General features: G+C 67.0%; 208 protein-coding genes, 5 tRNA genes, 1 other RNA gene and 1 pseudogene (2 of these 215 running past the window's edge). 116 read left to right on the forward strand and 99 right to left on the reverse strand.

Translation table 11 applies throughout. The features are described 5' to 3' along the window. Positions 1–940, forward strand: partial view of an MFS transporter gene (locus ACPCUW_RS05340; RefSeq protein ID WP_423423842.1) — the 3' portion only. 527 nt of this gene lie to the left of the window's left edge; 940 of the gene's 1,467 nt are visible here — the last part of the coding sequence; its start codon lies off the left edge, out of view; it ends in the stop codon at positions 938–940. Between the two features lie 61 nt (positions 941–1,001). On the opposite strand, the gene ACPCUW_RS05345 is transcribed toward ACPCUW_RS05340, so the two are convergent. Both ACPCUW_RS05345 and rfbA read right to left on the reverse strand, forming a co-directional pair. Continuing rightward, a complete protein-coding gene (locus ACPCUW_RS05345; protein ID WP_104362397.1) occupies positions 1,002–1,559 on the reverse strand; it encodes a dTDP-4-dehydrorhamnose 3,5-epimerase family protein in 558 nt (185 codons plus the stop codon). Between the two features lies 1 nt (position 1,560). Then, positions 1,561–2,451 carry a glucose-1-phosphate thymidylyltransferase RfbA gene (rfbA, locus tag ACPCUW_RS05350; protein WP_063016822.1) on the reverse strand — a complete coding sequence of 297 codons (891 nt, stop codon included), beginning with the start codon at positions 2,449–2,451 and terminating at the stop codon, positions 1,561–1,563. A gap of 229 nt (positions 2,452–2,680) precedes the next feature. On the opposite strand from rfbA, the gene ACPCUW_RS05355 reads away from it, so the two are divergent. Continuing rightward, positions 2,681–3,712, forward strand: a complete 1,032-nt coding sequence (locus tag ACPCUW_RS05355; RefSeq protein WP_423423843.1) for an alpha/beta hydrolase — start codon at positions 2,681–2,683, stop codon at positions 3,710–3,712. Positions 3,713–3,914: 202 nt separating this feature from the next. Here the strand turns inward: ACPCUW_RS05355 and ACPCUW_RS05360 are convergent, their stop codons facing one another. Then, on the reverse strand, positions 3,915–4,622 hold the full coding sequence (locus ACPCUW_RS05360) for a hypothetical protein (RefSeq protein WP_393524250.1): 708 nt from the start codon (positions 4,620–4,622) through the stop codon (positions 3,915–3,917). A 296-nt stretch (positions 4,623–4,918) separates the two neighbouring features. Between ACPCUW_RS05360 and rfbB the strand changes: the two genes are divergently transcribed. After that, positions 4,919–5,920 carry a dTDP-glucose 4,6-dehydratase gene (gene rfbB / locus ACPCUW_RS05365; protein ID WP_423423844.1) on the forward strand — a complete coding sequence of 334 codons (1,002 nt, stop codon included), beginning with the start codon at positions 4,919–4,921 and terminating at the stop codon, positions 5,918–5,920. On the opposite strand, the gene ACPCUW_RS05370 is transcribed toward rfbB, so the two are convergent. Next, on the reverse strand, positions 5,917–7,518 hold the full coding sequence (locus tag ACPCUW_RS05370) for a DUF2142 domain-containing protein (protein WP_423423845.1): 1,602 nt from the start codon (positions 7,516–7,518) through the stop codon (positions 5,917–5,919). The genes rfbB and ACPCUW_RS05370 overlap by 4 nt on opposite strands. Then, positions 7,518–8,483 (reverse strand): glycosyltransferase, encoded by a 966-nt coding sequence (locus ACPCUW_RS05375; protein ID WP_063007002.1) that lies wholly within the window; start codon positions 8,481–8,483, stop codon positions 7,518–7,520. Before ACPCUW_RS05375 ends, ACPCUW_RS05370 begins: the two co-directional genes overlap by 1 nt. Positions 8,484–8,710: 227 nt before the next feature. On the opposite strand from ACPCUW_RS05375, the gene ACPCUW_RS05380 reads away from it, so the two are divergent. Next, entirely contained in the window at positions 8,711–9,238 is a 528-nt protein-coding gene (locus tag ACPCUW_RS05380) for a GtrA family protein (RefSeq protein WP_063010840.1), read from the forward strand. 149 nt (positions 9,239–9,387) lie between these two features. Then, on the forward strand, positions 9,388–11,283 hold the full coding sequence (locus ACPCUW_RS05385) for a glycosyltransferase (protein WP_063010807.1): 1,896 nt from the start codon (positions 9,388–9,390) through the stop codon (positions 11,281–11,283). A 56-nt stretch (positions 11,284–11,339) separates the two neighbouring features. Here the strand turns inward: ACPCUW_RS05385 and ACPCUW_RS05390 are convergent, their stop codons facing one another. From ACPCUW_RS05390 to ACPCUW_RS05425, 8 genes are all read right to left on the reverse strand, one after another. Continuing rightward, a complete protein-coding gene (locus ACPCUW_RS05390; protein WP_423423846.1) occupies positions 11,340–11,783 on the reverse strand; it encodes a hypothetical protein in 444 nt (147 codons plus the stop codon). Positions 11,784–11,955: 172 nt separating this feature from the next. After that, entirely contained in the window at positions 11,956–12,804 is an 849-nt protein-coding gene (locus ACPCUW_RS05395) for an SDR family oxidoreductase (protein WP_063010811.1), read from the reverse strand. 128 nt (positions 12,805–12,932) lie between these two features. Further along, entirely contained in the window at positions 12,933–14,009 is a 1,077-nt protein-coding gene (gene rsgA / locus ACPCUW_RS05400; protein ID WP_423423847.1) for a ribosome small subunit-dependent GTPase A, read from the reverse strand. 273 nt (positions 14,010–14,282) lie between these two features. Next, positions 14,283–15,071, reverse strand: coding sequence for a hypothetical protein (locus tag ACPCUW_RS05405; protein WP_423423848.1), 789 nt, complete (start codon positions 15,069–15,071; stop codon positions 14,283–14,285). 32 nt (positions 15,072–15,103) lie between these two features. After that, positions 15,104–16,027, reverse strand: a complete 924-nt coding sequence (locus ACPCUW_RS05410; protein WP_063010842.1) for a glycosyltransferase — start codon at positions 16,025–16,027, stop codon at positions 15,104–15,106. A gap of 71 nt (positions 16,028–16,098) precedes the next feature. Then, positions 16,099–16,905 carry an ABC transporter ATP-binding protein gene (locus ACPCUW_RS05415; RefSeq protein ID WP_036497055.1) on the reverse strand — a complete coding sequence of 269 codons (807 nt, stop codon included), beginning with the start codon at positions 16,903–16,905 and terminating at the stop codon, positions 16,099–16,101. 8 nt (positions 16,906–16,913) lie between these two features. After that, complete coding sequence (locus ACPCUW_RS05420) at positions 16,914–17,738, reverse strand: ABC transporter permease (RefSeq protein ID WP_195049168.1); 825 nt, start codon at positions 17,736–17,738, stop codon at positions 16,914–16,916. A gap of 136 nt (positions 17,739–17,874) precedes the next feature. Next, positions 17,875–18,468, reverse strand: a complete 594-nt coding sequence (locus tag ACPCUW_RS05425; RefSeq protein ID WP_063010844.1) for a bacterial proteasome activator family protein — start codon at positions 18,466–18,468, stop codon at positions 17,875–17,877. A gap of 234 nt (positions 18,469–18,702) precedes the next feature. Here ACPCUW_RS05425 and ACPCUW_RS05430 point away from each other — a divergent pair, with 234 nt between their 5' ends. Then, entirely contained in the window at positions 18,703–19,908 is a 1,206-nt protein-coding gene (locus tag ACPCUW_RS05430) for a cysteine desulfurase-like protein (protein ID WP_063010817.1), read from the forward strand. A gap of 42 nt (positions 19,909–19,950) precedes the next feature. Here ACPCUW_RS05430 and ACPCUW_RS05435 read toward each other — a convergent pair whose 3' ends face one another. After that, positions 19,951–20,940, reverse strand: coding sequence for an NAD(P)H-quinone oxidoreductase (locus ACPCUW_RS05435; protein WP_423423849.1), 990 nt, complete (start codon positions 20,938–20,940; stop codon positions 19,951–19,953). 123 nt (positions 20,941–21,063) lie between these two features. On the opposite strand from ACPCUW_RS05435, the gene ACPCUW_RS05440 reads away from it, so the two are divergent. Then, positions 21,064–21,552 (forward strand): MarR family winged helix-turn-helix transcriptional regulator, encoded by a 489-nt coding sequence (locus ACPCUW_RS05440; protein WP_030516842.1) that lies wholly within the window; start codon positions 21,064–21,066, stop codon positions 21,550–21,552. Between the two features lie 253 nt (positions 21,553–21,805). Next, positions 21,806–22,351: a hypothetical protein gene (locus tag ACPCUW_RS05445; RefSeq protein WP_156769672.1), complete on the forward strand. Its 546-nt coding sequence runs from the start codon at positions 21,806–21,808 to the stop codon at positions 22,349–22,351. 292 nt (positions 22,352–22,643) lie between these two features. Here the strand turns inward: ACPCUW_RS05445 and ACPCUW_RS05450 are convergent, their stop codons facing one another. Further along, complete coding sequence (locus ACPCUW_RS05450; RefSeq protein ID WP_064909984.1) at positions 22,644–23,480, reverse strand: LysR family transcriptional regulator; 837 nt, start codon at positions 23,478–23,480, stop codon at positions 22,644–22,646. 95 nt (positions 23,481–23,575) lie between these two features. Here ACPCUW_RS05450 and ACPCUW_RS05455 point away from each other — a divergent pair, with 95 nt between their 5' ends. Continuing rightward, on the forward strand, positions 23,576–24,301 hold the full coding sequence (locus tag ACPCUW_RS05455; protein ID WP_423423850.1) for an SDR family NAD(P)-dependent oxidoreductase: 726 nt from the start codon (positions 23,576–23,578) through the stop codon (positions 24,299–24,301). A 483-nt stretch (positions 24,302–24,784) separates the two neighbouring features. Here ACPCUW_RS05455 and ACPCUW_RS05460 read toward each other — a convergent pair whose 3' ends face one another. The 3 genes from ACPCUW_RS05460 to ACPCUW_RS05470 all read right to left on the reverse strand — a co-directional run bounded on the left by ACPCUW_RS05460 (position 24,785) and on the right by ACPCUW_RS05470 (position 29,343). Further along, positions 24,785–26,434 (reverse strand): DUF262 domain-containing protein, encoded by a 1,650-nt coding sequence (locus tag ACPCUW_RS05460; RefSeq protein WP_423423851.1) that lies wholly within the window; start codon positions 26,432–26,434, stop codon positions 24,785–24,787. Between the two features lie 324 nt (positions 26,435–26,758). Continuing rightward, the gene (locus tag ACPCUW_RS05465; RefSeq protein ID WP_423423852.1) at positions 26,759–27,526 is read right to left on the reverse strand and encodes a HEPN domain-containing protein; all 768 of its coding nucleotides are present in this window, start codon (positions 27,524–27,526) and stop codon (positions 26,759–26,761) included. Positions 27,527–27,606: 80 nt separating this feature from the next. Then, on the reverse strand, positions 27,607–29,343 hold the full coding sequence (locus tag ACPCUW_RS05470; RefSeq protein ID WP_423423853.1) for a hypothetical protein: 1,737 nt from the start codon (positions 29,341–29,343) through the stop codon (positions 27,607–27,609). A gap of 248 nt (positions 29,344–29,591) precedes the next feature. On the opposite strand from ACPCUW_RS05470, the gene ACPCUW_RS05475 reads away from it, so the two are divergent. Then, entirely contained in the window at positions 29,592–30,602 is a 1,011-nt protein-coding gene (locus ACPCUW_RS05475; protein ID WP_423423854.1) for a hypothetical protein, read from the forward strand. A 664-nt stretch (positions 30,603–31,266) separates the two neighbouring features. Here ACPCUW_RS05475 and ACPCUW_RS05480 read toward each other — a convergent pair. Next, positions 31,267–31,803: a GNAT family N-acetyltransferase gene (locus tag ACPCUW_RS05480; RefSeq protein ID WP_423423855.1), complete on the reverse strand. Its 537-nt coding sequence runs from the start codon at positions 31,801–31,803 to the stop codon at positions 31,267–31,269. Positions 31,804–31,834: 31 nt separating this feature from the next. Beyond that, on the reverse strand, positions 31,835–32,041 hold the full coding sequence (locus ACPCUW_RS05485) for a hypothetical protein (RefSeq protein WP_423423856.1): 207 nt from the start codon (positions 32,039–32,041) through the stop codon (positions 31,835–31,837). Between the two features lie 79 nt (positions 32,042–32,120). Between ACPCUW_RS05485 and ACPCUW_RS05490 the strand changes: the two genes are divergently transcribed. Both ACPCUW_RS05490 and ACPCUW_RS05495 read left to right on the forward strand, forming a co-directional pair. Beyond that, complete coding sequence (locus ACPCUW_RS05490) at positions 32,121–32,687, forward strand: VUT family protein (RefSeq protein ID WP_423423857.1); 567 nt, start codon at positions 32,121–32,123, stop codon at positions 32,685–32,687. Then, positions 32,684–33,904 carry a DUF7221 family queuine tRNA-ribosyltransferase-like protein gene (locus ACPCUW_RS05495; RefSeq protein WP_423423858.1) on the forward strand — a complete coding sequence of 407 codons (1,221 nt, stop codon included), beginning with the start codon at positions 32,684–32,686 and terminating at the stop codon, positions 33,902–33,904. Before ACPCUW_RS05490 ends, ACPCUW_RS05495 begins: the two co-directional genes overlap by 4 nt. A 151-nt stretch (positions 33,905–34,055) precedes the next feature. Here ACPCUW_RS05495 and ACPCUW_RS05500 read toward each other — a convergent pair whose 3' ends face one another. From ACPCUW_RS05500 to ACPCUW_RS05510, 3 genes are all read right to left on the reverse strand, one after another. Further along, positions 34,056–34,979 (reverse strand): carbohydrate kinase family protein, encoded by a 924-nt coding sequence (locus tag ACPCUW_RS05500; protein WP_423423859.1) that lies wholly within the window; start codon positions 34,977–34,979, stop codon positions 34,056–34,058. Beyond that, positions 34,979–36,463 (reverse strand): peptide deformylase, encoded by a 1,485-nt coding sequence (locus ACPCUW_RS05505; protein ID WP_423423860.1) that lies wholly within the window; start codon positions 36,461–36,463, stop codon positions 34,979–34,981. Before ACPCUW_RS05505 ends, ACPCUW_RS05500 begins: the two co-directional genes overlap by 1 nt. Before the next feature lie 113 nt (positions 36,464–36,576). Further along, entirely contained in the window at positions 36,577–36,942 is a 366-nt protein-coding gene (locus ACPCUW_RS05510; protein ID WP_423423861.1) for a GntR family transcriptional regulator, read from the reverse strand. Between the two features lie 488 nt (positions 36,943–37,430). Between ACPCUW_RS05510 and ACPCUW_RS05515 the strand changes: the two genes are divergently transcribed. The 17 genes from ACPCUW_RS05515 to ACPCUW_RS05595 all read left to right on the forward strand — a co-directional run bounded on the left by ACPCUW_RS05515 (position 37,431) and on the right by ACPCUW_RS05595 (position 50,232). After that, the gene (locus tag ACPCUW_RS05515) at positions 37,431–37,730 is read left to right on the forward strand and encodes a hypothetical protein (RefSeq protein ID WP_423423862.1); all 300 of its coding nucleotides are present in this window, start codon (positions 37,431–37,433) and stop codon (positions 37,728–37,730) included. A 145-nt stretch (positions 37,731–37,875) separates the two neighbouring features. Next, the gene (locus tag ACPCUW_RS05520; RefSeq protein WP_423423863.1) at positions 37,876–38,187 is read left to right on the forward strand and encodes a hypothetical protein; all 312 of its coding nucleotides are present in this window, start codon (positions 37,876–37,878) and stop codon (positions 38,185–38,187) included. Beyond that, the gene (locus ACPCUW_RS05525; protein WP_423423864.1) at positions 38,184–38,543 is read left to right on the forward strand and encodes a hypothetical protein; all 360 of its coding nucleotides are present in this window, start codon (positions 38,184–38,186) and stop codon (positions 38,541–38,543) included. Before ACPCUW_RS05520 ends, ACPCUW_RS05525 begins: the two co-directional genes overlap by 4 nt. Next, positions 38,540–39,049 (forward strand): hypothetical protein, encoded by a 510-nt coding sequence (locus tag ACPCUW_RS05530; protein WP_423423865.1) that lies wholly within the window; start codon positions 38,540–38,542, stop codon positions 39,047–39,049. Before ACPCUW_RS05525 ends, ACPCUW_RS05530 begins: the two co-directional genes overlap by 4 nt. Positions 39,050–39,341: 292 nt before the next feature. Continuing rightward, positions 39,342–40,364 (forward strand): hypothetical protein, encoded by a 1,023-nt coding sequence (locus tag ACPCUW_RS05535; protein WP_423423866.1) that lies wholly within the window; start codon positions 39,342–39,344, stop codon positions 40,362–40,364. Then, on the forward strand, positions 40,361–41,245 hold the full coding sequence (locus tag ACPCUW_RS05540; protein WP_423423867.1) for a hypothetical protein: 885 nt from the start codon (positions 40,361–40,363) through the stop codon (positions 41,243–41,245). Before ACPCUW_RS05535 ends, ACPCUW_RS05540 begins: the two co-directional genes overlap by 4 nt. Next, entirely contained in the window at positions 41,242–42,042 is an 801-nt protein-coding gene (locus tag ACPCUW_RS05545; RefSeq protein ID WP_423423868.1) for a hypothetical protein, read from the forward strand. The genes ACPCUW_RS05540 and ACPCUW_RS05545 overlap by 4 nt, the downstream gene beginning before the upstream one ends. Further along, positions 42,039–44,249, forward strand: a complete 2,211-nt coding sequence (locus ACPCUW_RS05550) for a hypothetical protein (protein WP_423423869.1) — start codon at positions 42,039–42,041, stop codon at positions 44,247–44,249. The genes ACPCUW_RS05545 and ACPCUW_RS05550 overlap by 4 nt, the downstream gene beginning before the upstream one ends. Then, positions 44,246–44,812 (forward strand): hypothetical protein, encoded by a 567-nt coding sequence (locus ACPCUW_RS05555; RefSeq protein ID WP_423423870.1) that lies wholly within the window; start codon positions 44,246–44,248, stop codon positions 44,810–44,812. The genes ACPCUW_RS05550 and ACPCUW_RS05555 overlap by 4 nt, the downstream gene beginning before the upstream one ends. A gap of 44 nt (positions 44,813–44,856) precedes the next feature. Further along, the gene (locus tag ACPCUW_RS05560; protein WP_423423871.1) at positions 44,857–46,116 is read left to right on the forward strand and encodes a hypothetical protein; all 1,260 of its coding nucleotides are present in this window, start codon (positions 44,857–44,859) and stop codon (positions 46,114–46,116) included. A gap of 124 nt (positions 46,117–46,240) precedes the next feature. Next, on the forward strand, positions 46,241–46,942 hold the full coding sequence (locus tag ACPCUW_RS05565; RefSeq protein WP_423423872.1) for a DUF2786 domain-containing protein: 702 nt from the start codon (positions 46,241–46,243) through the stop codon (positions 46,940–46,942). Beyond that, positions 46,942–47,127: a hypothetical protein gene (locus tag ACPCUW_RS05570; protein ID WP_423423873.1), complete on the forward strand. Its 186-nt coding sequence runs from the start codon at positions 46,942–46,944 to the stop codon at positions 47,125–47,127. Before ACPCUW_RS05565 ends, ACPCUW_RS05570 begins: the two co-directional genes overlap by 1 nt. After that, positions 47,124–47,318, forward strand: a complete 195-nt coding sequence (locus ACPCUW_RS05575) for a hypothetical protein (protein ID WP_423423874.1) — start codon at positions 47,124–47,126, stop codon at positions 47,316–47,318. Before ACPCUW_RS05570 ends, ACPCUW_RS05575 begins: the two co-directional genes overlap by 4 nt. After that, positions 47,318–47,734, forward strand: coding sequence for a hypothetical protein (locus ACPCUW_RS05580; RefSeq protein WP_423423875.1), 417 nt, complete (start codon positions 47,318–47,320; stop codon positions 47,732–47,734). The genes ACPCUW_RS05575 and ACPCUW_RS05580 overlap by 1 nt, the downstream gene beginning before the upstream one ends. Further along, positions 47,731–48,756, forward strand: coding sequence for a hypothetical protein (locus ACPCUW_RS05585; protein ID WP_423423876.1), 1,026 nt, complete (start codon positions 47,731–47,733; stop codon positions 48,754–48,756). Before ACPCUW_RS05580 ends, ACPCUW_RS05585 begins: the two co-directional genes overlap by 4 nt. Beyond that, a complete protein-coding gene (locus ACPCUW_RS05590; RefSeq protein WP_423423877.1) occupies positions 48,746–48,946 on the forward strand; it encodes a helix-turn-helix transcriptional regulator in 201 nt (66 codons plus the stop codon). Before ACPCUW_RS05585 ends, ACPCUW_RS05590 begins: the two co-directional genes overlap by 11 nt. Next, positions 48,946–50,232: a tyrosine-type recombinase/integrase gene (locus ACPCUW_RS05595; RefSeq protein WP_423423878.1), complete on the forward strand. Its 1,287-nt coding sequence runs from the start codon at positions 48,946–48,948 to the stop codon at positions 50,230–50,232. Before ACPCUW_RS05590 ends, ACPCUW_RS05595 begins: the two co-directional genes overlap by 1 nt. Here ACPCUW_RS05595 and ACPCUW_RS05600 read toward each other — a convergent pair. Beyond that, positions 50,198–50,282 (reverse strand) — tRNA-Ser (locus ACPCUW_RS05600). The genes ACPCUW_RS05595 and ACPCUW_RS05600 overlap by 35 nt on opposite strands. Before the next feature lie 203 nt (positions 50,283–50,485). Between ACPCUW_RS05600 and ACPCUW_RS05605 the strand changes: the two genes are divergently transcribed. Next, positions 50,486–51,481 carry an alpha/beta hydrolase gene (locus ACPCUW_RS05605; protein WP_231509341.1) on the forward strand — a complete coding sequence of 332 codons (996 nt, stop codon included), beginning with the start codon at positions 50,486–50,488 and terminating at the stop codon, positions 51,479–51,481. A gap of 16 nt (positions 51,482–51,497) precedes the next feature. Here ACPCUW_RS05605 and hisC read toward each other — a convergent pair whose 3' ends face one another. Next, entirely contained in the window at positions 51,498–52,577 is a 1,080-nt protein-coding gene (hisC, locus tag ACPCUW_RS05610) for a histidinol-phosphate transaminase (protein ID WP_423423879.1), read from the reverse strand. A 174-nt stretch (positions 52,578–52,751) separates the two neighbouring features. Here hisC and ACPCUW_RS05615 point away from each other — a divergent pair, with 174 nt between their 5' ends. The 3 genes from ACPCUW_RS05615 to ACPCUW_RS05625 all read left to right on the forward strand — a co-directional run bounded on the left by ACPCUW_RS05615 (position 52,752) and on the right by ACPCUW_RS05625 (position 53,894). After that, the gene (locus ACPCUW_RS05615) at positions 52,752–53,609 is read left to right on the forward strand and encodes a dienelactone hydrolase family protein (protein WP_063010828.1); all 858 of its coding nucleotides are present in this window, start codon (positions 52,752–52,754) and stop codon (positions 53,607–53,609) included. Between the two features lie 86 nt (positions 53,610–53,695). Continuing rightward, positions 53,696–53,785, forward strand: a tRNA-Ser gene (locus ACPCUW_RS05620). 36 nt (positions 53,786–53,821) lie between these two features. Next, a tRNA-Arg gene (locus tag ACPCUW_RS05625) sits at positions 53,822–53,894 on the forward strand. 53 nt (positions 53,895–53,947) lie between these two features. On the opposite strand, the gene ACPCUW_RS05630 is transcribed toward ACPCUW_RS05625, so the two are convergent. Next, positions 53,948–54,196 carry a hypothetical protein gene (locus tag ACPCUW_RS05630; protein ID WP_195072783.1) on the reverse strand — a complete coding sequence of 83 codons (249 nt, stop codon included), beginning with the start codon at positions 54,194–54,196 and terminating at the stop codon, positions 53,948–53,950. Position 54,197: 1 nt separating this feature from the next. Then, positions 54,198–54,899: a TNT domain-containing protein gene (locus ACPCUW_RS05635; protein ID WP_423423880.1), complete on the reverse strand. Its 702-nt coding sequence runs from the start codon at positions 54,897–54,899 to the stop codon at positions 54,198–54,200. 164 nt (positions 54,900–55,063) lie between these two features. Here ACPCUW_RS05635 and ACPCUW_RS05640 point away from each other — a divergent pair, with 164 nt between their 5' ends. Then, positions 55,064–55,909, forward strand: a complete 846-nt coding sequence (locus ACPCUW_RS05640) for a helix-turn-helix domain-containing protein (RefSeq protein ID WP_423423881.1) — start codon at positions 55,064–55,066, stop codon at positions 55,907–55,909. 25 nt (positions 55,910–55,934) lie between these two features. After that, complete coding sequence (locus ACPCUW_RS05645; protein ID WP_396928284.1) at positions 55,935–56,768, forward strand: dienelactone hydrolase family protein; 834 nt, start codon at positions 55,935–55,937, stop codon at positions 56,766–56,768. Positions 56,769–56,778: 10 nt separating this feature from the next. Here the strand turns inward: ACPCUW_RS05645 and ACPCUW_RS05650 are convergent, their stop codons facing one another. Beyond that, the gene (locus ACPCUW_RS05650) at positions 56,779–57,555 is read right to left on the reverse strand and encodes a maleylpyruvate isomerase family mycothiol-dependent enzyme (RefSeq protein WP_423423882.1); all 777 of its coding nucleotides are present in this window, start codon (positions 57,553–57,555) and stop codon (positions 56,779–56,781) included. Positions 57,556–57,668: 113 nt separating this feature from the next. On the opposite strand from ACPCUW_RS05650, the gene ACPCUW_RS05655 reads away from it, so the two are divergent. Both ACPCUW_RS05655 and ACPCUW_RS05660 read left to right on the forward strand, forming a co-directional pair. Next, complete coding sequence (locus ACPCUW_RS05655; RefSeq protein WP_423423883.1) at positions 57,669–59,228, forward strand: esterase-like activity of phytase family protein; 1,560 nt, start codon at positions 57,669–57,671, stop codon at positions 59,226–59,228. Positions 59,229–59,296: 68 nt separating this feature from the next. After that, positions 59,297–59,449, forward strand: coding sequence for a hypothetical protein (locus ACPCUW_RS05660; RefSeq protein ID WP_423423884.1), 153 nt, complete (start codon positions 59,297–59,299; stop codon positions 59,447–59,449). Here the strand turns inward: ACPCUW_RS05660 and ACPCUW_RS05665 are convergent. The 3 genes from ACPCUW_RS05665 to ACPCUW_RS05675 form a co-directional block, all read right to left on the reverse strand. Further along, a complete protein-coding gene (locus tag ACPCUW_RS05665) occupies positions 59,400–60,182 on the reverse strand; it encodes a DUF998 domain-containing protein (protein ID WP_423423885.1) in 783 nt (260 codons plus the stop codon). The genes ACPCUW_RS05660 and ACPCUW_RS05665 overlap by 50 nt on opposite strands. Before the next feature lie 79 nt (positions 60,183–60,261). Beyond that, positions 60,262–60,678, reverse strand: a complete 417-nt coding sequence (locus ACPCUW_RS05670) for a very short patch repair endonuclease (RefSeq protein ID WP_423423886.1) — start codon at positions 60,676–60,678, stop codon at positions 60,262–60,264. A 140-nt stretch (positions 60,679–60,818) separates the two neighbouring features. Continuing rightward, entirely contained in the window at positions 60,819–61,961 is a 1,143-nt protein-coding gene (locus ACPCUW_RS05675; protein ID WP_423424029.1) for a DNA cytosine methyltransferase, read from the reverse strand. Between the two features lie 359 nt (positions 61,962–62,320). Between ACPCUW_RS05675 and ACPCUW_RS05680 the strand changes: the two genes are divergently transcribed. From ACPCUW_RS05680 to ACPCUW_RS05690, 3 genes are all read left to right on the forward strand, one after another. Further along, the gene (locus tag ACPCUW_RS05680; protein WP_423423887.1) at positions 62,321–64,192 is read left to right on the forward strand and encodes an ABC transporter ATP-binding protein; all 1,872 of its coding nucleotides are present in this window, start codon (positions 62,321–62,323) and stop codon (positions 64,190–64,192) included. After that, positions 64,146–66,119, forward strand: coding sequence for an ABC transporter ATP-binding protein (locus ACPCUW_RS05685; protein ID WP_423423888.1), 1,974 nt, complete (start codon positions 64,146–64,148; stop codon positions 66,117–66,119). The genes ACPCUW_RS05680 and ACPCUW_RS05685 overlap by 47 nt, the downstream gene beginning before the upstream one ends. Positions 66,120–66,183: 64 nt before the next feature. Further along, positions 66,184–66,804: a putative glycolipid-binding domain-containing protein gene (locus ACPCUW_RS05690; RefSeq protein ID WP_423423889.1), complete on the forward strand. Its 621-nt coding sequence runs from the start codon at positions 66,184–66,186 to the stop codon at positions 66,802–66,804. A 14-nt stretch (positions 66,805–66,818) separates the two neighbouring features. Here ACPCUW_RS05690 and ACPCUW_RS05695 read toward each other — a convergent pair whose 3' ends face one another. Beyond that, the gene (locus tag ACPCUW_RS05695) at positions 66,819–67,769 is read right to left on the reverse strand and encodes a prephenate dehydrogenase (protein ID WP_063010855.1); all 951 of its coding nucleotides are present in this window, start codon (positions 67,767–67,769) and stop codon (positions 66,819–66,821) included. 58 nt (positions 67,770–67,827) lie between these two features. Between ACPCUW_RS05695 and ACPCUW_RS05700 the strand changes: the two genes are divergently transcribed. The 3 genes from ACPCUW_RS05700 (at position 67,828) to ACPCUW_RS05710 (ending at position 68,968) form a co-directional block, all read left to right on the forward strand. After that, the gene (locus ACPCUW_RS05700; protein ID WP_030516861.1) at positions 67,828–68,364 is read left to right on the forward strand and encodes a tRNA adenosine deaminase-associated protein; all 537 of its coding nucleotides are present in this window, start codon (positions 67,828–67,830) and stop codon (positions 68,362–68,364) included. Next, positions 68,361–68,831: a nucleoside deaminase gene (locus ACPCUW_RS05705; protein WP_423423890.1), complete on the forward strand. Its 471-nt coding sequence runs from the start codon at positions 68,361–68,363 to the stop codon at positions 68,829–68,831. The genes ACPCUW_RS05700 and ACPCUW_RS05705 overlap by 4 nt, the downstream gene beginning before the upstream one ends. Positions 68,832–68,877: 46 nt before the next feature. Next, positions 68,878–68,968: transfer RNA gene (locus ACPCUW_RS05710), tRNA-Ser, on the forward strand. A 55-nt stretch (positions 68,969–69,023) separates the two neighbouring features. Here the strand turns inward: ACPCUW_RS05710 and ACPCUW_RS05715 are convergent. Continuing rightward, positions 69,024–69,431 carry a hypothetical protein gene (locus tag ACPCUW_RS05715; protein WP_423423891.1) on the reverse strand — a complete coding sequence of 136 codons (408 nt, stop codon included), beginning with the start codon at positions 69,429–69,431 and terminating at the stop codon, positions 69,024–69,026. Positions 69,432–69,935: 504 nt separating this feature from the next. Between ACPCUW_RS05715 and ACPCUW_RS05720 the strand changes: the two genes are divergently transcribed. The 4 genes from ACPCUW_RS05720 (at position 69,936) to ACPCUW_RS05735 (ending at position 79,466) form a co-directional block, all read left to right on the forward strand. After that, positions 69,936–70,532, forward strand: coding sequence for a GNAT family N-acetyltransferase (locus ACPCUW_RS05720; protein WP_423423892.1), 597 nt, complete (start codon positions 69,936–69,938; stop codon positions 70,530–70,532). A 120-nt stretch (positions 70,533–70,652) separates the two neighbouring features. Beyond that, positions 70,653–76,979 carry a type I polyketide synthase gene (locus ACPCUW_RS05725; protein WP_423423893.1) on the forward strand — a complete coding sequence of 2,109 codons (6,327 nt, stop codon included), beginning with the start codon at positions 70,653–70,655 and terminating at the stop codon, positions 76,977–76,979. A gap of 40 nt (positions 76,980–77,019) precedes the next feature. Further along, entirely contained in the window at positions 77,020–78,417 is a 1,398-nt protein-coding gene (locus ACPCUW_RS05730) for an aminotransferase class I/II-fold pyridoxal phosphate-dependent enzyme (protein ID WP_423423894.1), read from the forward strand. A gap of 113 nt (positions 78,418–78,530) precedes the next feature. Further along, on the forward strand, positions 78,531–79,466 hold the full coding sequence (locus ACPCUW_RS05735; RefSeq protein WP_423423895.1) for an LLM class F420-dependent oxidoreductase: 936 nt from the start codon (positions 78,531–78,533) through the stop codon (positions 79,464–79,466). A 22-nt stretch (positions 79,467–79,488) separates the two neighbouring features. Here the strand turns inward: ACPCUW_RS05735 and ACPCUW_RS05740 are convergent, their stop codons facing one another. Both ACPCUW_RS05740 and ACPCUW_RS05745 read right to left on the reverse strand, forming a co-directional pair. Further along, a complete protein-coding gene (locus ACPCUW_RS05740) occupies positions 79,489–81,798 on the reverse strand; it encodes an MMPL family transporter (RefSeq protein ID WP_423423896.1) in 2,310 nt (769 codons plus the stop codon). Positions 81,799–82,055: 257 nt separating this feature from the next. Further along, positions 82,056–84,428, reverse strand: a complete 2,373-nt coding sequence (locus ACPCUW_RS05745; RefSeq protein ID WP_423423897.1) for an MMPL family transporter — start codon at positions 84,426–84,428, stop codon at positions 82,056–82,058. A 206-nt stretch (positions 84,429–84,634) separates the two neighbouring features. Between ACPCUW_RS05745 and ACPCUW_RS05750 the strand changes: the two genes are divergently transcribed. The 5 genes from ACPCUW_RS05750 (at position 84,635) to tgt (ending at position 90,937) form a co-directional block, all read left to right on the forward strand. Continuing rightward, the gene (locus ACPCUW_RS05750; RefSeq protein WP_195049094.1) at positions 84,635–85,231 is read left to right on the forward strand and encodes a TetR/AcrR family transcriptional regulator; all 597 of its coding nucleotides are present in this window, start codon (positions 84,635–84,637) and stop codon (positions 85,229–85,231) included. Then, positions 85,231–85,716, forward strand: a complete 486-nt coding sequence (locus ACPCUW_RS05755) for an RrF2 family transcriptional regulator (RefSeq protein WP_423423898.1) — start codon at positions 85,231–85,233, stop codon at positions 85,714–85,716. Before ACPCUW_RS05750 ends, ACPCUW_RS05755 begins: the two co-directional genes overlap by 1 nt. Positions 85,717–85,830: 114 nt before the next feature. Next, positions 85,831–87,567: an ABC transporter ATP-binding protein gene (locus ACPCUW_RS05760; RefSeq protein WP_064902455.1), complete on the forward strand. Its 1,737-nt coding sequence runs from the start codon at positions 85,831–85,833 to the stop codon at positions 87,565–87,567. Positions 87,568–87,712: 145 nt separating this feature from the next. Continuing rightward, a complete protein-coding gene (locus ACPCUW_RS05765; RefSeq protein WP_423423899.1) occupies positions 87,713–89,659 on the forward strand; it encodes an ABC transporter ATP-binding protein in 1,947 nt (648 codons plus the stop codon). A 33-nt stretch (positions 89,660–89,692) separates the two neighbouring features. After that, positions 89,693–90,937, forward strand: coding sequence for a tRNA guanosine(34) transglycosylase Tgt (gene tgt, locus ACPCUW_RS05770; protein WP_423423900.1), 1,245 nt, complete (start codon positions 89,693–89,695; stop codon positions 90,935–90,937). Between the two features lie 34 nt (positions 90,938–90,971). On the opposite strand, the gene ACPCUW_RS05775 is transcribed toward tgt, so the two are convergent. Next, positions 90,972–91,745 carry a queuosine precursor transporter gene (locus ACPCUW_RS05775; protein ID WP_030516876.1) on the reverse strand — a complete coding sequence of 258 codons (774 nt, stop codon included), beginning with the start codon at positions 91,743–91,745 and terminating at the stop codon, positions 90,972–90,974. Between the two features lie 49 nt (positions 91,746–91,794). Between ACPCUW_RS05775 and ACPCUW_RS05780 the strand changes: the two genes are divergently transcribed. Then, a complete protein-coding gene (locus ACPCUW_RS05780; protein ID WP_030516877.1) occupies positions 91,795–92,331 on the forward strand; it encodes a DUF4190 domain-containing protein in 537 nt (178 codons plus the stop codon). A gap of 53 nt (positions 92,332–92,384) precedes the next feature. Here ACPCUW_RS05780 and gluQRS read toward each other — a convergent pair whose 3' ends face one another. Then, positions 92,385–93,305 (reverse strand): tRNA glutamyl-Q(34) synthetase GluQRS, encoded by a 921-nt coding sequence (gene gluQRS, locus ACPCUW_RS05785; RefSeq protein WP_423424030.1) that lies wholly within the window; start codon positions 93,303–93,305, stop codon positions 92,385–92,387. Beyond that, on the reverse strand, positions 93,302–93,772 hold the full coding sequence (locus ACPCUW_RS05790) for a DUF309 domain-containing protein (RefSeq protein ID WP_423424031.1): 471 nt from the start codon (positions 93,770–93,772) through the stop codon (positions 93,302–93,304). Before ACPCUW_RS05790 ends, gluQRS begins: the two co-directional genes overlap by 4 nt. Before the next feature lie 397 nt (positions 93,773–94,169). Here ACPCUW_RS05790 and ACPCUW_RS05795 point away from each other — a divergent pair, with 397 nt between their 5' ends. From ACPCUW_RS05795 to helR, 3 genes are all read left to right on the forward strand, one after another. Further along, entirely contained in the window at positions 94,170–94,379 is a 210-nt protein-coding gene (locus ACPCUW_RS05795; protein ID WP_064902458.1) for a DUF397 domain-containing protein, read from the forward strand. Between the two features lie 136 nt (positions 94,380–94,515). Then, entirely contained in the window at positions 94,516–95,943 is a 1,428-nt protein-coding gene (locus tag ACPCUW_RS05800; RefSeq protein WP_423423901.1) for a hypothetical protein, read from the forward strand. Positions 95,944–96,137: 194 nt separating this feature from the next. Further along, positions 96,138–98,339, forward strand: coding sequence for an RNA polymerase recycling motor ATPase HelR (gene helR, locus ACPCUW_RS05805; RefSeq protein ID WP_423423902.1), 2,202 nt, complete (start codon positions 96,138–96,140; stop codon positions 98,337–98,339). A 15-nt stretch (positions 98,340–98,354) separates the two neighbouring features. Here the strand turns inward: helR and ACPCUW_RS05810 are convergent, their stop codons facing one another. The 4 genes from ACPCUW_RS05810 to ACPCUW_RS05825 all read right to left on the reverse strand — a co-directional run bounded on the left by ACPCUW_RS05810 (position 98,355) and on the right by ACPCUW_RS05825 (position 101,420). Then, the gene (locus ACPCUW_RS05810) at positions 98,355–98,690 is read right to left on the reverse strand and encodes a hypothetical protein (protein ID WP_423423903.1); all 336 of its coding nucleotides are present in this window, start codon (positions 98,688–98,690) and stop codon (positions 98,355–98,357) included. A gap of 63 nt (positions 98,691–98,753) precedes the next feature. Then, positions 98,754–99,758 (reverse strand): methyltransferase, encoded by a 1,005-nt coding sequence (locus ACPCUW_RS05815; RefSeq protein WP_423423904.1) that lies wholly within the window; start codon positions 99,756–99,758, stop codon positions 98,754–98,756. Between the two features lie 74 nt (positions 99,759–99,832). Next, on the reverse strand, positions 99,833–100,723 hold the full coding sequence (locus ACPCUW_RS05820) for an RNA polymerase sigma-70 factor (protein ID WP_063010891.1): 891 nt from the start codon (positions 100,721–100,723) through the stop codon (positions 99,833–99,835). Positions 100,724–100,814: 91 nt separating this feature from the next. Then, a complete protein-coding gene (locus tag ACPCUW_RS05825; protein WP_104407227.1) occupies positions 100,815–101,420 on the reverse strand; it encodes a TetR/AcrR family transcriptional regulator in 606 nt (201 codons plus the stop codon). A gap of 126 nt (positions 101,421–101,546) precedes the next feature. On the opposite strand from ACPCUW_RS05825, the gene ACPCUW_RS05830 reads away from it, so the two are divergent. Then, positions 101,547–102,044, forward strand: a complete 498-nt coding sequence (locus ACPCUW_RS05830) for a nitroreductase family deazaflavin-dependent oxidoreductase (protein ID WP_423423905.1) — start codon at positions 101,547–101,549, stop codon at positions 102,042–102,044. Between the two features lie 59 nt (positions 102,045–102,103). Here ACPCUW_RS05830 and ACPCUW_RS05835 read toward each other — a convergent pair. Then, positions 102,104–102,191, reverse strand: a tRNA-Ser gene (locus ACPCUW_RS05835). 44 nt (positions 102,192–102,235) lie between these two features. Beyond that, positions 102,236–103,207 carry a hypothetical protein gene (locus ACPCUW_RS05840; protein ID WP_423423906.1) on the reverse strand — a complete coding sequence of 324 codons (972 nt, stop codon included), beginning with the start codon at positions 103,205–103,207 and terminating at the stop codon, positions 102,236–102,238. Between the two features lie 107 nt (positions 103,208–103,314). Between ACPCUW_RS05840 and ffs the strand changes: the two genes are divergently transcribed. Together ffs and ACPCUW_RS05850 are read left to right on the forward strand one after the other, a co-directional pair. Then, positions 103,315–103,409, forward strand: an RNA gene (gene ffs, locus ACPCUW_RS05845) — signal recognition particle sRNA small type. 125 nt (positions 103,410–103,534) lie between these two features. Continuing rightward, the gene (locus tag ACPCUW_RS05850; RefSeq protein ID WP_423423907.1) at positions 103,535–104,821 is read left to right on the forward strand and encodes an aminotransferase class I/II-fold pyridoxal phosphate-dependent enzyme; all 1,287 of its coding nucleotides are present in this window, start codon (positions 103,535–103,537) and stop codon (positions 104,819–104,821) included. A gap of 99 nt (positions 104,822–104,920) precedes the next feature. Here the strand turns inward: ACPCUW_RS05850 and ACPCUW_RS05855 are convergent, their stop codons facing one another. Further along, positions 104,921–105,760: a methyltransferase domain-containing protein gene (locus ACPCUW_RS05855; protein WP_423424032.1), complete on the reverse strand. Its 840-nt coding sequence runs from the start codon at positions 105,758–105,760 to the stop codon at positions 104,921–104,923. A gap of 140 nt (positions 105,761–105,900) precedes the next feature. Between ACPCUW_RS05855 and ACPCUW_RS05860 the strand changes: the two genes are divergently transcribed. Beyond that, positions 105,901–106,488, forward strand: coding sequence for an HhH-GPD-type base excision DNA repair protein (locus ACPCUW_RS05860; protein WP_423423908.1), 588 nt, complete (start codon positions 105,901–105,903; stop codon positions 106,486–106,488). 21 nt (positions 106,489–106,509) lie between these two features. Here the strand turns inward: ACPCUW_RS05860 and ACPCUW_RS05865 are convergent, their stop codons facing one another. Both ACPCUW_RS05865 and ACPCUW_RS05870 read right to left on the reverse strand, forming a co-directional pair. Further along, on the reverse strand, positions 106,510–107,265 hold the full coding sequence (locus tag ACPCUW_RS05865) for an SDR family NAD(P)-dependent oxidoreductase (protein ID WP_423423909.1): 756 nt from the start codon (positions 107,263–107,265) through the stop codon (positions 106,510–106,512). 154 nt (positions 107,266–107,419) lie between these two features. Then, positions 107,420–108,571, reverse strand: coding sequence for an LLM class flavin-dependent oxidoreductase (locus ACPCUW_RS05870; protein ID WP_063010949.1), 1,152 nt, complete (start codon positions 108,569–108,571; stop codon positions 107,420–107,422). Positions 108,572–108,745: 174 nt separating this feature from the next. On the opposite strand from ACPCUW_RS05870, the gene ACPCUW_RS05875 reads away from it, so the two are divergent. Both ACPCUW_RS05875 and ACPCUW_RS05880 read left to right on the forward strand, forming a co-directional pair. Beyond that, positions 108,746–109,441 (forward strand): hypothetical protein, encoded by a 696-nt coding sequence (locus tag ACPCUW_RS05875; RefSeq protein ID WP_030516548.1) that lies wholly within the window; start codon positions 108,746–108,748, stop codon positions 109,439–109,441. 234 nt (positions 109,442–109,675) lie between these two features. Then, positions 109,676–110,388 (forward strand): annotated as a pseudogene (locus ACPCUW_RS05880) (hypothetical protein). 100 nt (positions 110,389–110,488) lie between these two features. Here ACPCUW_RS05880 and bla read toward each other — a convergent pair. Continuing rightward, positions 110,489–111,439, reverse strand: coding sequence for a class A beta-lactamase (gene bla / locus ACPCUW_RS05885; RefSeq protein ID WP_082976434.1), 951 nt, complete (start codon positions 111,437–111,439; stop codon positions 110,489–110,491). Between the two features lie 127 nt (positions 111,440–111,566). Between bla and ACPCUW_RS05890 the strand changes: the two genes are divergently transcribed. The 8 genes from ACPCUW_RS05890 to ACPCUW_RS05925 all read left to right on the forward strand — a co-directional run bounded on the left by ACPCUW_RS05890 (position 111,567) and on the right by ACPCUW_RS05925 (position 120,685). Beyond that, positions 111,567–112,463, forward strand: a complete 897-nt coding sequence (locus ACPCUW_RS05890) for a LysR family transcriptional regulator (RefSeq protein WP_423424033.1) — start codon at positions 111,567–111,569, stop codon at positions 112,461–112,463. A gap of 2 nt (positions 112,464–112,465) precedes the next feature. After that, on the forward strand, positions 112,466–113,374 hold the full coding sequence (locus tag ACPCUW_RS05895) for a serine hydrolase (protein WP_423423910.1): 909 nt from the start codon (positions 112,466–112,468) through the stop codon (positions 113,372–113,374). Positions 113,375–113,447: 73 nt separating this feature from the next. Beyond that, positions 113,448–114,668 carry an acyl-CoA dehydrogenase family protein gene (locus ACPCUW_RS05900; RefSeq protein WP_423423911.1) on the forward strand — a complete coding sequence of 407 codons (1,221 nt, stop codon included), beginning with the start codon at positions 113,448–113,450 and terminating at the stop codon, positions 114,666–114,668. Beyond that, positions 114,665–116,095, forward strand: coding sequence for an LLM class flavin-dependent oxidoreductase (locus tag ACPCUW_RS05905; RefSeq protein WP_423423912.1), 1,431 nt, complete (start codon positions 114,665–114,667; stop codon positions 116,093–116,095). The genes ACPCUW_RS05900 and ACPCUW_RS05905 overlap by 4 nt, the downstream gene beginning before the upstream one ends. A gap of 80 nt (positions 116,096–116,175) precedes the next feature. Further along, positions 116,176–117,555, forward strand: a complete 1,380-nt coding sequence (locus ACPCUW_RS05910) for a styrene monooxygenase/indole monooxygenase family protein (RefSeq protein ID WP_423423913.1) — start codon at positions 116,176–116,178, stop codon at positions 117,553–117,555. Positions 117,556–117,767: 212 nt separating this feature from the next. Continuing rightward, a complete protein-coding gene (gene sfnG / locus ACPCUW_RS05915) occupies positions 117,768–118,886 on the forward strand; it encodes a dimethylsulfone monooxygenase SfnG (protein ID WP_305779575.1) in 1,119 nt (372 codons plus the stop codon). Further along, a complete protein-coding gene (locus ACPCUW_RS05920; RefSeq protein WP_423423914.1) occupies positions 118,883–120,124 on the forward strand; it encodes an SfnB family sulfur acquisition oxidoreductase in 1,242 nt (413 codons plus the stop codon). The genes sfnG and ACPCUW_RS05920 overlap by 4 nt, the downstream gene beginning before the upstream one ends. Before the next feature lie 36 nt (positions 120,125–120,160). Continuing rightward, the gene (locus tag ACPCUW_RS05925) at positions 120,161–120,685 is read left to right on the forward strand and encodes a flavin reductase family protein (RefSeq protein WP_423423915.1); all 525 of its coding nucleotides are present in this window, start codon (positions 120,161–120,163) and stop codon (positions 120,683–120,685) included. On the opposite strand, the gene ACPCUW_RS05930 is transcribed toward ACPCUW_RS05925, so the two are convergent. Together ACPCUW_RS05930 and ACPCUW_RS05935 are read right to left on the reverse strand one after the other, a co-directional pair. Continuing rightward, entirely contained in the window at positions 120,668–121,339 is a 672-nt protein-coding gene (locus ACPCUW_RS05930; RefSeq protein ID WP_104362418.1) for a hypothetical protein, read from the reverse strand. The two genes, ACPCUW_RS05925 and ACPCUW_RS05930, sit on opposite strands and share 18 nt — an antisense overlap. Positions 121,340–121,445: 106 nt before the next feature. After that, the gene (locus ACPCUW_RS05935) at positions 121,446–122,066 is read right to left on the reverse strand and encodes a hypothetical protein (RefSeq protein ID WP_305779572.1); all 621 of its coding nucleotides are present in this window, start codon (positions 122,064–122,066) and stop codon (positions 121,446–121,448) included. Between the two features lie 301 nt (positions 122,067–122,367). On the opposite strand from ACPCUW_RS05935, the gene ACPCUW_RS05940 reads away from it, so the two are divergent. Then, positions 122,368–123,048, forward strand: coding sequence for a hypothetical protein (locus ACPCUW_RS05940; protein WP_423423916.1), 681 nt, complete (start codon positions 122,368–122,370; stop codon positions 123,046–123,048). Here the strand turns inward: ACPCUW_RS05940 and ACPCUW_RS05945 are convergent. Next, positions 123,042–123,899 (reverse strand): SDR family oxidoreductase, encoded by an 858-nt coding sequence (locus ACPCUW_RS05945; protein WP_305779570.1) that lies wholly within the window; start codon positions 123,897–123,899, stop codon positions 123,042–123,044. The genes ACPCUW_RS05940 and ACPCUW_RS05945 overlap by 7 nt on opposite strands. A gap of 160 nt (positions 123,900–124,059) precedes the next feature. Between ACPCUW_RS05945 and ACPCUW_RS05950 the strand changes: the two genes are divergently transcribed. The 4 genes from ACPCUW_RS05950 to ACPCUW_RS05965 are packed head-to-tail and all read left to right on the forward strand — an operon-like array spanning position 124,060 to position 127,108. Beyond that, complete coding sequence (locus ACPCUW_RS05950; RefSeq protein ID WP_423423917.1) at positions 124,060–124,587, forward strand: DUF3558 domain-containing protein; 528 nt, start codon at positions 124,060–124,062, stop codon at positions 124,585–124,587. A gap of 28 nt (positions 124,588–124,615) precedes the next feature. Further along, positions 124,616–124,996 (forward strand): hypothetical protein, encoded by a 381-nt coding sequence (locus ACPCUW_RS05955; protein ID WP_104362419.1) that lies wholly within the window; start codon positions 124,616–124,618, stop codon positions 124,994–124,996. Positions 124,997–125,001: 5 nt separating this feature from the next. Further along, positions 125,002–126,306: a hypothetical protein gene (locus ACPCUW_RS05960; protein WP_423423918.1), complete on the forward strand. Its 1,305-nt coding sequence runs from the start codon at positions 125,002–125,004 to the stop codon at positions 126,304–126,306. A 28-nt stretch (positions 126,307–126,334) separates the two neighbouring features. After that, complete coding sequence (locus ACPCUW_RS05965) at positions 126,335–127,108, forward strand: ESX secretion-associated protein EspG (RefSeq protein ID WP_423423919.1); 774 nt, start codon at positions 126,335–126,337, stop codon at positions 127,106–127,108. 14 nt (positions 127,109–127,122) lie between these two features. Here the strand turns inward: ACPCUW_RS05965 and ACPCUW_RS05970 are convergent, their stop codons facing one another. Then, complete coding sequence (locus ACPCUW_RS05970; protein ID WP_305779566.1) at positions 127,123–127,305, reverse strand: hypothetical protein; 183 nt, start codon at positions 127,303–127,305, stop codon at positions 127,123–127,125. Positions 127,306–127,986: 681 nt separating this feature from the next. Here ACPCUW_RS05970 and ACPCUW_RS05975 point away from each other — a divergent pair. Continuing rightward, positions 127,987–128,883 (forward strand): helix-turn-helix domain-containing protein, encoded by an 897-nt coding sequence (locus ACPCUW_RS05975; RefSeq protein ID WP_423423920.1) that lies wholly within the window; start codon positions 127,987–127,989, stop codon positions 128,881–128,883. After that, a complete protein-coding gene (locus ACPCUW_RS05980; RefSeq protein ID WP_423423921.1) occupies positions 128,876–129,088 on the forward strand; it encodes a DUF397 domain-containing protein in 213 nt (70 codons plus the stop codon). The genes ACPCUW_RS05975 and ACPCUW_RS05980 overlap by 8 nt, the downstream gene beginning before the upstream one ends. Before the next feature lie 125 nt (positions 129,089–129,213). On the opposite strand, the gene ACPCUW_RS05985 is transcribed toward ACPCUW_RS05980, so the two are convergent. Genes ACPCUW_RS05985 through ACPCUW_RS05995 form a run of 3 tightly spaced genes read right to left on the reverse strand, consistent with a single transcriptional unit; the run spans position 129,214 to position 134,845 of the window. Beyond that, on the reverse strand, positions 129,214–129,684 hold the full coding sequence (locus ACPCUW_RS05985) for a hypothetical protein (RefSeq protein WP_423423922.1): 471 nt from the start codon (positions 129,682–129,684) through the stop codon (positions 129,214–129,216). Then, on the reverse strand, positions 129,681–134,522 hold the full coding sequence (locus ACPCUW_RS05990; RefSeq protein WP_423423923.1) for a DUF6531 domain-containing protein: 4,842 nt from the start codon (positions 134,520–134,522) through the stop codon (positions 129,681–129,683). The genes ACPCUW_RS05985 and ACPCUW_RS05990 overlap by 4 nt, the downstream gene beginning before the upstream one ends. Then, positions 134,519–134,845, reverse strand: coding sequence for a type VII secretion target (locus tag ACPCUW_RS05995; protein ID WP_305779561.1), 327 nt, complete (start codon positions 134,843–134,845; stop codon positions 134,519–134,521). The genes ACPCUW_RS05990 and ACPCUW_RS05995 overlap by 4 nt, the downstream gene beginning before the upstream one ends. A gap of 496 nt (positions 134,846–135,341) precedes the next feature. Here ACPCUW_RS05995 and ACPCUW_RS06000 point away from each other — a divergent pair, with 496 nt between their 5' ends. Both ACPCUW_RS06000 and ACPCUW_RS06005 read left to right on the forward strand, forming a co-directional pair. Next, positions 135,342–136,016: a hypothetical protein gene (locus ACPCUW_RS06000; RefSeq protein WP_305779560.1), complete on the forward strand. Its 675-nt coding sequence runs from the start codon at positions 135,342–135,344 to the stop codon at positions 136,014–136,016. Then, the gene (locus ACPCUW_RS06005; protein WP_305779559.1) at positions 136,013–136,183 is read left to right on the forward strand and encodes a toxin-antitoxin system HicB family antitoxin; all 171 of its coding nucleotides are present in this window, start codon (positions 136,013–136,015) and stop codon (positions 136,181–136,183) included. Before ACPCUW_RS06000 ends, ACPCUW_RS06005 begins: the two co-directional genes overlap by 4 nt. 39 nt (positions 136,184–136,222) lie before the next feature. On the opposite strand, the gene ACPCUW_RS06010 is transcribed toward ACPCUW_RS06005, so the two are convergent. From ACPCUW_RS06010 to ACPCUW_RS06040, 7 genes are all read right to left on the reverse strand, one after another. Then, entirely contained in the window at positions 136,223–137,443 is a 1,221-nt protein-coding gene (locus tag ACPCUW_RS06010; RefSeq protein WP_305779558.1) for an arylsulfotransferase family protein, read from the reverse strand. A 115-nt stretch (positions 137,444–137,558) separates the two neighbouring features. After that, on the reverse strand, positions 137,559–140,261 hold the full coding sequence (locus tag ACPCUW_RS06015; RefSeq protein WP_423423924.1) for a fumarate reductase/succinate dehydrogenase flavoprotein subunit: 2,703 nt from the start codon (positions 140,259–140,261) through the stop codon (positions 137,559–137,561). A 35-nt stretch (positions 140,262–140,296) separates the two neighbouring features. Further along, the gene (locus ACPCUW_RS06020) at positions 140,297–141,052 is read right to left on the reverse strand and encodes an ABC transporter ATP-binding protein (protein WP_305779556.1); all 756 of its coding nucleotides are present in this window, start codon (positions 141,050–141,052) and stop codon (positions 140,297–140,299) included. Further along, complete coding sequence (locus ACPCUW_RS06025) at positions 141,049–141,879, reverse strand: ABC transporter permease (RefSeq protein ID WP_245921492.1); 831 nt, start codon at positions 141,877–141,879, stop codon at positions 141,049–141,051. Before ACPCUW_RS06025 ends, ACPCUW_RS06020 begins: the two co-directional genes overlap by 4 nt. A gap of 38 nt (positions 141,880–141,917) precedes the next feature. Then, entirely contained in the window at positions 141,918–143,345 is a 1,428-nt protein-coding gene (locus tag ACPCUW_RS06030; protein ID WP_423423925.1) for an ABC transporter substrate-binding protein, read from the reverse strand. Between the two features lie 55 nt (positions 143,346–143,400). After that, complete coding sequence (locus ACPCUW_RS06035) at positions 143,401–143,628, reverse strand: 4Fe-4S dicluster domain-containing protein (RefSeq protein WP_030516520.1); 228 nt, start codon at positions 143,626–143,628, stop codon at positions 143,401–143,403. Beyond that, the gene (locus ACPCUW_RS06040) at positions 143,603–144,466 is read right to left on the reverse strand and encodes a GntR family transcriptional regulator (protein WP_305779554.1); all 864 of its coding nucleotides are present in this window, start codon (positions 144,464–144,466) and stop codon (positions 143,603–143,605) included. Before ACPCUW_RS06040 ends, ACPCUW_RS06035 begins: the two co-directional genes overlap by 26 nt. A 473-nt stretch (positions 144,467–144,939) precedes the next feature. Between ACPCUW_RS06040 and ACPCUW_RS06045 the strand changes: the two genes are divergently transcribed. After that, entirely contained in the window at positions 144,940–146,220 is a 1,281-nt protein-coding gene (locus ACPCUW_RS06045) for an ROK family protein (protein WP_305779553.1), read from the forward strand. Positions 146,221–146,361: 141 nt separating this feature from the next. Here the strand turns inward: ACPCUW_RS06045 and ACPCUW_RS06050 are convergent, their stop codons facing one another. Further along, a complete protein-coding gene (locus ACPCUW_RS06050; RefSeq protein WP_305779552.1) occupies positions 146,362–146,994 on the reverse strand; it encodes a class I SAM-dependent methyltransferase in 633 nt (210 codons plus the stop codon). Between the two features lie 82 nt (positions 146,995–147,076). Between ACPCUW_RS06050 and ACPCUW_RS06055 the strand changes: the two genes are divergently transcribed. After that, positions 147,077–147,565 (forward strand): TetR/AcrR family transcriptional regulator, encoded by a 489-nt coding sequence (locus ACPCUW_RS06055; protein WP_233429665.1) that lies wholly within the window; start codon positions 147,077–147,079, stop codon positions 147,563–147,565. On the opposite strand, the gene ACPCUW_RS06060 is transcribed toward ACPCUW_RS06055, so the two are convergent. Next, positions 147,546–149,165 carry a DUF2207 family protein gene (locus ACPCUW_RS06060; RefSeq protein ID WP_423423926.1) on the reverse strand — a complete coding sequence of 540 codons (1,620 nt, stop codon included), beginning with the start codon at positions 149,163–149,165 and terminating at the stop codon, positions 147,546–147,548. The two genes, ACPCUW_RS06055 and ACPCUW_RS06060, sit on opposite strands and share 20 nt — an antisense overlap. 402 nt (positions 149,166–149,567) lie before the next feature. On the opposite strand from ACPCUW_RS06060, the gene ACPCUW_RS06065 reads away from it, so the two are divergent. Both ACPCUW_RS06065 and ACPCUW_RS06070 read left to right on the forward strand, forming a co-directional pair. Further along, a complete protein-coding gene (locus tag ACPCUW_RS06065) occupies positions 149,568–150,500 on the forward strand; it encodes a neutral zinc metallopeptidase (protein WP_063010978.1) in 933 nt (310 codons plus the stop codon). 6 nt (positions 150,501–150,506) lie between these two features. Beyond that, positions 150,507–151,760 (forward strand): neutral zinc metallopeptidase, encoded by a 1,254-nt coding sequence (locus ACPCUW_RS06070; protein WP_423423927.1) that lies wholly within the window; start codon positions 150,507–150,509, stop codon positions 151,758–151,760. 35 nt (positions 151,761–151,795) lie between these two features. Here the strand turns inward: ACPCUW_RS06070 and ACPCUW_RS06075 are convergent, their stop codons facing one another. The 4 genes from ACPCUW_RS06075 to ACPCUW_RS06090 all read right to left on the reverse strand — a co-directional run bounded on the left by ACPCUW_RS06075 (position 151,796) and on the right by ACPCUW_RS06090 (position 157,076). Further along, on the reverse strand, positions 151,796–152,482 hold the full coding sequence (locus ACPCUW_RS06075) for a TetR/AcrR family transcriptional regulator (RefSeq protein ID WP_305779548.1): 687 nt from the start codon (positions 152,480–152,482) through the stop codon (positions 151,796–151,798). Then, a complete protein-coding gene (locus ACPCUW_RS06080) occupies positions 152,479–154,740 on the reverse strand; it encodes an MMPL family transporter (protein WP_305779547.1) in 2,262 nt (753 codons plus the stop codon). Before ACPCUW_RS06080 ends, ACPCUW_RS06075 begins: the two co-directional genes overlap by 4 nt. Positions 154,741–154,829: 89 nt before the next feature. Further along, positions 154,830–156,140 carry an ammonium transporter gene (locus ACPCUW_RS06085; RefSeq protein ID WP_063011062.1) on the reverse strand — a complete coding sequence of 437 codons (1,311 nt, stop codon included), beginning with the start codon at positions 156,138–156,140 and terminating at the stop codon, positions 154,830–154,832. A 93-nt stretch (positions 156,141–156,233) separates the two neighbouring features. Continuing rightward, positions 156,234–157,076: a hypothetical protein gene (locus ACPCUW_RS06090; RefSeq protein ID WP_423423928.1), complete on the reverse strand. Its 843-nt coding sequence runs from the start codon at positions 157,074–157,076 to the stop codon at positions 156,234–156,236. Between the two features lie 435 nt (positions 157,077–157,511). Between ACPCUW_RS06090 and ACPCUW_RS06095 the strand changes: the two genes are divergently transcribed. The 4 genes from ACPCUW_RS06095 (at position 157,512) to ACPCUW_RS06110 (ending at position 168,057) form a co-directional block, all read left to right on the forward strand. Further along, positions 157,512–160,562, forward strand: a complete 3,051-nt coding sequence (locus ACPCUW_RS06095) for a DNA polymerase III subunit gamma and tau (RefSeq protein WP_423423930.1) — start codon at positions 157,512–157,514, stop codon at positions 160,560–160,562. A gap of 299 nt (positions 160,563–160,861) precedes the next feature. After that, complete coding sequence (locus tag ACPCUW_RS06100; RefSeq protein ID WP_063010983.1) at positions 160,862–162,073, forward strand: acetyl-CoA C-acetyltransferase; 1,212 nt, start codon at positions 160,862–160,864, stop codon at positions 162,071–162,073. 38 nt (positions 162,074–162,111) lie between these two features. Continuing rightward, positions 162,112–164,274, forward strand: coding sequence for a 3-hydroxyacyl-CoA dehydrogenase NAD-binding domain-containing protein (locus ACPCUW_RS06105; protein WP_063010985.1), 2,163 nt, complete (start codon positions 162,112–162,114; stop codon positions 164,272–164,274). 198 nt (positions 164,275–164,472) lie between these two features. After that, positions 164,473–168,057 carry a protein kinase domain-containing protein gene (locus tag ACPCUW_RS06110; protein ID WP_423423933.1) on the forward strand — a complete coding sequence of 1,195 codons (3,585 nt, stop codon included), beginning with the start codon at positions 164,473–164,475 and terminating at the stop codon, positions 168,055–168,057. A gap of 64 nt (positions 168,058–168,121) precedes the next feature. On the opposite strand, the gene ACPCUW_RS06115 is transcribed toward ACPCUW_RS06110, so the two are convergent. From ACPCUW_RS06115 to ACPCUW_RS06125, 3 genes are all read right to left on the reverse strand, one after another. Further along, on the reverse strand, positions 168,122–169,441 hold the full coding sequence (locus ACPCUW_RS06115) for a class I SAM-dependent methyltransferase (RefSeq protein ID WP_423423935.1): 1,320 nt from the start codon (positions 169,439–169,441) through the stop codon (positions 168,122–168,124). Continuing rightward, positions 169,438–170,889 (reverse strand): FAD-binding oxidoreductase, encoded by a 1,452-nt coding sequence (locus ACPCUW_RS06120; RefSeq protein WP_423424034.1) that lies wholly within the window; start codon positions 170,887–170,889, stop codon positions 169,438–169,440. The genes ACPCUW_RS06115 and ACPCUW_RS06120 overlap by 4 nt, the downstream gene beginning before the upstream one ends. A gap of 460 nt (positions 170,890–171,349) precedes the next feature. Beyond that, positions 171,350–172,033 carry a hypothetical protein gene (locus ACPCUW_RS06125; protein WP_423423937.1) on the reverse strand — a complete coding sequence of 228 codons (684 nt, stop codon included), beginning with the start codon at positions 172,031–172,033 and terminating at the stop codon, positions 171,350–171,352. Positions 172,034–172,209: 176 nt separating this feature from the next. Between ACPCUW_RS06125 and ACPCUW_RS06130 the strand changes: the two genes are divergently transcribed. Further along, positions 172,210–172,644, forward strand: coding sequence for an SRPBCC family protein (locus ACPCUW_RS06130; protein WP_030516501.1), 435 nt, complete (start codon positions 172,210–172,212; stop codon positions 172,642–172,644). Positions 172,645–172,811: 167 nt separating this feature from the next. Here ACPCUW_RS06130 and ACPCUW_RS06135 read toward each other — a convergent pair whose 3' ends face one another. The 3 genes from ACPCUW_RS06135 to ACPCUW_RS06145 all read right to left on the reverse strand — a co-directional run bounded on the left by ACPCUW_RS06135 (position 172,812) and on the right by ACPCUW_RS06145 (position 174,696). Next, positions 172,812–173,165 carry a VOC family protein gene (locus ACPCUW_RS06135; RefSeq protein WP_030516500.1) on the reverse strand — a complete coding sequence of 118 codons (354 nt, stop codon included), beginning with the start codon at positions 173,163–173,165 and terminating at the stop codon, positions 172,812–172,814. A gap of 62 nt (positions 173,166–173,227) precedes the next feature. Then, positions 173,228–174,049, reverse strand: a complete 822-nt coding sequence (locus ACPCUW_RS06140; protein ID WP_423423939.1) for a MerR family transcriptional regulator — start codon at positions 174,047–174,049, stop codon at positions 173,228–173,230. A 41-nt stretch (positions 174,050–174,090) separates the two neighbouring features. Next, positions 174,091–174,696 (reverse strand): hypothetical protein, encoded by a 606-nt coding sequence (locus ACPCUW_RS06145; protein ID WP_423423941.1) that lies wholly within the window; start codon positions 174,694–174,696, stop codon positions 174,091–174,093. Positions 174,697–174,866: 170 nt separating this feature from the next. Here ACPCUW_RS06145 and ACPCUW_RS06150 point away from each other — a divergent pair, with 170 nt between their 5' ends. Further along, on the forward strand, positions 174,867–175,205 hold the full coding sequence (locus tag ACPCUW_RS06150) for a YbaB/EbfC family nucleoid-associated protein (protein WP_081879613.1): 339 nt from the start codon (positions 174,867–174,869) through the stop codon (positions 175,203–175,205). 21 nt (positions 175,206–175,226) lie between these two features. Continuing rightward, positions 175,227–175,835 (forward strand): recombination mediator RecR, encoded by a 609-nt coding sequence (gene recR / locus ACPCUW_RS06155; RefSeq protein WP_030516496.1) that lies wholly within the window; start codon positions 175,227–175,229, stop codon positions 175,833–175,835. Between the two features lie 33 nt (positions 175,836–175,868). Here recR and ACPCUW_RS06160 read toward each other — a convergent pair whose 3' ends face one another. Further along, positions 175,869–176,510: a hypothetical protein gene (locus tag ACPCUW_RS06160; RefSeq protein ID WP_423423944.1), complete on the reverse strand. Its 642-nt coding sequence runs from the start codon at positions 176,508–176,510 to the stop codon at positions 175,869–175,871. Between the two features lie 201 nt (positions 176,511–176,711). On the opposite strand from ACPCUW_RS06160, the gene leuA reads away from it, so the two are divergent. The 8 genes from leuA (at position 176,712) to ACPCUW_RS06200 (ending at position 188,158) form a co-directional block, all read left to right on the forward strand. Then, the gene (leuA, locus tag ACPCUW_RS06165) at positions 176,712–178,535 is read left to right on the forward strand and encodes a 2-isopropylmalate synthase (RefSeq protein WP_423423946.1); all 1,824 of its coding nucleotides are present in this window, start codon (positions 176,712–176,714) and stop codon (positions 178,533–178,535) included. A 241-nt stretch (positions 178,536–178,776) separates the two neighbouring features. After that, positions 178,777–180,879 (forward strand): AAA family ATPase, encoded by a 2,103-nt coding sequence (locus tag ACPCUW_RS06170; RefSeq protein WP_423423948.1) that lies wholly within the window; start codon positions 178,777–178,779, stop codon positions 180,877–180,879. Between the two features lie 127 nt (positions 180,880–181,006). Further along, positions 181,007–182,764 (forward strand): hydroxysqualene dehydroxylase, encoded by a 1,758-nt coding sequence (locus ACPCUW_RS06175; RefSeq protein ID WP_423423950.1) that lies wholly within the window; start codon positions 181,007–181,009, stop codon positions 182,762–182,764. Between the two features lie 36 nt (positions 182,765–182,800). Further along, on the forward strand, positions 182,801–183,418 hold the full coding sequence (locus ACPCUW_RS06180; protein ID WP_104391219.1) for a pyridoxamine 5'-phosphate oxidase family protein: 618 nt from the start codon (positions 182,801–182,803) through the stop codon (positions 183,416–183,418). Between the two features lie 75 nt (positions 183,419–183,493). Further along, a complete protein-coding gene (locus ACPCUW_RS06185) occupies positions 183,494–184,729 on the forward strand; it encodes a MurT ligase domain-containing protein (protein WP_030516490.1) in 1,236 nt (411 codons plus the stop codon). 72 nt (positions 184,730–184,801) lie between these two features. Beyond that, a complete protein-coding gene (locus ACPCUW_RS06190; protein WP_063011003.1) occupies positions 184,802–185,512 on the forward strand; it encodes a type 1 glutamine amidotransferase in 711 nt (236 codons plus the stop codon). A gap of 126 nt (positions 185,513–185,638) precedes the next feature. Then, positions 185,639–187,255, forward strand: coding sequence for a GMC oxidoreductase (locus ACPCUW_RS06195; RefSeq protein WP_423423953.1), 1,617 nt, complete (start codon positions 185,639–185,641; stop codon positions 187,253–187,255). Between the two features lie 75 nt (positions 187,256–187,330). Beyond that, the gene (locus ACPCUW_RS06200; RefSeq protein WP_063011007.1) at positions 187,331–188,158 is read left to right on the forward strand and encodes a hypothetical protein; all 828 of its coding nucleotides are present in this window, start codon (positions 187,331–187,333) and stop codon (positions 188,156–188,158) included. 12 nt (positions 188,159–188,170) lie between these two features. Here the strand turns inward: ACPCUW_RS06200 and ACPCUW_RS06205 are convergent, their stop codons facing one another. The 3 genes from ACPCUW_RS06205 to ACPCUW_RS06215 all read right to left on the reverse strand — a co-directional run bounded on the left by ACPCUW_RS06205 (position 188,171) and on the right by ACPCUW_RS06215 (position 190,357). Continuing rightward, positions 188,171–189,376, reverse strand: coding sequence for a low temperature requirement protein A (locus ACPCUW_RS06205; protein WP_423423955.1), 1,206 nt, complete (start codon positions 189,374–189,376; stop codon positions 188,171–188,173). A gap of 54 nt (positions 189,377–189,430) precedes the next feature. After that, on the reverse strand, positions 189,431–189,889 hold the full coding sequence (locus ACPCUW_RS06210) for an SRPBCC family protein (protein ID WP_030516485.1): 459 nt from the start codon (positions 189,887–189,889) through the stop codon (positions 189,431–189,433). A gap of 273 nt (positions 189,890–190,162) precedes the next feature. Then, positions 190,163–190,357, reverse strand: coding sequence for a DUF1918 domain-containing protein (locus ACPCUW_RS06215; protein ID WP_423423958.1), 195 nt, complete (start codon positions 190,355–190,357; stop codon positions 190,163–190,165). A 182-nt stretch (positions 190,358–190,539) separates the two neighbouring features. Between ACPCUW_RS06215 and ACPCUW_RS06220 the strand changes: the two genes are divergently transcribed. Further along, entirely contained in the window at positions 190,540–191,115 is a 576-nt protein-coding gene (locus tag ACPCUW_RS06220) for a dihydrofolate reductase family protein (protein WP_423423960.1), read from the forward strand. Positions 191,116–191,141: 26 nt separating this feature from the next. Here ACPCUW_RS06220 and ACPCUW_RS06225 read toward each other — a convergent pair whose 3' ends face one another. Continuing rightward, positions 191,142–191,558: a secondary thiamine-phosphate synthase enzyme YjbQ gene (locus tag ACPCUW_RS06225; RefSeq protein ID WP_030516482.1), complete on the reverse strand. Its 417-nt coding sequence runs from the start codon at positions 191,556–191,558 to the stop codon at positions 191,142–191,144. Between the two features lie 388 nt (positions 191,559–191,946). Between ACPCUW_RS06225 and ACPCUW_RS06230 the strand changes: the two genes are divergently transcribed. Together ACPCUW_RS06230 and ACPCUW_RS06235 are read left to right on the forward strand one after the other, a co-directional pair. Further along, positions 191,947–193,212 carry an aspartate kinase gene (locus tag ACPCUW_RS06230; protein ID WP_030516481.1) on the forward strand — a complete coding sequence of 422 codons (1,266 nt, stop codon included), beginning with the start codon at positions 191,947–191,949 and terminating at the stop codon, positions 193,210–193,212. Positions 193,213–193,215: 3 nt separating this feature from the next. Beyond that, positions 193,216–194,250 carry an aspartate-semialdehyde dehydrogenase gene (locus tag ACPCUW_RS06235; RefSeq protein WP_030516480.1) on the forward strand — a complete coding sequence of 345 codons (1,035 nt, stop codon included), beginning with the start codon at positions 193,216–193,218 and terminating at the stop codon, positions 194,248–194,250. Between the two features lie 80 nt (positions 194,251–194,330). Here the strand turns inward: ACPCUW_RS06235 and ACPCUW_RS06240 are convergent, their stop codons facing one another. Further along, a complete protein-coding gene (locus ACPCUW_RS06240) occupies positions 194,331–194,927 on the reverse strand; it encodes a TetR/AcrR family transcriptional regulator (protein ID WP_290047502.1) in 597 nt (198 codons plus the stop codon). A 94-nt stretch (positions 194,928–195,021) separates the two neighbouring features. On the opposite strand from ACPCUW_RS06240, the gene ACPCUW_RS06245 reads away from it, so the two are divergent. After that, complete coding sequence (locus tag ACPCUW_RS06245) at positions 195,022–195,438, forward strand: nuclear transport factor 2 family protein (protein WP_036525238.1); 417 nt, start codon at positions 195,022–195,024, stop codon at positions 195,436–195,438. Positions 195,439–195,472: 34 nt separating this feature from the next. Here ACPCUW_RS06245 and ACPCUW_RS06250 read toward each other — a convergent pair whose 3' ends face one another. Continuing rightward, on the reverse strand, positions 195,473–196,819 hold the full coding sequence (locus tag ACPCUW_RS06250; RefSeq protein ID WP_423423964.1) for a serine hydrolase domain-containing protein: 1,347 nt from the start codon (positions 196,817–196,819) through the stop codon (positions 195,473–195,475). Between the two features lie 218 nt (positions 196,820–197,037). Between ACPCUW_RS06250 and ACPCUW_RS06255 the strand changes: the two genes are divergently transcribed. Together ACPCUW_RS06255 and ACPCUW_RS06260 are read left to right on the forward strand one after the other, a co-directional pair. After that, on the forward strand, positions 197,038–197,481 hold the full coding sequence (locus tag ACPCUW_RS06255; RefSeq protein WP_063011017.1) for a Fur family transcriptional regulator: 444 nt from the start codon (positions 197,038–197,040) through the stop codon (positions 197,479–197,481). A 51-nt stretch (positions 197,482–197,532) separates the two neighbouring features. Continuing rightward, complete coding sequence (locus tag ACPCUW_RS06260) at positions 197,533–198,999, forward strand: catalase (protein WP_063011074.1); 1,467 nt, start codon at positions 197,533–197,535, stop codon at positions 198,997–198,999. 68 nt (positions 199,000–199,067) lie between these two features. On the opposite strand, the gene ACPCUW_RS06265 is transcribed toward ACPCUW_RS06260, so the two are convergent. Then, entirely contained in the window at positions 199,068–199,739 is a 672-nt protein-coding gene (locus tag ACPCUW_RS06265; RefSeq protein ID WP_423423967.1) for a TetR/AcrR family transcriptional regulator, read from the reverse strand. Between the two features lie 103 nt (positions 199,740–199,842). Between ACPCUW_RS06265 and ACPCUW_RS06270 the strand changes: the two genes are divergently transcribed. Beyond that, a complete protein-coding gene (locus tag ACPCUW_RS06270) occupies positions 199,843–200,580 on the forward strand; it encodes an SDR family oxidoreductase (protein ID WP_423423968.1) in 738 nt (245 codons plus the stop codon). Between the two features lie 406 nt (positions 200,581–200,986). On the opposite strand, the gene ACPCUW_RS06275 is transcribed toward ACPCUW_RS06270, so the two are convergent. From ACPCUW_RS06275 to ACPCUW_RS06300, 6 genes are all read right to left on the reverse strand, one after another. Further along, positions 200,987–201,652: a LutC/YkgG family protein gene (locus ACPCUW_RS06275; protein WP_305779536.1), complete on the reverse strand. Its 666-nt coding sequence runs from the start codon at positions 201,650–201,652 to the stop codon at positions 200,987–200,989. An 86-nt stretch (positions 201,653–201,738) separates the two neighbouring features. Then, on the reverse strand, positions 201,739–202,779 hold the full coding sequence (locus ACPCUW_RS06280; protein WP_423423970.1) for a tellurite resistance/C4-dicarboxylate transporter family protein: 1,041 nt from the start codon (positions 202,777–202,779) through the stop codon (positions 201,739–201,741). Positions 202,780–202,853: 74 nt separating this feature from the next. Further along, a complete protein-coding gene (locus ACPCUW_RS06285; RefSeq protein ID WP_423423972.1) occupies positions 202,854–204,632 on the reverse strand; it encodes a chloride channel protein in 1,779 nt (592 codons plus the stop codon). Next, positions 204,629–205,141, reverse strand: a complete 513-nt coding sequence (locus tag ACPCUW_RS06290; RefSeq protein ID WP_423423974.1) for a MarR family winged helix-turn-helix transcriptional regulator — start codon at positions 205,139–205,141, stop codon at positions 204,629–204,631. Before ACPCUW_RS06290 ends, ACPCUW_RS06285 begins: the two co-directional genes overlap by 4 nt. A 220-nt stretch (positions 205,142–205,361) precedes the next feature. Then, the gene (locus ACPCUW_RS06295; protein ID WP_063011026.1) at positions 205,362–205,565 is read right to left on the reverse strand and encodes a DUF397 domain-containing protein; all 204 of its coding nucleotides are present in this window, start codon (positions 205,563–205,565) and stop codon (positions 205,362–205,364) included. Next, positions 205,562–206,452 (reverse strand): helix-turn-helix domain-containing protein, encoded by an 891-nt coding sequence (locus ACPCUW_RS06300; RefSeq protein ID WP_423423976.1) that lies wholly within the window; start codon positions 206,450–206,452, stop codon positions 205,562–205,564. The genes ACPCUW_RS06295 and ACPCUW_RS06300 overlap by 4 nt, the downstream gene beginning before the upstream one ends. A gap of 352 nt (positions 206,453–206,804) precedes the next feature. Between ACPCUW_RS06300 and ACPCUW_RS06305 the strand changes: the two genes are divergently transcribed. The 3 genes from ACPCUW_RS06305 (at position 206,805) to ACPCUW_RS06315 (ending at position 208,553) form a co-directional block, all read left to right on the forward strand. Beyond that, positions 206,805–206,990, forward strand: coding sequence for a hypothetical protein (locus ACPCUW_RS06305; protein ID WP_063011028.1), 186 nt, complete (start codon positions 206,805–206,807; stop codon positions 206,988–206,990). A gap of 2 nt (positions 206,991–206,992) precedes the next feature. Next, positions 206,993–207,274, forward strand: a complete 282-nt coding sequence (locus tag ACPCUW_RS06310) for a hypothetical protein (RefSeq protein WP_305779533.1) — start codon at positions 206,993–206,995, stop codon at positions 207,272–207,274. A 742-nt stretch (positions 207,275–208,016) separates the two neighbouring features. Next, a complete protein-coding gene (locus tag ACPCUW_RS06315; protein ID WP_423423979.1) occupies positions 208,017–208,553 on the forward strand; it encodes a Uma2 family endonuclease in 537 nt (178 codons plus the stop codon). Positions 208,554–208,621: 68 nt separating this feature from the next. Here ACPCUW_RS06315 and ACPCUW_RS06320 read toward each other — a convergent pair whose 3' ends face one another. Then, positions 208,622–210,238 (reverse strand): GMC family oxidoreductase, encoded by a 1,617-nt coding sequence (locus ACPCUW_RS06320; protein ID WP_063011032.1) that lies wholly within the window; start codon positions 210,236–210,238, stop codon positions 208,622–208,624. Between the two features lie 326 nt (positions 210,239–210,564). On the opposite strand from ACPCUW_RS06320, the gene ACPCUW_RS06325 reads away from it, so the two are divergent. Next, entirely contained in the window at positions 210,565–211,056 is a 492-nt protein-coding gene (locus ACPCUW_RS06325) for a glutathione peroxidase (RefSeq protein WP_063011034.1), read from the forward strand. Between the two features lie 28 nt (positions 211,057–211,084). On the opposite strand, the gene ACPCUW_RS06330 is transcribed toward ACPCUW_RS06325, so the two are convergent. Then, the gene (locus tag ACPCUW_RS06330) at positions 211,085–211,651 is read right to left on the reverse strand and encodes a TetR/AcrR family transcriptional regulator (RefSeq protein WP_030516462.1); all 567 of its coding nucleotides are present in this window, start codon (positions 211,649–211,651) and stop codon (positions 211,085–211,087) included. Between the two features lie 169 nt (positions 211,652–211,820). Here ACPCUW_RS06330 and ACPCUW_RS06335 point away from each other — a divergent pair, with 169 nt between their 5' ends. Then, the gene (locus tag ACPCUW_RS06335; protein ID WP_305779531.1) at positions 211,821–212,507 is read left to right on the forward strand and encodes a class I SAM-dependent methyltransferase; all 687 of its coding nucleotides are present in this window, start codon (positions 211,821–211,823) and stop codon (positions 212,505–212,507) included. Between the two features lie 36 nt (positions 212,508–212,543). Here the strand turns inward: ACPCUW_RS06335 and ACPCUW_RS06340 are convergent, their stop codons facing one another. Genes ACPCUW_RS06340 through ACPCUW_RS06370 form a run of 7 tightly spaced genes read right to left on the reverse strand, consistent with a single transcriptional unit; the run spans position 212,544 to position 219,370 of the window. Then, positions 212,544–213,617, reverse strand: a complete 1,074-nt coding sequence (locus tag ACPCUW_RS06340) for a prenyltransferase (protein ID WP_423423980.1) — start codon at positions 213,615–213,617, stop codon at positions 212,544–212,546. Beyond that, a complete protein-coding gene (locus ACPCUW_RS06345; protein WP_423423981.1) occupies positions 213,604–214,335 on the reverse strand; it encodes a class I SAM-dependent methyltransferase in 732 nt (243 codons plus the stop codon). The genes ACPCUW_RS06340 and ACPCUW_RS06345 overlap by 14 nt, the downstream gene beginning before the upstream one ends. Then, positions 214,329–215,588, reverse strand: a complete 1,260-nt coding sequence (locus tag ACPCUW_RS06350; protein WP_063011042.1) for a glycosyltransferase family 4 protein — start codon at positions 215,586–215,588, stop codon at positions 214,329–214,331. The genes ACPCUW_RS06345 and ACPCUW_RS06350 overlap by 7 nt, the downstream gene beginning before the upstream one ends. A 45-nt stretch (positions 215,589–215,633) precedes the next feature. Then, positions 215,634–216,494, reverse strand: coding sequence for an LLM class F420-dependent oxidoreductase (locus ACPCUW_RS06355; protein WP_305779528.1), 861 nt, complete (start codon positions 216,492–216,494; stop codon positions 215,634–215,636). Between the two features lie 26 nt (positions 216,495–216,520). Beyond that, on the reverse strand, positions 216,521–218,005 hold the full coding sequence (locus ACPCUW_RS06360) for an FAD-dependent oxidoreductase (protein WP_423423982.1): 1,485 nt from the start codon (positions 218,003–218,005) through the stop codon (positions 216,521–216,523). Positions 218,006–218,019: 14 nt separating this feature from the next. Beyond that, positions 218,020–218,460 carry a carboxymuconolactone decarboxylase family protein gene (locus ACPCUW_RS06365; protein ID WP_064906090.1) on the reverse strand — a complete coding sequence of 147 codons (441 nt, stop codon included), beginning with the start codon at positions 218,458–218,460 and terminating at the stop codon, positions 218,020–218,022. Beyond that, positions 218,450–219,370: an NAD(P)-dependent oxidoreductase gene (locus tag ACPCUW_RS06370; protein ID WP_423423983.1), complete on the reverse strand. Its 921-nt coding sequence runs from the start codon at positions 219,368–219,370 to the stop codon at positions 218,450–218,452. Before ACPCUW_RS06370 ends, ACPCUW_RS06365 begins: the two co-directional genes overlap by 11 nt. Positions 219,371–219,769: 399 nt before the next feature. Between ACPCUW_RS06370 and ACPCUW_RS06375 the strand changes: the two genes are divergently transcribed. The 5 genes from ACPCUW_RS06375 to ACPCUW_RS06395 all read left to right on the forward strand — a co-directional run bounded on the left by ACPCUW_RS06375 (position 219,770) and on the right by ACPCUW_RS06395 (position 224,806). Further along, positions 219,770–220,318 carry a nuclear transport factor 2 family protein gene (locus tag ACPCUW_RS06375; protein WP_030516453.1) on the forward strand — a complete coding sequence of 183 codons (549 nt, stop codon included), beginning with the start codon at positions 219,770–219,772 and terminating at the stop codon, positions 220,316–220,318. A gap of 5 nt (positions 220,319–220,323) precedes the next feature. Further along, a complete protein-coding gene (locus ACPCUW_RS06380) occupies positions 220,324–221,565 on the forward strand; it encodes a hypothetical protein (protein WP_423423984.1) in 1,242 nt (413 codons plus the stop codon). 45 nt (positions 221,566–221,610) lie between these two features. Beyond that, the gene (locus tag ACPCUW_RS06385; protein WP_305779524.1) at positions 221,611–223,224 is read left to right on the forward strand and encodes an acyl-CoA synthetase; all 1,614 of its coding nucleotides are present in this window, start codon (positions 221,611–221,613) and stop codon (positions 223,222–223,224) included. Positions 223,225–223,394: 170 nt separating this feature from the next. Further along, positions 223,395–224,042: an acetoacetate decarboxylase family protein gene (locus ACPCUW_RS06390; RefSeq protein WP_423423985.1), complete on the forward strand. Its 648-nt coding sequence runs from the start codon at positions 223,395–223,397 to the stop codon at positions 224,040–224,042. Then, entirely contained in the window at positions 224,039–224,806 is a 768-nt protein-coding gene (locus ACPCUW_RS06395; RefSeq protein WP_305779522.1) for an SDR family NAD(P)-dependent oxidoreductase, read from the forward strand. Before ACPCUW_RS06390 ends, ACPCUW_RS06395 begins: the two co-directional genes overlap by 4 nt. A 40-nt stretch (positions 224,807–224,846) precedes the next feature. Here ACPCUW_RS06395 and ACPCUW_RS06400 read toward each other — a convergent pair whose 3' ends face one another. Further along, complete coding sequence (locus ACPCUW_RS06400; RefSeq protein WP_036525233.1) at positions 224,847–225,668, reverse strand: crotonase/enoyl-CoA hydratase family protein; 822 nt, start codon at positions 225,666–225,668, stop codon at positions 224,847–224,849. A gap of 137 nt (positions 225,669–225,805) precedes the next feature. Between ACPCUW_RS06400 and ACPCUW_RS06405 the strand changes: the two genes are divergently transcribed. Then, the gene (locus ACPCUW_RS06405; protein ID WP_423423986.1) at positions 225,806–227,428 is read left to right on the forward strand and encodes a succinic semialdehyde dehydrogenase; all 1,623 of its coding nucleotides are present in this window, start codon (positions 225,806–225,808) and stop codon (positions 227,426–227,428) included. Positions 227,429–227,533: 105 nt separating this feature from the next. Here the strand turns inward: ACPCUW_RS06405 and ACPCUW_RS06410 are convergent, their stop codons facing one another. After that, positions 227,534–228,393 carry the 3' portion of a lipase family protein gene (locus ACPCUW_RS06410; protein ID WP_423423987.1) on the reverse strand. 541 nt of this gene lie beyond the right edge of the window, so only the last 860 of its 1,401 coding nucleotides appear in the window; its start codon lies off the right edge, out of view; its stop codon occupies positions 227,534–227,536.

The raw sequence follows: 228,393 nt of genomic DNA on the forward strand, positions 1-228,393 counted from the left end.
GCGCTGGACCTTCCTGCTGCCGGTGCCGATCGCGCTGGCCGCCCTGGTCTCCGCGGCGATCCTGGTGCCGAAGGACAAGGGTGACACCGCCGAGGGCGGTCACGATCTGCTGGGTGCGCTGTTCTCCACCGCCGCCATGCTGCTGCTGGTCTACACCGTGGTGTCCGCACCGCAGGCCGGCTGGGGTTCGGCGCGCACCGTGGGCTCGTTCGCGGCTGTGCTCGTCCTGTTCGCCGCGTTCGTCGCGGTGGAGAAGCGGGTGCGGCATCCGCTGATCCGGCTGGGCATCCTGCGCAAGGCCACGTTGGTGCGAGCCAGTCTGGTGATCGTCGCGGTGGCGGGTTCCTACTTCAGCTGGCAGTTCATCGTCACCCTGTACCTGCAGGACAGCCTGGGCTGGTCGCCGCTGACCCTGGCGATGGCGCTGCTGCCGGTGGGGGTGCTGGTGGCGCTGTCGTCGGTGTTCTCCGACAAGCTGGTGGACCGCTTCGGCACCGGCCCGATCATCGCGGTCACCACCACCGTCATGGCGATCGGCTACCTGCTGTTCCTGCGCATCGACACCGCACCGTCCTATCTCGCGGTCATCCTGCCCGCGGTGCTGCTGATCGGCATCGGATGGATCGGCTTCCCGGCCATCAACATTCAGGCCACCAACGGCATCGAGAACGAGGAACAGGGCCTGGCGGCCGGCGTGCTGCAGACCTCCATGCAGGTCGGCGCGGCCATCGTCCTCGCCATCACCACCGCGCTGATCTCCTCGGGGCCGCACGGCAATTCACCGCAGGCGGTGCTCGACAGCTACCGTCCGGGCCTGATCTTCGCGGGCATCGCGGCGATCATCGGCGCCCTCATCGCCTTCACCCACTTCCTGCCTGCCCGCAAGAAGCGGCAGGAGGTCGAGGAGTCCGAACAGGCACCGGAACTCGCGGCGGCCTGAGGTTCCACCCCGAGCGCCACGCCCTGCTCATCGGTTCGAGCCGGGCGTGGCGTTTGCGCGTTCAGCGCAGTTCGCGCAGGCGCGGTGCGGCCGCGTCCTTCGGCGAGCGAAGGAAGGTCAGCGGAGTGCCGTCGGAACCGACCGTGGGCCAGTCGATTCCGAGATCCGGGTCGAATGCGTCCAGGTCCCGGTCGAATTCGGGGGTGTATTCGAGCGAACACAGATAGGTGACGGTGGAATCGTCGGCCAGTGACAGCAAGGCGTGGCCGAGTCCTTCGGAGAGAAAGACCGAGCGGCGCGAGACGTCGTCGATCACGACACTGTCCCAGCGGCCGAAGGTCGGGGAGTCGCGGCGCAGATCGACCACGACGTCCAGGAAGGCGCCGCGCATGCATGTGACGTATTTCGCCTGGCCGGGCGGATTTTCGGTGTAGTGGATGCCACGCAGGACACCCGCGGCCGAGGTGGAGGTGTTCATCTGCAGCAGGTCCAGGGGCCGTCCGGTCGCCTTCTCGAATTCCGAGGCCTTGAACGTCTCGGCGAAGACGCCGCGCTCGTCACCGCGTAACTGCGGCGTGAACTCCCACGCACCCGGGACCGCCAGTTCTCGAATCCGCATCTCAACCGTCCTGTCCGTAGCGATCGTCGCGCCCGCGATTCAGCAGGTCCAGCAGGTAGGTCCCGTATCCGGAGCGCACCAGCGGCTCGGCCAGCCGACATAGCTGTTCGTCGTCGATGAAGCCCATCCGCCAGGCCACCTCCTCCGGGACGCCGATCTTGAGTCCCTGGCGTTCCTCGATGGTGCGCACGTAATTGGCGGCGTCCAGCAGCGAATCGAAGGTGCCGGTATCGAGCCACGCGGTGCCGCGCGCGAGGGTCTCGACCTGCAATCGCCCCTGTTCGAGGTACGTGCGGTTGATATCGGTGATCTCGTATTCCCCGCGCGCGGACGGTCGCAGTCCCCGGGCGATCTCGACGACGTCGTTGTCGTAGAAATAGAGGCCGGGAATGGCGTAGTTGGACCGCGGGAGTTTCGGCTTCTCCTCGATGGAAACGGCTCTGCCCCGGTCGAATTCGATCACGCCGTAGGCCGAGGGATCGGAGACCCGATAGGCGAAGACCGCGCCGCCGTCGAGTCCGTCGAAGCGTCGCAGCCGGGTGCCCAGGCCGGGACCGTGGAAGATGTTGTCGCCGAGCACCAGTGCCGCGCATTCGCCGCCGATGTGGTCGGCGCCCAGCACGAACGCCCGGGCCAGGCCGTCGGGTTCGGGTTGCACCACGTAGTCGATCGCCAGGCCGAACTGGGTACCGTCGCCGAGCAGCCGGCGGAAGGCCTCGGCATCCTCGGGCGTGGTGATCACCAGGATGTCGCGAATGCCCGCCAGCATCAGCGTGGACAGCGGGTAGTAGACCATCGGCTTGTCGTACACCGGGACCAGTTGCTTGCTGACCCCGCGCGTGATCGGGTGCAGCCGGGACCCGGTGCCCCCGGCCAGAATGATTCCGCGCATGTGACGCAAGTCTGCCAGCTCTCGCCCACTCGGGCTCGATGAGGTTCCGACTGGACCGCGAAATGGTCACGATGGTTTCGCCGCGGCCTGGTCGGGCGATCAAGTATTGCGTAGGTCACACATCCGTGGTGTTCTGAAACATGAGTGTGTGAGATGTCAGCGCCGACACCTCAGCTACCGAATCTGCCGGTAGCCGGTCGCTCGGCGCCGAGTGGCAGGTAGGTGCGCGATGACCGCGATTCCCATCGGCGAGGCCGAATACCGGCCGGGGTTCGAACCCGGTGTTGTCGTGGATCCGGTGGTGGTGAACCCGGACCGTGCGAGTCTGCATTCGCAAGCGGTGTTGTTCACCTGCCGGGGCGTGGTGGGCCCCGTTATCCGGCGCTACCCGATCACCCCGATGACCATGCCGGTCGCGCGGGTCCTGATCGACCGGCTGGCGGCACTGCGCCCGCAGGTGCGTGGCGTGGAACGCGAACAGGTGCGGATGAGCGGCTTCCGGATGGAGATCATCCGCCCGGCCGGCGCCCGGCGATCCCTGCGCGACGGCGCCGTGATGTACATGCACGGGGGCGGCTTCTTCCTGTGCGGACTGGACTCGCACCGGCCGGTGGCGGCCAGCCTGGCGCGTCGTACGGGGCTGCCGGTGGTGAACGTGGACTATCGGCAACTGCCCGGGACGAATATCGCCGGCTCGGTCGAGGACTGCCTGACGGCCTATCGCTGGTTGTTACGGCACGGCGCCGATCCCTCGCGCATCGTCTTCGCCGGAGATTCGGCGGGCGGTTTCCTCACCTTCGCCACCGCACTGCGGGCGGCGCAGGCCGGCTTGCCCGGTCCGGCCGGCCTGGTCGGCCTGTCGCCGCTGCTGGATCTCGATTACCGGGTCAAGGGCGAGTACATGAACGTCGGTCGCGACGCCTACATCCCGATGGCGGCGGTGCGGCAGATGGTGCGGTACGGGGCCGAGGCGGAGCAACCGCTGGACCCGGCGCTGTCCCCGGTCAACGGATCGCTCACCGGCCTGCCGCCGGCCCTGCTGATCGTCGGTGAGGACGAATTGCTGCGCTGCGACAGCGAATTGATGGCCCACCGGCTCACCGCGGCCGGGGTGCCGAATTCGCTGGAGCTGTGGCGCGGACAGGTCCACGCCTTCATGAGCATCCTGCCGAATATGCCGGAGAGCCGGGCCGCGCTGGCCCGGGTGGCGCGATTCGTGCGGGCGCGGGTCGAACCGGAAGAGGCCGCGCGGACCGCCTGACAGGTACGGGCCGGAGGCGGCAGCGGAGCGTAACCACGGAGGGCCGGACCTGTCAGGCGCATCGAACACCGCCTGACAGGTACGGGCCGGAGGCGGAGCGTAACCACGGAAACGACAGTGCCCCGCCCACCGTGACGGTGGGCGGGGCACTGTCTCTGATCCGAGGTATCCGCCCGCTCAGGGGGACGGGCAGCCTGCGGAATTACTTGGCCGGCGCCGGCGGGTTGAACGGCGCGGTGGTGGTGGCGAAGTACTGGATCGCGGCGCCGATCGCGACCGGAGCGGTCACGAAGATCTGGCCGGCGAGCACACCCAGGAAGCCGACGGCGGCAGCACCGGCGACACAGCCGCCCAGCGGGCCGGCGCCGAACAGGGCGAGCAGCGCACCGGTCGCGGCGAGACCGATAGCGGCGCCCGCGACACAGCCGATGAGCGCGCCGCCGATACCACCGGCCAGGGTGCCGATGGTGGCGCCGGTGGCGATGGTGTCCTTCATACGGGTGAAGGCGGCGACCTCACGGTCGTAGGGGGTCTTCCACGGAGCCGAGTCCTCGAACGGCAGGGCGACCGGCTTGTAGACCGCGTGCGCCATGTCGTACTGGGGGGTCAGGGTGGCGGTGTTGCCGGAGATGTCGGCGGCGATCGGGAACTCGAAGTCGTCGACCCGGAAGTTCAGCGGGGTGCCGGCGAGCACGGCGCCGTTGGCGGCCTTGATCTCCAGCATGCCGTTCTCGTTGACGATCGAGCCGCCGTCGGTCTTGATAATCGCTTTGTCGTTCTCGACGCTGGCCTTGTAGTAGACGCTCTCGGGCGCCGCGGGGGCCGCGGGGTCGGCCGTGGCAGTTCCGGCCGCGACACCGACAGCGGCGACCAGCATGGCGGCGGTCGCGACGAATTTCCTCATCATCATTTTCTGCGGAACCTCGATACAGAGTGGTTCTGGGACATGAGAAATAGAAATCGACGTCAGCTAACGAGCGGTGAACCTGTTGTGTCCGTTCATTCAAATTCTGTTCACCGTCGGGTTCTTGCCGATTGTCAGGTTGCGGAAACATGCAGTATGCGTGCGGTTTTCGGACACCGCCTCCAATTCGAACAAAAGGGACATAAAGCATGTGGTGTGACGAAGGTCACACCTATGTGTACGGCCGGTGTGACTCGGTGGTGATTCGGAGCGCGTATTCGCGCCCGCGTTAGGGTGGCATCGTGCGATTGCTCGTAACCGGCGGAGCCGGATTCATCGGCGCGAACTTCGTCCATCACACCGTGGCGGATCGTCCGGACGTCCGCATCACCGTGCTCGACGCACTGACCTATGCCGGAAATCGCGCCTCGCTGGCGCCGATCGAGGACCGGATCGAGTTCGTACACGGCGATATTGCCGATTCCGGTCTGGTGGACCGCCTGGTCTCCACAGCCGACGCGGTGGTGCATTTCGCGGCCGAATCGCACAACGACAATTCGCTGGCCCGGCCGCGGTCGTTCGTGCAGACCAATATCGTCGGCACGTTCACCCTGCTGGAGGCCGTGCGCAAATACGATGTGCGCTACCACCACATCTCGACCGACGAGGTCTACGGCGACCTCGAAGCCGACGATCCGGCGTTCACCGAAAACACCCCTTACCAACCGTCCAGCCCGTATTCGGCGACCAAGGCCTCCAGCGATCTGCTGGTCCGTGCGTGGGTGCGCTCGTTCGGGGTGCGGGCGACGATCTCCAACTGCAGCAACAACTACGGGCCGTATCAGCATGTGGAGAAATTCATCCCGCGCCAGATCACCAATCTGATCGACGGCGTGCGACCGCGCCTCTACGGTGCCGGACATCAGATCCGGGACTGGATTCACGTCACCGATCACAATCGCGCGGTGTGGGAGATTCTCGAGCGCGGCCGCATCGGGCAGACCTATCTGATCGGCGCCGACGGTGAACTGGACAATCGGACCGTGGTGGAGTTGCTGCTCGCCGAATTCGGCCGGGACCCCGGCGATTTCGATCACGTCACCGATCGGCCCGGACACGATCAGCGCTACGCCATCGATGCCACCCTGCTGCGCACCGAACTGGGCTGGCGGCCGCATTACGGCGATTTCCGGGCCGGACTGGCCGCGACCGTCGCCTGGTACCGCGACAACGAGGCGTGGTGGCGCCCGCAGAAGGAACACACCGAACGCGCGTACGCGGCGGCCGGCGAAAAGGTGCTCTAGCCCCAGATCAGGACGTTGTATTTGATCGCGGCCGCGGTCAGTGCCACCACGGTCGCGACCACCACCGTGATCGCCGGTCCGCGTACCGGCGTCACGCCGCGGGAATCGCTCAGGCGCAACGGCATCCACCGCAGCAGCACCGCGAATCCGGCGATCGCCAGCGGCACGAAATAGCGCCCCTGCACGCCGTCGATCATCCAGTAACCCACGGGCGTGAAGGACATGTACAGCGTCACGTAGATCATCGCGACACTGGCCAGTACGGCGAGCGCGACGATCCAGGTGCGCCACCGGTTACCGGTCAGCCGATCCGCGATTCCGACGCTCACCGCCAATGCCAGCAGGCAGGCCAGGATCGACAGCGCGGGAACGTCCACATAGGCGAATCCGAGCTCGCCGAAGAATTGGGTGAACCATTTCTCGTCCCGGTACCAGATGCTGTCACCGAAAGTATTGGCGAAATGCACCGGATTCGAAAGAATTTCGTGCAGCTGATCGCCCGGACGCACCGAATGCCATTCGGCCGGCTTGCGCATCAGCCCCATACCGTCGCCGGTCGGCGCGGCGATCTTCATCCATACCGCGAACAGGATCGCGCCCAGCGCCGCGAAACACCACGGCAGCCAGCGCAGCACCTTCCCGAACCCGTACTGCCGGGCGGGAATCAGCACCACCAGCATGGCGAGGATGACGTAGGTCGGCTTGCTCAGCGGCAGCGCCAGCGTCGCCGCCAATGCGGCGGCCACCTCCGGCTTCGTCAGCCGGGTGTCGAGGAAGACGCCCTTCACCACCAGGCACGACACCAGGACGGCCAGGGCGTTGGTGACGGTGTCGGCGGTGACCGTACCCGCCTGGAACAGGGCGATCGGCAGCACCGCGACCGTGAAGGCCAGCCACTGGATCCGGAACGCTCGCAGCGCCCGCAGCGCGAATGCCACGATCACCAGATAGGCGAGCAATCCGGCCAGCCGGGTGAGCAGCACCGTATCGCCGACATCGAGCCCGACGGCCTGCGCCAGCCGAATACCCACGGCCCCGGGCACATACGGCAGCGGGGAGTAGGCGGCGGTGTTGGTGAACCACATCTGCTTGGTCGCGGTCGTGGTCACCGGCGCGGAACCCAGCCGGTCGTAGGCGGTTTCGTCGGCGGCGAGCGGGGCCGGCTCGGTCGGGTGACGGTTGTAGTCGGTGAAGGCGTAGCCCATCAGCCCGTCGATGCTCAACGGGATCTGGCCGCCGTAGGAGACGCCGCGGTCGTCGGTGATCCGTTCGGGGGTGAACCCGCCGTGCGCCACCTGATACGCGCGGCCGAACTGCGTGATCTCGTCATGCCCCCAGAACGGCGGCGTGATGGTCGCGAACACGATGCCGAAGACGCCCGCCACCAGGACGAACACGGCCGCGGCCGGTCCGAGGTTGCGTGCGACGGGGGACCAGGCGCGCCGGAGCGGACCGGCGGGCCGTCGCTCCTCGTCGGCCCGGCTGCTTCCGCGGCTCACCTCGTCGCGCGTCGGCTGCTCGGTATCGGGTTCACCGGTCACCTCGCCGGGGCCGGAGGACTGCCTGTCAGAGGCCTCCTTGTCGGCCTGGGTCGTCATCAGTGTGCCTGCCGGACCTGCTCGGGCGTTTCGACGCCGACGGCCGAATACCGCAGGTACATGAGGCGGGCGGCCTCGTGCCGGGACCGGCGGATGCCGTCGAGGATCAGACCGGCGGTCCACGCCAGGCTGCCCAGCAGCAGCAGCGTGAAGCCGAGGAACAGCGTCGGGAACCGCGGCACCTGGTGGATTTCGTAGAATTGGATAACGATCGGCACGATCAGAATGATCGAGATCAGCCAGGCCAGCGTCCCGAACAGCCCGTAGAACGCGACCGGGCGTTCGTGCCGGGCCAGGCCGAAGATCAGGCCCAGGATCTTGAATCCGTCGTGGTAGGTGCGCAGCTTGGATTCACTGCCCTCCGGCCGATCGCGGAATCCCACCCGCACCGAGGTCTGCGGCACCCGCAGATGCAGCGAATGCACGGTCAATTCGGTTTCGATCTCGAATTCGCGCGACACCGCGGGGAAACTCTTCACGAAGCGACGCGAGAACACCCGGTAGCCGGAGAGCATATCTTCGACGTTCTCGCCGAACACCTTGCCGACCACGCCGTTGAGCACGCGGTTACCGGCTTCGTGGCCCGCGCGGTACGCCTGCGTGCCCTCGTCCTCTTTCCGCACGCCGAGGACGTGGTCGTAGGGGCCGGACAGCAGCGCCTCGATCATCTTCGGAGCGGCGAAGGCGTCGTAGGTGTCGTCGCCGTCGATCATCAGGTAGACATCGGCCTCGATATCGGCGAACGCGCGCCGGACCACGTTGCCCTTGCCCTTGACGGTCTCGGTGCGCACGATCGCGCCCGCCTCGCGGGCACGTTCGGCGGTGGCGTCCGTGCTGCGGTTGTCGTAGACGTAGACGTCGATGCCCGGCACGGCAGCCTTGAGGTCCGTGACGACCTTGGCGACCGCAGCCTCCTCGTTGTGGCAGGGCACGACTGCGGCGATGCGAAGCTCGGTGGGGTTCACCCCGTCAATCCCTCATTTGATCGGCCGATGAAATACGGAACACCGGGAGGGTACAGGCCGGCGCCCGACCCGCGCCCGCTAACCCTCACTGTGTCGGCTGCGGGCCGGTGTGCCCGCCCCGACCTCGCGCCCTGTGGCTCCGCTGTGAGCCGCCCGAACACACCCCGGCGAGCCGCACTCCGGCCTGCGTCACGCGGTGGGGAACCCGGGTGCGGTACCGTCGCCGGGTGGCCAGCAGTGAGACGGCGACCGAACCGGTCGATCGAACCGGCGATAGCTTGCGACACAAGGTCGTCACCGCCTTGCGGCAGGGATCGGCCTTTCTGGTGGTCGGCGCGATCGGCTTTCTCGTCGACGCCGGAACCTACAACGTGCTGGTCTTCTGGGGCGGCGACGGCGTTCTGAATCAGGCGCCGCTGCTCGCCAAGATCATCTCGATTCTGGTGGCCACGGTGGTCACGTATTTCGGCAACAAATGGTGGACTTTCGCGCACAAGCAAGGCGGCAGTCCCGCTCGCGAATATCTGCTGTACACCGTTTTCAATGTGGTTGCCATCGGATTGCAGCTCGGGTGCCTCGGATTCTCCCGATATGTGTTGCACCTGTCCTCCCCGCTGGCGGACAACATCTCCGGCACCCTGATCGGCCAGATCGTGGCGGTGGTTTTCCGCTACTGGGCCTACGACACTTTCGTCTTCGCCGAGTCCCGCTCGGATCGGGATTTGCGGGACACCCGCACCCGGTCGGGCCGGTGATCGTGCTTCGCAATTGTCGATCACCGGCCCTCCGGTCGAACTCCGCGACATGAGACGGACATAATGGGTATCGCTCGCACCGAGCCCGCACTTGACCGCGCCCGCGCCGTATTCGGCGCCATCGGACACTGTTTACGAGGGATTCCACCATGGATCAGTCGGCTGGCCAGGCCGTGACCGCAACCGAGAACGCTCCGCGGATCGCCGAGCCCGCACCCGGCGCCCTGCGGACCGAGCACCGCGCCCCCGACCGCCTGGTTCTGGCCCGCGGCATCTTCACCGGCCCGGCGCCCAAGATCAGCGACGAACTGTATGCGGTGGTCAAGGGCAAATCGCATCGCGAACGGCTGTCGCTGCGGCTGGAAAAGGGCGCGCACGCCCACACCAACACCTATTTCGGCCGGTTCGCGGCCAGCTACTGGCAGCGCTGGACGACGGTGACCGAGGTCGAGGTCTCGATGCGGGTCGCGGTCGGCGACCGGGCCCGGATCCGGCTGGCTGCCTCCGATATCGCCGGGCACCGGCGCATCATCGACTCCGCGGACGTGGATTCCGACGGGACGGTCACCCTGCGGGCCCCGCTGGACCAGTACGTGGACGGCGGTGCGCTGTGGGTCGAATTCGATGCTGTCGGAGGCGAACTCGCGATCGGTGAGCTCACCTGGACCGCCGCCGCTCCGGACCGGGTCCGCCCGGTCGCGATCGCGATCTGCACCTTCAACCGGGCCGAGGACTGCGCGCACACGGTCGCCGCACTCGCCTCGGATCCGGAAGTGCTGGCCGCCATCGACGCGGTGTACGTGGTCGACCAGGGCACGGACCTGGTCTCGGACCGGGAGCTGTTCCAGCAGACGCAGCCGCTCTTCGGTGACAAACTGCGCTACATCCGGCAGCCGAATCTCGGCGGTGCGGGCGGATTCACCCGCGGGCTGTACGAGGTGTCGGCGGCGAACGAGCACGCCGACGTCATCCTGATGGACGACGACATCCTCTGCGAGCCCGAAACGGTATTGCGGCTCAACGCCTTTGCCAATCTCACGGTGGAGCCGACGCTGGTCGGCGCGCAGATGCTGTTCCTGCTGAACCCCGACTATCTCAACGTCGGCGCCGAGGAGGTGCACCTGAACGAGCTGCGGCACGGTCAGAAGGTGCCCAAGGCGTTGCGCAACACCAGCATGCTCAAGCGCAATCAGGAGCGCCGCGTCGACGCCGGCTACAACGCCTGGTGGACCTGCCTGATCCCGGCCGAGGTGGTGGCCCGGATCGGACTGCCGCTGCCGATCTTCTTCCAGTGGGACGACGTCGAATACGGCGTCCGCGCCCGCGAGGCGGGATTCGTGACCGTGACGCTGCCGAATGCGGCGGTCTGGCACGCGGACTTCTACTGGAAGGATTTCGACGACTGGGCACGCTACTTCAGCATGCGCAATTCGCTCATCGTCAGCTCCATGCACACCGATCTCGATCCGAAGGCGGTGACCCGCAAGCTGTTCCGTGAGATCGCCGAATACCTGGTGGGTATGCAGTACGGCCTCGCGCACACCACGCTGCAGGGCATCGAGGACTTCCTGCAGGGCCCGAAGATCTTGCGCGACGGCGGAATTCAGGCTTTGGCCACCGCTCGCACCAGCCGCGCCGACTACGGCGAGACCAAGAAGCACGCGGCCGCGACCGCACCGGTCCGGCAGTCGGATGTCCAGCTCCGCCGCGCGGGCGGTGAACCGAGCCGCCCGCTGCTGGTGCTGGTCAAGCGCGCGATCCAGCAGTGGACCGGGCGTACCCAGCACGGCGTCGTGGCCGTCACCCGCGAGGATGCGCACTGGTGGCACCTGGCGCTGTTCGACCACGTCGTGGTCACCGACGCCTCCCAGTCCGGCGTGCGAATCCGGCAGCGCGACAAGGAGAAAGCTCGCGCCCTGCTGCTGCGCACCCTCCGAGTCCTGCGCCGGCTGCGCCGCGAACTTCCGGAGCTGAGCCGGCAGTACCGGGCGGCCGCGCCGGAACTGACCAGCCGCGAGAACTGGGAACGGCTGTACGGCATCTGATTCGCGATGCCCGCCCGGTGCGTTCGCACCGGGCGGGCATTGGCGTTCGCCGCAGCTCAGCGGCCGAACGAGCCCGTCGGAGGCGGCGGTGGATTGTTGTCGACCACTGCGCCGAGATATCGGTACGAGGTCGGGTAGGTCGGTTCCGGGAGGTCCGGGACGAACCGCGGCGGCTGCTGCTTCCAGGTGCCGTCGGGTTCCATGTCGGGCGGCGGAGTCTCCCAGTGACCGGGGCCGCTCACCATAGGACACCCGTCGTTGATGCGGCTGTCACCGTGCGGCGGCACCCACGCCGTACCCCGGACCGTGCCACCCAGGCCGGAGCAGACGACCTCGGCATCCACCCGGTAGGTGTCGTCGTTGTCGTTGTGACAGCCGGCCCGGTCGCAGAACACACCGGGTGAGACCTCGACGGCCGATGCCCCGGCCGCGCCCCCGATCAGCGTGCTCGCGGCGACGGCCGATACGACCGCGACGCCGAAAATCCAGCGGTACCCCATCGCGAATCAACTCCCCTCGATATCGCTGCCGGGAACTCTACCCCGCACGGCCGAAAACCGTTGTGGCATTTTCGCACTCCTGTCGACAGCCCGACCCGAGCACCAACCTATCGGCGTCGGATCGGGCTGTCGGTAGTGGCAACACCACAGTGTTCGCGGAGTGCGGACCGGCTTACAGGAACAGGTCCGTGGTCAGCGGGCCGTCACCGGGGACCACGCGGTACTTGTCCAGATCGGTGATGCCGTGCGCGTTCAGCACCTCGTCGTCGATGAAGAAGTTGCCGGTGGTGTCCTTGGCGGGAGAGGTGAGGACCAGGTAGGCGGCGTCGGCGTAGATGTCGGGGGTGCGGGAGGTCTGGACCATTTCCTCACCGCCGAGCAGGTTGCGGACCGCGGCGGTGGCGATCGTCGTGCGCGGCCACAGCGAGTTCACACCGATGCCGTACTTGCGCAGTTCCTCGGCCAAACCCAAAGTGGTGAGCGACATTCCGTACTTGGCGATGGTGTAACCCAGCGAGCTGCCCGCCCACTTCGGGTCGAGGTTCAGCGGCGGCGACAGGGTGAGGATGTGCGGGTTGCGGCCGGCCTCGGCCGATTCCCGCAATGCGGGGATGCTGGTCTTCGACAGCAGGAAACTGCCGCGGCAGTTGATGTCCTGCATCAGGTCGTACTTCTTCATCGACAGCGTTTCGGTCGGCGACAGATCGATCGCCGAGGCGTTGTTGACGACGATATCGATTCCGCCGAACCGCTCGACGGTTTGACGCACGGCTTCGGCGACGCCCTCGTCGTCGCGCACATCGCCGACGAACTTGTGGACTCGACCGCCCGCGGCCTCGAGCTCCTCGGCCGCGGTGTGGATCGTGCCCGGCAGTTTCGGATGCGGCTGGTCGGTCTTGGCGATCAGCGTGATGTTCGCACCGTCGGCGGCGGCCCGCTTGGCGATCTCCAGGCCGATGCCGCGGCTGCCGCCCGACATGATCATGGTGCGGCCGGCCAGTGGCTTACCAGCTTCGGTCATATCCCTGCTCCCATCTGTGCGATCACCCCGGCTCCATGATCGGCGATGCCGTGGAGGCCGGGGTGCTGAACTACCCGATTCGCACAGTAGGGCACCGAGCGAGGCTATGCAACCAGTTGCATAGCCGGTCAGCGCCGATGGCGACGAGGATCACGTTCCTTGTACATTCGCCGCTGCGATTTGCTGATGTCGCGCCACACCCGCTCTTGTTCGGCTCGCAACCGCGCATCGCTGCGGGCGGCGAGCCGCTCGTTCTCGCGCTGCAATTTGCGATAGCTGTCCAGTCGTCGCTGCGGCAGTTCGCCGCTCCGGATGGCCGCGAGAATCGCGCATCCGGGTTCGGTGCGGTGTTCGCAGTCGGAGAATCGGCATTGCGCTGCCAGTGATTCGATATCGGTGAAGGTCCGGGCCAGACCCTGTTCGGCATCCCAGAGCCCGATCGCCCGGAGCCCCGGCGTGTCGATCAGAGTTCCGCCGCCGGGAATCGGCCGCAACTCGCGATGGACCGTGGTGTGCCGCCCGCGCTTGTCCGAGGCGCGAACCCCGTCCGTCGCGAAGACTTCCTCGCCCAGCAGCGCATTCGCCAGGGTCGACTTGCCGGCGCCGGACGATCCGATCAGCGCGACCGTTCCGGCCGCCACCGCACGCAGCACATCCATACCGGCGCCGGTCGTTGCCGAGACGGCCAGCACCGCCGCATCCGGCGCGGCGGCACGCACCTCGGACAGGGAAATATCCGGCGACAGATCGCATTTCGTCAGCACCACCAGCGGCTGCGCGCCGGACTCCCAGACCAGGGCCAGCATCCGCTCGATGCGACCCAGGTCGATCCCACCGTCGGCGGCGACACAGATCGCGACGGTATCCACATTGGTGGCAAGCACCTGCGCGTCGGAACGTCCGGATACCGTCGCGCGCTGCAGAATCGTGCGGCGCGGCACCAACTTTCGTACCGTGAACGCCGGGCCGGCGGTCGATTCGGCCGGTGCGACGGCGACCCAGTCACCGGTACACAGGCCGTTGATGTTGGTATCCGCCCGCGGACAGTCGGCGCGCGCGAGCCCGTCGGGCATCGCGACATCGCATTCACTGCGATCCATCCGGATCACGCGGGCCGGGACCCAGCCGGTATCGAGCAGTCCTGTGTACGCGGCGGAGAGGTCGGCAGTCCAGCCGTAAGGAATGAGACGGTCGTAATCGACCATGAGGGGAGACATCCTTCGTCGGGCACCGAGCCCGCGAAGGGCTCAGTGCATGGGGAGAAGAGTGGAAATACGTGCGGCGGAGCGCTTCTCGGTCCGATACCGGGCTCCGGCCGCGACAATCCGACTGTCGACGTTCACGTATTCCACCTCCTCGACCCTCTCGTGTCTCGCTACTCGGTTCGGTCGCGTGCGCGACCGGATGTACAAACGATGACAGCCCGCCGCGCGGGCCGCAACGTATTTTCCGGGCCTACGTCTTCCCGGGCTGCGCGATCAGAGTGAGCAGGCGATCAGCAACTGCAGCAGGATGAACACCCCGACCACGCCGAGGCTGATGTAGGACACGATCGCGCCCGGCGCGGCCTGCGGCACCGGCCCGATCGCACCGTTGATGAAGGCGATCGCGGGCGATTTGTAGTACACGTGGGTGCTGTGGCCCTCGGCGACCGGCACGGTCGTCTCGGCCGGTCCCATATCCCACAGCCACTTGGTCGCCACTCGCACGTGGTGCTGCCCGGGACCGACCGGAATGTGGGTTTGTCCCCACTTCGCCATCGGCACCTCCATGCCGTTGACGATGATCTTCGGGCCGGTCAGCGCGAGCAGGAATCCCAGCGGGAAGTACGAGGCGTCGACGACGATGCCCTGCGGTCCGGGCTGCGGCTGGAACTGCGCCGCCGGGCCGTAGGGTCCGTATTGTCCTTGCGGCGCAACGGGATTGGGCGCGCCGTAGGGCGTCGGCCCGCCGTTGACCTGCTGCTGACCGGGATACGGTTGCGCCCCGTACGGATTCGCCGGCGGCTGACCGTAGGGCTGCGGCGGAGCCGGGGGAGCGCCCCACCCCGGCGCCTGATGCGGCTGGGACACGTTGTGCGGCTGGGGAATATGTGGCTGCGAGCCCGCGTGCGGCTGCGGATATCCCGGTGCGGCAACGGCTCCGCTACCGCCGTGCGGCGGCGGCGCGCCGTAGGGGCCGTTCGGCTGCGGCGGGGGATACGGCTGTGCACCGTTCGGTTGGAATGGTTGCCCATAGGGTGGCTGCCCACCGTAGGGGTTGCTCACAGCCGTTACCTCCTCATGCGAAAAGCACTGATCTAACCGGGTTTATGGAACTGCTCGCGTCGCCCCAGACGCCGCAGTCGCAACCATTCTCGCAGACCGGCCGGATCTTTTTGCTGTACGAGGAAGAACCAGGAGAACCGCGCCCATTCCTGGGGTAGCAGTTTCCGCATCCCGGGCTGTGCCATCAAATAGCCACGGTTGCGGTAGGTGAAATAGCGTTTGACCGGATCGTCCGGATATTGGGTGTGCATGCGGCCGCCGAGAATCGGCTTGAATTCCGCCGACCCGTTCGGGTGCAGATACGCCGTCTGCAAACAGGTTCCGAACGGCAGGCCCGAGCGCACCAGTCGCCGGTGCACCTCCACCTCGTCGCCGCGCACGAACAGCCGCAGATCCGGCACGCCGATCACCTCGAGCGCCTCGGCGGAGATCAGGGCGCCGTTGAACAGCGACGCGATACCGGGCAGGAAGTCCTCGTCACCGAGTTCGGACCGCAGCCGCCGCCACACCACGCCGCGGCGCAGCGGAAACGCCAGCCGATCCGGATCGTCGATATCGGCCACCACCGGCGAGACCTCCGAAAGGCCGTGGCGCTCGGCGCAATCGAGCAACTTCTCGAGCACGTCCGGGCCCTCGGGGCGGCCGTCGTCGTCGGCCAGCCACACCCAGTCCGCGCCCATGGTCAGCGCGTGCAGCATGCCGAGGGCGAAGCCGCCCGCACCACCCAGGTTGTGTTCGGAACCCAGATAGGTGGATTCGATCGGCTGTTCTTCCACCAGCTCGCCGACCTCGGGCTCGTTGCCGTTGTCGATGACGATCAGATGGTCGATCGGGCGGGTCTGCGCGGCGAGCACTTTCAGCGATTCGCTCAGCAGTTCCCGGCGTTTGTGGGTCACGACCACCGCGATGATCCGGGCCACTCCGCTGTCCGCGGACGAGGCCGCCTGATCACTCATGTCCATATCCTTGTTCTCCGGGACATGCCCCCTCCGCGCTCGACCGCCCATGTCCGGGTCTGCGGCGGAGGTCATGCGGGATTGCGTTCGAGTTCGAGCTCACGCAGGATCTGCTTCACGTGATCGCCCGCCTCGGGGCCCTCGTACGCGCGGACCACATCCTCGATATCACCCTGCATGCGCAGCGTGCCGTGGTCGATCCACATTGCGGTATCGCACAATTGGGCCAGGAATTCGTTGGAATGACTGCAGAACACCAGGATTCCGGAGCGCGCCACCAGATCGCGCAGCCGGTTGCGGGCCTTCTTCATGAATTCCGCGTCGACCGCGCCGATACCCTCGTCCAGCAGCAGGATCTCCGGATCGATCGAGGTCACCACGCCCATCGCCAGCCGCACCCGCATACCCGTGGAATAGGTGCGCAGCGGCATGTTCAGGTATTCACCGAGTTCGGTGAAGTCGGCGATCTCGTCGACCTTGGCGAGCATCTGCTTGCGGGTCTGACCGAGGAACAGCCCGCGGATGATGATGTTCTCGTAGCCGGAGATCTCCGGATCCATACCGACGCCGAGGTCGAACACCGGCGCCACCCGGCCACGCACGCGCGCAGTGCCGCGGGTGGGCTCGTAGATTCCCGAGAGCAGCCGCAGCAGCGTCGACTTCCCGGCGCCGTTGTGGCCCACCAGGCCGACCCGGTCACCCTCCTTCAGCGACAGCGTGATGTCGCGCAGGGCCTCGACCACGACCACATCGGACTGATTGCGCCCGATGGATCCGCCGGCCTTGCCCAGGAACGCCTTCTTCAGCGACCGTGACTTGGCGTCGAAGATGGGAAACTCCACCCACGCCTGGTGGGTTTCGATGCTTACTCCGGTCATAACGTCCTCTACACCCAGTACGGCACGCGGGAACGGTATTGCTTCAACGCCAGGATCGCCACCGCCCAGCCGACCACGGTGATCACACCGACGACCAGCCACGACCGCACCTGCACCGGATCGCCGAGCAGGGGTGCGCGCACGATCTCGAGATAGTGGTAGGTCGGCACCAGCTCGACCAGCTTGGCCCGCTCGCTCACCGCCCCGCCCTGGTCGTGCAGCGACTTCGTGGTCCACATGACCGGAGTCAGCACGAACAGCATCAGAGTCATGCTGCCCAGAATCGGGGCGATGTCGCGGTAGCGGGTGGAGAAGATGCCGAAGACGATCGACACCCACGCCGAATTCAGGAACACCAGCGCGATCGCCGGAATCGCCAGCAGCACGGACCAGTCCAGATGTTCCCAGACGCCGAAGGCCACCAGCATGACCAGATAGATCACGATGTTGTGGGCGAAGAACAGGAACTGCCGCCACACCAGCCGATAGACGTGCACGCTCAGCGCCGAGGGCAGCTGTTTGATCAGCCCCTCGTTGGCGATGAACACGTCCGAGCCCTCGAGGATGCTGGCGTTGATCACGTTCCAGATGATCAGGCCGACGGTGACGTACGGCAGATACGTCCACAGGTCCTGATTCAGGATCGCCGCGTAGAGGACACCCATCGCGGCCGCCTGCACGCCGGTGGCGATGGTGATCCAGAACGGGCCGATCACCGATCGCCGATAGCGCTGCTTGATGTCCTGCCAACCCAGCTGTAGCCACAGCTCACGCTGAGTGAACCCCTCGCGGAGGTCTTTGAAGGCCCGCGGGAATGTTTGCGCATCCGACATCAGGGGCACCGTGGCGTCGGCCGGGCGTTCGGCTGTGGCCGAATCGGCAGGGGCAGCTGCTGGCACAGTGCACGACTGTAGCGCAGAGCCGATCCCCGCCGGTGGGGGCACGAGCCTATCCGATGATCAGCGGTGTTCAGAGGTACTGACCGCCTCCGGTGACCGATCCACCCTGTCCGCCCTCGCGCGGGATGTGCGCACCCGGCGGCAGAGCGTGACGCATCTGCTCGAGCTGTGCGCGGGCCGCCATCTGCTGAGCGAACAGCGCGGTCTGAATACCGTGGAACAGACCCTCCAGCCAGCCGACCAGCTGGGCCTGGGCGATTCGCAGTTCGGCGTCGGACGGCACGGACTCCTCGCTGAACGGCAGCGCGAGCCGCTCGAGTTCGTCGCGCAGCTCGGGGGAGAGACCCTGCTCGAGCTCGTGCACCGAGGTCGTGTGGATCTCTTTGAGCCGGTTGCGGCTGGCATCGTCCAGCGGAGCCGCGCGTACCTCCTCGAGCAGCTGCTTGATCATGGTGCCGATCCGCATCACCTTCGCGGGCTGCTCGACCATATCGGCGAGCGACTCCTCGCCGCCGGTCTGCGCACCCTCGGCGGCGGTCTCGCCCTCGCCGACCACCTGCCCGGCGAACGGCGCCTCACCCTGGGCGCCGGCCGGAATGACCAGCGGCCGGCCCTCGGGGCCGATCACCACGATGGAATCCGGTGCTCCGTCCGATTGCGTCATGGCATCCATGATGTCTGCTTCCCGCGCCGAGCGCTAAGTGAACGACGCATCGCCCGGTGGGGCCCGGTGCCGGAACGGGGTATGCGGTCCGATTTCGGGCGGAAGTATTCTGTTGCGGTTCTGTCCGCCTCGTGTGTGGTTCGGTTTGTGAAAGTCGGTTGCCATGTCGCGTGATATCGCATTGGGTCGGCGCACGGTTCCGCCGACTTGCCCGCTGCCCTTAGAGTGGCCAGCATGACTTACGACGTCGCGAGGGTTCGGGGGTTGATACCGTCCCTGGGCGACGGCTGGATCCATCTGGACCCCCAGGCAGGGATGCTGGTCCCGGATTCGGTATCGCGCGCCGTGTCAACCGGTTTCCGGACCTCTGCTTTTTCACATACCAATCGTCATGCCGCCGCGCGCCGCAGTGGTGCCATTCTCGACGCGGCCCGGGAAGCGGTCGCCGATCTCGTCGGCGGCGATCCGGCGGGTGTCGTCCTCGGCCCGGACCGGGCCGTCCTGCTGGCGTGGTTGGCCGAATCGCTGAGCTCGCGGCTCGGGCTCGGCACCGGCATCGTGCTCTCGCGCCTGGACGACGAGGCCAATGTGGCCCCGTGGCTGCGCATCGCCAACCGCTACGGCGCCCATGTGCGCTGGGCCGAGGTGGAGATCGAAACCTGCGAGATGCCGGCCTGGCAGTTCGAGGAACTGATCGGCCCGACCGCGCGACTGGTCGCCGTCACCGCCGCCTCGCCGATCGTCGGTTCCGCGCCCGCGGTCCGGGTCGCCGCCGACCGGGTGCACGAGGTGGGCGGACTGCTGGTGGCCGACTGTTTCGGCGCGGCGCCCTACGCCCTGATCGACATCGACGAACTCAACGCCGACGTCGTCGCTCTCTCCGCGCCGGCCTGGGGCGGTCCGCAGATCGGCGCGCTGGTGTTCCGTGATCCGGCATTCCTGGATCGCATTCCCTCGATGTCGCTCAACCCCTACGCCAAGGGCGCCGAGCGGCTCGAGGTCGGCGGACATCAGTACGCGTTGCTGGCGGGGCTGACCACCTCCATCGACTATCTCGCCGGACTGGACGAACAGGCGACCGGCAGCCGCCGGGAGCGGCTGGAGATATCGATCACCTCGCTGCAGGACTATCACGACCAGCTGTTCGAACATCTCATGGAGGTGCTCGACGCGGTCCCGGATCTGACCGTGATCGGCCGTGCTTCCACCCGCATTCCCACAGTCAGCTTCACCATCGCGGGGATGCAGGCGGAGAAGATCTCCGCCGAGCTCGCCGATCACCGCATCGGCACGGTCAGCGGCGCACACGGCGGCAGCCGCCTGCTCGACGCGCTGGGCGTCAACGACGAGGGCGGCGCGGTCACCCTCGGATTGGCGCCATACACAACGAAATTCGAGATCGAACAGCTCGGTCGGGCGCTGAACTCGCTGGAGAAGTAGGCGGCCGTCCGGCGCACGGTCGCCGACGGGCACAGCGGGCGTTCACGCCTCGTCGATGCGCAGGATCACCTTGCCGACGGTCTCGGCCGAATCGAGCAGTTCGTGGGCGTGCGCCGCCTCCGTGACCGGGACCTCGGCATGTACCACCGGTACCACCGCGCCCTCCGCGATCAGCGGCCACAGATGGCGCCGCAACTCCGCGATGATCTCGGCCTTACTCGACCGCCCGGTGCCCGGCCGCTTACGCAGATTGGTGGCATGGATGGTGCCGCGCTTCCCGAGCAGCTCCGCCAGATTCAGCTCGCCCTTCGCTCCGCCCTGCATGCCGATCACGCACAGCTGCCCGTCCTCGGCGAGGGCGGTCACGTTGCGCGGCAGGTATTTCGCGCCCATATTGTCGAGAATGATATCGGCGCCACCCAATTCGCCGACGACTTCCACGAAATCCTGTTCGCGATAATTGATTCCGATGCTCGCACCCAATTCGGCGCAGCGATCCAATTTGTATTGCGAACCGGCGGTCACCGCGACGTGCGCACCGCGATTCACCGCGACCTGAATGGCATGGGTGCCGATCCCGCTACCGCCGCCGTGGACGAGTAACAGTTGGCCGGCGTGTAATCCGGCGCGCATCACCAGATTCGACCACACGGTGGCGGCCACCTCCGGAAGTGCCGCTGCCGCAGCAAGATCCAGGCCCTCGGGCACCGGCAGCACCTGACTCGCGGCGACCACCACGCGCTGGGCGTAGCCGCCGCCGGACAGCAGCGCGCACACCCGGTCGCCCGGCCGCAGATCCCGTATGCCCTCGCCGATCTCGGCCACGACGCCCGACACCTCGAGGCCCAGAATGTCGCTCGCGCCCGGGGGAGGCGGATAGAAACCCTGGCGCTGCAACAGATCCGCGCGATTGACCCCGGCCGCCACGACGTCGATCGCCACCTCGCCCGGCCCGGGCGGCGGCAGATCCGGCACCTCCGCCCAGCGGATCACCTCGGGTCCACCGAAACCGTCCAATGTCACCGCGTACATACCCCGACTCTATGTGCTCACCGCGCTGGAACGGGTGCGGCTGTGGATCCGATCCGGGTGATCTTGTCCGCAAGTCGCTGACCAGGCGACATTGCTTCCATTCGGGCCCAATAGAATGGCGCCATGGCTTACGAACCGAGCGGTCACCCGGCATCGCCGCCGTGGTTGAGCTCGGCACAGCAGCGGGCGTGGCGCGCCTTCATGGACGGGCACCAGCGTCTGATGGTGGAACTCAACCGTCAGCTCCAGGCCGACAGCGATATGAGCCTGCCCGAATACCGCATCCTGGTGATGCTCTCCGAGGCTCCGGGCGGATCACTGCGGATGAGCGATCTCGCCGACGGCGTGCTGTCCTCGCGTAGCCGCCTCACCCACCAGATCCGCCGCATGGAGGATCAGGGCATGGTCCGCCGCACCAGCTGCGAAGAGGACGGCCGCGGTGTCCGCGCCCACCTCACCGAGGAAGGTATGCGCCGCCTGCGCGCCGCCGCCCCCGGCCACGTAGCCGCGGTCCGCCGCACCTTCGTCGACCTGCTCAGCCCCGAAGAACTCACCGCCATCGGTGACGCCTTCGACCGAGTGAACACCAAAACCGACCCCCGCCGGAGTTGAGCTGACGCGCGGCGCACATCCGCGTGCCGAGTGAATCCCCGCCGATACCCGCGTTGGAATCGAGTCGCCCGCCGGCATTCCGGTCGACGAACCCGGCGGGTAACGCTCCTGTCGGCGGACCCGATCGAACTGCCGTACCCGCTGTGGGAACGATTCCGATTTCGATTGGATTGGGGGACGGCCCGGCCCGATGAGCACTCACCGAAAGCACGGCACAGCACCGATTTTGATCCTGGTTCCCGCAGTCGCGGGTATGTATCTGGCAGCTGGTTGCGCACTACCCGATCCGCCCGCGGCCACCGGAACCACGAGCACGACGACCCTGTCGACACCACCGACCACCGCATCGACACCACCGACCACCGTGTGGACGCCGATGCGCACACTCAGCACGCCGACCACCACCGTCGCGCCGACCACGATCGAGCCTGTTGCCGACGACTACGCCGCGGTGTGTGCCGACGCTGTCAGCGGGGTCCGTGTCGACGACACCGAGTGCGACGATGCGACGGAAACCTACGTCGGTGACGATGCCACCGCCGCCGAGTACGCTGCGGCCGGCCTCGCGGGCGGTGCCGTGGGTGCTGCCATGTGGTACTACTACTCGACCCGCAATCGGGTGGTCGCCCCCGCGGTCGGCGCTCGCGTCGCGGGCGGTAGTTACGCCACCCCGCTCCCGAGCCTCGCCCGCACCCCCGCCATCTACCGCTCCGGCAGCATCGACCGCAGCGGTGGAGCGATCACCGGCAGCACCATCCATCGGGGCGGCCTCGGACACCGAGATCACAGCGGCTCTTAGCGGAATTGATCGGGGACGTTGGTCCCGCGAAAGTCCTCGCTACCACCGCGACAGTCATGTCGCTCGGCGCCGTGTCGGCGCCCATCGCCTCCGCCGACAGCGCTTCCGATACCACGGCGAAACCGATCGCCATCTGCATCACCATTCCGTTGCCGGGGTCCGCCGATTGGGTGTGGTGCTTCTGAACCTGGGGCCGGCCGTTCGAATCGAGACCGGAAACGACTGTGGCGCCGACCGATACGCCGATCGGCGCATATTCGTGGCTGAGGCGGCCGCGGAATCGCGGTGTCGGTCAGAGACGTGTCGCGGTGCGGACGAGGTCGGCGACGGCCTTGGATCTGCTGTGTGGCGGCCAGGCGATGACGGTCGTGACCGCCGGTGCGTCCGGCACCGGCACGATCGCGTGATCGTCGCGTAGGTGAGTTCGGACCGACTCGGGCATGACCGCGCAGGTTCGTCCGAGCGCGATCAGCTGGGCCAATTGGGTGTGGTCGCGAACCTTCGGACCGGGGCCGTCGGGATAGCTTCCGTCCTGTCGGGGCCAGCGCGGCAGGGGCAGATCCGTCAGGGTGGCGACCTCGGCCGACGACAGGTGGGGCCGGTGGGCGAGGGGGTGGCCCGCGGGCAGGACCAGAACCTGTTGTTCGGTGTGCAGATCCTCGGTGTCGAGTCCGGCGGTCGTGTCGAAGGGCCGGTGGAGCAGTGCGACGTCGGCACGGCCGTCGCGCAGCAGCGCCTCCTGCTCGCCGGGCCCGCACAGCAGCACCTCGACAGCGACAGCGCCCGGTTCGGCAGCGTAGGCGTCCAGCAACTTCGACAGCAGTTCGCTGGACGCGCCGGCTTTCGTAGCCAGCACCACGCCCGGCCGCCCGGCCGCGCGGCGGGTGCGGCGCTCCGCGGCGTCGACCGCGGCGAGCGCGGCACGAGCCTCCCGCAAGAGCACCGCCCCGGCCTCGGTCAGGGCGATCGAGCGAGTGGTGCGGTGCAGCAGAACCACGCCGAGCCGCCGTTCGAGCTGTCGGATCGCCCGTGACAGCGGTGGTTGCGCCATGGCGAGTCGCTGTGCCGCTCGCCCGAAATGCAACTCCTCGGCGACAGCGACGAAGTATCGCAACTCCCGCGTCTCCACCACGCCATCGTATCCGGCATTGATACCCGTGCGGTATCAGCGGCCACCCGATCGGTGTTGGACCCACCACCCCCGGCCGAACCAGGATCGACGGTATGAGTGAACAGACGATCGCGCTGGTGACGGGTGCGAACAAGGGAATCGGATACGAGATCGCGGCGGGGCTGGGCGCCCTCGGCTGGCGAATCGGTGTGGGCGCGCGCGACGCACAACGCCGCGACACGGCGGTGGAGAAGCTCCGCGCGGACGGGATCGATGCCTTCGGCGTTCCGCTCGACGTGACCGACGACGCGAGCGTGGCCGCCGCGGCGGACCTGATCGCCGACCGCGCCGGAGGCCTCGACGTCCTGGTCAACAACGCCGCGATCACCGGCGGCATGCCCCAGACGCCCACCACCGTCGATCCCGCGACCGTGCGTGAGGCTGTGGAAACCAACGTGATCGGAGTCATCCGCGTCACCAACGCGATGCTGCCCATGCTGCGGCGTTCGGCAGCACCGAGGATCGTGAACATGTCCAGCAGCGTCGGCTCGCTCACGCTGCAGACCACGCCCGGCGCGGACACCGGCCCGATCTCCGCGGCCTACGCGGCGTCGAAGACCTTCCTGAACGCGGTCACGGTCCAATACGTCAAGGAACTGGCCGAGACCAACATCCTGATCAACGCCGGCTGCCCCGGTTTCACCGCCACCGACCTCAACGGCTTCCGCGGCGTCCGAACCCCCCAACAGGGCGCCGCGATCGCGATCCACCTCGCCACCCTGCCCGACGACGGACCGACCGGCGGATTCTTCTCCGACGCCGGAACAGTCCCCTGGTGACAGCCCTTCACCTGCGGTGGGTGTGGGATTTGAACCCACGGTGGCGTGAACCACGACGGTTTTCAAGGTCGTCGGTGTCGGTGTTTGAGGCGTCATGGATGTTGATGCGTGTGTGGGTGATGTGAGCTGACCTGGTGGTCCGCTTGTTGGACATATTGGGGAGATTGGCGGCGTCGGACGCTGCTGCGGGCCGGTTGCGGGCGCAGTGCATCCGCCGCCGCATGTATGTTGAGCCCAACGGCATCATGAGAACGTCGATCAGTGATTCGATCCAACGGGGAGCGGTAATGAGAGATCAGTTCGAAGCGGTCTGCGCGAACCGCGGCACGGTGCTTACTCGCGGCCGGCGCCGCCCGTATCCGATAACCAGGTAGGTGAATAGATACGCCCTACGGTCGAGGACCGAGGGCGTATCTATCTGCGGGCTGTGGTGCGATTTGAATCCGCGACTGATCGACTGTAATCCTCCAAAAACCAGCTCTTCTAGGGGTCTTGAAGAACGAGCTCGGCGAAACTTTGGGTTCGAGCGTCGATGACATCGACGTCCCAGCGGTCGTAGGAAAGTACTTCCATGCATCGCGGGAAGTCGGATACTCGCGGCTTCAAATAGGTGGTTTTCTTATCCCCTAGCTCTCTGTTGCTCGCAGCGGAGTTCTTTCCCTTACTCAAAAGGACAAGGTTGCCGGCTGTATCGACGACCTTCGCATGGTCTCTTGCTGGAACCCACCGCCGCCAACTGCTTCCCGGAGCGGGATTTTGCGGTAGCACATGCTCAACGGAACGAACTCGAAATTCGCGAGGCCCGTTCAATTCGCCGAATGATATTTCGGCTCGCAGGAGTAGATATTTGCAATATCCGGCCTTATAAAAGTTCTGGACCATGCATGCTTCACGAATAGAGTGCCTATCAGCATAGCCAGTGGCAGCTTGCAGTGCTCCAGCTCCATCTTTCGAACTATCAATCGCTTTCAGCAACGTGGTGTAAACAGAGTAACGCTCATCCTTGCGCATCCCGGCTACCCAGTGGCTCAAGTACACTTTTTCGACTGCCAATAGGTATTCATACAAGCCCTCACTATTGAACGCATGCGCGTACGCGAGGACGCATGCGCGCCATTCAGATGCGCTAAAATTGCCTGACATAGCCCACATCATAGTTTTGAAGCGCGCATCGTCCTCTTCCCCTTCCAGGATATCGCGATCTATGAATATGCTTTCGTAGAGATCGACGAATGCCTCAAGCTTGTCAAGGAAGTCACCTCCCCTGTTGGGCATTCCTGGGCGCTCGAAAATTCTATTTTCGAATTCCTTCAATAGGTCTTGCTGTGGCTTATCTTTCACGTAGATCATCCGCAGCAAATGGAACAGGTCCTCGAAACTCTGCTCTCCGAGGCGATCTTCCATTTCCTCCCATTTTTGGGCATACCGGCGACGGACCTCGTCGCTAGCGATTACATGTGGACTTATGTTTTGCGCCTTCAAGATATCGATCCGCCGCAGTTGTTTTCCTCGGTCGTTTACCACCGTAAACAGGCGAAAAGCTTCTTCGAGATCGTCTGCGGCCAAGAAAATTAGAACGCATCGATTTACGACGAACGTCGCAAAAGCCTTTACGTCGTCCTCGGAAAGCTTTCGGAGCTCCTCCAAAAATATTCTGCGAGCGAGATCGTACCGAGACTGCCCGGGCGTCGCATTACCGCCTACTGCGTACGTCGTAGTTCCACCCGGATCAGCTACCATACTATTGAAAACGGCGACATCGCGAACAGTCAGCCTGTTCCGGGCTGGAATTTGCTCAAGCTCGTTGGCGACCTGCACGAGTTTTCCGTGGATCTCTGCGCGAAGAGTCGAATTCGGTGAAATGCAATCCCTGACGCAGGCCAAGAGGATGGAGAGGGCGGTCAGACGTTGTTGTCCGTCTACGATGTCATAGGAGCAGCTTCCTGTATGGTGCAGCACCAATGTGCCCAAAAAGTAGTCTTTGCTCTGATCGGCCTGCAAAAGGTCCGTAATTAGGTCGGACAGATTATCCTCGTCCCACAGGAACGGCCGCTGATATTCTGGAACGCGAAAAAAATACTCTTGTGAGAACAACTTTTTAACGTAGAGCGTCTCACTATCCAGCTGTGGCATTCAGCCCCCCTTTCATTCCGTGCTTCTCTGCGTCTTCTTTCATTGCTTGTTGCCGATTCGGCAACGATTCAGTGCGCTACCGTCGGCTTGGCTTCCAAACGTAACCAGCGAGTATGGGAGCCGTAGAGAAACTTACACCGCACCATTGGATAGCGAAGCGTTACGCCCCTACCCGCAGTAGAAAGTATCAACCGGTCGGTATCTGTTGATTCGGAGTCGCACTCGCCACTGCCGAGCTTGGCCGCTCGTTGCCGTTCACCGTAATGTGGTAGTGGTAGTGGTAGTGGTAGTGGTAGTGGTAGTGGTAGTGGGCCGAGGGGGCTTTTACAAATCAGGGGCGTCGCGATCCGCCGCATACGTGGCAGCGTGTTCAATCAGATCGTCGACGTGGTCGAGGTAGTCGGCCAACTCGCTTTCCGACGGTAGAGGGCTCCCCTCCGGGTCTCCATAACGTGCGATCGGGCGGGCGTCGAGAAGCCGCCTCATTGCTTTGTACCAAGCCTGTGAACCGTTACCCGCGTGTGTGTACCTGTTTAACCAAGCTTGGCGTGCACCGTGGGTATTCCGCCCTTTGTGCGGGATATTTTGCAGCGAGGTCATGGCCGTAACCGCAAGTTCCCCCGCAGCCAACGCGGTCTCGACCGCGGGCCCGAGGCGCTCAGCGGCCAATGCCTCTCGGGCTGTCGCTATGAATTCCGATGCTCGTTTGAGAAGTTCGACCGTGCGGTTTCGGTTATATCGGAAGTCGAAGGCCACCATGACCGCGCCGCCTGGGAGGAAGGCGAATGCGATCCATCCCGCATCGGGCGCGATCTCGGCTGGACGCAAGTTCGAGACATGCTCGATGTTTTCTGCGGTCACCGGTTCACCCGACGCGACCGCGTCACGAACCCGGACCATGGCGAGTAGTTCCGCTTGCTCGTTGAGCATTACTTCGGGAGCGCTGTTCGGATGAAGCACCACCAGCGCTTTCAGCACGTGGTCGCGCGTGATGTCGAGGTTACTCGTCTCGATGTGCGGCGCGATCCACAGCGTATACATTTGATCGATTAGCGCCGCCGCGCTCAACCCGGACTGGTCGGACTCGCTCACGGCGAGAGCGTAGACCCCAACAACCGCCACGGCCAGGGATTTTTGCTTCGGTCGTGCCTAGCGATCACGACAGTTATCCCTCACCGAGATTCGGCGAACAGGACCTGGGCAGCAAGTTCCCGGATGACATCGCCGTTTCCGGTCACGCTGTGCCGGTCAGCCGCTTGAAGGCCGGGGTACTGTCGGCGGATTTCAGCCGCCACGATCGAGGTGGGAAACCAGGTGGGTACATCCTTGATGTAAAGGCTGCTTTCGAGCCGACCCCATCTGCTTTGGATAAGTTGCTCGGTTTGCTGGCTCACGCCGAGGAGGATCGGTTCGAGCAATTCAGGATGGTCCGTGATGGCGGCCGCAACGCGCTCCCGAACTTCATCGTCGTTAGTGACCGAGGCCGTCCAATCCAACAATCGCCTGGTTTGGAACCTGTTGTCGACCCAGACCTCACGGGTAGACCAGTCGGTGTCGCGTAGGAGTCGTACTGCGTGTTTCCGAGCTGTCGCTTCCAAGTCCGGCCGCTGAGTTGTCTCGGCCATGAACATGAGGTCACGAACGAGGCAGACGGCAATAGCCACAGGCTTACGCGTGATGGCGTCGTCGATGAGTCCGGCGAAAGTGGTGTCGTCAGCATGACGGGCCACGTCGGCTGCCAGCCCGGTAGTCATGGCCAGGTTCACCGTCAAAAACATCGGAACTTCAGGAAGATCGAGAGCGAAGTGAGCAGCCTTCACTAGCGCCGTGTACAGGTCGGCGTCGTAGGGGCGGCTGTCGACTCGCGCCCATGGGCGAGCCCGGCTTAGCAGCTCGCGGTGTTCTCGCAATAGCCGCTGCATGTCGGTCTCGACGGGCTCGGGGGCCGGTACCTCCGGCGCGGGTGGCTGTTCTGCCGGCTGACCTTGCCATGCCGCACTGAGCGCGGTGGACGCGCGCAGCAACTCCGCGATCGAATCCGCAAACACCTCGTCGTCGTCTTCAGGGGGGCGTCCCGGCCACCGCCCGGACGACATGAGCACCATTCCTGCGGCCGTCTCCGCCCACTGACACCAGGCTCCGAGGTGGGCGGCAACAGCGCGCACCGCGTGCAGTTCGGCGACCAACGTCGCGACCAGCGGACGCAAGGTGTCCACAACCCGTAGGAGCGTCGCGTCCAACCTGTCTCGAAACGGCATCGTCTCCATGAGTGACGGCTCGGCTGGCGGAAGTAGTTCCCCAGTGGCGGCATCCCAGGCGGGAGGAAGACTCTGCTGCACGCGCATCCGCATCATGTGCCACGCCGACGCGGCCTCGTGGACTAGTTGCCGCTGCTGACGAGCCGTCTCGATCAGAAGCCCGACTGCACGCGCCGCCGCGGTCACATTGGAAGCTGCCGCGACCGCGACTCCATAATGCAAAGCATCGAAGGATGCCTCGATTACGTGCCCGGCTTCGTCGTCAGTCAGCGACCAACTCTTCTGCACTCTCAAGTGATCCGCGATCTGGGCGCGCTTCCACTCGTGCAGCAACTCGACTGGGTAGTACTCCGGCGTCACATCGATCTCGTCAGCGTGCTCCATGCACATCGGGATAAGGTTGGATGCGCTGCGGTTGTCCTCCTCACTCATGCCGGGATCCCAGCGTGGACCGCCTTCGCTCCTCGCGCAGATGTGCGACACCCTGCTGTTGAGCAACGTCTCTCCGGTGTCGTCGTTCATCTTGTAGAGCGGCCGGCCGCAGTCGGGTTTGGCACATCGGAACGCCGTGCCGTATAGCTGGCGAACAGTGGCCAAGACGGGCTTCCTGTGCACGATCGGCTTGCGCTTCCGCGGTTCCCTGTCCGTCATGTGACCCATTGTCGTTCCACCGTGCTACATCCCGCATCGGGGCTTCACCTGTTGGGCACGCTCTTGACTGCGTAGCCAAGGTGCGACCGGATCCGCAGAGTGGCCGGCCGGGCAACAACGGGGACAGTCCACATTGCGGGCGCTAACGCGCTCGGTGACTGCCTGGTTCCGCCGCTGTACGCGGTTCGGATCTGGTGGCTAGGAAGGGTATTAGTAACACGCCCGAATACGAGCTGATGAGGACCATCATGACCAACATGTCCGACGCTGGATGGCTCCCAGATGAGTTGGCAACTGTCGCGTTTCGCCTTGCACGAGTCGACCAGGCGGCCGCTGCTCTTGGCGAGGTCTGCGCTTCATGGTCGAAGGCTGGCCCGATCGGCATGAAACAAGTCGAGCGGCCGGATGGGCGCTGGGACACGGTCGTAACTGAGATCCGGCCAGTTCCGCCGCTGGTCTCGATGCTCTTCAGCGAGGCTATTCATCACCTGCGCGCCGCTATCGAGAATACGATCTTCTACCTAGTGGAAGTTGAACGGGGAAAACCCCTCGACGAGCGATCTGCCTCGGGCGTAGAGATGCCAATCAAGGACACGCCCGAACTGTTTGAAGACTGGCAGAAGCGAACGGGGAGGAAGCTGCCAGAAGTCGCTGTTGCCACCACTATTGGCGAACGCATTAAGCTGTGCCAGCCCTTCGAAGACACGACTGCGACTGTCCCATCTATGAGTCCGCTCCTCGCGGAGCTTACGGGAGCGGCAGTAGAGTATGAGAACCCGATGAAGCTCCTGCAACGTTATTCGAATACGGACAAACATCGTTTCCTCAGGCCAGGTGCAGCGCAAACAGTATCGATGAGGGCAGATGTTCCCTTCTGGCAGACGAATCGCCGGTTTCTGGATGTCAAACCCGGAGACCTGTTGGCGACGGTAGATCCGGGCCAGCCAGTTGTCTTGGAGTTAAATCCAAGTGTCCTAATCCAGCGTCCGGACACAGTGACGTTCGTCGGGCCTGTCGCCGAGTTGACGCATCTGCACCGCCATGTGGCCGACAGGGTGCTGCCGATCCTAGTGAAAGGCCAGATCCTTACGAGATCACTGCCGCCGAGTATTGACCTCGGCGACAGTGGCCTAACCGCAGCCCAGCGCATCGAACAGGGAGAATGGTCGTACGCTGACGAGCGATGGGCTGATGGCGTTCAGGATCGCATGGCGGAGTGGTTCGATGCGCCGCCGAACGTCTTGCCGCCGCCCGCTTAAAGGTGTCTCGCTCCGCATCCGAATTTGAAGTCGTAGGCGTTTCAGCGACTCGGCCGTATTCGCTCCCGATGCCCACACGCCCCTAGTCGATCAGGGGCCCGCGGCGGTCATGAGGCGGTCAATGCCGGACAGGTGCCTGCGGACTCGTGTCCGTAGGTAAACGTCCACCCCTATTTGCCCCGCCGAACAGCGGTTTTAGTGGTGGTGTCTGGCTGCCTGCCGCAGGGACACTAAACACACCCTGCGGGCGCATTTAGTGTCCCTGCGGCAGGCAGCCAGACAGTTGAGTGCATAGGGCTGTCGGCGGGGCAAATTAGGGTGAAGAGAGGACTGGACGGTAGGAGACTGGACCGAGGAGGACCGGCACGGGATAACCGGCACTGGGCGGGTTTGGGGGCGTGGAGATTTCGAGATTCCGGGTTGCGGTGAGTAGTTGGTACAAGCAGCAGACCGGCACCCGGGAGGGTGCAATACGGGCCGTGTGGGATGACCGGCTGGCGGTCCGAGGGTGAATTACCTGCGTGGTCTCATGAGGTTGTTTTCACCTTCGGTCGGCCCGCTGTAGCTTGGGGCCGGCTGTCCCACAGCTGTTTCTGGCCTGGAGGGGGTGTGTCTGCGTCACCGATGATCCCGCCACGGAATTCGATGATGCCGGAACGCCGCACTACTCTTCGTCGATCACCCGCAATCGCAGGGCCTCGGCGGCCTCGCGGAGCGCTTGCCGGCCGGCCTGGTTCGCCGTTTCCTGGTTGAGCGGGTTGTACGGCAGTCGACCACCGTGGTCGTCGCGGAGCTTCAGATACGATTGAAGACGTTCGTCGTGCGGGTTTTCAGCGAATTTCTTGTCGAGTTCCGCACTCCATTTCGCGGAGTCCTCGTCGCTGGCACTGAGCGCCAACGAACCGGCCACCCCGTAGCCGCCCTCTGTTGCGATACCGCTCCATTCCAGAGTTATCCGTGGCGCCTCAGCGGCGAGGTCGTCCTGTGCTTGAAGGAACAGGCGTTTGGCCAGCCCCTTTTTTCGCCACGACGGAGTGGTGTACAGCGCGCAGTCTTTCATCCGCCCCTGATCGATCTGAAGCACGGCGCACACCGACACGGCGTTGCCTTGATTGTCCACGGCCACCCAAGCGCGTTTCTGTAGGTTCCCCTCCGGTGACAGGGGGCACTGCCGAATCTCCGTGATGTCCGGTTCGCTCATCGGTCCAGTATCAGGATGGTCCTATGCGACATCACGCCCAGGTGTGCTGTGCGGTGCTGTTGGTGTCAGCCGGCGGGCGTTGCGGTAGGTCGTCGGTCTCGTGAACGAGCCAGCGCAGGAACGCGATCACGTGCGCGTTGAGATTCGAATCAACCTCCGCGACAGCGGCTTTGGCGCGTAGATGCAGATCCCGGTCGGGGCGGACCGTCATGACCGGATTGCGGTGCTGGCTAGGCATTTTCCCATCATCCAGGGTGGACGTCCACCTGTCAAAGATGCTAAAATTGAAGGTGGACGTCCACCTTCAAGCAGGGGAAATGATGGAAATCGTCACTCAAACTCCCAACCTGGGTTCCGCCCGCAAGCTCGCTCTTGCGCCGCGTCGGCCCGCGTGGGCCGTCCTCGCGGTCGTGGCATATCTCGGCGCGATCGTGGCGGCGAACTGGCTGATCGAACAGTTCGGCATCGTGCCCGTCGGATTCGGGCTCATGGCACCCGCGGGAGTGTTCATGGTCGGCCCCGCTCTGGTACTGCGCGACGGCGTCCAATACCTGTGGGGTAAGCCGATCTCGCTGGCTACCTTGGCGATCGGTGCGTTGATCTCCTATCTGGTCGCTAGCCCGGAGATCGCGACCGCTTCGGCGGTGGCGTTCGCGGTCAGTGAGTTCATCGACTTCGTCATCTTCACCTGGCTGGCACCGCGGTGGACCCGGGCGGTGTTCTTCGGCGGTGTCGCCGGCGCCCTGATCGACTCGATCCTGTTCCTGTCCATCGCATTCGGCTCCCTCGCCCTGTTGCCGGGGCAGGTGCTGGGCAAGGTCTACGGCGTCGTCATCGCGAGTGTGGTCATCGGTGTCAGACGAGGTTGGGGGGCGCGGCGATGAAGTTCTTCCTGGGTACCCATCAGCCGAGTTGGTTCACCGCCACCACCGAAGCCTTGTTCGTGTGCGATCGGCGCCTGCGTGACCGCAAAACCCTGCCTCGCGCCTGCGGGGAATGGGCCCTGGACTCCGGCGGATTCACCGAGTTGAAAGACCACGGCGGCTGGACCACAACCACCCCACGCGAGTATGTCGCACGGGTGCGCCGCTACCGCGACGAGATCGGCGGCCTGGTATGGGCGGCGCCGCAGGACTGGATGTGCGAACCGATCATCATCCACGGCGGCCGGATCGGCACCAACACCTTCGTCGGCACCGGCCTGACAGTGGCCGAACACCAACGTCGCACCGTGGACAACTACCTCGAACTGAAGTCGCTGGCACCGGATCTGCCGTTCATCCCGGTCCTGCAAGGCTTCCAACTCGACGACTACCTCGCGTGCGCGGCACGCTATGCCGAACAGGGCGTGGATCTGGCCGCTGAACCGACCGTGGGGCTGGGGTCGGTGTGCCGGCGCGAAGCCACCACCGAAGCAGCCGCCATCATCACCGCACTCACCACAGCGGTGCCCGGCATCCGGTTGCACGGGTTCGGCATCAAAACCGCGGGCCTGGGAGCCTACGGATCGATGCTCACCAGTTCCGACAGCCTCGCCTGGTCCTACGCCGCCCGCCGATCTCCAGTCCTGCCCGGCTGCACCGGACACAAGAACTGCGCCAACTGCATCCGCTACGCCTTCCAATGGCGCCAACGAGTCCTAGCCTCACTCGCCGGACACGCCACCCGAAACCCCGCCTGCACCAACCCTTCCCGCGCACGCTCGGTGTCCAGAAAACTAGACAGAAACACCCACGCCTCACATCGGCTGGCGCTGTCAGGATTCCGCGACGAAGCCGCCCGCCTCGAACGCGACACCACCATCCGCTGGGCCCACCGCGACGGCATGACCATCCGCCACATCGCCACCCTCATGGACCTCAGCCCCGCCCGCGTCGGACAAATCATCGCCGAACCGGACGACCGGCCGCTGCTGGATCAACTGCGCGAACTACGCCGCAAATGGGACATCGACACCGACCCAGCCAACCGAGCAGCAGCCGACCACATCATCTCCACCCTCACCGCCACAGAAATGGCCAGCGCACAACCCCAACATCTCGGCACCAACCGCCATCATCGACAGATCGCATCAGAGCCGTCGCTGTTCGACATCCTCTAGCGCGAATCCGTTTCTGCACTCGCAAATTTGAGCCCACCCCACCGACACACAGCTGCGGAGGCACGTAGTTCGCTGTGAGCACGCTGTACCGGGCAGCCTGGTCTATGTCGATGATGAGAACCTCGGCCGCATTTTGACCGACGGCGACCAGTTAGCAGGACGATGCGGAAGGCATCGATGCGGATCCGCCGGCGTGCTGAACGGAATACGCTGCGGCTGCGAGTGCGTCGGCAATCGAAGTTTCGATCGGGGAGCCGGAGACGGCCGACGCGGCGAAGTGTGCGGCGAACGCGTCGCTTGCTCCGGTGGTGTCGATGACTTCTGCGACCGGATGCGCTGGAAAATGTGCGGCCGAGCGATTCGCGAATGCGTAGCAGCCGTCGGCGCCGCAGGTGACGACGATGTTGGGTACCCCCGTTGCCTTGTGCAGCATGGCCGGCAAGTCGGCAGGGTTGGTGGTGGCCGCGGTTGTCCCGGGCGCGAGGAGCGCGAGTGCCTCAGTTCGATTCGGTAGGAGTACGTCGACTCTGTCGTATGGCAAGGTGTGCGCATCCGCCAGTGGCGGCGAAGGCTGTACCACCACTATGGCCGGGAAGTTCCGAAACACCGACAGCGCGTGGCGCGCGGTGCTCAGCGGCAACTCGTATGTCATCAGCACCGCGTCTGCCGAGGCCAGTTGCTGCTGGGCACGATCGATATCAGCTGGTGCGATTGCGGTTTCGTCGGAGATTCGCCATAGGAATGAAGTCTCGCCCGCGTCGCCGACGAAGCACATGCACACCGGGGTGTTCGCGTTGTCTTCGTACCGGATCAAGGTGGTATCGACGCGATTGCGTTCGAGGGCATCGATCACGATGCCGCCGGCCGGATCCCGCCCGACGACGCCCAACGCCAGAACATCGGCGCCCAGTCGTGCAAGCGCAATGGCCTGGTTGAGCGCTTTGCCGCCGGGTACCAGCGTGATCGATTCGGCCAGTGTCGCGGATTCCCAGGCTGGCAGGCCGCTCGTTCGCGCGATGCAGTCCACGACATACGCACCGATCACGACAAACCGGCGTCCGGCAACGCTATCCATCAGGCCGGATAGTTCCACTGCTGACCGGTGCCGCGGTATTGCGCAATCGGGATCGGTTGTATGCCAGGGAGCATGCGCGACCGGTACAGAAGTCCGTTCAGATGATCGATCTCGTGCGCCACCAGGCGCGCCAGACCGCGCTCGAACACAGTGATCTGCTCATTTCCGTCGATGTCGACGTGCTCTACGTGGATCGCTAGCGGGCGCGGCACCTTGCCGCGGACATCGAAGAAGCTCAAGCAGCCCTCGTACTGAACATCGGTTTCCATAGATTGGTCGATGATGGTTGGATTCAGCAGCGTGATCAGCGTTTGATCAGGAGCGCGGACAACCGCAGCCGACCGAGGTATCCCGATCTGCGGTGCGGCGATGCCCATGCCCTTGCTGAACGTATGGGTATCGGCGACTCGCGTCATCGCGGATTGCAGTTCAGCGATGACGCGCCGGGCGTCATCGGCCTCACGAGGTAGGTCGAACGGCTGCGTGGAGCCGGACAGCACCGGATCGCCTTCCTGGACGATCCCAATGGCCGACATTCGCTCGCTTGGAAGTACCTCGGAAGTGGGCATCTCATCCTTCGGGTGATGGTTTTTGAAACGCCATTCGAGCCGGTATCGCGCATGAAGCGGAGGGTTGTCCGTGCTCCAGCAAAACTGTACGCGGTCACCGGATTCTGTCCGCTGGATCGGATCGCGGAACGGCAGCGCTTCCGCGCTCATCGACGTTTCCATGCCCCAGACGTTCGGGCGGCACTCCACCGGGAAATCAAGGCGGACGACAATCCGATCCGTCGGCAACCGGATCGCCCTCTGGAACCACTGCCCCCACTTGTCGTCGCCCACCGTGTACGAATAGTCGATCACGGTCGACTCGCCTGGATACAGGGGGAATCGGGACTCTTCATTCTCAAACAGCAGCCAAAGCTCCTTGAACGCGTCCCGATCGTGCTGGACGTGCCACGTCATCGGCTCATCGTCGCAGTGCGCTACCAGGTTGAGTTCTTCCCAGGTAAGAGGATCGTTCCGATACAGTTCGTTCGAGTACTCCGGTGAACCGGGGTGCCGATCTACGGATATGCGGATCAAGTAGCGATAGATCGGTGCCGTGCCGCAATTTCGGATCCTTCGCCGCTGGGAAGCACGGTAGTTGCCTATGACGTGGTCGTAGTGCAGCTCCGCTTCCTCGAGTTCAACTACCAGACCGTTGTCATGCGCGCTCACTGTTGTGGACGGATCGGACCGTGATGGTTGGCTATTCGCGGCCTGTGCGGCGACCTTATATGCGCGCCGGATCGCGCCGCCGGCCGACAGAGCTTCATCAGCTCGCTTCGCAAAGTCGGGCGCTGGAAAGTCCTGTCCGGTCTCAACTTTCGAGACGTAGGATCGGTCGTACTGGATCCGTTTGGCAAGCGCCGACTGTGATATGCCCTGGTTCTCGCGCCACCGCTTCAGTTCCCCAATGAAGTTGGCCATCTCGTCGGACATCGACGCTCCCCCTGTGACTTTTGGTGGGTCGGTGGGCACATCGTGTTCACAGTGCCCTCACCTGCTTCTACGGGTGTTTTCTGTACCACATGAACGATGCAACGAGATCGGCCTCACGACGGAGTCAAGTCGTGAACAGCCCTCTCCAGGCGCTCGATTCGGGCTTCCAGCTCGGCGGTCGTGCTGCGAAGGCGACCGAGTTCTTCTTGCACGGATCGGGCTGGCGCGACATCGTTTTCGTCCGGCAAAGGATCGTTCACGTAGACGCCAGATGCGGCGCGAGCGGTCAGCCAGCCTTGATCCTCGAGCAGACGAAGTGCCTTTTGCACGGTGCCGAGCGACACCTGATATCGGTCCACGAGTCCGCGGTGGCCAGGAAGCTTGCGGTCCTCGTCTTGGAGCGCTCCGCTTCGGATGTCGTGCTTGATTGCGGCAGCTACACGCTCGTATTTGGCCAATCCGGGCGGCGAACTCTCCATAGTTCGAGTCTACGACGGACCGGTGCGTACCGATACATATCAGTCATTGACCATAACTGATACATACTGATATGATTCAGTATGTATCGGTGATGTTGGGGAAGGAGGGCCAGGCATGGGGCCCTAACCGAGACAGTCTCTGAAACACGTAGCTCGGCACCGAAATTCGGCCGAGAGATGAAAAGCCCCCGGTAGCGCCAACTACCGAGGGCCCAAGAACCAAAGCGGGTGCAACCGCTTCAGCAATTTCCCACTTCCAGGACGAGAGGTCCCCGAAGCATGTCCAGTGTATCTGGCCGTAAGGCCAAATCTGTCTCCCGTATTTCCCGAGTGCGCCGTGGTCAGGCCCGGTCTGCGTCCCTGAATCGCCTGGAGCGTGCAGTGGACCCGGATGGTCTGCTCTCGCCCGAGGAGCGCGCGTGGCGCGCTGATCAGTTGCGCACGATGCGCAAGGTTGCCCGTGTCAGCCGCCGATTGGAGGTGGCGTGATGCAGGACTTCATGGGCGCATACGTATCCAAGGTCAACAAGTTCGGCCATCAGGAAGACGTCGACAAAGTCGTCGTCACAGCGAGTGTTCGAGGCTCGTTCCGCGTCAAGTACTACGCCAACGTCGACAAAGTTTGTGTCGACGTCGAGGCCCAGCCGTGCTCGGGCGACATCGGAATGCAGTTGACGCTCGATCAGGCAATCCTGCTCCGGGAGTTGCTCGCGGCCGGGATCGCCGACATGCAGGCGGCGAAGGCCGCGCAGGTGCTGGAATTGCCCGCCGGCGGTGATGCGGCATGAGGCTCGCGACGGAGTTTCTGAGCATCCTCGTCCTACTCGGAATCCTGCTTTTCCTCATCTCGCCGAGCACGGTGCTTGCGGTTGTGTTCCTGGTGGTGCTGTGGGCCGGTTGGCGCCGGCGTCCTCGCCGATCGGGGGCGCGGCGATGACCGAGATGGACCGCTATTACTACACATTCGATCACCGCACCGGTGAGCCGATCGGCATTGGTGATTCGCTTCTCGGAGGCGGATTCGGTGCGGGACAGCGCTCGCGGTCGCCGATGCTCACCGCGCGCCAGCGCGCTGCGCTGTTGGTAGTGGCTCTCGCGTTCGCGGCCGGCTTCTACGCCGCGGTGCTGCTGTTGGACCGCGGGGGAAACCAGGATCCGACCATCGTCGTCTGCCCCGAGCCGGGAACCGGGCAGGTGGCTGTTCTTCCAGCCGAGTGTGGTGCTTCGCAGGGGGTGACCCGATGAAGCTGCCGAAGGTTTGGGGGCCTGCCGAGTGGGCGCGCGCCGCTGCACCGGCTATTCCGTCGATCGCTGTCGATCAGGGCGTTATGCGGTCGGAGGCGACCGAGCACCGGGCGATGGATGTCGGTGACGGCAAGTGGGCGTTCACGGGGCTCCCCGGTCGCCAGTTCACGACCGAGCAAGCGCGAGCCGGAATGCGTCTGGCGGTGGCACCGGATCGGTTGGAAGCCCGGGAGTGGGCCAGTTCGCTCGGGCTGACCGTGAATGAGGCGATCGGCCTGATCCGTGCGGCCACGCCGATGGTCGAGAAGTCCTCGAATCCGACCGCTGTGGAGCGGGATTGGGGGCTGGCGCGATGAATACTCGACTGACTCAGGCAGCCCGGGCGGCCGGCGTGCGTGTGGAACCGAACCGGATGGGGTTCGACGATCTGCCGCATACCGCCGCCCGCGGTGATCGCGGCTGGCAGGTCTCCTGGCTGCCCGATCGTGACGACCTCACTGCCGAGGAAGCGCGTGACGCTCTCGTGGTCGCGCGCTTGTCGAACACCCACCGTGTGCGGGCATTTGCCCGGCGGGACTGGCCGCAGATCAAGACCCTGGCGCTCGGCATCGGGGTCGACCCGCGCGAGGCAGTCAAACTGGTCCGCGACGCTGAGGCTCAGGCCCGCGAGACGGCGATTCCCACGCCCGTGCAGCAGATCCCGCACCTCGCCGAAGCGGCGGCGCGCCATCCGGAGACTGCCGATCGGCTCGTCTCGGTCGACGCACCGACACCGCCGACCGTGCGCACCCCAGGACGGGTGCCAGGCCAGTGGCTCGGATCTGGTGCGTTTCTGGAGCAGGACCGGGGGATGGACCGATGAACCAGTCGTTTTCATCAGTCCGCGACTACGCAACGACCGTCGAACCGGCGGTAGGGCTGTTCACCGACGATCTGCTCCCGGAATGTGAATTGCTGGCGGACCGACGTCCGTGCAGTAACCGGGTGTGCTGGGTTGTGACGGTCTTGTGCTGCGGCTCCGTGGTTTTCGCCTGCAACAACTGCTTGGAGGATCTTCGCGACACCTTCGATGCCTACCGAACTGTTCGGTGCGGCGCCCGCCATTGCCGGACTCGGCTGACGAGCTTCTCGGGATCCGTCCGGGTGGTGCCTCTATGACCGGGCAGGGGTATGGGCCGTCGTTCGATCGGGTGGTCGATGCGTTGCGGCAGGTCACAGTCGAAGCGTCGAGCAATTCCGGGCAGTGGACGAAGTTCCGTTGTCCTGCTCATGAGGACTCCTCGCCGTCGCTGGGTGTGAAGTACGACCCACGTCGGGAGAAGACGATCGTCAATTGCTTCGCCGGGTGTCCGCAGGAAGAGGTGCTGGAGGCTGCGCATATCCGGGTGCGTGATCTGTTCGATCATTTGCCCGAGCGCGGCCGCGGCGGGCAGCGGGTCGGCCAGCAGCGTCGGCCGGCCGCGGCGCCGAGTCCGGTTCGCCGCCACCGACCTCAGCAGCCGTCCCGCGATTTGGGTGCCGTTGTCGGGCCGCGACGCCGGGTGGCGACCTACACGTACACGACTGCGGCGAATGAGCCTGTCGGACAGGTGGTTCGCACCGTGACCCCGCACGAGCACGGGATCGAGAAGGGCTTCTATCAGCGTCGCTGGGACGCCTCCGATCGCACGTGGGTGTCGGGGGGATTCAAGCCGGTGTTGTATCAGGCACCGATTGTGGCGTGGGCGATCGAGCAGGGTCACCCGATCTTGGTGTGCGAGGGCGAAAAGGACGTCGATCGCGCGATCGCCGCCGGCTACCCGGCGACCTGCAACGCCGGCGGTGCGGGGAAGTTCCGGCCCGAACACGCCGAGCAGCTGCGCGGCGCCCGGCATGTGGTCATCGTCGCCGACCGCGACGGACCAGGGTTCGACCACGCGATCAGCGTGCACGACCGTTTGCAGGGGATCGGCGGGCGCGTCGAGGTGATGCAGGCCGCGACCGGAAAAGACCTATCGGACCACTTCGACGCCGGCCACGACATCAACCAACTCACCGGTATCCCGGCCGATCAGCTCGCGCTGTACCGCGAAGGCCCAGCCGGGCGGGGGACGGGACCGCGGCAGGTTCCGACGGTCACCGTTCCGCGCCGACCGAATGTGGGGCGCCCGCAGATGGATTGGGGGTTGGACCGATGACGAGTTCCGATGCCCATCCGATGTGCAGTTGCGGTTGCGGCAGCCCGGGCGATCAGGGCCACGGCATGTGTAAGGCGGCCTACAGTCGGCACCGGCGCCGCCAATTGGCCTACGGCCGTTGGCAACCACGCGTCGCTCCCGATACTGCACGCGCGCACATCGACCAACTGCTCGCTGCCGGACTCAAGCCCAAGCATGTGGCGGAGCTGGCCGGCATCAGCCATTCGACGATGACCAACCTTGCTCGCCCGGAAACCGAGCACATCAGCGCAAAGACCGAGCAGGCAATTCTGGCGGTCGCGGTGCCCGAACGGGCCGGCGACGTCGCGGCGGACACGGCACTCGTTCCGATCACCGGGGCGCGGCGACGGATTCAGGCACTGATCGCGTACGGGTATCCCCAAACTCGTTTGGCCCACGAATTGGGAATCAAGCCCAGTCACGCAACTATGGCCGCTCTGGTCGAGCGGGCCTTGCCGGAAGGCCACACCGGGCAGTCGCTGCCTGCCGGTCGCGACCGCGACATCAAGGCCCTGTTCGACCGGCTGCAGATGACGCCAGGACCGTCGGAGCAGGCCCGCGCTTACGGCCGCGACCGCGGCTGGGCACTGCCGTTCGAATGGGACGAAGACGTCCTCGACGACCCGAATGCCCAACCGGACCGCGCCGGATGGCAACCGCCGTCGGATCAAGAACTCCGGCAGGCGCGCCGCGCTCAGGTCACCGAACTCAGCGCTCGCGGTCGGTCGGCGTCGCAGATCGCGGAGCAGTTGCACGTCACCACACGCACCATCGTGCGCGATCGGCAGTTTGCATCCGCTCACCTCACACCTGCCGGCACACCGGACCGGCCCGAATTCGATTGGGGGTTGGACCGATGACACGACCAAAGCCGAACCCGCGATTGCAGTGGACCGATCGCGACGAGCAGGTCACGCGCTTCGCATGCCAGCAGTGGTGTCTCGATTTCACCGCCGTGCAACTGGCGTGCGGCACCGAGCGTTCCCGCACGTACACCCTGATCGAGCGGTGGCGGGATGGCTTCGGTGTCTTGCGGTCGGTGTCGATCCGGCCGGATAACGCCGACCGGGACGTCACGGTGATCTGGCCGTGGCCGGCGGTGGCGGCCGAGCGCCTCGAACACGCGGTCTCGCCGTGGAATCCGACCGGTACCAACATCACTCACAAACTCGCCGTCTCCCGTGTACGGGCCGCCCTGTGCGGACTGGACGAATCACTGTGGGTTCCGGAACGGAAGCTGCTCCGAGACGCCGCTCTCGCGGCCGGGCAGCGTCCCGGCGGACTGATGGTTGTCGACCGCGGCGGGCTCGTGCCACGTAAACCCGGATTCGGGCGTCCGCACGTGCACGACGGCCGCTATCTGCACCGCGGGCGGTGGCTGGCCGTCGAGATCGAGCTGACGCTGAAGCGGCCCACGAAGAAGCGGCTGGCCGCCACCGTGGTCGACGCCTACAAGCAGGCCTCCGCCATCGACGCCGGCCTGCTCTACGTCTACGGCACCGAACAGATCAGCCGAGCCCTGATCAGCGTGATCGAAGACCTCATCCACGCCGGCCGAATCCCGGCCCGTCCCGACATCCGATTGCGGTCGCTGGCCGACGTCATCGCGCACCGCTCTATCGACCTGCCCGCAGCAAGACAGGAGGGCACCGCATGACCACCCACGACAGAATCCCCGCACCGACCGAGTGCCTACCGCTCATCACACCCCACGACTGCGACGCAGCAAACGCGCCCGCACCGCAGCAGATCACACCCGCACCGGTGGGCGATTGTCGCCCGCTGATTACCCCGCAGGACTGCGGCAGCGCATCGGCGCCGACGCCGCAGCATCCGGTGTTCGAGGTGACGACCCAGCACGGGGAGCAGGCGAAAGAGCCGGGCTGGCTGCACTTCATGAACACCCACGACCCGTCGCTGCACCCGAATACCGAATGGGTGCAACACCTGGGCGCGTTTCTCGCCGATGCCGGGGCCGGCGTCGGTGTCACCGGCGCGATGACCGCTGCGGCGATCCTTCAGGCGCGCCGGATGGGGTGGGAGCCGGCGCGGCTGCGCAACTATGCGGCTGCCTCGTTGGTCCTGCCCGCGGCCACCGCGGTGGTCGGCACATCGCCATGGGCGCCGCTGGAGCTATTCGCCCACGGCACCGCGCTGGCGGTCGAGGCCGATTGGCTGCCCGCGGCGCTGGAGATGAGCGTGACCGGCATCCCGGTCGCGCTGGCGGCGGCGACGTGGTGGTGGGCACGCAACCGCAACCAGCTGCATACCGTCGGCAAGAAGGACATTCCCGCCACCGAGCGCGCGCAGCGGCGCGAGATCGACGCCAAGTTCAACACCGCCAGGGCACTGGCAGGCCGAGCCACACCGCTGACCACGGTCACCGGCCGCGGCCGGGGCCGGCGCAGCATCGTGCTCGGACGACAGGCCACCACGGTGAGCCAGCACCGCAAGTCCGTTGCCGGACAGCTGAGCTCAACGACGGACACGTTGCTGACGATCCCGTACAACGCGGTCCGCAAGCACGTCGGCATCCTGGGTGGCCCTGGTTCAGGCAAGACCACCGGTGAGTGCCGGCTGTCGGTGGCATCGCATTTCGCCAGCCACGAGCGCTATCTGGCCGCCGCGGCGCTGCCGGCGGCAACGCGGAAGGCATTGGGTATCAAGCCCAAACGTGCGGTGAGCATCTTCCTGTCCTGCAAGGGCGGCATCGAGGACCTGGTCACCTACGCGGACCTGAAGGCGGCCCTGCTCGCCGGCGGCGTGCACCCGTCGCGGATCGCGATGGTCCCGGCCGACAAACTCAACATCTGGGCGCTGAAGGCGGGCCCGCTGCGGCATGTCATCGAGGACCTTGCCCCTACTGCGAAGGCCAGCGATTCGGCGCAGAAGTTCTACGAAGAACTTCGTATCTCGCTGGTGCACTTGATCATCGACGCGCCCGATCCCGACGCCGGGAAGGGGCCGGGCGAGAACCCGCCGACCAACTCGAAGGAGTTCATGTCGCGGTTCGACCCGGCGTGGCTGTGGCATGCGTGGGGCGGTGAATTCAACGGCGACGGGCATTTCGTGTTCCCGGACAAACCGGCGCACCGGCCGGAGCTGAACGCGATCGTCGCCGCAAACGACGGCAAGCAGCCGGTCCTGCCGGCCGAAACCGCGCGGTTCGACAACCTGTTTCGTGAGTTGGACGGAGTGTTCGACGGCCCGTTCGATCTGCTCGACAAGGACTACTGGTTCATCACCGTTCCGGGCACCGCGCAGAAGAGCGTGGCGATATCGCAGGCCAAAGCCGTGATCAAGCTGGTCGAACAGGTCGCTGCGACCCCGCACGGTTGCGAGATCACCTTCACCATCGACGAATTCTCCCGGGTGTCGGAAGGCGCCAGCCTCACCGATGCGTGCGAGGCGCTCCGCTCGCAGGGCGTGGCGTGCATCGTCGGCGCGCACTCGTTCGAATCGCTGGCCGGCACCGACCGCGACGCCAAACAGCTCATGAAGGCATGGTCCGGTGGACTGCTGTGCTTCGGCATGGAAGGCCCCGACGACGTCGTCACCCTCTACGGCACCCGCCGGGCGCTGGAACCGTCGCGGCACACGCTGAAAGACCGCCACGGCGACGAGGGCCAGGTCCGCATGCAGGACGCCCTGCTCATCGACCCGAACCTGCTGCGCCGCCTCGAACCCGGTGACTGCGTCTACGTCAACCGCGGCACCGCGACCTGGGGACGAATCACACCGCTGGATCCCGACACGATCCCGCTGCGCCCCATGCAGCCGAGCACCAAGCACGCCACAACCAAGCAGGGCCGTTGGCGACGTGCCGGCGGTGCCTTGCTCCACGGCCGTGGAGCGCCCGCGTGAGCCCCGCCAAGGACTTCGGCGACCACGGCGATCAGTCAGACAAATCCCAGGACCAGCAGGCAAAGGAGGACCCCACCATGCTGCCCGAACCCATCGAACCCGACGACACCCCACCCATCCCGGAGAAGGCGATCGAGGCACCCAAACCCGCCGGAGACGCCCGCCTCGACGTCGAAACCCCCAGCGTCGGACAGCTGTACGCGATGTTCCCCGACGCCATGCCCAAGAACACCCCCGAACGGCGCGCACGCCACCTTGCCGCGGTCCCCGACCTCGATGCCACCGACACCGAGGCTCTGCCGGCCGTTGACATCGAGGACCTCGACGATCCGTGGGTCGCCGCCGCGCTGCGATGGCGGGCAGTCATCGCGTTCTGGTGGCGCCCCGCGGCCACCGGTGTGGCGGTCGTCGCGATCACCGTCATCGCGTTCTTCGCCGCCGGAGCCGCAGTCGGCATCGCCTGGTTCATCTATGGCGCCGGCTGGACCGGCCACAGTGTGTGGACCACCCACGGCCGCCCCAACCTCCGCCAGCTCGCCCGCGCCAAGCGCGCCCGCTGGTAACCGACAACGCCATCCAACCACCGACCAGAGGAGGACCGAACCATATGCCTCACAAAACATCCGAAACCGACCAGATCGTCAACGAAATGTCCGGGCTCGCCCGCCGGGTCAACCACGTTCTGAGCTCCTGGCGAACCATGAACCCGACCGCTACCCGCGTGCCCCGCAGTGTGCGGCGCGAGATCAACGCACTGGTCAAGGCAGACGCCCACCAAACCAAATTCGCCCACTCCCAAGAGCGACGCCGGCTGACCGCCAGCCTGGTCGAATACCGGTGGAGACTGCTCAACGAACAGCAGATCCGCGCGTGGGACACCCCCGACACCTGGTTCGATCGCCAGCGCGACCTCGACGCCGACCGGCAGCGAATCGAGAATCGGATCTACGGCTCCCAGCACCTCACGGCGACCGAACGCGGTCAGGCCGTGACCTCGCTGGCCACCGTCCACGCCTACCCGCGCGACCCGGTCCGCCCCGTCTTCCGACCGACCTGGGGTCTGGACACCCTGCGTGCGCGAGCACGCGACGGGTTGACCCGGCTGCGTACCGGTATCGCCGGCCCGGCCGAACGGCGCCAACTGCAGCAGTGGGAACAGTTGCACCGCGAACGCGCCGCCTACGCCGCACTGGCTGAACAGCGGCAGGCTTATCAGCCGTCGTTCCAGCGCGCTTGGGTGCCGACGGTCGAACGAGAGCAGGAGCAGTTCCAACAGCAGCCCGCGCCCGCGTGGCCGGAACCGGCTGCCGAAGCTGTCGAACGGGACGCCGAGACAGGACCGCAGAACCTCCCAGAGAGTGAGCGAGCCCGCTATTACGAGGTAGTGGTGGGCAGCGCGGAGATCGTGCGCACTCACCCGGAGATGGCCCAACGAGCCGAGTTCACCAGCCTCCCCGAAGGACACGACTGGGCGCTCGATCGTCTCGCCGACGACTCCCACGGCTGGCCCAAAAACGCCGATCTGGTCGTCAACATCAGCGAAGTCGGTGCTGAGTCCCCGACCTACCACGCCGTCGGCCCACGCGACACGGTTATCGACGAGGTCACCGGATGGCAGATCGACCATGAGCACACCCAGATCAACGAGATCGAGCGACTGCGCGCCGAACTCAGCCAGACCCGGGCCGAGAACGAGCGGCTCCGTACCGAAAACGCCGAACTGACAAACAAATTCGCCGAACACGACCTGGATCGGCAGCAGGCGCGGACCGCGAACGGTCCCGCAGCGGCGATGCCGCGACCGGCGCAGCCGATCTTCCACGGCCCCGTCATCACCAAGCCCGTCCTCAACGGACTCGACCGATGACCGATCTCGATCAAACCACCCCGAGCCGAAACAGCCACCCGGCCACCGGAGCCGGCACCCGATCCACCCACCCGGTGCCGGTCACCGAGTCCGCCAGCCGCCCACAGGAACGAGGGGCACGGCAGTGACACCCGATCAAGCCCGCGACAAGGTCACCAAGCTGCGCGCCCACGCCGACAGCGTCAACGGCACCCCCGAAGCCGTCCTGTTCTACGCCAAGGCCAACGAATTGGCCGCCGCGTACGGGCTCCCGCTCACCGAGCACCGCCAGCCAGCCGCCGAGACACCGCGCCCGAATCGGGCGCGGCCCAGCGGCACACAGCAATCCACCCCCACGAACGCGAGGAGGACCACCACCATGACCAGCACCGCAACCAAGACGAAGCCGGCCCGCCCCGCGGGCGACACCACGATGAGCAAGGCGTTCACCCCGCGTACCCGTGCCGCGTTCAACCGCAACAGCGAACCCGGCGCGCAGATCGAGGGCATCATCGTCGCCATCGAGGAAGAGCCCGACCTCGACTACCGCACTCGCGCACCGAAACTCGACGCCGACGGCAACGAGCGCATGGTCCCGATCCTGATCGTGCAGACCGACGGCACCACCAAACCCTATGGGCAGGGCCTGCGGAAGGTCTGGGTCCGCACCGGCATCGCCGATGCCCTCATCGGCGCATGCATGGACGCCGGCGTCACCCGCACCGTCGTCGGCGGCAAGGTGCGGATCCGGTACGAGGGACTCGGCGAACCGCCCGCCCCGAACTTCTCCGCCCCGAAGCTCTACACCGCCGTCTACCAGGCGCCCGACGGAGAGGGGGAGTGCTGATGAACGAACCGACCCGTGTGCTTCAGCTGGTCAACACCGCCGTCACCGCACTGACGACCGGCGGACAATCCGCGCTCGATGTCGTGATCCGAGATCTGGACGACAACGACATGGAAATCCTCATCACCCACATGGCCGAGTGCATCCACGTCGGCACCACCGCAGCGGTACGGAGCCGAGGATGAGCGAAACGATCAAAATCCGGGTGACCGGCGAGCGAGACCACGTCAAAGCCATGATCACCGCCCTGGATCCTGTCGTGGACATCGTCACCGACTGGCGAATCTTCCCCCAGCGCAACGGAACCACGGTCAGCGCATACCTCGAAGCCCGCACTCAGACCACCACCGAGGAGGAGACCTCATGCCCCGACTGATGTCCGTCGCGCTGACCGAGACCCAGGTCCGCAACCGCACCAAGACCGTCACCCGCCGAGCCGGCTGGAAGATGCTGCGCCCGGGTGACCGAGTCACGCTGTGCCGCAGGGTACAAGGCCGCAAACCCGGCGAGCCGCTCGACCGCATCACCGACGTCGAAATCGTCTCGGTGCACCAGGAACGTCTCGATGCCATCACCGCAGCCGAAGTCGCCGCTGAGGGGTTCTGCGACTGGACGCCGGCCGAGTTCGTCGAATTCTTCTGCAGTACGCACCGCGGCATCCGACCCGACAGCGAGATCACGCGAATCGAATGGCGCTACCTGGATTCGATCATCCAGATCATGCTCATCCAGGAGCACTACCTGCGCCATGGTACGGAGGGGCCGCTTCAGCGGAACGGGGGCGCACAGTGACTCTCGATATCTCCTCGGAGCCGCAATTCGCGTCGCTGGAAATCGGCTCCCACACTATCTACATCCCGGGCCGGGTAACGGCCGGTGCGTACGACACCAGCGACGCCGAACAGGTGTCGGTGCGCAGCGACAGCCCTACGCACCACAACGCACCAGCCGAGACGGAGCCGGTGCGCAGTGTGCCGCGGGCATGGCCGGTCTTGTTGCTGGCGCTGCCGGCGTTCGTCGCGATCTGGTCCGGTTGGGTCGGACTTGGACAGCTCACCGGGTTCGGTCCGGTCCGACCGCTGCCGGGAATCTGGGACCAGTTCACGCTCAATACCGCGATCACGCTGCCGATCGGCATGGAGGCGTACGCCTCCTACGCGCTCTACGTCTGGCTGTCCGGACGGATCCGATCGGACCGAACCCGCAGCTACGCCAAGTATTCGGCATTCGGAAGCCTGGTACTCGGCGCCGTCGGACAGGTGGCATACCACCTCATGCGCGCGGCCGGCGTCGCTGTGGCGCCGTGGCCGGTAACCGTTCTGGTGGCCTGCCTGCCGGTCGGAGTCCTGGGTATGGGCGCGGCCCTCGCACACATGATCATCCGCGAACACCACGCTCCGAACCTGCGCACCGACGCTGCACAGGCGGTGCGCAGCCCAGAAAGCGCGGTGCGTAGCGCCTGCGCAGAACGTGTCGCCCCGATCCCAGACGAGCGCCACGAGAACGGAGGCGTGTCGGTCGCCTTACCGACTGCGCACCAGATCCGGCAGATCGAAGCGACCCCGCCAGGCGCCAACGCACCAGCCGGTGCGCGTGACCGCTGGGCCGACATTGCCGAAGAGATCTGCAACGCCGATCCCGCCGGCCGCCGCGATCCGGAGAAGGTCGCGACCATCCTGCGGCTGCGCTTCGAGCACAAATGGCCGCACGCCCGGATCGCCGACAACGTCGAACTGAGCCGCACCGCGGTCACGCGCACCATCAACGCCGCGCGTGACCACCTCACGGAAGGAGCCACCGAATATGGAAAGTGAGAAGTACCTACAGGCCAAGGACTGTGAACAGCTGACCGGCATTCCGGCTGCTACGTGGCGCTACTGGGCACACATCGGCGCAGGCCCGACCAGCTTCAAACTCGGCCGGCGCCGCGTCTGGCGCCAGAGCGTGATCCTCGCGTGGATCGCCGAGCAGGAGGCCGCCAGCGCCAGGGGAGGTGCGGCTTAGTGACGGCACGCCGCAATCCCCGGGCGGGAGTGGAGGACCGCTGGTACAAGTGGGTCACCGAGACGGACCCCGCCACCGGCGAGAAATCCCGCAAACGGGCGAAGTCCAAACAGCACGGCAAAGGCAAGCGTTGGCGCGCCCGCTACGTCGATCCCAACGGGGTCGAGCGCGAACGGCTGTTCAGCACCAAAGTCGAGGCGCAGCGATTCCTCGACGGCGACGTGACCACCAAAGTGGTCACCGGAACTTGGGTCGACCCTGATCGCAGTGGCGTCCTCTTCAGGGTGGTAGCAGAGAAGTGGTTCGCCACGAAGAAGGGCCGGAAGCCGAAGACGGTCGCCGGCTACAGGTCATTGCTCGACACCGTCGTTCTCCCGCAGTGGGGATCGGTAGCGCTTCGGGATATCGAGTTCGAGGACATCCAGGAATGGGTTGTCTGGTTGTCGGCCGCCGGCAGCAGCCGCTTCGAAGGCCGGGGCCTGTCGGCGTCGAGAGTGATTCAGTCGTATCAAATACTCGACCGGGTGCTGCGGTTCGCGATCAAGGCAAAGCGATTGCCGACGAACCCCGCGGAGGACGTCGAGCTGCCCTCGATGCCGTCGGCGGAGCGGCGATACCTGTCCCACCTGGAAGTCATGAGGCTCGCGTTGGCCGCTGGCCGCTTCCAGCCGTTGATATTCACCCTTGCGTACACCGGCATTCGCTTCGGCGAAGCTACCGCGCTGCGGGCAAGCGACATCGACATGTCGCGCCGACGTATCCGCATCTCCCGATCGGCATCCGGTGTGACCGGTGAAGGGGTGGTCGAAACCGACACGAAGAACCACACCACCCGGGAGGTGCCGGTCCCGAAGTTCCTCGAAAGGGAACTTGCCGTAGTAGTGGATGGCCTCGCGCCCCACTCGTTGGTGTTCCCTTGCCGGAAAGGCGACTATCTGACGTCCAGCGAATTCCGGTGGGCGTTCGACCGGGCCGTCAAGGTGACCGGCCTCGACGGGGTGGTTCCGCATGGACTACGTCACACCGCGGCGTCGCTGGCTATCAGTGCCGGCGCCAACATCAAGGTTGTCCAGCGCATGCTGGGGCACAAGACCGCGACTCTGACACTCGACCTCTACGGCCACCTGTTCCCCGATGACCTGGACACCGTTGCTGCCGGGATGGATGCGGGCGCCGAAGCCGCTGCGGGCCAATTGCGGGCCGAACCCGTGCAGGACTCGACCGACGAGCCGGAAAACAGCCCTTCACCTGCGGTGGGTGTGGGATTTGAACCCACGGTGGCGTGAACCACGACGGTTTTCAAGACCGTTCCCTTAGGCCGCTCGGGCAACCCACCTCGTTCCGGGCGCGCCGGAACGGTGTCTCAGCCTACTGGCGCGAGTGCGGGGATGCCGAATCGGTGCGGAGCGTCGGAAGACTCGCCGGAGATCGGGCCGTCGTGGGTTTTCGACGCCTCGCACGACCTCTGGCAGGATGGCGGCCATGGTTCGTCGCCGGATACGGCGTCGGCTGTCCGGCGCTACCATCGCCGCACTCCTGATGAGTGGGGCGATCTGGGGAGCGCCGTCGATTGCCGCCGCGCCCGCGCCCCCGGCCGATTCGGGTTCCGCCGAGGGGCCGCCTCCGGCGCTGGACGATCCCCGTCCGGCCACCGCGTCGATCGACCACATCGAACCGATCAACGACCGCTGGCTGCGGGTTTTCGTGGACTCCCCGGCCATGGGACGCACGGTGCAGGTGCAGGTGCTGCTACCGGCCGATCGCAGCCATCCGCGTCCGACCGTCTATCTGCTCGACGGGCGCAGCGCGAGCAACCAGTACAACAACTGGACCGAGCGCGGTGGCGCGGTGCAGTTCTTCGCCGACAAGGACGTCAACGTGGTCCTCACGATCGGCGGCCCGGCGGGGTACTACACGGATTGGCAGCATCCGGATCCGGTGCTCGGCACCAACAAATGGGAGACCTTTCTCACTCGGGAGCTGCCGCCGTTGATGGACGCGACCTTCGAAGGCAACGGCCGCGATGCCGTGGAGGGCGTCTCGATGGGGGCGGAGGCGGCGATGATGCTGGCGATACGCAACCCGCAGGCCTATCTCGCTGTCGCCGCCCACAGTGGTTGTTATGCGATGGGTTCGGATTTCGGGCAGGCGCAGGCGCGGGCCGTGGTGCGCACCTACGGTGGCGATCCGGACAACATGTTCGGCAAGCAGGAAGATCCCGACTGGCTCGCCCACGACGTGATGATGCACGCCGACACCCTGCGCGGTAAGGCGATCTTCCTGTCCGCCGGTTCCGGTGTGCCGGGGCCCTACGACGGTCCGGGCAATCCGGAAGCGTTCTCGACGATCGGATTCGGTGGCCCGCTCGAGGCCGGCGCCAACGCTTGCACGATGGCGCTCGCGGATCGGCTGGAGCGCATGCAGATCCCGGCGGATGTCGATCTGCGTCCGGTGGGCACGCATTCCTGGCCGTACTGGAAGGACGAACTGCCGAGGGCGTGGCCGACGCTGGCGGGAGCCCTCGGCGTGCGCTGACCGCCGCGGAGCCGGTTCAGCCGACGAAGCGCGCGACGGTGTCCGGTGCGGTGGCGAAACTCAGGAACCGATCGTTCTCGTGCGGATCGCCCGCGGTGATCCGCACCCCGTCGGCGCCGTACGGCCGCACCAGAACTCCGGCTTCGGCACTGGCCGCGCCGAACTCCGCGCTGTGCTCGCCCAGCGGCAGCCAGACGAAGTTGGCCTGGCTCGGCGGTACCCGGTATCCGGCCGCCAGCAGCGCCTCGCGCATACGTTCCCGCTCGGCCACCACATGATCGGTGCGGTCGAGCAGTTCGTGCCGCGCCTGCAGGCAGGCGATGGCCGCGGCCTGTGCCAGCCGATTCACGCTGAACGGAATGTGCACCTTCATCAGCGCGGTGATCAGTTCCGGATCGCCGACGGCGTAACCGACTCGCAGCCCCGCCAGCCCGTATGCCTTCGAAAAGGTGCGCAGCACAACGACATTCGAGCGGCCTCGGCCGATCTGGACGCCGTCGGCCCGATCGTCGGCGGGCAGACGCAGATATTCGAAGTACGCCTCGTCGAGCACCACCAGCACGTCGTCGGGGACCGCGTCGAGGAAGCGGGTCAATTCGGCACGGCCGTACGCCGTTCCGGTCGGGTTGTTCGGATTGCAGACGAAAACGAGCCGGGTCCGGTCGTTGATCGCCGCCGCCATCGCATCCAGATCGTGTGCGAATTCGTCGTTCAGCGGCACCGGCACGGCAGTCGCGTTGCCGACCTGCGTGACGATCGGATACGCCTCGAACGAGCGCCAGGCGAACACCACCTCGTCGGCGGGGGAGGCGCACGTGATCTGGACCAGTTCCTGGCACAGCGCGACGCTGCCGCAGCCGATCGCGACATTCTCGACCGCGACGTCGTGGAACTCGGCGAGGGCTGCTCGAAGTTCGCCGGAGGAGTTGTCCGGGTACCGGTTGATGAGTTCGGCAGCCTCGGCGATCACCTTGGCCACGCTCGGGAGCGGCCCCTGGGTGGTTTCGTTGCTGGCCAGTTTCACGGCGCCCGGATGACTGCGACCCGGAGCGTAGGCCGGAATGGACTCCAGGTCCGGACGAATACGAGCACTCACCCCAACACCTTAATTCCTCGCACGTCGCGGTGGCTCGCCGCAGTTGTCCGGGAGGCCCCGGCGGTCCGTGGGCCGATCCGAACCGGCTGGGCGGTATGTCGGAAAATTTTCCGAGGAATGGGTACTTCCGTGCAACTTCTCCCGAATGTAACGGATGGGAACTACCCTGGTTTCATGTCGGGCATCTATCGAGATGAAGCACCATTGCGCGACAGCGGGCAGGTGGTCGACGGCGCTCCGGGCCCGGCGGCCGGAGGTCGGGTGCCCATCACGGTGATCGAGCCGGAGGGTTACGCGCGCGGCGGCATCGTCGTACTCCACGAGTCCCGTCAGTTTGCCGATGTATTGCTGGAAATGATGAAATCGCTGGCCGGTGAAGGCTGGATCATGGTGGCGCCCAATCTGTTCCACCGCTTCGATCGGCAGAAGGGTCACGGGGACGGCGCCGGGACGGTCAACGACCGCGATCTCGCCGCCGTCGGGGCGCGGGTCTCCGACGGGCCGGGTGCGGTCGCCACCGCCGTCGCGGGCGGCGCGGAGGTCGAGCAGGTGTTCGGCGCGGATCTGTTCGCCGATTTCGATGCCTGCTTCGACTGGCTGGTCGGCCGGGGAGTGTACGCCGACACCGTCGGCGTACTGGGTTTCGACAACGCCGGTACCGCCGCACTGCTGGTCGCCACGAACCGTCCCATCGGTGCGGCCGTGAGCGTCGCCGCACCCGGCATCATGGAGCCGCTCACCGCGGAGGCGACGGCACTGGTGGACGCCGCCCCGCAGCTGCAGGCCCCCTGGCTCGGTCTCTACGGCAACGACGATCCCGTCAACCCGGCCGATCACGTGGAACGCCTGCGTGACGCGGCGGCGCGCGCCGCGGTGGCCACCCTGGTGGTCAGCTACCCCGGCTTGCATCACCGCCCGGATCATCCCGGATTCGATATGGCCGACTTCGAGCAGCTGCCCGAGGACGAGAAGCGGCTCCTGATCGACGCACAGACCAGAATCTTCGATTGGTTCGACAGTCACCTGCGTTGACCAGCCGTTTTGCGTCCTGACCGGTTGCTCTGTACTCTTGCCTCTCGGCGGTTCGAAAGGACCGGCGCCCTCGAAAGAAGGCTCCAGGAGGCGTGCCAGAGCGGCCGAATGGGACTCACTGCTAATGAGTTGTCCCTTCACGGGGACCGGAGGTTCAAATCCTCTCGCCTCCGCCACGCCCGGGTAACCGGGCACACAACTGAACAGGACCTGCGCCCGTAGCTCAACGGATAGAGCATCTGACTACGGATCAGAAGGTTGGGAGTTCGAGTCTCTCCGGGCGCGCAGTGGAACGGCCCCTCACTTGATGACAAGTGAGGGGCCGTTTCGTATTCGCATCACGGTGGGGGGTGTCCCATCATGGATTCGTAAACCCATGCGGCCGCGTCGGATTCGGCGGCGAATCGGCCTCGGACGTCGTACTCACCGCGTTCGAAGACGCCGACTTCCCAGTCGCCGCCGGATCCCGGGCGCAGGAACCAGAAGTCGGTCGGCAGCGGGTCATGGGTATGGACGCCGGCGATCTGGAACCACGACGGAGGCTTTCCGGCGGCGAGTAGTGCGGCGGCCAATTCCCTGCGATCCATATCAACCGGGGATCTCTTCGACCAGGTAGTGGTTGTCGAGCAGCCATTGGACGGTCGCTTTTCCGCCGGGGTACGGCTGGAAACTGGTATCCAGAACATATTGGGTACCGAGTCCGGGCTGCTCGAACCATGGCTGGGCCGGCCCGGCCTCCACTTGGAACGGCGCGAGTACGCAGTAGACGTGATAATCGCTTTGTGTGGTGCCCCCGGGCGAGTTGAGGTTCTGCGGTGGTATCGCGCGCCCGCCGTACGACTCGCCCTCTTGTGCCAGGAACTTCCCACTCGGAGCACCGAATCGGTCGATACGCTTGCCGGGCTGCAGCACCTCCGGGTGTGCCGCCGTACGGCCGTCGATGATCAGGAATCCGTCATCGGGTGGATAGATCCACATGGAATTGTCCGGAGTGCGGTACTTCGCAATGAACTGGGCCTCGGTGAGGTTCCCGAAGCGCTGATACCCCGTCAGCAACGGGCCCACAGGTGGGTCCTGCGGTAACGGGTCGGGCCCCAGATATTCCTTCCCGTCGTAGTAGTTGGTCGTCTTCGGCGCTATGGGCGGTGTGCCGGGATGGCAGGGCGACGCCGAGAGGGATCCGGAGCCCGAACCGGATCCCGAGTCCGGTAGCGCTTGCGCCGTGATCGGAGGTCCGATCAGCAGAAGTAGCGATGCGAGAAAAGCGGTGAGGACAGACCGGTGACGCAAAGTACCTCCCTGGATAGAAGTAGCTGCGGTGCGCCGAGCATACGGAGCCGCCGTGATTTCACCCTGATCCGCGATGGCGTGTCGCGCGTATTGTCCCTACGCCTCTGGCCTGCACGAACGAGTGTTGCGAGCACCGCGTGAGGGATCCGATCTACCCTGGCCGGATGGGAGATCGCGCGTGGGAGATCGTGCGCCCGCGCGGGGGCGCGGACGGGCTTGCGATGCTCGGGTATCGCGATCGTGCCGGTGCCGGGTTGGAGCTTCGGGTGGCGGTGATCCCGGCGGTGACCGTGGCGGTCGACTTCGGCGGGGGTGGGCTCGTCGTCGAGACGACGGAGGCGAGTCGGGCGAGCGGGGGGATGGTGGCGGGTTTCTCCCGGGGGCTGACGGCGATTCGGGCCGACCGTGCGGCGTGCGTCGAGGTGCGGATGTCGCCGCTGCGGGCGTATTCGGTGCTCGGGGTCGGGCCGGGTGAGCTGGGTGCTGTCGTGGGCCTGGACGAGGTGTGGGGCGCCTCGGCGGAGCGGTTGCGTGCGCAGCTCGCGGAGGCGGCGAAGTGGGAGGAGCGGTTCGCGCTCACGAGAACGTTTCTGGCGCAACACTTCCGGCCCGAGCGCACACCGGATGCGGAAGTGGTGGCCGGGTGGAATCGTATCGTCGCGGACCGCGGGCAGGTCCGGGTCACCGAACTGGCCGAATCCTGCGGCTGGAGTCGCAAACGGCTGTGGACCAGGTTCGAATCGCAGATCGGACTCACGCCCAAACGCGCCGCGATGCTGGTTCGGTTCCGGCATGCGGTCGAGGGACTGGTGGCGGGCCGGCCGGCCGCCGATGTCGCGGCCTCCTGCGGTTACAGCGATCAGGCCCATATGTCCCGGGAGATCGCGAGTTTCGCCGGGCGCACGCCGAACACGCTGGCACGGGAACCGCACACGCCGATCGGGCAGCACCGATACCGGGCCTGGGGAACATTTTTTCAAGACCCGGCGGGGGTGGTCGGCCGAGGGTGAAGGCCCGAACGAGAAAGGGCCGGCCATGGCAGACGACGATCTTCACGATTTCGAACACGCGACCTTCACCCATGAGGGCAAGTCCCGCACGATCTTTCGGCAGGGCAGCGGGCCCGCGGTGATCGTCATGGCGGAATTTCCCGGCATCTCGCCGGACGTCTTCGACTTCGCCCGGCGGGTAGCGCGCATCGGCTGTACGGCGGTGGTGCCGCATCTGTACGGCAATCCGGGGCGGGACCCGGATCCGGCCGCGCATGGCACTCTTGCCGCGCTGGCGAACGTCGCCGGTCAGTTCGGGCCGATCTGTGTCAGCCGGGAGTTCGTGGTGCTGGCGACCGGCCGCACGTCCCCGGTCGTGCAGTGGCTGCGGGCGCTGGCCGCCGATGAGCATCGGCGGTGCGGCGGACCGGGAGTCGGTGCCGTCGGAATGTGTTTCACCGGAGGTTTCGCGCTGGGGATGGCTGTGGACGACCGATTGGTCGCACCCGTGCTCTCACAGCCCGGCCTGCCGCTGGGTTTCACCACCCGGCAGAAATGCTCGATCGACCTCTCGCCCGACGATCTGGAGCGCGTCAAACAGCGTTGCGGCGAGGGCCTTTCGGTGATGGGGCTGCGTTTCCGCGGTGACCGGCGCTCACCCGCGCAACGTTTCGAATTCCTGCGCCGGGAACTCGGCGACGCCTTCATCGCCATCGAACTCGACGATGCCGCCGCCAATCCGGAGGGCGTGCTGAGCGCGCATTCGGTACTCACCGAACATCTCGTCGACGAACCGGGCGAACCGACTCAGGCCGCGCTGCACCGCGTCCTGGATTTCCTCGCCGAACGGCTCGAGGTTCCGGGGCGCGTGAACCGGTGAGTCCGGCGCCTCACAACCACGCGGGCAGATTCGGCAGATGTCCGGTGAGTCCCACGCCCTCGCTGCGGCCGATCAACCACGCCAGCAGCTCCGCTGCGGGCCCGGAGATGGTGTCGGAAGGGTCGGGGCCCACCTTGGCGGTGAAATCGGTGTCGGTGGCGACGAGGGTGAAACTCGGCGGCGGTGGCTGATCCGGGTCGGAGGTCATCGGCTTGGCATCGGCGGGGCGATGTGCGGAGGCCGCGTGGTCGAATCCGGCGGACACCTCCGGCAGCATGCGGGCCACGAAGGCGGCCGGCCAGTCCGCGGGCCGATAGCCGATGTTCAGGTCGACGCGGTGAATCTCGATCTCGCGCAGGCGCAACCACGGCACCACCGCGGTGGCCAGCTCCTTACCCGTGCGAGCCCGCACCCGGTACTGCCAGCGTTCCGGCGGCATGGCCCGGGCGAGGCCGAGGAAGCGATCGGCGGAGGCGCGCAGATCGCCCAGTTGCTCGGCGAGCGGGCGCGGCGCACCGGCCTCGATATCGGAATCCCGCAGCAGTTGGCTTGCGTACTGCGGGGTTTCGATGCCGGTGCGGGCCCACAGCAGCAGGTTCACCAGGCCGTCGGCATTGCGGGACAGGTGGGCCAGCAGATGGCCGCGCGTCCAGCCCGGCAGCAGTGACGGTTCGGCGATATCGCTGTCGTGCAAGGCTTCCACCGCGCCGACCAGCGACTCGGTCGCCGTATGCACGGCTTCGAGCAGGTCGACGGGAACGGCTGATTCCGGCGCTTCGCTGGTCACCTGGGTGACCCTACCCAGCGCTGGGAACGCGCGCTGGGCGAACTCGATTGCCGTCGGATAACTGTTCAGGTGCCCGACAGCTGATCGTCGACTCGGCAGGATAGGTATCACCGGTGGGAACCAGTCACATGCTCCGATTCGCCCTCGCCGGCGCCGTACTCTGCGCGGCTGCCGCCTGTTCGTCCGGCGGTGGCGAACCACAATGGCACACCGGCCGGGACCGGCCGCTGATCGTATCGCTCGACGATCTGGCCGCCCGCACCGGCGGTGGTGCGGCCGTCGCCTTCGGCACCCCGGCCCACGGCCGCCTGGACCGCACCGCGGACGGTTCCCTGCGCTACGCGCCGGAGCCCGGATACCAGGGCGAGGACACCTTCACGGTGACCACCTCCGATGCGGTTCACCTCTACACCACGGATATCGCGCCGCTCGGCGAGTTCGGTGGAACCACGGTGCAGGGCAGCGGTTTCGGGTCCGCGTGGACGCCGGTGCCGGGGTCGGCCGACGAATTCTACGGACTCACCGACCGCGGCCCGAACGTCGATGGCCCCGGCAAGAACGAAAAGCTCGTTCCCATAACGAGTTTCGTGCCGAAGATCGGCAAATTCCGGTTGACCGGAACGCGCGCGGTGCTGGAATCCACTATCGACCTGAAGAACCGTGCGGGCGTCGGCTTCAACGGACTCGTCGACACCGCGGCCTCGACGGGGGAGACCATGCGCGATCTGGACGGCCACCCCTTGCCGCCCATCGACCACGGCTTGGACCCGGAAGGATTGGTCGCGCTGCCCGACGGCACCTTCTGGGTCTCCGACGAATACGGTCCGTTCCTCGTGCACTTCGACGCCTCCGGCACCGAAATCGACCGCCTCGCACCCGGTTCCGGGTTGCCGCGCGAATTGTCGCTGCGGACGCCGAATCAGGGCATGGAAGGCCTGACCGTCACGCCGGACGGGCGGCGATTGGTCGGTGTGATTCAAAGCGGTTTGCAGACACCGGGATCGGCTTCCGCACGGGAGGTGCCGATGACCCGAATCGTCACGGTCGACTTGCAGACCCGCGCCGTAGCCGAATTCGTGTACCCGCTCGAGGATCCGAAGCGCAAACTGGCCGTCTCCGAAATCACCGCACTCGACGACCACACCTTTCTGGTGGACGAACGCGACGGCGAACTCGCGCCGAAGGCGAACAAGAAACTGTGGACGATCGATCTGAACGGCGCCACCGATATCGGACCGCGAGCCGCCGTTCCCGGCACCCGATACGACCCGAATCTCGGCCTGCTGGTCGGCGACAAACCGCTGGAAACCTATGTCGGCAAGGTATCCACCGCCGACGGGATCGCCGCGCTCGGCAAGGCGGGTATCACCCCGGTCGCGAAGAAGTCGAACCTGGATCTCGCCGGATTGGTCGCGGGGCTGAATCCGGCCGGCGCATTCTTCGGCCACGACAAAATCGAGGGCGTCGCCACCACCGACGGCGGCCGCACGCTCTACATCTCCGACGACAGTGATTTCGGATTGGCCGGAAGCAGCGGTAGCGAGCCGCCCTTCGGCCTGAAACCGAAGATCTTGCCGGACGGCCGCCAGGACACCGGCGAAATCCTGCGCGTCGATACCGGGGCGCTTCCGGCACGCACCACGACGCACACCGTCACCGTCTCGGTGGGCTAGCCGGCATTCTCAGGTTTTACCCATGTTCCGCACAAATGCATGCCAGTCGCCGCTGTCACCGTGGGTATATGAACACAATTGTCGAGGTACTGGTAATGGGCGTCATACTGACCACCTTCGCGGCCATGGCGATCGCGGGCGCGGTGGCGGAATCGGCGCCCCGCTCACTGGTCATGCTGCGGAACGACGAGCCCGTGCGCGCTTCCGCCCATCGCCGCTGATCACGCGCTGCGCAACCCAGATCTGCACCGCGAGCGCGATCAGCCACAGCGACATGGATCCGACCTGGATGCGCTGGGCGATGCCCAGTGCGTAATTGCCCGGCAGATTGTCGGCGATCAGCATCCAGGCCGTAGCGGTCGAGCCGATGATGAGGATCCACAATCCGGAATGCCGCAGAATCGGCCAGCGCCGATAGCGGAAGGCGGCGACGCTGAAGGCGATCATCGCCACGAATATCGACGTGACCGCGAGTGTGCTGGTCAGCGCGTGGATCTGGTGCAATTGCGGAAACATGCCGCTATCCGACGGCGGGCACGGCGCCGAGCAGGTGTGCAACGGCCATTGCGCATCGGCGATCGTGGACGCGCCGAAAAAGCCCAGCGCCACCCAGCCGACGGTCGACAAACGCCGCCGCGAGAAGACGAACATCGCCGTAATCGCGGAAATCAAGGTGAGCGAACCGGCGATGGTGTCGCCCAGATCGAACACCCAGCGATAAGGACGGCCCTCGGCGTCCAATTCGCTCAGGAACGACCTGATCGGATTCAGATGGATCGGCAGGACGAATTCCAGGACCCACGACGAATAGCAGACCCCCGCGACGGCGATAGCGGCCGCGATCAGTAAGCGGACCAGGCGGAACCGCACGCGCGTGGGCGCGTTGTTTCGCTCCAGTACGGCGACCGCACCGGATCGGTCCGCCGCACGATCATGCGGCTCGCTCGGCGTCATTGCCCTCGTTTCACGTCATCGCCCACGTCCGGAATGTGCCGTATTTCCGCTGCAATGTCGGCTGCACTTCCATCATGGTCTATCGATCCGACAAAGCCGACTGCACCCGATCCGCGGCGGCTACCGAATCCTCGTGCTCCCAAACCCGCACCACCAGCCAGCCCGCGTCGGCGAGTCGCGCATCGGTATCGCGGTCGCGGGCCACGTTGCCGGCCAATTTCTCCGCCCACCACTCGGCGTTGTTCTTCGGATAGGTGGCGTGCTCGGGGCAGCAGTGCCAGAAACACCCGTCCACGTACACCGCCACCTTGCGACGCGGGAAAACCAGGTCGGCCCGACGGCGCAAACCCGGAAGCGGGGCGCGGTCCACGAAGTAGCGCAGGCCTCGCCGATGCAGTTCGGTGCGCAACGCGGTCTCCGGGGCGGTACCCGCCCGCCGCTGCCGAGCCATCCGGGCACTGGTCACCGCGTCGGTGACGGGACGGCCGGAACTCATGCACAACCCTTACAGCGTCCACCGGCGTGCCGGTGTTCCCGGGGTCGGATTCGGTGACCTATTCGACACCTCACGCCGCCGCTGAGACGTGCGGGACACCCGCGCCCGGTCGGCCGCGCGAGTGGGCTGCGCATTATCACTCACGCCGCCTCCTGTGGCAGGCCTCCCATGCGGATCAGGTGGTTCTCCACATCGGCGAGGAAACCGGGAGGGAAGCGCAGCGTGCCGCGGGCGGCGCGGCGCAGGAAACCGGCGGTCGCGCGGGCCGACAGCAGGCGCGCGTCGTCGAGGAACCAGCGCAGATCCTCGTACGGCTCGTGCACCGGCCACGTCGAGACCGGGACCCGATATGCCGTGCCGCCATGACCCCAGGCCGCCGCCGGCCAGCGATGCGCGGTCAGCGGCGCGTAGTCCGCGGCCACGCCGTCGGAGGGAGACGCCAGGCGGGAGCCGATCCACGACGCCATCCGCACACTCACCGCGTTGCCGACCAGCTTCCACCGATGTCCGGGGCGGACCCCGGCGGCGGAGAGTGCGGGCGCGGTCCAATCGTGGGAAAACCCTTGCAGCCGTTCGGCATCGGTGATTCCCGGAGTGACGATCTCACCGGCCGGCAACCGGACCGCGGGCGGACTGGCGATCCCGAGCCCGGACCCGCCTTTCAGCGTCGGCACCGCGTTCACCGCCCAGCCCAGCCCGCGCACCCCCTCGGTCCAGTAGAAGCCGCACGGATCCACCTCCGGATCGCCGATCGTGCGTGGCCCCGCATCGGTTCCGAACAGCACCGGCCGCGGATCCTCCGACCGCGACGCCAGCATCAGCACCCGCTGCCGCCGCTGTGGCAGCCCGAAGGCGCGTGCGTCGACCACCCGGTAGGCCCAGGTGTAGCCCAGCTCCTCCAACGCGGCCGTGATGTGCCGCATCGCCTGTCCACGCCCCAGCTGCAACATGAACGGGACGTTCTCGATCAGCAGCCAGCGCGGGCCGCGTTTGCGCCGGACCAGCCGGAACACCTCGTCGACCAGACCTGAGCGCTCGCCGGTGATGCCCGCCGTCCGTCCCGCCTGCGACAGGTCCTGACAGGGAAATCCGGCGGCGACCAGCTCCGTCCCGGCGGGCAGCCCGCGCAGGCGGGTCACATCGGCGTGGGTCTCGACATCGGGGAAGCGGGCGGAGAGGACCGCGCGTGCGCCCGGGTCGATCTCGCACAGCAGCTCGGTCCGCCAACCGTGGGCGCTGAGCCCGAGCTCCAAACCCCCGATCCCGGCGAACAACCCGACCATCCGCGTGTTGTTCACAGCCGGTGGTCCTTTCGCCCGAATCCCCGTCGGGCACCGGCGCGGTCGCGAAGGGCCCGGGTGTGGAGGTTACTCGAGCAGGTCGAGGGCGTCAGCAATCAGTGGGTGGTGTTCTTCGGATGTGCACGGGCCCGTGGGGAAATGAGAGGCGGAGCGGGCGAGCCCAGCATGCCGGTTCCCAGCTGTGCGGTTCGGAGAGGTCGGGCGGCCCAGCGACCGAAAATCGGTTGGCGGGCGGGGGCGGCGCTGGCAATCTGGAAGGTCGTACGGGCGCTCGGTCGGGGGCCGGGGCGGTGCGGTAGTGAGCGATTCGGCGAAAGACGACCTGGCGAAGGGGGATTGTTGTGTCCGTCGCTACGACGGAGACCGTATCCGATTCGGAGGACGACAGAACCGGAACGGTCGACGAAAATCACACCACCCGAGTGACGGGTGCGGGCTCATTGCGGCGTCTGTGGCCGGAGATCCGGCCCTATCGCGCGGCGCTGTTCGGCAGCGCCGTGCTGTCGGCGCTCGGCATGCTGTGCGATATCGCGTTGCCGTTCGTCACCGCGCGGATCGTCGACGGGCCGGTCGCGCAGCGGGATTTCGGCGGCATCTGGGTGCCGATCGGCCTGGTGGTGGGGCTGGCGGTGCTCGGCACGGTCACGTCGTGGTGGCGGCGGTGGATCATCGCGGCGCCCGCGAGCCGGCTGGAGGTGTCGTTGCGCGGCAAGCTTTTCCAGCGATTGCAGGTGCTGTCGGTCGGCGTGCACGACGGGATGGAGTCCGGCCAGCTCACCTCGCGGGCGATCACCGACATGTCCACCCTGCGGCGCTTCTTCGCCTTTGTCGCGCCGTCGCTGCTGTCGCTGAGTGCGACGCTGGGCGTGGGTGTGGCGCTGCTGTTCGTCTTGAGCTGGCAGATCGGGTTGATCGAACTGCTCATCGCGGTTCCGCTCGTCCTGCTCGCACTGCAATTCGAACAGGGCTACGGTCGCGCCTCCCGTCGCGCGCAGGACCAGTCCGGCCATCTCGCCACCACGGTCGAGGAATCCGCCCAGGGCATTCGCGTCCTCAAGGCGTTCGGCCGCGGCCCGTGGTTCGGCCGCCGGTTCCGGGCCGAGGCGCGCGAACTGCGAACCCTCGAGCTGGCCAAGGTGCGGTTGGCGGCGCGGTTGTGGACCGCGCTGAACACGCTGTCCGCGTTGGGTATCGCGGCCGCACTCGCCATCGGCGGATATCTGCTCACCGAACAGGCGATGACGGTCGGCGCCCTGGTCGCCGGCATCACCCTGACCACCTACCTGCAGTGGCCGATCATGGGCTTCGGCTTCCTGCTGGCCGAGATGAACCACGCCCGCACCGCGGCGCAACGGTTCTGGGAGGTGATCGACACCCCCGTCGAGATCACCGACCCGGAGCATCCCGTTCCCGCGCCGCAGCCGCTGCGTGGTGAATTGCGGTTCGAGCGGGTGCGTTTCCGCTTCCCGGACGCCGACCGTGATCTGCTGCACGATATTTCGCTGCACGTGCGTCCCGGGGAGACCGTCGCGGTGGTCGGCGCCACCGGCAGCGGTAAGTCGGCGTTGCTGGGCCTGGTGCCGCGACTGTTCGACGTCGCGGCCGGTGCGGTGACCATCGACGGTATCGACGTGCGCTCGCTGCGACTGGCGGATCTGCGGTCACAGGTCTCGGTGGCCTTCGAGGATCCGGTGCTGTTCTCGGCCAGCGTGCGCGAGAACATCACTCTCGGCTACCCCGACGCCGGCGAGGACCGGATCCATGCCGCACTGGATGTGGCCTGCGCCGCGCAGTTCGTCGACGAATTGCCGTGGGGTCTGCGCACCCGGATCGGGGAACAGGGCCTGAGCCTTTCCGGCGGTCAGCGGCAGCGGCTGGCGCTGGCGCGAGCCGTCCTGGACCGGCAGAAACATGCCGGCGGGCACGTCGTGGTTCTGGACGACCCGCTCTCCGCTCTGGATGTGAGCACCGAAGAACAGGTCCAGAAGCGACTGCGAGAGGCGCTGGCCGGTGCCACCGTGCTGCTGGTGGCCCACCGCCCGTCGACCGCGGCCTGGGCGGATCGGGTCGCCGTCCTCGACGGGGGCCGCATCATCGCCGACGGACCTCATGAACGACTGCTCGAAACCTGTTCGCGCTACCGGGAATTGATGGGAGGTGATCTCGATGCCGGAGAACCCGAACGAGGACGCAGCTTCGCGCACGAACACTGACCGGGCGGGCACGAGCAGCGGCCGCCCGGAAACCGCGTCCTACGAGGAGGCCGGCGGCGCCGTGGCCCTCCGCACCGACGCCGAATCCGAGGCCGACTGGCGGGGCGTGGCCGCCGAGGAAGGGGAGCAGACCGAGGCGGTCAACCTCGCCCTGGCGGCACGGTCGCGCCGCCTGCTGTGGTCGCTGATCCGCCCCTACCGCCGGTGGGCGGCCGCCGCGCTGGTGTTGATCGTGATCGACAATGCCGCCCTGGTGGCGACGCCGCTGTTCGTCGCACACGGAGTCGACACCGGTGTCGCACGCGCGCTCGACGGCGACTGGTTGCCGCTGGCGCTGGCCGTGGGCGGCATCCTCGGCTGCACCGCGCTCGGTGGCGTGACAACCTTCCTGTTCCTGCGCATCTCCGGCAGGTTGAGCCAGCAGGTGCTGTTCGATCTGCGGCTGCGGGTCTTCACGCACGTGCAGCGGCTCTCGATCGATTTCCACGAGAACTACACCTCCGGCAAGATCGTCGCGCGGCTCACCAGCGATCTGGAATCGCTCGAGGATCTGCTCGAGCGCGCGCTCAACGACGCGCTGAGCGCCGTGCTGTCGGTGGTGACGATCGCGGGAATTCTGCTGTGGCTGGATATTCCGCTCGCCGCGGTGGTGCTGCTCGGTTTCGTCCCGCTGGTCTTCGTGACCCGCTGGGCACAGCGGCGTCAACGCGCCGGCTACCGCCGCACCCGAGGCGCGATCGCGAAGGTGGTCGTGCATTTCGTCGAGACCATGGGCGGAATCCGTGCGGTGCAGGCCTTTCGGCGCGAGGAGCGCAACGAGGCCATTCTGGTCGACTCCGATGCCGAGTACCGCTCGGCCAATATCAGTGCGCTGCACGGGATGGCGGCCTACATCGGGCTGGTGCGGTTGATCAGCAATGTGACCAACGTCGTCATCCTGGTCGTCGGTGCGTGGCGAGTGATCCACGGCCACACCGAAATCGGTGTGCTCGCGGCGTTCCTGCTGTACCTGCGGCAGTTCTACGGCCCCTTGGACGAATTGGCCCAGGTGTTCAACTCCTATCAGTCCGCGGCGGCCGCGCTGGAGCGGATCTCGGGCGTGCTGGAGGAGCGGCCGAGCGTGGCCGAACCCGATGCCCCGCGACCACTCGCGCGGGCGCGAGGTGAACTGCGCCTGAGCGATGTCGTCTTCGGCTACCCGAGCCGGGACGACGTGTCCGGCACCGCGGATCGGCCGGTGCGGTCGGTGCTGCCACGCTTCTCGCTCACCGTCGCGGCCGGCCAGGTCGTCGCGCTGGTCGGGGCCACCGGCGCCGGCAAGTCGACCCTGGCCAAGCTGATCGCGCGGTTCTACGATCCCTCGTCGGGCACGGTGTCGCTGGACGGTATCGATCTGCGCACGATCGCCGACGCGGATCTGCGCCGCGCGGTCGCGATGGTGACGCAGGAGTCGTACCTGTTCTCCGGTTCGGTCGCCGACAACATCCGGCTCGGCAGACCCGAGGCCACCGATGCCGAAGTGTTCGCGGCGGCCCGCGCGGTCGGGTTGTACGACTTCGTGATGTCGCTGCCGGACGGATTCGACACCGATGTGCGCAAGCGCGGCGGGCGATTGTCGGCCGGCCAGCGCCAGCTCGTCGCCTTCGCGCGCGTCTTCCTGGCCGATCCCGCGGTGATCGTGCTGGACGAGGCCACCTCGAGCCTGGACATCCCGGGTGAGCGGCAGGTACAGCGGGCGCTCGAGACCGTGCTGCGCGGGCGCACGGCGGTGATCATCGCGCATCGCCTGTCGACCGTCGCCATCGCCGACCGGGTGCTGGTGATGGATTCCGGGCGCATCGTCGAGGACGGGACGCCCGCGGATCTGATCGCATCGACCGGACGTTTCGCCGCTCTGCACACCGCGTGGCGCGAATCGCTGGTGTAGCGCAGGTGAACAACTCGCGTGCCGCGACCACACCGCAAGCCCGGTTGTCACATACGGTAGAGGGGTGAGTAAGCCAGCCCAGGGCAATTCCGAGACCGCCCACGCGAGCGAGGCCGCAGCGCCCCGCTGGCCGGCGGTGCTCACCTGGCGCGCGCACGACGGATCACGGATGGAATCGGTGCGCGTGGTCCTCACCGGCAACCGGATCCGCGCGTCCGGGCGCATCATCGCCGGCGGCTGCGGTGAACATCCCGCGTTCAGCGCGTCCTACGACCTCGTCACCGACGAGGTGGGACGCACCAAGCGGCTGTCGCTGCGCAGTACGGTCGCCTCGGGCGAACGCCATGCCTCGATCGCCCGGGACGAGGAGAACTACTGGCTCGTCGATGCCGGCGGCACCCACGTGCGGTCCATGTTCGGCGGCGCGCTGGATGTGGACGTGGTGCTGAGCCCGTTCTTCAACACCCTGCCGATTCGCCGTTTCGGGCTGGCGCATGCCACCGAGGACGTGCAGGTTCCGGTGGTCTACGTGCGGGTTCCGGATCTGCTCGTGCAGGAGGCGATCCTCACCTACAGCAGCGGCGCCGACGGGATCCACGTGCTCTCGCCGGTGTCGAGCGCGACCGTCACCGTCGACGACGACGGATTCGTCCTCGACTATCCGGGCCTGGCCGAGCGGGTCTGACGCGGTGCGGTCGCTCAGTCCAGCGAGCGGATCACCCCGCCCTGCCGTCCCGCATCGCGCAACCGTTCCAGCCAATCGTGGTCGCCCGGGCGGATATCGGTGATGTCCCAGCGGCGCAGGGTGTCGTATCGGTCGCGTTCGCTGTAGCCCGCGTCGATCAGTTCGCCGAGGGTGCCCTCGTCACGCAGGCTGTCGCGCGCGGCCGCGAGCAGGCGCAGCGCGTCGTCGATCGCCTCGGTGAGCGCGGCCGCGTTCGGTTCGCAGATCGCGCGCACCAGATCGGGTGCGGTCGCCGCGACCCGGGTGCCGTCGCGAAACGATCCGGCGGCCAGGCCCAGTGCCAGATCGCCGCCCGCGGCCCCCGCGACCGCCAGCGCCTCGGCCAGCACGTGCGGCAGATGCGAGATCCGTGCCACCGCACGGTCGTGTTCGTCCGCCAGGACCGGCACCACGATCGCACCGCAGTCCAGCGCCAGCCGCGCGACCCGGTTCCACGGCTCGGCGCGGGTGCCCGGATCCACGCCGACCGCCCAGGCCGCGTCGCGAAACAGGTCGGGAGACGATGCGGCCCAGCCGGATTCGGCCGTCCCCGCCATCGGATGCCCGCCGACGTAGTACGCGCCCAGTTCCTGCCGGTGCACCTCGACGCGCACCGGTTCCTTCACGCTCACCACATCGGTGAGCGTGCAGTCGGGCGCGAATGTCTTCACATCCGCGAGAACGGTATCGATGGCCGGCATCGGCACCGCCAGCACGATCAGCGCATCGTCGGCGGCGGCCCGGGACAGCACCGCCGCGATGTCGGATTCGACGTCGAATCCGTCGGCCCGGGCGGCCTGCGCACCCGGGGCCGACCGGTTGTAACCCCAGGCCCGGTAGCCGGCCGCGGTCGCCGCGCGCAGCAGCGAACCGCCGATCAAACCCGTACCCAGTACGCACACCGAGGAATTCCGATCGCCCGTCATCGGATCAGATTCGCATACGACTTCAACATTTCCGCCGAAGCCGACTACCGTTGCGGCCATGGCACAGCGCTCGAGCACGAACAGGGCCGCGTCGGACGATTACGACGATGTGGAAGGGTTCGCCGTGGCGGTCGTCCGCGAAGACAGCACGTGGCGCTGCAGCCCGCTCAGTGCCGCGGCACTGTCGAGTCTGTCCGCGGCCGAGAACGAACTGCGCGCGCTGCGCAGTACCGGTGCGGTGTTCGGACTGCTGGACGTCGACGACGAATTCTTCATCGTCCTGCGGCCGGGGCCGACCGGTAGCCGGTTGCTGATCTCGGACGCCACCGCCGCGATCGATTACGACATCGCCGTCGAGGTGCTCGACGCGCTGAATGTCGAAGTCCCCGATATCGATCCGGACGAACTGGACGAGATCGATCCGTGGGAGGAAGGCGATCTGGGTGTGCTGGCGGACCTCGGCCTGCCCGAGCCCGTGCTCAGCGTCATCCTCGCCGAAACCGATCTCTATCCGGACGAGCAGCTGGGCATGGTCGCACAGCGGCTGGGCTTCGCCGACGAGTTCTCCGCGGTCCTGGACAAGCTGCACCGTTGAGCCCGGCGTCACCGCGCGCAGACGAGGACCTCGTCCGGGCCGCCCTCGTCGCGGCGGCGGAGACCGATCCGCGGGACGTCCCGGTCGGCGCGGTCGTCTTCGACGCGGACGGTCGGGAGCTGGCTCGTGCCGGCAATGCGCGAGAGGCGCTCGGCGACCCGACCGCGCATGCCGAGATCCTGGCGCTGCGCCGCGCGGCACAGGTCCACGGTGACGGTTGGCGGCTGGAGGGCACAACGCTGGCCGTGACGTTGGAACCCTGCACGATGTGTGCCGGGGCCCTGGTCTTGGCCCGGGTTCGCCGTGTGGTCTTCGGCGCGTGGGAACCCAAGACCGGTGCGGTCGGCTCGCTGTGGGATGTGGTGCGTGACCGTCGCCTCAACCATCGTCCCGAAGTTCGCGGGGGTGTACTCGAGGCCGAATGCGCGGCCGTGCTGGACGCCTTCTTCCGCACTCAGCGCCCCTGACCACCCGATTTCGGTTTCGCTCCGCCTGTCCGGTAAAGTCACCTGCGGTGGCGTGTCCGAGCGGCCTAAGGAGCACGCCTCGAAAGCGTGTGTGGGGTAACCCCCCACCGAGGGTTCAAATCCCTCCGCCACCGCCACAGCCCCCACCCGGGTCTCCGGGTGGGGGCTTTTTCGGTCCTCACCGAGTCGTCGTCACCCGGCCGAACCGGTACGAACCTTCGGCGCGTCCGGATCGTGGTGGACGGCCTTGAAGAAGCTGATCCGGGTCGGCTCCGTCCGCAGCACCGTGGTGTCCGTGCCGCCGATGGTGTCGGGCCGCTCGATCACCAGCGGCGGGCACTCCACACCTTTCACCGGTACCGTCTCGTGCGCTCGCACGACCATGTTGAACGGGGTTTCGGTCTCCGCGGTCCCGCCGACGACCCGGCAGTGCTGCCACGCCTCGATCAGGTAGGTGTCGTCCGTGTCGTTGGTGCAGGTCGTCTCCGAGCACGACACACCGGCGGGAAACGGCTGAGCGGATGCCGATGCAGCGATGGCGGCGACCGTGGCGCACACCGCGCCCGAAACGATGCCGACGGCCAGAATCCGTGTATTCAAGTTTCCGGTTCCTTTCGACCTCCACGCGGCGATCGCGGTCGAGGCCCAGATTCGTAGCGGTGACGGCGAACTCGCCGTCATCCCGATTGTCCAGATTGTCGCGGGGCCGGACGTCCCGATTTACCGCCATTGGTAGACCGCGAGGCGAGTGCGGTCGCGCAGGCGGTCGCCGCGGTGGTTTGCCTGTATATCGCTGTGCGACCGAGCTTCCCGCGGGGATCGGTGACCGCGCGCGGTGTGAGCTGCCGACCCCGCCGTGTATTTCCCTGCGGAAGGACGTGTTTCACATCGGGCGCCCGGCGATAGCCCGGTGTCGAGGACTGTGGATATTCATAGCGTCGTGTCGTACCCGCGTGTTCTACTGCACATTACCGACTAGTAGGAAGTGTGGCGGGCTGAGGTAATCTAGCGTCCAGTTGCTTGCCGGACGTCCCGCCGACGTAGTCGGGCAGTGTGCAGATCATGTGAGGGACAACAGCTTTGAACAAACCGGAGAGTCCGGTCGTGCGGACCGCGACGCGCGACGACATCACCGGAATGGTGCGGGTACTGGCCGCGGCCTTCGCCCACGACGATCCGATCGAGGAATACGTCTTTCCGGACGAAGCTGTCCGGCACCGTCGGTCGCCGCGCATGTTGCGGACGATGATCACGCATCGCTTCCTGCCGGCCGGCGGCGCCGAGGTCGCGGAGCTGGACGGCCGGATCGTCGGCGTCCTGCTCTGGTACCCGGACGGTTACCGGCCCGGCGGGCTGCGCGAACTCCTCGCCGGCCCGCTGTTTCTCGCGGGAATGGCCACCGCCGTGGGACGGGGAACCGAGGTCGATCGCACCATGGATCGGGCGGCCCCGGCCGAACCCCACTTCTTCCACGTCTACCTCGGCACCGATCCGGAACTGCAGCGCCGCGGCATCGGCCGGGCGTTGTACGCGTCGTTCACCGACAAGGCCGACCGGCAGGGCGTACTCCTGTGCGGAATCTGCAAGGACGAGAACGTCGGGTACTACGAGGCCCTGGGTAACGAACGCACCGGGTCCGTCCGGCTGGGCCGGACGGGGCCGGAATTGAACATCATCATTCGCCGACCGCGTCCGCTCTGATCGGCGGGGCGAAGGCCGCCGCGGAGGGGTCGCCGGTTTCCGGCGAACGCGGAACCAGGCCGATCGCCCGAACTGCTCCGGGGGAGCGAGAAGTATTTCCGAGTCGGCCGAGGAGTCGCTGTGTCTGACATTGCCATCGTCGGAATCGGATGCCGGTATGCCGGCGGCATCGATTCGCCGGAGTCCTTCTGGGACTTCGTGATCAACAAACGGGACGGGGTCACCGAGATCCCGGCCGACCGCTGGGACTGGCGGCGCTACTACGACGCCGACCGCCGCACCCCCGGCCGCATGTACACCAAGCGCGCCGCCTTCATGACCGGCGATCCGTGGGAGTTCGATCCCGACTTCTTCGGCATCTCCCCGCGCGAGGCCGCCGCCATGGACCCGCAGCAGCGACTGGTCCTGGAAGTGGTGTGGGAGGCGCTCGACGACGCGGGCGTCGCGGGACGCAGCGCGGGCTCGGGGCTCGGCGTCTACATCGGCGCCTTCACCCTCGATCAGCTGGCGGTATCGGTCGGCGGACCGGCGCTGCCGCATGTCGACATGCACACCGCCGCCGGCGCGTCGTACACGATGCTCTCCAACCGGATCGCCTACGCGCTCAACCTCACCGGTCCGGCGGTCACCGTCGACACCGCCTGTTCCTCGTCGCTGGTCGCGCTGCATCTGGCCTGCCAGGCCATCGAGAGCGGGGACTGCGAATACGCCCTCGCCGGCGGTGTGACCGTGATGGCGCAGCCGGAGCCGTTCGTCTCCATGTGCAAGGGCGGATTCCTCGCCGCCGACGGCCGCAGCAAACCGTTCGACGCCGCCGCCGACGGTTACGGCCGCGGTGAGGGCGCCGGCATCGTGGTGCTGAAGAAGCTGGCCGATGCCGAACGCGACGGCGACCGCGTCTACGCGGTCGTCAAGGCCACCGGATCGAATCAGGACGGCCGCACCACGGCCATCACCGTCCCGAACGCGGATTCCCAGGAAGCACTGGCCAAGACCGTGATCGAGCGTTCCGGAATTCCTGCGCACGAGATCACCTACGTCGAGGCGCACGGCACCGGAACGCCGGTGGGCGACCCGCTGGAACTGCGAGCCATCGGCCGGGCCTACGGCGCTGCCACCGGGCGGCCCGGTCCGGTCGGTGTCGGCTCGGTGAAGGCGACGCTGGGGCACACCGAGGCGGCCTCGGGTATCGCGAGCGTCATCAAATCGGCGCTGGCCATCACGCATCGCACCATCGCGCCGCAGGGCTGGCTGGACACCCCGAATCCCGATATCCCGTTCGAGGAACTGGGAATCCGCCTGCAGACCGAGGCCGAACCGGTGGGCGGCGAGGTCGAGCGGATGACGGTGGCCGTCAACGGTTTCGGATACGGCGGTACCAATGCGCACGCGATTCTGCAGGAGTACCGGGGTGGCTCCGAAAATGACCGGGCGCCACAGCATTTCGGCGTCCTGCCGCTCTCCGCGCGGAGCGAGGCCGCAATTCGGCAATTGGCTCGCGGCGTCGCCGAACTGATCGCCGAGGGCGCCGATCCCGGCCGGCTGGCCGAAGCCGCGTGGCGGCGCCGCCACCACCACAACCATCGCGCCGCGATCACCTTCGGCGACGACACCGAACTGGTCCGCGGCCTGGTGGATCTGGCGAGCGGGGAGGGCCGGGTCGGTCGCACCGTCGCCAAGCGCACCGCCGAGCCGGTGTACGTCTTCACCGGTATGGGTCCGCAGTGGTGGGGCATGGCACGTGAGCTGCTCGGCACCGAAGGCCCGTTCGCCGATGAGGCGCGCCGCATCGATGCCGTGTTCACCGACATCGCAGGCTGGTCCGTCGTCGAGGAGTTGCTGCGGCCCGAGGAGGAGTCGCGGGTCACCTCGACCGCCATCGCGCAACCGGCGAACTTCCTGGTGCAGGTCGCGCTGTACGCGGCGTTGCGGGAGTACGGAATCGAACCCGCCGTCGTCGTCGGCCACAGCGTCGGCGAGGTATCGGCCGCCTACGTGACCGGAATGCTGTCGCTCCACGACGCGTTGCTGGTCAGCTATCACCGCGCCCGGTTGCAGGCCACGACGGCCGGGACGGGTGGCATGCTGGCGATCGGATTGCCGGCCGAGGCCGCTCGCGAGGTCGTCGCCGCCGACGGTTCGGTCGATATCGCGGCGATCAACTCCCCCTCGGCCGTCACGCTGGCCGGTGCGGTCGACCGTCTCGACGAGATCGCCGAAAAGCTCACCGCCGACGGCATTTTCGCGCGCCGGCTGCAGGTCGAGGTGCCGTACCACAGTCATCTGATGGACCCGATCCTGGATGAACTGCGCGCGGTGCTGGCCGGGCTCACCGTCGCCGAACCGCGTATCCCGCTGTACTCCACGGTCACCGGCGAACAGGTCACCGCGGCCGACTGGAATGCCGAGTACTGGTGTGCCAACGTCCGGCAACCGGTGCGGTTCGCCGATGCCGTCACCGCGCTGGTCCGGGCCGGCAACCGGGTGTTCGTCGAGGTCGGTCCGCATCCGGTCCTCGGCGCCAACATTCGCGAAATCCTCATCGGCGCAGGCGAAACCGGTACGACGGTAGCCACCCTGCACCGCAAACAGCAGGACGCGGACAGCCTGCGCCAGACCCTGTCCGGTCTGTACGCGGCCGGCGTTCTCGACATCGACGCGCTGTTCGCGGGTGTGCCGGACCCGACGCCGCATATCGATCTGCCGCGCTATCCGTGGCAGCGCACCCGGTTGCGCAACGAACTGCCCGAATTCCGGCTGCTACGGCACGGCACGCCCGACGCGCATCCGATGCTCGGTGATCAGAATCCCGACGACTCCAACGCCTGGCGGGTGGAGCTGTCGCTCGCCGCGCTGCCCTGGCTGGCCGATCATGTCGTGGGCGGCACCCGGATCCTGCCGGGCGCGGGATATCTGGATGCCGCGCTGAGCGCCGCCGCGGTGCGCACCGAATCGGATCAGGTCGCCGTGGAGGGTGTGCGGTTCGTCGCGCCCCTGGTCGTCGAGGAGGGCGAGGCGCCGATCGTCGAACTCCATGTGGAGGATTCGACCGGGCGCTTCACCATCCGCTCCCGGGGTGCGGCCGGAACCATCTGGACCGTCCACGCGATGGGCCGCCTGGTCGAAGGCAGTTACGCGCCGATCACCGCGGACGTGCCCGATACCGAGCAGATGCTCGCGGTCGAGCCCGCCGAGTTCTATGCCGGATTGGCCGCGCGCGGATTGGAATACGGGCCGGCCTTCCAGCGCACCACCTCGATCCGCATCTCGCCGGACACCGTGGTCGCGCGACTCGACGGCACCATCGGCCAGGGCGAGAGGTATCTCGCACATCCCGCGATCGTCGATGCGGCGCTGCAGAGTGTGGCCGCCCTGCTCGCCGGCCGCGGTGGTGCCCAGGAGGGCGCGATGGTGCCGGTCGGCGTGCGCACCGTCCGCCGCCTCGCGCCCCTGCCGGAGGAGGTCACGGCCGTGGCCCGGTTCACCGAGGGCGACCGGCCGCTGGCCGATATCGATCTGCTCGATGCCGAGCGCACCGTGGTCATGCAGATCAGGGGGATGGAATTCGGTTCCCTGACCCCCGGCCGCGGCCCGCTGCAGCGCATGACCGACATGTTCTACGAGGAACGATGGGAGCTGCGCGATCCGGTCGACACGTCCGCGCTTCCCGGTAACGACGGCCTGTACACCCTGGTCATCGGCTACGGCGAGAACATCGACTCGCGGATCGAGCGGGTGCGCGATGCCGTCGCGGGCGGTGCCGGATCGGAAGTCCTCCGCCTCGATTCCAGCGACGCCGAGCTGGAACCGGAACTGGCACAACGGCTTCGCGACATCTTCGGCACCGAGGGTGTGCAACGGCTGCACGTATGCGTGGTCCCCGGACATTCCCCCGACGGTGATGTGGCGGCGCTGTGGACGCTGCGCCGGATCGCGGTGGCGCTGGACGGTTACCTCGAGGAGCGGGTCACCGAGCACGAGATCGAAATTCCGCTGACCGGCGACGGATCGATATACGTGACCGTCATCAGCGCCCACGCGTACGCCCACCCCGCGGATGTGACGGCACCGGACCCCAGCCAGGCGGCCATCGCCGGCGCTCGTCGCGTGCTGCTCAACGAGCAGTCCCGGCTGCGGTGGCGACTGGTGGATATCGATGCCGACACAACGGTCGCGGACCTGTCCGCCGAACTGGCGATCCCCGGCGGCTTCCAGTACGACCTGGTCGACGAGGCCGTGCTGCGCAACGGCCTGCGCTGGACCACGGTCGTGACCCGGACGCTGCCGGAGCGGCTCGACGCCCTCGACACCGCCGAACCGCTCACCGACCCCGAGGCGAATTTCGAACTGGAACTGCCTCGTTCGCGCACCTTCGCGCGGTTGGGCTGGCGGCGCTGCGATCGGCGCGAACCCGGCCCGGGTGAGGTCGAGGTCCGGATGCGTGCGGTGGGCCTCAACTACAAGGACGCGCTGAAGGTGATCGGCGTCCTCGGCGAACGTGAACTGTCGGAGACCTTCTTCGGCTTGGTGCCGGGGATGGAAGGCGGCGGCGAGGTGGTCCGGGTCGGCCCCGGCGTCACCGACTACGCGGTCGGCGACTCGGTGAGCCTGACCTCCAAGGGCATGGTCGCGCGCTATCACACCACCTCGACCGACTCGCTCACCCACGTCCATCCCGACACCGATGCCGGCCGGTGCAGCAGCGTCACCGCATTCACCACCGCCGAGTATTCGTTGCTCGAACTGGCGCGGATCCGTGCCGGTGAGACCGTGCTGGTGCACGGTGCGGCGGGCGGTGTCGGCAGCGCGGCGGTGCAGATCGCGAAGTTGCACGGCGCCACCGTGATCGGCACCGCGAGCAGCGAACAGCGACGCGCCTATGTCCTGGCCGAGGGCGCCGATCACGTGGTCGGCTCGCGGTCGCTGAACTTCGTCGACGAGGTGCTCGCCCTCACCGGTGGACGCGGTGTGGACGTGATCATCAGCTCGGCGCCCGGTGAGATCCTGCGCCAGAACTTCGCGGTGATCGCCGAATTCGGCCGCATCGTGGAGATCGGCAAGGCCGATATCTACACCGGCGGCATGCTGGATCTGTCGGCGTTCGACAAGAACGTCTCCTACTTCTCCTTCGATCTGGACCGGATGCTGCGGTTGCGGCACACCGAGGTGATGGAACTGGGCCGCAAGGTCAACGCCGGCTTCGACGACGGCACCTATCGGCCGCTGCCGTTCCAGAAGTACGGCACGGCGGAGGTGGCCCAGGCCTTCGAGGAGGTGGCCCGCTCGACCCGAATCGGCCGGGTCGCGCTGGATCTGACCGAGGAAGCACCGCTGGTCCGCCCGCAGCTGCCCGACATCGAGATCGACCCGGCGGCGCAATACCTGATCACCGGTGGTTTCGGCGCCTTCGGCTTGGCCACCGGACGGTGGCTGGTGGGCCACGGCGCCCGCCGGCTGACGCTGCTCGGCCGCGGCGGTGCCACCACCGAGGCCGCCGTCGCGCAGCTCGCGGCCTGGGAGGCGCAGGGCATCGAGGTCACCGTCGAGCGGGTCGACATCACCGATGCCGCTGCCGTCGCGGCGGTCGTCGCTCGCGCCCACCGGCCCGAGCATCCGCTGCGCGGGGTGTTCCACACGGCCGGCGCCATCGACGACAAGCGCATCACCGTCATGGATGCCGAGAGTCTGGCCAAGGTGTTCCGCGCGAAGGCCGACGGTGCGCGCGCACTCGTCGCCGGCATCCAGGCGGCCGGGGCTCGGCTGGATCAGTTCGCGCTGTGGTCCTCCGGCAGTGCGATGTTCGGCGGTGTCGGCCAATATGCCTATACCGCAGCCAATATCGCGCTCCAGGCCATCGGGGATACGGTGGTCCGCGCGGGCGGTACCGCCCTGGTCGTCGGCTGGGGGCATATGTCCGGCGGCGGTATGGCCGACGACGAACATATCGCGCGGTATCTGCGCAACACCGGCTTCGATTCGATCACCATGGACGAGGGGACCGAATATCTGGAGCAGGCGCTGCGATTGGGCGTCACGCAGGTCTCGATCATTCCGGTCGACTGGGCCAAGGTGAACGCCACCGCGCCGTTCTTCGCCCAGACCGGACGCACCGAGGAACTGATCGCCGCTGCGGCACAGGACGATTCGGCCGCCGCGCGGCTGCGCGTCCAGCTCGCCGAACTCGACGAGGGTAAGCGCAACGAGGTGGTCGCCTTCATGCTGGCCGAGCAACTTGCGCAGGTCATGGGTGTTTCGGCGGATTCGATCGACCTGACGGTTCCGGTGCCCGAACTCGGATTGGACTCGCTGATGGCGGTCGAATTCGGCGCCCTGGTGACGAAGTCGCTGGGCGTGGAACTGATGTCGATGAAGATGGGCCGCTCGTTCAGCCTCGAACAGGCGGGTGCGCGGGTGGCCGAGGCGATCGTGCAGGGGGCGGCGGGATGAGAGGGCCGCAGCTGCCTGCTGCGCCGGGAAAGGATGCGGGATGAGTGAGTCGGCGCGGGATCTGGCGCGGAAGTTGTTGTCCGGCACGGCATCCGGGCCCTCCCCGGCGGTTGCTCCCACCGCTGCGAGGTCCGGAAGCTCGCGCGGTGCGTTCACCGGCGGCAACAGTAAACCGGCCCGCGCGCCCCGGGGTCCCGGACGCCAATTCGCCGACCACCCCGAGGTCGCGGCGATGGTGCAGAAACGCGCGGCGATCGCGGCGGTGCACGAGCACAGCGGCACGCCGAATCCGATGTTCCTCGTGCGGGAGAGCCCGAACGACACCGTCATCCGGTGGCAGGGCCGGGATCTGGTGAATTTCAGCGCCTACAACTATCTCGGCCTGGGCAACCATCCGAAGGTGGTGCAGGCCGCCAAGGACGCGCTGGACACCTACGGCGCGTCCGCCTCGGCCAGCCGCATCGTCGCCGGGGAGATCCCGATCTACGCCGAACTCGAACAGCGCCTGGCGGCGATGTACGACGTCGGTGACGCGATGGTCACCACCAGTGGTTATCTCACCAATGCCGGCGTGATCGGCTTCCTGCTGGGCGCCGACGACGTCGCGATCTGCGATTCGCTCATCCACGGCAGCGTGGTGTCCGGGGTGCAATGGTCGGGAGCGCGGCGGCTCAACTTCCGCCACAACGATCCGGAGTCGCTGCGTTCGGTGCTGCGCATGTCGCGCGGGAACTTCGATCGGGCGCTGGTCGTGGTCGAAGGGCATTACAGCATGGACGGCACGGTCGGCCGGGTGAGCGAAATAGCCGCCATCGCACGGGAATTCGACTGCGCGGTCATGGTCGACGAGGCGCATTCGCTCGGCGTCTTCGGCGAACGCGGCCAGGGCATCCGCGAGCACTACGGCATGGCCGGCGACGATGTCGACATCTGGATGGGCACCCTGTCGAAGGCGTTGGGCAGCTGCGGCGGCTTCATCGCCGCCGACGCGGACCTGATCGCCGCCATGAAGGCCGCCGCACCGGGTGTGGCCATGCTGACCGGCGGCCCGGCGCCCTCGACCATCGGCGCCGCGCTGGCCGCACTCGACGTCCTGGAGGCGGAACCGCAGCGACTGCGCCGGCTGTGGTCCAACGCCGAGCACTTCCGCACCCTGCTCGGCGAGCGCGGCATCGACCTCGGCATCTCCGAAGGCACCCCGATCTGCCCGGTCATCGTCCCCGGTGAACTGCGCGCCGGCTACGTCGCCACCACACTGCTGCGCAACGGCGTCTACGCGGGCGCGATTTCGTCTCCGGCGGTACCGGCGGGTCAGGAACGACTGCGCTTCTTCCTGACCTCCGAACACGAACCCGCGCAACTGGAGGCCGCCGCCGATCTGCTGTCCGAGGCCGTCACCGCCGCCGCGCAGTTGCCGGACCTGGGCGTCACCGGCTGACATGCGCGGCCGACCGCCGCGCGAGAGGGCCGTGCCACGACGTGTCCGGTCCCCTCGCCGGGCGGTTCGGCAGCTCCGCGGGCCCGCGCGGCCGGCCCGGTACGTTGGTGCTCGTGGAACTACGAATCTTCACCGAGCCCCAGCAAGGGGCTACCTACGAGGATCTGCTCCGGGTTGCGAAGGTGACCGAGGAGGCGGGGTTCGACGCATTCTTCCGGTCGGATCACTATCTGAAGATGGGCGGGGTCTCCGGCCTGCCGGGGCCCACCGACGCGTGGATCACCCTGGCCGGGCTCGCGCGCGAGACCTCCCGGATCCGGCTGGGCACACTGGTCACCGCCGCGACGTTCCGGCATCCGTCGGTGCTGGCGATCTCGGTCGCGCAGGTCGACCAGATGTCGGGTGGCCGGGTCGAACTCGGACTCGGTTCGGGGTGGTTCGCCGACGAGCATCGCGCCTACGGCATCGATCTGCCGGAGCTCGGCGAGCGCTTCGATCGCTACGCCGAGCAACTGGCCGTCATCACCGGCCTGTGGCAGACCCCGGTGGGCGAGACCTTCGATTTCACCGGCAAACACTATGTGCTGCAGGGCAGTCCGGCACTGCCCAAGCCGGTGCAGCAGCCCGGCCCGCCCGTGATCATCGGTGGCGCGGGCAAGAAGCGCACACCGGCCCTGGCCGCGCGGTACGCGCACGAGTTCAATCTGCCGTTCACGGATGCGGAAACGGCCGCGGCGCAATTCGATCGGGTTGCCGCGGCCGCGCGCGACATCGGCCGCGATCCCGGTGAGATCGTCCGCTCGGCCGCCCAGGTGCTGTGCGTGGGCCGCGACGAGGCCGAGATCGCCCGCCGCGCCGAGGCGATCGGCCGCGAGGTGCACGAACTGCGCACCAACGGCCTGGCCGGCACCCCGGCCGAGGTGGTCGACAAGATCGGCCGCTACCGCGAGACCACCGGCATTACCCGCCTCTACCTGCAGGTGCTCGACCTTTCCGACCTCGACCACGTGGAATTGGTCGCCGGCGAGGTCGCCGCCCAGCTGGGCTGAACCCTCCGGTGGCAGCGCCGGCTCAGCCGACCTTCACCGGACTCCTGGGCTCGTCCGGATTGTCGACGTGGAGCGCGCGCAACCGCGCACCCTCCACGTCGATATCCGGCACGATCCGGCTGAGCCACCCCGGAATCCACCAGGCCGCCTTACCCATCAGCACCAGCAGCGACGGGATCAGAACCATCCGCACCAGGAAAGCGTCGAACAGGACGCCCGCGGCGAGCGCGAAACCCATCGACTTGGCGGTCGCATCCGATTCCAGCAGGAACGAACCGAAGACCGAGATCATGATGACGGCGGCCGAGGTCACCACCCGTGCGCCGTGGTGGTAGCCGGAGATCATCGCCTCGGTGGGTGGTTTCCCGTGCACGTATTCCTCGCGCATGCGGGTGACGAGAAAGACCTGGTAGTCCATGGCGAGGCCGAAGACCAAGCCGATCAACATGATCGGCAGGAAGCTCACGATCGGCCGCGGTTCGGAGATGAGACCCAGCGCGCCCTTCTGGAAGATCAGCACGGTGGCGCCGAAGGTCGCCGCCATGGAGAGCAGGAATCCCAGCGCGGCGGTGAAAGGTACCAGCACCGAACGGAATACCGCGATCAGCAACAGGAATGCCGCACCCGCCACGATGGCCAGATAGGGCAGGATCTTACTGAGCAGCGCATGGTCGACATCGGCGTAAATGGCTGTGGTGCCGGTGATTCCGTAGTCGATGCCGTATCTGTCGTGCAGTGCGGCTTCGGCATTGCGCGCGTTGCGCACCAGATCCTTGGTGGCCTGATCGTTGGGCCCGGTGGTGGGTACCGCGGTCATCAACGCGCCGCCGCCGTCCCTGCTCAGCTGCGGTCGGGTCACATAATCCATACCCGGATACGCGGCCAGTTCGTCGTGTAGCGCGGTGAGCGCCGCCTGCCGCTGATCGGCGGGCACCTGCGACAGATCGGCGACGACTTGCAGCTTGCCGTTACTGCCGGCACCGAATCCCTCGGTGCGCATGTCGTAGGCCTTGCGAATGGTGGTGGTCCTGGGCTGGCTGTCCTCACCGGGCAGGCCCAGATTCAAGCTCAGCGCGGGCGCGGCCAGCAGACCCAGCACGATGATGCTCGCGACCAGCGTCAGCCACGGCATCCGCCCGATCACCCGCGCCACCCGCATACCGTTGGTGACCACCGAATCGTCCTCGGGATCGTGTTGCGCGATCACCGGGAGCTTCGGCTCGAACAGGTACTTGCCGAAGGCGCCGAGCAGGGCCGGCATCAGGGTGATCGCGGTGAGCACCGCGAACGCCGCCGCGATCGCCCCGCCCAGTCCCATGAAGGTCAGGAAGCTGATGTTGACGATGGCCAGGGCGACCAGCGCGATGATCACCGTCGCGCCCGCGAACACGACCGCCGAACCGGCCGTCCCCAGGGCCGTGCCCGCGGCGATCTCCGGCGAATTCTGCACCGCGCGTTCGTGTTTGTAGCGCGAGACGATGAACAGCGCGTAGTCGATCGAGAGCGCGATGCCGATCATCGAGGCCAGGAAGGTGGTGAAACTCGGTACCGACATGAACGATGTGCCGAGGAAGATCACCGACGTCGCCAGTCCGAGTCCGACGATCGCGGTGATGATCGGCACGAAGGCGGCCACGATCGCGCCGAAGGCCACCACCATCACCACCAGCGCCACGGCCATGCCGATCATCTCGGCCCGACCACTGGGCTGTTGTTGTTCCATCGCCAGCGACCCGCTCATCTCCACCTGAAGTCCGGCGGCCCGCGCCTCGTCGCCGACCGCGTAGGCGGCCGCGCGATCGGCGGCGGTGATATCGGTGAATTTCTGGATCGTGAACGGAACGGTCAGCACCGCAACGGTATCGGGGTTCTCCTTGTTCAACACGTCGACCGGCGCGGCACTGCAGCGCGAGACGAATTCCGGCGAACTGCGATCGGTCGCGAAGCAGCCCATCTGTTCGGTGGCGGTGATCGGATCCACCAGCGGGGTCCTGTGATCGACGATGTTCAGATCGTTCAGCTTCGAAACCACACCACCGACGGCCGCGCGCTGGGATGCGTCGGTGAGTTTCTGCCCCGGTGCCGCACCGAAGACATAGGTGCCGGTGACCGCCTCGAAACTGAACGCCTGCGACATCCCCGGGAAGTGTTTGTCCATGATCTCGGTGGCGCGTTCCGACGGCAGATTCGGGATCGTGAAGTCGTCGTTCATCGGCTTCTTCAGCTGCGTACCCAGGCTGCCGATGATTACGAACAGAATCAGCCAGACCGGGAGCACGATCCATTTGTGCCGAAAGGCGAATCTTCCCCACCGATACAGATACACGGACACGAGGCGCTCCTAGTGGTCGCTGGCCTCGATTGCCGATGACTGCGAACCGGGGCCGGTCGCTGATCGAGCTGTGCGGTTGCCGGCACATTCGCCGGTACCGTCGGTCCGCCGAGTGGCCGAGCTGGAGAGCATTAGGTTCGAGTCTGCTGTGTCGTTGCTGCAAGATCAAGATCTTTGCGGTCCGAGATCCCCCGGACCGGATACGGCACGAGCCCCCATCCGCTGTTCGGATGAGGGCTCGTGCCGTGGTTCGCGGATCAGCCGACCGGGACCGGCTCCTTCTCCGCCGCGGTGTCGCGGTCACGCTGCTGCAACTCGCGCAGCTTGGTGCCCTCGACATCGATATCGGGCAGGATCCGGTCCAGCCACTTCGGCATCCACCAGGCCCACTTGCCCAGCAGGACCAGCAGCGACGGAATCAGCACCATCCGCACCAGGAAGGCGTCGAACAGCACGCCGGCCGCCAGTGCGAAGCCCATCGACTTCGCGGTCACATCGGACTCCAACATGAATCCGCCGAAGACGGAGATCATGATGATAGCCGCGGAGGTGACCACGCGAGCGCCGTGGTGATAACCGGACACCATGGCCTCCTTCGGGGATTTGCCGTGCACGTATTCCTCTCGCATCCGGGTCACCAGGAACACCTGGTAGTCCATGGCGAGGCCGAATACCAAGCCGATCAACATGATCGGCAGGAAGCTCACGATCGGATGCTGATCGCCGATCAGGCCGAGTTTGTCCTGCTGGAAGATCAGCACCGTGGCGCCGAAGGTGGCCGCCATCGACAACAGGAATCCCAATGCGGCGGTCAGCGGCACCAGAACCGAGCGGAACACCAGCACCAGCAGGATGAACGCCGCGATCGCCACGATCGTCATGTACGGGACGATCTTGCCGAGCAGGGCGTTGGACACATCGGCGTAGATCGCGGTCGAGCCGGTGATGCCGTACTCCATGCCGTATTTCGCTTGCAGGTCCGACTCTGCGTCCCGGGCATGTTTCACCAGGTCCTGGGTTTCGGAGTTGTTCGGGCCGTGATCGGGTACCGCGGTCAACTGGGCGCCGGTGCTGTTCACATAGTCCGGAGTCTTCTGCGGCGTGAGCTTGTTCGTCGACGGCATGGTCACGAAGTCCATGCCCTGGTAGCCGGCCAGCTTGTCGTGCAGGGCCATGACGGCCTCCTGACGCTGCTCCGGCTTGACCTTGGTCAGATCCGCGACCACCAGCAGGGTGCCGTTGCTGCCCTCGCCGAACCCTTCGGTACGCAGGTCGTAGGCCTTACGAACCGTGGTGGTCTTGGGCTGGCTGTCCTCACCGGGGAGGCCGAGGCTCAGATTCACCGCGGGTGCGGCGAGCAGGCCGAGCACGATCACGCTCGCGCCGAGGGTTACCCACGGCGCCTTGGCGATCAGCCGGGCGAAACGCTTGCCGTTGGTGACGGCGTTGTCATCCTCGGTATCGGTGCGCGCGACCAGCGGCAGCTTCGGCTTGAACAGGAAGCGGCCGAAAGCGCCCATCATCGCGGGCAGCAGGGTCAGCGCGACCAGGATCGCGAACAGCGCGGCCAGCGCGCCACCCAGACCCATCCAGGTGAGGAAGCTGACGCCGACGATGCTCAGACCACACAGCGCGATGATGACCGTCATACCGGCGAAGACCACCGCGGAACCGGCAGTGCCGATCGCGACGCCCGCAGCCTCTTCCGGCGAATCCTGCACGGCGAGTTCATGTTTGTAGCGCGAGACGATGAACAGCGCGTAGTCGATCGACAGCGCGATACCGATCATTGCCGCCAGCACGGTGGTGAAGTTCGGGATGTTGGCGATCGAGGTGCCGGCCATGATCAGCGAGGACGCCATGCCGACACCCACGATGCCGGTCAGAATCGGCACGAACGCCGCGATCAGCGCACCGAAGGCGATCATCATCACGATGAAGGCGACGGCGTAACCGATCATTTCCGACTGTCCGCCCGGCGGCGCCTGCTCGGTGGCGATGGTGCCGCTGATCTCCACGTCCAGTCCGGCCGCGCGCGCTTCGTCGGCGACCTTGTAGGCCTGGTCCCGATCGGCCTTGGTGATATCGGAGAACGACTTGATCTTGAACGGCACGCTGAAGTAGGCGACGGTATCGGCATTGTTGTTCTTGCCGAGCACGTTCAGCGGCGCCAGACCACATTTCGCGACGAAGTTCGGGTCGGTGCGATCACCGGAGGTGCAGCCGATCGCCGTCGTCGCGGCGACCGGATCGGTCAGGACGCCGGGGTTCTGCGGGTCCTGCTTGATCTTGGACTTGTCGACGATGTCGAGGTTGTTGATCTTCTCGACAAGCGCGGTGAGCGCCTTGTGATTGTCCGGATCGGTGAGCTTGCCGTGTGTGGCCGCGGCGACATAAGTGCCGGTCACCGCGTCGAATTTGAAGGCCGCCGATTGTCCGGGAAATTCCCTGTCCAGGATGTCGGTGGCCTTCTGCGAGGGCAGATTGGGCATGTTGAAGTCGTCCTGGCTCTGCTTCTTCAGCCCGACGCCGACGGCGCCCACGATCACGAAGATCAGCAACCAGACCGGTAGCACGATCCATTTTCGGCGGAAGGCGAACTTCCCCCACCGATAGAGGTACACGGACACGCGGTATCTCCTAGCGATAGCTGATTTGCGGTGCTGAGTTCAGGCCCCGTAGACAGCACTACTGCGGACGCCGCACTGCGATCCGCCTCCATCGACGCTTTCTGCCTACCGTGCGGTAGGTAGACTACCCAATCGCTAAGCGGAGGAACAACCTCGATTTTCGGGGCGTGCCCTCCGCTTCGATCGGTTGATGAGAGGATCATCGCATGAGCGCCCGAAGTACCTCAGGAACCGTTGTCGCAGGTCAGAGCACCAAGGACGCGATTCGTGAGGCGGCGATCCGGCTTTTTTCGAACAAGGGTTTCGAGCAGACGAGCCTGCGCGAGGTCGCGGATGCGGTGGGAATCACAAAGGCGTCGCTCTACTATCACTACGCGTCGAAGCTCGATCTGCTGCTCGCGATCATCGAACCGATCTTCGACGACATGAAGCTCGTGGTCGACGAACTCGACGGTGTGCCCTACAGCCCGGCGGGCGCTCGGGAGGTGCTGAATCGCCAGCTCCGGACCCTGTTACGACATCGCACCGCGGGCGCGATGTGCGTGCGCGACACCGTGGCCATCCTCAACGCGATCGGAGATCGGCATCCGGACATGTTCGATATGCACCGGCGACTGTGTGTCTGGCTGGCCGGACCCGACCCCTCGCACGAGGCGCAATTGCGTGCCAGCGCCGCCCTGGAGGTGCTGGGCACGGCGCTGTGGTCGAACGAGCTCGTGCCCGATGCCGGTGACGAGGTGATCGAGCGGGTTTTGATCGAGGCCGCTCTCGGGGTGCTGAACGGACCGGGTGGACAGCGCTAGTGCACATCTCGGCGAGGATCGACTACGCGGTCCGCATCCTGTTGGAAATCGCTCGCGCGCAACCGAATTCGGTGAAGGCGGAGACGATCGCCACGGCCCAGGACATTTCCCCGAAGATTCTGGAATCCATTGCGGCGCAACTGCGCCGGGCCGATCTGGTGGTCAGCCGGCGCGGCCCCGACGGCGGGTACCGGCTGGCTCGCGCGGCCGGTGAGATCAGCATCGCCGACGTGATCCGCGCGGTCGAGGGGCCGCTCGCCTCGGTGCGCGGGCAGCGCCCCGAGGACGTGGTGTATTCGGGGGTGGCCGAACCGCTGCAGCGGGTGTGGATCGCGCTGCGGGTCAATATCCGCGCGGTGCTGGAACAGGTCTCGATCGCGGATATCGCCACCGACGAACTGCCGGATTTCATCGCGAACCTGGTGTCCGATCCCGGTGCCTGGACGCGGCGGCCCGCGCCCGTCCCGCACGGCGTCGACGCCTAGGCCGGAGGTGAGGACTGTGCCGGTCGAGCCGGTTTCGCGGGTGTGCGGGCCGGCTTTCGCCGAGCGAAAAATCTTGGCGCCACCGCCCCGGAATGACGGTAGCCTGCACCCATCATGTTGATCAGGTTGCTGCGCGCCTTTCTCGCCCCCTACCGCACCCAGTTGGTGGGGGTTGTTGTGTTGCAGCTCATCTCCGTCATCGCGATGCTCTATCTGCCCAGCCTGAACGCCGACATCATCGACAACGGCGTCACCAAGGGTGATATCGGCTACATCTGGACCACCGGTCTGTGGATGCTGCTGGTGTCGGGTGTGCAGATCATCGCCTCGGCGAGTTCGGTTTATCTGGGCGCACAGGCCGCGATGGGTGCGGGGCGGGAAATGCGCGCGGCGCTGCTGCACCGGGTGGGCACCTTCTCCGCCCGTGAGGTGGGCATCTTCGGCGCGCCGTCGCTGATCACCCGCAACACCAACGATGTGCAGCAGGTGCAGCTGCTGGTCGTGATGAGCGTGACCATCCTGGTGATGGCGCCGATCATGTGCATCGGCGGCATCGTGATGGCGCTGCGCCAGGACCTCGGACTCTCCTGGATCCTGCTGGTCGCGGTGCCGGTGCTCGGACTGACGATGGCGCTGATCATCTCCCGGATGGTGCCCGGATTCCGGCGCGTGCAGGAGCGCATCGACTCGGTGAACCGAGTGCTGCGCGAGCAGATCACCGGTATCCGCGTGGTGCGGGCGTTCGTGCGCGAGCGCTACGAATCGCAGCGCTTCGGCGTGGCCAACGACGAGCTGACCTCGGCCTCGCTGTTCGTGGGCCGGTTGGCCGCGCTGATGTTCCCGGCTGTGATGTTGATCAGCAACGTGACCACGGTCGCGGTGATCTGGTTCGGCGGGCATGCCATCGACTCCGGCAGTATGCAGATCGGTTCGCTGACCGCGCTGCTGTCCTACATCATGCAGATCCTGATGGCGGTCATGATGGCCTCCTTCCTGGCGATGATCGCCCCGCGCGCGGCCGTCTCGGCCGAACGCATCGCCGAGGTCCTGGAAACCGACTCCTCGGTGCTGCCGCCGGCACAGCCGCAGACCTTCGTCGCCGATCCGGGGACGGTCGAGCTGGTCGGCGCCGAATTCGCGTTTCCGGGCGCCGCGGAACCGGTGCTGCGCGATATCAGCTTCCGGGTCTCGCCCGGACAGACCACCGCGATCGTTGGTTCCACCGGATCCGGTAAGACCACGCTGATCAATTTGATTCCGCGGCTGATCGACGTCACCTCCGGCGTGGTGCGGGTCGGCGGCACCGATGTGCGGCAGGTGGATATGGATCTGCTGCGCTCGCAGATCGGGCTGGTGCCGCAGAAGGCCTATCTGTTCTCCGGGACCATCGCCGAGAACCTGCGCTACGGCGATCCCGAGGCGACCGACGAACAGCTGTGGCACGCACTGGAAATCGCGCAGGCCGCCGACTTCGTGCGGGCCATGCCCGAAGGGTTGCGGACCCCGGTCGCCCAGGGGGGCACCACCGTCTCGGGCGGCCAGCGGCAGCGGCTCGCCATCGCGCGCGCCCTGGTGAAGAAGCCCAAGATCTATCTGTTCGACGACTGCTTCTCCGCACTCGACGTCGCCACCGACGCCCGGGTGCGCGACGCGCTGCGGCCGGAGACGCGCGAATCCGCGGTGATCACCGTGGCCCAGCGCGTGTCGACTATCCGCGACGCCGACCAGATCGTCGTCCTCGAGGACGGTGCCATGGTTGGCCTCGGCACCCACGAACAGCTGTTGCGCGAATGCGAGGAGTACCGGGAGATCGTGGAATCGCAGTTCAGTCCGGAAGAGGCGGCGCGATGAGCTACCTTGGCGCAGCCGCTCATCGGGCCGCCCCGGGTGCGGGTGTCCCGCAGAACACAGCAGGCGGCGCGATGAGCTACCTTGGCACAGCTGCTCATCGGGCCGCCCGGGTGCGGGTGTCCCGCAAGACACAGGAGGCGGCGCGATGAGGCCAGGGGCGCCGATGCCGGGTGCTCCCGGGCAGAAGGCGAGATCGTTCGGCCCGACACTGAAGCGGCTGTTGCGCCGGCTGGCTCCGGATCGGACGGCCGTCGTGGCCATCCTGGTGCTGGCCGTCGCCTCGGTCGTCATGAACACCCTGGGGCCGCAGATCCTCGGTAAGGCGACCAACCTCATCTTCGACGGCGTCGTCAGCAAGCAGTTGCCGGCGGGGCTGACCAAGGATCAGGCGGTGGCGTCCCTGCGTGCGCAGGGCCAGGACCGGCTCGCGGACATGATGTCCTCGATGAACATCAACCCCGGCCACGGCGTCGACTTCGGCGCGGTGGGCCAGGTGCTGACCCTGGTTCTGGTGCTCTACGTGCTGGCCGCGCTGTTCAACTGGCTGCAGGCGTATCTGCTGGCCACGGTGATCAACCGCGCGGTGCAGCGGCTGCGCAGCGAGGTGGAGGACAAGATCCACCGGCTGCCGCTGAGCTATTTCGACACCAACGCCCGCGGCGATGTGCTCTCCCGCGTGACCAACGACGTCGACAATGTGGCGCAGAGCCTGCAGCAGACCATGAGCCAGCTGGTCATGTCGGTGCTGTCGGTGATCGGCATCCTGATCATGATGTTCTGGATCTCGCCGCTGCTGGCGGTGATCGCGCTGCTCACGGTTCCGGCCGCGGTGGTCGTCACGGCCCAGATCGCGAAGCGGTCGAAACCGCATTTCGTCGATCAGTGGAAGTACACCGGCCTGGTCAACGCGCAGGTCGAGGAGGCCTTCACCGGCCACGAGGTGGTCACGGCGTTCGGCCGCATCCGCGAGGTCGGGGAGGAATTCGACAAGCGCAACGACAAGCTCTATCAGGCCAGCTTCAAGGCGCAGTTCATCTCCGGGCTGATCATGCCGGTGATGATGTTCATCGGAAACCTGAACTACGTGCTGATCGCCGTGGTCGGCGGTCTGCGCGTGGCCTCGGGCAGCCTGTCGCTGGGTGAGGTGCAGGCCTTCATCCAGTACTCGCGCCAGTTCAGCCAGCCGCTCACCCAGATCGGTTCGATGATCAATCTGCTCCAGTCGGGCGTCGCGTCGGCCGAGCGGATCTTCGAGATCCTCGACGCCGACGAGCAGGTTCCCGATCCGCGCGAGGAGGATCCGCGCCCGATCGATCGCGGCCGGGTCGAATTCGACGCGGTGTCGTTCCGCTACGAGCCGGACAAGCCGGTGATCGACGATCTGTCGCTGGTCGCCGAGCCCGGCCACGTGGTCGCCATCGTGGGCCCGACGGGTGCCGGTAAGACGACACTGGTCAATCTGCTCGAGCGGTTCTACGAGCTGGACTCCGGCGCGATCACCATCGACGGGGTCGACATCACCGGCATCGGCCGCGACCGGCTGCGCTCGCGGATCGGCATGGTGCTGCAGGACACCTGGTTGTTCGGCGGCACGATCCGCGAGAACATCGCCTACGGCAACCCGGAGGCGAGCGAAGAGGAGATCCTCGCGGCCGCCCGCGCCGCCTACGTGGACCGCTTCGTCCATTCGCTGCCGCTGGGTTACGACACGGTGATCGACGAGGAGGGCTCCGGAGTCAGCGCCGGTGAGAAGCAGCTGATCACCATCGCCCGCGCCTTCCTGGCCAAGCCGACCATCCTGATCCTCGACGAGGCCACCAGTTCGGTCGACACCCGCACCGAGTTGCTGGTGCAGCAGGCGATGGCCGCGCTGCGCCGTGACCGCACCAGTTTCGTTATCGCGCACCGTCTTTCGACGATCCGCGATGCCGATCTGATCGTGGTGATGGAAGGTGGCCGCATCGTCGAGCAGGGCACCCACGAGCGGCTGCTGGCCGCGCGCGGCGCCTACTTCCGCCTCTACAACGCGCAGTTCACCGGCGCGGCGGTCGATCAGGATCTGGTCGACGAGGAGACGCTGGACGTGGTGTAAGGGCCGTGGTCACCGGCCTGGCAGGATAGCGGCGTGTCCGATCCCGACCAGTTCTCCTTCACCGTCGGTACGTCGCTACCGGGGCGTCACGGCCGCACCGGTGTGATCACCACGCCGCACGGGCAGATCGCCACTCCGGCGTTCATTCCGGTCGGCACCAAGGCCACGGTCAAGGCGGTCCTCCCGGAGGCGATGGCCGAGATCGGCGCGCAGGCCCTGCTCGCCAATGCCTACCACATGTATCTGCAGCCGGGATCCGACATCGTCGACGAGGCGGGCGGCCTGAGCCGGTTCATGAACTGGCCGGGTCCCACCTTCACCGACAGCGGCGGCTTCCAGGTGATGTCGCTCGGCGTCGGCTTCAAGAAGGTGCTGGCCATGGAGGCCGTCGGCGTGCAGAGCGACGAGGTGATCGCGAAGGGTAAGGAGCGGCTGGCCGTGGTCGACGACGACGGCGTCACCTTCCGCTCCCATCTGGACGGATCCAGCCATCGGTTCACCCCCGAGGTGTCGATGGGGATCCAGCACCGCCTCGGCGCCGACATCATGTTCGCCTTCGACGAACTGACCACGCTGTTCAACACCCGTGGCTATCAGGAGAAGTCGCTGCGCCGCACGCACGAGTGGGCGCAGCGCTGCATCGACGAACACGAGCGGCTCACCGCCGAACGCGCGCACCGGCCGTATCAGGCGCTGTTCGCGGTGATCCAGGGTGCGCAGTACGAAGACCTGCGCCGCAAGGCCTGCCGCGATCTGGACGCGATGCGGGGAAGCGGCGGAACGGGTTTCGACGGTTACGGCATCGGCGGCGCGCTGGAGAAGGCCAATCTCGGCACCATCGTGGGCTGGTGCTGCGACGAACTGCCGGCGGAGAAACCGCGGCATCTGCTGGGTATCAGCGAACCCGAGGACTTCTTCGTGGCGATCGAGAACGGCGCCGACACCTTCGACTGCGTCAATCCGTCCCGCGTCGCGCGCAATGCCGCGATCTATGTGGCGGCCGGCCGATTCAACATCAACACCAGCCGGTTCCGCCGCGATTTCACCCCGATCGACGACACCTGCGACTGCTACACCTGCGCTCACTACACCCGTGCCTACATCCATCACCTGTTCAAGGCGAAGGAGATGCTCGCCGCGACGCTGTGCACGATTCACAACGAGCGCTTCACGATTCGGCTCGTGGACGATATCCGCGCGAGCATCGAGGGCGGCTACTACGACGATTTCAAGGCGGAGTTCCTGGGACGGTGGCAGGGCCGGATCCGCTTCGACTGAAACGAAACGGCCCCGCCTCGCGCCCGGTTCCGCGTCAGCTGTAGAGCGCCGGCTTGTCCAGCGGTGCGTAGCTGGGTTCGTGCTTCTTCAGATAGGCGATGCAGCGGTAGCTGATCGGCATGATCAGCACCTCGCACAGCGTCTTCCACACGAAGCCGACGATCACGTAGTTGATGAACGCGCCCCACGTGTTGATCCCGATGGCCGTCGCCGCGATCGAGCAGAACACCAGCGTGTCACCGAATTCACCGGCGACGGTCGAGCCCAGCAGCCGCGCCCACAGATGCTTCTCCTTGGTGCGCTCCTTGATCAGCACCAGCGTCATCGAGTTCAGGAACTGGCCCACCACATAACCGGCGAGCCCGGCCGCGACGAGTTGCGGCGTGGTCCCGGCGACGGTGCGGAACGCGTCCTGATTGTCGTAGAACCCGGCCGCCGGCAGGCCGATCGCGATCCAGAAGCAGACCACCATCAGAATCAGCATGCCGAAGCCGTAGTAGATGGTGCGGCGGGCGGCCTTGAAGCCGTACACCTCGCTCAGCACGTCGCCGATCACATAGGCGAGGGGGAACAGGAAAAATGCTCCGTCGGTGGTGATCGGCAGGATTTCGATGGGTCCGAGGGACACCTCGTGGCCGGTGAAGAACTGCACGCCCTTGGTCGCGCAGATGTTGGAAATCATCAGCGTCGCCGTGAACAAGGTCACGATCAACGTGAAGGGACCCCCCGCGGCCTGCGCGAATGCTGCGTGTTCGACCGCGGGGCGTCCAGACTCCCCGGTCGGTGTCGTTTCTTGTGTCTCACTCACGACCTGTGCACGATACCGGCAACCCGGCCCGGTGGAATAGGCTGGACCGATGACGAATCCCGGCGATTCCGACGAATGGTGGAAACAGTACGGCGGCGAAGGTGTCTCGTCCGATTCGGGCGGCCACCAGTCGGTTCCGCCGACCCCGCCGCAGCAGCCCACCCCGCCGCCCAATCCGCAGGCCGGATACTCCTCGGCCCCGCATCAGCAGTCGTCTCCCTACCAGCAGCCGACCCCGCCGCCGCAACAGCAGCAGTCCTACCCGAGCTATCCGCAGCAGCAGCCCTACGGTCAGCCCGGCTACGGCTATCCGGCCGCGACGCCGTATCAGCCCTACGGCTACGCGGCGCCGCAACAGGGCACCAACGGCCTGGCGATCGGTTCGCTGATCGCATCGATCCTGGGACTGTGCACCTGTATCGGATCGATCGTCGGGATCATCCTGGGTGTGATCGCGCTGAATCAGATCAAGGAGCGCGGCGGTCAAGGCCGCGGTATGGCGCTCGGCGGAATCTGGGTCGGTGCCGTCGGCATCGTGCTGACCATCGTGTGGGTGATCGTCAACGTCGCGGCCGCGAACTGGTAGGAGCCGGGAGGGCACAGCAGTGCGTCCGGATCGCCGGACGCACCGTCGTGGGATCAGCTGTGGCGCAGCGGATCCGGATGTTCGGGGTCCAGAATCCACGGTTCGTGCGGCACCGTCGCCGGAGTGAACTGATCCAGTAGCGCGCGCGGTGTCTCGCCCCGCAGGCCGAGCGAGGCCGCGAGCAAGGTGAAAACCTGACGCGGCGTCTCGCCGAGAGCGGTTCTGTCGCGCAGGGTTACGGCACCGTCGCGCTTGGCCAGCCGCGCGCCCTCGGTGTTGAGCACCAGCGGGACATGCGCGTAGGTCGGTACGGCGAGTCCGAGGACCGTGGCCAGGTAGGCCTGCCGCGGTGTCGAGGGCAGCAGATCGTCACCGCGAACGACCTGGTCGAAGCCCTGGGCCGCATCGTCCACCACAACCGCGAGGTTGTAGGCCGCCGTTCCGTCGCCGCGACGCAGCACGAAATCGTCGACCAGCCCGCGATACCGGCCGTGGATTTCGTCGACGATCTCGAATTCCGTGGTCTGCGAGCGCAGGCGCAGTGCGGCGGGGCGACCCTCGGCGCGCTTGGCCGCCCGCTGCGCCTCGCTCAGGTCGCGGCAGGTCCCCGGATAGGCGCCCATCGGGCCGTGCGGTGCGGAGACGGCCTTCTGAATCTCCTTTCGCGTGCAATAGCACTCGTAGGTCATGCCGGCCGCGCCGAGCCGCTCGATCGCCGCCGCATACTGCGGGGTGCGATCCGATTGCCGGACCACCTGGCCGTCCCAGTCCAGCCCGATCGCGGCCAAATCGTCGAGCTGACGCTGCTCCGCACCCGGCCGCACCCGGTCCAGGTCCTCGATCCGCAGCCGGAAATTGCGTGCGGTGCTGCGGGCGAACAACCACGCCAGCAGGGCGGTGCGGAGATTGCCCAGGTGCAGATCACCGGAGGGGCTGGGGGCGAAGCGACCCGCCCCGGCGGTATGCGGGATCATCCGCGCAGCCGGGGGCACAGCGCGTCCTCCGGAATGTCGCGGCCGGCATCCAGATCCGCCAGCAGACCCTCGGCGTGTGCGACGAGCCCGGTCGAATCGATACCGTACGGCGGCGACGGCGCGGCCGACAACCGGCCGATCGCCCGCTCGAGCAGGGTGCGAGCACCCTTCGGATTACCGCGCTGGATGTGGGTGATGCCGACGGCGTACTGCGCCAGCCCCTGCCACAGCATCCTTTCCGCGAACGGTCCGTTCTTCCATGCGGCCTCCAGTACCTCGTGTGCGTTGAAGGCCAGTCCCTCGTTCAGGAGGCGCTGGGCATAGTCCAGGGTTTCCTCCGGTGGGAGGTCGAGATCATCCGGAATCCGGGCGACGCCGACGCTACCGGGCGGTAGTGGTCGCCCGAACCGGTCTCGAGGACGGGCATTTCGGGCGTGTCCGGCATCGTCGCGATCTCGTTCCACCACTACTCCATGATCCATACCGAGCAACCGCACGGTTTATCCGGGGCGTAGTGCGGCCGGGCCCGAGCGAATTTAGCGGCCCGGTTTTGTTTAGCGGATCATTCTCCTGTCATTTGGCAATTCCCCCGCTATTAGTGAACGGGAATTATTTATCGCAATTCGAGTGGTTGAAAGTGAAAAGAGGCGGGACATGGATTGTGGGTGCTGCTAGGGTGCTCTCCCGGGGTCAACGCGAGCGCGCACCATGGCGGTGTGTACCTCGTGGCCCATTCCGTTCATCGAGTAGTTCGTGCGCTATGACCAGGCACATCGTGGAGCCGTCGAGTCTCGAGAAACCCGGGTCCGGCGACGAGGGAAGCATGATTGTCGCGTTATCTACGGCGGTAAAGGAGAGGTTGAGGTGAAGGTTGATTCGACCGGTGCGGTGTGGCGCAAGAGTAAATACAGCGGTCCCGATGGAAACTGTGTCGAGGTAGCTTTTCTGAGTGACGGCAATGTCGGGGTTCGCGATACCAAAGACTGCGGCAGCGGGCCGATTCTGGCTTTCACACCCGGCGAGTGGGATGCGTTCGTCTCGGGCGTGACCGACGGGAAGTTACGTCCCGCCTGACCCCCGGCGATCAGGTGATGGGCCCCGAGTCGATGCGACTCGGGGCCTTGTTGTGCCGGTCGATGCGGCCGATTCCGGGTGCCGATGGATCTCGGTGGGTGCGGGATATGTGGACGGTTGCGGATATCGTCGGCGGGTGGATCTACTGACCCCGCAGGATGCCACCAGGTTCTGGCTGTCGCGCCGGGCCTGCAACGACCTGTTCCTGCTCTACTGCTTCGACGACGCCGGATGGTCCGACGACGCGCTGCGGGCGGCGGTGATCGCGCGCAGCGCCGAAATCCCGGAGTTGAGCGTCCGTGTCCGGGAGCACCGTTTCGCTTATCCGGCCTGGGAGCCTGCGGATTTCGACGAGGCGCAGGTCGTCGTCCACGCGTCCGAGGAGCCGCTGTGGACGACTGTGGAAGCCTCGCTGGGGGAGAATCTGGCGCACTCGGTCCCGGCGCGGCGATACACCTGGCGGATCCATCTGTATCGCGGCGTCCGGGACGCGCCGGGCGGATCGGAGCCCGCACTCGTTGTGGTGCTGCAGCTTTCGCATGCGCTGGCGGACGGAAAACGGGCCGCGCAGATCGCGCGCGAGTTGTTGCGAGGCTTGGACGCGGCAGCTCGCGGGGTCGCCGAACCGGGTGACGGTTCGGATCGCGTCGGATCGTCCACCGGCGCGATGCTCGATCGGCATCCCGGCCGCCGGGCGCGAGCCCGGTTCGCGTCATCTGTGGAAACCCTTGCGGTCGAAACTCTGGCGCTTCTTTCGTTCCTGCCCCGCATGGCCCGCACGGTGCGGCGGGGATTCGTCGCGGCAGGTGCGGACAGGGAATTGAACAGCCTCGCCGAGGCGGGAGAGATTCCCCCCGCGGCACCGAATTTCGCGCCGACCCGGCTGAACCGCCCGCCGGCGCCGGAGCATCGGGCCGTCCGTGTGATCGAGGGGGAGAGCCTGCACGTTCCCGGCTATACGGTCACGGTCGTCGCGCTGACCGCGATCTCCGTCGCGACGAGTCGATACCTCGCCGCCCACGGCGAATCCGCCGACCCGTTGGGCGCCCAGGTCTCGATGGCCCTGCCTGTGGTGACCGATCGAAAAGCTGTCCCGCACAACAACTATCGCGACCTCGGTGTCGATCTGTGCGTCGCTGAACCGGACCTGCGGCTGCGGGCGCGCCGCATCGCCGCGGCGCTGGCCGAACGACGGATCCGCGCCACCCATCCGCTGCAGTCCGCGCGTGACCGCGTCACCGACGCGATCCCGGCCCCGGTCCTCCGTCGCGATATCGCCGGCTATCCCTTGGATCTGGTTCCCGACCGGATCTCGGGCCACACCGTGCTCTCCAGCGTCCACCGCGGCGAGGCGGATCTGTCGATCGCCGGCGGCGCGGTCCGCTTCACCGCCGGTTTCCCCGCCCTCGGCGCGGTGATGCATCTGACCCACGGCCTGCACGGCCTCGGAACGACGGTGACCCTGTCGGTCCACGCCGATCCCCAGGTGGTGGATGTGGACGAGTACGCCCGCCTCTTGCGTGGCGCGGTCCGTGAGGTCGGTACGCGGCTGACCGCCGACTGATCGCGGAAGAGGCTGGTGCACCTCTTTCCATATTCAATATATAGCGGAGTGGGGGGCTTGCGGCAAGGCCCCGGTCGTGCCGCACAATGGCCCGCCGAGGCCGTGTACCTGCGAAAACGAGAGGAGACCCGCAGCGGCCGAGACGGACACGGGTGTCCACATGAACCATGTCGAGCCAGGGAAATGAGGGACACATGTCGGAACCGGGGTATCAGGACGAGTTGCGGGCCGAACAGGACTACGTGTCCGGGCTCTACGCACGCCTCGACGGCGAGCGCGTCGAGGCGAAGGGCCGCTACAGCGCGGCGTTGCGCGGCAACGGTGGTGCGCTGGTGGACCGCGATGTGGAGGTGCGCACGCTGGCGCGTGAGGTCAAGCGCTTGGATGTAGCCGACAACGGGCTGTGTTTCGGCCGATTGGACAGCGATTCCGGCGAGCGGTCCTATATCGGCCGGATCGGGCTGTTCGACCGGAGCAACGACTTCGAGCCGTTGCTGCTGGACTGGCGGGCTCCGGCGGCACGGGCCTTCTACACCGCCACCGCCGCCAGCCCGGAGCGGATGCGGCGGCGCCGGCAGTTCCATTCCCGAGGCCGCCGCGTCGTCGACTACACCGACGAGATCTTCGGCCGTCCGGGCGCCGGGGAACGCGGGGATGCGGCGCTGCTCGCGGCCGTCGACGCGCCTCGCGGCGAGGGCATGCGCGACATCGTGGCCACCATCCAGGGCGAACAGGACGAGATCATCCGGCTCGATCATCCCGGCGTGCTGGTGATCGAGGGCGGACCCGGTACCGGCAAGACGGTGGTGGCGCTGCATCGTGTCGCCTATCTGCTCTACACCCAGCGCGAGCAGATGGAGCGCCACGGCGTTCTCGTGGTCGGACCCAACCCGGCCTTTCTGCGTCATATCGACCGGGTGCTGCCGTCGCTCGGCGAAACCAACGTCGTCTTCACCACCACAGGCGATCTGGTGCCGGGCCTGCACGTCACCGCCGAGGACACTCCGGATGCGGTGCGCATCAAGGGTTCGCTGCGCATGCTGGATGTGCTCGCCGCCGCGGTCGCGGACCGGCAGTGCTTGCCGGCGGAACCGCTGACCATCGAATTGACCGACGTCACCGCGCGCATCGATGCGGCGACCGCGGAATGGGCGCGCGAGGAGGCGCGCACCAGCGGTCTGCCGCACAACGAGGCGCGTGCGGTGTTCCGCGAGATCGTCACCTACGTGATCACCGAGCGCGCGATCGCGCGGATCGGCAAGGGCTGGATCAGCCGCGACGACCGGGAGGCGTGGGAGAACCTGCGCGCCGACCTCGTCGCCGAGCTCGCCGAGAGTGAGCAGTTCGCTGCCGCGCTCGACCAGCTCTGGCCCGTGCTCACCCCGGAAACGCTGCTCGCCGAGCTGTATTCGTCGTCCGAGCGGTTGCGAGCGGCTGGCGCCGACCCGGCTCTCCGGCGTGCCGACGGCGCCGCGTGGACGGTGTCGGACGTACCGCTGCTCGACGAACTGGTCGATCTGCTGGGCCGGGAGAAGCCGGCGGACGACACCGCGGAACGCGAACGCGCGGCCGAAGCCCGATATGCCGCAGGTGTTTTGGAGCTCATGACGGGCCGCGAGGATTCGATGGACGACGAGGACCACCTCTTCGCCACCGACCTGCTCTACGCCGAGGACCTCGCCGACCGATTCGCCGATCGCGATACCCGTGATCTGGCCGAACGCGCCGCCGCCGACCGGGATTGGACCTATCGCCACATCGTGGTCGACGAGGCGCAGGAGCTCTCCGAGATGGACTGGCGGGTGCTGATGCGGCGGTGTCCGGGCCGCTCCTTCACCGTGGTCGGCGACCTCGCCCAGCGTCGTTCGACCGCCGGCGCGACGTCGTGGGACGCCATGCTCGAGCCCTATGTTCCCGGCCGGTGGCGCTACCGCTCCCTGACGGTGAACTACCGTACGCCGGCCGAGATCATGGCGGTCGCGGCGGCGGTGCTCGCCGAATTCGCGCCGGGTGTGCGGCCACCCGAGTCGGTGCGCGCCTGTGGCGTGCGGCCGTGGTCGCGCCGCGTCGACGAAAGCGAATTGACCTCCGCCATCGCGGATTTCGCTCGCGACGAGGAGGGTCGCGAGGGCACCGCCGTCGTGATCGGCCCGCCCGGCGTGCCCGGCACGGTTGCGGCATCGGAGACGAAGGGCCTCGAGTTCGATGCCGTACTCGTCGTCGAACCGGAGCGCATCCTGTCCGATGGGCCGCGGGGCGCGGCCGAACTCTACGTGGCCCTCACCCGCGCCACCCAGCGCCTCGGAGTTCTGCACCGAGACCCGCTGCCCACGGCACTCGCCGGTCTGGTCCCGGTCGCCGAGCCCGCGGCGGCCGGAAATCGCCGCTCCGCGTAGCGATGTGGCGGGCCGCTAATCCGGCGGCCCGCACCCGCCTCGCATGATCAACGCATGCGCCGGACACCATTGGGTCACCGGTAGCCGACTGCGCCCGTTCCCGGTGCGCAACTCGAATTCCACCAGCCCCAGCCACGTTCCGTCCGCCGCCCGCGCCCAGGCGTGCAGCCGCCCCGGAATTCGCCCGGTGATCTCGAGCCCGCCCGCCCGCACCTGCCCCGCCACCGCGTCGTGATCGGCCATCCGTGGATACGTGGGGATAGCGGCAGCCACGTCCACCAGCACCGGCATCGGCGGAGCCACCACCCGATGCAGTGCGAACGCTCCCTTCTCCGGCCAATGTTCGAACATGTGTTCGATCATAAACCGAAGCGCCGACAAATAGCTCGCGGATTTGCCGGCCGCGTCGCAGTGTCACCGACTCCGGAACTCCAGTGCGGTCCGCCCGTCCGCCACCGGCCTCATAGCACGCAGCATCAGACCGCACGTCTCACCCAGCGCCCCCAACTCGGTCACCGTCCGCTCCCGCCCGCCGAAGCACATCGCCATGAACAGGTCGATCGCCGTATCGGCCCCCCGCCCCCGAATCGGCTCGATCACCACGACCGCCCCGTAAGCCCCTGCGGCGCGGGCGCATTCGGCGAGGATGGCTGCGGCGAGTTCGTCGTCCCAGTCGTGCAGGATGTCGGACAGAAGGTAGGCATCGGCACCGGTGGGGAGCGGATCGAAGAAGCTGCCCGCAACGGCGGATGCGCGGTCACTCAGGCCGGTCGCCGTGAATCGCTCGGTGGCGGCGGCGGCCGTCGGCGCCAGGTCCAGCACTCGTCCGCGCACGCTGGGATGCGCGCGGAGAATCGCGGTCAGTAGGGTGCCGTCGCCGCCGCCGACGTCGAGAACGTCGGGGAAGCGACTCCAGTCGAACCGCGCCGCGATCTGGTCCGCGTAAACCCGGAAGCGGCAATTCATCTGGGCGTCGAAGGACGTGCGCAGCGCGGGCTCGGCTTCCAGATCGGCCCAGAAATCACGTCCATACCTGCGCGGATAGGCGGGCCGGCCGGAAGTGATCGTGCTCAGCAGTTCCACGAAGGCCAGTTCGGCGCGCCCGCCCGCGCTGCCGATATCGAGCAGCAGCAGCGCGAACGGGTCGGGGGAGTCCGCGCTCATCTGGTTGCCGAGGCTCGTGGGCCGGTAGCGGCCGGACGCCGCTTCGTCGTCGAAGACGCCGATGGTGACCAGATGGTCGAGCAGTCGACGGAGCGCGGGAGCGGAGGTTCCCGTGCGAGCCGCCAGCTCTTCGGCGGTCGCGCCCGTGCTGCCCGCGTGGTCCACCAGCCGCAGCGTCGCGGCCACGCGGACGGCCATCGGTGTGGCCAGATCGGCCAGGGCGAGGATCGAGGCGGGTTGCTCCGGCGAATTCACCGGCCCAGACTATCCGGCCGACTCCGGGCGGACATCGAATGTCGTTGTGGCGCAGTGGTTGTGGGCCTCGTCGTTCAGCGGCTGACGGTGGTCTGCTGTTCGACGCGGGAGAGCTTCTCCGGGTTTCGGACCACGTAGAGGCCGGTGATCAGGCCGTCGTCGAGGCGCATTGCCACCACGTCGTCGATTCGTCCGTCGATCCGGACGATCAGTGCGGGGCAGCCGTTGATCTGGACCGCCTCGACGGTTGCCTCGGTGCGCAGTCGGGGCAGGCCGGTACGCAGGGCGCGGGCGACCCGGTCGGCGCCCGCGATCGGCCGCAGGACCGCCTGGACCACGCCGCCGCCGTCGCCGAGCAGCACCACGTCGGGAGCCAGCATGTCGACCAGATGCTGCAGGTCGCCGGTTTCGATGGCGTGCTGGAAGGCTTCGACGGCGCGGCGGGATTCGTCGGCGGATACCACGCCGCGGGGTCGGCGCGCGGCGACGTGAGCCCGTGCGCGATGGGCGATCTGGCGTACCGCGGCGGGCGTCTTGTCGACGGCCGCGGCGATCTCGTCGTAGCTCAGGTCGAACACCTCGCGCAGTACGAACACCGCTCGTTCCGTCGGTGCGAGCGTTTCCAGCACCAGGAGCATCGCCATCGACACGCTGTCGGCCAGTTCGACGTCCTCGGCCACATCGGGTGCGGTCAGCAGCGGTTCCGGCAGCCACGGACCGACGTAGGACTCCTTGCGGCGGCCGAGCGTGCGGAGCCGGGTCAACGCCTGGCGGGTGACGATGCGGACCAGGTAGGCGCGCTGATCACGGACGTCGTCGAGGTCCACGTCCACCCAACGCAACCAGGTCTCCTGCAGGACGTCCTCGGCGTCGGCCGCCGAACCGAGCATCTCGTAGGCAACCGTGAACAGCAGATTGCGATGGGTGACGAACGCTTCGGTGGCGCCGTCGATGCGCTCGCTCATGGGGGCTCCTGTCCGTGCTGTCTCGACTTCGGCACACACGAGACGCTCGCCGGATCCGCCGTGTGACACCTCCTGCAAGTGATACGCGTCACTACAGCGGTGATCTCGCGGCGATGGCCGGGGCGACCCACGCCGTGAGGTAGCGGCGCAGTTCCGGCCCACGCCGAGGCGGACGGCCCGGATCGACGACGAACGATTGCACGATGCGAAGCATATGTTCGACGAGTTCGTCCAGATCGGCGCCGGACACTCCGGCCGCAGTCCAGTCGACGGCGAAGCGTTGCAGGATCGATCGTCCGAATGCCAGTGCGGTGTCGGAGGTTACGCCGGCGGAGAAGGCCCCGGCCCGCCCCGGAGTGAGCAGTAGGTTGAGGTACCGCTCGTGCGGCAGCCGCTCGAGGGTGTAGGCGATGCCCTCGACCACCGCCGTGGCGGGGTCGCGGATTCCGCTCAGATGTTCGGCCAGAACGTCGAGGAACTGCCCGGTCTGCGCGACGGCGGTCGCGGTCAGCAGGCTCTCGGCACTGGGAAAGTAGCGATACACGGTCTGACGGGTGACGCCGAGGTCCCGGGCGACCTCGGCGATGCTGAAATCGCTGCCGGACCGGTCGATCGCGGTGCGGGCGGCGGCGAGGATCCGCGCGACGGCTTCGTCGTCGTCCGCGGGCGTCGCCCCCGCCCAGCCATGCGTGCGCACCGAATGCCCAATCCCTTCCTCGAAGCGTCGACGGTACCGATCCTGCCGAGAGGGCAGCCCGGCTCTTGACCATACATATGTAACCAACTGTATGGTCGTCCGGAAGTACCGGAGAGAAGGAAGACCATGCCAGCCACGACGCCGCCCCGGCCGAAACAACTCGATTCCCCGCTGCTGCCCAAGATCTTCAAGATCGTGGGCCGTGCGCAGGTGTGGACCTATCGGCGCACCGGCGGCCGTATCGGCGGTAAGTGGCGCATCGGGGCCGGCTTCCGCAAACCGGTGCCGACCCTGCTGCTCGAACATCGCGGCCGGAAGTCGGGTGTGGTCTACACGACGCCGCTGCTCTACATCACCGACGGTCCGAACACGGTCATCGTCGCCTCGCAGGGCGGCCTTCCCAAACATCCGCAGTGGTATCTCAATCTGCGCGCCGAGCCCGACACGCACATCCAGATCGGACGGGACCGCCGTCCGGTTCACGCCGTCACCGCCGACCCGCAGGAACGGGCCCGCCTGTGGCCGTTGCTCGTCGACGCCTATGCCGACTTCGACACCTATCAAGCGTGGACCGAACGCGAAATCCCCGTGGTCGTCCTGCGTCCCCGCCTGGACGGCCGCTGACGAGAAGTGCGACGGACGAAACAGAAACGCCCGCTACCACTGGGGTAGCGGGCGTTTCGTGGCGGAGGATAGGGGATTTGAACCCCTGAGGGCGTTAACCCAACCCGCGTTCCAGGCGAGCGCCATAGGCCACTAGGCGAATCCTCCGCAGAGCAATATACCGGGTGGACCCCCCGGAACCGCAAACCGGGCTATTTGTGCAGGCCGGCTAGGGCCTTCTTCAATTGCTCCTTGCAGGTGGTGCCGACGTCGGCGCTGGCGATGCTGCCCTCGGCCTGGATCCGCAGTTCCACCTTCACCGAGACGTTGGAGTCCAGGGCCGCGCAGGTGTAGTCGAGCGTCACGAAGCTCGAGTAGTTCTGCTGGTAGGCGGCGTAGTAGGCCTGGCTGCCGATGCCCGCGATATCGCCGGAGGTGCGGCCGCTGCCGGTGGTCTTGGTGTCGTAGTTCTTCCAGCTGTTGAACTGCGGATCGCTGTATTTGCTCTGGAAGTCGGCCTCGAGGTCGATATCGGAACCGTCGGTGCCGTACTTGCCGGCGCCGTCGTACCGGGCGCGGCAGGTCAGGTTGCCACCACCGAAGCTGGAGTCGGGTGCGCGTTCGGTGTGCTCGGGCGCGTCCTTGGGTGTGGGCGCCCACTTGCGCAGCACCGTGGCATCGATCAGCGAGCAGGCGTCGCTGACATTGGCCATCGAATAGTTGCCGTCGACACCCTTCTTGTCGCCGAGCGGTCCCTTACTTCCGCCCCCGCCACCGCCGGTGAGCGCGATCACGCCGATCACGATGCCGATCACCACGACCAGGCCGACCACGCCGCCGACGATCCACGGTGCGTTGTTCTTCTTGGGCGGCTGTGGATAGGCCGGCTGTTGCGCATAAGGCGGCGGGAACTGCTGCTGTGGATAACTCGGCACGGACGGTGGTGGCTGCTGTGCGTAGGGCTGCTGTGGGGCGCCACCGTGATAGGCGTCGAAACCCGCCCCCAGAACGGTCGGATCCGTGCCGGTCACCGGCCCGGGACGCCCACCCATGACGGTCGGATCGGTACCGGTGAGCGGCTGCTCCGGAGCCGCCGGCGTCGACCACCAGTGCACGGTTTCATTGGGCGGATTGCCTTGCCCCGGATACTCGGGCCCACCGTGCGGTGGATTACTGCCTGTCACGTCTTTCCTCCGGTCCTGGCGCGGAAGCCCCCTCGAAAAATGTCGCAGGTGATCGTATCGACTCCGCCCGGATTCCACTCGAGTGGACAGTTGTGACTACACTGGCCGACGGATCCCGCGCGGCGCGCATCCTGTGAACTCCCCCAGGGCCGGAAGGCAGCAAGGGTCAACGGGCTCTGCCGGGTGCGCGGGGTCCCCTTTCTTTCCCGGGGGAAATATTCTTATCTGCCACGCGGCGCGTCCGGCGAGTAACGTGGTCGGCTGGGTCGGCGCCAGAAGCGCACGATCCGTCAACCTGTTACCTCGCTGCTTGAAAGGCTGCTCAGGATGCCCCGGCAAACGCAGATCGGTTTGATGAGCCATGCGGAACTCGTATCGGAACACGAGACGCAGACCGCGAACTACGCGAAGCTCCAGACCGAGAAGCTCACGCTGGATCTGACGAGGGGTAAGCCCTCGCCGGAGCAACTCGACCTCTCCACCGGCCTGCTCGCCCTGCCGGGCGCCGACGACTACCGCGACGGCACCGGGACCGACTGCCGCAACTACGGCGGCCTGCACGGACTGCCGGAGCTGCGCGCGATCTTCGGTGAACTGCTGGGCATTCCGGTCGAGAACCTGCTCGCCGGCAACAACGCCAGCCTGGAGCTGATGCACGACGTGATCGTGTTCGCGATGCTGCACGGTACGGCCGACTCGCAGCGCCGCTGGGCCGACGAGCCGATCAAATTCCTGTGCCCGAGCCCGGGATACGATCGCCACTTCGGGATCACCGAAACGCTGGGCGTGCAGATGATTCCGATCGCCATCAACCACGACGGCCCGGACGTGCACGCCATCGCGGAGCTGGTCGCCGCCGACCCGCAGATCAAGGGTCTGTGGGCGGTTCCCAACTACTCCAACCCGACCGGCGTGAACTTCTCCGAAGAGGTTGTGCGCGAACTTGTTTCGATGCCCACCGCGGCGCCTGACTTCCGCCTGTTCTGGGACAACGCCTACGCGGTGCACCCGCTGACCGATACCGCCGCCCCGGTGTTCGACGTGCTCGGAATGGCGGCGGCGGCCGGAAACCCCAACCGGCCCTTCGTGTTCGCCTCCACCTCGAAGATCACCTTCGCCGGTTCCGGAGTCAGCTTCTTCGGCTCGTCCACCGAGAACCTGACCTGGTATCTGAAGTACGCCGCCAAGAAGAGCATCGGCCCGGACAAGGTGAACCAGCTGCGTCACCTGCGCTTCTTCGGTGATGCCGAGGGTGTGCGCCGGCATATGCAGGCCCACCGTGCGGTGCTGGAGCCGAAATTCAAACTGGTGCTGCGCATTCTGGAGGATCGCCTGGGGGCCTCGAAGGTCGCCTCCTGGACCGAGCCCAAGGGCGGCTACTTCATCAGCCTGGATGTGGTCGAGGGCACGGCCGCGCGCGTGGTGGCGCTGGCCAAGGAGGCCGGCATCGCCCTGACGCCCGCCGGTTCGGCGTTCCCCTACGGAAAAGATCCGGAGGACAAGAACATTCGCATCGCCCCCAGCTTCCCGTCGCTCGCCGACCTGGAGAAGGCGATGGACGGTCTGGCGACCTGCGTCCTGCTCGCGGCGACCGAGAAGCTGCTGGAGAAGTAGGGTCGGCGCGACCCGCAACGGAGTCGGAAGACCGGTTCGCGAGCCCCTGTTCGGGGACCGCGAACCGGTCTTTGCTTCGCGTTGTCCGGTCGGAACCGGTTACTGCGGCTTGTGCGCCAGTACCGCGAACATCGTCACCGAGAGGTGGATGTCACCCGTGCGCGCGCCGGCTTCCAGTTCCGCCAGCAACTCCCGCCGCTGCGCCTCGGTGATCGCCCCGCGCGCCTCCGCCATCTCGGCGATGCGGGCCACCAGCGCACCCGCGCCGGCGCTCGCGTCCTGGACCAGCGCATGCGAGCCGATATCGTCGACGACCAGTCCGGCCCCGGCGAGCAGACCCGGCAGCCGCCGTCCCGAGAACGGGTTGGTGGTGTTGGTGATCAGGGTTTCGATCACCTCGTGCACGACTCGCCGGTCGCCGGGGTGCACGATGGCGGTGCCCCAGTCACTGTCCATGACGACGACGCGGCCGCCCGGCTTCAGTACCCGGGCGATCTCGCGGGCGGCGCGCGCCGGGGCGGTCAAATGCTGAAAGACTCGCTCGCACAGCGCGACATCGAAGGTGTCACCGCCGAACGGCAGTCCGTAGGCATCGCCGGGTACGAACCGGGCCGGCGAATTATGCTGGGCGGCACGGCGTTCCGCGCCGGCCAGCAGATTCGGATCGGGTTCGACGCCGACCGCGTCACCGGTCGGGCCGACCGCGTCGGCGAAGACCAGCACCTCCGAGCCGGTGCCGGATCCGATGTCGACCGCACTTTCGCCCGGAGCGAGGGCCAGGGCGTCGTGCGCCCAGCGGCGTAGTCCGCGAATTCCGGGAAGTGCAGCCTGCAGATCGTTGACGTCGATGAGTTGGTCGCGGCCCGCGCGATCGAAACGGTCCGGCCTCAGCCCCGAGGGCGAGGAATTGTCTGCCGAGGAGCTGTGTGTGGGCGCCATATCTTCCACCGTGGGTGTTGCCAAAGTGTCGGGCATGAAGATTCACCCTACGCGCGCAGAAAAGCTACGGGTGGGTAGGCATGTGAGTCCGGTCACGTCCGTCGGTAGGCGGAGATCCGGCCGTCTGCGATGATCGATACATGGTGAGCCGCAAAGTGTGCCTCGCGCAGGAACCGGAGGCGGACAAGCTGTTGTCGGAGGACGACTTCGCCCTCTTGACCGGGATGCTGCTGGATCAGCAGTTTCCCCTCGAACACGCTTTCCGCGGTCCGAAGAAGATCGCCGACCGCATGAACGGTTTCGATATCCACCGGATCGCCGAGGCCGATCCGGAGGAATTCGAGGAATTGGGCGCGACCCCGCCCGCCATTCACCGCTACGGCCGGTCGATGGCCCGGCGCACCCAGGAACTGGCCCGATACGTCGTCGAACACTACGACGGCACCACCTCCGAGATCTGGACCCGCGACGATCCCGACGGCAAGGAAGTGCTGCGCCGGCTGAAGGAGCTGCCCGGCTACGGGGACCAGAAGGCACGCATTTTCCTGGCGTTGCTCGGCAAACAAATCGGTGTGCGCCCGGCGGGGTGGGAGAAGGCGGCCGGCGCCTACTCGGAGCCGAATTCGCGCCGCTCCGCCGCCGATATCGTCGACAACGAGTCACTGCTCGAGGTGCGGGCCTTCAAGAAGCAGATGAAGGCCGCCGCGAAGGAAGCCAAGGCGAAATAGCCCGCGCCTGCGGCGATCCGGCTACTGCGCGGTGTAGCCGCCGTCGACCAGGTGGTAGCTCCCGGTGATGAACGTGGCCGCATCGCTGACCAGGAATGCGACCAGCCCCGCGACCTCCTCGGGTGTACCGAGCCTGCCCAGAGCATGTTTCTGTGCCAGGAAAGCCTGTGTTTCCTCGTCGAGGTTGGCGCCGAGCAGCGGAGTGTGGATGAAGCCGGGCCCGACGGCGGTGACCCGCACGCCCTGGGCCGCGTATTCCAGGGCCGCGTTCTGGGTGAGGCCGAGCAGGCCGTGTTTGGCCGTCACGTACGCCGAGGAATTCGCGAATCCCACGCTGCCGAGGATCGACGCCATATTCACGATGGCACCGCCGCCGGCCGCCGCGACCGCCGGAAGCTGTTCGCGCAGTGCGTAGAACACGCCGTCGAGGTTCACCGACAAGACCTTGCGCCAGCCCTCCAGCGAATAGTCGCCGATCAGCGCGCTCTCCCCGCTGATACCGGCATTGTTGACCGCGATCCGCAGCGGTCCGAGTTCAGCGGCCGCCGCGACGCTGCGCTGGACGGTCTCCGGATCGGAGGCGTCGCCGGCGAAGGCCGCCGCCTGTCCGCCCGCCCCGCGAATTTCCTCGACCACCGTATGCGCGTTGTCCTCGTCGAGATCGAACACCAGGACCGCGGCGCCGCTGCGCGCGAGTTCGTGCGCGACCGCACGTCCGATCCCGGAACCGCCGCCACTGACTATTGCCGCACGGTTGCTTACGTCATAAACGGCCATGATCGACACCCTCTCCGAGACATCGGTTAGCTCATGTACGGGGTCCTGATCGCTCGACGCCGAGTGTAGCTACGAGTTAGCGGCTATGGGGCAGGTGGTGCCGAATCGGTGCTGTCCGCACCGCGGCCGTGCGTACGCCGGACTGCGCGCCCGGTCAGCTGCTGCTCGCCGCCGCGGTGGCGAAAGGCGTTGTGGTGACGCGGGTTTCGCGATGGGCGGGCGGCTGCCACAGTCCGCGACGCTGCAGGATCGGCAGGACTCCCTCACCGAACCAGTACGCCTCCTCCACATGCGGATAACCGGAGAGAATGAACTGCGTGATGCCGAGGCGGGAGTATTCGATCAGCCGCTCGGCCACCTCTTCGTGCGAGCCGACCAGCGCCGTTCCCGCGCCGCCGCGCACCAGTCCGACACCCGCCCACAGGTTGGGCGCGATCTCGAGCCGATCGGTGTTGCCGCCGTGCAGTTCCAGCATGCGCCGCTGGCCCTCGGATTCGCTCTGCGCCAGATTCGCCTGCACCCGTTCGATATCCGCCGGATCGACCGCCGACAGCAACCGGTCCGCTTCGGCCCAGGCCTGTTCGGAAGTGTCGCGGGAGATGACGTGGATGCGCAGGCCGTAGTCGAGAATCCGCCCCTGATCGACCGCGAGGCGGCGGATCCACTCCAGCTTCTTGCTCACCGCGAACAGCGGCTCGCCCCAGGTGAGATACGTGTCGGCATAGCGGGCGGCCACGGGTCCGGCGGCGGCCGAGGAGCCACCGAAGAACACCGGCGGAATCGGATCGGGCCGATTGTTCAGTTGCGCGTTGCGCACCTGCAGGTGCTTGCCCTCGAACGTCACCGGAGCACCGGACGCCCACAGCTCCCGCACGATGTGCAGGAATTCGCCGGTGCGCTCGTACCGCTGTTCCTTGTCCAGGAAGTCGCCGTAGGCCTGCTGTTCGTGCGGTTCACCGCCGGTCACGACGTTGAGGAGCAGACGTCCCCGCGAATGCCGCTGGAATGTTCCGGCCATCTGCGCGGCGAGCGTGGGACTCACTACCCCGGGGCGGAACGCGACCAGGAATTTGAGGGTTTCGGTGGTCTCCACCAGCATCGCCGTCGTCAGCCAGGCGTCCTCACACCATGCCCCCGTCGGCGTCAGCACCGCCTCGAAACCGTTCTCCTCCGCGGCACCCGCGATCTGATTCAGATAGCGCAGCGACGCCGGACGGTCGCCCGACATCGAGGTGCCGTGGCCGCCCGCGACCAGATTGCGGGAATCGCCATAGGTGGGAAGAAACCAGTGGAACGAAAGGCTCATTTCGGACATGATGGCCGACGACCGGAAGCGAGTCACCGGTTGTAATCGGGCTGGTTCTTAATCTGGCCCATCCGCATCGAACGCCCGCAAACTCCACCGATGCCGTGTGTCTGTGCCGGACACGGCAACCTGTGCTGCCGCGTGCCGGCAGTCGGAAAGTCGAGGAATCAAGCAGTGAAGATGAGGAAATTCGCCGTGCTCACGGCGCTGGTCGCGACGACGTTGGGTGCGCTGGCGGGGACGGTTCAGGCCGCTCCGGCCGCCGACGACGGTGTGGTGAACTACCAGGCGAGGTCCACCGAGAACGCGGCCGTCATTTCGACCGACGCCGGGTCGATGGATGTCGAGGACGGCGTATTCAAGATCAAGGCCGCCGATGGGACCACCGTCGCCGGAACGCAATTGACGTTCCGGGTCGACGATTTCGAGTTCCCGATCGCCGCCGATATCTCCGGTCGTACCGCGACGCTGACTCCGCAGTTCGATCTGCAGCATGCGGTCTACAAGCCGGTCGCGCTCCCGTTCGAGGACAGCGCGCCGTGGAAGACCCCGTATGAGCGCGAGGTCGCCGCCTTCACTCGTCTCAAGGACACCATCGCTACCGGCGCTGCCATCGGCACCGCGGCCGGTGGTATCGGCGGCGCGGTCATCGGCTGCATCGCCGGCGCTGCCCTCGGTGTCGTCGCCACCGGCGCGCTGGCCACCCTGTTCGGCCTCGGCCCGCTCGGCGGCTGTGTCGCCGGTGCCGCCGCCGTCGGCTTCCTGGGCGTGCTCGCCGGCCAGATCTTCGTGACCGCTCCGGTCGCCATCGCCGCCGTGATCCAGTACTTCTCCACCATCAACGAGCCGTTCAAGGCCCCGGCCAAATGAAGCGGTTACCGGCCCCACCCCTGAGCCGGTAATTATTTCAGCGGTCGAATTGAAGGACCCCCGCACTTTCGAGTGCGGGGGTTCTTTTTTAATTTGTGAGATTCGATTTATTTTTCCCTGTGGAGCTATTCGAATCGACCTGGTTATTAACCTCGTCGCTTTTTCGCATTCACCACAAACTGGATAAAGCCGATCCGGCCGAATGCAGTGAGTGATGAGGGAAAAATAGTGAAGATGAGGAATTTTGCCGTGGTCGCGGCCACGGTGGCCGCCGCCGTCGGCGTGACGGCCGGCACCGTGAATGCCGCGCCCGACACGCCCGACGAAGGTATCGTCAATTATCAGGCATCGACGAACGAGAAGTCGACGATCATATCCACCGACGCCGGTTCACTGGATGTGGAAATGGTGTCTTCAAGATCAAGGCCGCCAATGGGACGACTCTGGCCGGAACGCAATTGACGTTCCGGGTCGACGATTTCGAATTCCCGATCGCCGCCGATATCGCCGGTCGCACCGCCACCCTGACTCCGCACTTCGATCTGCAGCACGCGGTCTACAAGCCGGTCGCGCTCCCGTTCGAGGACCAGGCGCCGTGGAAGACGCCCTATGACCGGGAAGTAGCGGCGTGGACCCGCCTGACCAGCACCATCACCGCGGGCGCCACGATCGGCACGCTGGTCGGTGGCATCACCGGCGGAGCCGTGGGCTGCTTGCTCGGCGGTATCGCGGGTGCGACCGTCGCCGCGGCCGCGATCGTCGGACTGTTCGGCGCCTTCCTGCCGGCGGCCGTGATCGGCTGCTTCGGCGGCATCATCGCGGTCGGTGCGCTGGGCACGCTGGCGGGCCAGTTGCTGGTCACCGCACCGGTGGCGATCCTGGCCGTCGCCCAGTACTTCACCACCGTCAATGCGCCGTTCAACCCTGCTCCGGCTCCGGCCAAGTAGGGCAGAGCGGTATCCCGCCGGGTACCCCGGGTCGATCGGCACCGACCCGGGGTGCTCGGTTCTCGCGAAACACCCTGTAGTACAGGGTTTTTCGGCACAATCAGCGTGGAACAGGGGTGCCGTCCAAGGTGGCGATCGCGATCGTGGCGGCACGGGCGATCGTCGCATTGTCGTATTCGGCGTCCGGCCGGTCGCGGGTGGACAGGATCGTCAGCACGATCGGCGCACGTCCCGGCGGCCACGCCACGGCGATGTCGTTGCGCGTTCCGTAGCTGCCCGCGCCGGTCTTGTCGCCGACCTGCCAGCCCGCCGGCACCCCGGCCCGGATCAGCGCACCGCCGGTGGTGTTGGCCCGCAGCAGTCCGGTGAGCACGTCACGATCATCGGCGGCGACCGCCGGGTCGAGCACGTAGTGCCGCAGATCGGCGGCCAGCGCGCGCGGCGTACTGGTGTCGCGCTCGTCGCCGGGCAGGGCCTCGTTCAGCGTGGTCTCGGTGCGGTCCATCCGCGTGGTGGTATCGCCGATGGCGCGCAGCCGCTGCTGCAACCCCTGCGGGCCGCCGAGTTCTGCGAACATCAGATTGCCGGCGGTGTTGTCGCTGAACCGCACCGCGGCGTCCATGATCTCGCGCAGAGTCAGACCCTGGTCGACATGTTGTTCGGTGACCGGGGAATTGGGCAACAGATCGGCCCGGGTGTAGGTGATGCGACGGTCGAGTTCGGCGGGTGGGAGGGTGCTCAGCAGCGCTCCCGCGGCCAGCGCCTTGAACGTCGAGCAGTACGGAAACCGCTCGTCCGAGCGGTATTCCACGACCCGTCCGGTGCCGGTGTCGAGCGCGTATACGCCGAGCCGGCCGTGCAGGCGAGCCTCCAGATCGTGGAATTCGGCCAGCGATTCGGCGGCGAGCGGAACCGTCGATGTGGGCGCCGCGGTCGATACGGGCGCGCTCGATACGGGCGCGGCGCTTCGATCGGCACCGCAGGCGCTCAGCGGGATGAGCGTGGCAGCGGCCGCGACCAGCACGGCCGAGCGGGTGAAGCGAGGGGGCATCATATGCGTTCCTTGTGGATGGATGGCTGTGAGCGCTCGCAGCAAGAGTGGCAGCCCTCGCGCATGCTGTCCAAGACACCTGTGGCGGTATCCATGCTGTTTCGGCATAGACTGCGCGATCGTGGACATGGTCGCCGCCTGCAAGGCGTTCGTCGCGGTGAGCGGGCTCGGTAGCTTCACCGCGGGTGCGGCCGCCGCGCAGATCCCGCAGTCGGTCGCGAGTCGCCGGATCGCGGCGCTGGAACGGCACTTCGGCGCGCGATTGCTCGAACGAACCTCGCGCACGGCCACATTGACCTCGTTCGGCCGCGATATGTTGCCGTCGGCGCGGCGGCTGGTCGAGGCCGCCGAGGCTCTGGCCGAACATGCCGAGCGGGCCCGGCAACGCCCGTTCCGGTTGGCGCTGCCCGCCACCTGCGGGCCGGTGCCGCTGGCCGCGCTGGTCGCCGAATGCCGCGCAGCGCAACTTCGGCTCGAACCGGAGCCGGCCGATCCGGCGCGGCGCGCGGAACTCACCCGCACCCACGAGGTGCGTGCCGCGATCCTGGCTGTCCCCGCCGATCGCGGTGTCTGGCGCGTACCGCTGGGCCTGGCCGACACCACCGGCCCGCACAGCGCGCCGATCTTTCTGGAAACCCTTCGCGTACTGCGCCTTTCGGGACGACAACGTCGGCGCGGCGTATGGATACAGCCGGAGGACGATGTGCCGCACATCCGCGATCGGATCACCCGGCTGCGCGATTCGCTCGGTTTGCGCCCGGCTCAGGTGGAGGTCGCGCCGTCGCTGGTCACCGCGGTCGCCGAGGTACTCGACGGGACCGATCTGCTGTTGTGCTCGCCCACCCAGGCCGCCGAACTGGGCCTGCACTGGCGGCCGATCGGGGAGGTGGAGCTCGCCCGGGGCTACGACATCGCGGCCGGATCGCGCGAGGACGCGGAACGCGTGCGCGCCCTGGGCGCCGAACCGATCGGCCGCTGTCTCGGCGTGCCGGACAACGACGTCGCACGTGACGAGCGGAGCTGAACATGGGCGTTTCGACCGCACTGCGCCGCGCGCGCACGGAACTCCACGACGCCGGACTGGACGGTTCGATCCTGGTGCGCGATCTCGACACCGGCGACGAGCTGGGCCTCGACGCCGAACTGGAATTGCCGATCGCTTCGCTGGTGAAGGTGCCGCTCGTACTGGCGACGATGGAACGGGTGATCCGCGGCGAGATCGATCCGGCGGCTCCGATCCGCGTGCTGCCCGGCCGCAGCACGGTGGCCGGCCCGACCGGGTTGAGCAGATTTCGCCATCCGGCCACGGTCGCGGTCGAGGACCTGATGTATCTGAGCATCGCGATCAGCGACGGCGGGGCCACCGACGCCCTGTTCGAGCTGACTCCGCCCGCCGCGGTGACCGCCGAACTGCGCCGCTTGGGCCACGAGGGCATCGCGGTGCGGCATCTGGCCGACGATCTGGTGCGGACCCCGGCCGAGCAGTTCGCCCCGGCCGACGGTCATCTCGCCCATGCCCTGGCCATCGAGGCCGCCACGGCCGGACGCGGACATCCGGTCACGCAACTCGACATCAGCCATGCCAACACCGGCACCGCACGAGCGTTCGTCGATCTGCTCGCCGAAGTGTGGCGGCCGGTGCGGGCCCACCGCGACGCGGCCGCGAGAGTGCGAGAGTTCCTGTCGGGCAACCTGTTACGTCAACGCCTCGCCCCCGATTTCAGCTCCGACGCCACCCGCTGGTCGTCGAAGACCGGCACGCTGCTGAATCTGCGGCACGAGGCGGGCGTAGCCGAACACGCCGACGGGCAAACCCTGGCCGTCGCCGTGCTGACCCGATCGCGGGTACCCGCCGTGGTGCAGCCCGGCGCGGAGGCCGCGATGGCCACCGCCGCGCGGATCCTCCACGACGAACTGCGGATGCGCCCCTCCTGAGCACGTGACGGATAGTTATGTTCCCGCTGCGTGTAACGGGTGAGCGAATCGCGTTGCCGGGTCATCGTCGGGTATGGCCTCCACAGCACCGCAGCAGATCTCCGATCGCGACCTCGACGACATCTTCGGCCCCGTATTCGACCGCATCGCCGCCGGGGCGGTGGCGCGCGAGATCGATCGCCGCTTGGCCTACGAGGAGGTCGACTGGCTGCGGCAAGCTGGATTCGGGGCGCTCCGGGTGCCGGCCGAATACGGCGGCTTCGGCGTCAGCGTGCGACAGCTGTTCCGGCTGCTGATCGATCTCGCCGCCGCGGAATCCAATCTGCCGCAGGCACTTCGGGTGCACTTCTCGTTCGTCGAGGATCAGCTGCTGGCCGAGCACGGTCCCGCGCGCGAGCACTGGCTGCGCGCGGCCGGCGCCGGTGTGCTGGTCGGTAACGCCATCACCGAACCGGGCGTCGGCGCGGTAGACCGCTACCGCACCCGGCTGACTCGTGGCACCGACAACGACTGGCTGCTGAACGGCACCAAGTACTACAGCACCGGTTCGCTGTACGCCGACCATATTCTGGTGGCGGCAGACCGTGACGGGGAACGGGTGTCGGTGCTGGTCGACGCGAATGCCGACGGTGTGCGCCAGAGCGACGACTGGGACGGTTTCGGGCAGCGGCTGACCGCCAGCGGCACAACGGAATTCAACGATGTGCGGATCCCCGAAGAGCGGGTGCTCGGCCCGGGTTACGGCGCGCCCGGCCGTACCTACGCCACCTCGTACCTTCAGTTGGTGCAGTTGGCGGTGCTGGCCGGTATCGCCCAGCGGGCGGAATCCGACGTTCGGGCCTGGGTCGCCGACCGCACCCGCAGCTACACCCATTCGGTCGCCGATCTACCCCGCCACGACCCGCTGGTACAGCAGGTGATCGGGAAGCTGTCGGCCGCGGCGTTCGGAGCGCGGGCCAGTGTGCTGGCCGTGGCCGACCTGCTGGACGGCGTGCTGGCAGCCGGAGCGCAGGACGAAGCCGCGCTGGACGCGGTCGAATTGGCCTCGGCCCAGGCGCAACTCGGTGTGATCGACACCGTCCTGACCGCCACCACCCAGCTGTTCGAGGTCGGTGGCGCCTCGATCACCTCCGAAGATCTGCGGCTGGACCGGCATTGGCGCAACGCCCGCACCATCTCGGTGCACAATCCCGCGGTTCAGAAGGCGCGAGCCATCGGTGACCACCTGCTCAACGGATCCGAACTCCCGTACGCGTGGAGCGCGGGCAGCCGCGAGGGTCAGGTGCGGCGATGACCCGGCGCATCCGTTTCAACGCCTTCGACATGAACTGTGTGGCGCACCAGTCCCCGGGGCTGTGGCGCCACCCCGAGGACCAGTCGCATCGCTACAAGGACCTGAGCTACTGGACCGAATTGGCGAAACTGCTGGAACGCGGCCGTTTCGACGGTATCTTCATCGCCGACGTGCTGGGTATCTACGACGTGTACGGCGGTAACGACATCGCCGCGTTGCGGCAGGGCGCGCAGGTACCGGTCGCCGATCCGCTGCTGCTGGTCTCGGCGATGGCGGCGGTGACCGAGAATCTGGGGTTCGGCATCACGACCGGCACCGGGTTCGAGCATCCCTTCCCGTTCGCCCGGCGGCTGTCGACCCTGGACCATCTGACCAACGGCCGGTTGGGCTGGAACGTGGTCACCGGATATCTGCCGTCGGCCGCCGCCAATATGGGTGAGTCCGAGCACCTCGACCACGACGAACGCTACAACCACGCCGACGAATATCTCGAGGTGCTGTACAAGCTCTGGGAAGGTTCCTGGGAGGACGACGCGGTCGTGCGCGACCGGGCGCAGGGCATCTACGTCGATCCGGCGAAGGTGCATCACATCGGGCACGCCGGAAAGCACTTCACGGTGCCGGGTATCCACCTGTCGGAGCCCTCGCCGCAGCGGACCCCGGTGATCTACCAGGCGGGCGCCTCACCCCGCGGCGTGGCCTTCGCCGCCGAGAACGCCGAGGCGATCTTCGTCGCCGCGCCGTCGAAACGAGTTCTGGCACAGACGGTTACCCGTATCCGCGATGCGCTGGAGGCGGCCGGTCGCGACCGCTGTGCCGCCCGGGTCTACGCGCTCGCCACCATCATCACCGACGCCACCGACGAAGCGGCGCAACACAAATACGACGAATACCGCTCGTACGCGAGCGTCGAGGGCGGCCTGGTGTTCATGTCGGGCTGGATGGGCATCGACCTGTCCCGGTACGACCTCGACGACCCGATCGGCGAGGTGAACAGCAACGCGATCCTGTCCGCCGTGGCCGCGTTCCAGGAATTCGACGACGACGGCCGGGAATGGACCGTGCGGGATATCGCGGCCTGGGCCGGCATCGGCGGAATGGGGCCCGTATTCGTCGGATCGGGTACGTCGGTGGCGGACCGGCTCCAGGAATGGGTCGACGAGACCGATATCGACGGCTACAACCTGGCCTACGCGATCACCCCGGGAACATTCGAAGATATTGTGCGACACGTGATTCCGGTGCTCACCGAGCGCGGCGCCTATCCGCGGGAGTATGTCCCGGGCACCCTGCGCAACGCGCTGTTCGGCGTGGGCGACCGGTTGCCGGCCGACCATCGCGGCGCCCGCTACCGGCTCGGCGGGCCGGGTTCGACGGCGCTGCCGGACGAACAGGTGCGACCGCAGGCGGGCATCACGGCGACGTGACCGATCGGCGGTGCGGGTACATCGATTCCCGGTGATTGCAACTGTCAACGAAAGCGGCTGGCAAGCGCAGTATTTCGGCTATGACGAACCAGAATTCGAAACGCACCGCCGCCATCGTCGGCGCCGGCATCGCCGGTGTCACCGCCGCTCTCGGACTGCAACAAGCCGGGTTCGACGTCACGATCCACAGCGATCGCGACCAACGCGGTCTGCGTGACGACATCCCCGCCACCGGAACCGCGCTCATCTTCGGTGAGGCCCAGGCCGCCGAAACCGCCCTCGGACTCGACACCTACGTGAATCGGGCCCCGCAGCACACCGGACTCAGCGTGCGCATCGCGGGTCCCGGGCCGGAACGGCCCGAATTGATCGGATTCGACGGCGATTTCGACGGGTTCGTCGGCATCGCGGTCGACACCCGGCTCGAGGTCGACGAGCGACTGACAGCGTTCGTCGAGGCCGGTGGTCGCTTCGTGGTCGAGAAGGTGACCCCCGAGAGCCTGGACGCCATCGCCGCCGCGAACGATCTGGTACTGGTCGCGACCGGCAAGGCGGGTTTGGCGGAGCTGTTCCCGATCGACACCGAACGGACCGTCTACGACGCGCCGCAGCGCAGTCTGCTCACCGTCACCGTGACCGGATTGGGGTACGACCCCGAGGTTTTCGCGCACCGCAGCACGTCCGGCGGGCAGCACAGCGGATTCTCCATCTTCGCCGAGCAGGGCGAGGCGTGGTGGGGTCCGTATCTGCACAAGGACGCCGGGCCGAGCTGGGTCTTCCTCGGCTGGGCGCGGCCGGGCAGTGAATGGGAGAGCCGGTTCGCCGCCGCGGATTCCGCTGAGTCGGCGCATCGCATCGTGACCGAGCTCTACCGCGACTACATCGACTGGGATCTGCCGGAGGTGCTGGCCACCAAGGTGATCGCCGAGGACCCGCACTCCTGGCTGAAGGGCGCGGTGCGGCCGGTGGTTCGGCACGGTGTCGGCCGCACGGCGGGCGGGCACGTCGTGGCGGCGCTCGGGGACACCGCGGTCGCCTACGACCCGATCGCCGGCCAGGGCGCGCAGAGCGGACTCATTCAGGCGCAGCGGCTCGTCGCGGCCGCCTCCGCGCACGAGGGCCCCTTCGACGCCGAGTGGATCGAGGAGCAGTACACCGCGTTCCTGCTGGCCCGCTCCGATGCCGCCGCCAAGGTGACCCGCCTGTTCCTCGGCGATCCGGAGCTGGCCGAGATCGGCAACCGGTTCTTCGCCGCCGCGGCCGTCGACCAGCGCGTCGCCTCGGTGCTGGTGAGCACGCTGCACAAGCCACAACCCCTGCTGCAGATCAACTCGCTCGCCGACGCCGACGCGCTGCTCGAGCAGATCACCGGTGAGGGCGCCGACGAGCTGGTGGCGCGATTCCAGCCGGCGGGCCGGTTCGAACGCTCGCGGTACGGCTCGGCGGTCGCTCCGGCGTAACGGCGGGAAGTTGATCGGAGCGCAGCGGCTGATCCGATCCTGAGGATTCAAACCCTCGTCCGGGTGGTTCGGCGGTGTTGAAGTGGAGGTGCGCCGGGTGCACGGTTGCCGCACTCGGCGCACTGACCACGGTTGTACCGACCACGGTTCGCGCACGAACATCCCGGCCGTCGGCGCGACCGGGTGCGGATGTCCCCATCACAGGAGTGTCGATGACCACCGAGAAGATCGCCGAGCAGACCCGGTTCGCCTACTGGGTGCCAAACGTCAGCGGCGGGCTGGTGACCAGCACGATCGATCAGCGCACCGGCTGGGATTTCGAATACAACAAGAAGCTGGCGCGCACGGCCGAGAACAACGGCTTCGACTACGCCCTCTCGCAGGTGCGCTACACCGCCTCCTACGGCGCGGAATACCAGCACGAGTCGACGTCGTTCAGCCTCGCGCTGCTGGGCGCCACCGAGCGGCTGAAGGTGATCGCGGCCGTGCACCCCGGGCTGTGGCATCCGGCGGTACTGGCGAAATTCGGGGTCACCGCCGACCATCTGTCCGGCGGACGCTTCGCGATCAACGTCGTATCCGGTTGGTTCGGCGGGGAGTTCACCGCGCTCGGGGAGCCGTGGCTCGAGCACGACGAGCGGTACCGGCGCAGCGCAGAATTCCTCGAGGTCATCCGCAAGCTGTGGACCGAGGACGAGGTGAACTACGCCGGCGACTTCTACCGGATCCGCGACCTGACACTGAAGCCCAAGCCGCTCAACACGGCGGAGCGGCCGAATCCCGAGCTCTTCCAGGGCGGTAACTCGACGGCCGCGCGACGCAACGGCGGCCGCTACGCCGACTGGTACTTCTCCAACGGCAAGGATTTCGACGGCGTCACCGAACAGATCGAGGATGTCCGGGCGGTCGCGCGCGAGCACAACCGTGAGGTCAAGTTCGGCCTGAACGGGTTCATCATCGCGCGTGACACCGAAACCGAGGCCCGCGACACCCTGCGCGAGATCATCGAGAAGGCCAACCGGCCCGCCGTGGAGGGTTTCCGCGACGCGGTGCAGCAGGCCGGCGCTTCCACTCGCGACCGCAAGGGTATGTGGGCCGATTCCACCTACGAAGATCTGGTCCAGTACAACGACGGCTTCCGCACCCAGCTGATCGGCACTCCCGAGCAGATCGCCGAGCGGATCGTCGCCTACCGCGACCTGGGGGTCGACCTCATCCTCGCGGGCTTCCTGCACTTCCAGGAGGAGATCGAGTACTTCGGCGCGAAGGTGCTGCCGCTGGTCCGGGAGCTGGAGGCCCAGCGCGAACCCGAATTGGCGGCGAGTCGATGACTGCCGTCGCCGCCGCGCGGATCACCTCCGCCGCCGAGGCTCACGAGACGGCGGCACGTCTGGCCGCGCAATTCGCGGTCGATGCGGCCCGGCGCGACAGCGCCCGCGAGTTGCCGCAGCGGGAACTGGACCAGCTCTCGGCCAGTGGGCTGCTGGCCGTCACCGTGCCGGCCGAATTCGGTGGTGCGGATCTGGCACCCGCTCAGGTGGCGGAGGTGTTCCGGCTGCTGGCGGCGGCGGACCCGAATATCGCGCAAATTCCGCACAGCCATTTCGTCTATCTGAATCTGTTGCGACTGGCCGGAACTCGCGCTCAGCGGGAACGCTATTTCGGACGGGTGCTCGCCGGCGCGCGGATAGCGAACGCGCAATCCGAGCGCAGCAGCGCGACCATCGCCGAAATCGGCACCACACTGCGTCCCGTCGACGGCGGATTGAGAATCGACGGAACCAAATTCTATTGTACGGGTTCGCTTTTCGCGGATCTGCTGGCCGTTCTGACCCGTCTGGACGATCCCGACGGGCGCAGCGGCCTGGACCCCGGCGAATACATCGCCTTCCTGCCCGCCGATACCGCGGGTGTGACGATCGTCGACGACTGGAACGGCATCGGCCAGCGCACGACGGGTAGCGGGACCGTGACACTCGAGGCGGTGCGGGTCACGGGTGACCAGCTGATCCCGCGGGCGGCGGCGGTGCGTGCCCCCACCGGTTACGGAGCCTTCGCGCAGTTGCTGCACGTCGCGATCGATGTGGGCATCGCCCGCGGCGCGCTGGACGCGGCTGCGGAGTTCGTGCGCACCGAGAGCCGCCCGTGGTTCGAGGCCGGGGTCGATCGGGCGAGTGAGGATCCGCTGGTGATCCAGCGCATCGGCGAGTTGGCGGTCACCGTGGCCGCCGCCGAGGCGACCTTCGAGGTGGCCGGGCGGGCCGTGGATCATGTTGTCGCACAGACGAACAGCGGCGAACTCGACACCGAGAAGGCCACCGCGCTCGCGGCGGAGGCGTCGATCGCGGCCGCCACCGCCAAGATCACCTCCGACCGCGCCGCGAACGAGGTGTCGGCCGCACTGTTCGAGGTGAGCGGAACCCGCAGTGCCGCAGCTGATCTGGGCTTGGACCGGTTCTGGCGCAACGCCCGCACGCATACGCTGCACGATCCGGTGCGGTGGAAGTACCAGCACATCGGGCGCGCGGTGCTCAACGGCACCGCACCCCCGTTGCACGGCGTCATCTGAACCGACGTCCGCGAGTGAGTCGAGAAGTGGGTAACCATGTCTGATCTGAGCGAAATACCCTCCGACAGTGCGGGTTTGCGTCGCGCCTTCGCGCATTTCCCGAGCGGTGTGGTCGCGGTCTGCGCGGAATTCGACGGTGTTCCGGCCGGTTTGGTGGTGAGCACCTTCGTGCCCGTATCCCTGGATCCGCCGCTGGTGTCGTTCTGCGTGCAGGACAGCTCGACCACCTGGCCGAAACTGGTCGGCGTCCAGCGATTGGGTCTGAGTCTGCTCAGCGCCCACCAGGACGAGGCAGCGCAGCGAATGAGCAGCCGCAACGGTGACCGGTTCGGCGATGTCGAAGTGCATCGGGGAGCGGGCGGTTCTTTGTTCGTCGGCGGCGCGGCGGCCTGGCTGGAGGGCACGGTGCACACTCAGGTGTCGGCCGGCGACCATCAGGTCGTCCTGGTGCGGATCACCCGCCTGGCGACGCGCTCACAGCACGAACCGCTGGTCTTTCACGGCAGCCGATTCCGCCGCCTGCATCCCGGCGCAGATCCGGCCTCAGCCGAGGTCGCGTAACCCGTCCGGTCCCGGCCGCGAGGGCCGGAAACAGAGCCGCCGCCGCGGTCCGGGATCGGGAGCGGTGTGATCGAGCACCGCGGAGGCGAGCCCGCGCGCTCGCATGCCGGCGCGGTCCATGTCCTGGCTCAGCGCGTCCAGATGAATCAGCGTGTGCCGCAGCAGAATCGGGCCGATATCGGCCGGTTCGACGCAGGCGTCGTGATAGGCCCGCACCGCCCGCGGATCCTCGGTGAGCGCGGCGATGCCGCCCAGCCGCACCCGTTGCGTCAATCCGGTCCAGACCCGCTCGTCCTCGGCGTTGCGCAGATCCCGCCAGCCCCCGCGGTAATCCAGATCGCGGATGATCGCATCGGCGGGTTTGCCGGTCCTGGTCTCACCGACGACCGCCCAGAGCGCCAGCAGCCAACTCAGGGCCCAGAGAACGGTGTCCGGCTCGCGGCGGTACAGCGTGTGCAGATCCGACCACGCCTCGTACTGGGTGAGCAGATTGGCCCAGTCGAAGACCAGCGTCTCGACCTCGCGCAGCAGTGGAGCGGGCAGGTCCTCGTCCGAGGGGCGCACGATCTCGACCGCGCGGCCGGAAACCGCATCGCGCAGTTCGACCATGTCGGTCTCGGCTGTCGCGACCCATCTATACGGTTCCCCGGCCATCCTTCGGATTGAGCCACGAATTCGCCGGGGGTGCAAGCAGAACGCCCGTGATGTCCGAAACCGGTGTCGCGGCGCGGCGCGGTCCGCCCCGCGACACCGGCCCGGATCAGGGCTGTCCGCTCACGACCGCGTTGACGGCGTCCAGGAACGGCTGACCGCCCATCGCATATCCGCCCGCGATGGCGCCGACCACCATGCCGATCGGCCCGGTGATGATGCTGAAGAAGCCCATCCCGAGGACGGCGCCGATCAGGCCGCCGATCACACCACCGGCCACCAGGCCGACGACGTTCTGATTGATTTCGTTGGTCAGCCGCGCCATCGAATTGATCGGCTGCATCTCGCCGATCTCGGTGGCGGTGGCCTTGGGCTCGAGCACGACCTTGTGCCCGTCGTCGCTGATGTGTTGCGCGACATGGACCGTGCTGCCGGCCATCCGGTACGTCAGCGGCACCGTGACGAGGTCGGTGCCGTTGTCGGACTTCAGGGCGACAGCGGTCGCGTCCTTGTCGACCTCGAACCGCCCGTGCTCGACGACGGTGGTCAGAACCCGCGAAAAGTCGCTGAGTACAGCGTGATAGGTGACTCCGCGGTCGGTTCCGGAGGTGGTGATCTCTTTGGCGGCGGCCGGTGGTGCGGCCGGGGGACTGGCGTTCACGGTTCCCGCGGTGATCCCGACCGTGGCCACCGCCAGGATCGAGGTTGCGGCGAACGTGCCGAACTTCATTCAGGATTCCTTCTCACGAGACTTCCGGCCGAACGGTCCGGACGAAAGCTGACAATAACGCGTCGAACGCTAATTGCCAGACTTGGTAATTACGGAACCCGAACGGCGGCATTGTTGTGCGATCGTGATCAAGTAATTTAGTGAAAAAGAAACCTTTTTATTTTCGATGCGTCGGGCCTCGCCGCCGCCTCGACGCGAACGCCCGGATGGTGTATGCATTTGCGAGGTCTGCAAATTCGCAAGTGTTCTTCGATCATCGTTCGGGGTGGTTCGAAGCGTTACCGCTCTGGAGGACGAGTACGTGTCGCGCCGACGTGTTCAAGCCGGTGTCACCCTGACGGGCTTCGTGATTGCCGCCGCGCTGTCGGCGGCATGTCTGATCGCCGCCGCGCTGTCGTTCACCGCCGGGGGGCACGATTCGGACGAAACGCGTGCCGCGGCAGCGGTATCACCCACCACCACGGTCGCGCCCGTGGCCGCCGAGCCGCCCGCCCAGCCGACCGCCACCGGTGTCACCTCCTCGGCGTCGGACGAGCCGCTGGTGCTGAACAAGGGTGCCGATCAGAAGCATCCGGGCGAGACGGTGGCCGTCGGCGATTGCGTGGCCGCGGTGGTCGCCACGCCCGACGCCGGCGCTCCGGTGCAGAAAACCGCTTGCGCCGGTACGGATTCGCGCTACAAGGTCACCGCGAAGGCCGTCGCGGGCGCGCGCTGCCCGGCCGATGCCGACCGCTCGGTGGCCGAGACGCTGCCCGGCGGTGCCACCGACACCCTCTGCCTCGACTTCAACTGGGTCACCGGTGCTTGCATGAATATCGCCGACGGCAGTCCCACTCCCGTCGACTGTGCCACCGCCGCCCCGGGCCGGGTGCGCGTGGTGGAAATCAAGAACGGCACCACCGATGTCAACAGCTGCTCCGACGGTGACCGCGGATTCGTCTACAACGAAAGGCGTTTCGTGGTCTGCGTGACGCACTACTGAGTGTCGCGCGCCGGTGCCGGCAGCAGTTTGCTGAACTCGCGGTTGGCAATTCGCGCCACCAACTCGTACGGCCACGCGAACTTGCGGGCGAACCAGTAGCCGACGCGGATATCGGGCGAGGTGTGCACCAGGAAGCGATTGTGCCGGACGCCTGAGATGATCCGGTCGGCGACCTTCTCCGGCGTCACCGCATGCCCCTCGAACAGTTTCACCATCCGCCGCACCCGCGGATCGTCGCGATCCACGCCGACGATCTGCACGGTGCCCACCAGCGGCGTGCGCACCGCCCCGGGCACCACCAGGCTCACGCCGATGTCGTGGCGCTCCAAGTCGAATCGCAGCACCTCCGACACTCCGCGCAGCCCGAACTTCGCGGCGCTGTAGGCCGCATGCCACGGCAGCGCGAGCAGCCCCGCGGCCGAGGACACGTTGACCAGATGTCCGCCGCGCCCCGCCGCCACCATCGGCGGCACGAAGTTCTCGATGATGTGGATCGGGCCCATCAGATTCACATCGACCATCGACTTCCAGTGGCGGTGCTCGAGATTCTCGACCGTGCCCCAGGTGGCGATGCCGGCGATATTCATGACCACGTCGAGGCTGCCGTACTCGTCGTGCACCCGCTTCGCCCACGAGGTCACCGCCTCGTAATCGGAGACGTCGAGCACCTGCGCCTCCAGCACCTCACCCCCGCCGGCGCGGATCCGCGCCGCCGTCTCGGCCAGGCCCTCGGCATCGATATCGGTCAGCACCAGCCGCATCCGCGCCGCGGCGGCAGCGACCGCGGTCGCCCGGCCGATCCCGCTGGCCGCGCCGGTGATCAGGCACTTCCGGCCGGTCAGATCTTTCATCGTGGTCTCCCCTTATTTACGAACACTGTTGTTCACAATAGAGGTTTTTCCTCGCGGCACCAGACACCCTAGGGGGCTTCTCGACCACCCCGTCCGTTTGAACCGGTTTGATAAAGTCGGCCGACCAGGTGCAAGCATGATCAACCGAAGGGGGCGGACGGTGGCTGCTCGCCGACTCGCGATAGTCCTGCTGGCGGCAGTCGTGCCGATTCTGGCCGGGTGCAACGACGGGAACGACGGGGGTAACGGATCCACGAACAGCGCTGCGGCGGTGAAGTTGTGGGATCCTTGTACGCAGATCCCGGATGATGTGTTGCGGAAGGCGGGGGTGGATCCCGCGACGGAGGAGAGCGGGATCGCGGGGGTGCATCAGAGCGGGTGGGAGATCTGTAACTGGAAGGGGAAGCAGTACACCGTCAACGTGCTCTCCGGTAAGCGTTCCCTGCAGGAGATCCAGAACAAAGAGGGCAACGTCGACTTTCAGGACGTGGTACTTGCCGGACGGAAGGGACAGCAATACCGGGTCGAGGGTGCATCGAAGAACGACACCTGCGACGCCGTTTTCGCTGCTCAACAGGGGGTCGTCGAAATTGTGATCACCAACAGTCTCATCGTCGACAATCCCGGTGATCCGTGCGCCACACTGCACCACGTCGGCGAACTGCTCGTCCCTCTGATGCCGGAGTAAGTGTCGAACCAGAAGGGGAGGAACAGACATGGCCGGTGAAGTAGAGACTTGGAAGAAGTTCGCCGAGCAAGCGCGCGGAGGCGAGCTGTATCTGGATGACGAAGCCGTTGCTCGTGAGTGCCTCGCGGCGTGCGACACACGGCTGACAGAGCTTCAAAGCCTGTTCAACGTTGCGCAACTGACTCAGCGGGTCTCCGGTTTCGGCGACTTCGACATGGGCCACGCCCTCGAAGGCGGCTACCTGAAACAGGCTACCGGCGAACCGAATTCGATCGACCAGGTCATCAAGGACCACATGGAAACCGTCAAGAACATGCGCGAGGTGATGGCACAGTCCATCAAGCACCTCACCGGTCAGGACGTCGCCGCCGCCGGACAGATCGCAGCCACCGACACAGCGGGCAGGTAGTCGTCATGAGTTTTCTGCCGGAGGGGTTCAGCTCGTTCGTCGGTGAGGTCCTGACGAACTGGACGCAGGGGCGAGATCCCTCGCATATCCAGAATCCGTATGAGCTGCAGGGCAAATTCAACACCACCCGCGACAGCGTCCGAAACGACGCTCGCGCAATCGGTTTCGAGGGTGATTTCCGCACGCCGTCGGTGCAGACCACCGACAACTTCGAACGACACGACCTCGCGACCTTGCGGGAGAAGGTCGACAAGATCGACCTCGAGGCGGTCAACAACCTGAAGGATGCCTGGAACAAGATCGGCACCCAGGAAACCACCTCGTTGACGACGTTTCAGCAGGCCATGGGCAAAGCCACCAACGAGGGAATCTGGCGTGGCCAGTCGCGCAATGCCGCCGCGAAGGCGGTGACGGACTACACCTCGCAGGCGTCCAAGGTCGCCAAAGCCGCAGCGCTGACCAGTAACAAGTTGTCGGAGCTGGCTACGGGCCTGGCGCCGACGAAAACGCTGGTGCCGTATGTGCCGGGCCATCGGTCCGGGGTCAGCAACGCGGTGAATCTCGTGGTGGGAAAGGGCTGGCGAGACGATGTCACGGCGTACAACAATGCGTATACCGAGGCCAAGCGGGTATTGACCACGGTCTACGCCCCGGTCGTCCACGAAAGCGATACCGGCGTCCCGGTCATTCCGAAACCGAACACGCAGGATCCGGCCGGGCCGGGCGACCAGCCGCCGCCGTCCTCGTGGCGCCCAGGCGGTAACAGTCCGGGACCATCCGGTCCCGGCGGCACGCACGACACGAATCAGCCCAAGCCGGGTGATCAGAATCAGAACGGCCAGGGTTCGAATTCGCAGACATCGCAATCGAATCCGTCGGGGAACGGCCAAACGGACGGCTCGCAGAACGCCGGTGATCAGGCTCGTACCGATCCCTCGTCGGCGACGACTCCTTCAGGTCTCGACCCGAGCTCGCTCGGTTCCTCGGGTTCGTCCCTGCCGGGCGGCAGCAGCAGCGGTCTCGGCGGTGGCCTCGGTGGAACCAACGGCTCGAACGGACACGGCAGCAGTGTGCCCGGGGGAGTCCAGCCCGGCGCTCTGGCGGGGGCCGGGGGACGCGCGACGGCCTCGGCGGCTCGCGCCGGCGCCAGCGGTATGCCCGGGATGGGCGGTGCTGGACGCGGTAAGGGCGACAAGGAAGAAGAACGCACCAAGAGCGTCGCCGACTACTTGATCAACCAGGAGAACGGTGACGAGTTGACCGGCATCCCGGATCTGCCGAAGACCGTTCCTCCGGTCATCGGGGAGTAGTGGCGGTCGTGGGCAGGAGGGCGGGGCGATGAGTGACAGAAAATGGCGGTTCGATGCGGCCGAATTCCGTGTGCTGTGGGACGCGACGGGGCGCGATGTGCTGCCGTACCCACTGGCACACCGGTTCACCGCCGAGCCGACGCTGGAGGATGTGAACCGGACACGACAGCGCATCGCGCAGGTCCTGCTGCCGCAGTTGGACGAGGACCTGGACCGCGCAATCCGAGTGCTGTTCGATCCCGAGGTCCGCGTCGAGATCGCGGGGTTCCGCGGGCGCGGCCGTGAATACCGGATCCGCGTCCACGCCGCCGTGCGTGATCGCCACGGCGTGATCGCGGTGCAGGAACCGGGACCGGAGGATACGGTCGGCGGCGCGGTACACCTCTCCTTTCTCGAATCCGATCGGGTCGCCTCCGCGGTGATCGCGGAACTGCCCGAATGCGCTGAGGGACAAGGCAAGCCGCTGAACATTCCGGTCGAAGAACTGGAAACTTCCGCAGCCCATGTCCGTGATCCGTGGGTCGTCGGCCCGAAGGAACAACTGGCGCGCTTCCTGAAACGCCCGACCACCGCGAACTTCCACATCGCGGCCTATCCGTGGGGCAGCCCCGACAATCGGCATACGCAGGGCCGCAAGGACTTTCAGATCACCGATTTCCTGGACGACGGTCGGTACGCGATCTTCGGCGACCGCATCCTGCGCATCAAGCCGACCGATTCCAGGCGGATGACCGCACAGGTGCGGGACATGATCGTCCGCACCACCACGGAGGTGCGTGACGGCGTACACCCGCGGCCCTGAGCTGCGCCGATGTTTCACTCGTCGAGCCATTGCCGGATCCCGTCGAGAGTCGCTGCGGGAAGGATGATTTCACCGTCATCCGCGTCTACCAGCGACCACGTCTCGGGTAGCGCCGGATCGCGCACGAGTCGATAGCCGGCCTTCGCGGCGTGGGAGCCGAGTGCACGCAGACGCGCGGTGGAGTCCTCTGATGTCATCTACGGCCTTTCGCCTCGGTGTGGGCGGTCGTGGAATGCAGGGAACGACGACCAGTACTCGTGCCTGATCGCATCCCAGAGCGGAGCCAGTTTCGGCAGTCTGTCCCGCATATCCGCCAGGTCCGGCGCCTCCTCCGCAGTGGAGGCAAGTATCGGCGCGGAGTCGGAACAATTGCGTACGAGCAGGATTCGAATGGTCCGCCGGTCGAGCCGCCAGATCGCCAGCCACTCGCCGGCCTCGGTGTGGTGTTCGCGCATCGCGGGACCGACCCGTCGGCTATTCGATTGCGGTATATCTCCTGGCCCGGTGCGGTGTTAAGATCGCATCGTACGTGTGTGGGGATGTTCTCGTAACCAGTTGTGCTACTTCGATATTCGTCGGCATCGTGTCGTACCTTCCTCCGTGGTCGACCCGATGACCGAGGCTCCAGGAGCCACCACGCGTCTCGCGTCCGTGCGATTCGGTAGTGTCCCGGCCCAACACCGCATCTTCGTCGCCAACCTTCTGCGGATTTATGGAACCGGGCCTTCCCGGTCATCGGGGCGCGTTCAGTAGACACCAGAAAAGCGTTGCCGCACCACAGTTTTCGGTCTGCCGGACGTAAGACGTCGGGCGTCCAGCATGGGGCGGTCCAGCATATACGGGTCCGAACTGGACCACACGCGATAGGGAGGCTGACGATGGCAGGTGGGTCCACTCTTCCCCGGCGGGCATTGGGGCGACGAATGCGCGAATTGCGCGCCGCTGCGGGAAAGAGCCAATTGGCCGCCGGGCTGGCGATCGAGGTCTCGAAACAGGGCATCGGCCGCCTGGAGGAGGGGCAGGTGGTCCGCATCAGCACGGCGCAGTTCCGCGATCTGCTGGACTTCTATGCAGCGGACGCCGAGACGAAAGACGAAGTGCTGGGGCTCCTGCAAGAGGTCAAGGCGGCGAAGGGAAATACCGGCAGTAGTTGGTGGCGGGCCTACGCCGACGTGGTGAATCCCCACTTCGATCACTTCATGAGTCTCGAGCAAGCGTGCTCTCGTTTAACTGCGTTTACTCTCGCGCTGTTGCCCGGACTGCTGCAAACAGCCGCGTATCGCCGATCGGTTGTCGCGGTAAACGATCCGGACATGTCAGAGATCGACGTGGAACGCCGACTCGAGCTGACCGCAAGGCGGCAGCACCGCCTCACCGACGACCCGAACTTCTCGTTGGAGGTCTTGCTGTCAGAGGCGGCCTTGCGCCATCAGGTCGGCGGTCGGGCAACTATGTGCGGACAACTCCATCACCTCTCGGAACTCGGTCGCCTGCCGAATGTGACTCTGCGTGCCATCCCCTTCGACGCGGGCATGCATCCAGGAGTTGTCGTCCAGTCCTTCACTCTCTTCGAATTTCCATGCCTCGTCAACGGGCGCGTACCGGAGCCTCCCGTGGTCTTCGTGGAGGGATTCACCGGTGCGCTGTTCCTGGAGGACAACACCGTAATCAGGCGTTACGCGGAGGCATCGAGCGATCTGCGAAAGGTAGCGTTGAGCGAGGATGACACCAGGCTGCTGGCGCGTCGAATCGCAGAGGAGTACGCGGGTGATTAGAGACTCGGCTGAGGGCCACTGGGTCAAGAGCAGCTACAGCCAGGGCGGCGGCGACTGTGTAGAAGTAGCCCACCTCGACGACAACACAGTCGGAATACGAGACTCCAAGGACCGCACCGGCCCAGCCCTCCTCTTCACCCCCACCGAATGGGACACCTTCACCACCGCCCTCGACGCCGGCAGATTCGACAGCCCCACCGCCTGACGAGTCGAACCGCCTCGCTTCGAGAGCTTCAGGCGTTTACGGCGCGATAACACAGTCGCAGCACGGCCCACAAAATAGTGCGCGGTGGCCGATATGCTAGAATCCGAACAACGTCAAATTGCTCTCTATAGATATCGGTCGACCGAAGAAAGAGCGCGGTGGAACGCTGATGCGACAAGCCGCTTGTCTATCCCTTCGAACCCCATCGACTCTAGCGGTATTGCAACCGTGCTTATTGAATGCCCAGCCGAGTTCCTGATGACGGCAATGCATTTATCCAGTATTTCGCTCAGCTTCGATTCTTCCGGTACGGGATGACTGCCCTTGAAATATGGAGCATAACTCGGCGTTGCCACGATGAACTCTGGCGCGACGTCGCCAGACGTGTTGACAAGAATCTGCGCCCGTTCGGTATCTGTGCGCCCACCGTATCGGTCATGGGCAAACACTCCTGGAAGTATCAAAGCGTCACAGCCTCGGGTTGCTTCGGGCATGGTCCCGACGCGGAATTCCACATTGTCCAAGTTATGCAGTGCGACTTGCGCTTCTACTAACGCGCTCTCGTAAGGCGCAAAAATAACGAACTTCAATTTCATCCTCCTGCCAAACCGTGGGGTAGTATCCTAGGCCTTCCGAGTTGTGACAGAATTTCGGTCGGTAGAGCAATCCCCTCGCCGACTCCAGAATCGGCGAGATGTTCGATGAAGGCGCTCTCAGGGATCAGGTGGGCATCAATCGTCGTTCGCACGATAGTATACGGGCCTTCGTGCGGAAATGCCTTGTACATGCCGCGTGCATAAGCATTTGCGCCCTCTTCTGAAAAGGCGAAGTACTTCGTTTCTATCCCGCGAGGATTGGAGAACTCTCGGTTGGCCTTGATGTCCTGTAGTTCTTTGTCCAAGACGGCCCGGTACAGATGTATCTGTTTGTTCTTGCACCGCAACCCGAGAGGATCCAACCAAGTGACGGGGTTGTGTGGATAAGCCATCGGATTCGCGGACGGCTCAAGACCGAGCGGATCCGGCGCCGTGTAGCGTCCTGCCTCTGCGTCATAGTACCGGTGGTAGTTGTAATGTTCGCCGGTTTCGTGGTCATATAGCTGTCCGGGGAAACGAAGCAACGTCTGCGTGGTGCCGCGCCATGTTGTACGGCCCCAGAGATCGGCGGTAGCTATGCCTACGGTCTGCATGGCGACGAGATCGATGAGTTCGACTGGCGAGCCGACGAGGTCGGTGGTGATGGCGCAAAGCTCGCTGTGGGCGGAATCTCGTCGAATAGTCTGTGTCAGAGGGGTGTATGTCCCAGTGTGGTGTGTCCAGGATGTGGTGACAACACCTCGCTCTTGCGATCCGAACCACGTCTGTTCGATCAAATACGTTGAGTCCCAGGTGTAATGGATTCTTTCGGCGAACCGACCGCCACCTGTAGTCTGCCGCTGCTTCGACAATCGACGACCTAAAGCGTCGTATGTATACCGCCACCACTCCTTCCCCGGCGTATACACATCCGTCAGCTGATCGAACCCGTTGTACCGAAAGTGCCAGATGTCGGGCTTACGCGATAGCCGCGTCACTTCTTTCCGGATCAACCGCCCGGCCGCGTCATAGAAGTATCGGGTTCGTCCGTTGCGGATCAGCAGGTTGTTGCGGTATTCGCGGCGGCCGTCCGGGGTGTGGTCGGGTAGCGGTGTCGATGCGTCTGGGGCGTGGGTGGTGGGGAGGGGTGCGGGGGTGGTCGATGGTGGCAGGGTGCTGGTGATGTTCGAGAGGGCGTCGTAGCTGTAATGCTCTATGGGGCGGCCGTTGTCGGTGATCGTGGTGATTCGGCCGGCGGGGTCGAGGGCGTAGGCGCGATGTTGGGGGGTGGTGCCCTGACGGTGAGTGGTTTGGGTGGTGAGATAGCCGTCGGGGCGCCAGGTGTAGTCGTCGCGGCGGATCAGGCGAGCCGGATTGGGGACGGGCGGAGTGCCCGAGCCAGGTGTGCCCCCGGGGTAGCGGACGGATGCGTCACCAGGGCGGTGACCAGGCATCGGTTCACCACTGGGGTGTCGGCCGGGCATCGGCACACCACCGGCGTGTTGACCGGGCGTCGGCGCACCACTGGCGTGTTGACCCGGTATCGGCGCACCACCGGGGGGTTGGCCGGGGATTGCTCCGGGATGCTGGCCACCGGTGGGGTCCGAAGTCAGAGGTCCCGCCACCCCGGGGACCTGCGGTGCCCGCGCCGAAACCTGGCGGCTCAATACCTGACCCACCGGTGAAAGCGTTTGCTCCACAACCAGGTTCCCCAGGGACCATCCGGTCGGGCGGCCCAGCGCGTCGTGCGAGAAGGTCGCCCGATGCCCGTCGATGGTCATGGAGGTGACGCGGCCGGCGGGGTCGTAACCCCAGCCGGTCACAGCCCCGGTGGGGCTGCGGCGGGAGGTGCGGCGGCCGTGTTCGTCGTGGTCGAAGAGCATCGGCGGGCGGTCGTCGACGCGTTGGGAGGCGAGGTTCCCCGCGGGGTCGTAGGCGAATTCGACGGTGTGGGTGTGGTCGTGGCCGACGCCGGAGATCGCCGTGCGGAGGCGGCCTACCTCGTCGTGGCTGTAGAGCTGGTATTCGCCCGTGTCACACCGGATCTGGGTGAGGCGGCCGAGGATGTCATGGGTGTGGTAGCGGCGGACGCCGACGGGGGTGGTGACGACGGCCAGGGTGCCGTCCGGGTTGTGTTCGTAGGCTGTGGTGGCGCCGTTGTAGTCGGTTTCGGCGGCGAGTCGTCCGGCCCGGTCGTAGCTGTAGGTCCAGGAGTCGCCGAGGGGGTTGGTGACGGTGGTGAGGCGGCGTTCGGTGTCCCAGGTGTAAAGCGTGCTGGTGCCGTCGGGGTCGGTGCGGTAGGTGAGCAGGTCGAAGGCGCCGTATTTGTGGAAAGTGACGTTGCCGGCGCGGTCGGTGTGGGTGAGGAGATTGCCTTCGCCGTCCCATGTCCACGATTCGGAATGGCCGTCGGGGTCGATGCGGCGCAGCGGTTTGCCCTCGGGCGACCATTCGTGGCGAGTGATGCCGCCGAGTGCGTCCGTGACGGCGACCGGGCGCCCGAAGTGGTCGCGTTCGATACTGGTGACCGCGCCGTACGGGTCGGTGACGGCTATCGGAAGGCCCGCTGCATCGACGTCGAACACCGTTGTCGCGCCGGTCGATTCGATCACCGACCTCACCGCACCGCTCGGTGAATGGTCGAATGCGGTGCGGCGTCCGGCTTCGTCGACGGTGGCGGCCACGTTGCCGTGCGCGTCCCATTCCTGCTGCCGCGTGGAACCGTCGGCGTCGGTGATCACAGTCGGACGGTTGCGCGCCGCGTAGCCGATCGTGATCGACTTCTCGTCGGGCCGAACCACTTTGGCCAGATCACCGTCGGGCGTGTAGGTGTAGTACGTGATCCCCCCGTTGGGCGCGATGACGCGCAGCGGCTTGCGATCGGGGGTGTAGTCGGTGTGGACCCGTCCGCCGAGCGGGTCGATCACATCGCGAAGCTTGTGGTCCGGGTCGAAGTCGTAGATCATGGCCGCGCCGGTGGAATCGGTGACCGTGGTGCGGGTCCCGCTGCCGTCCGGATAGGTGAAGTAGTCGAAATCGGCGTCGAGGATGCCGTTGGTGCCGCGCTGGCGGACGACGCGACCCGCCGGGTCGTACGTGTTGGTGAGGGAGTTGCCGTTGGAATCGGTCCACGACGTCATCCGCTGCTCGGTGTCGTAGGTGTAGGTCGTGGTCGCGCCGACCCCGTTGGTGACACCTACCAGCGCGCCCGCGTCGTAACTGAAAGTCCGGACCGGAGTGGAGGTTTCGTCGTTGCCGGCGTGGTGGCGGCCGACGACCACCAGCCCGGTGACCCGCCCCGCCCCGGTCTCCACCCGGACCCGGTACCCACCCGAATGCGAAACCTCGATCGGTGACCCGTCGCTGTCGTAGTGGAATCGGATCAGGTTGTGGTGCCGGTCGACGATCGCGCTGATCGCGTAGTTGCCCAATCGCACGTCGAGTCCCTCGAGCGTGGCCTCGGGCTCGAAACACCAGTTCAGCTCGCGATCCGGATCGCTGACGCGATATCCGCCGGTATCGGTGCGCACCAGGGGCCAGCGCAGTTCACCGTTCAGCGGCAGGACCGGATCGCCGGGTTCGGAATGCGGGTAGGCGAGCATGATGCCGTCGTCGCCGATGAAGGTGACGGTCGCGGACTCGACCACGATCCGGATATCCAGCGTCGCCGACCACGAGGGCCCGAACCAGCGGCCGAACCGGTAGTCGGAGCGATGGCGCCGCCGCAACTCCAGCGGCAGCACCCCGGGAAGTTCGAGGTCCGTTTCCGGCAGCAGGAATTCACCCGTCGCCCCGTCGACCGGATCACCACATCCGGTGACCTGCTTCTCGGTGCGAGAATTCTCCGGTCCGGATTCCGCGGCATGAGTGCCGCTGCCCTGATCCTTGTCCGCTTGCTGATGCGGGTCGTTCCTGGGTTTACCGGTCGAACCGTCGTCCGGATCGCCGGAACCGTCGTGTGAGGTGCTGTGCGTATCGACGCCGTCGTCGTGCGGTGTGCCGTGTTCGCTCGGCGCGTCCGGCTTGTGTGAGCTCGGATGCGTCTCGCCGGGAGTGGTTTTCGTATGCGGTTTCGCGCCGTCGATATGCGTGCCGCCGCGCCCGCGCTTCAGTGCCTTCATGATGTCTTCCCACGCACCCTCGAGCTTGTGCAGCAGGGGCGTGAGCTTCTTGAAAGTCGAGGCGAGCTTGCGGAACAGTTTGGCGATCGTGGTCAGTACCTTCGCCACGAACGTGGTCGCCTGCGCGGCCACCAACGGGGTGGCCACGCCCAGCGTGCACACCTCTTCGGCCGCCCACGCGGCCAGCCGGCCCACGGCCTGGGCGATGAGGTCGCGCACGGTCTGGCGGACGAACGCCACCACGCCCCCGGCCATCGCGATCGCCGACGAGGCCGCCGAAGCCGCATTCGATGCCGCGGTCAGCAGCGAATTCGTCTCGGCCGCATGGGTTCGGTAGGCGTCCCCCGCGCTGCCGACCCAGTCGGCCACGTCCTGATCGACGGACTTCTTGTGATCGTCGGCGACCTGCTTGATGTGGGTGGAGACGTTCTCCCAGGTCTTGGCGTACGCCTGCACCGTATCCGGATCGCCGGCCACCCAATCCAGCGCTTCCTGCAGCGGCTTCACGTGCTCCATCAGGAAACCGACGCCGTAGGAGGCGAGCGTGCCGATCGGATCGACCGCCAAGGATACGGCCTCCATCCCTGCGCCGAGCACGGCGAGGCCGCCGTCGACCCACGATCCGGAGGAGATCGCATCGTGCACGTCGGCAACCGATTCGGCGATTCCGATGCCGGTGTAGGACTTCGTGGAATCCTCCCGCTGGGCGATCAGCGGGTTGTCGGCTTCCGTCGTCACCAGGTGGCCTCGGGTTTCACCGAAGCCAGCTCGCTCGCATTCGCTGAATCGGTGCTCTGCAGCGAGGTCGCGACCTGACCGAGCGTGCCCGCATCCGCGTTCAACGCGTCGGCGGCGGTCTTGATCGCCTGCAGTCCGCCGTCTTCGACCGTGTCGACGAACAGCGGCGGCAGGAACGAGCACAACTTCCCGAAGGCGTCGGTCGGCACCGAGACGGCCTGACCGGCCTGTAACGCCACGCTCAGCGAATCACTCACGCCCTGAACGTTTTTCGCATGCGTGCGGATCTTGTCCGGATCGACCTGGACCTGTCCGCTGCTCATCGGCCGGCCCCGCCTGGTGTGTGGTAGCTACCGGATGCGTTCACGTCGTCACCCGCCCCCTTCGTCCGAACCGCGCAACCCTGTCGAGCAAGGGCGCACAGATCGAATATAACGAACGGAGACCGGGACTCTGACTTCGAGCGGCAGCCGCCTGATTCACGTAGGCCCCCTCTCCACCGTTCGGGGGAACCTCAGCTGATCCACGAAATCCTTGTCACCGGAGGGCGTTACGGTCTTCCCGCAACAGCATCAACTCACGATGGAGACGACGATGGCTCGCACGACACCGCCCCGGCCCGTGGATGTGGAGGGGCTCTTCCCGGAGCTGGTGCCTCTGCGTCGTACGGCGATACGTCTCCACCCCCGCGCCGGTACCCCGTTTCCGGGTCAGAGCTCGGTCGGCGGGCCGCTGATGTGGCCGGCCGACGAGCCGTGGCCTGTCTGCCCATGCACCAGCCACCCGAAGGGCTGGGACCGGCCGGCGACGGATGGCCCCGTGCCGTTGGTCAGCGTTGCCCAGATCTACCGGCGGGACGTGCCACAGCTTGTCTTCCCCGACGGATGTGACCTGCTCCAGGTGCTGTGGTGCCCGTTCATCATCGATGGGTGTACCGCGCCGACACCGCGGGTGTATTGGCGCAGTGCGGAGTCGATCGGATGGATTCTCGAAGCGACGCCGCCGACCGTGAGCACCGCACCGGAGGACAGCATCCCAGACCCCTGCGTCCTTCATCCCGAGCCGGTAATCGAGTATCCGAGCTGGGACATGCCGGATGATCTGCGCGCTGCACTGCGAGAACGTTTGGAGGACATGGAAGCTCGTACCGGCTGGATGTACCACTACCACCTGGCTGACGCGCCCGGAATCAAGCTCGGCGGGTTCCCGAGCTGGACCCAGGAGCCCTGGTGGCCGGAGTGCCCGAGGTGCGGACAGACGATGGAGCACTTGCTGACAGTGAGCAGTTGGGAGTACGACGGCGAGTCCTGGCGGAGCTGGCTCCCGGCCGAGGACCGCGACAGTGAGACAGGACAGGAGAGGACGGATCCTGCCGGCAATCGTGCGGCACACAATCCGGCAAACGTGATGTTCGGTGATGCCGGCGGGGTCTATATCTTCCAGTGCTCCACCTGCCCGGACCGACCTGTGGAACATCACTGGGACTGCTCTTGAACCAGGCGCCCGGCGAGCCGGTGCCGGTGCCGTTGGCCGATCGCACGTACAGCGGCCAGTTCCTGGTTCGCACATCCGCCGACATGCACCGGCGATTGACCATCGAGGCCACCGAGCGCGGGATCAGTGTCAATAAATGGGTGAACGAGAAGCTCGCCAGTGCATGACCGCTCGCCGGGATTGACTCGCCGAGTGGGGTTTCGTTCTCAGTTCGGGGTCGGTGCCCAGTCGGCGGGGAAGGCTCGGTAGGTGCCCAACGGCAACCGGGCGTCGTAGACCATGTCGCCCGTCGGGGCGAATTCCGAAATATGCGGTGCCATGCCCCAGCCCACCAGGGTGTTGCCGTTGGGGAGCGGCTGGGCGTCGCCCATGGCGAAGGCGGTCAGGCCGGCGGGGTGGGTTTGGTTGCGCACCAATGTGGCTCGGTGGTTGTCGAAGTCCAGGTGGATCCACTGCACACTCGACACGCCCAGTGTCTCGAAGCCGCTGGAGTTGTTGTTGAACAGGCGCAGCGTATTCGGGTCGGCGAATTCCGCGTCGTGCTGGAATGCGAATTCGACGCCGGGGCCGAGATCGAAAGTCGAATGCCTGCCGCCGAGTTGCCACTTGATCGCACCGGTGTGGATGTCGACGTCGTAGACGGTGGAGGTATCGCGCATCGAGATCACCAGATCGCCATCGGGATCCAGCGCGATCGAATTCATGTGATACGGGTCGTAGGTGTCGCTGCCGGGAAGTTTGCCGGGGGTGGTGGTGTCGGTGAGCGGGACGTGCTCGGCGGCGCTCCAGCGCAACAGAACTCGCTTGCTCGCCACGTCGACCACCGTGGCGACGGTGTCGTACATCTTGCCGTTCTTCGGGCCGCCGATCGCGGACAGATCGGCGTCCACCTCCTGGTACGACGTGATCAGCGCTCGGCCGTCGGGAGTCAGGCGGAATTCGTGCACATCGCTGGGAGCGCCACCGGCATCGAGGGTTTCGATGACGTTGCCGTGTTCGTCGGCGATGTAGTCGGCACCCGAGCCGTGCCCGCCGACGGTGCCGCCCTGCCACCACGTAAGCACCCGTTTGCCCTGGTACGTCTGGGTGCGGAAGTTCGAGACGTCCTGTCCGGCGGGAGGCGTGTAGCGCCAGACCTCATGCCCGGCCTTGTCCACCACGATATTCGCCGGAGCGGTAGCCGGAACGGCCGACAGCGCCTTACCCGCCCCCGGAACCAGCGCCGCCGCACTGACACCGTTGCTGTAGTAGATGTAGCCGGGCGCCGCGGCCGGGGTGTTCACATCCACGGTGTATTCGGGTGCGCCTACCGGAAAAGTCGGCAGCGGAGCCGCGTGCGCGGTGAACGGGATGGACGCGGCGCCTATCCCGACCGATGCTGCGATCAGCGTGGCGGTGTGGCGAAGGTTCCTGGTAATCCTGGCCATCAGTTTCCTTCAGCTGAGTCGACCGATAATTGCGCAGAGCGTAGACCGGCTTTCTGAGGGAACTGTGAAGGCGGGCCGAGTCCCCGCGCGGCGCGAAGAATCGCTGCCCTCCGCCTCACGCGGTCTCCAGGGTGCGGCGGGCGTAGGCGCGGACGTCGGCGTCGGTATCGGCGAGTACCACCTGGAGGGCGGTTCGGACGGCCGCGTGGTCGGGCCAATGCGAGAGGGTCAGGACGGAGGCTTTGCGGACGTCCGGATGGGGGTCGGTCAGGGCGGATTCCAGCGCCTCGGACGCGGCGTGCGGGCCCAGTCCGGCCCAGCCGCGGGCGCCGCCCTCGCGCACCTGCCAGGCCGAATCCTTCAGCGCCGCGGTCAGAATCGCCGCATCGGACGAATCGCCGAGCCGCGCCAGGGCGGCGAGGGCGGCGGCGCGGACCAGGGGATCTCGGTCGTCGACCAGGGCACGGATCGTGTCGGCGCCGCCGGCGCCGATCTCGGCCAGGCCGCGGGCGACGGCCACCCGGACCTCCCGGTTCTCGTCGAACGCGGCGGCGGTGAGGGCCGACCAGTCGTCGAGGGAGACCAGGGCGCGCACACCTTCGATGCGCACGCGGTGGTCGCTGTCCACCACGGCCTTGCCGAACAGGTCCGCCGAGCCGCGGCGCTGGGCGCGCAGCAGATCCACCACCGCGGCTCGCACGAGCGGGTCGGGCGATTCGGCGTGTGCGGTCAATTGTCCTGCGGGAGGCAGGATTTCGATCAGCTCGCGCAGGCCGGAGACGGCAGCGGCGCGAACGCCGGCGTCGTGGTCGCCGAGCGCGGCGATCAGGGCATCGGCGAATCCGTCCGGAGTGCCCTCGGTCAGCACCGAGAGCGCGGTGGCTCGCACCCGGGGGTCGCTGTCGTCCAGATAGTCACGCAGCTCGGCGGCCGCCGGACTGTCCAGCCCGAGCAGGAGCGCGATCCGGGGTGCGGCGGAGTCGTCGGTGGGGGCGGGGATCGTGATTCCGGGACGGGGTGCGGCGCCGGTCGCCGATGCTCCGGTCCGGGGTGGGCCGGCCTTCAATTCCGGCTGCGCCACCGCGACCGGCTCGAGCTCGGCGCGCGGCAGATCCTCCCATTCCGGCACCGGCACGAAATACGGTGCGACCGGGCGCTTCAGGAATTCCATCTCGCCGTCGGCGCCCTTGCGCAGGTTCAGGTGGTAGCGCCACTCCTCGTCGTTGCGTTCGGGCAGGTCGGCGCGGTCGTGGTACAGACCCCACCGCGATTCGGTGCGGGTCAGCGAGGACCGGGCCGCCATCTCGGCGCAGTCGCGGATGAAATCGACCTCGGCGCACCGCATCAGTTGGTGCGGGGTGTCCGCGCCCATCTCGGCGATCTCCTGCCGCATCCGCTCGAAGGTCTCCACCGCGAGCGACAGTTTGGTCTGCGTCTTCGGCGGCGCGACGTAGTCGTTGACGAAACGACGCAACTTGTATTCGACCTGCTGCTGCGGCGGGCCGTCGGGATGGCGCAGCGGACGGTAGATCAGCTCATGCGCCGCGGCCAGCTGATTGTCCGGAAGAATCTGCGGCGCAGGCACTTCCGCAAGCGTCGACGACGCGTGCTCGCCCGCCAGATCCCCGTAGACGAACGCCCCGATCATGTAGTTGTGCGGTACGCACGCGAGATCGCCCGCCGCGTACAACCCCGGGACCGTGGTGCGCGCGTGTTCGTCCACCCACACACCGGAGGCGGAATGCCCACTGCACAAACCAATTTCGGAGATGTGCATCTCGATGTCGTGGGTGCGGTAGTCGTGGCCGCGGTTGGCGTGGAAGGTGCCCCGGGTCGGTCGCTCGGTGGTGTGCAGGATGCCCTCGAGCGCGTCGAGCGTCTCCTCGGGCAGATGCGAGACCTTCAGATAGATGGGCCCGCGCGCGGACTCGATCTCCCGCTTCACCTCCGCCATCATCTGCCCGGACCAGTAGTCCGAGTCGACGAAACGCTCACCGGCGGCATTCACCTGATATCCGCCGAAGGGGTTCGCGACATAGGCGCAGGCCGGCCCGTTGTAGTCCTTGATCAGCGGATTGATTTGGAAGCATTCGATACCCGACAACTCCGCGCCGGCGTGATAGGCCATCGCGTACCCGTCGCCGGCGTTGGTCGGATTCTCGTAGGTGCCGTACAGATAGCCCGACGCCGGCAGTCCGAGCCGGCCGCACGGTCCGGTCGCCAGGATCACCGCCTTCGCGCCGACCGCCACGAACTCCCCGGTCCGGGTGTTGAGCGCGGCCGCACCGACCGCGCGACCGCCGTCGGTGAGGACCCGCACCGGCATGAGCCGGTTCTCGATCCGGATCCGTTCCCGCATCTTGCGTTGCCGCAGGACGCGGTAGAGCGCCTTCTTGACGTCCTTGCCCTCCGGCATCGGCAGCACATAGGAGCCCGAGCGGTGCACGCGGCGCACCGCGTACTCGCCGTAGGCGTCCTTCTCGAACTTCACGCCGTAGCGTTCCAGCCGCTGCACCATGGCGAAGCCGCGGGTCGCGGTCTGATACACCGTGCGCTGGTCGACGATTCCGTCGTTCGCGCGGGTGATCTCGGCGACGTAGTCCTCCGGCTCCGCCTTACCCGGGATGACGGCGTTGTTCACGCCGTCCATGCCCATGGCCAGCGCGCCGGAGTGACGCACGTGCGCCTTCTCCAGCAGCAGCACGTTCGCGCCGTTCTCCGCGGCGGTGAGCGCGGCCATGGTGCCGGCGGTTCCGCCGCCGATCACCAGCACGTCGCAGTCCAGGCGCACGGTGTCGGACAGCTCGGGAATCTTCATCAGCGCACTCCAAGGAGGTGAATAGTCGGGGCGGCTCAGGCAGCGGCCGACCGCGGCGAACGATCGAGAGCGGCGAGGATTTCGGCACGCTCGGCACTGCGATCGACGTCCTTGCCGCGCGGGTTCGGCACCGCGATCAGCGAATGCAGGGCCCGGTCGGTGCCGCCGAGCACCGCGACCCGGTCCCCGAGGGTCAGCGCCTCGTCCACGTCGTGGGTGACGAAGACGACCGTGGCGGGATGGGTCTGCCAGGTTTGAATCAGAAGTCGTTGCATGGTGATTCGCGTCGGAGTGTCCAGAGCACCGAACGGCTCGTCCATCAGTACCGCGCGCGGCGCCCCGGCCAGCCCGCGCGCGAGTTGTACGCGCTGGCGCATACCGCCCGAGAGGCTCTTGGGCAGATAGTCGCCGAAACCGGTGAGCCCGACCTCCTCGATCCAGCGCTCGGCCTGCGCTCGGCGGGTAGCCCGCGGCTCCCCGCGCAACGTCAACGCCAATTCGATATTGGAACGCACAGTGCGCCAGGGCAACAGCGCATTGTCCTGAAACACCATCGCCCGGTCGCGGGAGGGCCCGGTGATCGTGTCGCCGTTCGCGAGCGCGCGTCCGGAGCGGGGCGGCAGCAGGCCGGCCAGGGCGCGCAGCACCGTGGATTTCCCGCATCCGGACGGCCCGGTCAGGACGAGGATCTCGCCCGCGCGGATATCGAGTGTCAGCCCGTCCAGCACAGGTGCGCCACCGTAGCGAAGGTCCACCTGATCGAGTCGCAAACCCATTGCGGTCGAGCTCATTTCGTCACCTCTCCGGCACGTGGCAGCCAGCGGGTGGCGCGCCGTCCCAGCAATTCGATGGCCGCCGAGGTGGCGAAGCCCAGCACGCCGATGGTGATGATGCCGACGAACACACCGGGATAGTCGACGATCGTGTATGCCTGCCAGGTGCGGTAGCCGATGCCGAGGCGCCCGGAGATCATTTCGGCCGAAACCACACAGATCCACGCGACGCCGATCCCGACCGACAGCCCGCTGAACACGCCCGGCAGGCTGCCCGGCAACACCACCCGCACCAGCACGTCCCAGCGGTTACCGCCCAGCGTGCGCACCGATTCCTCCCAGATGGTCGGCAGTGCCCGCACCGCGTGCCGGGTGCTCACCATGATCGGGAAGTAGGCGGCGAGGAAGGTGATGAACACGATGCCGGCCTCGTCGGTGGGAAACAGCAGGATGGCCACCGGCACGATCGCGACCGCCGGAATCGGGCGGGCCAACTCGGTCAGCGGTCCGAAGATGTCGGCGAACCAGCGTGAACGCCCCAGCGCCACCCCGGTCGCGACACCGATCACTGCGGCCAGCCCGAAGCCGCTGAGAATGCGGATCAATGATTGGCCGAGGTCCAGCCAAAAGGTGTCGGTCTGCACCTGCACCCGCAGCCGGTGCAGGATCTGGGTGACCGTCGGCAGCGTATCGAAGCGGACCCACAGCCGAAGATGGTTGGCGGTCAGCACTTGCCAGGCGATCAGCGCGACGACGATGGAGGCCACCCGAACCAGCCGCGAGCCCCACAACCCTGCGGTGCCGTGGTGTCCGGCGGGCGCAGTGGTTTCCCGTGCCGCGGTGATGTCCGGAGCGCCGGCGTCGACCGGGATGGTGGTGGCGCTCACGACCGCACCTCACCGATGGCCTGGTCGTAACTCACCGCGACCGCACCGGGGCGGCGGGCCTGATACCGCTGCACCGCGCCGGGGGTGATGAAGGGCAGGTAGGTATCGCCCTCGCGCACCCACTGCGCCTTGTCCGCGAACCAGCGAGTGCCGAGTTCCGCATCCGGCGCGTAGGCGGCGCGGATCTTCTTCCCCTGCGCCCGTGCGGCTTTCACCGCGCGCAGCAGGTCGGTGGGGTTGCCCGCGGGCTGTGCGGCAGCCTGGCCGTCGAACCAGATCTCGCCGGCGAGGGCCGCATCGGAGACCGGTTTACCGGTGCTCGGATCGACGCCCGTGATCGGCGCGGGATCGGCGAAGTTCGCCACGGCCGCATCATAATTCGCACCGCGTTCGGCGAAGGCTTTCCGCAATGGGGCGTCGTCGACGAATTTGTCGATATCGAAATCGGCGAAGTCGCCGATCGACTTCAGATACGGAACATCACCCTTGAACGCCTGGACGAGCTGCGGCTTCAGGGGCGTGTCGAACGAGGTTCCCCCGGGTCCGTTGTAGAGGTAGACGACCTCCGCCGGCAGTCCGGAGTTGTCAGCGACCAGCTGCGCGGCTTCGAGCGGTTTCGCGTGCAGGAAATCGGTGGCGTCAAGTTGCGCCTGCAGGAATGCATCGAGCACCTCGGGATGGGATTTCGAATAATCACGACGTGCCACCACACCGTGGAATGTCGGCACGTTCAACTCGGCGCCATCGTAGAGCAGCTTGGCCTTGTCCTGGAAAACGAGCAGGCCGGGCCATGCCACGAATTGCGAAAGCGCCTGCACCTGGCCGGATTCCAATGCGGACGCGCCGATCTGCGGCTGCTGGTTGAGCACGTCCACACCGTGCGCGGGGTCGATGTTCGCGCGGCTCAGAGCCTGGCGCAGAGTGCCGTCACCGGCGGAGCCGACGCTCGCGGACACCTTCTTGCCCGCCAGATCCGACAGCGACGTCGCCGTCGAATTCGGCGCGGTGACAACCATATTCAGGGAACCCCGCGGCTGGTAGCCGGTGATCGAGACCAATTCGGTGGCCGAACGCTCGCTGGCGGAGGTTCGGGAACCGTTGATCAGCAGGGGGTAATCGCCCATCGAGCCGATATCGATCTTCTCCGCGATCATCTGCGCGGTGATCGGCGCGCCGGTGTCGTAGTCCTGCCATTCGACCTGATATTTCGGGCCGCCCTTCGCGGTCAGGTCGTTCAGGCGATTCTCCAGGAAACCCTTGGCGCGCAGTAGCGTTCCGGCGGTGACGGTATTGATGGTCTTGGACTGATAGCCGACGACCACCCGGACGGTGTCCCCGGATCCGGTCTGCTCGAGCGAGCATCCGGCGGCCAGGGTGGCGATCAGGGCGGCGGCGGCCAGTATGCGGCCACGACGGTACTTCATGGTATTTCCTCGAAATCGGGCCGAGGGCGGCCACTGAAAGATTCCGCTGCGCGATTCAGCGCAGCAGATACGGCATATTGACGGTGACGGCGCCGGTGGGACAGCGCGCCGCGCACGGCCCGCAGTACCAGCACTCGTCGACGTGCATGAACGCCTTGCCGTTGTCCGGATTGATCGCCAGCGAATCCAGCGGGCAGATCTCCACACACAGCGTGCATCCCTCGATGCACAGCGATTCGTCGATGGTTACCGGGACATCAGCCCGCTGATTGACCGACGCCATGGCGGCTCAGCCTCCAATCGTTGCTTTCCGTGGTGCGAATCAGGCTGTCGCGCAGGGTGATCCGATCACCACGCATGCGTATGTACTCGAGATCCACCGGGCGCCCGTCGGCGAGATAGGTGAGACGTTCCAGCAGCAGCAGTGCGCTGCCCTCGGGGGCCTGCAGGGTGGCGGCGCTGTGGATGTCGGCGGTGATGGCCTCCACCGCCAGATCGGCCGAACCGAGCGACTGGCCGCTGATCTGTTCGATGAGCCCGAAGATGTCCTCCGACCGCAGATCGCAGTCGAGTACCCGCTCGCCGATGTCCGGGGCCAGATAGGTGTGGTCCAGGCTGAGAGGCAGATCACCCAGGTAGCGCAGCCGCTCCAGGTAGACCGCGGATTCGCCGGGCTCCAGGCCGAGCCGGTTGGCAACCGCGGGCGGTGGCGTGAGGCGCACCGCCGCGCGCACCTCGTTGCGCACCTCGCCGTGCCCGCGCAGCGTTTCCTTCAGGCCGCGCAGGCTGTCCAGGCCGTGATCGTATTTGCGTTGCGCCACATAGGTTCCCACTCGCGGGACACGGCCGATGAGGCCCTCGTCGCGCAGCAGTGCCAGTGCCTCGCGCACCGCGTTGCGGGAGACGGCGAATTCCGCGGCGAGTTCGGATTCGGTGGGCAGCGGGTCGCAGCACTGGCCGGTGTGGATCTGCTGGCGCAGCACATCGGCCACCTGTCGGGCCCGATCCGCCTTGCGGATGGTGCGGGCGCCGGCGGCTGCCGCCGTAGTCTCCGCCCCGGAAGCCGGGTGGTCGGCAGCGGACCCGTGCTGCTGACGCAGGGGTACCGGATCGGCCGTCATCTCCACCTCCTCACGCTTGTGACCTGCGGTTTCCGAGCGTAACGGCGGGGCCCGGGCGGGAGTGCCGGCCGCATGGGCGGCGCCGGCCGGGCGTGCCGTTATCCGCCGCCCGCCCGAGCGTCGGACCTGCTGAAATCCGGGCGATCGAAGGTAATGCGCCACCTGCGGCGATGCGGGCCCGCATTCGAATCAGTGTGAGCGCAATATGTGCCGTGACCGTTCGCTGGCGCGGCGCGGAATCGGGGTGTTACCGTTTTCCACATGTCCACCAGCCGTTCGAACCGCGCCCGGGTCACCTATGTGACCGTGGCGCTCGGTGTGCGGCTGCCGCGGCAGCGGGAACTGTGTTGTTCCCGGCCGCGCAGCTGAGACCGCTCCAGTCGTCCGTCTGTCGACCCTTTTCGGGCCCTTCTCGCTGCCTTGTTGCCGATGTAGTCGTCTCTTCACGAGACTTTCGACAAGGACTTCGCCCCATGATGAGCCCCATCCTCGAACGACAGTCTTCCCCTTCTCGTCCGCGGCCGGTACGCAGTGTGCCGCGGCCGGTGGTGCCGCCGGAATTGCGGATCACCGACAACCCGGCGGCCGCTGTGCTGCGTGCCGCCACCCGCGGACCCATCTTCCGCGACAACGCCGCTCAGACAACCGGTTTGAGCATCGCCACCGTGAATCGGCAAGTGTCGGCGCTACTTTCGTCCGGACTGTTGCGAGAGCGCGCCGACCTCACCGCATCCGGTGCGGTCGGACGCCCGCGCGTGCCGTTCGAGGTCGATACCGACCGCTTCGCCACACTGGGCGTCCATATCGGTGCGAATCTCACCCGGATCGTGGCCGCCGATCTGTCCGGCCGCATTCTCGGCGGGTTGGAGATCGCCACCCCGCAGGCCGCGCAGGAGGCGGCCATCACCATCATCGCGCGCAGCGCCAAGGCCTTCCTGGACCGATTACCGCGGCGCCGTCCGTTGTGGGTCGGTGTGGCGCTGGCCGGACGGGTCGATCCCGTCGCCGGCGTCGTGGATCATCCCCGCCTGGATTGGCAGTCTGCGCCGGTCGGCCCGATCTTCGCCACCGTGCTGGACCTGCCGGTTTCGGTCGCCGCCCACGTGGAGGCGATGGCCGCGGCCGAACTGCTGCTCACCACCGGTGCGCCGGATCGCTCCGGCGCCCAGGACCGGCCCGGCAGCAGCCTCTACATCTACGGCCGGGAGACGGTCGGTGTCGCGGTCACGCTGCACGATCGTGTCTACACCCCGGCGAACGGCCCGGGTTCGATCGCGCATCTGCCGACCGGATCCGATATCGATTGCTCGTGCGGCCGGCGGGGTTGCTTGGAGGCCACGGTCGGCGAGGCGGCCGTGCTGGCTCGCGCCGTGCGCGCCGGCATCGTGCCGAAGCGGGAGGCGCCGCGGAAACCGGTGATCGCCGAGCTGTACCGTGCCGCCGAACAGGGTTCCGCCCCGGCTCGCGACATGCTGTTCGAGCGGGCCGAAATCCTCGGCAACACCGCGGCTCTGGTGCGCGACATGTTCAATCCCGATCGGGTGGTGCTGGGCGGACAGGCCTTCACCGGTTACCGGCCGGGGCTCGAACGAGTCGTGCAGGCCTTCGGTCGCGCCACGACTCTCGCCCCGGCGGATCTGCGGATCAGCCGATTCGGCGGGCGGGTTCAGGAGCATGCCGCGGCCGTCACCTCACTCAGCGTCTGCTACGCCGATCCGCTGTCGGCGCTGCGCCGGGCAACGCGCTCGCGCTGAGGCCCCGGGCGCTCGCGCTGAGGAGACGGGCGCTCGCGCTGGGGACCCGGCGCTGGCGCTGAGCAGACGAGCGGCGGCCGAGTCCACGAGCGAAGACTCGGCGGCCGGGGCGGGTCCACCGTCCCGGCCGTGGCTGTGGCCCTATGCGGGCTTGACGCCGGTCAGCACACCCGTCGACGGTTGCACCGTCCGATACTCCAAGTCCTGAAATCCCGCTTGCTCCAAGGGATTCCGATACCGCCGGATATCGATCTCGGTGGGATCCATATGCCTGCTGAGCAGCTTCGTCAGCCGCCCGTGCACACCCACGGGCGCCATATCGGCCAGGAGAACCCGTCCACCCGGCCGTAGTACCCGCCACATCTGCGACAGGGCGTTCCCACGATCCGCCTCGGGAATGTGATGCATCCCGAACGTGCAGGTGACGACGTCGAACGAAGCGTCCGGCAGCGGCAGCGACTGGGCCACGCCGTACTCGAAGCGGCAGTTCGTCCGGTAGCCGGACCGGGCGGTGGCGTACTCGACCATCTCGCGGGCGGCATCGATACCTACGACTTCACCGCGGGGTCCGACCCGGTCGGCCAGCGCGAACACCAATGTGCCCGGGCCGCTGGCGATATCGAGGGCGCGTCCGCCGGGTTCCGCGCCACTGGCGGCGGCGAGGGCGGCCGCGTGTCGTCGGCGTCTGCCGCCGAAGAAGACGGTGGTGAACGCGCTGTAGCCGCGCGGGTTGGTGATCAAAATGCCCTGGGGGTCTTGTTCGATTCGGAACATGTGTTCATGATCTGGTGAAGCGGCTGCTCCCACCAGAGGCAAAAGCATCGAAACCGTTCGTTTCCGCACACCCGGAGGCACAGTGTCCGATAACGACCGCCGCGTCCGGCGTACCCGCAGCACGCTGCATCGCGCCCTGATCGAGCTCATGATCGAACGCCCCTACGACCGGATCACCGTGCAGGACATCCTCGACCGCGCCGATGTCGGCCGTTCGACGTTCTACGCCCACTTCCGCAGCAAGGACGACCTGCTCGTGGTCAGTGGAACCGAATTCCTGCGTGCGGCGCTCGCCCGCCGCTCGGGTGACCCGATACGAACCATCATCGAACTGGCCGAGGGGCATCGCGAGGTCTACCGGGCGCTGCTCGGCCCGAAGAGCACCATGGTCGTCGTGCGTGGCACCCAGCAGATGTTCGCCGAGATCCTGGCCGACCAGGGCAGCGCCGAGCCCGAGACCACATTCCTGTCGTGGGGGCTGGTCGGGTTGCTGCCCGCCGTAGCCGAAGGCCGCACCACCCCTCGGGCGGCCTACGAGGTCATCCGGCGGGTCAGCGACCCGCCGTCGTGAAAAGCCCCTCCAATGCGGTGATGAAATACGGGAAATGCCCGGCGAACCGGTGCAGATTCCGGTCGCGATCGAAGCCGCCGAACCAGTAGAGCCCGGCCTGACGGTCGGCCCCGGGATCCACATCGCGGAAGGTGCGGATCCAGTTGTCGGCCCGGCCACCGATGATCGTGAACGGTAGCGCCCGCGAGAACAGCAGTTCGCGATCGGCCGGCGGGATCTGATCGGGCCGCTGCGCGTCCAGACCGTTCTGCAGAGCTTTCACCTGTGCGGCGAGCGCGCGGCCCGCGGCGGTCCGCGCCGGCAGGTACCGGCCGAGTAGCAGCATGGCCGCGCCGCCGAGCGCGATGGCCATGCCGACCAGTGCATATCCGCCGGCGACGGCGAGGCCGACGGTGGCCCCCACCCCGATCACCAGCAGCGCGACGCCGATCCAGAAGGCGAGTCCGCGCCGATCGTGATCGATCAGCGTGCCGCGTTCGAGCGCGTCGCGGCGCAGCGCGGAGCGTACGGGCTCGGCGGCGACGCGACCCGGCGCCCGCAGTTCCGACAACAGAACCGAGTCGGCGCCCTCGGGCAGCAGGGTCGTATAGACGTGCTTTTCGTAGCTGCGCAGTTGATCGTCGACGGGATTCACCCGGGTGATGCGCCAGTCCGAATCGCTCACCGGTGCGATCCACAGATAGCGCCGCACCGCCAGATCCACCACGGTGGCGGCGATATCGGCGGCATCGGCGGAGCCGTCGAGCAACAGTCCCGCCTCACCGGGCAAAATGCCGTCGGGAGAGACGAATTCGCTGTGGTTTCCGTTGCGCTGCACCGGATCCAGAGTTCCGGTGGCGGTCAGGGCCGCGGCGTCCTGGCGGCGAGCCCAGGCCAGATAGGCGCCGAAGGCGGCCAGCGCCGCCAGCAGGACACCGAAGGCGATCAGCACCGGTGCGGTGACGGCGAAGGCGCCCGTCCCGCGGCCGCCGCGAATATCGGCGTTGGCCTTCACCGTGCCGGGCGGTACCTGCAGGGTCACATCGAGAATGTCGCCCTTGTGCAGATTCTCCTCGTGCATGGTGAGCACGCCGTCCGGTTCGACGCGGGCGTCGTTGCATTTGCGGGTGCTACCCACCGAGCCGACCGTGCAGTCGGCGATCCCCATCCGGTAACTCGGGCTGATCACCGAACCGTCGAACGAGGCGACATCGGTGTTGAGGGCCCCCGTCCAATGGAACAGTTGCGTACCCGGCGCATCGCTGACCGTGCCGTGCACGGTGTACTTGAACGACGACTCCCCCGGCGGCGCGTCCACGCTGAACACATCGCCCGCCACCTTCGCCGAACCCGTTCCGGTACTGGAGATGTCGGTCACACCGAAACGGCGTTCACTCCCGTCGTCGCGTCCCACCCGCAACGGCAACGCCATGTGGAACTGACCACCCGGCGGTACCTTCACGGTTTCCGCCACCTCGAGCAGACCGGCCTCGCTGAGTTTGACATCCGCGATGATCGACACACCCGCGGGCTCCTGTGCCCGCGCGGCCGGTGCTGCGGCGAACAGCCCGGCCGTTATCAACAACAGAGCGCCGAACGCGCCCCCCCGAAAGATCAGCATGGGGCAGTAGCTTAGCGGTGGGCCATTGTGCGAGCAGGCGTCGCGAATCCGGCGGCTTGCTATTCTGCGTCGGCGGCTGTCGCCGGAGAGTGGTGGCTGTCGCCGGATGAGGAACGGACAAGGGGGAGTGGGGGAGTGAGTCGACCACCCTACGGGCACGGCCCGAATCCGCGGGGCGGACGGCCGGTTCCACCCCATGCTCCGGGCGGGCGGCAGCGTCCGGGGCCGCCGCCGGGGTACGGCCACACGGCACCGCCCGGATATCCGCCGCCCGGCTATGCAGGTTACGCACCGCCCACCGGGCCTCCGCCTTACCCCGCCGCTCCGGGTTATGGCGGACATCCCGGATACGGTGCGGGACAAGGTTATCGACCGTCCGTGCCGCCCGGGCATCGTCCACCCGTGCCACCGCCGCGGCCGTACGGTCCGGCCGGTCCGCGCTCCGCGCCGCCGCGCAAGCGAGGTGGCGGGGGCTTCGGCGCGGTCGTCGTCGTGGTGCTGCTGATCGTCACCTCGGGCCTCATCCGCTTCGCCGTGCGGACCGGATTCGACGCGGCCTCGCATACGGGAGAACACGGCAACTACAGCTACAACCCGCCGCCCGGTAAGGATTCCGCGGGCGTTCCCGAGACCGGCGCCAATCCGCTCCTGGCCGATCCCGGTTCGCCGCTGAATCCGGCGCGCTGCCCGTACACCCCGTGGAGCACGCAGGTCGACGCCGCCCGCGCGTTCTTCGACAGTGCCGCAGCCTGTCTGGCCGACGCCTGGAAGCCGGTGCTGGAGCAGGCGAAGTTGAGTTTCACCCCGCCGAAACTCGTTGTCACCGCGAGCACTTCGGGCATCACCACGCCGTGCAGTGGATCGAGCAGCAATTTCGCGGCCTTCTACTGCGGTGCGGATCAGACCATCTACATGCCGATCAGTCAGCTGCAGACGGATATGTTCCACGATCACTGGGAGATCTACCTCTCGGTCTTCGCCCACGAATACGGTCACCACATCCAGGCGCTGTCCGGGATTCTCGGCGCGGCCAACAAACAACGCCGCCAGACCGGCCTCTACAGCGACGAGGGGCTCGACCTCTCCCGGCGAATCGAATTGCAGGCCAACTGTTTCGACGGCATGTACTTCGCGTCCTCGGCAGGCGGGAAGTCACTGACGCCGGTGCAGGCGCAGTCCGCGCGCAAGGATGCCTACGGCCGGGGTGACAGCGCCGGCGATATGCGCAGCCACGGCACCGCGGAACACGCCGGCGACTGGTGGAGCACCGGATTCGACAAGAACGCGACCGCGCCCTGCAACACCTTCATCGCGCCGTCCGGACAGGTGAGCTGATCCGCCATGCCGCAACCGCCGAGATACCCACCGCCGCACGGTGTTCCGCCGCACGGGCGCCCGCCTTACGGCCCGCCCGGGTACGGACCACCACCCGGATACGGCCCGCCGCCGGCGTATCCGCCGCCCGGTCCGCGACCACCGTACGGTGCGCCGCTGCCGCCGCCGGGTGCGTATCCGGTCGGTCCGTACGGCGGTCCGCCGTTGCCGCCGCCCGGCTATTACGGCCGTCCCTATCCGCCGCCGAGGTCCGGTGGCGGCGCGGTCGGTGCGGTCTTCGCCGTGCTGTTCGTCTTCGTGGTGGTCGGCGGCTTGGTCGCGTTCGCGACGATGGGAGGTCGTGACAATTCGTCGGCGTCGTCGTATTCGACGTCGGCACCGAGTTTCACGTATACGACGCCGACGTGGGCCACGAGCACGAGCGACCCGGCCACGTCGAGTTCCGAGGTCACCACCTACTCCACCTCGGCTCGCGCCACCACCCAGGCCGCGACGCGAACCACGCGTGCCGCGCCGACGTCGACGAAACCGGCCGGACCGCAACCGGTTGTCGCCACCGCGAACAATCCGCTGTTCGGCGATCACGACTCCGGCCTGATCAATATCGAATGCGGTTATCCGCGTTGGGGTTCGAGTGTCGCGGCCGCCACCGCCTTCTTCAACGCCGAGAAGGACTGCCTGGACCGGATGTGGCAGCCGGTCCTGCAGGCGGCGAACCTGCCGTTCTCGAGTCCGACGGTCAGCGTGCCCGCGCGCGGTGTGGACGCCGTCTCGCCCTGCACCAGTTCGGGCGGCAATTACGCGGCGTTCTACTGCTCGACCAACAACACTATCTATATGCCGCTCGATCACCTGCAGGTCGAACAATTCGGCGACCAGGCCGAGATCTACGCCTCGGTGTTCGCGCACGAGTACGGACATCACGTACAAGGGATCTCCGGCATCTCCGACAAGGAGAACAAGGATCGCTACGACGCGGGGGTGCGATCCGCGGTCGGATTGGAGTTGTCGCGTCGCCTGGAGCTGGAAGCGCAGTGCTTCGGCGGAATGTGGGTGGGCTCATCGCAATTCGTCGGCTCGCTCACCACCGATCAGGTCGGAAGGATTCGTCAGACCAACTATCGTCGCGGCGACCAAGCGGGCGATATGCGCGATCACGGCACGCCCGACCACTACGGGGCGTGGTACGACCAGGGACACGACAACAACCGCACCTGGATGTGCAACACCTGGAACTCGCCGTCGGATTCGGTGTCGTGACCGGCGGCCGAATCCGGTCGGCGTGAGCGGTCGGCCTATCCCTGCTCCCGCAACTGCGCCAACCACCGCGCACCCTCATCGGGATCCGGCGTTTCCCCGCCGATGACGTCCAGGACCGCATGCCCGAGGCAGGCCGCCGCCATGACCCGGTCGGCGACGGCTTCGGTGTCGCCCCACGGCAGATGGGGTTTGGCGATGAGCAGCGACGCGATGCCGTGGGCGGCGGCCCAGAGTTCGAGCACCAGCGGCATCGGGTCGCCGGGCGCGATCACGCCGGAGTCCATCGCCTCCTGCACCGTCTGCGAAAACCGTTGGAACGCACCACTACCCAGCACCACGTCCACCGCGGAGGGGCCTTCGCCGGGTGAGGCGGCGGTGGCGACTCGGTATTGACCGGGATGCTGCAAGGCGAAGCGCACATAGGCCAGACCCTGCTGACGCATCCGGGACATGGGCGAGACGGTCGGGTCGCTCGCGGCGCCGATGGCCGCGTCGAGATCTTCGAACACCTCCGCCACCGCGGCATCGATGAGGTCGTCCTTGTCGGCGAAGTGGCGGTAGATCGACGGTGCGGTGACGCCCACCGACTTGCCGACCTCACGGATCGACACCGAATCGGCATTACCGGTGCGAGCCAGCAACTCTCGTGTCGCGGCGAGGATTTCGGCGCGCAGCTCGGTACCGGAGCCGCGGGCGGAACGGGGACGGCTCGAACGTGTCACGGCCGCCCCGCCGGTTCCGGTTCCGCGGCGCGCTCCGGCGTCGCGGGCGTGGGATGTTCGGTGAGACCGAACCGCTCGTGCCAGCGTGCCAAGGGGCCTGGGGCCCACCAGTTTCCGCGGCCCATCAGCCGCATCAGCGCCGGAACCAGCAGCATGCGGATGACGGTGGCGTCGGCCAGCACGGTGATCGTGAGACCGAGACCGAACATCTGCATGAACGACACCTTCGCGGTGATCATGGCGCCCAGCACGATCGCCATCAGCAGGGCGGCCGCGGTGACGATGCGACCGGTCCGGGCGACACCGATGGCCACCGAACGGTCGTTGTCGGCGGCGGTGCGGTCGGAAGCCAGCCAGGCCTCGCGGATGCGGGAGAGCAGGAACACCTCGTAGTCCATCGACATCCCGAAGGCCAGGCAGAACATCAGGATCGGCATGGTGGGCACCAGGAAGCCGGTGGGCGTGAAGCCGAGCAGCCCGGAGAAATGCCCCTCCTGGAAGATCCACACCATCATGCCGAACATCGCGGTCAGCGACAGCGAGTTGATCACCACGGCCTTCAGCGGGAGCACCACGCTGCCGGTGAACAGGAACAGGACCACGAAGGTCGCCAGTGCGATCAGCGCGATCGCCAGCGGCAGCCGTTCTCCCAGGGCGTGCAGGGAGTCCACGTTCATCGCCGCGGCACCGCCGAACAGCGCCGGCGAGGGCGCGGGCACATCGCGCAATGCCTGCAGCTGATCCTTCGCCTGGTGGGAGTACGGATCGAATGTCGATGTGACGGTGAGATATTGGCCCGAGTCGCCGGCCATCCCCGGCGCGGCACCGCCCATCCGGGCGCCGGACACGTAGACGCCGCTACTCGACAGCACCGCGTTCACGCCGTCGACCTTCGACAGCGCCGTGGCGTAGCCGCTGATCGCCTGGGGTTCACTCGGCGCACCCGGCAGCACGATCGTCGTCCCGGTTCCGGAGTTCACGGCGGGGAATTCCGCCCGCAACTCGTCGCCGACCGCGCGGCTGGTCGATCCGGCGGGCAGCACCCGGTCGTCGGGATAGCCGAATTTCACCCCGAGGAATGGCGCGCCGACCGCGAGCAGCACCGCGATGATCGCGATGGAGACCGGCAACGCCCGCCGCATCACCCAGGTGACCGTGCGATACCAGCCGGACTCGTGCTCCGGTCGCGGTGCGGGCTCGGTGCGGCCGAACAGTTTCCGGATCGCCACCCGCAGATTCCAGGAATTGATCCGGTCCCCGAGCAACACCAGCGCCGCGGGCAGAATCACGATCGATGCGATCGCCGCGGCCGCCACCACCGCGACCCCGGCATAGGCGAACGACTTCAGGAAGTACATGTCGAAGACGCTGAGCACCGCCAGCGCGAGCGCGACCGTCAGCGCGGAGAACAACACCGTGCGTCCCGCGGTCTGCACCGCCCGCACCGCGGCGGCCTCGTGGCTCGACCCCGCGGCCAATTCCTCGCGGTATCGGCTGACGATGAACAGGCTGTAGTCGATCGCCAGGGCCAGTCCCAGCGCGGTGGTCATATTCAGCGCGTAGATCGACACATCGGTGAAGAGGGTGAAGCTGCGCAGGATCGCGAGGGTGCACAGAATCGCGAAGATCCCGACCGCCAACGGCAGCGAGGCCGCGATCACGCTGCCGAACACCAGGATCAGCACGATCGCGGTGAGCGGGACCGCGATGCCCTCGGCCATCGCCAGATCCTTGGTGACCTGGTTGTTGACATCGTGGTAGACAGCGGCGATTCCGCCCGACTGCACGGTGACACCCGGCGTGGAAACGGGCAGGGAGCTCGCGATCTCACCGGCGGTGCGCTGGGCCTTGTCGTCGCCTCCGGTGAGATAGGCCATGACCAACGCGCTCTTACCGTCGGTGCTGCGCAGTGCGGCGGCCAGCTGCGGCGGACTGGTCCAATACGAGCGGACGCCGACGGTGTCGGAGCGACTGCCGAGCCGGGCGACGATGTCGGCGCCGGCCGAGCGGGCCGCGGCCGACTCCACGCCCTCGTCGGCGTGCACCAGCAGCACCAGATTGGGCTGGGCGCCGTTGAACTCGTCGGCCACCAGTTGTGCCGCGCGGGTGGATTCGGCCTTGTCGGAGGTGAATCCGCCGGCTTGCAGGTGGGCGGTGACCGTGGCGCCGAAGCCGCCGCAGAGCAGCGCCAGGGCGAGAGCGGCGAAGAGCACCCGTTTCGGGTACCGGGTGGCGAGCCGTGCGATGCGGGTCAGCATGAGTGCTCCTCGGGCGGCCGGCATTGGGTAACGGTGTTAGCGTAACGCCGTTACCCTAGCCGGGCGCAAGAGGAGAGCCGGGATCGGTGTCAGCGATCCCCGTCACCGGCGGGTCGCTCACCGCCGTTGTGCGGATGATGACCGAACAGCCCGCGCGGGGCGTGGCCGTGCACACCCTCGACATAGGCGGTCTCGGCGTGCAGGGCGAAGTCGATGCCGCCGACCTCGTCCTCCTTGCTGACCCGGAAGCCCATCACGCGATCGATGACCTTGCCGATCAGATAGGAGACGCCGAAGGCCCACAGCGCGACCACAACGACGCCGACCGCCTGCTTTCCGAGCTGGGCGAGTCCGCCGCCGTAGAACAATCCGCGCGATCCGCCGGTCATCACCCGGTTCGCCAGCACACCGATCAACAGGGTGCCGACCACGCCACCGGTGAAGTGCACGCCCACCACATCGAGCGAATCGTCGTAGCCCGCCTTGAATTTCCAGCCGACCGCGAAGGAGCAGACCACACCGGCCGCCAAGCCCACGATCACCGCGCCGAGGGCATTGACCGAACCGCACGAGGGCGTGATCGCGACCAGACCGGCCACCGCGCCGGAGGCCGCGCCGAAGGTGGTCGGGCGGCCGTCGCGGATCTGCTCCACGATCAACCAGCCGAGCATGCCCAGACAGCCCGCGACCAAGGTGTTCAGGAAGACCGCGGCGGCCAGTCCGTCGGCCTTGAACGCGGATCCGGCGTTGAAGCCGAACCAGCCGAACCACAGCAGTCCGGCGCCCAGCAACACGAACGGCAGATTGTGCGGGCGCATCGCGTCCACCTTGAACCCGATCCGCGGTCCCAATACCAGCGCCAAGGCGAGAGCCGAAGCGCCGGAAGCGATTTCGACCACCAGACCACCGGCGAAATCGAGCACGCCGAAGGAAGCCAGCCAGCCGTTCGGGCCCCATACCCAGTGCGCGATCGGAGCGAACACCACCAGCGCCCACACCGGTACGAACACCATCCACGCGGAGAACTTGGCGCGATCGGCGATGGCGCCGCTGACGAGCGCGACGGTGAGGATCGCGAAGGTCAGTTCGAAGGTCGCGTACAGCAGTTCCGGAACGCCGCTGCGCACGGTGCCCGGGGTGATGCCGGTCATCGCGAAATGCTCCAGCCCGCCGATGAATCCACCGCCGGCGTCGTCACCGAAGGCCAGGGTGTAACCGAACAGCAGCCACACCACGGTCACCAGCGGGATGGAGATAAAGCTCATCATCAGCATGTTCAGCACGCCGGTCGTGCGCACCATGCCGCCGTAGAAGATCGCCAGGCCGGGGGTCATGAGCAGGACCAGCGCGGTGCTGGTCAACAGCCACGCCGTGGCGGCGGGGTCGATGGTCGGGGGCACGGACAACTCCTTTTCCACACGCGTTCGCGTGGCAAGAAACTACCGAACCCCTCGTGTCGGGCCGATGAGCGAGTCTGGTACTTCCGTTCGGATTCAATTCCCGCGCTTGCGAGCCTGCCGGGCCAGCGCGCGCCGGCCGCGGTCCCCGGGGACCGGCAGATCGTCCTCGAGCGCGACCCATTGCGCCGTGACGAGCCACTGCTGCTGGGCGCGGGCGTCGGCGGTGTCGTTGAACACCCGGCGGCCGCCGTCGTCGCGCAGCTCGTGCGCGAGAACCGACCAGCGCGGCGGGCGGCCGCGGGTGGTGCGGTAGGTGTCCAGGAACTCGGCCACGAGGGTGCCGACTGTGTTGACCGGACGCAGTGACACGCGGTTGCCGTATTTCGCCGAGTGGAAGCGCCGGGCCGCGCACAGCGAACGTGGCGTGGCGTCGAAGGCGATCCACCCCGCGCGCTGCGCCCGTTCGATGAGCCACAAATGTTTGACCGCATTCGGGGCGATATCTCCGACGCGTTCCCGGATCAGCGTCATCACCGGTTCGGCGGCGAGAATATCGCGGCGGGTCGGGCCCGTCGCGTGGGTGTGCCAATAGTCCTGGGTCAGCTCGGCGAGCGTGCGGCCGAATTCGTCGATACTGCGCTGCGCGCGCCGGCCCAGCCGTTCGATGCGTTCGGCCTCGGCGCGTATCCGATTCTGCGCGATCAGGGTGTGAATGGCCGGCAAGGTGGGAACCTGGCCGCGGCCCAGCAATTCCAGAATGGCGCCCGCGGTGGCCGGATCGGCCGCGGCGGAAACCGGAAGGGAATCGCGGTTGCGCGCGAACTCGCGGGGGCCGATGGCGCGGCTGAGCAGATCGGTGGCGGTCCGGTCGCCGGCGAAATCGGTATGTGAGAGCCAGGCGGCGGCGATGTCGTCACACGACGGCACGGTCGTCATTACCCGTCATTACCTCCGAAACGGGCCGGATGTTGTTGCGCCCCGGTCGGGATGAGGGACCGACCGGGGACACCAACCTGATGAAGGTTTGGCTACCGAAGTTGCCGAAATCAACGGTAGTCAGCAGAGTGGATCGGGCGCTAATCGGGTGACGGAATCGTTACGTCCATAATTTCGGGCGCAAACGGGGCGCGTGTCCGAAAGTTTTCGTTACTCGACGGCCCGCAGACGAAATCGGCAGAACATTCACACCGTTTCCGATTTCCGGGCGCGAACCGATTGTCGACCAGGTCGGTTGTCCGCGGTGAGATCGGACGAAGAGAATGCTTGTGATGTAGATCATAGTTTATTCATGTCGCCGAACGCTTCGGCGGGTGGGGTGGATACCGGGTGCGCGAATGGTTCCCTGTCGGTGTCCGCCGGTACCCTCGGGCCGTGGCTCTGTACCGGAAGTATCGACCGGCATCCTTCGCCGAGGTAGTGGGGCAGGAGCACGTCACCGATCCGCTGAGTACCGCGCTCGACACCGGGCGGATCAGTCATGCCTACCTGTTCTCCGGCCCGCGAGGTTGTGGCAAGACGTCCTCGGCGCGCATTCTGGCGCGCTCGCTGAACTGCGTCGAGGGTCCGACCTCGCGACCGTGCGGGGTGTGCCCGTCGTGCGTCGCGCTGGCTCCGGGCGGGCCCGGCAATCTCGACGTGATCGAACTCGACGCCGCCAGCCACGGCGGCGTGGACGACACCCGCGAGCTACGCGATCGTGCGTTCTACGCGCCCGCGGAATCGCGCTACCGCGTCTTCATCGTGGACGAGGCGCATATGGTCACCACGGCCGGATTCAATGCGCTGCTGAAGATCGTCGAGGAGCCACCGGCCCACCTGATCTTCATCTTCGCCACCACCGAGCCGGACAAGGTGCTGCCGACCATTCGCTCGCGCACCCATCACTATCCGTTCCGGCTGCTGCCGCCGGCCACCATGCGCGGGCTGCTCGGCAAGATCTGCGAGCAGGAACAGGTGCAGGTCGAGGAATCGGTCTACCCGCTGGTGATTCGGGCCGGCGGCGGTTCACCACGCGACAGCCTCAGTGTGCTCGACCAGTTGCTGGCCGGCGCCGGCCCCGAAGGTGTCACCTATCCCCGTGCGCTGGCGCTGCTCGGCGTCACCGATATCGCGCTGATCGACGAGGCCGTCGACGCGCTGGCCGCCGACGACGGCGCGGCCCTGTTCGCCACCGTCGACCGAGTGGTGGAGGCCGGCCACGATCCCCGCCGCTTCGCCACCGACCTGCTCGAACGCATCCGCGACCTGATCCTGCTGCGCGCGGTTCCCGATGCCGCCGAGCGCAATTTGGTCACCGGCCCCGGCGATGTGATCGACCGGATGGCGGACCAGGCCGACCGGATCGGCCCGGCTACCCTCGCCCGCTACGCGGAGCTGCTGCACGAGGGCCTCGGCGAGATGCGCGGCGCCACCGCGCCCCGGCTCCTACTGGAGGTGGTGTGCGCCCGCATGCTGCTGCCCTCGGTCTCGGAGGCCGAATCGGCGGCGTTGCAGCGACTGGAACGGCTGGAACGGCGGATGGAATCCGGCGGTGTCCCGGCCGCCGGGCCCGCCGCGGCGCCACAGTCGTCCGCTGCTCCCGCCGCCGCGCCGGAGTCCTCCGGTGGCGCGGGCCGGCCGTCCGGTGAGCCACGCCGCCGTGGCGCCGAAGCGCTGGCCGCGATGCGGGGGAAGAAGAGTGCGCCGCATCCGGCGCAGCGAGCGCAATCGCCGACCGGTCCGCAATCATCGGCGACGCCGCAGTCCCAGCAGGAGTCGCAAGGACAACGGCCCCAAGGTCTTTCGGCCGATTCGGACGGTGCGGCCCCGGTCGGTGGCCCGTCCTCGGATGATCGGTCCGCACCCGGTGCCGCCGATGTTCCGGCGACCGGTGAGCAGGTCTCCGCGCCCGGCTCCACAGCGTCCGCTGAAGCCGGATCGGCCGACCGTGAAACCGGTCGTCAGGCGTCGACCGGTACGGATGGGAACGAAAAGGCCACGGCGACAACCGCTTCCGACCCCGCCGCGGGCAGTGCCGATCGGGGCGTCGAGTCGGGACCGGACGCCGGATCTTCCTCCGGCGCACAGTCGGTTGCCCATACCGAGCGACATGACGGGGCGGTGGAGTCCGCTCCTGATCGGGGCGCTGCCGCAGCCGAATCGGCCGCCGGCGATCTGCCGTCCGCCGCGGATCCCGTCGCCCAGCCGGAATCGCTCGACGTGTCGCATCCCGAACCCGGTAGCGCGGCCTCCACTGCCCCCCGAAGCCCGGTGTCGCCCGAATCCGATGAGGGCGCTCACGCCCGGCAGAACGCCGCCGCTTCCGGCTCGGTCGCGGACGGACCGGAGGTAGGAGATCCCTCGGGCTCGGCCGCGTCCACCGAAAGGTCCTTCGAGCCCGAGCCCGATCGCGATTCTGTTCCGGCCGGTCGGCCGACGAGCGCCGCGGGTTCGAACGGTCCGGATGCCGGCGCGGGTCCCGATTCCCGCGGTGCCGAGTCCGAGTCCGCCCCCGCTTCCGGCGATGATGCCGGTGCTGCCCGAGCTTCCGTCGCCGAACCCGCTGCGGCCGCCGGCCCCGGGTCGCGGGATGCGTCGGGCGCGGTGGTGGACCGCGCCGCAGATGGTGCGACCACGGAACCGGTGGCCTCGCCCGCCGATACGGGTGGGGACGTTCTGCGGGAGATCGAGACCGCCTGGGCCGATATCCGGGCCAAGGCGCGAGAGTCGAGTGCGGCCTTGCCGGCGCTGCTCTCGGGTGCGGTCGGGGCCGTTCGCGTCGAGGACGACACGATCGTATTCGCGCATCCGCATGCTCCGCTCGCGCAGCGTCTGTCGATCCCGCAGAACATCGACGCCGTCCGGGCCGCGGTGCACGCGGTGATCGGCCGGCAGTACGGCGTGCGGTGGGAAGTCGGGTCGGGTGACTCCGGTGGTGCGCGTGCCGGTGGTGCGGCCTCGGAGCGTTCTGCCCGCGGCGGCGCGGAACCGCCGGCCGGCCGGGGTGCGGGCGGGGGCAACCCCGGGCAGCAGCAACCTCCGCGATTCGTCCGGCCCAGCCAGAACCAGGCGCAGCCGGCGGACGGCGATGCGCGCGGCGGTCAGACCGACACCAGGGGCGCCGCGGCCGATCGGCGCGACAGTCAGGGACAGGGCCAGCGGCGGGAATTCCGCCCGCCGCGCAGTGCCGGTGCCGCCGACCGAGCGGCGCCGGACGACGATATTCCGCCGCCCGAGGCGCCGGACCTTCCGGACGATCCCGGGCCGCCGGACTACTCGCCGGTAGGTTACGACGGTGTCCCACCTGCGTTGACGCCGGAAGAAGAGCAGGAGATGCTCGCGGAATCGGCGCGACCGGTCCCCCCGGAACAGCGCCGCGACCCCGATGAGGTGGCCTTGGAGTTGCTGCGAACTGAGTTGGGTGCCACACATCTGGGTGGTTGACAGCCACCTGCCGGAATACGTTAAGTTAACCGGAGTTCGCATCCCGCTGTACTATGAACGGGTGGTCGTCAGCATCGGTGCTACGAGGTTCTATGGTATGCCCAGGCATACGGGCGCCCCGGGGCCTCGTAGGTCGATGCATGTCGGCGTTTGTACAGCGTTATGCGCTCGGCGGACTTGTGGAGGGAACCGTGTGTGACCTCCCGGTTCGCCGGTGTGGTGTGCCTGCGGGCTCGCCGGGATCGAACACGGTCGGTCGGATGGCCGGTCGGCACCTTTAAGGAAGGAAACACTCCGATATGACCACAGAGGCCTACATTTTCGAGGCCATCCGCACCCCGCGCGGCCGCAACAAGAAGGGCTCGCTGCACTCGGTCAAGCCGATCGATCTGACGACCGGTCTGGTCCAGGAGCTGCGCAACCGCTTCCCGAACCTCGACGAGGATCGCATCTCGGACATCATCCTGGGTGTCGTGTCGCCGATCGGCGACCAGGGTGCCGACATCGCCCGCACCACCGTGCTGACCGCGGGCCTGCCCGACACGGTCGGCGGTGTGCAGATCAACCGCTTCTGCGCCTCCGGCCTCGAGGCCGTGAACATGGCCGCGCAGAAGGTGCGCTCCGGCTTCGAGGACCTGGTCCTCGCCGGTGGTGTCGAGTCGATGTCGCGCGTCCCGATGGGCTCCGACGGCGGTGCGCTGTTCGCCGACCCGGCCACCAGCTACGACCTCTACATCGCGCCCCAGGGCATCGGCGCCGACCTGATCGCCACCATCGAGGGCTTCACCCGCGAGGACGTCGACAAGTTCGCCGTGCGCTCGCAGGAGCTCGCCGCGCAGGCGTGGTCCGGCGGCTACTTCGCCAAGTCCGTCGTGCCGGTCAAGGACATCAACGGCCTGACCGTGCTCGACCAGGACGAGCACATGCGTCCCGGCACCACCGTCGAGGATCTCGCCAAGCTGAAGCCGTCCTTCGCGGGCATCGGCGAAATGGGTGGCTTCGACGCCGTCGCGCTGCAGAAGTTCCACTACATCGAGCAGATCGACCACGTGCACCACGGCGGTAACAGCTCGGGCATCGTCGACGGCGCCGCGCTGGTGCTGGTCGGCACCGAGGAGGCCGGCGCCGCTTCGGGTCTGACCCCGCGCGCCCGCATCGTCGCCACCGCCACCAGCGGCGCCGACGCCACCATCATGCTCACCGGCCCGACCCCGGCGGCGCACAAGGCGCTGGCCAAGGCCGGTCTGTCGGTCGAGGACATCGACCTGTTCGAGATCAACGAGGCCTTCGCCTCGGTGGCGCTGAAGTTCCAGAAGGATCTGAAGATCCCGGACGAGAAGCTGAACGTCAACGGCGGCGCCATCGCGATGGGCCACCCGCTGGGCGCCACCGGCGCGATGATCACCGGCACCATGGTCGACGAGCTGGAGCGCCGCAACGCCCGCTACGCCCTGGTGACCCTGTGCATCGGCGGCGGCATGGGTGTGGCCACCATCATCGAGCGCGTCTGACGCCCAACCCTTCACATTCTCCAGGAGAACGAAAAACTATGACAGAGAACATGATCGGCTGGGAAAAGGACGCCGACGGCATCGTCGTGCTGACCATGGACGACCCGAACCAGGGCGCCAACACGATGAACGAGCTCTACAAGAGCTCGATGCACGCCACGGTGGACCGCCTGGTCGCCGAGGTCGACGACATCAGCGGTGTCGTCATCACCTCCGCGAAGAAGACCTTCTTCGCCGGCGGTGACCTCAAGAACATGATGAAGACCACTCCGGAGAACGCTCCGGACATCATGGAAGAACTCACCAGCATCAAGGCCGACCTGCGTCGCCTCGAGACCCTGGGCAAGCCGGTCGTGGCCGCCATCAACGGCGCCGCGCTCGGCGGTGGCCTGGAGATCGCGCTGGCCACGCACTACCGCATCGCCGCCGACGTCAAGGGCGTGCAGATCGGTCTGCCCGAGGTCTCGCTCGGCCTGCTCCCGGCCGGTGGCGGTGTCACCCGCATCACCCGCATGCTCGGCATCGCCGACGGCCTGATGAGCGTGCTGCTGCAGGGCAACAAGTTCACCGCGCAGAAGGCCAAGGCCAAGGGCCTGATCAACGAGGTCGTCGGCAGCGTCGAGGAGCTCGTCCCGGCCGCCAAGGCGTGGATCAAGGCCAACAAGGACAACGCCGAGGCCGCCACCCAGCCGTGGGACCGTAAGGGCTTCAAGATCCCCGGCGGCTCGCCGTCGAGCCCGGCGCTGGCCGCCAACCTGCCGGCCTTCCCGGCCAACCTGCGCAAGCAGCTCAAGGGCCAGAACATGCCGGCGCCGCGGGCCATCATGGCCGCCGCGGTCGAGGGCGCGCAGGTCGACTTCGACAACGCGTCGCTGATCGAGTCGCGCTACTTCGTCTCGCTGCTGACCGGCCCGGTCGCGAAGAACATGATCCAGGCCTTCTTCTTCGACCTGCAGGCGATCAACAACGGCGGTTCGCGACCAAAGGACGTGCCCAAGCGTGAGATCAAGAAGATCGGCGTGCTCGGCGCCGGCATGATGGGCGCGGGCATCGCCTACGTCTCGGCCAAGGCCGGCTACGAGGTCGTGCTGAAGGACGTCTCCCAGGAGAACGCCGACCGCGGCAAGCAGTACTCGGTGAAGCTCGAGGAGAAGGCGCTCTCGCGTGGCAAGACCACCGAGGAGAAGTCCAAGGCGCTGCTGGATCGCATCCACCCGACCGCCGATCCCCAGGATCTGGCCGGTGTGGACTTCGTGATCGAGGCCGTGTTCGAGAACCCCGACCTGAAGGCCAAGGTCTTCCAGGAGATCGAGGACGTCGTCGACGCGGACGCGCTGCTGGGCTCCAACACCTCCACCCTGCCGATCACCCTGCTGGCCAATGGCGTGAAGCGGGCCGAGGACTTCATCGGCATCCACTTCTTCTCCCCGGTCGACAAGATGCCGCTGGTGGAGATCATCCGTGGCGAGAAGACCTCCGACGAGGCGCTGGCCCGGGTGTACGACTACACCCTCGCGATCCGCAAGACCCCGATCGTGGTCAACGACAGCCGCGGCTTCTTCACCTCTCGCGTCATCGGCACGTTCATCAACGAGGCCATCATGATGCTCGAGGAGAACATCGACCCGCAGACCATCGAGCAGGCCGGTCTGCAGGCGGGCTACCCGGCCGCGCCGCTGAAGCTGAGCGACGAGCTCAACTTCGAGACCATGCAGAAGATCTTCAAGGAGACCAAGGAGGCCGCCGAGAAGGACGGCATCGCGATCTCCGCCGCTTCGCTGGCCTCGGGCCGCGTGGTCGAGACCATGATCGACAAGTTCGACCGCAAGGGCAAGCTGCACGGTGCGGGCTTCTACAACTACGCCGACGGCAAGACCGCCGGTCTGTGGGAGGGCCTGCGCGACGCCTTCAACTCCAAGCGTGAGCTGCCCGAGGGCGTCACGCTGCAGGATCTGAAGGACCGCATGCTGTTCATCGAGGCCATCGAGACCCAGAAGTGCTTCGACGAGGGCGTGCTGACCAGCACCGCCGACGCGAACATCGGCTCGATCTTCGGTATCGGCTACCCGGCCTGGACCGGTGGTGTGCACCAGTTCATCGTCGGCTACCCCGGTGGCACGGAGGGCTTCATCGCCCGTGCCGACGAGCTGGCCGCGAAGTTCGGTGAGCGCTTCCAGGTGCCGGACTCGCTGCGCAAGTAAGGTTCTCGCCACGCCGAGATGCTCTGCGACGGCCCGGATCACGTTTTCGCGTGATCCGGGCCGTGTGCTATCTCGTCGCCTTCACCCGCGTGTCCGCTGCCGATGGAAACGGTCGCGAATCGAAGCGGGCGGAACTGTGTCCGGATGCGCACCGACCGCGCTACGTTGGAATGAGGGCGGAACGTTCGAGGTGGCCAGATGAATCCACAGACGGGCAAGGTCCGCAGCGACGACGATCCCGCGGCGGACTCGGAGGCAGCCGCGGGGGCGAATACCCAGCGCTACCAACCGATTCGCATCGCCGACGAACTCGAGGCGATGGGGTTGTTCGATGCCCAGGAGATCGGGCGCGGCGGTTTCGGGGTGGTCTATCGCTGTGCGCAGCGGGCGCTGGATCGCGTGGTGGCGGTCAAGGTGCTGTCCTCGGAGATCGACGAGGAGAGCCGGGAGCGGTTCCTGCGCGAGGAACATGCCATGGGCCGGCTGTCGGGCCATCCGAATATCGTCGACGTCCTGCAGGTCGACGTCACGCCCAGCGGCCTGCCGTTCATCGTCATGCCGTTCGCCGCGCACGGCTCGCTGGAACAGCTGATCCGCGATCACGGCCCGCTGAGCTGGTCGGATTCGCTGCGGGTCGGTGTGAAACTCGCGGGCGCGATCGAGAGCGCACATCGTGTGCACGTCCTGCATCGGGATGTGAAACCGGCGAACGTGCTGCTGAGCCGCTACGGCGAACCACAGCTCACAGATTTCGGCATCGCGCGCATTCCGGGTGGTTTCCAGACCTCGACCAGCATGATCACGGGATCACCGGCCTTCACCGCACCCGAGGTGCTCAAGGGTGAGGAACCGACCGTTAGGTCGGATGTGTACGGTTTGGGCGCAACCCTGTTCGCGCTGCTGACCGGGCACGCCGCCTTCGAACGCCGCTCCGGCGAGCGCGTGGTCGCCCAATTCCTGCGGATCACCACTCAGCCGGTCCCGGATCTGCGCGAGCAGGACATTCCAGCCGATGTGGCGGGCGTGATCGAACAGGCCATGGCCCAGGATCCGGCCGATCGCCCGGCCTCCGCCCTGGAGTTCGGGCAGGAGATGCGCGCGGTGCAGATCGCGCACGGCGAATCGGCCGACGAGATGGCTCTGCTCGACGGCGAAACGACCGACGGCCGCACCGCCGCCACCGAGGCGCCGCCCCACCCGATCACCTCGCGTCGCAGCCGCGCGGTCCTGGGCCTGCCCGCGCTGCGCGCTCCGGGGGCGCCCGCCCTCGCCCCGCCCGCGACGCTACCGCCCACGGCCGCAACGAAATTCCGTCCGCCGACCCCGGCCCGCGAGCCGATTCCCCGGCCGCGGCTGCTCGATATCCTGCGCACGGGTGGCCGCCGTCGGCTCGCCGTGATCCACGGACCGGCGGGCTTCGGGAAAAGTACGATCGCCGCCCAGTGGCGCTCCGAACTCACCGCCGACGGCATCGCGGTGGCGTGGATCGGGATCGATCACGACGACGACAACGAGGTGTGGCTGCTGGCCCATCTGATCCAGGCCATCCGGCGAGTGGCGCCGGATATCGGTTCCGGGCTGGCGGAGGTGCTCGAGGAGCGCCCCGCGGAGGCGGTGCCTTATGCGATCTCCACCCTGATCGACGAGATCCACAGCGGCGGGCAGGTCGTCGTGGTGGTGGTGGAGAACTGGGATCGGGTCTCCGACGAGGGCGCGCATCGGGTGATGGATGCGTTGCTGGAGAACGGATGTCACCATCTGCGCTTCGTGATCACCACCCGCGAGCAGTCCGGTCTGCCGCTGAGCCGGATGCGGGTATGCGACGAGCTGGTCGAGATCGGCAGCCACGAACTGCGGCTGACTCTCGCCGAGACCCGGCAGATCTTGCTGGAGCGCAACAAGTTTCCGCTCACCGACGAACAGGTCGAACAGATCCACGCCGCCACCGACGGGTGGCCGGCGGCGATCCAGCTGGTCAGCTTGTCGCTGCGCGGAGCCACCACGGGCGCGCCCGTGGATCCGGCGCAGCTGATCGCCCATCTATCCGGCGGAAACCACGCCATCCGGGAGTATCTGGCCGAGAACGTGCTGGCGGGGCTCGAGCCGCGCATGCTCGAATTCCTGATGTCGATCTCGGTCGCGGAGAAGCTCAACGGCGGGCTGGCCGCGGCCCTCAGCGGTGAACCCGATGCCGAGCAACTGCTGGAACAGGCGCAACAGCGCGAGCTGTTCGTCACCCGCGTCGAACACGACCCGGGCTGGTTCCGGATCCAGCCGCTGTTCGCCGAGCAGTTGCGTGCCCGGCTCGACCGGGTTCATCCCGGCAAATTGAAATCGTTGCACCGCAAGGCATCTCGCTGGTACGCCGAACATCAGCAACTGCGCAAGTCGGTCGATCACGCCCTGGCCGCCACCGATCTGAAGATGGCGGTGGATCTGGTCGAGAACGGCGGCATGGACCTGATCGACACCTCGCGCCTGGCGACCCTGCTCGGCACGGTGTCGAAACTGCCTGTGCAGCAGGTGACGTCGCGGTCGAAGCTGCTGATGACGCTGGCGCGCGCCAATATCAATCTGCAACAGTCCGGAGCGGCCCGCACGGCGCTGGGACGGCTGTCGAATATGCTCGCCCGCAGTTCGCCCTCCGATGCCGATGCCACCCGGCAGCGCTGTGAGGCCGCGGTGCTGTCGGCCGCCGATCTGGTGGCCCGCGACCGCACCGACGGTGTGCTCGAGAAGGTGCTGCCGTGTCTGGAGGAGCCCGACGAGCTGCCGCCGTGGACGGTGTCCACCGCCGCGAATCTGGTGTCGTTCGTGCGGCTGTGCGACTTCGATTTCGACGGCGCGCTGGCCATCCAGGACTGGGCCGCGCCCTATCACAGCAGGTCCAAGGATCCGCTCGGGGTGGTGCTGGGTCTGCTCAATACCGGCGCGGTGGCCTACGAGAAGCTCGATATCGACACCGCTACACGGTGTTTCGAGCAGGCCTGGCAGATCGGCCGGGAGCGCTCGGGGCCGCGTTCGCATGCCGTGCGGGTGGCGGCGGCGCTGCTGGGGGAGCTGAGGTATCGGCGCGGTGATCTGGAGGCTGCGGATCGGCTGCTCGAGCAGAGCCACCAGTTGCCGGCGCGGATCGGTGCGGTGGATTTCATGATCACCACGTTCGTGGTCGGTGCGCGAGTCAAAGCGGTGCTCGGCGATACCGAAACCGCGCGAGCCCGGCTCGACGAGGGTGCGCGGATGGCGGCCGAACGCAAACTTCCGCGCATGGCCGCCCATATCCGGGCGGAACGGCTGCGGTTGGGCCTCGTCGAGCCGCCCGCGGGGCCGGAGCCGCCCGCTCCGGTGCTGCGCCAGTCCGCCGGTACGGTCGCCCTCACCGCGGAGGCCGAGGAGGTCGCGGCCGTGCGCGTGCTGCTGGCCCGGCACTATCGCGGTCTGGACGGGGCGAACGTGGCGGCCGAGGGCCTCGAATCGGCGGTGAAACGGGCGCGCGCGCTCTACGGCCGGATGGTCGAACAAAACCGTCCCCGTGCGGAATTGGATGCCGCGCTACTGCTGGTCGAATGCCTGTCGGTCGCCGGCTGGAACGGTGAGGCGATCACCTCACTGCTGCCGGCGCTGGACCGCTGTGCCCGATTGGGCTGGACCAGACCACTTCTCGACGCCGGCCCGGAATTGAGCTATCTGCTGCATTCACTGCGTGACGACATGCTGCTCGCCGGGGAGGGCACCGGATCGTTCGATATTCCGCGGCCGTTCCTGAACGCACTGCTGCGCTGAGAACGCCGACGGGCCGGATTCGTCGCCACGAATCCGGCCCGCCGGCACCATATTTCGCGCCGAATCAGGCGTTCCACCAGGGGCGCAGCGGCACGTCCCAGGTCTGCTTGTCGCCGAGCTTCATCCCGAGCACCTGGTGCAGCTGCACCACGTTGCGCTCGAAGCCCAGCTGGGAGCCCGCCATGTACAGGCCCCACACCTTGGCGGTGCCCTCACCGACCTCCGCGACGCACTCGTCCCAGTTCGCGACCAGGTTCTTGCACCATTCGTGCAGGGTCAGCGCGTAGTGCGGGCGCAGATTCTCCTCGTGCACCACCTCGAGCCCGATGTTCTGGATATCGGTGATGATGCGGCCCGAACCGATCAACTCGCCGTCCGGGAAGACGTAGCGGTCGATGAAGTCGCCGGCCTTCGTCGTGCGGGTGTTGTCGGGGCGGGTGATGCAGTGGTTCAGGAACAGGCCGCCGTCGCGCAGCTTGCTCTTGATGAAGCCGAAATAGCTCGGGTAGTTCTGCACCCCGATGTGCTCGGTGAGACCGATCGACGACAGCGCGTCGAAACCGGTTTCGCTGATGTCGCGGTAATCGCTGTGGCGGACCTCGGCCAGTTCCTGCAGACCCTCCTCGGCGATCTCGGCCTGCGCCCATTCGGCCTGTTCCTTGGACAGGGTGGCGCCGATGACCTTGACTCCGCGCCGGGCCGCGTAGCGGACCATGCCACCCCAGCCGCAGCCGATATCGAGGAGTCGATCGCCCTCCTTCAACCGCAGCTTCTCGAACACCAGGCGGTACTTGTTCTCCTGGGCCTCTTCGAGAGTCTGGTTCTCGTCGGCGTAGCAGGCGCAGGTGTAGGTCATCGAGGGGCCGAGGACCAGCTCGTAGAACCGGTTCGACACGTCGTAGTGATGGTGGATCACCTCGGCGTCGCGATTCTTCGAATGCCGCAGGCCTTCCAGCGCGATGCGCCGCCAGCGCGGCAGCGTTTCCTGCGGCGGCGGCGCGATCGGCTTGAGGGCGTCCCAGCCCAGCGAGCGCGCGATGGTGACCAGTGCCAGCGCCGACGGGCGCCGGAACTTCAGGTCGGTCATCTCCTTCAGGATGTCGTACGGGTCACCCGGGTGGACGCCGTCGACCGCCATATCGCCGGAGATGTAGGCCCGCGCCATGCCGAGATCGCCCGGTGCGGTAGCGATGTAGTTGATACCGCGCGGGGTCGTGATCTCGAGGCTGAACTTCGAATCGTCGGGTCCGGTGCTGCTTCCGTCGTAGGCGGAGAACCGGATCGGGACGCCGCCGTCGACGAGCGTCTCGAAGATTTCGGCAATGCTGAGTTTCGTTCCCAGCTCCGAGAACGGGGGCAGCTGGGAATCCTTGAATGTCGTCACTTGCGTTGCACCGCCTTCGAATACAAATCCAGCAAACGATGATCGGGGTCGTATCGTTTCTTCAGATTCGCGTAGTGATCGCCTCCGTAGAGGCGCGCGAAATCGTCTTCTGCGTAGTAGGAATCCGAGTAGAGGGACTTGTGGCCGTCCAGGCGGGCGACCTCGTCCTCGATCGCGCGATTGGCCGCACCCTCGATCTGCCCGGGCTGCTTCGGCACCGCCGACCAGAAACCGACATTGACGTAGGTGCGATCCGGTTCCAGCGGATACAGCGGCCACGGACGCGACGGGTCCTCGGGTTTTCCCGGCACTTCCGCACTGTCGCGCAGCCGGAGCGGGCACAGCCACAGCGGTTCGATCGGAATTTCGCGCAGGAACCAGTGCAGGAATTCGGCGGTGCGCTCGATCGGCACCTCGATATCCTGCACCACGCGCTCCTGCGGCGGATTTCCCTTGCGTGCCTGGAGCTTGTCGCCGATGTCGTATTTGTGGTCGAGCGCGATCAGCTTCCAGTAGAAGCTCGAACGGCGATACCGCTTCGGCCAGAACCGGCGGATCTTCGGATTCTGGGTGCCGAATGCCCGTGAGCACCAGAACCAGTCGGTGTCCCAGCGCCACAGATAGTCGTGGATGGTCAGCCGGTCGCGTTTGGGCTCGGCGCTGTCGTGCCGCAGGGACTGGTAGTAGATATCCATCCCGGTGTAGTCGCTGACCGGGCCGGGTTCGTCGGTCTGGCGGCCGAGGACGAGATAGCTTTCCTCGGCGGTGAATACCGCGCCGTCGAGATAGTCGACCCGCTCGCCGTCGTAGCTGCGGTCGGTGACGATCTGCGCCATCACGGCTTCGAGTTCGCGCAGATCGTGGAAACGAACGTGGCGCAGTGCCACATACGGCTGCACCGATTCCAGCTCCATCTTCAGGCGGGTCGAATAACCCAGCGTGCCGTAGGAATTCGGGAACCCGCGGAAAAGGTCGGCGTATTCGCCGTCCGGGGTGGCGGTGATGATCTCGCCCGCACCGGTCAGCACATCGATCTCGAGTACGGATTCGTGTGGCAGACCATTGCGGAAGGACGTCGATTCGATTCCCAGGCCGGTGACCGCGCCACCCAGCGTGATCGTCTTCAACTGCGGAACCACCAAGGGCGCCAGGCCGTACGGCAGGGTGGCGGCGACCAGATCCTCATAGGTGGTCATGCCGGCCACATCGGCGGTCTTCGCCTGGGGGTCGACAGCGATCACCCGGTTCAGACCCGAAACATCCAGTCCGGGTGCGGGGTTCTTCGCCCGGGCGCGAAACAAGTTCGACGTCTTTTTCGCCAACCGCACGTTGGCATCCGAAGGAATCGCACGATAGCTGGCGAGCAGACGCTCGACACCTTCTCGGTGCGCGGCAAAACCTGATTCGCGTGCGGCCGGCGCGCGGCCGGCCTTCCCCAACAGACTCACTGCCACCCCCTGACGCTATCGCTCCCGGTTTCCTCCGGCCACCGCGAGGGTACCTATGGGCGCGATTCTTCACGCATATGTTGCATTGCGTTCGATCACGGGCCCGGTTCCCACTCCTGGGTCATCCGCCCAGCTCGCGGACATATTTCCGAGCGGAATCGTACCGCCGTACGCTGCCTGCGGGCTTGTGACGAACCAATCGAAATTTCTCGCAGGTCCCGGAACGAGCGTTCCGGTTCCGGGTCGAAGGCTGGGGCCGAAAACCTGCGATCGATGGTCCGCCGCGCCGTATTCGAGCGTCGACAGTCGCAGGCCATGCGAGGCGTCGATGCCCGATCGCTATCGCGCCGCCGGGAGTTCCGGGCAGTGCGGGATGCCGGGCAGTGTGATGCTGCGGATAGAGCTCGGTGCTGTGGGCAGAGCGCGACGCGACGGATGGGCGACATGCGCCGGAAGGAACTCAGCGCGTCGGATAGCCGGGACGGGCCCCGTCCGGGGCAGTCGCCGGATAACCGGGCGGCCCCGGCGGATAGCTCGCTGCCGGCCCGCTCGGCGCGAAATGTGATGCGGCAGAGGGGTACTCCGCGTGACCCGACGGTCCCGGGTGGGCTGGATAGCCCGGCGACGGTGGCGGGTAGCCGGTTCCGGCGGGCGCGTAACCGGGCGCGCGGTACCCGCCCGCACCGGACGGATAGCCGGGAGCGAGGTGGCCGGCCGCGGAATTCGCGGGCGGATGGCCTCCGTTCGCCGCGCCCGGATATGCGGGCGCGCCGGGAGGGTTGGCGTGCGTCGCCGGATAGGCGGGAACTGCGGGTGGGTAGGCGGCCGGATTCGGGACCACTTGCATGCCGGTCTTCGCGCCCGAGCCGCCCGAGCGGCGCAGCTCTCCGACCAGGAACGCGCCACCGCCGACGATCATCAACACGCCGAAGCCGAGCAGCAGCCAGCCGGTGCGGGTGTTGTCCGATGCCTGTTCGTCCATCGAGCGGGTGGTGCGGTGACCGTGCTTGTCGACCTGGACGCACTGGTCCCCCGACCGCATGGTTTCACCCCCGCAGTCGACATTGCCGTGACTGTTCAGCATCGTGACGGCGCCGACGATCATGACGACGCCGACGACCATCACGCCGATCCACTCGAGCAATTCTTGACACGGCGCGCGCCGATCGCGGCGTTCGACAACCTCATCCCCCCGGGCGTAGCTGTGGGCAGAGCGAAACCGCGTCTGCCGGTCCGGAACTGCACCGGACGCGGCGTAGCATAGCCCCGCAGAACGGCCCGAATAAACCCGAACGACCCCGGATCGCATAGGAGCTCATTGTGGGACAGGTCAGTGCATCCAGCTCGACCGTCGTCGCTGCGGAACCGCAGCGTGCGCTGGAAGCGATCGCGGACTATCAGGATGTGCGGCCCCGCATCCTGTCTTCGCACTACCACGACTACAAGGTGCTCGAAGGCGGAAAGGGCGCCGGAACCGTCGCCGAATGGACGCTGCAGGCGACGCAGAAGCGCTCCCGCAACGTCCACGCGGTCGTCTCGGTCTCCGATTCGATGGTGACCGAACGGGATTCGAATTCCACGATGGTCACCACCTGGACCGTCACTCCCTCGGGTGAGGGTTCGCTGGTGACGGTCCGCACCAGCTGGAAGGGTGCGGGCGGGGTCGCCGGCTTCTTCGAGGGAATCTTCGCCCCGCTCGGCCTGAAGAAGATCCAGGCCGAGGTTCTGGAAAACCTGAAGCGCGAGTTGAGCTGAGTTTTTTTGCCTCCGCTTCGCTCCGGCGGGTCTCGGCCCCTTGGGCCTCGATTTTTCCCTCCTCCGCTCAGTCGCTGCGCTCCCTCGCTCCGTCAGTCCAAAATCGATGCGGGCCGAGACCATTGGGGTGCACTGACCCGGGTGACCGCTTTGTTCGGTCGCCCGGCTCAGTGCTGGTGGGCGATGTCGAACAGGTTGCCCTCGGGGTCGGCGAGGGTGACCCACTGCACGCCGTATTCGTCGAAGTCGCCGATGTGTTTCGCGCCCAGCGAGACCGCCCGCTCGATCTGAGCGCGCCAGTCCGGTGCGCTCAGATCCAGGTGGACCACGTTCTTGCCCGGGGTCTTGTCGGGGACCTGGATGAACATCAGCCCCGGGCCGCGGTCGTCACCGCGGCCGATCGAGGCGAAATATTCGTTGGCGTCGGCGTCCACCGGACGCTCCAGCAACTGTGCGTAGAAGTTCGCCAAGGCGGCGGCGTCACGGCAGTCGAAGGTGACGGCGGCCAGACTGATCGACATGAAATATCCTCTCTTCGTGGGTAATTCGTGAACATGCGGGGGAGCGTGCGGCGTCCGCCCGATCACGCCGGTGCGATCGGCCAGCAGACCTCGGTGCGCTGCGCGGCCGGGTCCGCGCAGTCCTGCGGGCCGACCACGTAGATTTCGCGGATCGGCTCCGCCAGCGCGGTATCGTGTTCGGCCACATGCGAACCCAGCGCGCCGTAAGTGCGGTCGAAGTCGGTGAACGCTCCGGCGTGCACCGCAATCGCGAAGCGGCGCTGCGGAAATCGCCGCACCGCGACCTCGCGGTACTGGTCGAAGGCGGCGCCCGGATCCGCCGCCAGCGGCGCGAACGCAACCACCTCGCCGATCTCGTTCTCGAAGAAGTCCGCCGAGTACGTCGCCCCGCTCGGGCCGGCCGGGGCCACCCCCGCCCCGGCGAGCAGTTCGTACAGCCGGGGGAAGACCGCCCCGCACCAGTCGCCGATCTCCTCCCGCGACACCAGTGCGCGAATCGTCAACGCGGCGAACTCCGGAATCAGGCGGTACTGCACGTCGATCGGCGCACCGGGGGACAGCAGCGCCCGCAGCGAGGCCACCACATCACGCGTCCGCAGCAACTCCGCTTCCATTCGCTCCAGATGTGCGGCCAGCGCGGCATCGCGGGCAGCTCGATCCGGCGCCGCGAGGACCGCGCGGATCTGCGGCATGGGCATATCCAGATCACGCAGACGCCGAATCAGGTGTGCCTGTTCCACCTGGGCGGTCGAATACCGCCGATACCCCGAGCCGGGATCGACCGATGCCGGCTCGAGCAACTCGATCTCGTGGTAGTACCGCAGCGTTTTCACGCTGAGATAGGTGAGGCGGGAGAACTCGCCTATGGAGACTGTCGCGGCCATGTGGACAAGCGAACACCCTCCAGCAATGGGAGAGTCAAGCCCTACTGCTCGGTGAGGGCGAAGGTCAGCAACAGCGTGGTCTGGAAAAACCCTCGCCACCAGGAGTAACCGAACCAGACGCCGGGGGTCACCTGGCGTATCTCGTCGAGGATCTGGGGCGTGATCGAGGGGGTGTAGTCCAGAAGCCAGGCCGGTTGGCCGTCCAACCGCGCGGGCCCGGAATAGACGTCGGCGGGGAAACCTTCGACCCCGGCCGCGGTGATCCGGTTGGTCAGGGTTCCGCCGTCGGGTCCGGTGTAGAAGTTCTTGCCGATCCAGAACGGCGGCGCCACCGCCTCCATCACCGGCGGGCGGGTCACCCAGCCGTTGGTCACCCCGGTCGGCACATCGCCGCGGGGCGCGTCCCGGAAGATCTGATCCTGCTGTTCGGCCGAACAGTGGTTGTGCAGCGCGTCGACCGTCGCCGCCGGATTGTCGGTGTAGAGAACGCAGCCACCGCCGTAATCGGTATCCGCCGAGGCGGCCGGCGCCAGGACGGCGGAGCCGAGGCCCAGCACGGCGAGCGCGACGACGGTCGTCAGTGCCGAACTCCGCCGGGCGCGGCGCGCCGGATGTGCGGATGTGGTGTGCGCGAGTGCGGAAGACATATGTTGATCTTGGTCCCGATACATGACCGGCCTCCACCGGATTGGCCCGACCCGTGTGCCGACTCCCGGCCCGGTTCCGATGGTAAAGGTGCCCGGCCGGGCCGGTACCGGGCTGGATCCGAACGTGACTACGCTGGTGCACATCCGCATCCCGCAGAGAGGACATCACCGTGGAGCCTGGTGGACAGCTCGATATGCAGGCACTGCTCGCGCAGGCGCAGCAGATGCAGCAGGCGGTGATGGCCGCGCAGGCCGAAATCGCCGCGACCGATGTGGCGGGTGAGGCCGGCGGCGGTCTGGTGAAGGTGACGATCAAGGCCAGCGGCGAGGTGCAGTCGCTGCAGATCGACCCGAAGGTGGTCGACCCCGAGGACGTGGAGACGCTGCAGGATCTGATCGTCGGCGCGGTCAACAACGCGATGGCCAACGCGCAGCAGCTGGCCGCCGAGAAATTGGGCCCGCTCGCCGGTGGCATGGGCGGCGGTTCCATGCCCGGCCTGCCGTTCTGAGCGGCCCGATAGGACATATCCGTGTATGAGGGTCCGGTCCAGGATCTGATCGACGAGCTGGGCAAACTGCCCGGAGTCGGTCCCAAGAGCGCGCAGCGCATCGCCTTCCATCTGCTGTCGGTCGAGCCGCCGGAGATCGACCGGCTGCAGTCGGCACTGCAGAAGGTGCGCGACGGTGTGCGGTTCTGCGCGGTCTGCGGCACCGTCTCCGACGGCGAACTGTGCCGCATCTGCGCCGACCCGCGCCGGGACCGGACCATGATCTGCGTCGTCGAGGAGCCCAAGGACGTCCAGGCCATCGAGCGCACCCGCGAGTTCCGCGGCCGCTACCACGTGCTCGGCGGTGCGCTCGACCCGCTCTCGGGGGTCGGCCCGGACCAGCTGCGCATTCGAGAACTGTTGGCGCGCATCGGAAATCAGGAGGACGGTGTCGATGTCACCGAGGTGATCATCGCCACCGATCCCAACACCGAGGGCGAGGCGACGGCCACCTATCTGGTGCGCATGCTGCGGGATTTCCCGGGCCTGTCGGTCACCCGGCTCGCCTCCGGCCTGCCGATGGGCGGCGACCTGGAATTCGCCGACGAACTGACCTTGGGCCGCGCGCTGTCGGGACGGCGAACGCTCTGAACTCGGGGTGAGCTCCGATCGGAACGTCACCGATCAGAACGTCACCGCCTCCCAGCCGATCGCGTCGAGACGGCTCCGGTCCCCGGTGGTCCAGTCCCAGACGAGTGCGGCCACCTGGTCGCCGTCCTCCAACCGGACCGCGAAATGCCGATCGGGACCGCCGTCACGGTATTCCAGCGTGTACAGGCCGGGCTCGTCGCGATAGGTCTGGATATAGACGTGGTCGGCGCGCTCCACGATCAGATACGGATTCGGTTCCCCGAGCTCGGTGATCCACTGATGCGCGAGGCGCTCGGTCAGATAGGGGAACTCACCCGCACCGCCGTGGGTGACGGTGACGTCGACGCGATCGGTCGGATCGATCAGCCAGTTCAGTTGCGGATCGTAGAGCGCGTAGTCACGCGGGGTCGCGAGCTCGAACAGGAGGTTACGCACGTGGCCGATGGCGTCGTAGCGGGCGGCGACGTACAGCGCGCCGCCGGTGCCCTCGCCGCCGGTGGCGACACTGAGGAACGCCTCTTCCTCCGGCAGGGCGTCGTTGCGCCGGTTCACCTCGGCCGCGATCGCCGCCACGGTCTCGGTCTGCGGCCGTCCCTGCTGCGCCGCCAGGTAGGTCTCCACCGCATCGGGCGAGGTGGCGATGCCCGCGGGGAGCAGCACGTGGTCGTAACTCATCCGGCCAGGCTACGTGGCGGTGTGGCGAGGCTCCTTTTCCGCGCCGCGGCCCGACCTGTAAACTGGCCGACATCATGCAGCGGGCACTCCTCCTCGGCCGCCGCGACGGGGTCTGAATCGGACCGGCTCCCGTCGCGGGGTTTCAGCTGTGCCGGTCGACCCCAATACTTGGGACACCCACCCACACCTCGGAGAAACGCCATGTCACCCGCTGACGCCTTCGTATCCGGCACGCGCACCATCACCGCGCCGTCCAAACCCGCGCCCGCCGATCAGCCCGCGTGGAACAAACAGAAGAACTCCTCGATGCCGACCTTCCGGTACCGGCCCTTCGCCCAGGAGGTCCCGGGCGGCAGCCCGGTCGACGCTGCGCCGATTCCTTTCGACCGCACCTGGCCGGACCGGGTCGTGGACCGGGCGCCCGGCTGGTGCGCGGTCGACCTGCGCGACGGCAATCAGGCCCTGATCGACCCGATGAGCCCCGCCCGCAAGCGCCGCATGTTCGACCTGCTGGTGCGGATGGGCTACAAGGAGATCGAGGTCGGCTTCCCGTCGGCCAGCCAGACCGACTTCGATTTCGTCCGCGAGATCATCGAGGACGGCGCGATCCCGGACGACGTCAGCATCCAGGTGCTGACCCAGTGTCGTCCCGAGCTGATCGAGCGCACTTTCGAGGCCTGCCAGGGCGCCGCCAATGTGATCGTCCATTTCTACAACTCCACCTCGATCCTGCAGCGTCGCGTGGTGTTCCGCGCCGACCGCGACGCGGTGAAGAAGATCGCGACCGACGCCGCGAAGCTGTGCCTGGAGATCGAGCAGCGCTACCCGGACACCAACTGGCGCTACGAGTACAGCCCGGAGTCCTACACCGGCACCGAACTGGAGTACGCCCGTGAGGTGTGTGACGCGGTGTCCGAGATCATCGCGCCGACTCCGGAGAAGCCGCTGATCATCAACCTGCCGGCGACGGTGGAGATGGCGACGCCGAACGTGTACGCCGATTCCATCGAGTGGATGAGCCGCAACCTGGCCCGCCGCGATTCGATCGTGCTGTCGCTGCACCCGCACAACGACCGCGGCACCGCGGTCGCGGCCGCCGAACTGGGCTATCAGGCCGGCGCCGACCGCATCGAGGGCTGCCTGTTCGGCAACGGTGAGCGGACCGGAAACGTCTGCCTGGTCACCCTGGGGATGAACCTGTTCTCCCGGGGCGTGGATCCGCAGATCGACTTCTCCGATATCGACGAGATCCGCCGCACGGTCGAATACTGCAACCAGTTGCCCGTGCACGAGCGCCACCCCTACGGCGGCGATCTGGTCTATACCGCCTTCTCCGGCAGCCACCAGGACGCCATCAACAAGGGCCTGGACGCCATGAAGGACACGGCGGACGCCTCCGATTCCGATGTCGACGACATCGTCTGGGAGGTTCCGTACCTGCCGATCGACCCCAAGGATGTGGGCCGCACCTACGAGGCCGTGATCCGGGTGAACTCGCAGTCCGGCAAGGGCGGCGTCGCCTACATCATGAAGACCGACCACGGACTGGTGTTGCCGCGGCGGCTGCAGATCGAGTTCTCGCAGGCGATTCAGAAGATCACCGACGGCGAGGGCGGCGAGGTCACGCCGAAGGAGATGTGGGACGTCTTCGCCGAGGAGTACCTGAACCCGGTGCTGCCGCTGGAGCGCATCCGGCAGAAGATGACCGCCGCCGAAACCGATTCCGGCACCGACACCATCACCGCGGTGGTGAAGGTGGACGGGGCCGAACAGGAGATCGTCGGTTCCGGCAACGGCCCGCTGGCCTCGTTCGTCGACGCGCTGGCGACCATCGGCTACGACGTGCGAGTGCTCGACTACTCCGAGCACGCGATGTCCTCCGGTGACGACGCGCAGGCCGCCGCCTATGTCGAATGCGCGATCGGGGACAAGGTGACCTGGGGCGTGGGTATCGCCACCTCCATCACGACCGCCTCGCTGCGCGCGGTCGTCTCCGCGGTGAACCGCGCACTGCGCGCGCGCTGATCCGTACACCCTGCTCGACAGCCGGGACCGCCCACCGCCGGGAAGGCGGGGGGCGGTGTTCTGGGGCAACTGGTCCGGTACGGGGTGCGGCCCTGTTCACCGGGGGACTCGTATTCGGCCAGCGTGCTAGCGTTGTGGCGCATTGGCCGCGAGCTCTCTGCTCGAACTCTGTCGAGCAGATGGGGGAAACGTGACGACTAACGACAACTCCACTTCACCGCCTTGGTTGCAGGGGCAGGGGATGGGCGATTCAGCTGCCGAACAGGACAATCCGACCTCGCTGCCGTCGCAGGACGAATCCGACGCGGACACAACGGCATCCGACGGGACGGCGAGCGTGACGTCCGAATCCGAACCGACCGGCGCACCCGCCGAGGAATCCGCGGAATTCGAACACGCGGCCTCCGGGATCATTCCGCCGGTGCCCGACGGTATCGAACAGACCACGTTTGCGCCCGGCCCGCAGTTCGGGCCCGACGGCTTCGCGCCGCCCGAGCAGGGGGGATTCGCACCGGGGCCGTTCGCGCCGCCGGGAGCGAATCCGTATCCGCCGAATCAGGGTTTCGCCCCGCCGGGCTTCCCGATGAACGACCATTCCGGTCCGTTCGCCCCGCCGGGAGATCCGAACGGATTCCCGCCGCCGTGGGCGGGCGGGCCCGGCCCGGAGGGTTTCGCGCCCAACGGATTCCCCGGAGAACAGGGCGGTTTCGCGCCTCCGGGTCACCCCGGCGAACCGGGCTTCGCACCGGCCGCTTTCCCCGGTGAGCAGGGTGGTTTCCCGCCGCCCGGGAATCCCGGTGAACCGGGCGGCTTCGCCCCGGGCGGATTTCCGGGTGAGCAGAACGGTTTCGCGCCTCCGGGCGAGCAGGGTGGTTTCCCGCCGCCCGGAAACCCCGGTGAGCCAGGCGGATTCGCGCCGCACGGCAATCCGGGCGACCCGGGCGGTTTCGCCGCGCAGGGCAATCCCGGTGAGCAGGGCGGCTTCCGGCCCGCCGCCGGTGAGCCGGGGTCCGGGTACGGCGAGGTCCGGCAGGAAACGCCGTACGGCGAGATCCGCCAGGAGATCGGCGCCGACGGCATGGTCCGCCGGGTCTTCGACGATCGGCAGGGACCGCCGCCCGTTCCCGAGCAGCAGGGCGCGGACGCCGATGCCGGCGGCCAGATCTTCAGCTGGGCGCCACCGCCGCTGCCCTCGGCTCCGCCGCCGCAGCACATGCCGCCGCAGCAGCAACCGCCGCAGCAGCAGGGCGGCTGGCAGGGCGGTCCGGGACCGCAACAGCAACTGCCGCAGGGATATCAGCAGCAGCCGCAATCGACGTTCCAGCCGCAGCACATGACCCAGCCCGTGCAGCCGGGGAATTCGGTCAACGACCTGAACCTGCTCAAGCGGGCGCGGCGGTCACCGCGCAGCGGCTGGCGACGCGCCGTGCACAAGGTGACCGGCGGCGCCATCAATCCGGGCGAATCGTCGGCCGATCTGATCTACCGCGAACTGGTGGATCGGGTGAACCAGCCGGTGCGCGGCGACTACCGGATCGCGATCCTGTCGCTCAAGGGCGGCGTCGGAAAGACCACGACCACAGTCGGTTTGGGTTCGACCTTCGCCTCGCTGCGCGGTGACCGGGTGATCGCCATCGACGCCAACCCCGACCTGGGGACCCTGGCCCACCGGGTGCCGCGCCAGACCCGCTCGACGGTCCGCAACCTGCTCGAGGACCAGCACATCAGCCGCTACTCGGATGTGCGGGCGCATACCTCCCAGGCACCGAGCCGACTGGAAGTGCTTGCCAGCGAACAGGATCCGGCGGTCTCGGAGGCCTTCAGCGAGGCCGACTACCGGCGCGCGATCGGCATTCTGCAGCAGTTCTACAACATCATTCTCACCGACTGCGGTACCGGCCTGATGCATTCGGCGATGGCGGGCGTACTGGATATGGCGAGCTCGCTGATCCTGGTCACCTCCCCGGCCATCGACGGCGCGCGCAGTGCCTCGGCGACGCTGGACTGGCTCGAGCACCACGGTTACAGCAAGCTGGTGGAGCGGACCGTGGTGGTGGTCAATGCCTCCCGCCGCGGCGCCTCGACCGTGGACCTGGACCAGTTGCGCAAACTGTTCCTCGACCGCACCCGCGCGGTGCAGGTGGTGCCGTTCGACGATCATCTCGCCGAGGGCGCGGAGATCGACCTGGAACTGGTCAGCAAGCCCACCCGGCGGGCGCTGCTGGAATTGGCGGCCATGGTCGCCGACGATTTCGGATACCACGTCCCGCAGCCACCCTTCCCGGGGCCGCAGACCCAGTACCCGGGCCCGCAGGGCCACTATCCGGGTCCGCACGGCTACTGATTCGCACCGGGCGCCGATTCCGGGGATTCTTCCCACCGAATTGGTGCCCGGCGCGAATTGTCACCCCAATCGATACGGGGCCCGGCCGCACCGCATACAGTTACCCGCGGTGTGGAGGTCCCGATAGATGGCAGAAAAATACGGGGCCGTCTCGCGAAGGACGGTACTTCGCGGGGTGGCCGGCGCGGGTGTGATAACCGCGGGCGCCATGGTGCGCCCGATTCGTGCGAATGCCGATCCCGGTCGGCGGGTCGCGATTTTCGGCGGTGGCGTCGCCGGACTGACCGCGGCGCACGAATTGGCCGAACGCGGATTCGACGTCACGGTGTACGAACGCCGGGCGCTGGGCGGTAAGGCGCGCAGCATTCCGGTGGCGGGCAGTGGCCGCGACGGCCGGCCCGATCTGCCGGGCGAACACGGTTTCCGTTTCTTCCCCGGTTTCTATCACCACATTCCCGACACCATGCGGCGAATTCCGTTCGCGGGCAATGCCAACGGTGTCTGGGACAATCTGGTCCCGGCCGCCGAGGCGCGTTTCTCCCGCGCCGGCGCCGACGACACGATCCTGCCGATGGGCCGCGCCGGAAAGCCGTGGGCCACTCCGGACGATTTCCGCCAGACGGTCGCCTCGGTGATCTCCACCTCGATGAGGATGCCGATGACCGATGCGGCGTATTTCGCCAATCGGTTGCTGGTTTTCAACACCAGTTGCGACGATCGCCGTTTCGGCGAGTGGGAGAAACTCGCCTGGCGCGATTTCGTGGGCGCTCGCGGCCGCTCGCAGGAATTCCGCATGCTGATGTCGCGCACCCTCACCACATTGCTGGTCGCGGCGAAAGATGATCACGCCAGTACCCGGACCATCGGTTCCATGGGGGAGCAGTTCCTCGGCAATCCGCTGGAGACCGGTAACGACGGACCGCTGGACCGGCTGCTGAACGGGCCGACCAACGAGGCCTGGATCGACCCGTGGGTGGCCCATCTGCGCGGCCTGGGGGTGCGGTTCGAAACCGCCGAACTGCGCGGGCTCGACGTGCGCGATCGGCGCATCTCGGGTGCCCGGGTGGCCGGCGGCAGCGGTGGCGATCGGGCGGTCGACGCCGACTACTTCGTGCTCGCGGTACCGGTCGAGGTCGCCCGTGGACTGTGGACGCCGGACATTCTGGCCGTGCAGCCGGAATTGGCGGCCATGGACGGCCTGGTCGTGAACTGGATGAGCGGAATGCAGTTCTATCTGCGCCGCCCCACCCAGATCGCCCGCGGCCATACCGCCTACGTCGACTCGCCGTGGTCGCTCACCTCCATCGCACAGAGCCAGTTCTGGTCGCGCACAAAGCTTTCCGAATCAGGTGACGGTTCGGTTCGGGACTGCCTGTCGGTCGACATCTCGGACTGGAATACACCCGGCATCCTGTACGGCAAGCCGGCGATCGAATGCACCCACGACGAAATCGCCCGCGAGGTCTGGGCGCAGTTGCAGAAGCATCTGGAAGGCCCTGCCGCACTGCAGGATTCGGACCTGGTGTCGTGGTTCCTGGATACCGGCGTGAGCTGGGACGCCGCGCAGAACCGCAACGCCAACGCCGACCCGCTGCTGATCAACACCGCCGGTTCGTGGGCGGCGCGCCCGAATGCGCACGGTGCCCTGGAAAATCTCTTCCTCGCAGGCGATTACGTACGCACGAACATCGATCTCGCGACGATGGAAGGCGCCTGCGAGGCGGCTCGCACCGCGGTGAACGCGCTGCTTGACGTCGCCGGTTCGAATGCCGCCCGCTGCCGGCTGTTCGAGCTGTATCGGGCGCCGCAGCTGGAGCCGCTGCGCCAGGCCGACCGCGCGCGCTATGCCGCGGGCCGGCCGAACATGTTCGACGTCCCGATGTAGGTGGCGGGCGGCCGATCTCGCGCGTTCAATGGGGTGATGAGCGAGATCACCAGCGCCGCCGAACTTCGGGAACTGCTCGGTGAGCCGGCGCCGCGCGCCGCGACGAAGGAACGGACGCGCCTGCATCCGCGCGATCGGGAGTGGATCGCGACCGCGCCGTTCGCCGTCCTCGCCACCAGCGATGCCGAGGGGCGTTGCGATGCCTCGCCCAAGGGCGATCCGGCCGGATTCGTGCACGTGATCGACGACCGCACCCTGGCCATCCCCGAGCGGCCGGGCAATCGCCGCGGCGACGGATACTTCAACATCCTGTCCAACCCGCACGTCGGCGTGCTCTTCCTGATTCCCGGACGCAACGAGACGCTGCGGGTCAACGGCCGGGCACGGCTGCTGCGCGACGCGCCCTACTTCGACGAGATGGTCGTCAAGGGCCACCGGCCGATCCTCGCCGTCGAGGTGGCGATCGAGCAGATCTTCTACCACTGCGCCAAGGCGCTGCTGCGCAGCGAGCTGTGGCGGCCCGAACGCTGGCCGGAGGACCCGCTGCCCAGCCATGCGGTGCTGGTGAAGGAAGTCCAGCGCAACACCACCGAATCGCTGGCGGAACTGCGGGACTACTACTCGCCGGAGAATTACCGGCGCATGCTCTACTGACCGGCTCCTGCCTGTCGGTCGCAGATCACATCGGCCGCTCGCGCGCGGGTGTCTCGCCACCAATACACTCGCGTGGTGGCAGACATCTCGGTGCGCGGACGGCTGGCGCTGCGGGCGGCGGCAGCGGCGTCGTGGGCCTCGCAGAAGGCCGGACGCGGTAAGGGGTCGATGATCGGCGGGCTGATCGCCCTGCAGATCGCCCCCGACATCATGACCCAGCTGGGCCGCAACCGGCGGACGGTGCTGGTCACCGGCACCAACGGCAAGTCGACGACGACCCGGATGACCGCGGCCGCGCTGGCCGAACTGGGCCGCGTCGTCACCCAGGCCGACGGTGCCAATATGGATGCCGGAATCGTCGCCGCGCTCAGCGTCGACCGCACCGCGCCGCTGGCCGCCATCGAGGTCGACGAACTGCATCTGCCGCACGTGGCCGATGCGCTGAACCCCGCCGCGGTGGTGCTGCTGAATCTGAGCCGCGATCAGCTCGACCGGGTCGGCGAGATCAACATGATCGAGCGCAAACTGCGCGAGGGCATGGCCCGGCATCCCGACACCGTGCTGATCGCCAACTGTGACGACGTGCTGATCACCTCGATCGCCTACGACCACCCCAATGTGGTCTGGGTGTCGGCGGGCAGTGGCTGGGCGGTCGACGCCACCAGCTGTCCGCGCAGCGGCGAGCCGATCGTCTGGGAGGGCACCGATTGGCGCAGCACCGGTGCCGACTTCCGGCGGCCGGAACCGCAGTGGTGGGTCGACGCGGAGTATCTGTGCGGGCCCGACGGGCTGAAATTGCCTTTGCACCTTGCCCTTCCGGGCCGCGCCAATCGCGGCAACGCCGCGCAGGCGGTGGCCGCGGCGGTCGCGCTGGGCGGACATGCCGACACCGCGGCGCAAGCCGCCGGAACCGTTCGCGAGATCGCCGGCCGCTACCGCACCGTGCAGGTCGGCGAGCACTCCGCACGCCTGCTGCTGGCCAAGAATCCGGCCGGCTGGCAGGAGGCGCTGTCCATGATCGACCCCGAGGCGACGGGTCTGGTGATCGCGGTCAACGGCCAGGTGCCCGACGGCGAGGATCTGTCCTGGCTGTGGGATGTGCGCTTCGAGCACTTCGAGGGCACCCAGGTGGTCGCGGCGGGCGAGCGCGCCACCGACCTGGGCGTGCGGCTGACCTACGCCGGCGTCGAGCACACCACCGTGCCGAATCCGTTGCGTGCCATCGCATCCTGTCCGCCCGGACGGGTCGAGGTGCTCGCCAACTACACCGCCTTCCGGGATCTGAATCGCGATCTGGACACCCGGGCATGAGCGACGCGAGCGGAGGCGGCAGCCTGCGTAACCACGGAGCGAGCCGCGAATGCCCGAGAGGAGACAGCACTGATGGCTGAATCGACGGTACGGATCGGGCTGGTGCTGCCCGATGTGATGGGGACCTACGGTGACGGCGGCAACGCGCTGGTCTTGCGCCAGCGGCTGCGCATGCGCGGCATCGATGCGGAGATCGTAGAGATCACGCTGAACGACCCGGTGCCGGAGACGCTGGACATCTACACCCTCGGCGGCGCGGAGGACTCCGCGCAGCGGTTGGCGACCCGGCATCTGCAGCGCTATCCCGGCCTGCAGCGTGCGGCCGCGAAAGGTGTTCCGGTACTTGCCATCTGCGCCGCGATCCAGGTGCTGGGCAACTGGTACGAAACCTCCGCGGGCGAGCGCGTGGACGGTGTCGGCCTGTTCGACGTGACCACCGCTCCGCAGCGGGTCCGGTCCATCGGCGAGGTCGCCACCACACCGTTGCTCGCCGGCCTGACCCAGCCGCTCACCGGATTCGAAAATCACCGGGGCGGAACGTCTCTCGGCGCGGACGCGACCGGACTGGGCCGGGTCACCAAGGGCGTCGGCAACGGTGTGGGCGACGGCCTCGAGGGAGTGGTGCAGGGCTCGGTGATCGGCACCTACATGCACGGCCCGGCACTTGCCCGCAACCCCGAACTGGCCGACCACCTGCTCACGCGGGCCCTCGGCGGTCGCGAACTGGAACCGCTCGACCTGCCCGAGGTCGACCGGCTGCGTCGCGAACGTCTGCGCGCCTGAGACCCTCTACTACGTGATATAGCGATCGCGCATGTAACAGCGCGGTCGTCGGCGCCGATCCTGTTGAGAGATAGGAAGTTCGGCGGTAATCTCGCGCGCGGCCATGCGTGATGAGGGAGGTGGCCGGTGCGGAGACGTGCCTTTTTACAGGCGGCCGGTGCTGCGGTTTTGCTGGGTGCCACGGGCGCGTTGCGCGAGACCGGAACAGCCACCGCCGATCCGGCGTGGAACGGGATGTTCCGCAACTGGGTTTCCGAGATCTTCGTCCCGCAGCCGGATCCTCCGGCGCATACCGAAGCCATCGTGATCGGATCCGGATTCGGCGCCGCGGTCGCGGCGTTGCGGCTGGCCGAGGCGGGTATCGCCAACACGGTGCTGGAGCGCGGGTCGCGCTGGCCGAACGATCCGTGGCGGGAGATCTTCACCGGTGACGATCTGCCCGACGGCCGCGGCTTCTGGCATCGCACCAGCTTCACCGGCGTCACCAAGGTCGCCATGCGTTTCGCCGATTTCGGCGGCGTCCTGGATATCACCGAATTCGACGGCATCGATGTGTGGCGCGCGGCGGCCGTGGGCGGCGGGTCGGTGGTCTTCTCCGGGTGCATGATCGCCCCGCAGCGCCGGCATTTCGACGAGATCTTCGGTGGCACAGTCGATTACACCGAGTTGGAGCGCACCTACTATCCGCGTGTGCGGCAGATGCTCAACCTGTCGGTCATGCCCGCCGACATCTACAATTCTTCCCCGTTCACCCATTCCCGAATGTGGGACGAGCAGGTGCGCGCGGCCGGATACGAGCCGCAGCCCAACGAGTCCATCTTCAAATGGGATACGGTGCGTGCCGAACTGGCCGGTGCCACGCGCGCCTCGGCCACCGCGGCCCGCAGCAATCTCGGTAATTCGAACGGCGCGAAATTCGACCTCAACCAGAACTACCTGAAGTACGCCCATGCCACCGGCCGCTCGTCGGTGTTCGCGGGGCATCGGGTGGACAGCATCGGCCGCGACGGTGACCGCTACGTCCTGCAGGTCACCAAGCTCGACCCGACCGGCACGGTGCTGAGCACCCGGACGCTCACCTGCGACAAGCTGTTCCTCGGCGCCGGATCCATCGGCACCACCGAGCTGCTGGTTCGCGCCCGCGCCACCGGCGCACTGCCCAACCTCGACGAACATGTCGGCGACGGCTGGGGCACCAACGGCGACGTCGCGCTGGCCCGCGGTGAGAGCCGGCTCTCGGGCCTGGGCCAAGGCGTGCCGAGTGCCAGCCGGATCTTCGACGAATCCGGTATGCCGCTGACACTGGAAAGCTGGTACATCCCCGGAATTCCGCTGGAGACCGGCGCATTGGCCTCGCTCGGGTTGGTGATCGATCCGACCCGCGCTCGCATCACCTACGACGCCGCGCGCAACGCCGCCGCACTGAGCTGGCCGCGTGCGGCCCAGGACCGGATCGTGGCCGCCTGCCGCGCGGTCGACCAGCGCATCGCCGAACGGTCGGGGGCTCTGTTCGACTACCAGGCGCTCGGCTACGACGCCAATGCCCCGTTCACCGCACATCCCCTCGGCGGTGCGGTGCTGGGCCTGGCCACCGACAACTACGGCCGGGTGAACGGCTATCCGGGGCTGTACGTGGTCGACGGTGCGGCGATTCCGGGCAGCACCGGCGCGGCCAATCCGTCGCTGACCATCACCGCACTGGCCGAACGCAACGTCGAGGCGATCATCCGCGCCGGGCACTGATTCGCGCCGCACGGGCACTCGTGGCGGCTTCCCGGCGCCGTCGGGGCCGCTACTCTCGGCGGGTACCCGTTCGATGTGGAAGGGACCGTTGTGGCGCAGTACCCGGCTGGACCGTTGCCCGAGCAGTATCCGCGCAAGCCGCCGGCGCTGTGGACCGATCTGCTGATGCTGGCTCTCGCGGTGGTCTCGGTGGGTCTGGTCACCTGGATCACCTTCTTCACCGTGCCGCAGCACACATATCACGTGATCGTGGTGGTCGACTCGTCGATCTGTGCGGTGTTCGCCCTCGAATTCCTGTGGCGCTGGCGGCGGGCGGACTGGTCGTGGACCTACCCGTTCGTCTACTGGTACGAGGTCCTGGGCATGATCCCGGTGACCAGCCCGTTCTTCCGGGGATTCCGATTGCTGCGCATCGTCGTGATCCTGGTCCGGCTGGCGCGCGTCGCCGACCGGGCCTTCGGTGACCGGGTCACCGCCGCGGTCGTGAACCGCTCGATCGCCGTGATCGTCGACGCGGTCCGGCGCCCGGTCACCATGGCCGTGCTGGAGGAGGTGGCCGATGTGCTGCGCCGCGGCCGGTACACCCGCAATATCGCCGCCGCGCTGGAGGAGAACCGCGACGAACTCGACGCCATGATCCTGGAACTGATCAAGAACGATCCGGCGGTCGGGCGGGTGCGCTACCTGCCCTTCCACGAGGAGATCATCCGCGGCATCGCCGACGCCAGCTTCCGGATCGTCTTCCAGGTGCTGGCCGACCCGCGCACCGACGAACTGGTCGGAGATGTGCTGCGCGAGAACATCAATCAGATGCGGGACGCGGTGCGCGACGGCGGGCACGTGCCGGAAACGGTGGATCACAAACCGCAGCAGCGTGTTTCGCCGAATCTCGGATCGCGGTAGTCGGCACCCGGTTCAGTGGGCGTGCCGGACCGCGTCGCGCGGTTGCGCGTAACGCACTGTCTCCCAGACGATCAGCACTGTCAGCACCGCGCACAGCAGTCCGAGTGCGGCCATCGCCGGCAGCTGCCCGGCCAGCGGCACCAGCGCGATCAGCACGGCCGCGGTGACCAGGCGCGGCCACAGCACCACCCGGGTCGCGTAGTGCCGGAAACCCACCAGCGCCAGCAGGTACAGCACCACGCCGCCGTACAGTGCGAACAGTGGAATGCCCTGCAGCCGATCGTGCAGCGTATGCCCGGCCGCCCCACCGAGATAGTTGAGCGTCTTCTTCAATCCGAGCGACATGGCGACGATGCCGGCCACCATCGGGAAATGCCAGAAGGTGTAGCAATTGCGCGCGATCTGGATCCGGCGCGGGCCCGAGGCCTCGGTCATCGCGCGTTCCACGACGGTCGCCGCGACGTCGAAGTAGGCCCACCACAGCAGGCCCGAAACAGCCAGTGCCAGCAGCGATCCCGCGGTGATCGGCCACGAGATCGGGAGTCCGGCCACGCCGACGCCGATGGAGACGATCGATTCGCCCAGCGCGACGATCACGATCAGGCCGTGCCGCTCGGCGAAGTGCGAGGCCGAATTCACGCGCCAGTCGTTGCCGGCGAAGAAGGTCCAGACCATATCGCCGGCGATGGCCGCGATCCACAGCACGATCTGCACGGTGCCGTGTTCGACGGCCGCCACGATCAGCAGCGCGGTGCCGATGGTGATCGAGCCGCCGGCCCAGCGGCCCACCTGCCCGCGCAACTGCCGGTCCTCGGTACTGGCCAGCCAGAACATCGCCAGATGGACCAGCCGGATCACGAGGTAACCGATGGCGAACACGAGGGGTCCGTACCAGCCGCCCGGCATGTCGTGGAACGCCTCGGGAATCACCTCGGCCACGATGAGTCCCGCGCCCATGGCCGCGAACATCGCCACCCGGGCCACCCCCTCGTCGGCCTTCACCACATTGCCCAGCCAGGCATAGGCGATCCACACCCACCACATCACCGCCAGCACCAGCACGGCCCGCAGCATGTTGAGGGCGGTGACGTCGTGCGCGGCCAGATCGGTCACCTGGGTGAAGGCGAAGACCAGGACGAGGTCGAAGAAGAGTTCCAGCTGGGTTACCGAGGCGTCCTCGGTAACCGCTTGAATGCGTGTGCGTCTGACACCGGTCATTCGCACATCGTGGCAGGAAGCCGGCGTCAGCGCCCGCGACGGCGAGCCTCTCGGTCAGCCGACCTCGTAGTTCTCGCCGAAGGGAAATTTCTCGATGTACTCGATGAGGTTGTGCACGGCCTCGTCGTTGGCCCGCGAGAGCGTGCGCTTGAGTAGGAGACCGGGGACGGGGATGGGCAGATGGATCTCGGAGTGGTACCAGACCTCGGTGCCCTCGTCGGTCTCCTCGATGTCGAACCAGCCCTTGCCGCCGCCACCGGCGGCGCTCTCCACCACTTCCCAGGAGATGCGTTCCGGGGTGCAGGTGTATTCCAGGACCTGACGGTCGGAGTTGTTGAGGGTCGTCACCGTGGCGTAGACGCGGCGGGGACGGTCGAACTCGTCGCGGGTCGCGACGCGCACGTCACGGTGCGCGGGCGACCATTCGGGGATCCGCTCGACGGCCAGCAATGCTTCCTGAACCTGATCGGGTTCGACATCGATGATGAATCGGTGATCGGTCTTCGTGCGCATGTCTTGCCCTCCACTGCTTCGGCCGATTGTCTCCGCCGTCACACGCGGTCGTCAACCGTGTGGTCTGTTCCCGGAGTTACAGAGACCGACCAGTCTGATTTGGTTCGGTCGGGCGTGCCGGGTTTGCGGTCGCGCTGCCGGGGCGCGTCGGCAGCGTGCTCGACGTCGGGGTGTGCCGCCGATGGCCGGACGATTGCCGGGCACATGGTCACTTGCCCGAAAAGGGACTGCCCCCGGTTGGGAAAGGGGGCTTGACGATCCTCGTCCGCACAGCTACCGGTGGTGAAGGACCTCCCAGTCCGGCCCGGGAAAGACCAGACTTTCGTGCCCGTCCTCGAACCGGACGAGGTAGGGCGGGGCGCCGTCGGTGCCGCGCGCCTCGATGATTTCGCCGGTGCGTTCGGGCATTCCCACAGCATTGCTGTGGACGCGAATGTGATCACCTACATGCGCCTGCATGACCGCCATTATTGTTCGATGTGATACTGCTCACAAGTCAATGTCATAGTTCCCAGCCGCCCGAATCGCTAATCCTGGCGATCCCTCCGGATCGGCGCGCGACAACTTTTTAATCCGCTTGACACCACTCTGTCTGTAGTACTACGTTTCAACCACTACAGTTAAAGTGCAACAGGCAAGGCGGTGTCGGTATGCGAAAGCTCCTCTACTTCGTCGGCGTCTCGCTCGACGGCTACATCGCCGGGCCGGGTGGGGAGTACGACTTCTATCCCGTGGCCGAGGACATGGCGGAATTCGTCAACGGCCGCTATCCGGAGTCGGTTCCCGCGCACATCCGCCCGCAATTCGGAATGGCCGTGGACGAACCCAACAAGGAATGGGACACGATTCTCATGGGGCGAGGCACATACGAACCCGCGCTGTCGGCCGGCATCGCCAGCCCGTATCCCCATCTGAAGCAGTACGTCGTCTCGGCCACGCTCGATCGCGTCGACGATCCGGAGGTCGAACTGGTTCCGAGCGATCCGGTAGCTCTGGTGCGTCGCCTGAAGCAGCAGGACGGCAAGGACATCTGGCTGTGCGGCGGGGGACAACTGGCCGGTGCGCTCGTCGACGAGATCGACGAGTTGATCATCAAGAGTTATCCGGTGGTCGCGGGCGCCGGCATCAGCGCGTTCACCGGCAACTTCCGGCCGACCGCGTTCACGCCGGTGCAACGCCGCGAATTCGGCAACGGCGCACAGATCACCTGGTTCGAGCGCGGCTGACGTGCCCGGCCGGTAGGCGGCCGCGATCAACCGGCGTCGCGCAGGAAGGACAGGCGCACCCGGCGGATCGGATTGTCGACGTTGAGGTCCACGAAGGCGATCGACTGCCAGGTGCCCAGGGTCAGCTCGCCGCCCAGCACCGGCACGGTGGCGTAGGGGGCGATCAGCGCGGGCATGACGTGCGAGCGGCCGTGCCCGCGCGAGCCGTGGGCGTGGCGCCAGCGATCATCGGCGGGCAGCAGATCGCGCAGGGCGCGCAGCAGATCGTCGTCGCTGCCCGCGCCGAGCTCGATCAGGGCCACGCCGGCGGTGGCGTGCGGGACGAAGACGTGCAGCAGTCCGTCGCCGCCGCCGGCCTCGCGCAGAAACGTGGCGCACTGCGGCGTCAGGTCGTGCACGACCTCCCGATCGCCGGTGTGCAGCTCGATTTCGATGCTCTTCATAGGCCCATCGTGCGCTTTCGCCGCGGCGTGCATCGTCGACTCGCGCGAAGGGGTTCGCCGACCGGGTGCTAAACCGGTCGGTGTGATTACTCACACCGGTACGCCGGCTGTTGCGCCGAGACGGGGCGCCGGGTGCCGGCGGACCCGGAAAACCGCTGATGAACGGGGCTGTGCGCGCCGATTCCGATGCGCCGCACGGGCTCTGCCGCCGCGACCGCGCACCGTAGCGCCGCTCCGGAACGGGATCGCCGCTGGTCGGCGTGGCGAATTCGGTGGGCCGGGCCGCCCGATCCCGGTGGCCGCTCGGAGGTAGCCCGCCACCGAGCGGACTCCGATCGGTAGTCTTATTGGCTGTAACAGCAGCTAGTCGATCTTGGAGGACCCCACTGTGGCTCTCGTCGTTCAGAAGTACGGAGGATCTTCGCTCGAGTCTGCCGAGCGGATCCGGCGCGTCGCTGAGCGGATCGTCGAGACGAAGAAGCAGGGGCACGACGTGGTCGTCGTGTGCTCGGCAATGGGTGACACCACCGACGAACTGCTCGACCTGGCCCAGCAGGTGGCGCCCGCGCCGCCGGCCCGCGAACTCGACATGCTGCTGACCTCCGGTGAGCGCATCTCGAATGCGTTGGTGGCCATGGCGATTCACTCGCTCGGCGCCGAGGCCCGGTCGTTCACCGGTTCCCAGGCGGGAGTCATCACCACCGGCACCCACGGCAACGCCCGCATCATCGACGTGACCCCCTCCCGGGTCCGCGATGCGCTCGACGAGGGCTTGATCGTGCTGGTCGCGGGCTTCCAGGGTGTCTCGCAGGACAGCCGCGACATCACCACGCTGGGCCGCGGCGGCTCCGACACCACCGCGGTCGCCCTGGCCGCCGCGCTCGAGGCCGACGTCTGCGAGATCTACACCGACGTCGACGGCGTGTTCACCGCCGATCCGCGGATCGTGCCGGATGCGCAGAAGCTGGAGCAGGTGAGCTTCGAGGAAATGCTCGAGCTGGCCGCCACCGGCGCCAAGGTGCTGATGCTGCGCTGCGTCGAATACGCCCGCCGCTACAACGTTCCGGTGCATGTGCGGTCGTCCTATACCGACCGCAAGGGCACCTATATCTACGGATCGATGGAGGACATCCCCTTGGAGGACGCAATTCTCACCGGCGTCGCGCACGATCGCAGCGAGGCCAAGGTGACCGTGGTGGCCCTGCCGGACGAGCCGGGCTATGCGGCCAAGGTGTTCCGGGCCATCGCCGACGCCGAGATCAACATCGACATGGTGTTGCAGAACATCTCCAAGGTCGAGACGGGTAAGACCGACATCACCTTCACCCTGCCCAAGGCCGACGGGCCGCGCGCGGTGGAGTTCCTGACCAAGCGCCAGAGCGAACTGGGCTTCAGCCAGGTTCTCTACGACGACCACATCGGCAAGGTCTCCCTCGTCGGCGCGGGTATGAAGAGCCACCCCGGCGTCACCGCCACCTTCTGTGAGGCGCTGGCCAAGGCAGGTATCAACATCGACCTCATCTCCACCTCCGAGATCCGCATCTCCGTGCTGGTCAAGGACACCGAGCTGGACGGCGCCGTGCAGGTGCTGCACAAGGCGTTCGACCTGGGCGGCGACGAGGTCGCGGTCGTGCACGCGGGATCGGGGCGATAAACCATGGGTGTACGCGTAGGTGTGGTCGGTGCGACCGGGCAGGTCGGCGCCGTCATGCGAAAACTGCTGGAGGAGCGCGACTTTCCCGCCGACGAGGTGCGATTCTTCGCCTCGGCGCGTTCGGCCGGGAAGAAGTTGCCCTGGCGCGGCGGCGAGATCGTGGTCGAGGACACCGAGACCGCGGATCCGTCCGGACTGGATATCGCCCTGTTCTCCGCAGGCGCCACCATGTCCCGGGTGCAGGCGCCGCGGTTCGCGGCTGCGGGCGTGACCGTCATCGACAACTCCTCGGCGTGGCGCAAGGACCCCGAGGTGCCGCTGGTGGTCAGCGAGGTGAATCCCGAACAGACCCGCAATCTGGTCAAGGGCATCATCGCCAATCCGAACTGCACCACGATGGCCGCCATGCCGGTGCTCAAGCCCCTGCACGACGAGGCCGGACTCCAGCGACTGATCGTCTCCAGCTACCAGGCCGTCTCCGGTAGTGGGCTGGCCGGTGTGGAGGAGCTGGCCACGCAGGCCCGCGCGGTGATCGGGGACGCCGAGAAGCTGACCCACGACGGCAGCGCCCTGCAGTTCCCCGCGCCGAACAAATACGTCGCGCCGATCGCGTTCAACGTGCTGCCGCTGGCGGGTTCGCTCGTCGACGACGGTTCCGGTGAAACCGACGAGGACCAGAAGCTGCGCAACGAGAGTCGCAAGATTCTCGGTCTGCCCGATCTGCTGGTCAGCGGTACCTGTGTGCGCGTGCCGGTCTTCACTGGGCATTCGTTGTCGATCAATGCCGAATTCGCGCGGCCGCTCTCGGTGGAGCGGGCGAAGCAACTGCTCGCCGACGCGGCCGGTGTGAAGCTGGTCGACGTTCCGACGCCGCTGGAAGCGGCCGGTAAGGACGAGTCGCTGGTGGGCCGGATCCGCCAGGATCCGGGCGTGCCGGAGGGGCGTGGCCTGGCGCTGTTCGTCTCGGGTGACAACCTGCGAAAGGGCGCCGCGCTCAACACCATTCAGATCGCGGAAGTTCTGCTCGCGCAGCGCTGACACTGCATTTTCGAACGGGCCGTCCGATTGCGGGCGGCCCGTTTTCCTTTCGGGGCGCTCAGCCGGTCGTGTGCGGAGGCTCAGCCGGCCGGTTCGCTGCGGGCCCGGAGTCCGTCGAAGACGACGGCGAAAGCGCGGGCTCGCTGCTCGCCGGTGGCGGTGTGCGTGCCCGCGAAGGCGCCCTTCAGCACCCGCATCAGATCGTCGAAGTCGATATCGTCGCGGATCGCGCCGCAATCCTGGGCGCGCCGCAGCAACCGGGCGATCGCGGCCTGGAATTCCTTTGTGGGACCGGTGATTTCGATCGACTGGTGACCGCCCAGCGCATCGGCGAGATCGCGCTTGACCCCACCCTCGGTGACCATGTGGTCCAGCAGGTCGAAGAAGGCGGCCCCCGGATCGTCGGCGGCTTCGAGTCCGCGCGCATAGTCGACCATTCGCTCGATGTTGTCGACGATGGCGGCGTGGAACAGGGCTTCCTTGGTGGGGAAGTGGCGGTAGACGGTGCCGGGTCCCACCCCGGCGCGCCGCGCGATCTCGTCCAGCGGGACCGAAATACCTTCGGCGGCAAAGGCTTCCCTGGCGGCGGCGAGTACGCGCTCCCGGTTGCGGCGGGCGTCGGCGCGCAGGGCGCGGCGCGGTTCGGCCGCCGGGTCCACTAACTGTTTCTCCGCCACAGCGCGAGTCTACCCGGTTACCGTTGACAAACGGGGCGTGCGTTCCGGATTATAAACGGGGCGTACATTCCGCTTCTAACAGAGGGAGTTTGTCATGGTTTCCAGTTCGGTGCGCAGTGCCCGCCAGGTGGTCGAGGACCTGTTCGCGACATTGCCGGCGCGTGATGCCGACGCCTTCGTCGCGGCGCTCGCCCCCGATGCGGTTTTCGAGATCCCGTTCCCGATTCCGGGGATGCCGGAGCGGCTCGAGGGGCGGGAGGCGATCCGTGAACACCTCGCACAACGCTGGTCGGGCCTGTCGGGTGTCGAGGTGCACGGGGTCTATCCCACGGTCTACGAATCCACTTCGGACGGAGTGCTTTTCGTGGAGAACGAGGTGGATATGACGCTGCCGGGCGCGCCACGAGCGCGAGTTCGCACCTCGGTGAACGTGGTGCACGTGCGGGACGGGGAAGTGACCCTGTTCCGGGATTACATGGATACCGCGCGGATCGCGCGGATCGCCGGCTGACCGCGGCCGGTCGCCTCTCATCGATGCCGCTGCGTCAGCGGATGCCCGGTGTGCGGGGATCGGGCCCGAGGCAGACCAGTAGAGCACATCCCGGCGGGGCATCCGAGAACGGCGGTGCCAGTGGGGTGTTCAGACAGGACAGCACCGAACAGCCGGGATAGGAGTCGGGCCCGACTCCGAAAATCGCCAGCGTGATGTACGGATCGAAGAACGCGCGGGGGTCCAGGGTGACCGGTGGTTCGACATAGGGACCGGGGTCCGGAATCGGCGGTTGCTGGAAGGCGCCCAGCAGCCTGCGGAAGAATTCCCAGGTCAGCTCGGTCAGGTTCTGCAGGATGCCGGTCGGCCCGCCGCTGCTGTGGTTGCCGAAGACGCCGGTCCACACCACGGTGAGATCCAGGCTCGGGATGAAGAAGACGTCCTGCAGCCCGAGACCGGACATCGCGAACACATCCGGGGGCAGGAACGACGGTATCTCGATACATCCGGGGCGGGCCCAGAACAGATAGCCGTAGCACTCGCGGCCCGGGCCCGTCTGCTGGGCGCGGTGCAGATAATCGGCCGAGATCACCTGCACCCCGTTCCAGTCGCCGTGGCCGGCGACCAGCTGGGCGATCTTTGCGAGATCGTCCGGCGGGATCATCAGGTGCGCGTAGCCGTAGGTGTGACCGGAACGGTCGCGGGCCCAGTAGTAGTCGCTACGCTGGATACCCAAGGGAGAGAACAGTTCCCGCTGCGCGAACTGCTGCAGTGGTTCGCCGACGGCCAGTTCGATCACGTACGACAGCAGATCGACATTGCGCTGACTGTAGGAGAACCGGGTGCCGGGCGGATTGTCGAGCGGGACCCCGAGCGCCTGCACGGCACTGTTCGGATCGATCGGCACCACCCCGGAGATGCCCTCGTTGATCACTCCGACATGCAGGCCCGAGCGCTCGGTCAGCAAATCCTCGACGGTGATCGCGCGGTGGGCGGCGTCGCCGAGACCGGGCGGCAGATAGCGGTCGATCGGCGCGTCGATATCGAGTTTGCCCTGATCCCAGGCGATTCCGGCGATCAGCGAGACCACGCTCTTGGTGACGCTCCAGATATTCCACGGCGTCGTATCGGTGGCGTCGTTGTGCGCGCCGGTTCCGATCAGGCAGTTGTGCCGAAAGATCTTGACGTTCAGCCGGTTCCGTTCGTCGGCGAACCGCAGGGCGGAAGCCAGCCGCGCCGCGTCCAGGCCCGCCGATTCCGGCGTGGCTCGTTCGAATCCGCGTCCGGACGAGACCGCGCAGGTCTGGGCACTCTCCGCGCGCGCCGGGACCGCAGTGGCGGAGGTACCACCGATCAGTACGACGACGAGAACCCCGATCACACAGCCCTGGAGGCGTCCCATGAGCCGAGGTTAACCACCGGCATTCGTGGTGGTGCCCAACACGCAACCGCCGCAACCAAATCGGAATCGGTGTCGCGGTTTTCGGTCGAACGCCGGGTCCGCTCCGCGCAGGGGGACGCCGCCGAGCGTAAGCCCGGCGGCGTCGTGCGCGGCACTCCCGCAAAACGTCCCTTTCGGTCTTTTCTTGACTTATTCCAGAAAACGGGCAGACTGGGTTCATGCACACCGGTGGTTTCGATCCGCGCGAACGATTGCGCGCGGCCGGTCTGCGGGTCACCCGCCCGCGGGTGGCGGTGCTGGAAGCGGTTGCCGCCCATCCGCATTCGGATGCCGACAGGGTGGCCGCCGCGGTCCGGCAGCAGCTGGGTTCGGTGTCGACACAGGCTGTGTACGACGTACTGCACGCCTGTGTCGGCGCCGGCCTGCTGCGCCGGATCGAACCGGCCGGTTCGCCGGCCCGGTACGAAACCCGCATCGCCGACAACCATCACCATCTGGTGTGCAGGAACTGCGGCACGGTCGTGGACGTGGACTGTGCCGTGGGCCGTGCCCCCTGCCTCGACCCGTCGGACGCGCACGGGTTCACGATCGACGAAGCCGAGGTCGTGTTCTGGGGACTCTGCCCGCAATGCCGTCGCGGTGACGACGCGCCATCCCGATAGCCCGGACATCCCGGGCGACAGCAGAAACAGGAGGCTGCGATGACAAAGCCGATCAGTGGGCCGACCACTACCAACACCGGCACTCCGGTCCCCAGCGACAACGAATCGCTGACCGCCGGGACCGAGGGCCCGATTCTGCTGCACGACCACTATTTGATCGAGAAGCTCGCCCAGTTCAACCGGGAGCGGGTGCCGGAGCGGATCGTGCACGCCAAGGGTGCGGGGGCCTTCGGTGAGCTCGTCGTCACCAATGACGTCAGCCGCTACACCAAGGCGAAGCTGTTCCAGCCGGGCGCGCGGACCGAGTCGCTGGTGCGGTTCTCCACCGTCGCCGGCGAGCAGGGCAGCCCCGACACCTGGCGCGATCCGCGCGGCTTCGCGGTCAAGTTCTACACCCCGGACGGCAACTACGACCTGGTCGGCAACAACACCCCGGTGTTCTTCATCAAGGATCCGATCAAGTTCCCCGACTTCATCCGTTCGCAGAAGCGGTTGCCGGGCAACGGTCTTCGCGATCACAACATGCAGTGGGACTTCTGGACCCTGCGCCCGGAATCGGCGCATCAGGTGACCTGGCTGATGGGCGACCGCGGTATTCCCAAGACCTACCGCCATATGAACGGCTACGGCTCGCATACCTATCAGTGGATCAACGCCGAGGGTGAACGGTTCTGGGTGAAGTACCACTTCAAGACCGATCAGGGCATCGAATTCCTGACCCAGGCCGAGGCCGATCGGCTGGCGGGCACCGATCCCGACTATCACCGCCAGGATCTGTGGGAGGCGATCGAACGCGGTGAGTTCCCCAGCTGGACTCTGTATGTGCAGATCATGCCGGTGGGTGAGGCGGCGAACTACCGCTTCAACCCGTTCGATCTGACCAAGGTGTGGTCGCACAAGGACTACCCGCTGATCGAGGTCGGTACCTGGACGCTGAACCGCAACCCGAGCAACTACTTCGTCGAGATCGAACAGGCCGCATTCGAGCCGTCGGCGATCGTGCCGGGCATCGGCTATTCGCCGGACAAGATGTTGCTGGGCCGGGTCTTCGCCTATGCCGACGCTCATCGCTACCGCATCGGCACCAACTACCACCAGCTGCCGCCGAACCGCGCGCGTGCGGCCGAGGTGAACTCCTATTCCAAGGAGGGCGCCATGCGCTACGACTTCAACGCGCCGGAAGTGCCTGTGTACGCGCCGAATTCGTTCGGCGGCCCACATGCCGACGCGGCCGCGGCCCCGGAGGAGGCGGCGTGGAGTTTCGAGCCCGAGCAGGTGCGGGCCGGCTACGTTCAGCACGCCGAGGACAGCGACTGGGCGCAGCCGGGCACGCTGGTGCGTGAGGTCTTCAACGACGAACAGCGAGAGCGCCTGGTGGACAACGTGGTCGGGCATGTGCTCGGCGGCGTGCGCGAACCGGTGCTGAGCCGGGTGTTCGACTACTGGAAGAACGTCGATCCGGAGATCGGCAAGCGCATCGAGGAAGGTGTGCGCGCCGGTCTGAACGGCAACAGCTGACCAGGACGACATCCGCGGCCCGCATCGGATTTCGGTGCGGGCCGGCCACATCGTGAACAGGCCTTCCGTCAGCGGGTTTCGATCCGTGGGATCGGATCCGCTGACTCATCTCCGGGTGTGTGAGAAGTGTCAACCGCGGGCGGGAGCAGGATGTCGACGAGCCGTGCCGCCGTGGTGTGGTCGAGCGGGGCATGGCCGAGCAGGAAGCGGTACCAGAACAGGCCGTACAGCAGATCCACCAGGAGGTCCGCATCCGTGTCGCCGGGCAGTTCGCCACGCGTGATCGCCCGCTCGAGAATGTCGTGCGCGGCGGCGCGGCGCGTGGCGGTGAACTCCTGTAGTAATTCGGCGAGGTGGGGGTCGCGGGCGGCCTCGCGCACCAGCGCGCGCAACGCCGGGGCGGTCGAATCCCCCTGGGCACCGGTGAAAGTCGAATCCGCGACGGCCAGCAGGTCGGTGCGCACCGAGCCGGTGTCCGGGGTCGGCACCTCTTGGCGAGCGCGTTCGAGCAGGGCTTCGAGCAGCACCGCACCCTTCGACGGCCACCAGCGGTAGATCGTCTGCTTGCCGACCCCGGCCGCGGCGGCGATGGAATCGACCGTGACCGACCCGCCGTCGGAGGTGGCGAGCTGGGCGAGGGCGGCGTCCAGAATCGCGCGGTGGGTTGCCTCGTTCCGGCGCCGGCCGGTGTGCGCGCGTTCGGGTGGGGGCGAATCCGGTTGCTGCGGTGGTGGTCCCATGGTCTACCTCCCAGCGGTGGCGGTGCGCGGGAATATTGCGCCCGCTACGCTCGTTGTCGAGACTGTCAGTCTCGACAAACTGTACAGGACGGGAACAGTAGCAATGAGCGCTTCCAGCACCGGCATCCCGCGCGTCGTCGTCATGGGCGGTAGTTCCGGAATCGGTGCGGCCACCGCCGCGCTGTTCGCGAACGAGGGCGCCGAGGTCGCCGTCACCGGCCGCAGCCAGGTCAAACTCGACGCGGCGGTGGCACGGCTGGGTGGCAAGACCAGCGGCTATCGGATGGACGCGACCGACGGCGAGCAGATCGCGGCATTCTTCGCGCAGTCCGGCAGCATCGACCACCTCATCATCGCGGTCAGCGGTTCGGCGGGCAGCGGTCCGTTCGCCGAACTCGATCTCGACCACTTGGCGGAGGGGTTCGACGGTAAGTTCTGGCCGCAGGTGAAAATCGTGAAAGCGGCTCTGCCACATCTGGTTTCGAACGGATCGATCACCCTGATCACCGCCGCGTCGGCGCATGCCGCCTTCCCCGGCACCGCCGGACTGGCCGCGATCAACGGGGCGCTGAACGCCATGGTGCCTCCGCTGGCGGTCGAACTCGCCCCGCTGCGGGTCAACGCGGTAGCCCCCGGCGTCATCGACACCGAATGGTGGGATCGAGTGCCGGAGGAACGCCGCCGCACCCTCTTCGACGGCCTCGCCGCCACCACACCCGTCGGGCGCGTAGGCGACCCGGAGGAACTGGCCCGGGCCGTGCACATGATCGCCACCAACGGCTTCGTCAGCGGCGTGGTGCTCGATGTGACCGGCGGGGCGAACCTGCCCACCGGCCGCTGAGGTACCCGCTCGCCGGTGGTCGGCCCGGCGAGGTGCTGCCCGGTGGGGCGCCGATCGGTCAGATCAAGCCCCACCAGTAGAGCAGGGTAGCCAGAACGAAGACGACCGCAGTTTCCATACCCCCATCATTCCTCGAGTCGGACACCCGCGCCGCTGCCGAATCGAGACCGGGGGCCGTCGGCAAGGTCGAGCACCGCATACACAGCCGATCCGCCCGGTCTGTCACCCCTCGTCGACAGACCGAGCGGATCGGCTCGGTTGCAGCCGGTGGGTGATCCTGCCGCCCCCTCTCGCGGCAGGAGCACTCCCGGTGTCGAGGACGACAATGCCGGGGTGCGCTTGCCGCGCCCTTAACGAGCGCTTGTGGGGCGGGGAAGGTGTGTGGGAAGGGAATAGGGCCCGTCGATCAACCGACGATGACGACGACCAGGCGTCGCTCGGTCTCCTCGATGACGCCGCCGACCTTGCCGGAGTCGGCCTCCGGATCGGTCATGGCGGTCGGCCCGCCGAACCAGGTGATGGATCGGCGCGGGTCCAGTTTGTCCAGGACCTGCGGCAGGGAGTAGTCGATCTGCTCGACGCGGACCACGCAGATGTGACAGTCGGCCAGGACGGCGGCATCGCGGCGGCACTGTCCCGGTCCGCCGTCGAGAATCAGGGTGCCGGCGTCGGCCACCGCGCCGGCGCACCCGGTGACCACGGCATCGGTACGTTCGCGATCGAGAATCGACAGGTGCGGTTGATCGTCGAGGACACGGTGTTCGCCCGTCAGTTCCCAGCGCCGCAGCCAATGTTCGGGCAGCCCGTCGGGCGCCAGCGCCGAGCGGGCGCCGTGGGCCCGCAGGGCCGAGTCGATCGCCCCCGGAATCTCATCCGCGCCGACCCGATGGACCTGGGCGCCATGATGTTTGAGGCGATCGATGAACAGTTCGACGATCTCGGCCTGGTCCTCGGCCGAGGGCACCGGGGCGTTGCGCTGATAGTTGCGCGGCACCGGCACCATACGTTCGTCATTGGGTAGCGCCTCGAGGGCATCGCGCACGCGGCGCAGGAAATCCTCCCGCGAGGTCACCGTGAATCTCCCGTTCCATTGCTCCGGCTCCTCCCGCCGGATCGTACTTCGCGAACCAGGCTACCGTGCGGTAGGAGATCGCGAGCTCAGCCTACGGATTCCCGGCTACGCCGGCGGCGGATCAGCGTGACGACCAGATCGGCCGCGGTGGCCGCCCACACCGCCAGCGCCACCCACGCCTCACCGTGTCCGAAGGCGACCATCCATTGTTCGCCGGTGGCCTTGCCCAGTTCGGCGGTTCCCACGCCGTACATGCCCACGGGAAACACGATGCTCCACAGTCCGGGTTCGTAGCTCAGCCCGAAGTGCCGGACCAGATGCCGCCAGATGCCGGCCGCCAGCAGCAGCGGCACCAGCCAGCTGCCGAAGGCCCACAGCACCAGCGTCGAACCCTCGAGCATGGGCCGTACCGTCGCGATCAACGCCACCGAACTCTGATCCATGATCTGGGTGCCGGCCAGCACGCTGATCGCGGTGGCGCCCATGAAGATCCAATAGGTGGGCGCCAGCAGCCGCGCGGTCAGCGACGTGCCGAACAGCGTGCCCAGCACCACTGTCGCCACGATGCCGTAGAGCACCACGCCGACCGACCAGCACAGCAGCGCCGGCACCGCGAAACGCTGACCCCACGGCTGCGGCAGCGCGGTGGCGGCCACCGCGAGCGATTGCGTGCCGACCACCCACAGGAACCAGGTGCCGTTGGCTCCGGTCACCGCGGTGGGCGCGCCGTGATGCACCATCAGCAACGCCGGAATCGCGTAGACGAGTACCGCCCACGCGACCGTCGCCACCAGCAACAAGGCCAGCGCCGCACCCGCCCAGGCGTGTCGCGAGAGCCCCGCCGACAACACCGCGGTGCCGGCGACGAAGGCGAGATAGGTGAAGCCGGTCGCGGGATTCACCGCGTCGCCGATCACGCGGTCGCGGAAGAACGCGATGCGCAGCAGGGTCGCCACCACGAGCACGGTATAGGCGATCAGGCCGATGATCAGCAGGGCGGTGCCGCCCCATTCCCACCCCGCCGAGCCGACGGCCCGCGAGACGATGCCGGTCGCCATCACCGAGGCGAACCACCCCGGCCCGAGATTCGCCACGAAACCCACTCGCCGCCCGAACGACTCGCTCACAGCGCGAGTGTTCCACGCGAACGTCGCCGAGCCGCGCATCCACACGCTCCGGGCTCGGGTCGAGCTGACGCCGCTCAGGCGACGGTGACCTTGTCGTCCTCGGCAGCTGGTTCCTCGCGAACGACCAGCAGGCGTTCGCGGTGGTGTTCCTCGTGCAGGTCGCGGCGGCGGGCGTGCAACAGTTGTTCGAGAGTGACGATGCCGCACAACCTGTTCGGATCGTCGCGCGCGACCACGGGTGCTGCCGTCACGTGCGCCAGCGCGAGCGCGTTGGCCACCTCGCGCAGCGTGTTGTCCGGATGGACCGAGGTCCGGATGCTCAGGGTGGCGGCCGCGACCGTGGTGCCGAGGCAGTTCTGTAGCACCTGACGGGTGGTCACGCCGACCAGCACGCCGGAACCGTCGACCACCGGGTAGAGCCCGGCGTAGTGGGTCTGCGGCAGGATCGGGTCGATGAGATCGTCGATTCCGAGCACCAGCGGATCGGCGGTCATCACCTCGTGGGTGAAGAACGTCTCCAGCGGATCGGTGGTGTATTCGCGGGTCAGATGCAGTCGGCGGCGGGCGATCTTCTCGGTCAGCACCGAACGCTTGAGCAGCAGTACCGACACCGCGTACGCCGAGACCGAGGCCACCGCCAGCGGCAGCACGTCGTTCCAGGCATGGGTGAGTTCACAGGTGAAGACGATGCCCGTCAGCGGTGAGCGCATCACACCACCCACGACCGCGGCCAGTCCGCACATGGCCCAGAAGCCGGCGGCGACGTGCGGCAGCAATCCGCCCTCGGCAGCTCCCAGCGCCGCGCCGATCATGAACACCGGCGCCAGCACGCCGCCGGAGGTGCCCGAGCCGAGTGAGAGCGACCAGATCAGCGTTTTCACCACGAGAATGCCGACGATCAGCGACAGCGTGGCATGTCCGGTGAGCAACTGGTCGATGACGTCGTAGCCGACGCCGAGCGCTCGCGGTTCGAACAGGCCGCCGATGCCGATGATCAGGCCGCCGATCGCGGGCCACCACATCCAGTGCACGGGAAGTCTGGCGAAGGAGTCCTCGGCGAAATACACCATCGCGGTGGCGGCGATGGCCAGCAGTCCGCCGGTGATGCCGGGGATCAGCGCCAGGCCGTCGGACAGCGCGCCGGGGGTGCGCCCGTCGGTCGCCACCGCGAAGACCGGTCCGTTGCCGAGCATCGCCCAGCGGCAGATGGTGCCGGTGACCACGGCGGCCACCACCGGAACGAAACTGCGTGGCCGCCATTCGAACAGCAGCAGTTCCACCGCGAGCAGAATCGCCGCGAGCGGGGCGTTGAAGGTCGCGGCCATACCCGCCGCCGAACCGGCGACCAGCAGTGTCTTGCGTTCGTCCGCGGACAGTTTCAGCAACTGCGCCAGAATCGAGCCGACCGCGCCGCCGGTCATGATGATCGGCCCCTCGGCGCCGAACGGCCCGCCCGAGCCGATGCTGATCGCCGCCGAGGCCGGCTTGAGCAGCGCCACCCGCGGTTGCACCCGGGACCCGCCGGTGAGAATGGCCTCGATCGCCTCCGGCATGCCGTGGCCGCGAATCTTCTCCGAGCCGTAGCGCGCCATCACCCCGATGATCAGGCCGCCGACGACCGGTGCGCTCAGCACCAGCCACCACGGGTGATGGGTCGCGCCCGGTGCGACCATCTCGGTGCTGAGGCGTTGATAGAACACGAGATTCGTGATGAAGCCGATCAGCTTCAGCAGCGCGTAGGCGGCCCCCGCGGCCGCGCCGCCGACCGGTATCGCGAGTCCGGCGATCAGCAGCAGTCGCGGGGTGACCTGGAAATCACCCAGATGCGTTGCGCGCGAATGCCCGGCGCTCATAACGACCCCGGCCCGGTGGCGGTGACGAAGGGCGTGGTGGCGGCAGCCTGCACCAAGTCCAGCGCCGCGACGATCACGCGGTCGCGCGCCTCGGGAGTGAGCCCGTCGAGCAAGGACCCGAAGGCGACTTTCCGCCGCTGCAGCACCTGGTCGACCACCGCCTGCCCGGCGGTGGTGACCTCGATGGTGACCACGCTGCGGTTGTGCGCATCGGTTCCCCGCGCCACGTATCCGCGGCCCTCGAGTTTGTCGGCCAGCCGCGTCACCGAGGAGGCGTTGACGCCGAGCGCGGCGGCCAGCCGCGACGACGACACCCGGCCGAGGGCCTGCAGGATCAGCAGGAAGCGCATCTGCGGAAAGGTGACGCCGGGAGGCGCGGCGTGGGCGCTGTCCCAGGCGATGGAAACCAGCATCCGGGTCAGCGCTTCCAGTGCCGCGATCTCTGCGGTGGTGCTCTGTGCGGGCGCGGCGTCGGCGGCCGACGCGGCGGTCTCCTCATGGCCTTGCATTAGACAAGAGTTGCAATGTGCAAAGGGTGGGGTCAAGTCGAGCGACCTCCGTTGTGGTCGCGATCACAACGGAGGCTGTGCGGAGTGACGTGCTCCTGCCGGTATCAGTCGGCAGAGAATGACGAAGCCCTCGCGATGTGGCTGCTGCAGGATGCGATCTGTCTTCCGATCGAATTCCCTTGCGCCGCAGAAGGAAATGTGGACTTGTCGAAATGCGGGCTCAGGCGTCGAGCGTGCCGTTGCGGAGGTCGGTGGTGAAGGCGTCCCATTCGGCAGGGGTGAAGACGAGGGCGGGGCCGGTGGGGTTCTTGGAGTCGCGGACGCCTACATGACCGTTGTCGAGGAACGCGGTCTCCACGCACTCTTTGCCGCCCCCGCTGCGGCTGGATTTGAACCACTTGGCGCCGGCTAGGTCCAGGTTCACCGTTCGTGCTCCCTTGCTATCTGCCGCAGTCGGCGCTTGCTCTCTGCAACGTCGTGCGCCGCATCCCGAATGGCGCTGTACGCCTGACGATACCTGGCGACGTCCTTTGCGCGCTCGAGATATAGATCGCCCGCAAAGGATTCGATGTACACGACTGTCGGAGACAGTTCGCGTCCCTTCGAGTCGGTGCCGAAGTCGAGGATGGCAAACGGACCTGTCGGGAGACCTGCGGGAAATCCGGTCTCATAGGGCAGCACTCTCACCGTGACGTTAGCCGGAAGATTTGCCAGATGATGGCATTGTGCCGCCATGATCTTTCCGCTGCCCACAACGGTGTGCAGTACCGATTCATGGATGACGAAATCGACCATGACCGGTTTGACCTTCCGGGTCAGCAACATCTGGCGCTTGACGCGTAGCTGGATTCGCCGTTCCAGCTCCTGCTCGTTGATGTCGGAGTAGTAGCCCAGTTCAATTGCCCGAGCGTAGGCCGGTATTTGTAGGAGTCCAGCGACGATATGGGGTTGGAAGATCGACAGTTTCTCCGACGACGACTCCAATCCGACGTACAAATCGAAGTTTCCGGTGATCACATCATCGAATGCCTGCCACCAACTCTTCTCGGTGCTCTGTTTCGCCAGGCCGATGAGCCCCGCACACACCTCGGGATCGTCGATGTCGTAGATGCGGCACAGCGCCTCCACATCGAGCACGCGGATGGCCGGGGACTTTCCGGCCTCGAGCCGAGACAGTTTGCTCGCCGACCATTGCATCAGCGGCGCAACGTCTTCCAGCCGCAGGCCGACGCCGAGGCGGGCCTCCTTGAGATACCTCCCCAATTGCCGCCGCGGCAGAGTGGTCGAGCTGTCCTCACCGATGTTCGTCACGGATTCCTCGTTTGCATCGTGAGCGGTCGCCGTTTGCACGAGGAAAGAAATCGGCTACCCCCGTGCGAACCGCTCTGGGCCGTCGCAGAACCTTCGTTGCATATGCATGGCGCTATTGTCCCGCCGGCTCATTCGGTGGTCTTCTTGAGCCACCCCGATGGCCGGGAAACTCGAATCGGCAAGTCGCACAACCGTTGCCCCCGGATGCGACTACACCCGTGATGATACCGACGAGACATTACCGCGTAGCACCGACGCCGCAAGGTAATGGCCGAAAAATGGCCCCGGCCATCGGGAGTACCACCAGCCGTATGTCCGCTGGTGCCCCGACGATGTCCGGAGGTGTTCTCCCGTGCACGGTTTGCGACCGATCATCCACAGCGCCCTGCCGACCATGACCACCACGCTCGCTCACCGCATCATGCAGGACCATCTCGACTGCCCGATCACGGTGTGCGCCAGGAAGTTACAGGCCAAACTCTGGCTCGTCGCGACGGGCGCCATGCACCCCGCCGACCGCCCGCACTTCGGGATCTGAGCATGACCAATCCGGTCTTCCACGGCCCGCTCGCCAACCCGATCTCCCCCGAGCGGATGCACCGTGAGATCCACGCCGAACGCCACGCCGACTGCGCCCCGCACACCTGCGAGATGCTCAGCAGCTGCCGCAACATCCTCACAACCCTCGGCCACGACCCCGACGCCGCGACCACCGCCCAATGCCCCGCCTGCCGCACCGGGGCCACCATGAAAACGCCTCGCTCGCAGGACGTCTCGACGCCACCGTCCACACTCCCCACCGAGTGCCGCGAGCGAGCCTGAGGTGCCTGCGGGGTCCCCTCCCGACCCCGCAGGTCACCGCAACTCCCACTACCGCAACGCGTCGCCATCGCAACGCGCCACCACGCCGCCATCGCAGCGCTTCGCGCCGCAACGCCTCGCGCGTCATCTCGCCCGACAAGGAACGACGTATGACACCTTCTCTGCCGCAACGCATTCCACGAACACCGTCGGCACCGGCGATCCAAGGCGACCCACACTGGTACGCCGCAATCGCACAAGCCCTACGCGCCACCCCCGCCGCCCGCTTCCCCTGCCTGAACGACCTGATACCCCGCCGCCCACCAGCATCTCGCGAAACCTGCGTCTATCTCGGCCTGTCGACCCGCGCTGTCTGGAAAGGGCCGACGCGGTGACTCGCAGCGAGGAGCGATCGCCGGCGACTGTCCGGAGATGCTCAGGTGCCGCGCCGATTGCGAGAGACCGCCCTGTGGACGGGGCGGCGATCGGCATCGCCCGCCCGTGAACTTATCGTGCAAACCGCGCCGAGAATGCGAGAAAACCGCGAATATCGTCGACGTTTGCACGATTACTTCGGGGGCACCCGCCGACCCGCGGCATGTTCTGCTGTCGGCGCGGGAACTCGCGCTGCTTGCGCAGTTGCTTCTGTTCCCCGCAACATATTTCGGTGTCGGCGTCGATCCGCCGAACTCGGAGTGAGCAGGTCGGAGACTGCTCGAGAGGAGCGGGTGTCATGACTGTCGATACCGGCGTGTGGGCATAGATGCACCAGCAAATCACGGCAGCGGAATACGATTCCTGGCCCGAAGAGCGCTGTGCGCGAATGGAAATCGTGGCAGGTATCGCCGTTGTGAGCCCCAGCGCGTCCAAGCGGCACAAACGACTGGCACGGGTTCTGGCGAACGCGCTCGATGCCGCGTCGGGACCGGAATGGAACGCCGATACCGACTTCGATGTCCGTCTGCAGGATGTCCCGCTCACCAACCGCCGCCCGGATGTCGTGGTGTACCGAGCGGACACGATCGACATCGCCCCTACCCGCCCGGAACACGTGCTGCTGGTCGCGGAGGTCGTCTCGCCCGGATCCGAGACAACCGATCGGATCGTGAAGGTCGACCAATACGCCAAGGCGGGTATCGCCTTCTATTGGAGAGTCGAACAGGCCGCGACCGGTGTCCCGCTGATCTACACCTACATCCTCGACCCGGCAACGAGGGCGTATCGGACCGGCGAGATGTACACGGGCATTATCAAGGCGACGGCACCTTTCACCGTCGACATCGATCTCAGCGATATCTGACGAGCCGCGAGAACGACGGCCCCGGTTGCGATCGATGATCACAACCGGGGCCGGGCGAACGAGGTGAATTACGCCGAGGCGGTGATGAATTCGGCCGCCTTCTCACCGATCATGTAGCACGGCGCGTTGGTGTTGCCGCCGGTGATGCTCGGCATGATCGAGGCGTCGGCGACCCGCAGGCCCTCGATGCCGCGCACCCGCAGCTGCGGGTCGACCACCGCGCGCTCGTCCACGCCCATCCGGCAGGTGCCGACCGGGTGGTAGACCGAGTGGATCCGCATCGGCAGCTCGCGGCGCAGCGCGGTCTCGTCGGTGAACGCGGGGCCGGGGGAGAACTCCTCGGTGATGTCGCCGGCGATCGCCTTGTTCGCCGCGGCTTCGCGGATCATGCCGATGGCCTCGACCAGGAAGTCCATATCGGCCGGGTCCGAGAGGTAGCCCGGGTCGATCAGCGGCGAGGCCAGCGGGTCGGTGGAGGCCAGGCGCAGTTCGCCGCGGCTCTTCGGGTAGATCAGGGTCGGGAAGATGGTCAGCGCCTCCCGCTTGTCCACCATGTGCAGCTTGTCCTCGTCCTGGTTGGGCGTCGGGTAGCTCCACGGCAGGGTGTGGATCTGCATATCCGGGATGTCCTTGGCGAACGAGGTCCGCACGAAGCCCACGGATTCGAAGACCGTGCGCCCGAACCAGGAGCTGCCGGGGCTGCGCAGTTCCTTGAGGAAACCGGCCGCGAAATGCGACGGAATGCCACGGTGCAGCGCCTTCTTCGAGATGAAGGTCATCGGTACGAACAGGTGGTCGTGCAGGTTCTGGCCGACCGGCAGATCCGCGTTGACCTCGATGCCGAGGTCGCGCAGATGCCCGGCGGGGCCGACGCCGGACAGCATCAGGATGTGCGCGGAACCCATCACGCCACCGGAGACCACGACCTCCTTCTCGGCACGGATGATCCGGCGGCCCTTCTTCTCGATGACCTCGACGCCGGTGGCGCGGCCCTTCTCGATCACCACGCGCGCCACGTGCGCCTTGGTGACGACCTTCAGGTTCGGGTTGGGGCGGTTGGTGATGAAGCCGCGAGAGGAGCTGTAGCGCAAGCCGTCTCGCACGCTCTGCTGGAAGATGCTGATGCCCTCTTGGGACTCACCGTTGTAGTCCTCGATGACCGGGACGCCGAAGGTTTCGGCCGCGGCCTCCATCCACTCCTGGGCGATCGGGGTCAGTTCCTTCTGCCGCGTCACCTCGATGGGACCGCCGGAACCGCGCAGCTCGCTGGCGCCGTCCTCCCAGTTCTCCAGGCGCTTGTAGGCGGGCAGCACGTCCTCGTAGCTCCAGCCCTCACAGCCCTCGGCGGCCCAGGAGTCGAAGTTGGCCTTGTTGCCGCGCACGAAGAGCATGCCGTTGACCGAACTCGAACCGCCCAGCACCTTGCCGCGCGTCATCGGTACCCGGCGCTCGGCGGCGTGCTTCTGCGGAATCGAGTACTGCGACCAGGTGACCTGGTGCTTGAGCTGCGGAACCGTGTGAACCGTCGTGATCATGCCCGGGACCGTGACCAACTTGGTGTTGTCCTTGCGGCCGGCCTCGAGCAGGATGACGCTGGCGCCCTGCTCGGCGAGCCGACTCGCGACAGTGGCACCGGAGCTGCCCGCGCCGATGACGATGTAATCGGCTGCGCTGGTGTCGGTCATGTTCGGTTACCTCATCTTCGAAGTGGTAGCGGCTGATCGCGGCTCCGCTCGGCGCGGGAGCGTGCCTCAGCTCACTGTAGAACAAGTTCTAATAATGGTGAAGACGCACGCTGGGGAAAAATGATCTCCGGGACGCGGTCCGGGAGCGACTTCCTGGCTATGACCAGGGATGTTGTTCACGTCACATCATAGAACAGGTTGCAGTTCTTCGTCGACGCGGAAAGGTGGTGACGAGGGTTCGCCAACTCCCCTCGGCCCGTCGGCGGACGGGCCCGGCGGCGGAAGTCGCCCTCGCGGCGGCCGAGATTCCACCTATCATTTCGACTGTGACCGATATTCGTGAAATTCCCGTACAGACGCTCGCCGGTGAACCCGCGACCCTCGCCGAACTCGCCGGTGACAAGGCGCTACTCGTGGTCAACGTCGCCTCGAAATGCGGTCTGACACCGCAGTACACCGGACTGGTGGCGCTGCAGCAGGCCTACGGCTCACGCGGATTCAGCGTCGTCGGCGTGCCGTGCAACCAGTTCATGGGACAGGAGCCGGGCACCGCCGAGGAGATCCAGCAGTTCTGCTCGACCACCTACGGGGTGGATTTCCCGCTGCTGGCCAAGGTCGACGTCAACGGTGACGACCGGCATCCGCTGTATCGCGAACTCGTGCAGACCGCCGATGCCGAAGGCGATGCCGGCGATATTCAATGGAATTTCGAAAAGTTCCTGATCGATCGTGACGGTAAGGTCGTCGGTCGTTTCCGTCCGCGCACCGAACCGCAGGATCCGAGTGTGGTCGCGGCGATCGAATCGGTATTGCCGTAATTTCCGGACGCCGCCGGAAATCGCGTATTCAGTCCCGCAGCACCTGCAGGGCCGATTTTTCCAGCCGGTCCGCGATTTCGGCATACGAGGCGTAACCCACGCCGGCGCGAACCAGGGCGCCGGCATAAAGCAATTCCAGCGTCTCTACCACATCGGGATCGGCGTCCGGGCCCAGCGCGTCCAGCAGGCGCCTCCGGATCTCGGTCCCGATGCGCAGGCGCAGATGCGCGACGTCGGGATCGGTGCCCAGCAGCGCGCTGGTCACCGCGCCCGCCAGCGCGGGTTCGTCGGCGACCAGCATCGCGATCTGGCGCAAAACGGCGACCACCCGGGTGGTCCGGTCGGCGCCCGCCTCCGGCTCGGGCGGCGCATCGGCGGCCAGTCGCCGCCAGAAGACCTCGGCGACCAGGTGTTCCTTGGAAGAGAAATAGGTGTAGGCGGTGGCCGTACCCACTCCGGCGGCCGCGGCCACCATGCGCACGGTGAGACCGGCGAAGCCCTCGCGCGACAGAACTTCCAGCGCGGCCTTGGTCAGCCGGTCGACGGTATCGGCCTGCTTCTCGGTGAGGCGGCGGCGAGTTGCCTCCATATTCACCGGTGTAGGCTCGGTGGAAATGGGATCGGACACGTGTCTGGATGCTACTCTAGTGAAGCTTCGAAAGCAACTCGCATACCCGTTGCCGAAGCGGATACAGTCGCAAATCACAAAATATCGCATCCGCTCGCAAAGTATCGAGAGATGATTTCCGAAAGGTGTTCTTCTGATGACTCGTGCCGATTCGATAATTCCCGCGGAATCCGAAATTTCCGCGGATACTCGCCGATTGTTCGAGCTGGCCGAGCAGGCGATCGGCTTCATGCCGGTCGAGGAGGGGCGCGCGCTCTACGAGGCCGCCCGGCGCTACGCGGGCGACGGGATAATCGTGGAAATCGGCACCTACTGCGGTAAGTCGGCGATCTATCTCGGCGCGGCGGCCCGCGAAACCGGCGCCACCGTCTACACCATCGACCATCATCACGGGTCCGAGGAACATCAGCCCGGCTGGGAATATCACGACACCTCGCTGGTCGATCCCGAAACCGGCCGCTTCGACACCGTCACCACATTCCGCCGCACCATGGTGCGCGCGGAATTGACCGATACCGTGGTCGGCGTCGTGGGCCCCTCGGCGACCGTCGCGAAGCACTGGCGCAGCCCGATCCGGCTGCTGTTCATCGACGGCGGGCATACCGAGACCGCGGCCCAGCGCGATTACGACGGCTGGGCGCACTGGGTGGCGGCCGGTGGTGTGCTGGCCATCCACGACGTCTTCCCGGATCCGGCCGACGGCGGGCAGGCCCCGTACCACATCTACCGAAAGGCGTTGGACAGCGGCAATTTCCGCGAAGTCGCGGCCATCGGATCGTTGCGGTTGCTCGAGCGCGGCACGGGGTGCGGCGGTAAGGGCTGAAACGGCCGAAGCGGAAGCGGTGAAGTCCCGGCCGGCTCAGCTGGGTGAACGCACGCAGTCGCAGGTGAGGCCGGTCGCGATATCCGCCCCGGGCACCAGGTCGCGGAAGATCCCGTTGCCGCCGGTGGTGCGGGTCAGCGCGTCGGCGGCCAGCACCGCCGCCGCGCCGGTCCAGGTGGTGCGCTCCTCCGGCCAGCGCTTGCCGTCGGCGAAAACCAGTCCGGTCCAATAGGATCCGTCGTCCTCGCGCAGGTGCTGGATACTCGCCAGCAGGCGCAGCGCGCGATCGGAATCGCCGAGGGTGTCCAGCGCCAGTGCCAGTTCGCAGGTTTCGGCGCCGGTCACCCACGGCCGGTCGGAGACGCAGCGAATGCCGATCTCGCCGACGACGAAATCGCTCCAGCGCGAGGCGATCCGGGCATGTCCCGCCTCTCCGCGCAGCGCCCCGCCCAGCACCGGGTAGTACCAATCCATCGAATACCGGTCCTTCTCGGCGAAGGCTTCCGGATGATGCCGCAGTGCGTGGCCGAGGCGCAGGGCCGCGACCTCCCATTCCGGCTGGGCGAGGCCGAGCAGTTCCGCGATCGCCAGCCCACAGCCGATGCTGTGGAACATGCTCGAGCAGCCGGTCAGCAAAGCCTCGGGCAGGATGCCCTGTTCGGTCTGCAGCCAATAGATCTCGCCGTTGCGTCCCTGCTGCAACGAGATGACGTAGTCGATCGCCGCGCACACGGTCGGCCACATCGCGTCCACGAAGCGCCGATCACCGGTGCAGCGGTAGTAGTGCCAGACACCGGTGGCGATGTAGGCACAGAAATTGGTATCGGTATCGGCGGTCTCGACGATGTCGCCGCGAAATTGCGACGGCCAGGAGCCGTCCGCGCGCTGGGTGTCCGCCGACCAGGCGTAGGCGGCGCGCGCGGCGTCGTACAGACCCGCCACCGTCAGCGCCATCGCCGACTCGACATGGTCCCAGGGATCGGTGTGCCCACCCCGGAACCACGGGATGGCGCCGTCGCTGTGCTGTTGTGCGGCAATGGATTCCGCGGTGGCCAGGCACTGCCGGGCGGTGAGAACGCCGGGAATCGAGGGCAGCTCAGCGGCGCGCACCGGACACCGCCGGCTTGGTGAAGTACAGGGCGACGCTCTTGCCGATCACCGGGTCCAGGGCCGATTCGGCGACACGGGTCAGCCACGGCCGTTTCATCATGTCCCACACCAGCATCCGGTGATACAGCTGCACCGGCCGGGCATCGGGCTTGTCCACGCCGACCAGGCATTTCAGCCACCAGTACGGGGCGTGCAGCGCGTGCGCGTGTTCGCTGTGGATGAAGCGCATACCGCGTGCGGCGACCTTGCCGCGCAGTTCGTCGGCGCGGTAGATGCGCACGTGACCGCCCTCGTTGGCGTGGTATTCGTCCGAGAGCAGCCAGCAGATCCGCTCGGGCAGCCAGCGCGGCACCGTGATAGCAAGGGCCCCACCGGGTTTCAGAATGCGCACCAGTTCCGCGATCGCGCCGTCGTCGGCCGGAATGTGCTCGAGGATCTCGGAGGCGATGACCACGTCGAATTCGCCGTCCTCGAAGGGCATGGCCAGCGCGTCGCCCTGGACCGTCTCGGCCTGCGCGTAATCGGGAGCCTCGCCGGCCTCGGCCAGCGCGCCGAACATGACCTTCACATCGGCGAGATCGTCGGCGTTCTGATCGAAGGCGACGATATCGGCGCCGCGCCGGTACGCCTCGAAGGCATGGCGACCCTGTCCGCATCCCACATCGATGACCCGCAGGCCCGGACCGATTCCCAAGCGGTCGAAATCGACGGTCAGCATACGTTCGCCTCCTGTGTATCGGCGGTCAGGTCGGTGCCCTGGCGGCGGGCGATGGCGCGTTCGTACACCGAAACGGTTTGGGCTGCCACGGCTTCCCAGCTGAAGACGGTGAGTGCGCGGTGGCGCCCGGCGGCGCCGAGGTCGTCGATGCGACGCGGATTGTCGAGCAATTTTCCGAGGACGCCGGTCAGTTCGTCCACATTGCCGGGCTCCACCAGTTCGGCACAGTCGGCCGCCACCTCCGGCAGTGCGCCGGCCCGGCTGGCGACCAGGGCGGTGCCGCTGGCCAGCGCCTCCACGGCGGGCAGCGAGAAGCCCTCGTACATGGACGGAATACAGGAGATCTGCGCCGAGGCCAGCAGTTCGGCCAGTGCCTCGTCGGACAGTCCGCTCGACACCGTGACGATATCGGAGATGCCCAGTTCAGCGATCAGCTTCTCGGTGGGGCCGTTCGGTTCCAGCTTGGCCACCAGCTGCAATTCGACGTCGTGGGTGAGCCGCAGCCGCGCGAGCGCCTGGAGCAGGTGAGAGATGCCCTTGAGCGGTTTGTCGGCGCTGGCCACGGCCACGATCCGGCCCGGTACGCGACGCTCGCGCGGCCGGAACAGTTCGGTGTCGACGCCGAGCGGGACCACCCGCAACTGGGAGGCGTCGACGCCGAAGTCGTCGGCGATATCGGCCGCCGAGGTCGAGGAGACGGTGATCAGATCCGGAATCAGCCGGGCGACGCGCTGCTGCATGCCGAGGAACCCGTACCAGCGGTGGACGAACGCCTTGCGCCGCCACGGCGCGGCCGCCAGATCGACGGCCCGGTCGCGGGTGATCGGATGGTGGATGGTGGCCACCAGCGGCACCCGGCGGGCGATGTCGAGCAGTCCGGAACCCAGGCACTGGTTGTCGTGCACGACATCGAAATCCGCTGCGCGCGAACGCAACAGCCGTGCCGCGCGCAGGCTGAACGTGCGCGGCTCGGGGAATCCGGCGGTCCACATCGTGCCCAGTTCCAGCAGGTCGATGCGGTCGCGGATCTCCCCGGGCCGCGGCGTGCGGAACGGATCGGAATCGCGGTACAGATCCAGGCTCGGCACCTCGGTCAGCTTTACCCGGGGATCGAGCAGTTCCGGGTAGGGCTGACCGGAGAACACCTCGACCTCATGGCCGAGTTCGGCCAGGCCGTGGCTCAACTTCCGGACATACACCCCCTGCCCGCCACAGTGGGTCTTGCTGCGGTAGGACAGCAGGGCGATACGCACGTCTTCGGCTCACTTCCTGTTCAGGCGCCAGGTCGCGGTGGTGGCTCAGGCGCTCGCGCGCAGGGGCGCGAGCTTGCCGGCCAGGCGGTCGAGATAGGCCAGCACCTCGGCTTCGGACTTGTCCGGCAGTCCGTACAGTACGTCGGTCACCCCGGCGGCGCTCCATTCGGTAAGCCGCTGCGTGTCGGGTTTGCCGTCGAGGGCGACCACCCGCGGGGTGTCCTCGCGGCCGGCCTCCTGCCACACCTTGGTCAGCAGCTGCAGGCGTTCCAGCAGCGTATGGGTCTCGTACGGGGTGGTGATCCAGCCGTCGGCCGAGCGCGCGATCCAGCGGAAACCCTGTTCGGTGCCCGCGGTGCCGATCAGCACCGGCACCTTCGGCTGTACCGGCTTCGGCCACGCCCAGCTGGGGCCGAACTTCACGAAGTCGCCGTCGTAGCTCGCCTCTTCCTCGGTCCACAGCGCTCGCATGGCCTCGAGGTATTCGCGCAGCACCGTGCGGCGCTTGTTGCCCGGCACGCCGTGGTCGGCGAGTTCGTCGGTGTTCCAGCCGAATCCGGCGCCGACGCTGACCCGGCCGCCGGACAGGTGGTCCAGGGTCGCGATGGTCTTGGCCAGCGTGATGGGATCGTGTTCGGTGGGAAGTGCCACCGCCGTGGACAATTCGATGCGTTCGGTGACCGCCGCCGCGGTGGCCAGCGCCACCCACGGGTCCAGGGTGCGCATGTACCGGTCGTCGGGCAGGCTCTCGTCGCCGGTCAGTGGATGTGCCGCCTCCCGTTTGATCGGGATGTGGGTGTGCTCGGGCACGAAGAACGACTCGAAGCCGCGCTCCTCGGCGGCCTCGGCCGCGACCGCCGGCCGGATGCCGCGGTCGCTGGTGAACAGGACGATGCCGAAACGCATGATGTTCCTTTCGGTTCGGTCGGGCATCAGCTCGAGGCCGGACCGTCGTTGGCGGCGGCACGGCCCGCGCGGCGACCGTAGAAGCTGCCGTCGCCGAGGGAGGTGCCGCTGGCATAGCCGCCCGCGCAGACACCGGAGGTGCAGCGGCCCGCGGCGTACAGGCCGGGAATCGGCTCGCCCGTGACGTGGATGACCCGGGAATCCAGATCGGTGCGCAGACCGCCGAGGGTGAATCCGGCGGTGAAGTTGCGCATATCGAACCCGGCCACCGGCGTGCCGATCGGCTTCACCCACTCCGGCTTCTTGCCGAGCAGCGGGTCCGAGCCGGATTCGGCGTGCCGGTTGTAGACCTCGACGGTGGCCAGCAGCGAGCCCGCGGGCAGGCCCATATCGCTTTCGAGTTCCTCGACCGTCTCCGCCGCCCAGGTGGGGGGCTGGCGGAAGAAGGGGGTGCTGGACTCGGTCTTCAGCGCTTCCTCGAGCGCGGCCTCGTCGATGATCAGGTAGGCCTGGTTGTCCTGCTGGATCAGCGTGGCCTGGCCGATCCGGCCCGGATAGGTGTCCTCGGCGATGTAGCGCTGACCGCGGCCGTTGACCAGAATGCCGCGCACCATCATCTGCGGATCGCCGAAGAAGGCGACCTCGGTGGCGTCCATATGCGCCAGTTCGGCGCCGAGTGCCTGGGCGACCCGGATGCCGATGCCGTCGTGTTCCTCGATCGCGGCGGCGGGCCGGCCGATGAGTCGCGGGGCGTAGCCCTCGATCATCCGCTGCTCGTAGGCGAAGCTGCCGGTGGCCAGCACCACGCCGCGGCGGGCGCGCACGGTGATCTCCTTGCCGTAGCGCTTGGCCACCACGCCGACGACGCGATTGTCGGCCGCGACCACGAGTCGCTGAATCCGGATGTCGTATTCGGCTCGCACACCGAGGGATTCGGCGGTGTCGGTGAGCGGCTTCATCAGCATGTAGCCGCCGCCCTGCTCGCCGATGCGCTTGTTCTGCATCTGCGGCAGGTGGCCGCGCGGCGCCGGGGTGGCGATGCCCTTGAACGGCGCGGCGTTCTCACCGCCGGAGTACATCAAGCCCTCGTCGTGCGGGGGTTCCCAGCCCGGCTCGCCCCAGAATTCCTCTTTGAACGGAACACCTTGGGCGACAAGCCAATTGAAGTGTTCGACGCTGCCCTGGCAGTAGTCGTGAATCTTGGCCTCGTCCACGCCGGGCCCGAGGGCGGCCAGCATGAACTTCTCCATGTTCTCCGGGGTGTCCTCGAAACCGAGCGCCTTCTGCAGCGGAGTGCCGCCACCCAGATAGATGAATCCGCCCGACAGGGAGGCCGCACCGCCCCAGCCGCCGGTGCGCTCGAGCACCAGCACGTCCGCGCCGGCCCGGGCGGCCTCGATTGCCGCGGCGACGCCGGCGATGCCGTATCCGGCGATCACCACATCGGCCTCGTAGTCCCAGTCGGTGATGTCGGCGGCGGGCTGGGGGCGTACACCCAGGGTGTCGGACATGGTGGCTTCGTTCCTCACTTCTCGGCGGATTCGGCGGCTCGGGCGGCGGCCTTCTTTTCGGCGGCCTTCTCGTTGGCCTTCTTTTCGGCGGCCACGACTTTGCCGACGACGCTGTCGAGTTTCGTCCCGGCGGCCCAGCCGGTGTAGTGGCACAGGAAGATCGCGATCTCGCGCAACTGTTCCTCGGTCAGTTCACCGTTGCGCAGGGCCGCGCTGACCTGGATCTCGGTGACGTCGAGGTGGCCCTGCGCGGTGAGCGCGCCGAGCAGCAGCAGGCGACGATCACGCACGGACAGTTCCGGGCGGCTCCAGATGTCGGCGAACAGATGGTCCGCCGTCACGGCGAAATGCGCGCCGGGTCCGTCGGACATCTCCCAGCCGTAGACCTCGCCCATCTTGGCCACCCCGCGCGCGCGACGCTGCTCGGGGGTGAGGCCGTCGGTTTCAGCGCTCATCGCTCTCCTCGGAAGTGTCGGTGGCGGCCCGCGAGATATCGCCGGGCCCGACGCCGAGCCCGTCGCCGAGTCCGCTCAAAGCCATTCGGGCGAAGGGCAACTCGACGCCGAGTCGCTCGCCCAGGGCCAGTGCCAGCGACAGATCCTTCTCACCCAGATCGCGGGTATGCGTGAAGATCGAATGCCAGAAGTCGTCCACCGCGACCGGTGCGGTGGTATCGCGCAGCATGATCGCGCCCGCCCCGCCGGTGATGGCATCCGAATGCCGGACCACCTTGCCCAGGTCGACGATGTTCAGCCCGGCCGCCTCGGCCAGTCGCTGCGCCTCCGCGGTGGCCGTGAACGAGACGAAATGCAGCAGGTTGCGGGCCAGTTTCATCCGGGTGCCGGCGCCGACCTCGCCCGCGTGCACCACCAGTTCGGCCCAGTAGCCGAACGGTTCGCGCACCTTCTCGAAGGCGGCGTCGCTGCCGCCCACCATGACCGCGAGCGACCCCTTCTTGGCCCCCGCGCCGCCGCCGCTGACCGGGGCGTCGACGAAGTCCACCTCGTGTTCGGCGCAGATGCCGGCGAGTTCTACGGCGGTCCGGTCGCTGATGGTCGAATGCACGGCGATCACCGTGCCGGGGCGCGCGGTGCTCAGCAGGCCGTCCGGACCGGTCACCACGGATCGGACCTGCTCGTCGTTGAGCACGACCACCGAGATCACCCCCGCGCGCTCGGCGACCTCGGCCGCCGTCTTCGCCGGCTCGGCGCCGCCGTCGACGAACGGCCGCACGGCCTCGGCCCGGGTGTCGCAGACGACGAGGCCGCCGGGGCGCTTCAGCAGCCGCTCGGCCATCGGCGCACCCATATTGCCGAGGCCGATGAAGCCCGCAGCGCTGGTGCTGTCGTTCGTGGACCCGCTCATGGGTACCTTTCGATGCTGTCTGGACACGTGTACGGAACTATAGGTTCGACTCTGATCTTGGCGCAAGAACTTGTTTCAATTCCGCGGTTGTGTCAAGGCGGCGGAACCAGCGCCGACCATGGCGTGGGCGGTTGCCGGCACCCTGGTCGAACGTCCGCATCTTCATAGCAAAAATGGCCGATCCATTGTCGGTCCCCGATTGCGGTGGTACCGTCCAGACACATGTCCAGCGATGTGTCTTTCGCGCCTGTCCGCGAGGGATATCCCGGCCTGAACTCGTTCTCGAAAACGGGCTGACGGACCACGACGTTCGCGGTCGCCGCAGCCCGGTGACCGCCCGGATCAGGCCGTGCCGGATATCGGCGCCGGCCCTCGACACAGAATGTGAAGGAAGCTGCGATGTCCGGTTTTTCCCGGGACGAACTCGACGAGATGGTCCGCCGCTGGGTGGTCGAGAACGAACGCTGCGAGGCGGCGGGGGACTGGCGGCCGCTGGCCGACATGTACACCGAGGACGCCACCTACGGCTGGAACTACGGACCGACCCAGGAATTCATGGCGGTGGGCCGCGACGAGATCCGCGAACTGGCGCTGGGACAGGAGATGGACGGCCTCGAGGGCTGGACCTACCCGTACCAGGAATTCGTCGTCGACGAGCGCAGCGGCAACGTGATCGGCTTGTGGAAGCAGGTCAACGAGAACACCCGCCCCGACGGCCGCCACTACAGCCCGGAGGGCATCGGCGGCAGCTGGTTCCGCTACGGCGGCAACTTCCAATGGTCCTGGCAGCGTGACTTTTTCGACTTCGGCAACGTCTCGGCGCTGTTCGTGGAGATGATCACGGCGAACGCGCTGTCGGAGGGGATGCAGAAGCGGATCGAACGCTCGGGCGCGGGACCGCTGCCGGGCTGGTACAAGATCGGCGAGTCGCCGGTCCCGCTGTGGTGAGCGCGATGCCCGCGAGTCGCTTCGCCACACTCAGCCGGGAGCAGCTGGCGGCGCTGGTGCCCGAACTGCTGCTGTGCGGGCATCTCATCGATCGCTCCGGGATGGCGCATTCGATCGGCGCCTTCGGGCGCGACGGGATGGCCGAGGTGGCGATCGAGGAATGGCAGCTGGCCAGCCCGATCTACACCCGCCGGATGCGCGCGGCCCTCGACATCCCGGGCGACGGCGTCGTCACGATATTCAAAGGGCTGCAACTGGATATCGGCGCGCCGCCGCAGTTCATGGACTTCCGGTTCCGCGTCGACGACGACCACAACGGCGAGTTCTGGCTCGACCACTGCGGTGCGCTCGCCGACGTCGAGCCGATGGGTGAGGACTACGTGGTGGCCATGTGCCACACCATCGAGGACCCCACCTTCGACGCGACCGCGCTGGCCACCAATCCGCATGCGCAGGTACGCCCGATCCACCGGCCGCCCCGGCAGCCCGCCGATCGAGTGCCGGTGTGCGCGTGGACGGTTCGCATCGACCCGGCCAACGAACCGCCCGCGGTCCCGCGCAATGCGGCGCGCATGGCCGAATTCGCCGCTGTCGACCTCGAATTGGCGCCGATCGAAGTCGCGGGTCCGGGCCGGTCCGACTACCGCGGGCCACTGCTGAGCGATATCGACTTCGCGGACTTCTCGCATTCGGCGCTGGTCCGGATGGCCGACGAGGTGTGCCTGCAGCAGCATCTGCTGAATCTCGGATTCCTGATCGCGGTCGGCGAGCGCGCGGACGCGGAGACCACCGCCACGATCGCGCGCAAACAGTTCACCGGGATCGCCGGGCTCACCTCCGAACGCCTGCGCGCGGTACTGGGCCTCGGTACCGGCTTCGACGATCTGGCCCAGGTGCTGCGGCTGCATCCGGCGTGGAATCCGCTGCCCTACGTCGACATGCAGATCGACGCCTATCACGATTCCGCGATCCTGCGCATCGCGCGCGACAGTCCCGGTGTGCGCGACGGCGGCTGGCCGGCCGCCGTCGACGCCGAACATCTGGAGCCGCTGGCGGCCATGGTGCGCGGGGTGAATCCGCGATTCGACGTGCATGCCCGCGAGGGCGACGAGCGCGAATTCGTAGTCGAGATCACCGCTGCCGCAACGCCTTTCCGGGAGTCGCCGGAGGTGGCGATCACTCGGTTCAGCACCGGGGCGGAGTTCCACTTCGCGCCCCGGCAGTCGCTGCCGCTGACGGTCGTCTGACCGCCCTCAGTCCCGAACCGCCGCTACCGACGAGAGATCTCAGATATGCCGAACAATTTCGCCGACCTGTTCGAGCACGCCGTGGACGCCATGCCGGATCGGGTGGCGCTGATTCAGGGCGAGCGCCGGGTCACCTATCAGGAGCTGGAACGCCGCGCCAACCAGCTCGCTCACCACTTCGCCGCGGTGGGCCTGGGGGAGGGCAGCCACATCGGCTTCCAGATGCACAACAGCATCGAGACGATGGAAACCCTGATCGCCGCCTTCAAGATCCGGGCGGTGCCGATCAATATCAACTACCGCTACGGCGCGGACGAACTGCGCTACGTCTACGACAACGCCGACCTCGAGGCGGTGGTACACCACCGGTGCTACGCGCAGGTCGTGGATCAGGTGCGTCCGCAGGTGACCACGCTGCGCCACGCCTTCGTCGTCGACGACGATCAGGGCGGCGACGGGCTGCCCAGCGAATCCACGCCGTACGCGGAGGCATTCGAAAGCGTCTCGGCCGCACGCGATTTCGGTGAGCGCAGCGCCGACGACCTGTTCATGATGTACACCGGCGGCACCACCGGCATGCCCAAGGGCGTGATGTGGCGCCAGGAGGATATGTGGCGGGTGCTCGGTGGCGGCATCGACTTCTACACCAACGTGCCGGTGGCCGACGAGTTCGAACAGTCCCGGGTCGGCTCGCAGAACGACCCGCTGCGCTGGCTGATCCTGCCGCCGCTGATCCACGCCGCGGCGCTGATGCCCACGTTCACCGCACTGTGGTCGGGCAACACCGTCGTCTACGAACCGCGCTTCGACGCCGACCGGGTTTGGCAGGTGGTGGCGGGGCAGCAGGCGAATATCGTCGTCATCACCGGCGATGCCATGGCACGGCCGCTGCTCAACTCCTATCGGCGATCGCCGGTGGACGCCTCCTCGATGGTCGCCCTCGCCTCCGGTGCGGCGCTGCTGTCGCAGCCGGTGAAGAACGAGATGCTGGAGTTGTTCCCGCATGCGGTGATCACCGATTCGATCGGCTCCTCCGAAACCGGATTCGGCGGCATCGGCGTGGCGCAGAAGGACGACGACCCGTCCCGTGGGCCGCGCGTGCAGACCGGGCGCGGTGCGGTCGTGGTGAACGAGGAGGGCCGGGAGGTGGCGCCCGGCGAAGAGGGCTGGATGGCCAAGAAGGGGTCGGTGCCGCTCGGCTACTACAAGGATCAGACCAAGTCCGACAAGCTGTTCAAGACCGTCGACGGCGTCCGCATGGTCATCACCGACGACCGCGCGCGGGTGGAGGCCGACGGCACCATCACCCTGATCGGCCGCGGCAACATGGTGATCAACACCGGCGGCGAGAAGGTGTTCGTCGAAGAGGTGGAGGCCGTCGTGAAGGCCCACGAGGGCGTCTACGACGTGGTGGTCATCGGAGTTCCGCACGAGCGCTGGGGCCATCAGGTCGCGGCGGTGGTGTCACCGGCAAGCGCCGATCCGCTGGATTTCGCCGACCTCGAGGCACACGTCCGCAAGCATCTCGCCGGATACAAACTGCCGCGCAGCATTTGGGTGGTCGACGCGGTCGGGCGCACGCCCAGCGGGAAACCGGACTACCGGTGGGCGAAAGCCCATGCCGAATCCCATCCGCCGGCCCACACCGTCGGCTCCTGAACCCCTCGGGATCTTCGCCGGACGTCGCGCCCGCGGCGTTCGGCGCCGTCGTGTCCGGGCGATCTCGGTGACTGGGATTTCCCGGCCGAGAGGGCCTGCCGAATCAGACTGGAACGTGTTCTACTTGGAGGATGACAGCGGTGCATTCCGTACTCGGTGAAAAAGTCAGGATGCCGGTCGAGATCCGCGACGCCGACGCCTGTGCGGCGACATTTCTCGTCGACGCGGCGGCGGCCCGGGAGATCGTGGCGCCGACCGGACTCAAACCACTCACAGTCGCCGGACGCGGGGTGTGCTCGCTGGTCTTCGTGCGCTACGTGGACGGCGATCTCGGTCCCTATCACGAATTCGGCCTCACCCTCATGGTGCGCGGCCGGGACAAGGACCTCGGCGTCTACATTCCCTGGCTGCCGGTGAACCAGACCTTCACCTGCGCCGCCGGCCGCGAGATCTGGGGCTTTCCCAAGGAGATCGCCGATATCCGGATCACGCCGGTGCGTCGCGGCAAGCGCTGCGAGGTGCGCATCGACGACCGTCTGGTGGTGGCGATGGAAGTCGCCGGTGGCGTGCCGTCGCCGGGCGGCATGGGCGGTGCGTCGATCGCGGCCTACACCCATATGGACGGCGTCCTGCGCCGTACCCCGTGGGTGATGAATCCGTCGCAGGTGCGAATGGGACTGGGCGGCACCAGGATCGAACTCGGTGATCACCCCGTTGCCGAACAGATGCGCGCCCTGGGGTTGCCCAAGCGCGCACTCTTCAGCAGCCGGATCGGACTGCTGCGCATGACTTTCGAAGACGCGGTGGAGGTGCGATGAGCAAGACAGCACTGGTGACCGGTGCCGCCAGCGGCATGGGACGCATGGCGGCCCAGCGACTGGCGGCGGGCGGCTATCGGGTGGCCGCACTCGATATCAACGAGACCGGCCTGGCCGAAACCGCGCGCCGATCCCCGAATATGAGCACCTACACCTGTGATGTCGCCGACGAGCAGGTGGTGCGCGCGGTGGTCGACAAGGTCCGCTCGGACCTCGGGCCGATCGAGCACGTGGTGCACGCGGCGGCGCTGTGCCGGGTGGGTTCGGCTCTGACCCACGATGTTTCGGAGATGCGCCGGGTGATGGACATCAACTACGGCGGGACGATCAATATCTGCCAGGCCATCGTGCCGGAGATGAAGCAGGCGGGCCGCGGCACGCTGGTGCTGTTCGCCTCGGTGGCGGGCTGGCTGCCCTCACCGGGCCTGGCCGCCTACTCGGCCTCCAAATTCGCCGTCGTCTGCTACCACGAAGCACTTGCCCAGGAGTTGAACGGGACCGGGGTGCGGGTGATCTCGATCTGTCCGCCGATCGTGGAAACCCCGCTGCTGGACGGCATTCGGGCCGCCAACGAGGCAGTGGTAGCCGGTCAGAAGGGCATCACCCCGGACCGGGTGCTCGATGCCGCCGAACGCGCGGTAGCCGACCCCAAGGCGCCACTGTTCATCTTCCCCGGCCCCGCCAAGCCGCTGTGGCTGGCACGGCGCTTCGCCCCGAACTTCCTGCGCAAGCAGGTCACTCGGATGGTGAAGCCGGAATTGTGACGGTGCACGCACCCGGCCCCGGCAGCCGGGTGCGGCCGAATCAGCGGCCCTTGAACTCGGGCTTGCGGCGTTCGGCGAAGGCGCGCGGGCCTTCCTTGGCGTCCTCACTGCGGAAGACGGTGAGGCCGAGCTGCGAGTCGATCTTGAAGGCCTCGTTTTCGTGCATGCCCTCGGTGTCGCGCATGGTCTTCAGGATCGCCTGCACCGCCAGCGGGCCGTTGGCGTTGATCTTCTCGGCGAGCTCGAGCGCCTTGTCCAGCGCGGTCCCGTCCGGCACCACGTGGCCGATCAGGCCGTACTCCTTGGCCTCGGCCGCGGTGATGTGGCGCCCGGTGAGCAGGATGTCGGCGGCGACGGTGTAGGGGATCTGCCGGGGCAGTCGCACCGCCGAGCCGCCCATCGGGAACAGGCTCCAGCGCGCCTCGGAGACACCGAATTTCGCGCTCTCGCCGGCGACGCGGATGTCGGTGCCCTGCAGAATCTCGGTTCCGCCGGCGATGGCCGCGCCCTCGACGGCTGCGATCAGCGGCTTGGTCAGGCGGCGGCCCTTGAGCAGACCCGGAATGTTGGTCGGGTCGAAGGCGCCGCCGGCGCTCATATTCTTGGCCGGATCCTGTTTGGTCATCGCCTTGAGGTCGGCGCCCGCGCAGAACGCGCCGCCCGCGCCGGTGAGGATGCAGGAGCGGATCTCCGGGTCGTTGTCGACGGTGTCCCACGCCTGCACCATCAGGTCGAGCATCTCGGCCGACAGCGCATTGCGGACGGCCGGCCGGTTCATGGTGACGATCAGAGTGGCGCCGCGTCGCTCCAGCAGCGCATGGGGTTCCGTGTTGCTACCTGTTTCAGTTGCTGCCGTCGTCATCGCCGACCCACTTTCCTCACTGGTATTACTCGCGTTTTGCGGACGAAGTTACCCCGCAACGTTGTACAGAACAATAACGTGTTCTAGTTTGAATGATGGTGACCGCCGTCACGGGCGGCAAGTTATGGAGAGCGCTGATGGAGACAACTACGCACAGCGGTGCGGACGCGACCTCGCGCAGCGGCGCGAGCACGTTGCCGCCGCGGATCACGAAGACGCTGATCGACCGCCTCACCGGGCTGATCACCGCGGGCGCCGCGGGGGAGAAGCGCGAACCCTACGACATGATCGAGGTGTACACCGGCGCGGTCGTCGGTGAGCTGCCGCAGTCCTCGCCCGAGGACGTCGCCGCGGCGGCCGACAAGGCTCGGGCGGCGCAGCGGGAATGGGCGAACTGGCCGGTCAAGCGCCGGCTGCAGGTCTTCGAGAAGGCCCATGAGCTGATTCTCTCCGAACTCGACACCATCGCGGACCTGATTCAGATCGGTTGCGGCAAGACCCGCCGGATGGCCATCGAGGAATCGTGCGATCCGGTGATGGTGATCAGCCACTACCTCAAACATGCCGAGCGGATTCTGAAACCGATCCGGCGCGGCGGCGCGATGCCCATCATCTCCACCTCCACCGAACAGCATCGGCCCAAGGGCGTCGTCGCGGTGATCGCGCCGTGGAACTTCCCCTTCGCGATCTCGATCTCCGATTCGATTCCGGCGCTCATCGCCGGCAACGGCGTGGTGATCAAACCGGACAACAAGACCGCGCTGTGCACGCTCTACGGCGTCGAACTGCTGCGCAAGGCGGGGCTGCCGCGCGATCTGATCCAGGTCGTGTGCGGTACCGGACCCGACGTCGGCCCCACCCTGATCGACCACAGCGATTTCGTGATGTTCACCGGTTCCACCGCGACCGGTCGCACCATCGGCGAGCGCGCGGGCCGCAACCTCATCAGCTGCAGCCTCGAACTCGGCGGCAAGAATCCGATGATCGTGCTCGAGGACGCCAACCTCGACGAGGTCGTTCCGGGTGCGATCTTCGCGGTGTACGGCAACTCCGGCCAGGCATGTATGCATATCGAGCGCATCTATGTGCACGAGCGCATCCACGACGAGTTCGTGCGCCGATTCGTCGCCGCGGCAGAGGAATTGGGGTCGAAGGCGGGTGCCTCCTACACCGCCGACCCGGAATTCGGCTCGCTGGTGTCGGTCGATCACATGCGGCGCGTGGCCTCGCACGTCGACGACGCCGTCGCGAAGGGCGCGACCGTGCTGACCGGCGGCAAGGCCCGCCCGGACATCGGCCCGGCGTTCTACGAGCCGACCGTGCTGACCGGTGTGACCCCCGAGATGGAGCACGCGACCGTCGAGACCTTCGGTCCGGTCGTCACCATCTACCGCTACACCGACGAGAACGAGGCCGTCCGGCAGGCCAATGCCACCACCTACGGTCTCAACGCCAGCATCTGGAGTTCGGATCTCGCTCGTGCGGAGAAGCTCGCCGACCGGCTCGAGGCGGGCAATGTCAACGTCAACGACGGCTTCGTCGCGACCTATTCGGCGAAGATGACGCCCTCGGGCGGCGTCAAACAGTCCGGCGTGGGCACCCGGCACGGCGACGCGGGCCTGCTCAAGTACACCGATACGGTCAACGTCGGCGTGCAGAAGAAGCAGGTGCTCTCGGCCCGGGCGGGTATGCCGTTCGAAAAGCAGCTCAAGAGCACGCTCATCACGTTGCGTCTGAGCCGCCGGCTGCACATCCGCTGACTGGTCGATGCCGTCGATCTCCACGGAAGGGGCCCGTTCGTCCCCTGACGAACGGGCCCTTCCCATCACCCGGCACCACGCTGTGCCGGTAGCTCTGCGCGCGGCCTACTTCACGCCGATCGGCTTACCGAAGAACGAGGCGAAGGTTTCGCCGAAGGTCGAGGCCAGCATCTGGAAACCGTTGGGGTCCAGCAACAACCAGCCCGCATCCGCGGTGTGACAGCCGGGCTGCGCGGGTACGCCGTCGAGACGGTCGCGCAACCACAGCATCGCCGGGCCGCCGCCGGAGATCTCGGTGGCGACATGTTCGGCGAAGTGTTCACGGGTGTATTGCACTGTGGCGGAGGGGTTTCGGCAGTAGGTGTCGACGAGGTTGTTCACCTGGCCGACCGGGATGATCTCGTCCGGGTTGCCCTGCCAGATGTACATCGGCATATCCGGCACCGACTTGCCCATGCGGGTTTCGTCCAGTACGTCGGCGACCGCGGGCTGCTGGAGCGGATCGCCAGGAACCCGCAACATTCCTTCGAGGTTCAGAAACGGCAGCAGCGAGCTGACGTACTGCACGCACAATCCGCTCTGAATCGTGGTCAGTCCCTTGCCCAATGGGTCCATATGCTCGTCGACGAAACGCGCGAATTCGGGGTATTCGCGGGTCAGGCCCATCACGGCGGCCAGTACCAGCCCCGAGGTCGCCTGTCCGTTGGCCACCTTCAGCGTCATGCCGAGATCGGCCGGAACCCCGCCCTCGGCCGCGCCGACGATATTCAGCTCCGGTGCGTAGGTGCTCTTCAGTTCGGCCGCGTGACCGGTCGCGATCGCACCGCCGGAGTAGCCGTAGAGGCCGATCCTGGTCTGCGGGCTCAACCGCATCGGCTCGAAATCTCGGGCCGCGCGAACGCCGTCGAGGGTGATCCGGCCGGCGAGCGGCCCCGCGGCATAGGCGTTGTTCGGCCCCTCGTGAT

Origin of the sequence: Nocardia sp. AB354, assembly GCF_049538315.1 — a bacterium.
GTDB classification, from domain to species: Bacteria; Actinomycetota; Actinomycetes; order Mycobacteriales; family Mycobacteriaceae; genus Nocardia; species Nocardia nova.

Bases quoted from the DNA above. Each gene is read 5' to 3' on its own strand.
- ACPCUW_RS05345 (WP_104362397.1), bottom strand. From the start codon at position 1,559: ATGCGGATTCGAGAACTGGCGGTCCCGGGTGCGTGGGAGTTCACGCCG.
- rfbA (WP_063016822.1), bottom strand. From the start codon at position 2,451: ATGCGCGGAATCATTCTGGCCGGGGGCACCGGGTCCCGGCTGCACCCG.
- ACPCUW_RS05355 (WP_423423843.1), top strand. From the start codon at position 2,681: ATGACCGCGATTCCCATCGGCGAGGCCGAATACCGGCCGGGGTTCGAA.
- ACPCUW_RS05360 (WP_393524250.1), bottom strand. From the start codon at position 4,622: ATGATGATGAGGAAATTCGTCGCGACCGCCGCCATGCTGGTCGCCGCT.
- ACPCUW_RS05370 (WP_423423845.1), bottom strand. From the start codon at position 7,518: ATGACGACCCAGGCCGACAAGGAGGCCTCTGACAGGCAGTCCTCCGGC.
- ACPCUW_RS05385 (WP_063010807.1), top strand. From the start codon at position 9,388: ATGGATCAGTCGGCTGGCCAGGCCGTGACCGCAACCGAGAACGCTCCG.
- ACPCUW_RS05390 (WP_423423846.1), bottom strand. From the start codon at position 11,783: ATGGGGTACCGCTGGATTTTCGGCGTCGCGGTCGTATCGGCCGTCGCC.
- ACPCUW_RS05395 (WP_063010811.1), bottom strand. From the start codon at position 12,804: ATGACCGAAGCTGGTAAGCCACTGGCCGGCCGCACCATGATCATGTCG.
- rsgA (WP_423423847.1), bottom strand. From the start codon at position 14,009: ATGGTCGATTACGACCGTCTCATTCCTTACGGCTGGACTGCCGACCTC.
- ACPCUW_RS05410 (WP_063010842.1), bottom strand. From the start codon at position 16,027: ATGAGTGATCAGGCGGCCTCGTCCGCGGACAGCGGAGTGGCCCGGATC.
- ACPCUW_RS05415 (WP_036497055.1), bottom strand. From the start codon at position 16,905: ATGACCGGAGTAAGCATCGAAACCCACCAGGCGTGGGTGGAGTTTCCC.
- ACPCUW_RS05420 (WP_195049168.1), bottom strand. From the start codon at position 17,738: ATGTCGGATGCGCAAACATTCCCGCGGGCCTTCAAAGACCTCCGCGAG.
- ACPCUW_RS05425 (WP_063010844.1), bottom strand. From the start codon at position 18,468: ATGACGCAATCGGACGGAGCACCGGATTCCATCGTGGTGATCGGCCCC.
- ACPCUW_RS05430 (WP_063010817.1), top strand. From the start codon at position 18,703: ATGACTTACGACGTCGCGAGGGTTCGGGGGTTGATACCGTCCCTGGGC.
- ACPCUW_RS05435 (WP_423423849.1), bottom strand. From the start codon at position 20,940: ATGTACGCGGTGACATTGGACGGTTTCGGTGGACCCGAGGTGATCCGC.
- ACPCUW_RS05440 (WP_030516842.1), top strand. From the start codon at position 21,064: ATGGCTTACGAACCGAGCGGTCACCCGGCATCGCCGCCGTGGTTGAGC.
- ACPCUW_RS05445 (WP_156769672.1), top strand. From the start codon at position 21,806: ATGTATCTGGCAGCTGGTTGCGCACTACCCGATCCGCCCGCGGCCACC.
- ACPCUW_RS05455 (WP_423423850.1), top strand. From the start codon at position 23,576: ATGAGTGAACAGACGATCGCGCTGGTGACGGGTGCGAACAAGGGAATC.
- ACPCUW_RS05460 (WP_423423851.1), bottom strand. From the start codon at position 26,434: ATGCCACAGCTGGATAGTGAGACGCTCTACGTTAAAAAGTTGTTCTCA.
- ACPCUW_RS05470 (WP_423423853.1), bottom strand. From the start codon at position 29,343: ATGACGGACAGGGAACCGCGGAAGCGCAAGCCGATCGTGCACAGGAAG.
- ACPCUW_RS05475 (WP_423423854.1), top strand. From the start codon at position 29,592: ATGACCAACATGTCCGACGCTGGATGGCTCCCAGATGAGTTGGCAACT.
- ACPCUW_RS05480 (WP_423423855.1), bottom strand. From the start codon at position 31,803: ATGAGCGAACCGGACATCACGGAGATTCGGCAGTGCCCCCTGTCACCG.
- ACPCUW_RS05485 (WP_423423856.1), bottom strand. From the start codon at position 32,041: ATGCCTAGCCAGCACCGCAATCCGGTCATGACGGTCCGCCCCGACCGG.
- ACPCUW_RS05490 (WP_423423857.1), top strand. From the start codon at position 32,121: ATGATGGAAATCGTCACTCAAACTCCCAACCTGGGTTCCGCCCGCAAG.
- ACPCUW_RS05495 (WP_423423858.1), top strand. From the start codon at position 32,684: ATGAAGTTCTTCCTGGGTACCCATCAGCCGAGTTGGTTCACCGCCACC.
- ACPCUW_RS05500 (WP_423423859.1), bottom strand. From the start codon at position 34,979: ATGGATAGCGTTGCCGGACGCCGGTTTGTCGTGATCGGTGCGTATGTC.
- ACPCUW_RS05505 (WP_423423860.1), bottom strand. From the start codon at position 36,463: ATGTCCGACGAGATGGCCAACTTCATTGGGGAACTGAAGCGGTGGCGC.
- ACPCUW_RS05510 (WP_423423861.1), bottom strand. From the start codon at position 36,942: ATGGAGAGTTCGCCGCCCGGATTGGCCAAATACGAGCGTGTAGCTGCC.
- ACPCUW_RS05515 (WP_423423862.1), top strand. From the start codon at position 37,431: ATGCAGGACTTCATGGGCGCATACGTATCCAAGGTCAACAAGTTCGGC.
- ACPCUW_RS05520 (WP_423423863.1), top strand. From the start codon at position 37,876: ATGACCGAGATGGACCGCTATTACTACACATTCGATCACCGCACCGGT.
- ACPCUW_RS05525 (WP_423423864.1), top strand. From the start codon at position 38,184: ATGAAGCTGCCGAAGGTTTGGGGGCCTGCCGAGTGGGCGCGCGCCGCT.
- ACPCUW_RS05530 (WP_423423865.1), top strand. From the start codon at position 38,540: ATGAATACTCGACTGACTCAGGCAGCCCGGGCGGCCGGCGTGCGTGTG.
- ACPCUW_RS05535 (WP_423423866.1), top strand. From the start codon at position 39,342: ATGACCGGGCAGGGGTATGGGCCGTCGTTCGATCGGGTGGTCGATGCG.
- ACPCUW_RS05540 (WP_423423867.1), top strand. From the start codon at position 40,361: ATGACGAGTTCCGATGCCCATCCGATGTGCAGTTGCGGTTGCGGCAGC.
- ACPCUW_RS05545 (WP_423423868.1), top strand. From the start codon at position 41,242: ATGACACGACCAAAGCCGAACCCGCGATTGCAGTGGACCGATCGCGAC.
- ACPCUW_RS05550 (WP_423423869.1), top strand. From the start codon at position 42,039: ATGACCACCCACGACAGAATCCCCGCACCGACCGAGTGCCTACCGCTC.
- ACPCUW_RS05560 (WP_423423871.1), top strand. From the start codon at position 44,857: ATGCCTCACAAAACATCCGAAACCGACCAGATCGTCAACGAAATGTCC.
- ACPCUW_RS05570 (WP_423423873.1), top strand. From the start codon at position 46,942: ATGAACGAACCGACCCGTGTGCTTCAGCTGGTCAACACCGCCGTCACC.
- ACPCUW_RS05575 (WP_423423874.1), top strand. From the start codon at position 47,124: ATGAGCGAAACGATCAAAATCCGGGTGACCGGCGAGCGAGACCACGTC.
- ACPCUW_RS05580 (WP_423423875.1), top strand. From the start codon at position 47,318: ATGTCCGTCGCGCTGACCGAGACCCAGGTCCGCAACCGCACCAAGACC.
- ACPCUW_RS05590 (WP_423423877.1), top strand. From the start codon at position 48,746: ATGGAAAGTGAGAAGTACCTACAGGCCAAGGACTGTGAACAGCTGACC.
- ACPCUW_RS05605 (WP_231509341.1), top strand. From the start codon at position 50,486: ATGAGTGGGGCGATCTGGGGAGCGCCGTCGATTGCCGCCGCGCCCGCG.
- ACPCUW_RS05615 (WP_063010828.1), top strand. From the start codon at position 52,752: ATGTCGGGCATCTATCGAGATGAAGCACCATTGCGCGACAGCGGGCAG.
- ACPCUW_RS05630 (WP_195072783.1), bottom strand. From the start codon at position 54,196: ATGGATCGCAGGGAATTGGCCGCCGCACTACTCGCCGCCGGAAAGCCT.
- ACPCUW_RS05640 (WP_423423881.1), top strand. From the start codon at position 55,064: ATGGGAGATCGCGCGTGGGAGATCGTGCGCCCGCGCGGGGGCGCGGAC.
- ACPCUW_RS05645 (WP_396928284.1), top strand. From the start codon at position 55,935: ATGGCAGACGACGATCTTCACGATTTCGAACACGCGACCTTCACCCAT.
- ACPCUW_RS05660 (WP_423423884.1), top strand. From the start codon at position 59,297: ATGAACACAATTGTCGAGGTACTGGTAATGGGCGTCATACTGACCACC.
- ACPCUW_RS05665 (WP_423423885.1), bottom strand. From the start codon at position 60,182: ATGACGCCGAGCGAGCCGCATGATCGTGCGGCGGACCGATCCGGTGCG.
- ACPCUW_RS05670 (WP_423423886.1), bottom strand. From the start codon at position 60,678: ATGAGTTCCGGCCGTCCCGTCACCGACGCGGTGACCAGTGCCCGGATG.
- ACPCUW_RS05675 (WP_423424029.1), bottom strand. From the start codon at position 61,961: ATGGTCGGGTTGTTCGCCGGGATCGGGGGTTTGGAGCTCGGGCTCAGC.
- ACPCUW_RS05685 (WP_423423888.1), top strand. From the start codon at position 64,146: ATGCCGGAGAACCCGAACGAGGACGCAGCTTCGCGCACGAACACTGAC.
- ACPCUW_RS05695 (WP_063010855.1), bottom strand. From the start codon at position 67,769: ATGACGGGCGATCGGAATTCCTCGGTGTGCGTACTGGGTACGGGTTTG.
- ACPCUW_RS05700 (WP_030516861.1), top strand. From the start codon at position 67,828: ATGGCACAGCGCTCGAGCACGAACAGGGCCGCGTCGGACGATTACGAC.
- ACPCUW_RS05730 (WP_423423894.1), top strand. From the start codon at position 77,020: ATGAGTGAGTCGGCGCGGGATCTGGCGCGGAAGTTGTTGTCCGGCACG.
- ACPCUW_RS05750 (WP_195049094.1), top strand. From the start codon at position 84,635: ATGAGCGCCCGAAGTACCTCAGGAACCGTTGTCGCAGGTCAGAGCACC.
- ACPCUW_RS05760 (WP_064902455.1), top strand. From the start codon at position 85,831: ATGTTGATCAGGTTGCTGCGCGCCTTTCTCGCCCCCTACCGCACCCAG.
- ACPCUW_RS05765 (WP_423423899.1), top strand. From the start codon at position 87,713: ATGAGGCCAGGGGCGCCGATGCCGGGTGCTCCCGGGCAGAAGGCGAGA.
- ACPCUW_RS05780 (WP_030516877.1), top strand. From the start codon at position 91,795: ATGACGAATCCCGGCGATTCCGACGAATGGTGGAAACAGTACGGCGGC.
- gluQRS (WP_423424030.1), bottom strand. From the start codon at position 93,305: ATGATCCCGCATACCGCCGGGGCGGGTCGCTTCGCCCCCAGCCCCTCC.
- helR (WP_423423902.1), top strand. From the start codon at position 96,138: ATGTCGGAACCGGGGTATCAGGACGAGTTGCGGGCCGAACAGGACTAC.
- ACPCUW_RS05810 (WP_423423903.1), bottom strand. From the start codon at position 98,690: ATGTTCGAACATTGGCCGGAGAAGGGAGCGTTCGCACTGCATCGGGTG.
- ACPCUW_RS05820 (WP_063010891.1), bottom strand. From the start codon at position 100,723: ATGAGCGAGCGCATCGACGGCGCCACCGAAGCGTTCGTCACCCATCGC.
- ACPCUW_RS05830 (WP_423423905.1), top strand. From the start codon at position 101,547: ATGCCAGCCACGACGCCGCCCCGGCCGAAACAACTCGATTCCCCGCTG.
- ACPCUW_RS05850 (WP_423423907.1), top strand. From the start codon at position 103,535: ATGCCCCGGCAAACGCAGATCGGTTTGATGAGCCATGCGGAACTCGTA.
- ACPCUW_RS05855 (WP_423424032.1), bottom strand. From the start codon at position 105,760: ATGGCGCCCACACACAGCTCCTCGGCAGACAATTCCTCGCCCTCGGGG.
- ACPCUW_RS05860 (WP_423423908.1), top strand. From the start codon at position 105,901: ATGGTGAGCCGCAAAGTGTGCCTCGCGCAGGAACCGGAGGCGGACAAG.
- ACPCUW_RS05865 (WP_423423909.1), bottom strand. From the start codon at position 107,265: ATGGCCGTTTATGACGTAAGCAACCGTGCGGCAATAGTCAGTGGCGGC.
- ACPCUW_RS05870 (WP_063010949.1), bottom strand. From the start codon at position 108,571: ATGAGCCTTTCGTTCCACTGGTTTCTTCCCACCTATGGCGATTCCCGC.
- bla (WP_082976434.1), bottom strand. From the start codon at position 111,439: ATGCCCCCTCGCTTCACCCGCTCGGCCGTGCTGGTCGCGGCCGCTGCC.
- ACPCUW_RS05890 (WP_423424033.1), top strand. From the start codon at position 111,567: ATGGTCGCCGCCTGCAAGGCGTTCGTCGCGGTGAGCGGGCTCGGTAGC.
- ACPCUW_RS05895 (WP_423423910.1), top strand. From the start codon at position 112,466: ATGGGCGTTTCGACCGCACTGCGCCGCGCGCGCACGGAACTCCACGAC.
- ACPCUW_RS05900 (WP_423423911.1), top strand. From the start codon at position 113,448: ATGGCCTCCACAGCACCGCAGCAGATCTCCGATCGCGACCTCGACGAC.
- ACPCUW_RS05905 (WP_423423912.1), top strand. From the start codon at position 114,665: ATGACCCGGCGCATCCGTTTCAACGCCTTCGACATGAACTGTGTGGCG.
- ACPCUW_RS05910 (WP_423423913.1), top strand. From the start codon at position 116,176: ATGACGAACCAGAATTCGAAACGCACCGCCGCCATCGTCGGCGCCGGC.
- sfnG (WP_305779575.1), top strand. From the start codon at position 117,768: ATGACCACCGAGAAGATCGCCGAGCAGACCCGGTTCGCCTACTGGGTG.
- ACPCUW_RS05920 (WP_423423914.1), top strand. From the start codon at position 118,883: ATGACTGCCGTCGCCGCCGCGCGGATCACCTCCGCCGCCGAGGCTCAC.
- ACPCUW_RS05925 (WP_423423915.1), top strand. From the start codon at position 120,161: ATGTCTGATCTGAGCGAAATACCCTCCGACAGTGCGGGTTTGCGTCGC.
- ACPCUW_RS05930 (WP_104362418.1), bottom strand. From the start codon at position 121,339: ATGGCCGGGGAACCGTATAGATGGGTCGCGACAGCCGAGACCGACATG.
- ACPCUW_RS05935 (WP_305779572.1), bottom strand. From the start codon at position 122,066: ATGAAGTTCGGCACGTTCGCCGCAACCTCGATCCTGGCGGTGGCCACG.
- ACPCUW_RS05945 (WP_305779570.1), bottom strand. From the start codon at position 123,899: ATGAAAGATCTGACCGGCCGGAAGTGCCTGATCACCGGCGCGGCCAGC.
- ACPCUW_RS05955 (WP_104362419.1), top strand. From the start codon at position 124,616: ATGGCCGGTGAAGTAGAGACTTGGAAGAAGTTCGCCGAGCAAGCGCGC.
- ACPCUW_RS05960 (WP_423423918.1), top strand. From the start codon at position 125,002: ATGAGTTTTCTGCCGGAGGGGTTCAGCTCGTTCGTCGGTGAGGTCCTG.
- ACPCUW_RS05965 (WP_423423919.1), top strand. From the start codon at position 126,335: ATGAGTGACAGAAAATGGCGGTTCGATGCGGCCGAATTCCGTGTGCTG.
- ACPCUW_RS05970 (WP_305779566.1), bottom strand. From the start codon at position 127,305: ATGACATCAGAGGACTCCACCGCGCGTCTGCGTGCACTCGGCTCCCAC.
- ACPCUW_RS05975 (WP_423423920.1), top strand. From the start codon at position 127,987: ATGGCAGGTGGGTCCACTCTTCCCCGGCGGGCATTGGGGCGACGAATG.
- ACPCUW_RS05985 (WP_423423922.1), bottom strand. From the start codon at position 129,684: ATGAAATTGAAGTTCGTTATTTTTGCGCCTTACGAGAGCGCGTTAGTA.
- ACPCUW_RS05995 (WP_305779561.1), bottom strand. From the start codon at position 134,845: ATGAGCAGCGGACAGGTCCAGGTCGATCCGGACAAGATCCGCACGCAT.
- ACPCUW_RS06010 (WP_305779558.1), bottom strand. From the start codon at position 137,443: ATGGCCAGGATTACCAGGAACCTTCGCCACACCGCCACGCTGATCGCA.
- ACPCUW_RS06015 (WP_423423924.1), bottom strand. From the start codon at position 140,261: ATGAAGATTCCCGAGCTGTCCGACACCGTGCGCCTGGACTGCGACGTG.
- ACPCUW_RS06020 (WP_305779556.1), bottom strand. From the start codon at position 141,052: ATGAGCTCGACCGCAATGGGTTTGCGACTCGATCAGGTGGACCTTCGC.
- ACPCUW_RS06030 (WP_423423925.1), bottom strand. From the start codon at position 143,345: ATGAAGTACCGTCGTGGCCGCATACTGGCCGCCGCCGCCCTGATCGCC.
- ACPCUW_RS06035 (WP_030516520.1), bottom strand. From the start codon at position 143,628: ATGGCGTCGGTCAATCAGCGGGCTGATGTCCCGGTAACCATCGACGAA.
- ACPCUW_RS06040 (WP_305779554.1), bottom strand. From the start codon at position 144,466: ATGACGGCCGATCCGGTACCCCTGCGTCAGCAGCACGGGTCCGCTGCC.
- ACPCUW_RS06045 (WP_305779553.1), top strand. From the start codon at position 144,940: ATGATGAGCCCCATCCTCGAACGACAGTCTTCCCCTTCTCGTCCGCGG.
- ACPCUW_RS06050 (WP_305779552.1), bottom strand. From the start codon at position 146,994: ATGTTCCGAATCGAACAAGACCCCCAGGGCATTTTGATCACCAACCCG.
- ACPCUW_RS06060 (WP_423423926.1), bottom strand. From the start codon at position 149,165: ATGCTGATCTTTCGGGGGGGCGCGTTCGGCGCTCTGTTGTTGATAACG.
- ACPCUW_RS06070 (WP_423423927.1), top strand. From the start codon at position 150,507: ATGCCGCAACCGCCGAGATACCCACCGCCGCACGGTGTTCCGCCGCAC.
- ACPCUW_RS06080 (WP_305779547.1), bottom strand. From the start codon at position 154,740: ATGCTGACCCGCATCGCACGGCTCGCCACCCGGTACCCGAAACGGGTG.
- ACPCUW_RS06090 (WP_423423928.1), bottom strand. From the start codon at position 157,076: ATGACGACCGTGCCGTCGTGTGACGACATCGCCGCCGCCTGGCTCTCA.
- ACPCUW_RS06100 (WP_063010983.1), top strand. From the start codon at position 160,862: ATGACCACAGAGGCCTACATTTTCGAGGCCATCCGCACCCCGCGCGGC.
- ACPCUW_RS06105 (WP_063010985.1), top strand. From the start codon at position 162,112: ATGACAGAGAACATGATCGGCTGGGAAAAGGACGCCGACGGCATCGTC.
- ACPCUW_RS06110 (WP_423423933.1), top strand. From the start codon at position 164,473: ATGAATCCACAGACGGGCAAGGTCCGCAGCGACGACGATCCCGCGGCG.
- ACPCUW_RS06135 (WP_030516500.1), bottom strand. From the start codon at position 173,165: ATGTCGATCAGTCTGGCCGCCGTCACCTTCGACTGCCGTGACGCCGCC.
- ACPCUW_RS06140 (WP_423423939.1), bottom strand. From the start codon at position 174,049: ATGGCCGCGACAGTCTCCATAGGCGAGTTCTCCCGCCTCACCTATCTC.
- ACPCUW_RS06145 (WP_423423941.1), bottom strand. From the start codon at position 174,696: ATGTCTTCCGCACTCGCGCACACCACATCCGCACATCCGGCGCGCCGC.
- ACPCUW_RS06160 (WP_423423944.1), bottom strand. From the start codon at position 176,510: ATGAGTTACGACCACGTGCTGCTCCCCGCGGGCATCGCCACCTCGCCC.
- leuA (WP_423423946.1), top strand. From the start codon at position 176,712: ATGTCACCCGCTGACGCCTTCGTATCCGGCACGCGCACCATCACCGCG.
- ACPCUW_RS06170 (WP_423423948.1), top strand. From the start codon at position 178,777: ATGGGCGATTCAGCTGCCGAACAGGACAATCCGACCTCGCTGCCGTCG.
- ACPCUW_RS06175 (WP_423423950.1), top strand. From the start codon at position 181,007: ATGGCAGAAAAATACGGGGCCGTCTCGCGAAGGACGGTACTTCGCGGG.
- ACPCUW_RS06180 (WP_104391219.1), top strand. From the start codon at position 182,801: ATGAGCGAGATCACCAGCGCCGCCGAACTTCGGGAACTGCTCGGTGAG.
- ACPCUW_RS06190 (WP_063011003.1), top strand. From the start codon at position 184,802: ATGGCTGAATCGACGGTACGGATCGGGCTGGTGCTGCCCGATGTGATG.
- ACPCUW_RS06205 (WP_423423955.1), bottom strand. From the start codon at position 189,376: ATGACCGGTGTCAGACGCACACGCATTCAAGCGGTTACCGAGGACGCC.
- ACPCUW_RS06210 (WP_030516485.1), bottom strand. From the start codon at position 189,889: ATGCGCACGAAGACCGATCACCGATTCATCATCGATGTCGAACCCGAT.
- ACPCUW_RS06215 (WP_423423958.1), bottom strand. From the start codon at position 190,357: ATGGCGGTCATGCAGGCGCATGTAGGTGATCACATTCGCGTCCACAGC.
- ACPCUW_RS06220 (WP_423423960.1), top strand. From the start codon at position 190,540: ATGCGAAAGCTCCTCTACTTCGTCGGCGTCTCGCTCGACGGCTACATC.
- ACPCUW_RS06225 (WP_030516482.1), bottom strand. From the start codon at position 191,558: ATGAAGAGCATCGAAATCGAGCTGCACACCGGCGATCGGGAGGTCGTG.
- ACPCUW_RS06235 (WP_030516480.1), top strand. From the start codon at position 193,216: ATGGGTGTACGCGTAGGTGTGGTCGGTGCGACCGGGCAGGTCGGCGCC.
- ACPCUW_RS06245 (WP_036525238.1), top strand. From the start codon at position 195,022: ATGGTTTCCAGTTCGGTGCGCAGTGCCCGCCAGGTGGTCGAGGACCTG.
- ACPCUW_RS06250 (WP_423423964.1), bottom strand. From the start codon at position 196,819: ATGGGACGCCTCCAGGGCTGTGTGATCGGGGTTCTCGTCGTCGTACTG.
- ACPCUW_RS06255 (WP_063011017.1), top strand. From the start codon at position 197,038: ATGCACACCGGTGGTTTCGATCCGCGCGAACGATTGCGCGCGGCCGGT.
- ACPCUW_RS06265 (WP_423423967.1), bottom strand. From the start codon at position 199,739: ATGGGACCACCACCGCAGCAACCGGATTCGCCCCCACCCGAACGCGCG.
- ACPCUW_RS06270 (WP_423423968.1), top strand. From the start codon at position 199,843: ATGAGCGCTTCCAGCACCGGCATCCCGCGCGTCGTCGTCATGGGCGGT.
- ACPCUW_RS06285 (WP_423423972.1), bottom strand. From the start codon at position 204,632: ATGAGCGCCGGGCATTCGCGCGCAACGCATCTGGGTGATTTCCAGGTC.
- ACPCUW_RS06290 (WP_423423974.1), bottom strand. From the start codon at position 205,141: ATGCAAGGCCATGAGGAGACCGCCGCGTCGGCCGCCGACGCCGCGCCC.
- ACPCUW_RS06310 (WP_305779533.1), top strand. From the start codon at position 206,993: ATGACCAATCCGGTCTTCCACGGCCCGCTCGCCAACCCGATCTCCCCC.
- ACPCUW_RS06315 (WP_423423979.1), top strand. From the start codon at position 208,017: ATGCACCAGCAAATCACGGCAGCGGAATACGATTCCTGGCCCGAAGAG.
- ACPCUW_RS06320 (WP_063011032.1), bottom strand. From the start codon at position 210,238: ATGACCGACACCAGCGCAGCCGATTACATCGTCATCGGCGCGGGCAGC.
- ACPCUW_RS06335 (WP_305779531.1), top strand. From the start codon at position 211,821: ATGACTCGTGCCGATTCGATAATTCCCGCGGAATCCGAAATTTCCGCG.
- ACPCUW_RS06345 (WP_423423981.1), bottom strand. From the start codon at position 214,335: ATGCTGACCGTCGATTTCGACCGCTTGGGAATCGGTCCGGGCCTGCGG.
- ACPCUW_RS06355 (WP_305779528.1), bottom strand. From the start codon at position 216,494: ATGCGTTTCGGCATCGTCCTGTTCACCAGCGACCGCGGCATCCGGCCG.
- ACPCUW_RS06360 (WP_423423982.1), bottom strand. From the start codon at position 218,005: ATGTCCGACACCCTGGGTGTACGCCCCCAGCCCGCCGCCGACATCACC.
- ACPCUW_RS06365 (WP_064906090.1), bottom strand. From the start codon at position 218,460: ATGAGCGCTGAAACCGACGGCCTCACCCCCGAGCAGCGTCGCGCGCGC.
- ACPCUW_RS06370 (WP_423423983.1), bottom strand. From the start codon at position 219,370: ATGAGCGGGTCCACGAACGACAGCACCAGCGCTGCGGGCTTCATCGGC.
- ACPCUW_RS06375 (WP_030516453.1), top strand. From the start codon at position 219,770: ATGTCCGGTTTTTCCCGGGACGAACTCGACGAGATGGTCCGCCGCTGG.
- ACPCUW_RS06380 (WP_423423984.1), top strand. From the start codon at position 220,324: ATGCCCGCGAGTCGCTTCGCCACACTCAGCCGGGAGCAGCTGGCGGCG.
- ACPCUW_RS06385 (WP_305779524.1), top strand. From the start codon at position 221,611: ATGCCGAACAATTTCGCCGACCTGTTCGAGCACGCCGTGGACGCCATG.
- ACPCUW_RS06390 (WP_423423985.1), top strand. From the start codon at position 223,395: ATGCCGGTCGAGATCCGCGACGCCGACGCCTGTGCGGCGACATTTCTC.
- ACPCUW_RS06395 (WP_305779522.1), top strand. From the start codon at position 224,039: ATGAGCAAGACAGCACTGGTGACCGGTGCCGCCAGCGGCATGGGACGC.
- ACPCUW_RS06400 (WP_036525233.1), bottom strand. From the start codon at position 225,668: ATGACGACGGCAGCAACTGAAACAGGTAGCAACACGGAACCCCATGCG.
- ACPCUW_RS06405 (WP_423423986.1), top strand. From the start codon at position 225,806: ATGGAGACAACTACGCACAGCGGTGCGGACGCGACCTCGCGCAGCGGC.